The following is a 230,686-nucleotide window of genomic DNA, read 5'->3' as shown; positions in this document are numbered from 1 at the left end:
AGCGTAAAGGGCGCTGCGGACGCGTGTCGGAGGGTATCTGTATTCGGCTCTACTCTGAAGACGATTTTCTTAGCCGCCCGGCCTTTACCGATCCTGAGATCCTGCGTACCAATTTAGCCTCGGTTATTTTACAAATGACGGCGCTTGGATTAGGGGATATCGCCGCTTTCCCGTTTGTTGAGGCACCGGATAAGCGCAATATTCAGGATGGCGTGCGTCTGCTGGAAGAGCTGGGTGCATTGACGCTCAGTGACGAAGGGCACTACAAATTAACCGGTTCGGGCCGTCAGCTGGCGCAACTGCCCGTGGATCCGCGTCTGGCGCGCATGGTGCTTGAAGCACAGAAATATGGCTGTGTGCGCGAAGTGATGATTATCACCGCTGGCTTGTCAATTCAGGATCCGCGCGAACGTCCGGCAGAGAAGAAGCAGGCATCAGATGAGAAGCATCGCCGCTTTGCTGATAAAGAGTCAGATTTTCTCGCCTTCGTTAACCTGTGGAATTACCTTGGCGAACAGCAAAAAGCCTTATCCGGCAATATGTTCCGTCGCCAGTGTAAAAGTGATTTCCTGAACTATCTGCGCGTGCGCGAATGGCAGGATATTTACACTCAACTGCGTCAGGTGGTGCGTGAACTGGGGATCCCGGTTAACAGCGAGCCGGCAGCCTTCCGCGAAATTCACTGTGCGCTGTTAACCGGTTTGCTGTCGCACATCGGTCAGAAAGATGCCGAGAAGCAGGAATACACCGGCGCACGTAATGCCCGCTTTGCCATTTTCCCGGGCTCAGGGCTATTCAAAAAGCCGCCTAAGTGGACGATGGTGGCGGAGCTGGTAGAAACCAGTCGCCTGTGGGGCCGTATTGCGGCGCGTATCGATCCAGAGTGGATCGAACCTTTAGCGCAGCATCTGATCAAGCGTAGCTACAGCGAACCGCATTGGGAGAAGTCACAAGGCGCGGTCATGGCGACGGAAAAAGTGACGCTTTACGGTTTGCCGATTGTTACTGCGCGTAAGGTAAATTACGGACGTATCGATCCTGTGCTGAGCCGCGAGCTGTTTATTCGTCATGCGCTGGTTGAGGGTGACTGGCAAACGCGCCACGCCTTTTTCCGTAACAATCAGAAATTGCGAAGCGAAGTCGAAGATTTGGAACACAAATCGCGTCGTCGCGACATTCTGGTTGATGACGAAACCTTGTTTGCATTTTACGACCAGCGCATCGGTAAAGAGGTGGTTTCGGCGCGACACTTCGACAGTTGGTGGAAGAAAGCAAGCCGCGATAACGCTGAATTGCTCAACTTTGATAAGCAAATGCTGATCAAAGAGGGCGCGGATAAAGTCAGTCAGCTCGACTATCCCAACTTCTGGCATCAGGGCAACCTAAAGCTGAAATTGAGCTATCAGTTTGAGCCAGGTGCAGATGCCGATGGCGTGACGGTGCATATTCCGCTGCCGTTGCTCAATCAGGTCGAAGACGAAGGATTTGAGTGGCAGATTCCTGGCGTGCGGCGCGAATTAATTATCGCGTTAATCAAGTCATTGCCCAAGCCGCTGCGCCGCAATTTAGTGCCAGCGCCAAATTATGCCGAAGCCTTTTTGGGCCGCGTTAATGCCGGAGAAATGCCGCTTTTGGATGCGTTAGCGCGTGAGTTCCGGCGCATGACCGGGGTGACGTTAGAACGTGAAAACTGGCAGTGGGATCAGGTGCCCGATCATCTCAAAATGACGTTCCGCGTTGTTGACGAGCACAACCGCAAGTTACTGGAAGGCAAAGACTTAACCGCCCTGAAAGCACAGCTGAAAGACAAGGTGCAGGAAACCCTGTCGAAAGTGGCCGATGACGGACTTGAGCAGAGTAACTTACACATCTGGAGTTTTGGCGATTTGCCGCGCAGCTATGAGCAGAAGCGCGGCAGTTATCAGGTCAAAGCCTGGCCTGCGCTGGTAGATGAAAAAGAGAGTGTTGCCATTCGCCTGTTCGACAATGAGCAAGAGCAACAAAAATGATGTGGCGCGGTCAGCGGCGCTTGCTGCTGCTGAACATTCCGTCGCCGATAAAATATCTGCATGAAAAGCTGCCAAACAAAGCCAAGCTTGGTCTCTACTTCAACCCTTATGGAAAGGTGCTGGATCTGATTGATGACTGTATCGCCTGCGGCATCGATAAACTGATGGCAGAAGCGGGCGGCCCGGCATGGGAGCAGGAGCAGTTTGAACAGCTACGTGAAAAGGTGCGTGCTGAGCTGAATGAAACCGTGGTGACCATTGCGAAACAGGTTGAGCAGATTCTGACCTCGGTGTTTAACATCAATAAGCGACTGAAAGGGCGTGTGGATATGACGCTGGCCCTGGCGCTGTCCGATATTAAAGCGCAGATGAGCGGGCTGGTTTATCGCGGTTTTGTCACGGGCAACGGCTGGAAACGACTGGCTGATACGCTGCGTTATTTACAGGGAATTGAGCGCCGTCTGGAAAAACTGCCCGCCGATCCCCATAGCGATCGGGCGCGCATGTTGAAAGTGCAGGCGGTTGAGCAGGCATATCAAGCCTGGCGAAATAAGCTGCCGCCGCAGCGTCAGGATGATGAAGAGGTGCTGAATATTCGCTGGATGATTGAGGAGTTGCGCATCAGCTTCTTTGCCCAGCAGTTAGGTACGCCTTATCCCATTTCGGATAAGCGTATTTTGCAGACGATGGAACAAATAGCGGGTTAGGTCAGGGCGCTTTTCGCCTTGTGAAGATGCAAAGGCTGGCAAGGCCAGCCCGGAAAACGCTCACCTTTCTGTACCTCGGCCTCGCCATGCCAGGCCGCGTTGCTCTTTGGGCGGGTCTTATCTTTCCCGGGTTTGATTATTGCTGTGAAAACAACGCAATCGCTGGAGATCAGGGAGGATGTAACCTGCTGTGGCGTAAAGCGTTCGCGCTGTATTCCGTTACAGCGCGTCATGGCTGACTGAAACGCACCCGGCTCGCCTACTGCGCCAGTGCTTCCAGCGTGTCGCGAAACGATGTCACTGCAATCGCCCGGTTATCTGCCAGATAACGATCTTTCGCCGCGGGTGCAGAGCTTTGTACTGCAATCAACTGCCAGCCATTCTCACTATTGAGCAGCAGCGGTGAACCGCTGTCGCCCGGCAGCGTATCGCACTGATGCGATAATACGGCGCGCTGCGCCCAGCCGGTAATTAAACAGTCGCTGTGTGAATAGAGCGTATCCAGATGATCTTCAGGATAGCCAGCCTGCGTGACTTTGCGTCCGGCCTGTTTTAACGCGGCGGTTAAATCGCTGCGCGATCCTTCAAACAGGGGAATCGGTGTAATAGCAGAGGGCGGATTACGTAAAATGACTAACCCGTAATCGAGCGGCGCCGCATTATTCGGCACGATCCAACCTTCGCCATCGGCTTTAAGGCGAGTCGCGAGAGAAGGCTCAACGCGGGCATCAATATCGTGAATTTCATAGCGCCAGCCTGTATCACTGGCCATAAAACGCAGCGCCACAGGTTTGTCAAAATTGCCCGGCGGCGTCAGCAGACAGTGTCCGGCTGTTAACGCCAGATGCGGTGAAATTAGCGTCGCCGTGCACAGATTGCCGCTTTCGGTCTCCAGTTGACCAATAGCATCCCAGGGCGCAGCCGTAATATCGCTGATCGCCTTGCGGTGATCTTTACCAAAAAACAGCGTTTTGATCTCGTCAGGATTGGGCGCGTCAGCGTTATCATCAGCATGTACAACAGGGGTAAAACTGAATAATCCAACAAGAAACAAGATAGCCAGGCGCATAGTTCTCTCAATGGCGAGAATAAGTAATGGATAAGGTCATCACGCTTGAGCGATAACTATAGTCGGTGAGCAGTAAAAAAGGGAGTTTTATTGGGATTATCAGCACGCTACAGCGACTAAATAAAAAAGCAGGCTGCGACAATGCCGCACAGGATCATCACAATCAGAATAATTTCGAAGCGATAGCGACGCACCATTTCAGCCACTCCAGTAAAGAAACACCCGGCAGAACCGGGTGTTTTCATGCGTTAATGCTTTAGCGCCAGACCTTATTTTTTAGCAGCAGGCTTCACAACTTTCTTGTGATGCAGTTTTTTAGCTGCCTGCGCTTTTTGTGGAGCGGCTTTTTTTACCGCTTTCTTGTGGTGGACTTTTTTAGCCGCCTGGGCTTTCTGTGGTGCGTCTTTCTTCACGGCTTTTTTGTGGTGCACTTTCTTAGCCGCCTGGGCTTTTTGCGTTGTGACTTTTTTGTGTTTCTTGTGGGCTGTTTTATGAACAGTTTTAGCCGGTGCAGCGGTTGTGGTGGTGGCCGCAGCTGGCGCTGGCGTAGCGGTGGTTTCCGCAGCGAAAGCAACAGAAGAGAGACCCATAGCAGCGGCGATCACCAGCGCAAATAATTTTTTCATTGCAAATTCCTCGGACTTTTTTTCATGAGTAGCCCACTGCGGGGCCGGTGAAAAGACTATATGTAAAGCGAGGAAAGGTTTCCGTGGGTGTTTGGTATCGGCGTGTAACGGATTGTACAAAGCGGAGAAAAAGGGGCGGCCCATCGCCGCCCGTGGCTTAATTATGCAGGTAACGCTGTTCCAGGTGCTGGCGAAAATAGTGCGGATTAAGTGCTTCACCTGTGGCGTTCAGCATTAATCGCTCAGTTGAGAAGCGGCTGCCATGCTGCCAGATGTTCTGTTGTAACCAGTCAAACACCGGCTGCAATTCACCAGTCTGTATGATTTCGCTCAGCTGAGGAATGGCTTTTTAACCGCCTGGAACAGTTGCGCGGCATACATTGCACCGAGCGTATAAGTCGGGAAGTAGCCAAACGCGCCGTCAGTCCAGTGAATATCTTGCATGCAGCCGTCGCGATAGTTACCGCGCGTATCAATGCCGAGCGATTGCTGCATTTTTTCATCCCAAAGTGCCGGAATATCATCAACCTCTATTTCGCCTTCAATCAGCGCACGCTCGATTTCATAACGTAAGATGACATGGGCCGGATAGCTGAGTTCATCTGCATCGACGCGGATATAGCCTGGCTTAACCTGCTGTGTCAGGCGCACAAAGTTATCTGCCTGTAGCGCAGGCTGCTCGCCCATTTGAATGGTGATCTGAGGCAAAATGCGCTGTAAAAATTCGCGGCTGCGGCCCAGTTGCATCTCCATAAACAGACTTTGCGATTCATGAATTGCCGTGGAGCGGGCCAGTGCAACTGGCTGACCGCGCCACTGCTGTGGCAAATTTTGCTCATAACGCGCATGGCCGGTTTCATGGATCACGCCCATCATTGCGCTGAGAAATTCATTTTCATTGTAGCGTGTGGTAATACGCACATCTTCCGGCACGCCGCCACAGAAAGGATGCACGCTAACGTCAAGGCGACCATGATTAAAGTCGAAGCCCAGCGTTTTCATAATGTACAAACCGAGTTCGCGCTGCGCATTGACCGCAAAAGGGCCTTGCGGATGGATGACCGGGTGCTGTGCCTGTTTCTCCACTACTTTTTGCAGCAGGTCAGGTAACCAGGTTTTCAGATCGCCAAAGGTTTTGTCGAGTTTGGCGCTGGTCATGCCAGGCTCAAAAACATCAAGCAGTGCGTCATAGCGTGAGCTGCCACGCGCCTCTGCACGCAGTTGGGCCTCTTCGCGACTTAAACGCACAACTTCTTTTAAATTTACCGCAAAACCTTGCCAGTCATTGGCGGGGCGCTGTTCACGCCAGGCATGTTCACAGCGCGAACCTGCAATCGATTTGGCTTCGACTAAAGACGCCGGGAGCAACGTTGCCTGCTCATAAGCGCGGCGCATCTCCGCTAAGTTTGCCTGTTCGACATCGTTTAATGATTGCTGTTCAGCTTGCTGAAGTTGCTCGCCAACACGCGGGTCAGTCAGAATTTCATGTTGCAGTACGCTCATTTCTGCCAGGGCTTCACCCCGTGCACGACTGCCTCCCGGTGGCATCGTGGTTTGCATATCGCAACCCGCAATAGCAGCAAGATGACCAAAACGAGAGAGGCGCTGAAAAGTGGCGCTGAGTTGTTGATACGCTGATGTCACAGAGTGCTCCTTGTGAAAGTTTAACGCAGCGGGATTTCCCGCAAGGGTAGATCAACCGGCCAGCAAAAGCGAACACTGGCCCCGCCAAGCGGGCTGCTTTCAATTGAGACGCTGCCGCTCAGGGCCTGCGCAATGGAGTGCACAATCGCCAGGCCTAAGCCACAACCGCCTGTGGCCCGATCGCGGCTGGGATCGAGGCGCACGAAGGGTTCAAATACCCGTTGACGCTCCTGTGCAGGGATCCCAGGGCCATCATCTTCAACCTGTAAAAAACCCAGTGAGCCATCAAACCACAAGCTGATGCGCAGGCGTTGTCGGGCATAACGCAGCGCATTGTTGATTAAATTATCCAGCACCCGTTCCATTAATCGGGTATCGGAAACACCCTGATTCTGACGCTGCGGCAGATCCAAATCGATTTGCGTTTGCGGATTGATGGCGCGAAAATCATCCAGCCGCTCACGTAGCCAGCTTGCCAAATCGAGTGAAGTAAGATTGAGATCGACACGCGGGCGATCGAGTCGCGCATAAGTCAGCAGCTCTTCGATCAGGCTTTCGAGTTGACCAATATCGCGGTTTAGCGCGGCTGATTCCGCTTCGCTCAGGTTATCGCTCATCTCCAGGCGATAGCGCAGGCGCACCAGCGGCGTGCGCAGCTCATGGGCGATACCATCAATCAACTGTTTCTTGCTGGCGACCAGCGTATTGATATTGTCTGCCATCTGGTTAAAGGCAATGCCTAAACGAAACAGGCTGGACGTCGTGTCAAAATGGGTGCGCACATCCAGTTCGCCGCGCCCGAAACGCTGTGCTGCTTTTTCCAGCCGCTGCATCTCTTTCCAGTGCGGACGCATCCAGATAAACACCGGCAGCGCCAGCGACATGCCAATAAATACCAGTAGCGCAATATCCAGCAGGCGCATTTGATGAAGATAAAACAGATAAGGAATCGGTCCGACAGACAAGACGTAATGGCTGCGTGGAATATGCTGCAAAAAGGTGTATTGATCGTCAAGCGCCACGATTTCACCGGCGCGCAGGCGGCGCATCTCGCCGGTGTCCAGCTGATATTTACTTAACGGCTCAATATGCAGGTCAAACGATAAGCCAAGGTCGAGACTTTTGATCGTTTTATTCCAGTCCCGCGGCGGGATTTCACGCAGTTCACTGCGGATCAAATAGAGCGAACTGGCCATCAAATCATTCATGGACTGACGTCCGGCGCGTTCAGCCGTAAACTTGTAAACCAACCCGACTAACAGCGTCATTACTAAAAAGCAGACGAACAGCAGCAGATAAAACTGGATAAAAAGTTTTCTCATACTGAACGTGTATCCCAGGCTTGCGGCGCAAACAGATAACCTTTGTTACGGATAGTCTTTATCCGGAACGGCTCAATGGCGCTGTCATGAAGTTTTTTACGCAGGCGTGAAATCGCCACATCAATACTGCGATCCAGACCGTCATAACTCACGCCGCGCAGGGTTTTGAGCAGGGCATCACGATTCAGGATCTGTCCGGCATGGCTGGCCAGCACCCAGAGTAAATCGAAATCAGCCGTGGACAGGGCAATCTGCTCATCAAATAGCGTGACCTGACGATTGAGCGCGTCGATGGTCAGTGAGCCAAAGCGTAACATCTTATGGGAAACATTCACGGCGGGGGCGTCATCTGCTTGCCCTTGCTGCGACTGACGTAAATGAAGACGCAGTCGGGCAAGTAAAACCGCTGGCGGCGTCGTTTTTAAAATATAATCTTGCGCGCCCATTTCCAGCGCCAGGATATGATTCATATCGCTGTCGAGCGACGTGAGTAAGACAATCGGACCTTGCCAGTTGGCTCGCAGGTCGCGGCAAATCGTCATGCCATCTTTTCCTGGTAACATGATATCCAGCATCACCAGATCGGGTTGTTCCTGCGCGATGGTGGCTTCGGCACGATCGCCGCGCGCTTCAACAATGACGTCAATATCATGGCGTCCGAGATACGCAGCGATTAACGCGCCGACTTCGGGTTCATCTTCAACGTAAACGATTTTGTTCATAATTGATAAAGGCGTGTAAGTATAAGTTTGAAAATAACTTTTTCTGCTAATGAGCACTACGTTACCGCACAAAATATCCTTATCTCACTGGTATCCCACTGGCAAAATGTGCCATCATAACCCCGGCTTTTTTACGCCGGGGTTGACACCGTAATGATGACTATGAGGAGCAAGAGTGTGTCTGATAAAGAGCTGACTTCAGCCATATACAGTGACCGCATCTGCTTCAATTACAGTGATTTTCTTTCCGCTTCCTGCAAAAAACGCTGGAGCTTTGTTGATGCCATCTATGGCGTGTTGCCCATTTTTGGCATGGTGACACGCAAATCTGCGCACAGTTTACAGGCGACAGATGAGCACCTGAAAGAATTAGCATTACAAATCATTTCAACGCAGGTCAGCGACGAGATCAATATCGCGCGTCTTATCACCCTTGCTGAACAGCAGCATATCAGCCGCTTCGATATCCAGCTGCCTTATCCGCTCTCCGGCGAGCAACTGGATGCGATCCATCAGGAATACCGTAAACCGCTGGAACTCACACAACAGAATGACCTGCTGTGTGTGTCTATTCCGGGCCAGCCGCACTAAGCCATCAGCTGCCATACGGCAGGTAGCGTTGCGGCGATCACCAGACCCATAGCGATCCGCTCAAGCGAGGAGAGTGCAGTCTCACCCCGTCCGCCACGGCGTGCAAACAGAAACAGCAACATACCGGGTGCGTACAGCACCACTGACATCAGAAGATGTAGCGGGCCAGAAGCGTAAAGCAGCCAGATACCGTAAACGCTGGCCCCCACGCCAACGGCCAGCGCGAGAGGTTGCTGTTTTCCCCGTACAACTTTGATCAGATACAGACCCACCAGCAGATAAGGCACCAGAATCATTTCTGAAGCGATGGTTAACAGCGTGTTGTAATCAGCATGCGTCAGGGCGATCAAGATCAGGTAAACCTGGACACTGCCGTTTGTCAGCCAAAGTGAGGCAGAAGGCGCGTTACGGGCGTTTTGTCGTGCAATGCTGCGTGGAAATGCGCCTTGCTGCGCAGCGATAAACGGGACTTCAGCCGCCATAATCGTCCAGCTCAGATAGGCGCCACACACTGAAATAATCAGGCCGATGGCAATGACCGCGTCTCCCCAGTTTCCCAGCAAACGCGTCATCAGACCCGCCATTGACGGGTTGCGCATTTCAGCCAGCTCTGCACGCGGCACCACGCCCAGTGACAACAGTGTGACTAACAGATAAACCAGCAGCGCAGCCAAAACCGCTAACAGCGTGGCACGTCCCACATCTTTTTTATGACGTGCCCGGGCAGAAACCACCACCGCGCCTTCCACGCCAATAAAAACCCACAGGGTGATGAGCATCGTCTGCTTGATCTGTTCCCACAGCGGCTGGCCGAGCGTGACGCCTGAAAAGTCGAAGCGGAAGCGATCGTAATTAAACGCCATCACCGCCAGCACGACGAACAGCAAAAGCGGCACCAGCTTACCCAGTGTGGCGAGCATATTAATACTGGCTGCAGTTTGTACGCCGCGCAGCACCAGCCAGTGCACCAGCCACAGCAGAACGGAAGCACCGAACATCGCTTGCCAGGTGTTACCGTCGCCAAAAATTGTGCGATCGGGCGTATCAGTAAAAAAGCTCAGCGCAGAAAATACGATCACCAGGTACGAGACGTTAGCGATCACCGCGCAGAGCCAGTAACCCCAGGCGGAGCAAAAACCCATCAGCTCACCAAAACCGGCGCGCGCATAAGTGAAAATACCGCCATCTAACTCTGGCTTGATGCGCGTAAGCAGTAACATCGCCAGAGAAAGAAACAGAATGCCGACACCGGTGATTAACCAGCCGATGAGCAGGGCTGCCGGACCCGCTACTGCTGCCATGTTCTGCGGCAGGCTGAAAACACCTGCACCCAACATTGAGCTAAGCACCAGTGCTGTCAGGGCACTAAGACCTAATTTTTTCTCCAAAACATCCTTCCCGCTAGCATAAGTGGCTGGATAAATCGCAAAGCTTCGAATTTATATCGTAGCTCAGGCATTAAAAACGATGAAATACCCTGAAAATCAGGCGGCAGATTTTACGGAGTGCGGAAGGCGTTGGCAATGCGTGAATATGCAAAACTGGGCAGGAATTATGCAAACAGCAGGGCGGTGAGCACCGCCCTGCGCGAGGTTACTTAAACAGGTCCGCAGTAACGGTCAGGTTGCCGCCACTCTGGTTCTGCCACTGGCGGGTGACATGGTAATACTTGGCATCTTTATCCGCTGCACGTTTCGCCACTTCTTCAGAGACTTCAGTTGGTGAACCGAAATGCCCGGTAAAGGTGACGGTATCAAACGGCTGCATTTGTGCCGCAGTAATCGCATTGACTTCCTGCACCGATTTACCGTTTGGCAGGTTCACCGTATAGCGTTTACCGGTTGAGCTTTGTGTTTCAAAGAAGCGTCCCACGTCGCTGGACGGGGTTTCTGAAGACGCAACGCCAGGGATCTCTACTTGCTTCGCTGCTGCGCCACCGGCGGCCAGGGCGGCTTTACCTGCTTCGGAATCGGCCGGAATCAGGTTTGGACTTTGCACTTTGCGCTCTTTTGCGTCCGCTTTATAGACATAGGCGGTGATATATTGGTTGCCGCCGTTGTTGGCATCAACCTGACGTACAATAAAGAAAGAAGCCGCACCTTTGGCTTTTGCCGCTTTTGAAATGGCTTCGTTGACGTCAGGCTGGCTGGCAAAGAATCCAGACGCAGAAACGGTATCAAAGGGTTCTAAACGAAAGGCTTCGGCTTTGGGTAGTTCTTTTACGCCATTAAAACTACGGTATGTGGTCTCGTCGACGGCTTTCGGTGCATCGGCTTTGTACAAATCAGCCGTTACGCGCCAGTTGCCGCTATTGCCGTTGCTGTCATTAATACCTTGAATAAAATAAGAGGCGGCACCCATTTCATCTGCACGCTTAGACACCGCGTCGGCAGCATCGCCAATTGCGTTGAAGCGACCGGTGATATTAATACGTTCGAATGGCTTCAACGTGGCCGCTTTTTCTGGCGTTAACTCCTGGGCCGCAAAGGCATTTGCAGCTAACAGCGATAACAAGGCAGACGCCAGAATTGTGTTCTTCAGCTTCATAAAAATGATCCTTCGCCTTACGCAAAAATGAGTACGAAAACGTGCTGGACTCTTGATGTATAACAGATTAGCCGCTGATTATTACATGATATAAACACGCTGTCGCAGCCATTTTTTGCGACTTATCGCGTTAATTTAGCCAAAAGTTTTCATCTTAACGTCATGTAAAGCTGTTATGGCTGCTTTTTCATGCAGATAACCATTTATAGTGGTAAGTCTTAACGGCATAACAGTTAATATATTGTTAAATAACGGTTTTTATCAATGCTATATGCGCCATGACACGATTTTGCTCAGCAGATAATTTTATTTAGCACGGTATAAGCAGTGGTAAAAGGCGGGATTTATTCGCTGGCACTGAATAATTGTGTGAATGTCATAAGTATGGATTATCGCGGTAGATCGTCAGCCATATTTTCAGTAGGTTATAAAGACTTCGAAACAAGTGCATTTCATTCATAAGCGCCTGAAACAGTGTTTCAGGCGTTGTGCTGTTGTGCACATCACAGGCCATCATCCTTTAACCGATGAAAAGGGAACATTATGCTAATTGGAATTCCCAAAGAGCGGTTGCTAAACGAGTCGCGCGTGGCTGCCACGCCGAAAACGATCGAGCAACTGATTAAGCTGGGTTTTAGCGTGGCTATCGAGCATGACGCCGGTAAACGCGCCAGTTTTGATGACGAAAGCTATATCACGGCTGGTGCCACAGTGGCCGACAGCCAGCAGGTATGGCAATCCGACATCGTTTTAAAAGTCAATGCACCTGACGATGAGGAAATTACGCTAACGCGGGCTGGCAGCACGCTGGTGAGCTTTATCTGGCCGGCACAAAATCCTGAACTGCTGGAAAAACTGGCGGCACGCAATGTGACCGTTATGGCGATGGATTCAGTGCCGCGCATTTCCCGTGCGCAGTCACTGGATGCGTTGAGCTCGATGGCGAACATTGCCGGTTATCGCGCTATTGTTGAAGCGGCACACGAGTTTGGTCGCTTCTTTACCGGGCAAATTACCGCAGCGGGTAAAGTACCGCCTGCTAAAGTGATGGTGATTGGTGCCGGTGTGGCTGGCCTCGCGGCTATCGGCGCGGCGGGCAGTTTAGGCGCCATCGTGCGTGCCTTTGATACGCGTCCGGAAGTGAAAGAGCAGGTACAGAGCATGGGGGCCGAATTCCTTGAGCTCGACTTTGAAGAGGAGGCAGGCAGCGGCGATGGCTACGCTAAAGTGATGTCAGAAGCCTTCATCAAAGCAGAAATGGCGCTGTTTGCTGAGCAGGCGAAAGAAGTGGACATCATTGTGACCACCGCGCTTATTCCAGGCAAGCCCGCACCAAAACTGATTACCGAAGAGATGATTGCCAGCATGAAACCCGGCAGCGTCATCGTCGATCTGGCGGCCCAAACCGGCGGTAACTGTGCTTTAACCGTTGCCGATCAGGTCACCGTCACGCCTGGAGGGGTCAAAATCATCGGTTATACCGATCTGCCCAGCCGCCTGCCAACGCAATCTTCACAGTTATATGGCACTAACCTGGTTAATTTAATCAAGCTGCTGTGCAAAGAGAAAAACGGCGAGATCGTTGTGGATTTCGATGACGTTGTGGTACGTGGCGTCACGGTGGTTCGCGATGGCGAAGTCACCCGGCCCGCGCCGCCAATTCAGGTCTCTGCTGCGCCAAAAGCTGCCTCTGCCGCCGCGCAGCCAGTGAAAAAAGCAGAAGAGAAACCGGTATCATCCAGCCGCAAATATTTGCTGATGGCGCTGGCTATCGTGCTGTTTGCCTGTCTGGCTAACGTCGCGCCGAGCGAGTTCCTGTCGCACTTTACCGTTTTTGCGCTCTCCTGCGTGGTGGGTTACTACGTGGTATGGAATGTGAGCCATGCACTGCATACCCCGCTGATGTCGGTAACCAACGCTATCTCGGGCATTATCGTTATCGGTGCAGTGTTGCAAATGGGTCACGGTGGCTGGGTAACCTTCATCTCCTTTATTGCGGTGCTGATCGCCAGCATCAATATCTTTGGTGGCTTTACTGTCACCCAGCGCATGCTGAAAATGTTTCGTAAGGGGTAACACATGTCTGGCGGATTAGTGACTGCAGCATACATTGTTGCCGCAATTTTATTTATTTGTAGTCTTGCCGGCCTCTCGAAGCATGAGACGTCTAAGCGGGGCAATATTTTTGGTATCAGCGGGATGGCCATTGCGCTTGTTGCTACCATCTTCGGCCCGGATAGCGGCAACGTTGTCTGGATCTTGCTGGCGATGGTGATTGGCGGCGCGATTGGTATTCGTCTGGCGAAAAAAGTCGAAATGACTGAAATGCCAGAGCTGGTGGCTATTTTACACAGCTTTGTAGGCCTGGCTGCGGTGTTGGTTGGGCTGAACAGCTACATCGACCATGCGCCAGGCTTGCCGAACGTGATGGAAAATATTCACCTCAGCGAAGTGTTTATTGGCATCTTTATCGGGGCAGTAACCTTTACGGGCTCTCTGGTGGCGTTTGGTAAATTATGCGGCAAGATTTCCTCACGCCCTTTAATGCTGCCGCATCGTCACAAGTTAAACCTGCTGGCGCTGGTGGTCTCGTTTCTGCTGCTGTTGTGGTTCGTCAATAGTGACAGCACCGGTGCGCAGGTCTTCGCGCTGCTGCTGATGACGATTATTGCTCTGGCGTTCGGTTGGCATCTGGTGGCGTCAATTGGCGGCGCTGACATGCCTGTGGTGGTATCGATGCTGAACTCCTATTCAGGTTGGGCAGCGGCAGCGGCGGGCTTTATGCTCAGCAACGATTTACTGATCGTCACAGGGGCGTTAGTGGGCTCTTCCGGTGCCATTCTTTCTTATATTATGTGTAAGGCGATGAATCGTTCATTTATTAGCGTGATCGCCGGAGGCTTTGGTACCGACACGCATGTAGGTGGCGAGGGTGAAGAAGTCGGTGAATATCGCGAAATGAGTGCTGAAGATACGGCAGATTTACTGAAGGCGTCCTCTTCAGTGATCATCACGCCAGGCTACGGCATGGCGGTGGCGCAGGCACAGTATCCGGTTGCAGAAATCACTGAAAAGTTGCGCGCACGCGGTATCAAGGTGCGTTTCGGTATCCATCCGGTAGCGGGGCGTTTGCCTGGACACATGAACGTGTTGCTGGCTGAGGCGAAAGTGCCTTACGACGTGGTGCTGGAGATGGACGAAATCAATGAAGATTTCAGTGAAACCGACACCGTGTTGGTGATTGGCGCTAACGACACCGTTAACCCTGCAGCGCAGGAAGATCCGCGCAGTCCTATCGCGGGAATGCCAGTGCTGGAGGTGTGGAAAGCGCAGAACGTTATTGTGTTTAAGCGTTCGATGAATACCGGCTACGCTGGGGTGCAAAATCCGCTGTTTTTTAAAGAGAATACCCATATGTTATTCGGCGATGCGAAAGCCAGCGTTGAAGGCATACTGAAAGCGTTGTAATAAAAAGGGCGGCTTCATAGCCGCCCTTTTATCGAAGCTCATTATTCTTCATCTTCATCTTCTTCGTCATCATCATCCCGTTCAATCGGGGATCTGAAATCATCCGGCTTGATTGCCAGTAAATCGCAGCGCAGGTGATCAATCACCTGTTCGGCTGTATTGCCAAGGAAAGCCGCAGAGAGACCGGTGCGACCAATGGTTCCCAGAACCACGACGCCAGCGCCTAAATGACCCGCTAAATCAGGGATCACCTCTTCCGGCAGGCCCTTCGCGACATGGGTAAACTCTTCACGAATAGAGAATTTTTGACGCAGGGCCTTCATCGCGACCAGATGCTGCCCGCGAATAGCATCGTTATACACGCTTGGATCAAAATCTGGCAATTCTATTGCAATGTTGATGGGCGTGATGGGATAAGCGCCGACCAGATGAACTTCGGTATGGTTAACCATTTCAGCCAGTTTCACTGTTTCACGAATCAGCTTTTGATTTAGCCCGTCATGATGCGGTTCTTCGCTGGCCAGGTTGACGGCGACAACAGCTTTACCGCCTTGAGGCCGGGGCTGGTCTTTCACCATCCAGACCGGGCAGGGGCATTTACGCAGCAGATGCCAGTCTGTTGGTGTAAAAATAACCGCTTCGAGACGATCGTGTTGATGTGCCATTTTCAAGACTAAATCATGATTGTGGCTCAACACTTCCTGAATGATCGCCTCATAGGGGCGGTTATGCCAGATAACTTTGATTTCAATATCGATTCCGGCATCAAGGTAAGCATGCGCCTGTTCGCGAATCCATTCAGTGCGCTGGCTGATAACGCCCTGACGCATTGATGACCGCTCATCTGGAGAAAGCAGGGTAGTCATCTCATAGGAAAAATCATAGACAGGCAGGAAGGCTTTGATTTTGCCGCCGATGAGTTGGTTAAGATAAACCGCACGGCGAAGCGCCGGCTGATCGTCTTGCTGTGAGTCAATGGCGACCAGAATATTTTGGTACCGGGACATAAGGACATTCTCCATAAACCAAAGCGACTGGTTTAAAGATAGCCTATGTTCATGACGGGAAGAAGTGAAAAAGTTGCTGCCGGATCAATAAAATAACATTTATTTATCCGGCAAAACATTAAGCAACCTGATGGCTCTGACCCGCTAACTCAGTCAATAACGCATGGTTTTCAATGGTGATGTATTTGCCTTTTACTGCCAGCATACCGCTTTTTTGAAAGCGGCCCAGTAAGCGGCTAATGGTTTCAACGGTTAACCCTAAATAGTTGCCGATATCGCCACGTGTCATGGTGAGACGAAATTCGCGCTGAGAGAAACCACGCTGGCCGAAACGGCGTGAAAGATTCCAGATAAAAGCGGCCAGACGCTCTTCTGCATTTTTTTCGAAAGCAACAAAATCATATCCTGATCGCCTTTAATTTCGCCGCTCATCAACCGCATCATTTGCTGACGCAGGGCCGGCATTCTGCCGGACAGATCGTCGAGAGTTTCAAAGGGAATTTCACAGACCATTGCCGTTTCCAGCGCCTGCGCGAAACCGGGATGGTTACCGCTCATGATGGCATCAAAACCCACCAGATCGCCTGCCAGATGGAAGCCAGTGATCTGTTCGTCGCCTTGTTCAGTAATGGTATAGCTTTTCAGAGAGCCGGACCGAAGGGCATACAGCGATTTTAATTCATCGCCTGCTTTGAACAGCGTTTGACCTTTTTGGATAGGCTTTTTACGCTCAATAATGTTGTCGAGTTGATCTAACTCGTGTTCATTGAGTGTAAAGGGAATACACAACTGGCTGATACTGCAATCCTGGCAGTGAATAGCACAACCGCCTGCTTGAATACGACGAATGCTGCGTTTTTCAGGGACCATAATGTTTCGCTCAGTGATAATTGACTGCGGTCAACTTTAACAGTTTTTAAAATGAAAGGAACTTACCGGGATCTCAATAGACTTACAAAGTGTAAGGGCGGTGTAAAGTGCTGAAAATGCCTTCTGGTGCGGCTTGTCGGTTAACGGAATGGCGAGTGTCACGATAAGTTTCCATTTGCTTCATTCGCGCTGCGAAATTTCTTTTGTCTAAAAAAAGCCAAAAAGAGGTTTGGCGCACTGGATGCTAATTTTGCTACTCTTTCTGACGAGCTGATTTTGCGCTCTATTAATAAACAGGTGTTGAACCATGAATCTTAATGACGACGATCTTTTTCGAGACGCCATGGGTGATGTTACTCCCTTGAAAGATACGGCTAACACCCTATGGTTAAAATCCCCTTCAACCAAAGCTCCGCGCCAGACCGAAAGTGAGGCGGAGCAGGAAAATTTCCTGACGCGCGGTGATCTCGACATTGTGCCGTTGAATACCTTACTTGAATACAAAGCTGACGGTATTCAGCAGGGGGTATTAGATAAACTGCGTAAAGGCGAATATCCGCTAAATGCCAGCCTTAATCTTTTGCGACAACCGGTGGAAACCTGTCGTCAGGCCGTCTTCAGTTTTATCATGCAGGCGCGCAAAGAGGGGTTACGTAATTTACTGATTATTCATGGCAAAGGGCGCAATGATGACTCTCACGCCAACATTATACGCAGCTATGTTGCCCGATGGTTAAAACAGTTTGACGATGTACAAACTTACTGCGTCGCGCAATCTTACCATGGTGGTAGTGGCGCACTTTACGTCGGAATGCGTAAAACAGACAAAGCGCGCCTGGACAACCGTGAACGGCACGCTAAACGCAGCCGTTAATTGTGAAACTTTCGAATGGTCGACATCAGCACTTCAGTGCTTAAACTCAACGTATTGCCGGTGCGGGTAATGATTCCCACCGGCTCGCCAGGGCCGGAAGAGTTAACTGGCAGGGCGCATACCGCATTGTGGGCTAAATCTTCTTTTATCGCGCCGGAAGGCACAAACCAAATGTAGTCATAGCGTAATGCAAGCTGACGAGCCAGCGACGTTGACGAGGTTTCTACGCAGTTAGGCGGCAACACACAGCCTTGTTCATCCAGCATCTGCTGGGCGATGCGTCGGGGTGCGGTGCCTTCTGGCGAAATCACAACAGGCCATTGCATGGCGCGCGAAAGCGTGACGTTGTCACTCAGCAGGGGATGTTCAGGCCGGACCACCAACTTCAGCGATTCGAGAAAAAGCAGTTCGTAAGTCAGTCCGGTCATCATCTCGCTGTCGGCCATGCGACCGATGCCAATATCAAACTCTCCAGCCTTTAAGCCCGCTAACAAAACATTATTGTGCAAGGTGGCAACCTGGACGGTGGTATAGGGCTGCAACTGATGAAAACGATCCAGAATTTGTGGCAGCATGCCCATTGCCGCAGTCGTCAACGCCCCAAGACGCACGATCACCGGGCGATCGCTACTCTGCTCGCTAAAACTTTGTCCGGCGTGATTCAGCGCATCTAATACTTTTACTGCATGGGTCAAAAACTGTTCGCCCATAGTAGTAAGCTGTGCACCGAGACGGCCTCGTTCAAACAGCCGCACACCAGTCAACTCTTCAAGCTCATTAAGCGTCTTAGACAGCGCAGGCTGGCTCAGGCTAAGCGTTTCTGCCGCCCGGCCGAGTGTGCCTTGTTGCGCTACCGCAACAAAGGTATGTAAATGGCGCAAGCGAATGCGCTGACTGAAGAGAATATTTTTATCCATCAGATGAACTTAATGACTTTCTCAAAGTGCTGGCAACCTCAAAAACATGAATCTGTTAACTTTGTTGCAAATTTATCTTAACAAAAGGAGGAGTGGAGGCGAATGATGAAATAACTTACTGAAATACAACAAAAAACTTACACAGGCGGTTTTCGGGTGAGATTTTATAAATTGTGTGCAATCAGTCTGTTACTGCAAGAATATTGAATAATTCTCAATATCATATAAAAAACGGGCGTTTTATTATTAACGATCGGCTATCATTAGCGCCGTTTTTTTTACCAAAACTGATGTCTTATCCCGATCGCGAAGTGAGGAGTTTTCAGTGACCAGCATCGAGGCGGTGGATGTTCGCCAGTTAATCAACCAATGCGCGTTAAGCCGTTGGCAAAAACGGTTAATTGCGCTCTGTTTTATCGTAGTTGCCCTCGATGGCATGGACATCGCGATTATGGGATTTATTGCGCCCACGCTTAAAACCGCGTGGGGCGTTTCGAATCATCAACTGGGTGTGGTGATCAGTGCTGCGTTAATTGGGCTGGCTATTGGGGCGATGGTAGCGGGGCCGCTGGCCGATCGCTACGGTCGCCGGGTGATGATTATCCTGAGCGTATTCTTCTTTGGGCTCTGGACGCTTGCCACGGCATTTTCGCAAAACATCGAGCAGATGATGCTGTTTCGTTTTCTTACCGGGCTGGGGCTGGGCGCAGCAATGCCCAACGTCGGCACGTTAGTTGCCGAGTATGCACCCGAACGCCGTCGTGCCTTTATCATCACCGTGGTGTTTTGTGGCTTTACGTTTGGCGCTGCCAGCGGTGGATTTGCCGCGTCATGGTTACTGCCCCGTTACAACTGGCATTCCGTTTTACTGCTGGGTGGCATTTTGCCATTGCTGGTATTGCCTTTCCTGCTGCGCGGCTTGCCTGAGTCGGTGCGCTTTCTCATCAGCCGCCGGGCACCGGCTGTGCGCATTCACGCGATACTCGAACGCATGTTGCCCGGCACGACACGCCCGGATACCCACTTTCACGCCTTTGAAAGCGTGCCTCAACACAGCGGCGCGATCGGCACCGTGATCTCACCGCGTTACCTGTTCGGAAGTATCATGTTGTGGGGCGGTTATTTCATGGGGTTGTTCCTGGTCTACCTGATTGGTAGCTGGCTGCCCTCGCTGGTGAACACCTTAGGCATGTCCGTGACCGAAGCGGCAATTATCACGGCGATGTATCAGGCCGGCGGCACGATTGGTTCGCTGTTTGCGGGCTGGCTGATGGATCGCTTCAATGCCAACCTCGCGCTTGCGGCGATCTATTTTTGTGGTGGCATGGCGATTATCGCGCTGGGCTTCTCGCCTGCCCAGGTTGGCATCATGAGCGGCATCGCCTTTTGTAGCGGTTTCTGCTTTAACGGCGCCAATACCGGCATGAATGCGCTCTCTGCCAGTTACTATCCCACGCATGCTCGCGCCACCGGCTCCAGCTGGATGCATGGCGTTGGCCGGGTGGGCGCCATTCTCAGCGCCTTTGTTGGGGCAGAGATGCTGTCGCTCGGCTGGTCTTTCAGCGTTATTTTTTTACTGCTGGCCATTCCAGCGGCACTCACCACCCTGATGTTATTGCTAAAAAATCGTTACGGCTTTAAGCCGATCACAAATTCATGATTTTTTCCGCTGAGGCCAGCGCGTTGCATTACAGTAGCAGCAACGCTCACGGTGTTTGGTGGATAAGATGGATAACTTTCAAAGTGCGGATGCTATTCGTACACGCTTTTCCCAGGCAATGTCACGCATGTATCAGCAGGAGGTGCCCCAATACGGCACGTTGATGCAACTGGTTATGACGGTGAATGAACGCTGTTTAGAGGCGGATGTGGGGTTAAAGAACCGTCTGGCCGCCGCAGATGAACTGAGTCGGCTCAACGTAGAGCGACACGGTGCGATCCGTGTTGGCACCGCTGAAGAACTCGCGATGCTGCGTCAGATGTTTGCCGTGATGGGCATGTATCCTGTGGGTTACTACGACCTTTCTCAGGCTGGCGTGCCGGTGCATTCAACCGCCTTTCGGCCAGTCAGCGATACCGCGCTGCGCCGCAATCCTTTCCGTGTCTTTACCTCGCTGCTGCGGCTCGAATTAATCGAAGATGAGATGTTGCGTAAAAAAGCCACGGCTATTTTAGCGGCACGCGATATTTTCACGCCTCGCTGTCGTCAGTTAATTCTGCAACATCAACAGCGCGGCGGTTTACACGCAGAAGATGCGGCCACTTTTGTCGATGAGGCTCTGGAAACCTTTCGCTGGCACTCGCACAGCAGTGTTGACAGCGCCACTTACCAGGCGCTGAATCAGCAGCATCGATTAATTGCCGATGTCGTCTGTTTTCCCGGCTGTCATATTAATCATCTGACGCCGCGAACGCTCGACATTGATCGTGTTCAGGCGATGATGCCGTCACGCGGCATAGCGCCGAAAACCCTGATTGAAGGGCCTCCGCGCCGCCAGGTGCCGATTCTGTTGCGGCAAACCAGTTTCAAAGCCCTTGAAGAACCGATCAGATTTAAAGACGGGCATCAGGGTTCGCACACCGCGCGTTTTGGTGAAATTGAGCAACGCGGCATCGCGCTGACAGCGAAAGGAAGGGCGCTCTACGATCGCCTGCTGGCCGAGGCGGGCAGCGGGCAGGATAATCAGCAACATCAACACCATCTTGCCCGCGTTTTTCGGGATTTTCCTGACGATGAGGTCACACTGCGTCAACAACAACTGGCGTGGTTTCATTATCGTCTGAGCGAAAAAGGTCAGTCAGCGCCCCCACAAGCGGGAGAAGAGCTGGAAGCTTTGATTGCTGAAGGGCGCATAGTGGCCGATCCGGTCATTTACGAGGATTTTTTACCTGTCAGTGCCGCGGGAATTTTCCAGTCGAATCTGGGCGATCGGGCGCAAGCGCGCTCATCTGGCCATGCCAGTCGCGCCAGTTTTGAACAGGCGTTAGGCGTCAAAGTCCTGGATGAAATGCAATTGTACGCAGAGCGTCAACAGCTTTCGCTGCAGCGTTGCGGTGTAATGTAGCGGCGACGCAAAGAAAAGGGCGACATTGCTGTCGCCCTTTTCATTTTTTTATTATTTATTGCAGGTGTATGTCTCGTATCAGCGTCTGTCTTCCCGCGCCCATAAACACGATCACCAGCACTCACGTCGGGGTGATGCCAGACGGCACCGCTCTTCATGAGTAGCGTCGCCACCTCATTATCGCAATGATAAAAGCGGTAGGACGCATGAATAAACCCGTGATCATCCTGGCGGGCGCGAGTATTTCCCCGATATCAGCGCCGTAAGCAATGAAACCCGGCAGACCTTTTCCCTCAGCAGCAACCTGCCAGCTTCGGGATGATCGCTGCCACGCACACAGTCGGTGAATTCCACTGAACATGCGTCATGCTTCTTCTCCGGGTTCGCTCTCCAAATTAGAGAAAAAAACGCTGACTGCATATTCAATAGTTTTGATGTTGTTATTCAACCCTTTCCACTGATCTTCAGCTTATTCTGCAAATTCGCCTCAGACATAGACAATATCTTAAGCCCTGCAAATAATGGAAAGACGTTTGATCAGGGAATCGGTAATGAAAAACGAAACAGGTCTGAGGATTATGACTGCTGAAGGCGAGTTGCGAGGGAGCATGGATGATGATCTCTTTGTCTTCAAAGGTATACCTTATGCTGCCGCGCCGGAAGGTGCGCTTCGCTGGCGACCGCCGCAGCCCGTAAAACCCTGGCATGATGTGCGCGATGCCACACTTTTTGGCGCGGCCAGTTGGCAGAACCGTGAATATTGCCTGGCCGTGGGCGGTGGCGATCCTGGAAATTTTAGTGAGGATTGCCTCTATCTGAATGTCTGGACACCTGACATTGAACCCGTGAAACCGCTGCCTGTCATGGTGTGGTTGCACGGGGGTGGCTATACCATCGGCGCAGGTAATCTGGCTCCTTACAATGGAAAACCGCTGGCATCACGCGGGGCGGTAGTGGTGACGGTTAACTATCGGCTGGGGCATCTCGGCTTCTTTGCGCATCCCGCCTTAGACAAAGAGTATCCTGCCAGTAGCGTCGTCAATAACTTTGGCCTGCTCGATCAAATTGCCGCACTGCAGTGGGTGCAGCGCAATATTCCGGCTTTTGGTGGCGATCGTCGCAACGTGACGCTGTTTGGTGAATCGTCGGGCGCACGCAGCGTTTTATCGCTGTGTTGCTCTCCCTTAACGGAAGGGCTGTTTCATAAAGGCATCGTACAGAGCGCCTACAGTTTGCCCGACACGCCGCGAAAAAAAGCGTTGCAACAGGGCGTTGATGTCGCCCGGCATTTTGGCCTGCCAGAAAATGCCAGTGCCGAACAATTACGTGATCTCCCGGCCGATGCCTTTTGGGCGCTTGAGCGTCCGTTAAGCATCGGTCCTGTACCGATTGCCGGGGATGCCGTGTTGCCTAAACCGATGCTGGAAACCTTTTTTGCGGCGCGTCAGCACCGTTTGCCATTGATGGCGGGCAGCAACAGCGATGAGGCGAGCGTGCTGGAATTTTTTAGCGTTGACGCCACGGCAGTGCTGCATCAGTTACGGGATAAAAATCGCTTTAGCTACCGTTTACTTAAGTGGATGTATGACATTCACGACGATCGACAATTAGGACGAGCAGTGGCCCGCGATATGGCGTTTAGCGTGGTGCCGTGGTTAGTGATGCGTGCGCAGCATAACGTTGGCATGCCGGGCTGGCGTTACTGGTTTGACTATGTTTCAGAGAATGCGCGTGATCTTTACCCGCATGGAACCTGGCATGGCAACGAAGTGCCGTATGTTATGAACACCTTAACCCATATGCCTGAAGGCAACGACAACCGACCTTATACTGCGAAGGATCGCGCCTTTTCCGACCGGGTCAGCGATTACTGGTTTACGTTTGCCCGCGATGCCAGCGAGTTTACCCACACGCTAAAGGGAGAGCTGGCGTGGCCGGCATGGCGCGCAGGTGAGGATGTCACGCTGTCACTCGGCGATCAGCAGGAAGATCGTCTGGTACTCAGGCATAACTTTATGAAAGCACGTCTGCGGCTTTTTCGGCTGATGATGGCAAAAATGGTCAGGCTTTGATGCCGCAAATATGTCAGCCCGGCGGCAAATAAGGCACAGCTAACATCATGATTCGTCATTTGTTTCCCTGCGTGACAAAGATATATTGATTAACATGCCTAACAAATAAGTTACATCTTCACGCTTCCCTGCCGATAACCCCTGTATGCCCGCTTCAGGCGGGCCAACACCGGTTATCACCGTAAAGGATTTGGTATGGGAATTTTCAAAAACTTCACAATTCGCACCGTTATGCTTTCCGTTCTGGGGCTGTTTTGTTTGCTCTGGAGTGGCGTCGGCCTGTTTAGTATTCATTCGCTTGGCGCATTGAGCGAAGGCAATGAAGTCGATCGCCACCTGGTTGAACAAATGACGGTGCTGAGTCAGGGCAACGATCAATATTTTCGTGTTGTGACGCGCCTGTCGCGCGTGATGGAAGGCAAAGCTGCGGGCACCCTCCCTGCCGATAGCGCGTGGGAACCGGTGCAGAGTGCGCTTAATAACATGAGTCAAAAACTGGCACGTTTTAAGCAACTGGCGCCCGGCCCAATGGACGCCGAGGTGGTAGATCACGTTATCGACAGCTGGCAGCAGTTGCTGGATGAGGGCGTTTCGCCCCAGCTACAGCGTGCGCGCCAGGAGAATATTGAAGCTTACCGTCAGCAGGCAAACAACGTCACGCCAGCGTTGAGCCGGGCGTTTGGTGCCAGCGCCGAGAAGTTTAATCAGGCCGCAGCGGTGAAGCTGGGTGAGACCCGCATTGCTGTTGATCATCTGACCGCTGTCACTAAAGTGATTATTATAATTGCAGTGATTACAGGATTAATAATTTTACTGTTCACCGATCGTTACTTAGTGGCGATGCTGGTGAAACCTCTGGACCGATTACGTGCGCACTTTATCCTGATTGCGAAAGGGGACCTGAGCCAGCCGGTGCATGAGTTTGGTCGCAACTGTGTTGGCAAACTGGTGCCGTTGCTGAGCGCAATGCAGGATAGCCTGCGTGAAGCGGTGGCAGCCATTCGTGGCGGTACAGAGAATATTTCCCGCGGTGCAGCAGAAATTTCTGCCGGGAATAATGATTTATCGTCGCGCACAGAAGAGCAAGCTGCGGCGCTGGAGCAAACCGCTGCCAGCATGGAGCAACTGACCGCCACGGTAAAATTCAATGCTGATAACGCGCGCCAGGCCAGCACGCTGGCAGAAACAGCGTCAACTACGGCGCAGCAAGGCGGGAATTTAGTTAGTGAAGTGATCAATACCATGAACGGTATTTCAGGCAGCTCGAAGAAAATCGCTGAAATTACCAGCGTCATCAATGGCATTGCATTTCAGACCAATATTCTGGCGCTGAATGCGGCGGTTGAGGCGGCACGCGCGGGTGAGCAAGGGCGTGGTTTTGCCGTGGTTGCCAGTGAAGTACGCAATCTGGCCCAGCGCAGCGCCGGTGCAGCCAAAGAGATCGCCACGCTGATCGAAGACTCCGTACAGCGCGTTGAAAAGGGGCCGAGCTGGTAGGAACGACCGGCACGACCATGAATAACATTCTTAAATCGGTGCAGGATGTCGATGCGATCATGAAGCAGATCGCAGCCGCATCCGAAGAGCAGAGCAAAGGCATATCGCAGGTTGGCGTCGCAGTGACCGAAATGGACAGCGTGACCCAGCAGAACGCCTCGCTGGTAGAAGAAGTTTCAGCAGCAGCCAGTGCGCTGGCGCTTCAAACCGAAGCACTACAGGCTTCAGTGGCTAAGTTCCGCCTGTCAGACAACAGCCTGGCTGTTCGGCCAGCGGCCAAAGTCAGTCAGCCGTTAACATCACCCGCTTTGGTTACGGCTAAGGCTAAACCCGTTGCCGACAACGGTGACTGGGTGACCTTCTGAGACTGACACAGCCACGCCACCAGCTCCTGTAGAAAAGGGGCGCACCCTCCGCCGGTCGCTGCAACAGACTGTATGCAGCGCCGGTTTTCACCTCGCCAGCGAAGGGAGCAATCAGCCTGCCGCTGGCAATATCATTCTCCACCAGATTGCTGTCTGCCACTGTGACACCAAACCCCTGGATGGCCGCGCTGATAGCAAGATCCATGGTGGCAAAATGCTGATTACGCTTCATGGTCAATGTGAGGTTTTGCGCATCGAGCCACAGCTGCCAGTCACGCGTGTCGTTAGTGGGATGTAAAAACGTCATGACCGCTAAATCTGTGGGTAAAGCAGGCGGCGCTAAACTTGCTGCCATTACCGGGATAATCGCTTCGTCAAACAGGTGAAGCGCCCCCGGCGGCGGTTTGCCATAGACAATTGCGGCATCGTAATTGTCGAGTTGCGAGGCATGATCGAGCGTCGTGGTTAATGCAACGTGCAACTCTGGCTTCTGCTGCTCAAGCGCCACCAGGCGCGGCACCAGCCAGCGCATGGCACAGGTAGGCGCTTTAAGGCGAATGCTGGCATGTGTGCGGCTGGCCTTTTCAGTGGCGTTCAACAGCAGGTCAAATCCCTGACGCAGCTCCGGTAACAGCGCCGCGCCCTGTGGCGTCAGACGTAAGCCGCGCGCATGACGATCAAACAGGGGAAACCCAGCCAGTTCTCCAGCGCGGCAATTTTGCGGCTCACTGCGCCCTGCGTCAGACAAAGTTCACTGGCCGCATGGGTAAGATTTTCATGGCGCGCGGTCACCAGAAACGCATGAATGGCATTAAGTGGAAGCGATGAGCGTGACACATTGACCTCGAGCTATGCATTTTTATCATGGCTATTATGACAACAATTCGCTTGTTGTCTCAAGCAGCAATCCGTTGAATAGAAATCTACCTGATTTAAATGTTTATGCAGATAACCGGAGTCAACATGCCCCTGAAAACACCCGTAGAAATTGACTCAAAATTGCCGGATGTGGGGACGACTATTTTCAGCGTTATTGGTCAGCTTTCGGCTCAGCATAACGCCATTAATATGTCGCAAGGCGCCCCTAATTTTCCCTGTGATCCGGCGTTGGTTGAAGAGGTCAGTCGTGCAATGCGCGAAGGGCATAACCAGTACGCCCCCATGACCGGTTTACCGGCATTGCGAGAAGCTCTGGCGCATAAAGTGCTTACGCTCTACGGACAGCAGTACGATGCTGCCAGCGAAGTGCTGATTACCGGCAGCGCCAGTCAGGGCATTTATATGGCGATTACGGCACTGGTGCATCAGGGCGATGAGGTGATCTTTTTGAACCTGCCTTTGACAGCTATGCACCCGTGGTACGTTTGCAGGGCGGCAAACCCGTTGGCCTGAAACTTCAGGTGCCGGACTTTGCTATTGACTGGAATGCATTAGAGGCTGCGGTGACGCCACGCACCCGTATGATTATCATCAACACACCGCATAATCCGAGCGCGCAGGTGTTGTCACCGGAAGATCTCGACCGGCTGGCGGCTCTCATTCGTGATACCGATATTGTGGTGCTCTCTGATGAAGTGTATGAGCACATCCTGTTTGATGGACGTAAGCATTGCGGTATGGCAACCCATCCGGAATTAGCCGGGCGCAGCGTCATCGTTTCTTCTTTTGGCAAAACATTTCACGTCACAGGATGGCGGGTGGGATATTGCCTTGCGCCTGCTGAGTTGATGGCCGAGTTAGTCAAAGTTCATCAATTTATGATGTATGCCGCAGACACACCGATGCAGGTGGGTTTTGCCCACTACCTGCAACACCCGGAAAACTATCTTTCACTGTCAGCCTTCTATCAGCAGAAGCGCGATCGCCTGCTGACACTGATGAAAGATTCACCGTTCAGGTTGCTGCCGAGTGCGGGTTCATTTTTTATGTTAGCCAGCTACGGACATTTCAGTGACGAATCGGACAGTGAAATGGTAAAACGTCTCATCGTCGATCACGGGGTAGCCACTATTCCGCTGTCGGCGTTTTATATGGATGGCACAGACAATAAACTCATTCGTCTTTCGTTCGCCAAAGACGATGCCACTTTGCAAGCTGGCGCAGCGGCGCTGTGTAAAAGTACAAAAATAAGCAGGAGTCATAATGAAAAAATTAAATACGCTGTTTCTTGCGCTCGGTATGATGACATCACTACACGCGCTGGCTCAGGAAAACTTACGCTACGGTCTGGAATCACAGTATCCGCCCTTTGAAAGCCGCAACGCACAGGGCGAGCTGGAAGGGTTTGACATCGAACTGGGCAAAGCCATTTGTCAGGCCGGAAATTTCAACTGCAACTGGGTAGAAAGCAGCTTTGACGCCCTTATCCCGGCCCTACAGGCGAAGAAATTCGACGCGATTAACTCTGCGATGAACATTACCGAGGCACGCGCCAAAAGTATCGATTTCACTAACCCCATTTACCGTATTCCCACCATGCTGGTTGGCAAAGAAGGGCAGAAAATGGCGCCAACCGCAGAGGCGCTAAAAGGCAAAAACATTGGCGTTTTGCAGGGTTCGATTCAGGAAACGTATGCCAAAAAACACTGGGAGACCCAGGGCGTTACGGTGACCTCCTATCAGGATCAGAACCAGGTTTATAACGACATGATCGCGGGCCGTCTTGATGGCACGCTGGTAATGTCTGCCGCCGGGCAGTCTGGTTTCCTTGATAAGCCGCAGGGAAAAGGCTTTGCCTTTATCGGTAAGCCGGTTGAAGACGATGCGATTTTAGGATCGGGGATCGGTTTTGGCTTGCGTAAAGGTGATGCCAGACTCAAGCAGGAACTGGATGCTGCCATCGCCAAAGTACAGTCAGATGGCACGGTGAATAAACTGGCGGAAAAATTCTTCCCAGGCATTGATGTCAGCGTGAAGAAATAACCGGATGCTGTCGGGCGCATTACGCCCGACAGCTTTTCTCAGCGGGCCGCCAGATAACAGAGTTTTTCCGCAACCTGATACGACTTCACAAACGAGGTAATGGGCAAAAACTCAAAGCGCGAATGAAAATTATGTGCGCCAGTGAAAAAGTTAGGCGTAAGCAACCCTTTTGCCGATAACGCTGCGCCATCCGTGCCGCCGCGCATCGGTATCACCTTCGGCTCAATATCCAGCGCCGCCAGTGCCGTAAAAATCAAATCAATTGCCCGGCGGTCTTCGCCCAGAGCATTACTGATATTGCTGTAAATATCGCTTATGGCAATGTCGACGTGACCGGTTGGATAACGTGCGGCAATCTCCTGTGCTGCCTGCTGCAGCTTTTCTTTGCGCGCCTGAAAGCTGTGCAAATCGAAATCACGAATCGAGGCTTTCAGCGTTGCCAGGCTGGCATTAGCCTGAATGTCATTAAACCAGATATAGCCTTCGCGCCCTTCGGTATGCTCGGGGTTTCCTGACGATCAAACAGGCTGATAAAGTCATGTGCCATGAGTAAAGGATTCACCAGCACGCCTTTACCCGACATGGGATGCGCAGGGACGCCAGTGAATTTTATTTCTGCCAACGCGGCGTTGAAGTTTTCATACACCACTTCGCCGAGTTCGCAACAGTCGATAGTCCAGGCAAAGTCGACGTTAAAGCGCGTCTCCAAATCCAGGGCTTTTGCGCCTCGCAGGCCAATCTCTTCATCTGGCACAAACGCCACCACAATGTCACCGTGCTCGCCCTGAAGATTTTCCATTAGCGTCATGACCACCGTTACCGCCGCTTTGTTATCTGCGCCCAGTACGCTGGTACCATCGCTGAAGATAATCTCTTCTCCCAGATAGGGCGCAATTTCAGGATGTTGATCACGGCGCAGCCAAATATCCTGCTGTGCATTCAGACACAGATCTTCGCCTTGCCAGGTTAAAATCTGTGGATGAATATCAGGGGATAAGCCCACATCAACGGTATCAATGTGCGTAATAAAACCGATGCGCGGCGCGTCAGGACGATTACCGCGCTTGATAGCGGTCACGGTGGCGTGCTGATCGATCACGATCTCATCCAGCCCCAGCGTGTGCAGTTCATCAGCCAGCAGCTTCGCCATAGCATGCTGGCTCGGCGTACTCGGCAGCGTCGTGGACTTTGCATCACTTTGGCTGCTTACTGCCAGATACCGAAAAAAACGCTGGGCTAATTGCGTTTCGAGTTTCACAGTCATCACTATTCCTTATTGTTCTGGGGTTCGCCAGCAAGCCGAAACATGCTATCAATGAAGCATCTGAATGATTCATTTAGATATTCTGATCATCGGAAGTCAATAAAAAGCGAGGATGATAATGAAACTGAAGATAGCCCTGTTAACGCTGCTTGCCGCTGGAATAGGTGTGACTACGAGCGTCAACGCAAAAACGCTAGTGTACTGCTCGGAAGGTTCGCCAGAAAATTTCAATCCACAACTCTATACCTCTGGCACCAGCGTAGATGCCAGTGCGGTGCCGGTATTTAACCGTTTGGTCGATTTTAAAACCGGGACCACTGAACTGGTGCCGAGCCTGGCTGAACGCTGGGAGATCAGCCCGGATGGCACGGTCTACACCTTCTATCTGCGGCAAAACGTTAAGTTTCAGAGCAATAAATTTTTCAAACCGAGCCGCGATTTTAACGCGGATGACGTTATCTTCTCTTTTATGCGTCAGAAGGATCCCAGCAATCCCTATCATGCTGTCTCTGGTGGCACCTATTCCAATTTTGACAGTCTGGAACTGGCGACATTGATCAAAAGCATTGGGCGCGTTGATGATCATACCGTGCGCTTCACGCTTTCCCATGCGGAAGCGCCATTCCTCGCCGATTTAGCCTGGTATTTTGCTTCCATTCATTCCGCTGAATATGCCGACAAAATGCTGAAAGCGGGCACGCCGGAAAAAGTCGATATGAACCCCATTGGCACCGGCCCGTTCGAACTGGCGCAGTATCAAAAAGATTCACGCATTCTGTACAAAGCCTTCCCGGATTACTGGCAGGGCAAAGCCAAACTGGATCGGCTGATATTCAGCATCACGCCGGACGCGTCGGTGCGCTATGCCAAACTGGAGAAAAACGAATGTCAGGTAATGCCGTTTCCCAATCCAGCTGATTTAGAAAAAATGCGCGCTAACCCAGACATTACCATGGCGCAGAAAGCGGGACTTAACACCGGTTTTCTGGCCTTCAATACCACCAAAGCGCCGCTGGATAACGTGAAGGTGCGCCAGGCACTGACGATGGCAATCAACAAACCGGCCATCATTGACGCCATTTTTAAGGGCACGGGAACGGTAGCAAAAAACATTTTGCCACCCGGCGTCTGGAGTGCGGATCAGGCACTGAAAGATTACAACTACGATCCTGAGCAAGCCAAAGCACTGTTGCAGCAGGCAGGCATTACGCCCGGCACTGAAATTTCGCTCTGGGCAATGCCGGTGCAGCGCCCCTACAATCCAAACGCGCGTCGTATGGCGGAGATGATTCAGGCGGACTGGGCGAAAGTGGGTATTAAAGCCAGTATTGTCAGTTACGAATGGGGAGAGTATCTCAAGCGCGTGCGCAGCGGTGAACATCAGGCGGCACTCATGGGCTGGACGACCGCGACAGGTGACCCGGACAACTTCTTCGGCCCGCTTTACAGCTGTACCGCGGCGAAAGGCGGTTCTAACTCCTCTCAATGGTGCTATCAGCCATTTGAAAAGCTTATCATCAGAGCGCGAGCCGAGCCGGATCAGGGCAAACGCACCGCACTCTATTTACAGGCGCAGCAGATGATGCATGATCAAATGCCAGCCGTAATGATTGCGCATTCCACTATCTTTGAACCGGTACGTAAATCCGTCAGCGGTTATGAAGTTGATCCCTTTGGGAAACATATTTTTTATCAGGTGGATATTAAATAGTGTCTGCGGGCTGCGGCCCGCATTTTTATGCGCTCTGACGGAGTTTGCTGTCAATTTCGGTGAGTCGCTGCTGTAAAAATAACAGAAAAATATTCAACGCCGCGCTGCGCTGTCGCCCCGATACGGTTTGCAACTGTAGGGTGCGCTGGCTCAACTGATCGACACCCATCGAGCGCAATACCAGACCTTGTTTCTCGCTTTCAAACAGCAAGGTAAAGGCACTGCTGATCGTGACCGCTTGTGGCGTGTGCAGCAGAAAATGGTAAAGCGTGGAGAAGTAATCACAGGTTAACACGGGCTCAATAACGCTACCGTTCATCTGGCAGGAGAGATCGAACAACTGGCGAACCGTGGTGTTTTGGCCCGGCAGTGCCAGCGGATAGTAACTGAGATCAGCCAGGGTGACGGGGCGGGAAGCCAGAGGATGCGACTGGTGCATCGCCAGCAATACGGGGGCAGGCCAGGAGCCTGACACTTCAACACCGCGTTCAGGATGCAAACTGAACTGTAATGCCACATCACATTCGCCTGCGCGGATCGATTCCGCCACCCCTGAGTGTTGGTAACCTTCATGGTAAATAACACGCCGGGATTTGCGCACCGAAACTCAGCGAGTAAGCCAGGCAACAGGCTGAACGCCATGCCATCAGTGCAGGTTATGCGAATCTGTGTCCGTCGAACCGCCTTTAATCCTTTAATTTCCGCCAGCGCATACTCCATATCCAGCTGACTTTTTCGTACATGATGAGCGAAGATTTCACCCGCTTCATTTAACACCATGCCGCGCGCATGGCGCTCAAAAAGCGGCGCGCCCACCTGAGCTTCAAGCCGCTGTATCTGACGGCTAATCGCCGATACTGCAACAAACAACTGCTCGCTGGCGGCGCTAAGTGAGCCGCTATTCACCACGGCCAGAAAATAACGGATTTCACTGCTGAGCATTTGGCGCCTCGATCTTGTTTTGCCTCAAAAGGTGCATGCCACTTTATCGGGCATCCGACCTTTGCCTTGAAAGCAAATGTTACTCGATAAATTGATTATTGTGGCAAAGCATTTTTTCCAGCCAAGATAGCGCAACAGATAAAACAATGAAGACGCAAACATGACAGAACAACAGGCCGTACAACAGGCATTGGAATATTTTGATAGCGGGACGTTTCAACAGCTTCTGGCGCGGCGCATCGCCTGCATAACGGAAAGCCAGCGACAGGATCGCAATGCTGAACTGCACCACTATTTGCATGACGAAATTGCCCCGCAGCTGGCAGCGATGGGTTTTGAACTGCACTTTTTCGATAATCCCCAGGCCGCCAGCTGTCCTTTTCTGATCGCCACGCGGATCGAAGAGGCGGAATTGCCCACGCTGCTTTGCTATGGACACGGTGATGTGGTGTTTGGCGATGATGAAAACTGGCGTGAAGGACTCTCACCGTGGCAACTGGTTGAAGAGGGCGATCGCTGGTACGGGCGCGGCAGTGCAGATAATAAAGGTCAACACTGCGTTAATCTGGCGGCACTTGAACAGGTGTTTGCAGCGCGTGGTGGCAGGCTTGGGTTCAACTGCAAAATCCTGTTTGAAATGGGGGAAGAGATCAGTTCTCCTGGGCTGGCGGAAATCTGCCAACAGCATCAGGCGTTGCTGCGTGCCGATCTGTTTATCGCCTCTGATGGCCCGCGCCTCAATGCTGTTCGCCCGACGCTGTTTCTCGGATCGCGCGGTGCGGTAAACTTTCGCCTGACTATTGCAGCGCGTGACAATGCCTATCATTCTGGCAACTGGGGGGACTGCTAAGCAACCCCGGCACACAGCTCGCCAGTGCCATCGCCTGCCTGGTTAATGCTCAGGGCGTTTTGCAGGTTGACGCATTAAAGCCCGACTCACTGAGCGAGGCGGTGCGCACCATTTTAAGAGATATTGATGTGGGCGGCATGCCCGGAGATCCTGAACTGGCGGCAAACTGGGGCGAGCCAGGTCTGACAGCCAGTGAACGCCTGTATGGCTGGAATACGCTGGAAGTGCTGGCGTTTGAAACCGGGGACCCGGCACGCCCGATGAATGCCATTCCCGCCAGGGCAACCGCCGTTTGCCAGCTCCGTTTTGTTGTCGGCACTGACTGGCAAAATCTGACGCAGCACATCGAAGCGCACCTGCATCAACAGGGTCTTCATTATGTTCAGGTTGAGTTCCTGCGCGGCTCACCCGCTACCCGCCTCGACCCACTTAATCCGCTGGTAACATGGGCGCTGGAAAGCATTGCAGCCAGTAGCGGTAAGAAACCAGCACTGCTGCCTAATTTAGGAGGATCGCTGCCGAACGAAGTCTTTTCTGAGATCCTTGGTCTGCCGACGCTGTGGGTGCCGCACTCTTACCCGGCCTGTGGACAACACGGCGTGAATGAACACATGCTCAAGTCGGTTGCCCGTGAGGGTTTACAGATGATGACGCGCCTGTTCTGGCAACTGGGCGAAGAGGGTGAAACGCTGATCGCGCGCCATCGCGCTTATGAAGGCGGTGCAAAATGAGCAGCCTCGTCCACAATAGCGTTATCGCGAAACCCAGCCTGCACAAAACCCTGTTTGCCACCTGTATCGGCAACGCACTGGAGTGGTTTGACATTGCGGTTTACGGTTTTTTCGCCAGTTATATCGCCCACGCCTTTTTCCCCACCAGCGATGCGTCCGTCTCGCTGCTCCTGACGTTTGGCAGCTTCGGCATCTCGTTTCTGATCCGCCCGCTGGGGGCCGTTGTGCTGGGCAACTACGCCGATCGCCACGGTCGTAAAAAAGCCCTGTTACTCTCCATCAACTTAATGATGCTGGGCGGCGCGATGATCACTTTTATGCCGGGCTATGCGAGCATCGGCCTGGCGGCACCGTTACTGATTTTGCTGGCACGTTTGATTCAGGGCTTTTCTGCTGGCGGTGAATTTGGCAGTTCTACCGCCTTTCTGGTCGAACACTTTCCCGAGCGCAAAGCCTTTATCGCGAGTTGGCAATTTGCCACGCAGGGTGCAAGTACGCTGATGGCATCAGCGTTTGGATTAGGTTTGACCAATATACTGACTGAAGCGCAAATTCAGGATTGGGGATGGCGCATTCCCTTTGCTTTTGGTCTGCTGATTGGGCCGCTGGGCTGGTATATTCGTCGCCACATTCATGAACCGGCCAGCTTTGCCGGGCAGGAAAAGCATGCAGCCCCGCTGAAGGCGCTGTTTGGTCGGCAGAAATCCTTGATCCTGCTGGCGATTGGCCTGATGGTGATCTCAACAGCCGTTAACTATATGCTCAACTACATTCCGACCTACGCGACCAAAACGCTGCATTTACCCGGTTCGGTGGCATTTAGCGCAACGCTGGTGGCTGGGATCATTTTAACCGTAGTGACGCCGATCATGGGGTTATGGGCTGAACGTCTTGGCCGATTGCCGCTGATGTGGGGTTCGCTGCTGTTGCTGATCGTAACCATTTACCCGGCGTTTAAAGCGATGGTTAATCACACCACGCCAGCCACGCTGATTTTGCTGGTGGGATGGATGGCACTGCTGAAATCGATCTATTTCTCCACGGTGCCGTCTGTGATGGCGGATATTTTTCCCGTCACCACGCGCGCCAGCGGCATGGCGATCAGCTATAACGTCGCGGTGACCGTTTTTGGCGGATTTGCCCCGCTGATATGCAGCATGTTGATTAACACCACCGGCAGCAGCCTGGCACCCAGTTACTATTTGATGGCAGTGGCGTTGTTAAGTGGTTTGGCCTTGTTCCGCAGCGGTAAACGTGTGGCATAACGACCGGGCCGCTGTATAAGCGGCCCGACGTTAATTAGCTGAATTGCAGATAAGCGACGTGTGTTTGGAGATACTCTTCCAGGCCATGTTTCCCGTCAGCCCCGCCAACGCCAGATTTACGCCAGCCCGCATGAAAACCCTGCATCGCTTCGAAGTTCTCACGATTGACATAGGTCTCACCAAACTTCAGCTTACGCAGCGCATTCATCGTGGTATTGAGGTTTTGCGTATAAAGCGAAGAGGTCAGGCCATATTCGCAATCATTCGCTAATTCAATCGCCTCATCCAGCGTTTTGAAGCGCATGACCGGCAGCACCGGACCAAAGATCTCTTCCTGCATGATCGCCATATCCTGGCGTACTTCCGTGATGATCGTCGGCTCAAAGAAAAAGCCTTTTTCACCGGCACGTTTGCCGCCCAGCACCACCTTAGCGCCATCTGCCACGGCGTCCGCCACTTTTTGCTCCACACGTTGCAGCGCCGCGGCAGTAATCAACGGCCCCATATCAATATCGGTTTGCTGCGCCGGGTCGCCAAATTTTACCTCTTTAAACGCCGCCGTGAGGGCAGTGATAAAGCGATCGTAGATGCCCTCCTGCACATACACGCGCTCAGCACAGTTACACACTTGTCCGGTATTGATCATACGAGAACTGACAATCGCTTTAACGGCGATATCAAGATCCGCATCGTCCATGACAATTGCAGGCGCTTTGCCTCCCAGCTCCAGTGAAACTTTCGTCACATTTTTTGCTGCTGCCGCCATTGTTGCAACACCCGCGCCGACGCTGCCGGTCAGGCTGACTAATCCCACTTTTGCATTGGCTGCCAGTTCCTGACCAACCTCGGGGCCGTAGCCATAAACAAAGTTAATAACGCCTTTGGGTAAACCAGTTTTTTGCAGGATTTCAGCAAAAATGCCTGCGTTATTAGGCGTAAGTTCGCTCGGTTTGATCACAATGGTGTTGCCGGTAATCAGGGCAGGGGCGGCTTTACGGGCAATCAGAAAGAACGGAAAGTTCCACGGCAAAATACCCGTAGTCACGCCAATGGCTTTTTTAAACAGAAAAATGTTTTCGTTGGGGCGATCGCTGTTAATGATTTCACCTTCGTAACGGCGCGCCCATTCAGCCATGTATTCCAGGTAGTCAGCGGTGAACAACACTTCTGTTTTAGCCAGGCCCTGCGTTTTTCCGCCTTCAGCAACAATCGTCGCGGTGAGTTCAGGCTCACGTTCGCGAACCGCTGCGGCGATTTTCCGTAACCAGACGCCACGTTCGACGGCAGGTAACGCTTCCCAGTCGGGTTGTGCCGCTTCGGCGGCGGCAATCGCACGGCTGGCGTCTTCAGCACTGCCTTCAGGAATGCGCGACAGCAGCGCCTCGGTGGCGGGGTTGATTACCTCAATCCATTTATCACTCTGATGAGAGACAAATTCGCCATTAATGTAATGTTGAAGATGTGTAGTCATTCGCAGGGTTCTCCGCTATCGGTACGTTACAATTATGTAATCAATACAGCGTGAAACAGTTCCGGATGCAGCACCTTTCCCTGGTTGCCAGCGCCGTGCATTGCATGGCAACCAGTCGCAGGTTGGCATGATATTGACAGCAGATTTGTGAATTTGTTGTAAAATAACGAGTTAGTTCAGATAAATCGAGGGCGAAATCATGGCGAATGGTTGGGCGTCTGAAGGAGCAGTACAAGAGCAGATCGACAGTACAGTTAACGATGAGATAACGCGCGTGCGTCAGTCTCTGGGCCATGGCGAAAGCGCAGTGGAATGCGAAGCCTGTGGCGAACCCATTCCTGAAGCACGGCGGCGTGCGTTACAAGGCGTACGCTATTGTGTGGCCTGTCAGGAGAAGAGAGATAAGCAGCAAAAGGGGCGGGGCTGTTTAACCGTCGCGGCAGTAAAGACAGCCAGCTGCGTTAACAGGCGGTTCAGGAACCGGGCATGGCCAGGCCACTGCCGATAAACCAGGCTAAAAATCCCACGCCCGCGATAATAATGGCAATGGGGAACAGAATACCGATTCTCATTGTTTTCCTGCTAATGGCTGTTTTGCACGAAGTGCTGATGTTATCACGCTATTTGCAATACTGCGCGATGGGTTTTTAACATCGTGAATAGCTGAAATTGAGTCGCACCATCAACGTTACGAAGCACTTCACCTTTCCTGTAGGTCAGGTGGTGGATCTGTCCAAGCTGCCGCCAGACCACAATGGCTGAGGCAATCAGCGCGCAATCTTCTTCGTTTTGCACACATTCCACCGTAGCGTACTGCAACTCATCCAGCCCATTGATAAAAACGCTTACCGCGCCAACAGGTAAGATGGCCCGAAGATCATCCAGCATCACGCGGCTCACTGAACGCGAGAGAAACAGCGTTAACCACTTCGTTGTCATCCTAATCCCTGATATCGACGAAAAACTTGTTTATACGGCTTTGCCGGGCTGATGAAAAGGTGCTTTCTCTCTTTGCCAGAGAGTCTGGCAGGGCGGCAGTCAGCACGAAAATGTGCTGCGCCACACAGCAAAATAACAAAAAAAGCTGAATAATAAGCAACTTAACCGCTTAAGGGTTCGACTTTCTGACAAATGCGAATTTGTGATCTCTGACGGGATTAACGGGCAAATATTGCCATCAGGTTGCTATCTCCGGCAGCCATCTAAAGGCTGAAGAATTCCTGCAAACCGTAGACTGCCTGCTAAACGGGAACCGCTGGGTTTCCTGTCGGCCTCAACCTTACCAAGGAATAACAATGAACAGTGCCATTATTGCAGGTATCTTCTGGCATTTCGTCGGAGCTGCCAGTGCCGCGTGCTTCTACGCGCCTTTTAAGCAGGTGAAAAGATGGTCATGGGAAACCATGTGGTCAGTGGGCGGGTTGATGTCATGGCTGATCTTGCCATGGGCGGTCAGCGCCGTATTACTGCCAAATTTCTGGGCCTATTACAGCGGCTTTAGCCTCTCTCAGTTACTGCCGGTGTTTCTGTTTGGTGCTATGTGGGGCGTAGGAAACATTAACTATGGCCTCACTATGCGCTATCTCGGCATGTCGATGGGGATTGGTATCGCCATTGGCATCACGCTGGTGGTGGGCACACTGATGACGCCCCTTATTCAGGGACGCTTCGGCGAGCTGTTTGCCTCCACCGGTGGACGGCTGACGCTGCTGGGTGTTTTCGTCGCGCTGATCGGCGTGGCAATTGTGTCACGTGCTGGTCTGTTGAAAGAGCGTGCGCTGGGTATCAATGCCGAAGAGTTTAATTTGAAAAAAGGGTTAGTGCTGGCAGTGATGTGCGGCATTTTTTCGGCAGGAATGTCATTTGCTATGGATGCAGCAAAACCCATGCATGATGCCGCTGCGCAGGCTGGTATCGACCCGCTCTACGTTGCGTTGCCCAGCTATGTCGTCATTATGGGCGGTGGGGCGCTGGTGAATCTGGCGTTCTGTTTCTTCCGTCTGGCAACCAAACGCGAGCTGTCGGTGCGTAAGGATTTCTCACTGGCGAAGCCGCTGCTGCTCGCTAACATTGCGTTTGCCGTACTCGGCGGCACCATGTGGTATCTGCAATTCTTCTTTTACGCCTGGGGCCACGCCAACATCCCGCCGCAGTATGACTATATAAGCTGGATGCTGCACATGAGTTTGTATGTCCTGTGTGGCGGTTTGGTTGGGTTGTTGATGAAAGAATGGAAATCAGTCGGACGTCGTCCGGTTGGCGTCCTCTCTATTGGCTGCGTGGTGATCATCATCGCCGCTAACATTGTCGGCCTGGGTCTGGCGGCCTGATGGCAAAAGGGCGAGCCGGCAAGGCTGGCTCGCTTTACGGTTTTGCCATATCGGTGGTTTTACTGGTGAGGCGAGGGGCAAGGAAACGCTGACGCCAGGCGCTGGGTGTCAAACCTGTTTCCCGGGTAAACACCACGGAAAAATAGTTGCTGTCATCGAATCCGCAGCGGGCAGCAACTTCACCAATCAAACAATCCTGGGTGCGTAACAGATATTTTGCCTGACACAGTTGTAACTGACGCAGGTAATGACCCACGGTCATACCGGTTTGTTGGCGAAAAAGCTGCTTAAGCGCGCGTTCGTTGAGCTGATTTTGCTGACAAAACAGCGCCAGATCGAAGGGGCGGGCAATGGCACCTTGTAAGGCTGACATCAACAAGTCGAGCTGTTCTCCTTCAGGCAGTGCCCACGGGCGATCGGCTGCATAACCGTGACGGCGTAAAATCAACGCCAGTTGCAGGAATAAAGCTTCAGATAACTGAATCGACAGCGGATCGGTTTTGCGGCTTTCACGCTCAAGCTGGGTAATTACGCTGCGCGCTAACGCCATACCGCGCGTGGTTAAGCGCCAGCAGCCGGGCGCATCATCACCTTGCGGAGGCAGCAGTTGATGCCAGTCCAGTGCAAGTCCAAAGCGGTCTCGGCAGTAGAGGATATTATCCAGCACCAAATCGTTCACGCCATCGTAGCTGTGGCAGTCGTTGTCGCGGATATAAAAGACATCGCCGCAGGTGATGAGCCACGGGCGATCGTTGAGGATATGCAGACCATTACCGCGCCAGACAATAACTATCTCGCTGAACTCATGCCGGTGAGGCGGAAAAGAGGGTTGGGGCATACGCTCCGCCACCGCCACCGGCAAATTGGTGGCGGGAAAGTAATCTTCCCGACTGAGTATCAACGGCATGGCTGACTCCTTTACAACATCTGTTGGCGCTCCGCGCGTGGAGCGCAGCCAAATTCGCGCCTGAACAAGGTGGAAAAGTGATTGCTGTCACCAAAGCCACACTGAAAAGCGATATCGGTGATACGCATATCGCTGTGTCGCAGTAAATGACGCGCCTGCAACAGGCGTAACCGGTTGAGATAACGCTGCGGCGTGCTGCCGGTTTGCTGCTTCATCTGTCGATGTAGCGTGCGTAGCGACAGCGAAAATTGATCTGCCAGCGCCTCCCAGACAATCTCATCACTGTAATGCTCATTCAGCCAGTCAAGCAATCGGTGTAACCGCGCTTCCTGATCCTGAGCCTGCTCATTGCGACAGGTTTCACGTAACAAAACCAGTAATTGTAAAAACAGTTGTTCCTGACGCGCCTGTTTTTCCAGCGACCACGCATCATCGTGCCGCATCTGTCCTACCACATTCAGCGCCTGGGCCATCACTTTGTGATTGATGCGCCAGTGCGAGGCATGCTGTCCCTCATTATCCACAGGTAGCAGCGCCTGCAATCCTGACAGAAAGCGAAACGCATCAGGGCTGCGATAAAGCACATTGGTCAGGCAAAGATTTTCTGTTTGTTCATAGAGATGACGATCGTGATCGCGCACAAAACAGACGCAACCGGCACAGAGCGTTTGCGGCTGACCATTAAACACATGAATCCCTGAACCCTGTTCCACTAACACTATTTCATGAAAATCATGATGATGTTCAGGAAAGGCCTGCTGTGGTACGCGCGGCTCAATAGCAATCGCGTAATCGCCTTCCGGAAAAAAATCAGCACTGTGCAGAATGGTCATGATCGCCTCTTGTTACTGTTAACAAAACCGTAACCGAGTCTAAACAGGCCGCCCGAACCTTACCTTGAATTTTTACCTTAACTCAGCAGGAATCATGCTGTTTATTCAAGAAATTCCCAGCAGATAACAGAATTGCGGCGAAGGTCACATCCTGTTCTCTGCTGCCTCTGTGATCTCTCTCACGAACTTCTTTGTCAGTCTGCCAGCGCCAATGGCGCGCTGGCAGTACGGGGAAGGTGGCGAAACCGCAAGGTTTCTACTCTGTGATCGTCAAATCACAGGAATAACACGCCATGAGTAAGCGAAATATCGTTGCCGTAGATTTAGGCGCTTCCAGCGGACGGGTGATGCTCGCACACTGGGATGACGCAAGCCGCCATATCGGTGTGCGCGAAGTGCACCGCTTCGCTAATCAGCGTCAGCGCCGTAATGGCTACGACTGCTGGGATGTTGAGCAACTGGAGCGCGAAATCCGCACGGGTCTGGCCCAACTTGATGCTGAAAAAACGGTGGCAGACAGTATCGGCATTGATACCTGGGGCGTGGACATGGTGTTGCTGGATGCGCAGGGCGAGCGCGTTGGCGAAGCGGTGAGTTATCGTGATGCGCGCACCCACGGCGTAATGGAACAGGCGCTGCGTGAGCTGGGTAAAAACACGATTTATAGCCGCACCGGTATTCAGTTTCTTCCTTTCAATACGCTGTATCAAATGCGGGCGCTGCATCAAATGCAGCCCGACTGGCAGGCTCGTGTGGCACATGCCTTGATGATGCCGGATTACCTGCATTATCGCCTGACCGGCAACATGAACTGGGAGTACACCAACGCCACAACTACCCAGATGCTCAATATTGACAGCGGTGAGTGGGATGCTGATCTGCTGGCCTGGGCGGGTGTAGATGCAAAATGGTTTGGTAAGCCGCAAGCGCCAGGCAACACCATTGGTCACTGGCAAAGCGCCACTGGCGCAAAGGTTCCGGTGATTGCCGTCGCCACGCATGACACCGCCAGCGCGGTGTTAGCAACGCCGCTTACGCAGGATGACGCCGCCTATTTGAGTTCAGGCACCTGGTCGCTGATGGGATTCGAAAGTTTACAACCTTATGCCTCCGAAACCGCGCTGCGCGTCAATGTGACCAATGAGGGCGGCGCGGAGGGCTATCGTGTATTGAAAAACATTATGGGGCTGTGGCTGCTTCAACGCATTTGTAGCGAGCTGAATATCGACGATCTGTGTGCATTAATTGCTGATACAACGCATGAGCCCGCGTGCCGTTCGCTGATTAACCCCAACGATTCGCGGTTTATCAATCCTGACAGTATGGTCGGTGAGATCCAAAATGCCTGCGCTGAGCAGGGTATGCCGGTGCCGCAATCGGCGGCGGCCTTAGCGCGCTGCATTTTTGACAGCCTGGCACTGCTTTACCGTGAAGTGATGAGCGAACTGGCGGCACTGCGCGGCAAACCCTTCAGCCAGCTGCATGTGGTTGGCGGTGGCTGCCAAAATCGTTTCCTTAACCAGTTGTGTGCCGATGCCTGCCAGATTCCGCTGCTGGCTGGGCCGATAGAAGCCTCCACGCTAGGCAATATCGGTTGCCAGCTCATTGCGCTGGGTGAATTCACCGACGTGGCCGATTTCCGTCGCTGCGTGGCAGACAACTTCCCGTTAGAAAAATTTGAACCGCAAACAAACAGCGCCTTTGCTGCCTGTCAGGCACGCTTCACGGCGCTGAGTCAACCTGCTAAGGAACTTGCTTATGACTAAGCTGATTGAACAAGCCTTTGAACTGGCGAAACAACGTTACGCTGAAACAGGAGTGGATGTTGAACAAGCGATTCAGCGTCTGGATAGCGTACCTGTGTCTATGCACTGCTGGCAGGGTGATGATGTTCGTGGATTTGAGAACCCGCAAGGTACCTTGACTGGCGGGATCCAGGCGACCGGTAACTATCCAGGCCGCGCCCGTAATGCAGAGGAACTGCGCGCCGATCTTGATAAAGCGTTGTCATTAATCCCGGGTCCCAAGCGCCTCAATCTGCATGCCATTTATCTTGAAAGCGATCAACCTGTTGAGCGTGATGCGATTGAACCTAAGCACTTCGCTAACTGGGTCGAGTGGGCAAAGCAAAACAGTCTGGGACTCGATTTCAACCCAAGCTGCTTTTCGCACCCGCTCAGTGCCGATGGTTTTACGCTGTCGCATGCTGACCATAACATTCGCCAGTTCTGGATCGATCACTGTAAAGCCAGCCGTCGTGTCTCCGCATATTTTGGCGAACAGCTCGGCACGCCGTCGTTGATGAATATCTGGGTGCCGGATGGCATGAAAGATATCACGGTTGATCGTATGGCTCCGCGTCAGCGTCTGCTGAACGCACTGGATGAGATCATCGCCGAGAAGTTAAACCCTGCGCACCACATTGATGCGGTTGAAAGCAAGCTGTTTGGTATTGGCGCTGAAAGCTACACCGTGGGATCGAATGAATTTTTCCTCGGCTACGCCAGCAGTCGCCAGACTGCGCTGACGCTGGATGCCGGCCATTTCCATCCAACCGAAGTTATCTCTGACAAAATTTCCGCCGCCATGCTCTATGTGCCACGTCTGCTGCTGCACGTGAGCCGTCCAGTGCGTTGGGACAGCGACCATGTGGTGCTGCTTGATGATGAAACGCAGGCGATTGCCAGCGAAATCGTGCGGCATCAACTGTTCGATAAGGTTCACATTGGCCTCGATTTCTTCGATGCCTCTATCAACCGCATCGCAGCATGGGTGATTGGCACGCGCAACGCGAAAAAGGCTTTACTACGCGCCTTGCTGGAGCCAACAGAACGGCTGCGCAGGATCGAAGCGGAAGGCGATTACACCGCACGCCTGGCGCTGCTGGAAGAACAAAAATCTCTGCCGTGGCAGGCCGTCTGGGAAGCCTGGTGTCTGCGTCACGATGTTCCGGCAGATGCCAGCTGGCTAAGTGAAGTACGCCATTACGAACAACACATTCTGAGTCAACGTTAAGGATCCACTATGCAAAGCATTCTTTCTTCCTGGTTTGTTAAAGGAATGGTTAAAGCCACCAGTGATATGTGGTTAAAAGGCTGGGATGAGCGCAACGGTGGTAACGTCAGTTTGCGTTTGCTGGAAGAGGAGGTGACGCCTTTTGCCGCTGATTTCTGTGCCGAACCCCGCTGTATTGAACTGACGCAACCGGCTCCGGCTCTGGCTAACTGCTGGTTTTTAGTTACCGGTTCCGGCAAGTTCTTCCGTAATGTTCAGCTCGATCCGGCTGATTCACTGGTGCTTTTGCAGGTCGATGACAAAGGTCTGTCGTATAAAATTCACTGGGGCCTGGTCAATGGCGGGCTGCCGACGTCGGAACTGGCATCGCATTTTCAGTCGCACTGCGTACGCAAAGCGGTCAGTAACGGTGCGGATCGCGTCATCATGCACTGTCACGCCACCAATTTCATGGCGCTGAGCTATGTGGTTGAGCTGGATTCTGCACGCTTTACCCGTTTGTTATGGGAAGGCAGCACCGAATGCTTAGTAGTATTTCCGGATGGCGTCGGTATTTTGCCGTGGATGGTGCCCGGCACGGATGGCATCGGCGCTGCGACTGCAGAACAAATGGCCTCTCATACGCTGGTGATGTGGCCATTCCACGGCATCTTTGGCACCGGGCCGACGCTGGACGAAGCCTTTGGCCTGATCGACACCGCTGAAAAATCGTCAGAGGTGATTGTGAAGGTGTTGTCGATGGGGGCATACGTCAAAGTATTACCACTGAACAGTTGGTGGCGCTGGGTGAGCGTTTTGGCGTAACGCCATGGCAGGCGGCGTTAGACGTGGGGCCTGCTAATGCTGCGTAGAGCCTTTGTTATGCAGGTGCACGGGGATTGCCACGCAGAGTACGAGTGTCGGCATTCCCCAATCTGGCCTGAGCTGGAACAGACGCTGAAAGCACACGGCGCGCACAATTATGCTATCTGGCTGGATGCCGAACGCAATTTATTGTTTGCCAGTGTGGAAATCGAGTCGGAAGAACGCTGGAATGCGGTGGCGCAGACGGAAGTTTGTCAACGATGGTGGGCATCAATGAAAGATTTGATGCCGTCAAATCCCGACAACAGTCCGGTCAGTCAGGCGCTAAAACCGGTCTTTTTCCTTGAGTGATATTTTAAGTAAAAAGCAGGGCGGAATATCCGTAATGCCAGTCAGTTAAGCAACTGACTGGTATTTGCGAAAGCGTAAAACCTGTGACCGGGCAGAAACCTCTGACATGGATTTGTCCACTGAGTCACTATCTCCGGCTTACCGATTCCCTTATTACCAGCGTTCCGGACAAACTGTTACGACTCTCGTCATGCGGTAGATCCAGAATAATTTCTACCGCGCGTTTTACCATTTGGTCGAGCGGCGTATCGATGGTGGTCAGCGCAGGCGAAAAGTAATGACCAGTCGTTGCGTTATCAAAACCGGCCACTGAAATCGCTTCCGGAACCTCCAGGTTAAGATCTTTTAACGCCTTTATCGCCCCCAAGGCCATATCATCATTGCCAGCAAGAATAGCGGTAAAGGTTTCCTGTCGGCTGATAAGTTCCCGCGCCGCCTGATAACCGCTTTCCATACTCCAGTTTCCCTGCGCGACTAGCTTTTCATAATCCTTTTGCCCCTGGCTTATTAATTTATCCTGCCAGGCCTGCTGGCGAGCCGAGTTGCTGGGTGAGGGCATCTTGCCGCGAATATAAGCGATTCTTTTATGTCCCTGGCTGAACAGGTAATCCATCATGCTTTCAGCACCACGATAATGATCGATAAAGATGGCGCGATCGGCATGCCCCGTTAATTTATGATTTAGCACGATTACCGGAACCGGACTTTCAGCGACGATTTTTTCTAATTGCGCGCTGCTCATATGGCGCGGATAAACCATGACCCCGGCGCATTTCATCCGCACCAGAAAATCGATAGCGTTCATCTCTTCTTCTGCGGAATTTTGCCGTCGGCGAAAATTAAGCGGCGATCGTGCTCTTCACAAAACTTTGCTGCGTTATAAACCAGCGTCGAAAAAAAAGGCCCGTTATAAACATCGTTGGTTATCACCAGACCAATCATGTTGGTTTTTTGCGTGGCCAGCTGCTGCGCCAGCAGATTAGGTCGATAGCCGGTTTCTTCAATGGCTTTATACACCAGTGCTTTGATCTCCTCCCTGACGATATTTTTACCGTTTAATACACGAGACACCGTCGATTTGGACACGCCGGCGCTTCGTGCGACATCAAGCATTGTAACCATTACATCCTCGCTTTAAGGAACCCCGGCAACACGGCTAGCTTATCGACATTACCGGCGCGCCTGATGCCACCGACCCGCTATTAACGTGTCTGGTCATCTGATAATCCTCGCTGTTCATCACTAAAAATGGTGTTGTTAAATCATAACCAGATTCAACAATCGCCTGTCTGTGAAACTGAATTAGCGGCGTCCCGGCTGTGACTTTATCCCCAACCTTTACCAGGGTAGAAAAATATTGCCCGCCTAATTTTACCGTATCCAGACCCACATGAATGAGTAATTCCGCACCGTTGCCACAGAGCAAACCCACAGCATGATGGCTTTCTACCGTGGTAGCAACCTCTGCGTCACAGGGGGAAACAATGATGTCATCCTCAGGTAGAATAGCAATCCCGTCACCCAACAGACCGCCGGAAAAGCTTTCATCCTTAACCTCAGATAAAGGCAACACCTTGCCTGCGACCGGGCTGTTCAACATTAAAGCCAGGGCATATTTAGTTACCTGCGTCATCGCGGTCTGAGAAGGGGCGGTTACGTCATCCTTATCTGAGGGACGTGTCTCTTCCTGCTTCGTTAGCGGCTCTTTGAAGCCCACAAGGAAAACCAGAACAAGGGTGACCACAATGGTCGTCGCTACGCCTGTCAGTTCGCCGATGAAAGACATAGGATTTTCAGGGCTGATAGCATTCACAATCGTCAGCAGGCCCGGTAAACCGGCATAGGCATAATAATAACTGCCAAAAAGGCTGGTAACCACAGCGCCGATGGTGCCGCCGATACATCCGCAAATAAAAGGCTTTTTAAGCTTCAGCGTCACGCCATAGATCGCGGGCTCGGTGATGCCAAATACGCCGGTCAGCCCCGCCGAGTAAGCCACCGTTTTGAAACCGCGCTGCTTTGCTTTTAAGGCGCAGGCAAAGGCTGCGGCCATTTGTCCCACTACCGCCATGGTCTGGAAAGCCTGAAATGAATCACGGCCATGCATATCGAAGTTCGCCATAACCACTGGCGTAATTCCCCAGTGAACGCCGAAAATAACAATTACCTGCCAAAAGCCGCCAATTACCGCCGCCGCCAGCGCAGGTGCGGTCTCGAACAGCCAGTTGTAGCCCATGGCAATCGCGTTGGCGAGACCTGAAGTAACCGGACCGATAATTACCAGCGTCAGTGGCACCACGATCACGGCACAGATAAGCGGAGTAAAAAGCGGAGCCACAACCTGCGGCAATATCCTTTCCACAAAGCGTTCCAGATAAGAAAGGGCTAAAACCAAAAAAAGCGGCGGTAAAACCGAGGAGGTATATACCGTCTCGGACAAAGGAAGAGAGAAAAAGGTCACGGCCTTTCCCTGCGCTATTTGCATCGCGAGGGTTGCCCAGTCGGGATTTATCAGGGCGCAGCAGCAAAACAGGGCGATGAACGTATTACATTTGAAAAACTTAGCGGCAGTGATAGCGATAAAAACTGGCAGGAAGGCAAAAGGCGTCCAGGAAATAAAGTTCAGGATACTGAATGCCCCGGTCTGCTGAAACGCGGGGAGAAAATAGTTAACGGTAATCAATATCCCTTGCAGAATACCTGCCGCCGCAAGGACATAAATAATGGGAGCAAAGACAGCGGACATGGTAGCAATAACGGTATCGAGAATACGCTTCTTCTCACCGCTATGTTGGAGCTTATCGGGATCGACGATTGCGGCAAGCGCCTCATAAACATCCGCAACGTGGGTTCCGATAACCACTTGAAACTGACCGCCGCTGAGCACAACGGTAATAACGCCTGGCAGCTGTTTAATATTTTCGCTTGCATTTGCAGGTACTTCTTTAAGCACCAGGCGGAGCCGGGTTGCACAACGTGAGAAACTAATTAAGTTGGTTTCACCACCTGTTTCTCTAAGAATATCAGCTGCTAATCTGGAATAATCTCTTGTCTTGCCCATTCTCACTCCCTGCCGTCTGAATTAAGAAACCGGTTTCAGCCTAACAGCGCAAAGGAGGTCTGCAACCGGTTTCATAAAGAAGTGTGGCAGTTATCGCAATTTTCTTGCATGAACCAGAATGGGGGAAGACCAATATTCCGGCGCCGAACATGTTTAAAAATCATACAGAGTTATCTTTCGAACCAAACGCGAGCGGACAAAAAATGCCCGCGCATGATTGCCTGGGATTGTGTCGGGAAGTGCCTGGAATAATGAAAGAGATTCTGGCGATGGCGGGAAGCGTCGTGCCAATCGTAAGGCGGGACAAAGAATATCCACGAGCGGTAAAAAAAGCCGCAACGTTACCCGTTGCGGCGTACTTAAAAGGTCAACTTACAAACATTACGGAATATCCGCTCTGTTTCAGTCTTTCTGCTGACACAATCCAGTCAACGTTGGCCACATCGCCATGAGCGTATCGATAATGCTGTCCAGGTCTTCGCGCGCAGCACCTTCACGGGCGCGGACTGACATACCTTGCAGCATACAGGCGAGATAACATGCAAGTGCGTCGATATTTACCGCAGATGATAACTCGTGGCGCTGCATACGCGCGGTTAAAAAGGCTTTCAGCGTGATTTCCTGTGACTGATGTTGCTGTTGCAGCATCGTTGCGATCTCGCCTGACGAGGCAGCAAGTGCCGAAGAGGTGCAAATAAAAAAGCAGCCAGAGGGTGAATTGCGATCGGTAAAGCAGGCTGCCGTCGCACGAAAGTAGCCTTCCACGGCTTTATCAACTGATAGATCGTCGTTGTTCAGTGCCGCTTCACGATATGCACTGAATTTTTCGATGTATCGTTCCATGGCGGCACGAAACAAGCCTTCTTTATTCACAAACTCTGCATAGAGCGTGGGGGCCTTTGCGCCAGTAGCGGCGACTAAATCGGCCAGTGAAGTGCCTTCGTAACCATGCGTCCAAAAAAGGGTCAGGGCTTTATCAAGTGCGGCTTCCCGGTCAAAGACTTTTGGGCGTCCCCGGCATTTCTTCACATCACACACATTTTGCTGGCTCATAGACCCTCACTGACTGAAAAACATTCCATTAAATTACCGATCACTAATTAAATATGCAAGCAACGGCGTAAAGGCTTTGTCAATGCATTGCCATTTTGTGCGTTAGGGCAGCGTCATCGCCTCTATGGTTAAGAGCAAACAGGCGCTGAAGCCCATACTCACGCCACTTTGCGATTAAAATAATGCTCGTTAATTAAATATTGACTCCGAACGCGATCAGGTTCTATCATTTATTTAACGGTCGTTAATTAAATGGCGACAACCGCTTTCTAACCTAATTTACCCGTGAGAATTTTATGAAAAACATCAAACTTGCCATCGCCGCCGTTGCGCTTTCAGCGTTAACTTTTGGTTCTTATGCCGCTGAACAGGTTTCCAGCGATCCGCTGAACCAACAGCCTGTTGGCACCATCTCGGTTCAGGGCGGTAGCAACCTGGATTCTGTAGAAGCACAACTGAATGCTAAAGCTGACGCCGCCGGTGCTAAATCATTCCGTATTACTTCAACAACCGGTCAGAACAAATTGCACGGCACTGCTGTGATTTATCAATAATTGAGCGAGAAGGATTGAATGATGAAAAAGGTAAAAATGGTATTACTCGCTGCGCTACTCAGCAGCGTCTCATTGACATCGACGGCAGCAGAGTTGGTTGGCAGCGCGCCAGTGGATCAGCAAAAAGTGGGTGTGATTAGCGCAACCGGCAGCACCAGTCTGGCGTCGCTGGAGCAGCAACTGTCAGAAAAGGCCAGTGACCTGGGCGCAAAGTCTTTCCGCATCACTTCGACCTCTGGCAACAACAACCTGCATGGCACCGCAGTCATCTATAAATAAGATGTTAAACAGGCTTCAGATAAAGCCGCTTATCTGAAGCCTTTTGATTAACTGTTTGAACGCAGTTGCGGATAGCGACGGAATATATAGACGCACCACATCAGCGCCACCAGCCCAATCATGCCACCGACATTGCCAACATCGGCCATCTTCAGATGCAAACTGACCTGATTCCCCAACAGCGCACCTGCGCCAATGCCAATGTTATAGATACCTGACATCAATGACATCGCGACATCTGTCGCATCCGGTGCCAGCGACAACACCCGCACCTGCATAGCCAGGCCAATCATCATCATTGACATGCCCCAGATCACGCACAATGTCGAAATCGCAGCAGGGCGTACCGCAGCAAAAATCAGCAAACCCATGCAAAGTGTGATCAGGGCAATCGCGGAAATTAACAGCCCGGACGGGAATTTGTTGCCCAGCGAACTGAACAGAATACTGCCCAGAATACCCGCCGATCCGAACAACAGCAGCAGTAACGTCGTAAAGTTTTCACCTGAATCAGCGACAACCTGCATGAACGGTTCGATATAGCTGTAAGCGGTGTAATGCGCCGTCACGACAAGGGTGACCAGCAAATACATACTGACCAGCGCCGGTCGACGAAACAGCATGGGCACACTGCTGAGCGATCCGGTGTGCTCACTGGGCAAGCGCGGCAGAATGCGCGCCAGCATAATCATCAGCACCAGCGCAGACAGGCCAATCATGCCAAAGGTTGTGCGCCAGCCAAGATACTGACCAACGACGCGCCCGATTGGTACGCCTAACACCATCGCTAAGGCCGTGCCTGTCGCTAACATACTCAGGGCCTGCGTTTTCTTACCTGCAGGCGCAACGCGAATGGCCAGTGACGCGGTAATTGACCAGAACACAGCGTGCGCCAGCGCAATGCCAATACGCGACACGATCAGTGAAGTGAAATCCCACGCGAAGGAAGAAAGCACATGGCTGGCAACAAAAATGATAAACAGCACCGTCAGCAACAGGCGTCGTTCAATGTTTCGCGTCATCAGCATCAGCGGCAGGGAAAGCAGGGCAACCACCCATGCATAAATCGTTAGCATGATACCGACATCAGCCGTCTTCATTGAAAAATCAGCAGCAATGTCAGACAGCAGGCCCACGGGTACAAATTCAGTGGTGTTAAAAACAAACGCGGCAATAGCCAGCAGCACCACGCGCAGCCAGGCCGTTTTACGTGAAACAGTAGTTGATTGCATGAAAAGTCAGTTAGTCAGAACAGCGAAACAGAGGGTGTAAAGAGACCCAGCGAAAGTGACCTGCGTCACAAATTACTCACTATTGTGGATGAAGAATCGGGATTGGGAAACCTGTTAAGGCGAATTTATCATTGAATATTTTTTATCGCCCTCACAGCGGGCGATAGCCTGAGGTTATTGACCGCGCTGGCGACCAGGCATCATGCGTAACAGCGTATTGTCTTTTAAAAAATAGTGATGAAACAACGCAGCCACGGCGTGTAATCCAGTCAGCCAGTAACCCAGCGGTGCCAGGGTTTTATGCCACCCGGTAAAGGCTTTCGCCAGGTCAGCATCAGGCGTATTTGCTACTGGCATGGAAAAACCAAACAGCCACCAGTCCCGGCCCCATAGATAGCGTGAAGCGATCCCCATTAGCGGCAAAGAAATAAACAGGGCATAAATGAGCGTGTGGGTTAAATGCGCCAGACCTGTTTGCCAGCGCGGTGCAGCCGGTAAAATAGCCGGACTGCGATGGCGCGTGCGCAGTAACAACCGTGACAGCATTAAAACCAATACCATCGTCCCCGCAGTGAAATGCGTGACGATCAGCGTATAACCCTGCCACGAACCGCGCTGGGCAAAACCGCGCAGCTCAATGGCGGCGTACGCCAGAGCGACCAGAAAGAAAGTCAGCCAGTGTAGCTTAATCTGTGAAGCCGCAAATTTTTCCCGCACAGGCAATCCCTACAGTAAGAATCAGGATGGCTAACATAGCGGATTTTTTTCAAAAAGCTTAACGAATTGGCGCAACGCAATAAAGTTTAGCCCGTCGCAGCGGGCAGGTCATTATCAGAGCGTGGATGAGTCAGTCAGGTCCACACTATTCTGAGGGGTCAGGTTTTTTTTACCGTCACAGGACAACACCGGTCACATCCCAGGGCAGTGGAATAGTATTTTCGCGCTTGCTGAATGGCCGCCGTCGCAGTGTAGAAGCTGCCTAAAAACAGCCTGGTCTCTTGAGAAGGTAAATATTTGCAGCCAGCAGCGTGAACAACATGGTTATCGTTGTAACCTGAAATTTTATTGACGTAATAGTAGATCGCCATGGTTTATCCTCATTGCTGTGAAATCAAAAATTACATTTATCGTTGGAATGGAAACGATTATAGCGGGGAATGAGGGATTTTGTTTTGCATGGTACTGATAAAGCAACAGGTTACTGTCTCGCGCGCTAAAACGGGCGCCACGGCACCCGTAAAAAGGATTAAGCCGTGCTACAGTTTTCGCCGTTGTAAACGCCACGCCACGCCTAAGGCAAGCAGCAACAATGCGGCAATAAACAGCGTGATACCAGTCCAGCCATAGCGGTGCCAGAAGAGGCCGCCTGACGTACCGGCAACGCTTGACCCCAGATAATAGCTGAACAGGTAAAGTGAAGATGCCTGTCCTTTCGCACGCCGTGCCCGGGGCCAATCCAGCCGCTGGCGACGGAATGGGCCGCAAAGAAGCCTGCTGTGAAAAGCATCATGCCGGGCAAAATAAACCAAACTGAGTTCAACGCGGTGATCAGCAAGCCAGCCAACATAGTGGCGGTTGCGCCAACGATCACCGGGCCGCGACCTAATTTGCTGGTTAACGCGCCCGCTTTCGGTGAACTCCAGGAACCGGTCAGATAGACAACAGATAACAAGCCGACAATCGCCTGGCTGAGATGCCAGGGGCAGCCATCAGACGATAGCCGATGTAATTGAACAGCGTGACAAAAGCCCCCATCAGTAAAAAGCCTTCGGCAAACAGCAGCGGCAATCCCCGATCGCGCCAGTGAAGACGAAAGTTAATGATCAGGCTGCGTGGGCGCAGTGACGCCGGGCGAAAATGTTGCGAGGCAGGAAGAATTTTCCAGAACATCAAGGCCGAAGCCAGGGCAAAGCAGCCGATTGTTGCTATCGCAATACGCCAGGAGAAGAAATCAGTTAATACGCCGCTGAGGAGCCTTCCGCTCATGCCGCCAATGGAATTTCCACTGATGTATAGCCCCATTGAAAAGGCGATAACGCTGGGGTGAATCTCTTCGCTAAGGTAGGTCATTCCTACGGCAGCCACACCGCTTAACGACAGGCCCGTTAAGGCACGCATCAATAAAATGCCATTCCAGCTGGTCATTGCGGCTGAAAGCAAGGTGCAGATTGCGGCCAGCATTAACGCAGTGACCATCACCGATTTGCGACCAATAGCGTCTGAAAGCGGGCCAGTGACCAGCAGACCTAATGCCATCAGGCCAGTGGAAATCGAGAGAGAGATACTGCTCGCAGCTGGTGAAACGCCAAATTGCTGAGAAAGAACCGGCAAAATGGGCTGAACGCAGTAAAGCAGAGCGAAAGTTGCAAGGCCCGCAGAGAAAAGGGCCAGCGTGACGCGCATGAATTGCGGTGTACCCCGTTTAATCCAGTCTGAAGATGAAGCAGAAGCGGGCCCCTTTGACAGCGCGTCATCGTCGGGTATCACAGCCTGAGAAGAGCGGCTCACGAGGATTCCTTATTGAAGAGAAGAGATAACCACTCTAGAAAAAGGGAATTAGGTTGTCTAATATATTAATAATCTCAAATAAGACGTTTAAAGTATGAATGTAGAGCTGCGCCATTTGCGCTATTTCATTGCTGTCGCGGAAGAGCTGCATTTTGGTCGTGCGGCCCAGCGTCTGAACATTTCTCAGCCGCCTCTCAGCCAGCAGATTATGCAGCTGGAAGCTGAGACCGGCGCGCAGCTGTTTAACCGCACCAATCGTAGCGTCCAGTTGACTGCGGCCGGTCAGCAGTTGCTGCAAGATGCGCGTGGCATTCTGTTACAGGTAGAACAAGCGGCCGAGCGTGCAGCAAGGCTGCATCGGGGCGAAGAGGGAGAGCTGCGTATTGGATTTACCTCTTCTGCACCTTTTACCGGTGTGCTGTCGGGGGCGCTTTATCAGTTTCGCCAGCACTGGCCCAACGTGCACATTCACATGCAGGAGATCAACACGCGCCAGCAGCTGGCACCGCTGCATGATGGTCGACTCGATCTGGGCGTCATGAGGAATACCCCGTTGCCCGCCAATTTGCGTCATCAGCTGCTGCTCAGCGAACCTTTGTTCGCCGTGGTGCACTGGGCTCATCCCTGGCAGAGGCCGATAAAATTTCCGTGCGTGAGCTGGCAACGGAGCCGTTTGTCTTTTTCGATCCTCAGGGCGGGACGGCACTTTATAGTGAGATTTTAACCCTGCTGCATCGTTATCAAATTAAACCCTACATTACTCAGGAAGTCGGCGAGGCGATGACCATTTTGGGCCTGGTGGCGACCGGTCTTGGCGTATCGATTTTGCCTGCCTCTTTTCGCCGTGCGCGGCTGGCTGATGTGGTTTGGTTGCCGCTGGAGGAGCAGGATGCGTTATCGGAACTCTGGCTGGTCTGGTCAGGCGAGCGTGAAATAAATGCACAAATGGACCGAATGATGCAGTTGCTGCGGCGTGATTCAGGCGGTTAAAGCTGCAATCACAACACCTTTATGTGCGATAAATCACATTTCTTATCAAATATTTGACGCTACGAGCGAATCTGCCTCACCATATCTGCTGTTTATTTAGAAGCGCGAAAATAACCGGGAGCAGGGTGTGAATCTGGACAGTCAACCTGGCCATATTGACCAAATTAAGCAGACCAATGCTGGCGTCGTTTATCGATTGATAGATCTTTACGGTCCTGTTTCGCGTATTGAGCTTTCCAAACGGGCGCAACTTGCCCCCGCCAGCATCACAAAGATTGTGCGTGAAATGCTGGACGCGCATTTGGTGCAGGAGACAGAATTTCAGGAGCCTGGCGCGCGTGGCCGGCCAGCTATTGGCCTGATCCTTGATACGGATGCCTGGCACTATCTGGCTATCCGCCTGCATCGTGGTGACATGACGATGACTTTGCGCGATCTCAGCAGCAGAATAATTGTTGAAGATACCCAGCCGTTACCTGATGAAAGCATGCAGCCGCTGCTTACATCACTTGTTGAACAGGTCGATGCTTTTTTTATTCGCCACCAGCACCAACTGGAGCGCCTGACCGCGATAGCGATTACTTTACCTGGGCTGATTAATGCCGCTTCGGGCGTGGTGCATCGTTTGCCGGGTTATCGCGCCCAGGATATGCCGCTAGGTGAAACCTTAGCGGCGCGTACCGGGCTACCGGTATTTGTTCAGCATGATATATCCGCCTGGACCTTAGCTGAGTCGCTGTTTGGTGCATCACACGGGGCGCAGGATGTTATTCAGATCGTTATCGATGAAACTGTCGGCGCTGGCGTAATCAGCGGTGGGCAGCTTTTGCATAAAAGTGGACGCGCTCTGGTTGAGATCGGTCATACCCAAATCGATCCCTATGGCAAACAGTGCTACTGCGGCAATCATGGGTGCCTGGAAACGGTCGCAAGCACAGGCAGTTTATTAACACTTGCCGCACAGCGACTGACAACGCAACCAGACAGTCTGCTGCATCAACAGCCGCTGACGCTTGAATCACTCTGTGCCGCCGCACGGTCTGGTGATCGTCTGGCATGCGATACTATAGCCAGCGTGGGCCATCATGTTGGCCGCATGCTGGCTATGATGGTTAACATCTTCAATCCACAACATATTCTTATTGGTTCTCCGCTGAATCAGGCTGCGGATATTTTGTTTCCGGCCGTAAGCAGTACCATTTATCAGCAGGCGTTACCGGCGTACAGCGCCACTATTCAACTGGCACCGACTGCCTTTCATGAACCCGGCACGCTGGGCGCAGCTGCGTTAATAAAAGACGCACTCTACAACGGATTTCTCCTGGTTAAGTTGCTACAAGGTTAAGCCTGATTAAACCTTGCGCTAACGCAAATTGCTCAACGATTGCATTCCCTAGAATGCTCTTTCGCACTTAAAGTCCATTGTGATTCGAATATAAGTCAGGTCGAAGGAGTAGAGGGTGAAAACAATTTTTATCACCGGTACCGATACCGCTGTGGGAAAAACCATCGTATCGCGTGCTTTATTGCAGTGTTTTGTTCAGGCAAACGTGAGCGTAGTGGGATATAAACCGATTGCACGCTGCGCTATTCACACCGATTACGGACTACGAAGCAAAGATGGCTTGATATTACAGAACGCCTCTTCCTTCGCACTTCCTTATGAGGCGGTTAATCCGCTGCTATTCGAAGAAGAGGAGATAAGCACGGTCCCGGGTAAAGCTATCGATTATGCCAGTTTGAGCGCAGGGCTGGATAGCCTGCGTCAGCAAGCCGAGCGGGTTGTTGTTGAAGGCACCGGCGGCTGGCGTAGCGTGATGAATGACGGGCGTCCGCTGTCATCCTGGGTCGCAGAACATCAGTTGCCGGTTATTATGGTGGTAGGCATTCAGACAGGGTGCATCAGCCATGCGCTGTTAACCGCAGAGAGTATTGCCGCTGATGGCCTGACACTGGTGGGCTGGGTAGCTAACCGCATTAACCCCGGACTGGCTAACTACGCGAATATTATCGCCGTGCTGCGTGATAAAATCTCAGCGCCACTGGTCGGCGAACTTCCCTATTTGTCGCGTCCTGAACAGCGCGACCTGACGCGCTACCTTGATATCTCATCTTTACCTGACATTAATGTGCACACTGCGGGTGCATAGCGTGCCTGATGGTGAAACAAAACCCGTCAAAAACCCAGATGGTGAACCTAATGTTACAGGCCCATCATCTCTTTTTAATCATTAAAGGCGTTAAATAACAATCACCTGCTTTGCAATATCACTTTTTTACGTGTGTGGCGCAAAAAATGCATCATCCCGGCTGTTGAATAATTTGCCGGAGCACCACAATGTCGCACTCGCATGAAAAAGGTTTATTGTACGGGCTGGATGCCCGCATCGGTTTTGCACCTGCATTTTTAGCGGCGCTTCAACATGCACTTGCCAGCGTCGTCGGGATTATTACGCCGCCATTGATTATTGGCTCAGTGTTGGGGCTGCAGGCTTATATTCCCTATTTGATCAGCATGTCTTTACTGGTTTCAGGTTTAGGCACGTTTTTACAGGCACGCCGTTTCGCCGGCATTGGGGCAGGCATGATCTGCCTGCAGGGCACCAGCTTTGCCTTTCTTGGGGTAATTCTGTCCGGTGGCCTGATGGTAAAAGCCCGCGGTGGCTCGCCGGAGGAGATTCTGGCGATGCTGTTTGGCTGTAGTCTGGTCGCGGCGCTGATCCCTATCCTGATTAGCCGCTGCGTGGGCCAGCTCCGTAAAGTATTAACGCCTGTGGTTACCGGTACGGTGATTACCCTGATTGGTATCAGCCTGATCAAGGTCAGTATCACCGACTGGGCAGGTGGCCATAACGCTCAGGATTTTGGTGCGCCAGGTAATTTAGCGTTAGGAGGATTAACGTTGCTGGTGATTGTGGCGCTGAACCGGTCACGTAATCGCTGGGCGCGTTTGGTCGCGGTAGTGGCCGGCATCGCGGTTGGCTGCATTGCGGCGGCGCTTACCGGTCATTTAGCGTTTAAACCGCTCACGAATACGGCCTGGCTGGTTTTACCCTCACTGTTTAAATTTGGCTTTGATTTTGACTGGACCATCTTCGTGCCGATTGCGCTGGTTGCAGTGATTGCCGTGATCGAGGCGGTTGGCGATCTCACAGCAAACTGTCTGTTGTCGCAGCAACCCATTGTCGGGCCACAATTCCAGCAGCGTTTACAGGGCGGCATCATGGCCGATGGCGTAAGCTGTTTGCTGGCTGCCCTGTTTTCAGCTTTCCCAAATACCACGTTTGCACAGAATAATGGTGTGATTCAGATGACCGGCGTAGCCAGTCGCTATGTGGGTATGGTCCTGGGTATCATGCTGATATTGCTGGGTATTTTTCCCGGCATTGGCGCACTGTTACAGCAAATACCCCCGCCAGTACTGGGCGGTGCAACCATTGTCATGTTTGGCAGCGTGGTGGCTGCTGGTATCCGGGTGATGACGCAAACACCGCTTGGGCGTCGTGAGATGTTGATTGTGGCGATCGCGTTTGGTATCGGTTTAGGCGTTGAAGCCGTACCCGAGGTACTGAAACAGTTTCCGCCGTTAGTGAATAATCTGTTTGGACATGCAGTCACCACAGGCGGCATTCTGGCTATCATTCTCAACCTGGTGTTGCCGAATGAGCAGGGCGTACAGATCTCCCTACAAGAGGAAACGTTAAAGCAGTAAAAATTTTAAAAAATAAAAAGAATATTTTTTCAGGTTAAAATAAAGTTGTCAGGTGGTTAATATTAAATGTTTGCCCCTGACCCTTTGAAATTTAAGTCTGGTAGGGTTAGATAGTTTAGCCGTCTGGTTAATTCATTTCTCTGCTGCTGGGCTGAGTTATCGCTTCAGCTTTATAATGATTTTACACTTTAAAAGCCACTCCTTTAAATACCCTCTTCAGTTGTAATAGTTAACTCACAATTCATTTACTTTAGGTTTAAGGTGATCAACTAAATTTTAGTTATTTTTTGCCAGCTTTTAATGGAGAGGCTAATTTTTTATTTTAATGAAAATTTAATAGTGAAATTTAAAGCTTAAGCGTACGGTGTCAGTGCCATAAATACACACTGTGTGGCTTAACGTAGAGCAGGGCATGGCGGCTGTGGAAAAGTAAAATATTAAGTGAGCTTCTGAAAAAACAATGCCTAACATTTAAGGTTCTTAAATGAGCTATTTAAGATGATTAAACTTTTCTCATTGGCGTAGGGTGGCATATATTGTGCTGCGTTTAAGTTGGATTTTTAATTTTACATTAATGTGCTGGCATAAATAAGTTTGTTGAGATTTGTTTTCTAAGTTGTAGATAAACGTCATTCGAATGCACTTATTTTGCAAAGTTTTGATTAAATTATCCCCTGTGAGTTTTTATAGGGATTTGTCATGGAATAAAGTTATGAATGTTAACTACCGACTCTCGGTCCCGTTCCGTATAAAGTTATTTGCCTGGCTAAATTTAGGTATTCAGATAGCATTTCCTCTGGCGACTACTTTTACACCCGCTGTGGCGGTTACCTCTTCCAAAGATATTCGATTTCTGCAAAATTCAGCGGAAACCTCTCTGAAAACAGTGCCTTATGTACTGTCAGGTGATGAAACCACTGCATCGGTTGCACATAAATTTAATATGTCACCTGATGCCTTGCAAAAACTTAATCAGTTCCGCACTTTTGCTCACGGCTTCTACCATTTAAAGCCAGGTGACGAATTGGAGGTGCCACTAGCGCCACTACCTGAAGTCATATGGCAGGATGCTGCTGACAACGCAGTGAAATTAAATGCCAATAATGGACAGGAACAAAAGTTAGCAGAATGGGCTAATCAAGCTGGAACTATTTTGAGCAGTAACGAGAGTAGTGATGCTGCAACAGGTATGGCACGTGGAATGGTCACCGCTGAAGCCAGCAGCCAAATTCAGCAATGGCTAAGTCAATTTGGCACAGCTCGCGTACAGCTTGATGCTGATGAAAATTTCTCCTTGAAAAATTCACAGTTTGATCTGTTAGTCCCTTTATATGAGCATGCTGACAAGCTTCTTTTCACTCAAGGCAGCTTGCATCGTACTGATGATCGCACCCAGTCCAATTTAGGACTCGGTTACCGCTGGTTTTCTGACGGCTGGATGCTGGGAGCAAATAGTTTCCTGGATTATGATTTATCCCGTGATCATAGTCGTATCGGTCTGGGATTGGAGTATTGGCGCGACTTCCTGAAATTTGGCATTAACAGCTACTTGCGCCTGTCAAACTGGAAAAACTCGCCGAACGTGAAAGATTACGAAGAACGTCCGGCTAACGGCTGGGACATTCGTGCACAAGGCTGGCTGCCAGCTTTGCCACAACTCGGTGGCAAGCTATCTTTTGAGCAATATTATGGTAATGACGTAGCCTTATTCGGCAGGAATAGTCGTCAGCGTGATCCACACGCTATTAATGCTGAAGTCAATTATACTCCAGTTCCATTAATAACGTTTAGTGCAGGGCAGCGACAAGGTAAATCTTCCAAAATGATACTCGCCTTGGCGTGGAGTTGAATTATCGTCTGGGCATACCATGGCAGCATCAGGTTAACCCGCATGCAGTGACAGCAATGCGTAAGTTGGCGGGCAGTCGTTATGAGCTCGTTGATCGTAATAACAATATCGTTTTGGAGTATCGAAAGAAAGAAACGATTAATCTGTCTACCGCTGGCTTGGTGTCAGGTTTTCCTGGCGAGCAAAAATCATTAGAAGTAGTCGTAAGTAGCCAGTACGGACTGGAACGTATTGACTGGTCAGCACCGGAACTGGTCGCAGCCGGAGGCAGTATCGTTCAGGATAATGCTGCTGGTTATAGTGTCATTCTTCCGGACTGGAAAGTGGGTGCGCAGGATATAAACAGCTATACCATCAGTGGTGTAGCCATTGATAAAAAGGAAATCTTTCAACCCACGCTAATACACAGGTATTAGTACAAACTCCTGTCATTAATGAAACTCATAGTACATTTTTGCCGACTTTCAGCAACATGATGGTGGGTGAAATTAACAAAAGAAACGCTGACGCTAACGATAAAAGACGAACAAGGACGAATGGTTAATGTACCGGCTTCTGAAATTCAGATTGGCGTAGAGGGAGTAATAAGCGCCGAAGTTTCAGAAGTGGTCAGAAAAGATGTCGGGATTTATGAAATCACGATCACCGCAGGAATGGATGAAGAAAATATTATACTAACGCCAGTAGTCCGAGGGATAACATTACCTTCAGCTCAAGTTTATATCATTCATAGCAAACCTACGCAGTCCAACTCGTTTATCAGCGTTGATAATATGACTTACGAGGCTACTAACGATATCAGAGTAAATGTTTCCCTCGCAGATAAGCATGGGAACAAAATAAGCGGTGCTGTCTCAATGCTGACAGAGAGTGCGGTGACGGTAGAAAATGCTGTTGCGATTAACGAATGGACAGAATCAGGAAATGGTCGTTACACACGACTTTATACGGCAACCAGGGCAGGTACAAATTTAAAAGCGATGCTGAATTTCCCGAACGGTTCAGTGGAATCAGAGGCGTACGAAATCACGATCAAAGCGGGAGCTGTTAATGTCTATGGAGAGCAAGTTGCGGGAGGGTGGTATCCACGAACATTTACTATTACCTTTGAACCGGATGAGGGTTACATATTTGACCCCGCCTGCTTTACTGTTACAGGAATTGTTGGAGTTAAAGGATGGCAGGGTAATCCAGTGGCGGGGTGGGGAAACACAGCTTTAAATTATAATACAGCGGGAAGGTATGTGTGGTCACTCTCCGTTTCCAATCGTTGTGGTTATCCCGTTGCGGGTAAAGTGGTTACCCAGCTGTTCCGGACAGACGCTCAGAATGAAAAAGTCTATACCTCTGTATCGATTGATAGTGCAGGAGCGTAACTATTATTTTTATAAGGGCCAAAAGTTGGCCCTTTATTATTAATTGCTCAAACGGCGGCGCGTTCGGCCTGAACTCAGGTAATCCGCAATATAATCCTGCGAAATTTCTCCGCTGTAGCGACCCTCTTCGTCCACAATCGGCATCCATACGGTGTTGTGCTCATATAATTTTGACAGCACAACACGCAGGTTCTCTTCCGCTTTGCCGGTGACCACAAAGGTATGCAGCTTCTCCTCACAGTTCCCGCTCGCGTTGCGCGCTTCGCGACGCTTCACAAAACCCAGCGGTTTACCGTCGTTGTCCACCACGGTAATTGAGCGCATATCGTTGTCATCCATAGTGGCGAACGCTTCTGCCAGGGGCGTTGAGCGTTTCACCGTAATGGTCGGTTGCTGATCGGTAACATCGCCCGCCTGCACCAGCAACAGACGTTTAAGGGTGCGGTCCTGACCAACAAACGACCCGACAAACTCATTTGCCGGTGACGCTAACAACTCGTCCGGGCTGGCGCACTGAACGATGCGTCCCTGACCGAACACCGCAATTCGATCGCCCAGTTTTAATGCTTCATCAATGTCATGGCTCACCAGCATCACGGTTTTTTCAGCTGGCGCTGCATGTCGAGAAATTCGTTTTGGATCACTTCACGGTTGATAGGGTCAACGGCGCCGAAGGGCTCATCCATCAGCAACACCGGTGGATCGGCAGCCAGAGCGCGAATAACGCCGATGCGCTGCTGTTGCCCACCCGACATTTCTCGCGGATAGCGGTGTAAAAACTTCGTGGGATCGAGAGCGACCATGCTCATTAACTCTGTAGCACGTTCATGGCAGCGTTTTTTATCCCAGCCGAGCATGCGTGGCACCACGGTAATGTTCTCTTCAATCGTCATGTTCGGGAACAGGCCAATTTGCTGAATAACGTAACCAATGTTGCGGCGCAGCGTGGTGGTATCCTGCGTGCTGGTATCTTCGCCATTGATGTAGATTTTACCGCTGGTGGCAGGGATCAGGCGGTTAATCATTTTGAGAGTAGTGGTTTTGCCACAGCCCGACGGGCCAAGCAGCACACACATCTCACCAGCAGGGACTTCAAGGCTGACATTGTCGACGGCTTTTACTGTCGTGCCGTTATGGGCAAAGGTTTTCGTCAGGTTTTCCAGTTTTATCATTATCGAATCCCCTTAGGAGTCAGCGCCAGTTGCAGTCGATGCAGCAACCAGTCAAGAATAATAGCCAGCAGACAAATCATCAGCGCCCCGGCAATCAACATGCGAATATCACTGCCGCTGATCCCATCCAGCAACAGCAGACCCAGTCCGCCAGCACCAATCACGGCGGCAATAGCCATTACCCCGACGTTCATCACCACAGCGGTGCGGATGCCGCCAAAAATCACCGGCAGCGCCATGGGGATCTCCACCCAACGCAGACGTTGCCAGAAGGTCATGCCGATACCGCGTCCCGCTTCACGCAGGCCAGGCGGCAGATTTTCCAGCGCCGTATGGGTATTACGTACAATCGGCAGCAGTGAATAGAGAAACACCGCCGTAATCGCCGGAAACGCGCCGATGCCCTGACCAATCAGCGAAAACAGCGGGATCATCAGGCCAAACAGTGCAATGGTGGGAATGGTCAACACCACGGTAGCTACGCCCAGCACCGGTGCAGCGAGCCATTTGAAGCGCACAATCAAAATGCCAAGCGGCACGCCAATGAGAATGGCGCAGCCTACGGCCACCAGTACCAGCCAGGTGTGTTGCCAGGTCAAATTCAGCAGGCTCGGCCAGTTATTCATGATGTAGTGAAGGGTGTCCATATTGCCTCCTTACAGCATGTGTTTAGCGTTGAGAAAATCACGCGCCACCTGTTCAGGTGACTGATGATCGATATCGACGCGCTTGTTCATCTCGGTAATCGCGTCGTTGGTGAGCAGGGGGTAAGCTGATTCAACGCTTCTGCCAGGCCGGGATGACTTTCCAGCACATCTTTACGCACCACAGGCGTTACGTTGTAACTTGGAAAGAAATGTTTATCATCTTCCAGCACTTTTAAATCAAAGCCCTTAACGCGCCCGTCGGTGGTATAAATCAGTCCTGCATCAACGAAACCGTCACGCACGGCGTTATAAACCAGGCCCGGATCCATCTGGCGAATTTGCGGACGATCCAGCGGCATGTTGTAGGTTTTTTGCAACGGCTTCAGGCCATCCGAACGACCTGCAAACTCTAAATCCAGCCCTAAACGCCAGTTTTTATCAGGATCGGTTTTGCGTATCTGTTCCAGTTTTGCGACCAGCTGCGACAGGGTGGTGATGCCTTCCTTTTCGGCACGTGAACGCTGCATGGCAAAAGCGTAGGTATTGTTCATCGGCGCTGGATTCAGCCAAACCAAACCGAGTTTGGCATCCAGCTGCTTCACGGTGTCGTAGGCTTGTTCAGACGACAGGGGTTTATTGATATGGTTGAAGATAATCAGTGACGTACCGGTATATTCCCAGGTCATATCGATCTGTTTGTTGATCATGGCATTACGGCTGATCGTAGTCGCAATGTTACGCCTGGGTACGACCTGAAATCCTTTCTTATTAAGCCACAGTACCGTCATGGCAGAGAGAATGTGCTGCTCAGTAAAGCTTTTGGTTGCCAGCACCAGCGGCGGAGCGGCTTGCGCGGTCTGGCCCAGGGCCAGCATCGCCGTTAAGGCCAGAGCTGTGGTGGTTATCCATCGCTTTAGCATCATAAAGTTCCTTATTGTTATGCCGCTGCGTGCGGGCTGAGAAAACGTCCCAATGCTGCCAGTAGCATGTCCAAAATCAGGGCGATCAAGGCGGTTGCTACCGCGCCGAGGATCAAGGTAGGGAAATCGTTCAGGTAGATACCGGGAAAAATCAGTTCGCCATAGCTGCTGGCCCCAATCAAAAAGGCCAGCGGCGCGGTGCCGACATTGATCGCCGTCGCGATACGCACACCAGCCAGAATAACCGGCAACGCATTGGGCAATTCAACCTGATACAGACGTTGAGATTTAGTCATGCCGATGCCATTAGCCGCTTCAATCAATGAGGCGGGCACGGCGATCAAGCCGGAATAGGTATTACGCACAATCGGCAACAGGGATGCGAGGAACAAGGCAATCAGTGCCGGGCGATCGCCTATCCCGATCACGACCATCGCAAGCGCCAGTACTGCCAGCGGCGGCAATGTATTACCGACATTAAAAATCTGCATGACATACTCAGCCCAGCGCCGGGCGAAAGGGCGGCTTAAAATAATGCCGCTGGGAATGCCGACCAGCAGCGCAAATAACATCGACCAGAACACCAGAAACACGTGTTGTTGACCGAGATAAATTAAATCGACTTTACGCGCAACAAGCGTGTCCCAGCCGATACTCCCTATCAGGGCAGCCAGGACAAGGATCACAGCCAGCACGGCCAGACCGCTGCGTCTGACCAGCGTTGCATTTTGCATAAGGTGAATCTCCCTGTTGTCAAACAGTGTTATGCCCGCCTATCGCAGCACACACTGTTGCCGCTATCGTCTGTAACCCGGCGGGTTAAACGTAGATAAAATTTCAGTTATCTACTTATTTTTAGTGAATAGTAAAAAAGTTGCTTACTTGCTATAGCAGTGTAAAGCGAAGCGCGCTAGTTTTACGGTTAAAATCAGCGGGATAGAAAATAACCAAAGTTGGGGTAAATCCGCGTGGCTATTCAATTTATCTTCAATAAAAAATTTTCATCGACTTAAGGTGACACTGTCACCTAAGCGCCCCACAACAAAGACATCGCATAATGGATTTTTAGGCTAGCCTTGCAGCATAAAAAGGAAGAGATATGACTGAGAGTGCACAACTGCAAACGCAACGCCATTGGGTGTTGATCGCCTGCATGCTGGCCATGTTCATGGCCGCCATAGAAGTCACCATTGTGGCAACCGCTATGCCAACCATCATTGCTGAACTGGGCGGTTTTTCGCAGTTTGGTTGGGTTTTCTCCATTTATTTGCTGACACAGGCAGTAAGCGTGCCGCTGTATGGCCGGTTAGCTGATTTATGGGGACGTAAAAAATGCTGTTTATCGGCACTTCATTATTCCTGCTCGGCTCAGTGCTCTGTGGTTTTGCCCATAGCATGACGTGGCTGATTTTGTTTCGTGCTTTCCAGGGGCTGGGTGCCGGAGCAATCATGCCGCTGAGTTCCACTATCGTTGCGGATATCTATTCGCCACGCGAGCGTGCCGCTGTACAGGGCTGGCTCTCCAGCGTGTGGGGCGTGGCCGCCATAACCGGACCCTTAACCGGCGCATGGCTGGTGCAGCACTTTAGCTGGTCGGTTATTTTCTGGGTAAACCTGCCCATTGGCATCATCAGTATGCTGATGCTGGCCCGCTGGCTACCGGCTCATCAGCAGCAGGAGCAGGCACAGTCGCTTAATATTGCTGGTAGCACCTGGCTGATGATTTGCGTCAGTGCCTTACTTATTGCGCTGTTGCAGGCAGAAATGCTGGGCTACTGGCTCAGCGCATTTGTTGCACTGTCACTTTTCGCAGCCTGGCAGCTGATGCGCCATGAGCAGCGTGCCAAAGCGCCACTGTTTCCGCTGATTATCTGGCGCAGCCGGTTAATTATCGCGGGCAATGCGGGCAACGTTATTATCGGTGCCGCCATGATGGGTATCAGCGCCTTTTTGCCTACCTGGATCCAGGGCATCACGGGAGGGACGCCGTTACAGGCAGGAAGCGCACTGGCGATGATGTCAATTGGCTGGCCATTAGCCAGCACGCTCAGCGGCCGACTGATGCTGCACACATCGTATCGATTTACAGCGCAATCAGGCGCGTTGTTACTCATTACCGGCTGTGCACTGCTTCTGCTTCTGCATGCGGAAAGCTCTGTTTATCAGGCGGGTTTAACCGCCTTCGTGATAGGCACCGGCATGGGAATGACCAGCACCACGTTTCTGGTGTCGGTACAAAATCATGCACACTACGATATTCGCGGCATCTGCACGGCATCGATCATGTTCAGCCGGATGCTGGGCTCTGCGATTGGAACGGCGCTCATGGGGGCCGTACTTAATATTAACCTGGCGTGGCGTTTACCGCAGGCGCACGATCCGGTACAGCAGATCATGTCTGAAGAGACGCGCAAAGCCTTGCCAGAAACAACGCTGCAACAGATGGTGCATGGCATTGCCGATTCGCTGCACTGGGTATTTATCGTGGCGTTACTGATTGCTGTACTGTCGCTGTGGGTGGCATGGCTGATGCCGCGTCAACGGCCACAACATGAGGAATAAAAAGGGCGACAGCGTCGCCCAGAGGGTTATTGCGCAGGCGTGTCCTGTGAACTGCCTGCACTGTCCGGGACGCTCTCTTCCGTGTCCCGGCTTATTTTTTTATAAACGATTTTCTGTGTGTCGTTTTCACAATGTCCGACGACCTGACCGCCCGCCTGATCTACCTGATCGTTCGCGACAATATCCAGCGTAAAGCCAGATTCAGGAACGCCATTCTGAATAATCTTCTGACTAATATCTGCCTTAACCGATTCGCATGAAGCCTGTGCCAGTAGCGGCATGGCCAGTAACGTCGCAACCAACCATCCAGTCTGTTTCTTCATCACGTTTTCCTTATGTAACAGGTCCGCAATTACTATAGCAGCCATTTAAAATCAGGGCGTAATCGGACGGCCAGAGCGGCGATCGAGACAGCGTAAGGTGTTAGGTTCCCAGTACGCATTCAGATTCAGGCTTTGCTCACACTTATCACGGGTGTCAAACGCCTGATCGGTTTTGTCGAACTCTTTTTCCACCCGGCTGTTTACTTTGTTTCGCAGCGTACGGGTGTCGTTCCATTGCTCTTTGCTTTGACGCGCGGCTTCATTGCTGGCTGCGCTGCTGCCGTCTTCAATAATCAGACGATTGGTTGTGGCGCTGGCTGAGAACGCCGAAGCAGAAAGCAGAATCACCATCAGGGCTGGAATCAATTTTTTCATCATAATTTCCTTCAGTTAACGCGGCTTTAGCCCTCAGGAACGGCTGTTGCCACGGATTTGCATAGTATATCATCCTCTTTTCTGCGCTCACGCCTCATGCGCGATTCGTTTACCTTTTTGAGAGCTAAGAATGCTGGTTAAAACCGCGCTGCTGTTTTTCATTACTGCTCTGGCAGAAATCACGGGCTGTTTTCTACCCTGGCTATGGTTGAAAAAGGGGGGTCAGTTTGGTTGCTGCTGCCTGCGGCGGCGAGCCTGGTGCTGTTTGTCTGGCTCCTGACGTTACATCCCGCTGCGAGCGGACGTGTTTATGCAGCCTATGGCGGCGTATATGTGCTAACTGCGTTACTGTGGTTACGAATTGTTGACGGCGTGAAGTTAAGCCTGTGGGACTGGAGCGGCGCAATGATCGCCCTTACCGGCATGTTGATTATTGTGCTGGGGTGGGGACGCGCGTAAAACAGCCAGCCGCAAAGGCTGGCTGAAAAAGATCAAGGCTTATGTACTTTTAAGCCTGCCAGCGTCTGACTGACCGGCATCATTTCTAGGCTGTTGATATTTACATGTTTAGGCAGCGTCGCGACCCAGTAAACCGCTTCTGTCACATCTTCTGGAGTCAGGGCAGTCGCTCCTTCATACACCTGATCAGCTTTGTCATCGTCACCTTTAAAGCGCACGTTTGAAAACTCTGTGCCGCCCACTAAGCCTGGCTCAATATCTGTGACGCGCAGTGCCGTACCGTGCAAGTCAGTGCGCAGATTGAGGCTGAACTGGCGCACAAAGGCTTTGGTTGCGCCATAGACGTTGCCGCCAGCATAGGGCCAGCTTCCGGCGATTGAACCAATATTAATCACATGACCGCTGTTGCGTTCTACCATGTGTGGCAGAAGGGCGCGCGTCATATACACCAGCCCTTTGGTATTGGTGTCGATCATGTTTTCCCAGTCGTCCACATTCGCTTTATGCGCAGGTTCAATCCCCAGCGCCAGCCCGGCGTTATTCACTAACACATCGATATTGCGCCACTCGGCGGGCAGAGCAGCAATGGCATTTTCAATGGCTGCACGATTACGGACGTCTAATTGCACGGTATAGAGGTTATCACCCAGCTCATCTTTAAGCGCCTTTAAGCGTTCGGCGCGACGTCCGCTGGCAATAACCTTATGACCTGTTTCAATGAATCGGCGGGTGATACTTTGACCAAAACCGGCGGTCGCGCCGGTAACAAAAATAATCATCTCACTGTTCCTTATGCAATTTTAGGTTCAATCTGTTTCACCATATCACGTCGTTTTCGCTTCCGCCTGCTGAAATCTGCCCTTCACTGTAAAGGGATTTTTCAACGACAACTTTTGCGTCTTTTTGGGGCGCTGCGCACACAAAAAGTGCACTGATTCGAGCTGATCGCCCCCCATGAAGCGACCAATAAAGCCCCGTTTTGAAAAAAGTTTTAATGCAAACGTTTGCTGTTTTTAGCAACCGTTTGCGTTGCAAGCGACAGTTGATTTGTTGCGCAACAATGCGGAAATTTTATAACTAGTTGATTTTAATGATTAAATAAAATTTACGTAGTTGGCATAGCCCTTGCAATAAATCTTTAAGGCAATCATCTGCATTATTAATGAGAAAGCCTGACGCTTTTTCACAAGGACACTAGCATGCCTTCAACTCAAGACAGGGCGATCCGCGCCAGTTTTTTTGATTTTAAAGGGTTGGCCAGTCACCCCGACGCAATTCTTTCCCAGGCTCGCTATCTGGAAGATGGCGTTTTGCTGCTGCGAGACGGTCAGGTCGTTTCATTGCAGGCCTGGCAGGAAAACAGTGAGCAGCTTAATCAATACGAAATGATTGATATGCGCGGCAAATTAATTGTGCCGGGTTTTGTTGATAGCCATATTCATTATCCTCAGACTGAAATGATTGGCGCATTTGGCGAGCAGCTACTGGAGTGGTTGAATCACTATACTTTTCCCGTGGAGGCGCAGTATCACTGCCCGCAGCACGCGGCGCAGATGTCAGCGTTTTTTCTCCATCAACTGCTGGCGAACGGTACCACCAGCGCGTTAGTGTTTGGCACAGTGCATCCTCAATCGATAGATGCACTGTTTAGCGCGGCTGAGGCGCTCGACATGCGCATCATTGCGGGCAAAGTGATGATGGATCGCAACGCACCGGAGTATCTCACCGAAACGCCGGAAGAGAGCTACCAGCAAACCCGCGCGCTGATCGAACGCTGGCATCAGCGTGGTCGTCTGAGTTATGCCCTGACACCACGTTTTGCGCCAACCTCGTCACCTGAATTACTCAATAGAGTGTGTCAGCTGCGCCAGGAGTTTCCGGATACCTGGCTGCATACGCATCTGAGTGAAAATCCACAGGAGATCGCCTGGGTAAAAGAACTGTTTCCAGAACACGCCGGTTATCTGGATGTTTACCATCATTATCAGCTCACCGGGCGTCGTAGCGTTTTTGCCCACTGCATTCACCTGGATGATCAAGAATGGCAGTGCCTGCATGAGACCGATTCATCAATCGCATTCTGCCCGACCTCTAATCTTTTTCTCGGTAGCGGCCTGTTTAACATCAAACGTAGCTGGCAGCAGGGCGTCAGAGTGGGTATTGGCACCGATGTGGGTGCAGGAACAACCTTCAACATGCTGCAAACCCTGGGCGAAGCGTACAAAGTGGGACAGCTGCAACAGTATAAGCTGAGCGCCGCTGAAGCCTTTTATCACGCGACATTAGGCGGTGCACATGCACTGGATCTGGATCATGCCATTGGCAATTTTGCCACCGGTAAAGAGGCGGATTTCGTGGTGCTCGATCCTGCTGTTTCTCCGCTGCAAACCTTACGCATTGGTAACAGCAAAGACATCTGGGAAAAATTATTTGTGTTAATGACGCTGGGAGACGACCGCAACATCGCCCAAACCTGGTGTGCATGGACGCAGAGTCTGGCAGCGTGACGCCGGAGAGAAAGCCGCATGATCCAGTTTCTGCTTAATAATCAGCTTGTGACTGAAAAAGAACTTGATCCAAATCTCACCGTGCTCACCTATTTGCGCAGCCGCCTGCGCCGTAGCGGCACCAAAGAGGGATGCGCATCAGGCGACTGTGGCGCATGCAGCGTCACGCTGGGCAAGGCGGTGAAGGGCAAAATGCAGTATGAAACCGTTAACAGCTGCCTGACGCTGGTGAGCACGTTGCAGGGTAAGCAACTCATTACCGTGGAAGATCTCAAACAAGGCGATCGTCTGCATCCTGCGCAGCAGGCCATGGTTGATTGTCACGGCTCTCAGTGCGGCTTCTGCACCCCAGGCTTTGTTATGTCACTCTTCAGCCTGCAAAAAAACAGTGAAGGCTGGGATCGTCATCAGGCAGAAACGGCGCTGGCAGGCAACTTATGCCGCTGTACCGGTTACCGACCCATTATGGATGCTGCCGTACAACTCTGTTCGCAACCTTGTCGCGATCAGTTTATGCAGACGGAAGCCAATGTAGTGCAACGGCTCGAAGGGCTTAATACCCCTGAAATGCTGGAACTAAAGGGTGAAGGGCGGCGCTGTTTTCTGCCTAAAACGCCTGAACAGCTTGCTCAAATCTACCTTGAATATCCTGATGCAAGCCTGGTGGCAGGCGGCACCGATCTCAGCCTGCAAATTACGCAGCAGTATAAAAAATTACCGGTGCTGATTGCGCTTGAACAGGTTGAAGCACTCAAAGTGTGTAGGGAATCAGAAACCCATTATGAACTGGGCGCGGGCGCATCGCTTCATCATATTACTGACTTCCTGGCTGAACGCATTCCCGGCGTGAGCGAGATGCTACAACGTTTTGCCTCTTTGCAAATCCGTCTTCAGGGCACGCTTGGCGGTAATATCGCCAATGCTTCACCCATCGGCGATGCCTCACCCATGTTGCTGGCATTAAATGCTTCATTAATCCTGCAACAAGGCGAGAAAAAACGCAGCGTGGCCCTCGACACGTTTTTTACCGGTTATCGGCAAACGATCCTGCAGCAAGGGGAATTTATCCGCGCCATTACGCTGCCGAAAGTGACAGTGTCACCAAAATTTGTTGCCTGGAAAGTCTCTAAGCGACTCGATGATGATATTTCAGCGGTCTTTGGCGCGTTTAACCTTCACGTCAGCAAAGGAGTGATCGGGGACGTGCGCATCGCTTTTGGCGGCATGGCGGCAACGCCGAAGCGCGCGATGGCTTGCGAGCAGGCGTTAACAGGCCAGCCTTTCAATGCCGAAACGGTTGCCCGCGCATGCGCAGCTTTAGCGCAGGATTTTCAGCCCCTGAGCGATTTTCGCGCCAGCGCCGCCTACCGCTTGCAGGTCGCGCAAAATCTGCTGCGCCGTTATTACCACCATTGCAACGGCGAGTTAGCCATTACAGAGGTAAGCCGTTATGTCTAATAATCGTCCTGCGCTATCAGAAGCCGTTATCAAAGCACAGTTCGCAGCAGAGATTCACAGCGGCGTGGGCCGCAGTAACAAGCACGAAAGCGCAGAGAAACATGTTTCCGGTGAAGCCATTTATATTGATGACAAAGCTGAATTACCCGGCCTGTTACACCTTTGTCCGCGTCTGAGTGCACATGCTCATGCCCGCATTCTTCGCCTTGACGTGCAGCCTTGCTATGCCATTCCCGGTGTGGTCAGCGTAGTGACGTGGCAGGATGTGCCTGGCATTAATGATGTCGGGCCGCTGGAGCCAGGCGATCCGCTGTTAGCCCATGAAAAAGTTGAATACCTCGGACAGATCATTCTTGCCGTGGCCGCAGATTCCCCGGAAGCCGCTCGCATGGGGGCGGAAGCGGCGATCATTGAATATGAGGTGCTGGAGCCGCTCCTGGACGTTGAACAGGCGTTAGCGCAGGGCAGCTTTGTGCAGGAACCACATATTCATCAACGCGGTGATGCTGATGCAGCTTTAGCGCGAGCACCGCACCGCATCACAGGGCAGTTTCATATTGGTGGCCAGGAACATTTCTATCTGGAAACCCAGACGGCTTTGGTGATCCCTGGCGAAGACCGTTCGCTGCAGGTTTTTTCTTCTACGCAAAACCCCACTGAAGTGCAAAAACTGGTAGCTGAAGTCATGGGCATCACCATGAACAAAGTTACGATTGATATGCGGCGAATGGGGGAGGCTTTGGCGGTAAAGAGACGCAGGCGGCGGGCGTGGCCTGTTTGTGTGCTGTGGCTGCACGGCAAACCGGACGCGCTGTGAAAATGCGGCTGGCACGCCGGGACGACATGCGCATCACCGGAAAGCGCCATCCGTTTTTTGTGCGTTATGAGGTTGGTGTTGAGGATGACGGCCGTTTGTGTGGGGTTAAAATCGATCTTGCCGGAAACTGCGGTTACTCCCTTGATCTGAGCGGATCGATTGTCGATCGCGCTATGTTCCATGCGGATAACGCTTATTATCTTGGTGACGCCCTGATCACCGGTTATCGCTGTCGTACCAATACGGCGTCAAACACGGCTTATCGCGGCTTCGGCGGGCCACAAGGCATGGTGGCAATCGAGCAGATTATGGATCATATTGCCCGCGAGCGGGGCATCGATCCGCTCGTTTTACGTAAACGCAACTATTACGGCAAAACTGAACGCAATATCACGCACTACCACCAGCAGGTTGAGGATAATCTGTTGGAAGAGATCACCGCGCAGCTTGAGGAGAGCAGTGAGTACTATGCACGCCGCGCGGCGATCGCTGAATTTAATGCACAAAGCCCGTTTCTGAAGCGCGGCCTGGCGCTGACGCCAGTTAAGTTCGGGATCTCCTTTACCTCCAGCTTTCTGAATCAGGCTGGCGCTCTGATTTTGATTTATACCGACGGCACCGTGCAGCTTAATCATGGCGGCACTGAAATGGGCCAGGGCTGAATACCAAAGTGGCACAAATTGTTGCTGAGGTACTGCAAATCGAAGTGGATAAAATTCAAATTACGGCCACCGATACCGGCAAAGTGCCTAATACATCACCCACTGCTGCCTCAAGCGGTGCCGATCTCAACGGCAAAGCAGCGCAAAATGCTGCGGAAATCTTACGCGAACGCCTGACCACAATGCTTTGTACGCTGCATGCCTGTGCTGCCAGCGACGTGTGCTTTCGCAACGGTATCGTCCGGGCGGTTGATAAGCACTACACCTTTGCCGAAGTGGCACAGCTGGCATGGTTTAACCAGGTGCCGCTGTCAGCGAATGGCTATTATCGCGTACCGGGCATTCATTACGATCGCCTGGCCGGACGGGGTAAACCCTTTTATTACTTCGCTTACGGTGCTGCCTGTTGCGAAGTCGTAACAGATACCCTGACCGGTGAATATCGCCTGCTACGCGCAGACATTTTGCATGACGTTGGCGCATCGCTGAATCCCGCGATTGATACTGGTCAGGTCGAAGGCGGTTTCGTGCAGGGACTGGGCTGGCTGACCTGCGAAGAGCTGGTATGGAACAGCAAAGGTGCGTTACTGACCGACGGCCCGGCGAGCTATAAAATACCGGCGATAAGCGATGTGCCACCTGACATGCGCGTTACGCTGGTGGAAAATCGCAAAAACCCACAGGACACCGTGTTCCACTCAAAAGCTGTCGGCGAGCCGCCTTTTATGCTGGGTATCGCCGCCTGGTGTGCGTTACAGGATGCTGTTGCCAGCGTTGATAATTATCGGCAGCACCCGCTGCTCGATGCCCCCGCGACACCGGAGCGCGTCTTTGGGGGATGCAACGGCTGGCAGGAGAACATGATGATTTATCATGACTGGATCGCCGTATTGCATCAGCTGCGCGAAAAGCGTCAAAGCTGCGTCCTGATTACTGTTCTTAATGAGCGCGGCTCTGTGCCGCGCAATAGCGGCAGTAAGATGGTCGTCACGCCCGATGAAACCTTTCTGACCATTGGTGGCGGACACCTGGAATACCTTTGTACCGCCCAGGCGCGGGACATGTTGCAAAAGGGCAGCAGTCGCCACACAGTGAAGAATTTTCACTGGGTGCGCGTTTGGGCCAGTGCTGCGGTGGCATGACAACCATTCTGTTCGAGCCGCTATTACAGGCGCAGCCAATGGTGCAGGTTTATGGAGCCGGTCATGTTGGTCAGGCCGTGGTCAGTTTGCTGGCGACGTTACCCTGTCACATAAGCTGGATCGACAGCCGGCCTCATCAGTTCACAAACGTTCCGCCTGGCGTTAACGTCATGCAACCGGACGATCCGCTCGACTGTGTCGCGCTGGCCTCGCCTGACAGCTATTTTATTGTTATGACGCACCATCATCCGTTGGATTTAGCGTTGTGCGAAGCCATACTGAAACGTGGCGATTTTCGCTATGCTGGCGTTATCGGGTCGCAAACCAAAGCACAACGCTTTCGTTACCGACTTGAAGGCAAAAATATCGCAGATGACCAGCTGGCCCGGTTACGCTGCCCGATGGGCTTACCGGATGTAAAAGGCAAACTACCTGCTGAAATTGCCGTGGCCATTGCCGGTGAAATCATCAGCATTTATCAGCAACAACCCCCTGCTTAAGTTGCCCGCGCACGAGCAACTTGCCCATTATGCGTTGACCATCAGGAGCGACGATGAACGTCCGACAGAATCCTTTCTTCAGCGTCAGCAATTTACCCTATCAGACACCCCCTTTGATCAGATTCAGGAGGCGGATTTTCTTCCTGCTTTACAGGCAGGCATAGAAGAGAAGCGTCAGGAGGTGCTGGCGATTGCCACCAGTAAAGAGCCCGCGACGTTTATCAATACTTACGAAGCGTTAGAACGCTGCGGCCAGTTACTGAATCGCGTTAACTTAGTTTTCGGTGCCATGACCTCTGCCAACACCAGCGATTATTTGCAACAGGTTGAAGAGGAGATAACGCCGCAGCTTACCGCGCTGCATGACGAAATCATGCTGAACCGTCCGCTGTTCGCCCGGCTGGATGCGGTCTATCAGCAACGAACTAAACTCGATGCCGAATCGAAACGGCTGGTTGAAGTGATTTGGCAACGTTTTCAGCTGGCGGGCGCAAACCTGCCGGAAGCGCAGAAACAGACCCTCAAGGCGCTGAATCAGGAGGCGGCACGACTGAGCACCAAATTCACCAGTAAACTGCTGGCGGCCACCAAAGCGGGTGGATTGGTGGTGAATGATATTGCGCAGCTTGCCGGGTTAAGCGTCGCCGATCTTGCTGTTGCACAGGCGGCAGCCAGAGCGCGTGGTCTGGAGCAGGCCTGGCTGCTGGTGTTGCAAAACACCACCCAACAGCCTGCGTTGCAGAGTCTGGAAAACCGCAACACGCGACAAGCACTGTTTCACGCAGCGTGGACGCGCAGCGAAAAAGGCGATGATAACGACACGCGTGATTTAGTGCTGCGACTGGCGCAGGTGCGTGCCGGGCAGGCAAAACTCCTGGGGTTCACCAGTTTTGCCGCCTGGCAGTTGCAGGATCAAATGGCAAAAACACCCGAAGCGGCATTTGCTTTCATGCGAAATATTGTACCCGCCGCACGCGCACGCGCCGAGCGCGAAGCCGCAGCTATCCAGCAAACCATTGATGCGCAGCAGGGCGATTTTACCCTGACCGCGTGGGACTGGAATTTTTATGCCGAACAGGTTCGACGGGCGCAGTTTGATCTCGATGAGAATCAGGTAAAACCTTACTTTGAGTTAAACAACGTGCTGACAAAAGGGGTTTTTGGGCCGCAACTCAGCTTTATGGTCTTCAGTTCAGCCAGCGTCACGATCTGCCCGTTTACCATCCTGATGTGCAAGTGTTTGAGATTTTCGACGCGGATAACACGCCGCTGGGGCTGTTCTACCTTGATGCGTTTAAACGCGATAACAAAGGTGGCGGTGCGTGGATGAGCAATTTCGTCAATCAATCTACACTGCTCGACAGCAAGCCCGTAATTTACAACGTCTGCAACTACACCAAACCGCCAGCCGGTGAGCCGGCGTTAATCAGCTGGGATGATGTCATCACGCTGTTCCATGAATTTGGCCACACGCTGCACGGTTTGTTTGCCAGCCAACGCTATCCGAGCCTGTCGGGCACAGAAACGCCGCGTGATTTTGTTGAGTTTCCGTCGCAAATCAACGAGCACTGGGCCAGCGAACCGCAGGTTTTTCGCAACTTTGCGCGTCACTTTCAAACGGGCGAACCAATGCCCGCTGAGCTGCATGAAAAAATTATCCGCGCAGACAAATTTAATAAAGGCTACGACATGAGTGAGTTGCTGGCGGCTGCGTTGCTCGATCTGCACTGGCACAGTCTGCATGGCAACGATACACCACAATCTGTTGAAGGCTTTGAGCAGCAGGCGCTGCAGTCAGACAATCTGGCACTGGTCGCGGTGCCGCCACGTTATCGCTCCAGCTATTTCCAGCATATCTGGGGCGGGGGTATGCGGCGGGCTATTACGCCTATATCTGGACGCAAATGCTGGCGGACGATGGGTTTCAGTGGTTTGTTGAAAAGGGGGCCTGACGCGCAAAAACGGCGATATTTTCCGTCAAAAGATCCTGTCCCGTGGTAACAGTAGCGATTTGAAAAAGTTGTATGAAGACTGGCGCGGCGGAGAGCCACAGACAGAGCCGATGTTGAAAAATCGGGGGTTAGCGGATTAACCCGGCTGGCTGAAACAACCGGAACCGGGCATTTCAGCCGCGCATAACGGGCTTATCGTAAATCTGACGTGGTTTGGCTAAAAGCGGTGCGCACTTCAACCGGGATGAAGAGACCTGTTGTGCAGGCAAAGCGCCTGAGCGAAGGATAACACCAGACGCCTTTATCATTGGCTCGCCTGCGGGCGAGCCTCAGGGAGGCGGCGAGTCATCCGAGGCCGATCCACACGGCGGTGAGATTACTTTGCAATCGAATACTGCATTCCTCACCCCTTATTTTTAGCGCGGCATATTAACGCCTGCTATCAGCCGAACGGCCCGCCTTCGATCGTTTCGCACATGCCTGCCAGCACGCGCTCACCGGTTTCGGTTTTAAGAGAGTGATACCACGCAGCGGTAGCCGCCGGATCTTTACCGTGCGTAACATCGCAACGCCTGCGCGCTTTAAGAACCAAATCTTTCACACGTTCCACGCGGCGCGCCTGATAGCGCAACAGTGCATCTTCGATCCCTAAAGAGTGGGCCGCCAGCGTGGAGGCCAGCACCACGGCATCTTCCATCGCTGCACAACCGCCTTGTCCGATATCAGGCGTCGTGCTGTGTGCCGCATCGCCCAGTAAAGCCACACGACCTTTCACAAAGCGGCTGAACGGCTCGATATCATGGATCTCGACGCGGTTAGTGGTATCGGGATTGATCGCCGCAATGAGCTTCTGAACCGGCTCAGCCCAACCGCTGAAATAGCCTCGCAAATCCTCTTTTAACGTGAGGCGATCTTCAGCCAGTCCTTTGGGTAACGGCACATCAAAGAAGAAATAAAAGCGGTTGCCGCTGACAGGCATTAATGACACCCGCTTGCCTTCTCCCACAAACGTCGTCCATTGATTAGCCGGAGCGATATCTTCATCGACTTCCACTAATCCGTTCCAGTTAACGTAACCGGCATAGCGACGCGTCAGCTTTTCTTCCAGAACATAGTGACGAATCACGGAGTGGGTGCCGTCAGCGGCAATAAGGAAATCACCACAAGCCTGACTGTTATCTTCAAAAGTGGCTATCACGCCATGCTCGTTTTGTTCAACCTGAACCACGCGCTTGCCAAAGTGAATGCGCTCGCGACCATAGGTATCAATAAGCATGGCTTGCAGTTCTGCCCGTGCAACCGGGTAGGGAAATTCACCCACCTGTTGCACCAGAGGGGACAGGCTAAAGCGCGTTAGCGTCGCGCCCGTGGCGAAGTCGTTATACGCCATGTAAGCCATATTGCCGCCAAGTGTGCGAATCGCCTCTTTCATGCCGAGCGCATTCAGGCATTTAACGCCGTTTGGCCAGACAGAAATCGCTGCGCCCACCGGTTTGATCTCTTTTACTGCTTCATACACGGCGGTTTCGAAACCTGCTTTTTCCAGCGCAATCGCGGTGCTCATGCCGCCGATACCCCCGCCAATCACAATCGCTTTCATCTTCATCTCCTTTTCACTTAATGGTGAACCTGCAACTTTTGTACCAATTGCCGTAAGCGAAATGAAATGCAGGCGTTAACCCGTTAAGCCACTGTTTTTTTATGTTTTTTAAAAAATGTTTGCCGCAAATGATAACAAAGACTGCACACCGCGTGGGCAGTCAGATGAACCAAAACAGTGCATACTGGTGATCTCAACGAGGCTATTGCACCTTTTGTTTCATCAGGCGACCATGCGGCTTTACACATCAGATTGATTAACGGCAACACACTTTATTTGAATTTTTATTTAAGCCATCTTGATTAGTTTAAAAATAATCAACTAATTCACCGCCACCTGACTCCCTCACGCGCAGGAAGCACAGGCGTTGGCTGATATAATGAAACAGATAAGAATAATTTATAAATAAAAGATCAGCTAAAAATCAATGATTTAATTGAAAATTAAATAATAAACTGGACGCATTTTGTCAGTTAATTCTTATATGCGCATTGAACAGAAGATAACACTTCAATAATCTATTGATTAATATTAGCGGGTCATTTTCTCTCTTGAGGTAAATTAAGAAGTTCCGCAGGACTATGCATTTATATCTCGTGATATAGATCATGGCAGGGCATATCTTTACCGCGGAAGTAGATTATGAAAATCGGCATTACCAATAACCAATATCCGGAGCAGCGTAATATATTGGTTAATTCGAAAAACAGCTATATCAATCTCAAAAAGTGGAATGTGTATTATTTTCTTAATCCTGTTCGCTCACGATTACTTAAAAAAAATAAATCATTCATTTTTTTACCGTTTCCTTTTTCACTACGCAACAGTTCGATATTTTGCATTTGTTCAATGAAGTGGCGATGACGCGACACAAATGGCTGGCAACGTTTGAAACGGAACTGCCTCGCGTGTTGCCCGTGGCGGGCGTGGCCAAGCGGGACAATCCTGAACTGAACAGGCTGATCCCGGCCGTTTTGAAAGATAATTGCTTTGGCTTAATCGCTATCTCTGATGCCACATTAAATATTCAGATGAAGTTATTTGAACATACTCCTGATATTGCCAAACGTATGCGGGCCAAAACAGTGGTGTTACATCCACCGCAAACGCTCTATTGCCAGCAAAAAATGCCGCGTCAACCGGGCAAACTGCGCCTGGTATTTGCGGGGAATGAATTTTACCGTAAGGGCGGGGCCGAAGTTGTGCTGGCGATAACGGAGCTGCTGGATGAAAAAATAATTGATGAGTCTCAGATTGACGTGCATCTGATAGGCGATCTGGGTAAGCGCCACAATATTGCGCACCGGCAATATCAGGACAACGAAGATTTTTACCGCGGCATTGAAAATCGCATCGCACGGTATCGCTGTTTTAAACATAAAACGCGCATGGACAATGAAGCCTTAATGGCGCTGTTTCGCCAGAGCGATCTTGGCTTGCTGCCCACCTGGCAGGAAACCTACGGTTTTTCCGTGCTCGAAATGCAATCGAACGGTTGCCCGGTGATCACCAGTAACGTGCGCGCTTTGCCTGAAATCAATCCACTCAGTGCGGGCTGGTGTATCGGCGGGGCGTTAAATGGTGATCGTGAATACAGCGTAACCAGCGTGGGTGATAAGGATCGTTTACGCAGCATTACGATCGATTCATTGAAAAAGCTCTTAACGCAGATCGTTGACGATCCTGATCAGTTGCACAGTAAAAGCGAGGCAGCAATAGATCGCATCAGGCAACAGCACTGTCCTGAACGCTATATCAGCAAACTGAATGACATTTATCGCCGTGGTGTAACTGAATTCAGGTTACATCCGCCGATGATCTCAATTTGACAAGATTTCTCAGACGCAACGTGATGCATTGCCCATAATTAATGCACCGTACATCTGGAGATCGATTATGAAACTCATCCTCAGCCTGCTGCTGTCCACTGTTCTGGCCAGCAGCGCCTTCGCGCAAACCCGGGTTTATTTCCCGCTACGCACACCTGTCGTGCAGCTCACGCCTGTTGCCGCTAAATGCGACCTTGCCAGCTGTCAGGCAAACTGCTATGTCGAGCGTTCGCACTGCAATACACGTGATACCGGCGCATGCAGTTCACAAGCGCAGATATGCGTGCAATCATGTGCGTCTCAATGCAAATGATTTGATTCAGGGATGAAACGATTACTCGCTAATGAAAACGCTTGTCAGTTATGCCTTATTGTTCACGCTTTCTTCGGGTTGTGCTGCTGCTTCACAAAATCTGACCTCTCAGCAGGTGACCGCGCTGGTAAAACAAACCCTCGATCCTCTGCTTGAAGCGCAGGCAATCCCAGGGATGTCGGTCGCGGTGCTGTACAAAGGCCGAACCCAGTTCGTTAATTTTGGCGTTGCGGATGTTGAATCCCGTCGGGTCGTGACTGAAAACACGCTTTTTGAGTTAGGTTCTGTCAGCAAAACCTTTACCGGCGTACTGGCTGGCGTACTGATCCGTAACGCGGATATGCGTCTGAACGAGCCGGTAAATAAGTACTGGCCTGAACTGACCGGTGCGCAGTGGCAGAAAATTAAAATGCTGCATCTTGCAACCTATACCGCAGGCGGATTGCCGCTACAGTTGCCGGATACGGTGACCGATCAACCCTCGCTGCTCAGTTACTATCAGCAATGGCAACCACAAGCTGCGCCTGGCACGGTGCGGCAATACTCCAATGCCAGCATCGGCTTGTTTGGTCACTTAATGGTGAAGGGCAGTTTCGAAGACGCAATGAAAAAAATGTCTTTCAGCCGTTACGTTTAACCCGAACCTTTTTCACCGTACCAGAATCGATGATGTTCGATTACGCCTGGGGTTATAAAAATGATCGGCCGGTTCGGGTAACAGCCGGGATGCTGGATGCAGAAGCCTATGGCATAAAATCCACCGCACGTGACATGCTGACCTTTATGAAAGCTAACGCGAATCCTAATAGTTTATCTTCCGGCAATACCGTACTGAGAAATGCCATCATTACTGCGCAGTCGCGTTACTTTAGCGCGGGATCGCTGTATCAGGGATTAGGCTGGGAAATCTATAACTGGCCAGTTAAGGCGCAAACACTGATGGATGCCAGCGACAACCAGGTTGCGTTAAGTGCGCAAGCGGCGCAGGCGATCAATCCGGTTAGACCCAGCGATCGGGCGTCGTGGATCCATAAAACGGGCGCAACCAATGGCTTCGGGGCTTATATCGCATTCATTCCGGAGCGCAATACCGGCATTGTCATGCTGGCTAATAAAAATTATCCCAATGCTGAGCGCGTTAAAGCCGCGTATCAAATACTTGATGCCTTAAAGTAAAGGCGAAGCCCGCCGCGCACAGTTTCCCCGGCGGGCTTAAACAGCACAGGGAGTGATCAGCTCGCTTCCTGCCACATCTCGCTCATCACTCTCTCCAGTTTCTTGAATATTTTATAACGTGTGCTGTGAAACTGATGGCGATCCGGGCGCGGTAAAAACAGATCGGGAGTCAGTTGCACTGCCTGTTGCGCTGCTTCTGACAGATTTTTCCATACGCCAACCCCCACGCCAGCGCATAACGCTGCGCCGAGTGCGCCTGTCTCTTTACATTCGGAAACGCGGATGGGGATCCCAAGCACATCAGCAAACATTTGCGGCCAGATACAACTGCGCGCTGCGCCGCCAGAAAGGGTGGCCTGGGTAAAGGAATGCCTGCGGCGCGCAGGCGATCAATATGAGCGCGATGCGCAAAGGTTACGCCTTCAAACAAGGCAAACAGCATATCCGCCCGCGTATGCCAGCCGCCCAGGCCATAGAATCCCGCTTTTGCAGGTTCCGATTTTCGACCCGAATAAAGGTAGGGATGGTAAAGCGGCAATTGTGCATTCAGCGCCACATGCGCCACGCTGTCGCTGCTTCGTGCGGCACCTTCGCCAGCACGGCCATCATCAAATTCACGCAAAAACCAGTCAAGGTTTGCGGCGGAAGTGGCGCTGGCCTCGATCGCCATGTAGCGATCGCCTTCGATGATTGAATTCATAAACACTGGCCGCAAATAATCCGGCTTATCAACCACCACCTGATTAATGCTCCAGGTTCCCGCCACAATCGATGCGTCGCCACTGTTCACCACGCCAGAGCCTACAGCACTGGCAACCACATCAAAAATCCCGGCGACCACCGGAATTCCGACGGGCAAACCGGTGAGGCGCGCAGCTTCAGCAGTTACTGTTCCCACGATTTCGCAGGATTCATGCAACGCAGGGAGGCGGGAAAGGGCATCCTCAATGCGGTAAAGAGCCAGTAATTCGCGACTGTACTGACGCTGGCGGTAGTCGATTAAGCCAGCGCCGGCAGCATCTGAATAATCAGCACTGATACTGCCGCTAAGGAAATGGGCGATAACATCTTTGGCACAAAGCAGATGGGCTGTGCGATCCCACAGATCGGGCTGGTGCTGTTTGATCCATGCGATCAACACCGGGGTGGCCGCCGCCCAGGGTTTCTGAAGCGAAAGCTGATAGATCTGTTTGTCAACGCCGCTGGCTTCCAGTTGATGAACAATATCGAGGGCGCGATGATCAATAGACTGAATGCCAGTGAGAGGTTGCTGGTGTCGATCCAGGGCATACAAGCCATTGCCGTGGCCTGAGGCACCGACAGCGATCACCTCGCTTGCCCGATCCCCCGCCTGTTGCAGACAACGGCTCACTGCCTGGCTGACACCGTGCCAGATATCTTCAACGGGACGCTCTGCATAGCCTTCCTGCGGCTGGTGGGTTTCGCCCGCGCATTCAGCAACGGACAAAACACGCCCACTCAAATCAAACAGCACGGCTTTTATCATGGTATTACCGGCATCGATACCGAGGATCTTCATATCCGACTCCGTTATTCATTCAGAGACGGCGCACCGCTTAAGCGCCAGTAGACTTAACCTTGCTGACAGATGTCCAGTGCCTCCGCACCGCTTGCGCCGTTATGGATAATCGCCATCAAGGCTTTCACCACGCGCGCAGGGCTGTCGTGTTGATAAACGTTTCGGCCATAGACCATACCGGAAGCGCCTTGCGCCATCAGCGCCGCGCTTTTGTTCAGCACCGCACCTAATTCCCCTTTGCCGCCGCCGCGTACCAGCGTTGGACAGCGGGCCGCCTCTACCACGCGATGAAAATCGTCTACCCTGTCTGTAGGATCCGCTTTGATAATATCGGCACCCAATTCACGCGCCAGGCGTACCAGTGGCACAATTTTCTCTACGTCACCTGTCGAGCCGTAAGCAGCGCCCTGGCCTGCGGGTGCCATCACTAACGGCTCAATCATGAGCGGCATGGCATATTTGTCACACGCCTGACGCAGCCGGCCAATATTTTCCACGCACATTTTAAAAATGCCTGGCTCATCCGGGATCAGATAAAGATTAACCACCACGGCGGCAGCATCCATTTGCAGCGCAGCGAGGATCGGTTCGTCAGGATTATGCAAAACGGCCCACATTTCACGGTGTCGGGCGATGTTATAGGCGTTGCCAACATCGGTTCGCATGACCAGCGCCGGTTTTTGCCCCTCAACCCGCTGTAACAGATCGGCCTGGCCATAGTTCACCTGAATGGCATCGGGCTGAGCGAAAATCAGGTTCTTCATCACACTTTCAATATCCTGCAGCCCAACCAAAAAATCGGGCTCATTGGCAATGCCGTGATCGACAGCAACATCCAGACATTTGCCATGATTAAACAGGCGATTGATGCGCACTTTATGGGTTAACAGCATGTCGATTTTCCTCCTGAACAAGGGGGATTAAGTGAAGAGAGGCCATGAAAACGCGCCAGCCGGTCGCAGGTTTCGTCTGCCTGCTGCCGGGTGAACGCTTCGGACCAGTGCAGCGTCCCGGCAAACAGCTGTGCGATTTCGTTAATCAGAGAAAACGAAAGCTCGCCGCAGATCGCCATTGAGGTACGCCGAATCAGCAGATCGTCGAGTTGCTGCACCTGCTCATGTTGAATCAGATAGCGGATTTCATTCACGCTGTAGTCAGGATGATGGGTGAGTGCACGGTCATCCGTGGCGATCATGTCGGACAGCATCGGTTCGGCCCGTGTGCCATATCGCTGCACAAGCTGGCGAATGCGGGAAAGCGGCAGGCCGCTTGTGCTTGCCAGGCGTTCAAACCATGCCGCCCGATCCTGCGACAACGGTAATCCACGCCCACCGCCAATCGGCATCGCTGTGGTGGAAACCCTGCGCTTTTCACCCAGCAGGTGCAACACGCGATCGGCAGCTTCTTCGCCAAAGCGCCGAAAGGTGGTCCATTTTCCACCCACCAGGCATAGCGTAGGGAAATCGTGAGTCGCATCAGGCTGAAGCAGCACTAACGAGTGATTGCGTGAAATCTGTCCGTTAACTTTAGCCTCGCTGGCGGGCAGCGGGCGAACGCCACAGAAGGTATAAACGATCTGTTCATCACTGACGCTGACGTCCGGAAAGACAAAGGAGAGCGACTCCAGCATGTACGCTTTTTCTTCTTCCTCACACACCACCGTATCAGGATCGTCAACGCGAATATCAGTGGAGCCCAGCAGAACCTTGCCAAACCACGGGAACATAATGCAGACCCGTCCCTCCTGGTTCTCGAAGTAAACCATTTCCCCCGCCAACGCAGCGAACAGATCCGGATGATCGATAATCAAATGCGAACCTTTGGTGCCGCCAATCAGCCTTCGTCCGGCTTCGCCCGGCGCGAGGGTGTGATTCAGTTGGTCGATCCAGGCGCCGCTGGCATTCACCACTACGTGTGGTTGTAGCGTAAACCGCTCTTCGCTGAGCGTGTCTTGCAGCGTTACGCGATCGCCATCGGCGGCGATCACCCGGCAGTAATTCAGCGCCAGCGCGTCAGGGTTCGCCTGTTCTGCATCATCAACCAGTTCGAAACCTAACCGCTCTGGTGCAGCGATCCAGGCATCATAATAGGTGGCGCTGTATTTAACCCAGTCAGCAAATCCCGGCCAACGTTGACGGGTTGCGGCTTCACCACGCACTTCATGTCTGGGCATGGTGCCATTTTGTCGCGTATAAACATCGTAAAGGCTCAAGCCAGTCTTAATCAGCAGCGCGCCACGTCGGGTTGGCTTATCACTGAAACGGAAGAATCGTCGGGCGGCATTGACCATGCCGCCTCCCCAGTTATCAACCGGCACCGTGGTACGCAGAGGAAAAACGTAGTGCGGCGCATTTTTCAACAAGCGATCGCGTTCCGTCACCGACTCTTTTACTAAGCCGAACTCGCCCGTTTCCAGATAGCGTAAACCACCGTGGATCATGCGCGACAGCGCGCCGCTTGCCGCCTGACACCAGTCGCCTTTTTCCACCAGCACTGCTGCAATACCCTGAAGTGCCAGCTCACGAAAAGTACTGATGCCGTTGATGCCTCCGCCAATAATCAGCACCGGCACCTGACCGTGCTGACGCAAATAACTGAGCCGTTCTTCGCGGCTCCGTACCTTACGCTTTTCAGCCATAATGACCTCCCTCAGTTGCTGCCAGTTCCAGCACGCCCGCAGCGGTTGATTCCTCCGTTACCATCGCTTTAAGCCAGTGGCCCTGTAGCGCACAGTGAACAGGATCGATCTTGTTACGGCCTGCCACGACCGCCAGCGTAAAGGGAATACGCTGTAACTCAGGCAGCGTAAGGCCCACCAGTCGGCGGTTATCCTCAAAGGGGGCGGGCTGACCTGTAGCATCTAACAGCCACGCCAGCAGTTCACTGCGCGCACCGCTGGTTTCAATGCGGGCAGAAGCGTGACGGGCGCTCTGATTAAGATCGTAATAACTGGAACTGTTGCTGTGAATCGAGCCTAATCCCACCACGGCCAGCGTGGCGGTGCGCGCCTTTGCTAACACCTGATCGACGGCGCTGATGCTCATCAGCATGTCACGCTCCTCAGCGGAGTCGGTAAACAGCGGGGCGTGGATCTGCCAGGCATGACCGCCCAGGCGCGCCGCCATTTCAGACGCGACATGATTAACGTCAGTGTAGTGTTTCCCCTGAACGCAGCCCAGGGCAGGCACGACCTGAACGTTATATTTGCGGCCTGGCTGTAACGCCTCAACCAGCGCACTGACGCCTTTGCCACCGGTAATGGCAATCACATCACCATCTTTAAGACGTGACAGCAGAAACTCTGCGGCGGCAGCGCCGACCATCTGCAGGCTTTGCTCTTCGTTACCCGCAACGTTAGGCGCAACCACCACCTCTTGCAGGCCGCCCAGTTTAGCCAGATCGGCTTCAAGCTGGCGGGCTGAAAGCCAGGGCGATTTGATGGTGATTTCCACCATGCCGCTCTCTTTTCCCTGACGCAGCAAGCGGTTGATGGTCGCAACAGAGAGTCCTGTTTCCGCTGCAATGTCGGACTGCTTTTTTCCGTCAAGGTAATACATCACCAGAAGCTGGTAGATTTGACGTGTGTTCTGAAAGGCGTGATGTTCGCTGGTAAATTCCATCGGCTCTCCCTTTCTGTGGCGGGCTTAGCCAGCCCGGTATTTATTTAAAAGATGATCGATCGAAACCGCAGCCAGCAAAATTAATCCTTTGATCAGTTCCTGCCAGTAGACAGAGACATTGATCAGAATTAACGAGCTGGTCACGATAGAGAGCAGGGCAACACCGAGCACCGCGCCCAGTATAGATCCTGTGCCGCCTTTCAGACTGGCCCCGCCAATAACGGCGGCGGCGATAACATTCAGCTCCATACCGACGCCAAACGTTGGCGTCGCGGAACCCAGCCGCGCCATATAGATAATGCCTGCGACACCCGCCAGCGTAGACGTCAGCACGGTTACCCAAAGTTTGATGCGGTTGATATTGATACCGGAATAGGCGGCTGCCCGCTCATTGCTGCCGGTATAAAACACTTTGCGAAACAGCGTGGCTTTGCGCAGCAGAAAATCGAACAGCGCCACCAGTAAAAAGAACAGAATGATCACAAAGGGAATGCCATATACCGCGCCCTGACCGAGAAACTTAAAATTCACGGGCAGGGTAAACAGCGACAGCGGCGTACCCTGGTAATAATCATGCACAGGCCGCGCACAATCACCATCGCGGCAAGTGAGGCAATAAAGTGGCTCAGGCCGATTTTGGTTACTGTGAGGCCCATCAGCAAACCGATCAACGCCGCCGCCAGAATGCCCCCAGGCTCGCCAGCCAGGGATCGAGACCCTGTAAAAACAGCTGGCCGGCGACAACCATCGACAGACAAACTACGGCCCCCACGGAAAGATCGATGCCGCCTACGATCAGCAGGATCGTCATGCCCACCACGACGATCCCTCGATCGAGAAAGAGAGCAGCATCGCCTTCATGTTGGCCCAGGTGAGGAAATAGGGTGAATTAAAACTCATGACGATAAAGATCAGCGCGATGATGATAATCAACCCCGTCTCGCGCTGTTTGTGAATGCTGCCCAGCAGCGAAACGGGTGATTTACGTGCCAGGGGAAGAGGGGTATTCAGTGCCATACAGCCTCCGCTTCAGAAGGTATACCGGCGGCCAGTCGCATTAAATTTTCTTCCGTCATGGCGTCACCGGTTACTTCACCGCTGATGCGCCCTTCATGAATCACAATAATGCGATCGCACAGTCCGATCAGTTCAGGAAGTTCTGAGGAGATCACCACCAGGCCGACACCGCTGGCCGCCAGGCTGGCGAGAATGTGATAAATCTCCGCTTTGGCGCTGACATCAACGCCGCGCGTAGGCTCATCGAGAAAAACAATTTCAGGCTGAATTGACAACACTCGTGCTAAGGCGACTTTTTGCTGATTGCCTCCCGACAGTGACGACACCGGATCGCTCAGCTTGCCGCGCTTGAGTTTGACTTGCTGTGTCAGGGTTTCAGCCTGCTGTCGTTCACGGCGCGGGCTGAGTGTCAGACCATAATGGCTGATGGCCTTCACGTTTAACGCAGAGATATTCCATTCGATCGGCATATCCAAAAACAGTCCGGCGTCTTTGCGATCCTCTGAGAGGTAAACCATGCGCTGTGCAATGCTCTCGGCATAGTTTTTGAGGACAACCGGCTGGCCTTTCAGTGCGATTTCTCCCTGAGAAATTGCTGCCAGGCCGCAAATACCCTGGGCAATTTCACTGCGACCTGCGCCCATTAAGCCACCAATGCCGAGGATCTCACCGGGACGTAGCTGAAAGCTGATATCGTGAAAGCGTTTTCCGTCACCCAGCGCCCTGACCACCAGCAGGGGCAACTGCTGGCTGACCGGGCGCTTATCAGGATAGAGTTGCGACAGTTCACGGCCCACCAGCCGGGTGATGACTTCATCCTGCGTCATGCTACTCAGCGGTGCACTGTGTACGCTGCGGCCATCACGCATGATGGTGATATGCTGGCAAAGTGCAAAGATCTCAGCCATGCGGTGGCTGATATAGACCACGCAGATGCCCTGATCCTGTAACTGCCGCACAATCTTAAACAGCGTTTGCGCTTCCGGCTCCGTGAGTGCCGCCGTTGGTTCATCCAGAATCAACAGGCGACAATCCAGGGTTAAGGCTTTAGCGATTTCAACCAGCTGTTGCTGAGAAAGCGAAAGTTCGCGCACCTTTTGCGTCACCGGGATCGGGGCCAGCCGGTTCATAACCTGCTGCGCTTTTTCTTTCAACGCCTGATGCGGCAATAAAATGCCTGGATGGCTGGCGGCGTGTGCCATCCAGATATTTTCATACACGCTAATATCCGGGCACAGGGCGATCTCCTGGTGCACCAGGCCGATGCCCAGCTGTTGCGCTTCACGCGGTGAGCGAATCGAAACCACTTGCCCGTTTAGCACAATTTCGCCGCTATCGGGACGCAAAATACCATCGATGATATTCATCAGTGTCGATTTTCCCGCCCCGTTTTCACCCGCCAGCGCGTGGATTTCACCGGCTCGCAAGCACAGATCCACTTCCTGTAATGCTTTCACTGCGCCGAAGCGTTTACTGATGCCGCGTAATTCAAGTAATGGTGTCATGGCCAGCCCCTTACTCGTTAATGCCTTTAGTACCACGGCGTTTCAGATAGGCATCCCACCGAAAGTCATCAGCGTTATCTTTCGTGACCACAGCGTAACCGTTATCCAGAACCGGGAACGAGAAGGGATTAACACCGCTTTGCTTTGCATCATTCATCGGATCAATCAGCTCAGGGTGAGCAGCTAAAAACAGGGTAAGGAAGCCCATATAACCCTGAATGCCCTGATTAGGATTAATGGCACCAAAGACTTGCCCGCTCTTGATCATATCGAGCACTTTTGCGTTCACATCCACGGTCATTACTTTTACTTTGCCGCCGTTCTCAATTCCCGCCTGCGCAGCACCAATGGCTGAACTGGCTTCAGGCATAAATATGCCTTTTAAGTTAGGATTGGCCTGCAACATAGAAAGCACCGCGTTATAGGCTTTTGAGGGATCCTGATTGGTTGCTGCGCGCGCGACCAGCCTGCTGTCTGGAAAAGCGGTTTTCATCTCTGCGATAAAGGCACTGACGCGACGATCATGATTATCCTGTCCTGGGTTTTCCAGAACGGCAAACTCTGCGCCTTTGCCCATTGCTTTACCCAGCTCATCTGCTGCGGCTTTGCCTTCGCGATCATTATCCGAGGTAATATAGGCCACGCGCTTACTGTTGGGGGAGTCAGCGGCAAACGTTACTACCGGAATGCCCATCTCTGCGGCACGGTTAATCGGTTCAATAAAAGGATCGGGATTCATGGGATGCAGGAAAATGCCTGCGGGCTTTTGCGCTAATACCTGCTCAAAGCTGGCGAGTTGCTGGTTAACGTCATAAGCTGGCGTGCCACCATAAACGGTTTTACAGCCAAACTGATGTGCCGCCTGTTTAAACATTTCATAGACCGGAAACCAGTATTCCACGCCCGTAACCATCACGTTCATGTAGTAGGTTTCACCTGGCTTACAGCGAAACTGCGGCGTACTTTCGGCGGCCTGGAGAGAGGCACTCAGGCAGGCAGCAAACGCCAGCCCGGCCACAATACGTGTCAATTTTTTCATTTTTTTCCCCGTGAACGTTGAGTGTTGGCTCAGCCGTGACAGCAAAACAACGGAAAAACGAGCCGGGGTAACGCCTGAAAATTATTTCAGCAATGAGAAATAATTTTCACGAGGTATAAGAGAGGCGGGCATAAAGGTCAATTTGAGGTTAAAAAAATGTTTTATATATGTGACTACCTTCACTGAGAGGGGAAATAGATCTTTTTTTTCTGAGGCCAGCACGCCTTAAATTAACAAGGCGTACCGGAGGATCGTAAGGGCAGGTTCAGACGAAGAGTGAGAAGAGTCAGTTTTTATTCTGATGATCAGAGATGGCCTGCGCTGCGCAAATCATCGCTAAGTGGCTCAGCCCCTGAGGCATATTGCCACGCCAGCATCCGCTCTGAACATCAAACATTTCATTAAATATATCCACATTTCCATGCTGATCCAGGGTCGCCAGGATCTGCTCCATTATCGTTTTTGCCAGGTCGGTTTCACCCAGAGACGCCCAGGCTTCTGCCAGCCAGAAAGAGCAGGCGAGAAAGGGGCTTTCCTCTTTTTCAACACCGCTGTAGCGATAAAGCATGCAACCATTTTGTCCCAGCTCGCGTTTGAGGGCATGGTAAGTTGAACGCATCCGTTCCGGATTGACCTGGTTACCGTAGCGATGAACCAGCGCGAGTGAGGCATCCAGACGCTCTTCACTGCCAACATAAAACAGATAAGCCTGTTTCTGTTCTGACCAGCAATGGGTTTCAATCCAGTCACTGATACGGTCGCGCTCACGTTGCCAGCGTCCTACCCAGGTGGGTTCAATATGTTTATCTTTTGCCATCGCAACCGCGCGATCTAAGGCCAGCCAGCAGGCCATTTTTGAGTGCGTGTAGTGCTGCTCTTCTGGCAATTCCCAGATGCCTGAATCCCTCTGTCGCCAGTTGTCAGCACAGCAGTTAGCCAGTTCGCCCAGCATGCGCGATGTGGTGAGATCCAGTACGTGTCCGGCCTCTACGAACAGTTGCGCTGTCGCCAGCATGTCGCCATACATACTCAGCTGAACCTGATGGCGGGCGTTATTACCGATACGCACGGGTTTTGATGATCTGTAACCGGTTAATGCCGGATAGCGTTCTTCCGGGACTTCTTCGCCGTTAAGGGTGTAGCAGGCATGCAGCTTAACGCCGTGGCGAATAATGGTTTTTGACAACCAGGAAAATGCAGCTTTGGAATCTTCCAGCGCGCCCAGGAAAATGAATGCTTTGATAATCAAACAGGCATCCCGCACCCAGGCGTAGCGATAGTCATAATTTTTATCACCGCCCGTTCTTTCAGGCAGGGAGGTCGTGGCTGCTGCTGCCAGCGCACCGGTTGGTGAGTACCAGAGAAATTTAAGCGACAGCGCGGAACGTGTCACCAGGTCAGGATAACAGCCTTTATAGCGTAAACTCTCTGCCCAGTCGCGCCAGGCGGTATCACTGGTTTCGATACGGGCGTCAATGGCGGCAAGTTCCGGCACGGCCAGCGGCTCATTTTCACTGATTAATAACGCACACAGCGAACGGGAGCCGGGGATGTGCGTAATCTGCCTGTGATCTCTTCGTCGTCGAGATGAACAATATCAATATCTTTGCTGGTGTGGACCATCGCCATGACATTAGCGATATGAAACACTTTTCCCTGCTGGCTTTCTGCAATCCACGGCGAGCGGGTTTCAGCGGCGGTGCCAAAGCGAAGCCTGATCTCCAGTTCAACGTCGCCTTCAACACCTTCAATACGTCGTGCCAGTTCACTCCAGGGTAACCGACCCGCCAGTGTACTGTTGATCGACTCGGTCATCAGCACGCAACCGCTGTCAGTTTCGAAGCGCGTTTCCAGCACATTGCTGTTATCACGATACCGCCGTGAAACACGATAAGGGTCACGGGGAACAATTTGAAAATAGCCGCCAATATTGCAATCAAGCAGGCGATCAAACAGCGGTTTGGCATCAAGATTAGGCGCGCACCACCAGTCAATCGAACCATCGGGCGCAATCAATGCTACTGAACGGCCTTCACCAATTGCGGCGTAAGCCCCTAACTCAACAAAGCTCTCTTTTCTGATCGGCGAATGAAACGACTGATTTTCCATATTGATCATCCTTGTACAGAAAAAATGACACACTGAAACAATGCAGGGAGTGGCTGGCTGAACAGAACAGTGGCCGCGTAGAGCGGCCACATACCGGAAGAGATTAAAGCGTGCCGGTTCCTCCATCGGTGCACCAGACCTGACCAGAGGTGTAGCTGGTTTCGGTTGACGCCAGCGTCACATAGAGTGGGGCGATTTCAACCGGCTGACCGGGACGACCCAGCGGGGCAGATCCACCGAACTGTTTAACTTTTTCCTGTGGCTGACCCCCACTGGATTGCAACACTGTCCAGAACGGGCCAGGCGCTACCGCATTGACGCGGATGCCTTCTTCACCTAATTGTTGGGCGAGAGCTTTGGTAAACGCCACGATAGCCGCTTTAGTCTGAGCATAATCGAGCAGAATATCGCTTGGCTTAAAGGCCTGTACGGAAGAGGTGTTAATAATGCTGGCGCCACGCGGTAAATAATCGACTGCCGCTTTGGTGATCCAGAACATGGCATAAACATTTGTTTTAAAGGTGGCGTCGAAATCTTCTGTACTTAATGTCCGAATGGACTCATTAAATTGCTGGCGACCGGCGTTATTAACCAAAATATCCAGGCCACCTAATTGATCAACGGCGTCTTTAACTAATTGCTGGCAAAACGCTTCCGAACGAATATCGCCGGGCAAAGCAATCGCTTTACGTCCTTCCGCCTGAATCAGTTTAATTACTTCCGCTGCATCCGGCTCTTCTTCCGGCAGATAGTTAATCGCAACATCTGCGCCTTCGCGGGCATAAGCAATCGCAACGGCGCGACCGATACCTGAGTCGCCCCCTGTGATCAGCGCCTTACGGCCCGTCAGACGACCGGTTCCGCGGTAACTGGTTTCGCCGTGATCGGGAACCGGTATCATCTTACTGGCTAAACCTGGTGGGTTTTGCGGCTGTTCTTCAAAGGGTGGTTTCGGGAATTCATTCAGGTCGAGAGTCTTGTTCGTTGGCGTTGTCATATCGTGCTCCTTGAACATTGTTATCAGAGAATTTAAGCCTGGCACAAAGGTGATATTTGTCACATCTGACAGCTGACTAATTGAACAGCAGAGCGATATTTAAATATGGTCACTGGCAAGCGCAGCGTAAATAAACGCAGCGACATAACGCTGTTTGGCCATATTTCCGAAGCAAATTAGCCAGACAATTAATCGCGTTTCAGGCTCCGCACGCTAATAAAGAATTTATTCTTCATCATTTCTGTCTGCTTTTATCAACTCTCTCTGCTGACAATAAAATTGGGCGCTGGTTTTACACTTTCTTCCAATGTGAAATATTTAATAACAATTCATCCCAACGCAATTTGTGCTTCTCTGTAAACCCATTGTGTAAAAAAACCTTTCTTTCTGTCAGCAAAAGCTGGCGCAGCGGTAAAAAGTTAACCTTACGTGCGGCTTTTTCCGCTGTGGCTCATTTATTAGCGCAGCTAAATAGCCTGATTAACAGAGCGGCATAATCAACGTAAATATTTCTGTTAGGATTTTTAGAACCCACTGTAAAAAGTGTGGTTTTACCGTGTCAGCAAGATTGATGATTATCAAAGGTTTTCTGCCGGGCTTCATAACATAAACCAGGCTCGTGCTGCGTTAGCACCTTTGATCTTCAGTATCGAACCCTTTCCGCACCCTGCGGGTAGTGAGCAACCTGGTAATGCGATGCCACTGGGTTTGAATTTCCCTTCACTGGAACAGGTAAAAGCAATGTCTGAGAAAATCGCGATTCAATTGATCATCAACGATGAACCGCATCGGTTTGAGATCGATCCAAGAGTGACGCTGCTGGATGCGCTACGTGAGCATTTGCAGCTGACGGGTACGAAAAAGGGCTGCGATCAGGGGCAGTGCGGTGCCTGCACCGTACACCTGGATGGCAAGCGAGTGTTGAGCTGTCTGACATTAGCTGCACAGGCTGAAGGCGGACACGTCACCACCATTGAAGGACTGGCTGAAAAAGAGGGCACGCTGCATCCGGTGCAGGCCTGCTTTTTGGCTAACGATGCCTTCCAGTGTGGCTACTGCACACCGGGCCAGATTATGTCGGCGGTCTCCTGCATCAAAGAGGGCCATGCTGGCAGCGATGCGGAAATCCGCGAATACATGAGCGGCAACATTTGCCGTTGTGGTGCCTATCCTCACATTGTCGAAGCGGTTAAGCAGGCTGCGGCCCAGATGTCAGGAGAATCCACATGAATACGTTTATTTTCAAAACGCCGACGTCTGTCGATGACGCGATTAACCTGAACGCTTCTGGCCCGTCCCGGTTTTTAGCGGGAGGGACAACGATACTCGATTTAATGAAATGCAATGTAGAAGATCCACAGCAGCTGGTGGATATTTCTCGCCTGAAAGCATTGCGTGATATTACCTTCACACAGAACACCATGCGGATTGGCGCGCTGGTGCGCATGAGCGAACTGGCATCGCATGCTGAATGTCAGCGGCGGGCTCCTGCTATCTATGACAGTTTATGGCAGGCGGCGTCACCGCAACTGCGCAACATGGCCACCATTGGCGGCAATTTACGCCAGCGTACTCGCTGCGCCTACTTTCGCGATCCTGCTACCTTTCCAGCCTGTAATAAACGTCAGCCGGGTTCCGGTTGCTCTGCACTGGACGGGATTAACCGCGGGCATGCCATTTTAGGCGGCAGCGAAGCCTGTGTTGCCGTCTATCCGGGCGATTTAGCCGTCGCCTTAACCGCCTTTGACGCGCAGATTGTCTTACGCAATGCGCAACAGCAGGAGCGTCGCGTACCGGTAGAAATGTTTTTTCTGCTGCCGCAACACACGCCTCATCTGGAGCATGATATTGCCGCTGACGAAATGATTGTGGCAGTAGAAGTGCCTTTATCCTCCGCCCTGAAGCACTCTCACTATATGAAAGTGCGCGACCGCGCCTCTTATGAATTCGCGGCGGCCAGTGCGGCCGTGGGGCTTGAGATGCATGGCGATACCATTAGCGATATCCGTATTGCGCTGGGGGGCGTTGCGACTAAGCCCTGGCGTGCTGACGAGGTTGAAGAGGCGTTGCGCGGCAAACCCTTTAGCGAAACGCTGATCCGTCAGGCTGCCGAACGGGCGGTGCTGAATGCCAAAGCGTTAACGCATAACCATGCCAAAATCGTTCTTGTCCCTCGCGTTATCAGTCGGGCTTTGTTAATTGCTGCAGAAAAGGTGTCATGAAACATTTACCAGACAAAACGCGAAGAAATCTGCTTAAAGCGACTGCCGCGGTTTCGGTGGTCGCAGCCGGAGGTCTACCTGTGAAAAGTGTTCGCGCTGTACAGCAAAATCAACTACCACTGTCAGAGAAAGAGAGACCGCAACAGGGATTAGGTGCCGTGCCACAGCGCAAAGACGGTACGCTTAAAGTAACGGGCAAAGCCACCTATGCGGCTGAACATTCCCGCGAAAATTTACTTTATGGCGTGGTGGTGCAGTCAACCATTCCGAGTGGACGTATTACCGAAATGGATACCCGTGAGGCGCAAAATGCGCAGGGCGTCATTGCGATTTACTCCCATCTCAATAGCCTGAAAATCAACAAGCCCGATGCCATAGCCGATGGTGGTGCCGCTCAGACAACTTACACACCGATTCAACACGATCGCATTATTCATAACGGGCAAAACATTGCGCTGGTAGTAGCCGAAACGTTTGAGCAGGCAACCTATGCTGCATCGCTGGTTAAGGTTAAGTACGCGGAAACGCCTGCGCTGATCTTTCCTGAAGATAAAGGCGCTAAGCCACAGGATCAGGAATCACTGGCCATCAATATCGGTCATGCCAAAGAAGCGATGGAGAGGGCGGATGTCAGGATCCGCGCTGAATACGTTACACCACGTGAATATAACCAGCCGATGGAGCCGCACGGCTGTATTGCGCAATGGCAAGGCAGCAAATTAACGGTATGGGAGCCAAGCCAGTGGGTGGCCGGAGCGCGCGCTGAAATTGCCAACTGGATGGGAATCGACAGCCATGATATTGAGATTATCTCGCCCTACGTGGGCGGCGGATTTGGCTCAAAAGCCTCACCCGCCACCCACGTTGCGCTGGCCCTGCGCGGCTGCGCGTGCGTTAAAGCGCCCGGTCAAAGTTGTCCTGACACGTCCGCAAACCTTCACCGGCTTTGGCGGTCGCGCGTCAACCCACCAAACGCTGGAAATGGGGGCAACGCAAGAGGGCAAGATTTTGTCGATCATTCATCACGGCTACAACGAAACCTCTCTGGAAGATGTTTTCGCTGAGGGCACCAACCGCGTCACTGCGCGCATGTATGGGATCGAAAACGTCACCTCTCATCATAGCGTTGTGCCGATCAATACGGCGACGCCGGGCTGGATGCGGGCACCGGGCGAAAACCCCAGCGCATTTGGCATTGAAGTTGCCATGGATGAGATGGCCAGTGCGCTGAATATCGATCCGCTGGCGTTGCGTCTGATCAACTGGGCCGATCATGATTACGAACTTAACAAGCCCTGGAGTTCCCGCAGGCTAAAAGAGGCGTATCAAAAGGGGGCTGACGCTTTTGGCTGGAGCAAACGTCCCATGGCACCACGCTCAATGCGTGAAGGGCGCGAACTGATTGGCTGGGGAATGGCGTCCGGCACCTACCCGGTTAACCAGCAGCCCGCCGAAGCGATGTTAATTCTGCAACCCGATGGACAGCTGACGGTGAAAAGTTCTGGCGCGGATATTGGCACCGGCACCTATACCATTCTTGCCCAGACGGCAGCCGAGGTTTTAAACATTCCACAGGAGAGGATAAGCGTAGAGCTGGGAGATACCCGGCTGCCTTTAGCGGGTGTTGCGGGCGGTTCTCAGCTGGCGGGAAATCTCACGGCGGCGGTATTCAAAACCGCACTGGCGGTGCGCGAGCGGCTATTTACCCTGGCTGTTGATACGCCAGACTCGCCGCTGTACGGTACGCCGCGCGACAAACTGGTGATCATGGATAATGCGGTTGCCATGACCCTGCGGCCCAGTCGTCAGGTTACCTTTGCCGATCTGCTGCGCCTGTCGGGTATGCCTGCGCTGGAAATTTCTGCGAATACCTTTGACGAAGGGGCCACTCCTGCGGAGCGTGATAAATTAATGAGCAGCCTGAGCACCATCACCCGTCCGGAAGAGGTGTCAGCCCACAGCTGGAGTGCGCTGTATGTTGAAGTCGCCGTTGACGAAGATTTCGGCACGGTGCGCGTCCGGCGCATGGTCGGCGCTTTTGACAGTGGACGCCTCTATAACCCTGCGCTGGCGCGAAGCCAGTGGATTGGTGGAATGGTCATGGGGCTGGGCCAGGCTTTGCTGGAAGAAGGGATGATCGATCCGCGAAACGGCAGGGTAATCAATAATAATCTCGCCGATTATCTGGTTGCTGTGAATGCAGATGTGCCAGAAATCACGACGATTGATGTGGGTGAACCCGATTATAAAGCCACGACTTTGGGCGGTAAGGCGGCTGGGGAGCTTGGCATTGTTGGCGTCGCTGCTGCTATCAGTAATGCTGTGTTCCACGCCACGGGAAAACGTGTGCGCGATTTGCCGATCACGCTGGATAAACTGGTCTGATACCTGAATGCGCAGGGGATCGCCCTGCGCTTATTGAAGAGTGCGCTGCTCATGAACATTGCAATTTTGATTATGGCTGCCGGCCTGGGACGGCGTTTTCGCCAGCACGGCGGCGGAAACAAGTTGCTGGCTGAGATTGATGGCATCCCGCTTCTCAGCCATACGCTGCATCAGGCGCTGGAAACGGGTGAAGATGTGTATGTGGTTACGCGGCCTGAAGAGGCGAATATCCATTCTCTTTTGCAGGGCTGTCAGCGGATTGATTGTCAGAGCGATGGGCTGGGCGAATCCATCGCGGCTGGGGTAAGGGCAACGGCTGAATATCAGGGCTGGATTATTGCGTTAGGGGATATGCCCTGGCTTCAGACGTCGAGTTATCAGGCAGTGATAACTGCCCTGAAATCTTCACCGATTGTTCGTCCGGTTGTACATGGTCAGCCAGGCCACCCTGTGGGGTTCAGCCAGGCTTTTTTATGCGCAGCTGGTGGGGTTAAAAAATGATGAAGGTGCCCGCTCGCTTTTGCTTACCCATCCACCCCGGCTCCTTGCCCTGAACGATCCGGGCTGTCTCAGCGACGTCGATTATCCGGCTATGTTAACGGGAGAAAAACATGATCACGCTTGATCAACGTGTTATTGAGTGCGCGCTGGCGTGGCATCAGGCGCAGCAGTCTGTCTGGTTATGTACCGTTTTACATACCTATGGTTCCTCACCGCGTGCGCCTGGCACCATGATGGTGATTAATCATCTGGGAGAGCATTGCGGCTCGCTTTCCGGCGGCTGCATTGAAGAAGATTTTCTGCAACAACTCTCATCAGGCGCTTATCGCGAATGCAGTGAGATTGTGCGCTATGGAGAGGGAGGCTTGCGTCCCAGTGTCGTGTTGCCCTGCGGTGGCAGTGTAGACGTATTGATTGAAAACCTGCCTGCTGATGAAGAGAGTCTGAAACTGCTTGAGGCTATGCAGGCCGCGCTAACAGGTAAACAACACCTGGTTAAAAAGCTGTGTGTGGGGCAACGGGCGCAGTGGCACACTGTGCCGCCAGATCAAAGGCTGCCCGCCTTATCTCACGATCCGCAACAGGTCGTGATCCCGGTCGGAGCCGTACCCGTGCTGCTCATTGCGGGCTACTCGGTCGTGGCGTTTGAGTGTATCCGGCTGGCATTGATCCTCGGATTCAGGGTCACCGTTTGTGAATACCGGGCAGAGCAGCTTGCTGAAATTGAGCGTCATTTCGGCGCAGATTTTAATGTCAGCATTGTTCCGCAGCATCCTGCCAAATGGCTGGAAACCCATGAGATCAGCAGTAAAGTCGCTATTTTGTCACTGACACACGATCCGCGTATTGATGAGCTCACCATGATGGAGGCGGTAAATACACCCGCTTTTTATCTGGGGGTAATGGGATCAGCTAAAAACAGCGCAAAGCGCCGACAGCGCCTGGTCGAGTTCGGTGGGCTGAACAGTGATGAGCTTTCACGTATTCAGGCTCCGGTTGGCATGCGGATCGGCAGTAAAACGCCCGCAGAGATCGCCTTGTCAGTCATGGCTGACGTGGTGCGGGTGAAAAATAGCTAAGGGACTTTATTCCGGAACAGCGGCTTTATTGATGTGATCCCGGTTATTACTGTGCAGGTTAGTGTATTAACCTGCTTAATAACCACGTTTACAGGTCAACACCATGAAATCACATTGCCGCTACGTCTTAAAGAAGATCCCGCCACCGCATGTCTTTCGTCACGCTCGTCGCCATTTTCTTGCCAGTGAGACGATGAAGCAGCGACTTGCCGAAATCGTGCGGTTAATGAGGTTACAGGGACTCAACCACCTGGTTATTTACGCAGATAAAGAGCACGGTGGAAATTTTGAGTACCTGGCAGGGTTTATTCCGCGCTTCGAAGAGGCGTTGCTGGTGGTCAGTGAAAAAGGCGAGCTGACTTACATCATGGGCAATGAGAACCTCAAACTGGTTCCTTTTGCCCGTCTTTCAGGTGCCTGTCTGCATGCTCCGGTTTTTTCTCTGCCTAATCAACCCATGGAAAACGATCGGCCACTCTCCGCGTTACTGGCGCGCGCAGGGGTGATGCCGGGTAACAAAACAGGGGTAGTGGGCTGGAAGCTGTTTACCGGACAGCAGACGCCGCTGTTTGATGTACCAGCTTTTATCTTCGAGGCAATTAAACAGGCTGCTGGTGGGGCAGAGAAGGTCATCAACGCCACCGGAATTTTTATCTCGCCTGAATATGGTGCCCGGCGCCTGAATCGGGCAGATGAGCTCGCTTTTTATGAATATGGCGCCAGTCTCGCTTCTGGCGCTATGCTTTCTGCCCTGGACGCCGTGGCACCGGGCAAAACTGAAAAAGAAATTGGGCAATTGCTGATGGCAGATGGACAGCCGAACACTGTCATCACCATTGCGGCGACGGGCGATCGTTTCACCCACGCTAATCTTTATCCCTCAGACAAGCTTATTCAACGGGGGATAAGATGTCGCTTACCGTTGGTTATAAAGGGGGTTAACCAGCCGATCCGCTTATGTGGTTGCGGCGGCCAGCGATCTGCCTGAAAACGTTTCTGACTGGCTCACCCGGCTGGCTATCCCTTACTACCATGCCGTGGTGACATGGCTGGAAAGTTTGCGTATTGGCATCACCGGCGGAGAACTTTATGCTGCCATTGAGCATGTCTTACCGAAAGAGAAGTGGAACTGGCATTTGAATCCAGGACACCTGGTGGCGGATGAAGAGTGGCTCTGTTCGCCGATAGATAAACATTCAGCTATTGCGCTTGAGAGTGGCATGCTGTTGCAAATCGATATCATCCCGTCTTTACCCGGCTATGGCGGTTGCAGTATTGAAGATACGGTTGCGCTTGCCGATGGCGCATTGCAAAGCAGGTTAGCGACCGATTTTCCTGATGTCTGGGCCAGAATGCAAAGCCGGAAAACCTATCTAAGCGAAGTGCTTAATATAACGTTGTCTGAAGATGTCCTGTTGCTGTCGAACACGGTAGGGTATCTGCGTCCTTTTTTACTCGATAAAGCTTGTGCGCTTATCCGGCAGTAAAACGCGCCGGTTGTGTTCATAATGAGACAGTAACGCCTTTAGTTACAACACACATATTATTTCCTTAAAACAGGATGCATTAACATCAAAGCAGTAAAGGCTCAGCAAAAAACAGGGCAGCCGTGGCTGCCCCATAATGGGTTATTTGGTCACCGGTTTTACATCAGGCAGGGTATATTCGCCTTTCAATACTGAAGGGCCTGGCCGATAAACGCGCATCAGGAAATTCCATCCATCACTGATGTCCAGACGGTTATCCACCTCGCCGCATGCGTCGCGTGAACCAAAGTAGGTGGTAAAGCTGCCGTCAGAATTCAGCTTGACGTTATTTCCGTTCAGCACGGCATTGTCACTTTTCATATAGCCATCAGCTCCATAGACAGTGACTGACCAAAAGGCTTTATTTTCTGGCACCTGATACGTTGCTGTGTAACATTGATCTGCCGGAAGGTGGGCATTGTAGTTAATGTAGGTCGCATCTTTATTAGCAAACAGACCCCACGCGCCCGCAGCGGCCAGACGGCGACTTTCATCATTAACCTGACCGCGTGGCCCTTGCCATTCATCCGGGTAGCGTTCAAACGTTGAAAATTGCTTTTCATATTCTGCGCGTAATTTATCGAGTGAAGCAGGATCCCAGTCAGGCTTTGCAAAAGGCACGGCGCTGTTTGCGTGAAGAACAAAACCATCCTGTATCCGGTTAGCTTCTTTAACATCAGCTGGATTGCCGGAGTCGAGTAACTGAACCCGAATAGCCAGGAAAACATAATCGGTATTACGCGGCAGCGACCAGGTGCCGGGCTTATAAATAACGTCCTGCGCATAATGATCGTTATCTAACACCAGAACTGAAACATAGCGGTTCGCGGGGAAATCAGGCACGGTCAGGGTAGCGCCTTTACGTACATCAACAATGGCAGAGGAATACAGCGTGTCTTTATTCATTCTGACCACGCCCTGGCTGGCCAGTGCTGGCGGTTGGCGATAGTAAAAGAACTTATTCACGCCGCCAGCCTGTTGAGCAAAATTATAAAAATAGCGATCAGACTCCGCGCGAATAAATGTTTCTGGCGTGACTTCTTTGAGCTGTGGTGCCGCGACCAGCGTAGAGCAAAACGGCAGCGTACAGGCTAACAGTAATAATTGTTTTTTCATGGTTTCTCCGATCTAACAGCTTCTTGTAATGATGGTACTTTCCATTGCCCATTCAGCACGCTGGGTCCAGGCAAGTAGAGACGCATAACCACATAAATTGGCCCGTCTGGCGCGGGTAGCCAGTTCGATTCCAGGGATTTTCCAGGCGAATGGCTTTGGAGGTAGAGCGTAAACCCGCCATCGGTATTGCGTTTGAGATCGGTTAACATCGCTGAGTTAATCAAATAGCGATTGATGGGGTTGTCGACCAGGAATTTTGTTTTACCGTCATACATCGTAATCGACCAAAATGCGTTAACCGGCGGTAGCTGATCGCCTGCGAATGTTAACTGATAATTGGCTTTTGAAGCATCCAGCGGATGGCCCGCCTTGTCCAGTTGCCACGCCGGATAAATCGCTTCTTCTGCGGAATTGCCATACAGGCCAAGTTTCGCCCCCACAGCGCGTTCAAGATATTTTCCTTTCATCTCTTCTGGCGTACCAAAATAGCCAAGGGAGGAGGTGACCTTTAACGCCGTTGACACCAGCGTTTTTTCTGCATCTTTTTGACCCTGAGCAATCGCCGCTAAAATCTCGGGTGACAATGCCGGCGGCCAGGGTTTGCCCGCCCCAATGCCGATTTGGCTAAAACGCTGTAACAGGGCCGATTCGTAAGGTAGCGGCGGGCTAAACTGAAGCAGGAAATTTAAGGTTGAGAAGGTCTGATCGGGTATTTGGTCACGGCTGATAACTGGCCAGTTTACTGCGGGGAAGTTGTTGGAGCTTTTTGGCCTAAATAGCTGCTTAGCGGCTCGACGTTATACTGACGCTGAATCTGTTTTACGTTCTCAATATCTTCAGGGGATTTAAGTTGAGTACGGAACTGTGAAAACATCAGAGAGGTCGGGCTAACCACAATTCGTTTTATTCCTTTCGGTAATTCACCGTGCCAGCCCGGACCGGCAATTAAAAATTTGCCTCCTGCGTTACCGTCGCGTCGCGTCCCTAAATAGTCGACATTATGTGAATAGAGATCCACCAGTTGTAAGGAGTAATAGCGGTCTTGTTCAACCGGTGGAAGCGTGACCACTAAAGGTTCAGCGCGGAGATCCATAATCAGGTAAGAGTAGGGTGTATCAGAATTTGGCGTCACCACGCCAGTATCTTGCGGACCAAAAACCTTAGGAACATTGTTAATTTGATTAACAGGACCTTTATATTGCTCGCCATTTTTGTCCAGCGCCCAGGCGTAAATACTGTTGTAATTTTCTGTCATTGGGTAGCCATAAAGCCACGCTTCCTGGGCAATCTGACGCGCCTGTTGTGGCGAAACAGCACTGACATTGGCGAATAGCTGGCCGCTAAAACACGCGAGTAAAACAGCGGGCAAACAGTGTTTTTTGAGTTTATTTAACATAAAGAGTTTTCCTGTTAAGGCATAACGCTGAACCGATTAAAAGCAGTAAGCGCAATCAAGATTGCATTCTGAGCCTGAGGGTTTAAGGGCGACGTGAAATCGATAATGATCGCCATCTTTAAGCGCGGGGAGTTGTAAGGGAGGCGAGATTAAATCCGTCAGTGTTGTCTCGGGAATGGCTTGTGAAACCTTCACAACATATGCAACTTCAGTCTCTGTTTTCATGTTGACCTTAAGAGCATTTTAAACAAGCGGGTAAGGTTTAAGTCAGTCCATACGGTTCGTGATAATTTGTCTGGGTGAATATTGAGGCGGGTAATTATATCCAGCTTGTGCACCATTAAACTGGATTAAAATTCATGAAAAGTTGTCTTCCTTCAAAGAAAAGAGATCTGTTGTGTAAAGTTGAGACAGCCTGGTACTAAATCGAGATGCTCATCCGTTATGTGAGATGTGCGCATGTCAGCATGTCCGCAAAATTGAACCCACTTCAGTAATGCCACCCCATTGAGTTTGCGGATAAACTCCTGGATTACCCAGAAGTAGCCGCTGACCAGAGTTGCCACGTCAGTATCCACCCTGTTCCTGTGGACCATCCGGGAATACGTGGCCCAGAAAATTGTCACCGTGACGGGAGCGGACTTCAATATTAATCATTAAAGGGAAACTCTGGTTAAGTCTGATCCGATGTATGATGAGAATTTAACCCTGGTAAGCATAAGGAATTGCCTGTGAAAATCAGTTTTTTGGCGTGTAAATCATTGAATCATAACTCTTGGATTTTTTTGGTTATGTTTTGTGCTGTGTATGATGGGTAAATAAACATCATAAATTCAGGGAGAACAGGATGAAAATGGTACTGCCGATCAACGGCTACCGTTCGGCAACGGAATTCATGGCGGCCATGCAGGGGAGTGAGGGAGATACTCACTGGCTGATGAAGCAGGCAGAGCACTGGCACGGTGGTATTCATCTCTGCGACGGCTTTGCCGGCAATGCCGTCTTTAAACCGGACGGCCATGGCCTTAAATGCATGACCGATGGGCAGGTGGTGGCCTGGCGGCTGAATGACGATTATCAGACGGCGGCCTACGGAAAAAAGACGCTGAAATTCAGCTCCACCTTCGTCCTCATCAGGTCCACCTGTACCCCGGATAAAGACAAGCCCGATAACGCGCTGGTTTTTTACACGCTGTGGATGCAGATTGCCCCGCTGTCTGAGTATGGGGTCACGGACACGCCGACTGCGACAGTAACCGTCAGTACCCTGAAAATCAGGCGGGACAACCCGTCCCCCGGCTGGATACGCAGCGGACTGAGGGAGGGCTTCAACGTTCCCCGCGATGCGCTGCGCCACTATGAGGTGCCGCAGGATACGCAGACCACGCTGCCGCGCGGTGCCGTGGTGGAGATTAAACAGGAGGCTTCATTTCTGCTGAACGGCAGGCCGGCCCCGTTTTTCTTCGTGTCCGTGGTGTCGGTACCGGAAGGGACGAAAAGCGGATTATCCACCGGTGAATCTGGCTGGATCTCCGGGCTGGATAAGTTTGTGAAGCGGCAGGGTGATGCGCTGCCGGCGTGGATGCAGGCAGCCCGTCAGCACGGGGTGTTTAATCAGGTTGTGACGGTTTCCGGTGAGGATGCGCCGGCGGTGAAAGCCGGGGAGATTATCGGACACCTGAGCCTGAATGAGCGTTCGTCTGGCGGGTCACAGCACTTCTGCCATCTAGAGGTGTTCAGCCAGGATGTGCGGATGAAGGATTTTCTGGCGAACAAGGCCGGAGTGACGATCGGGTCGGCGGAGTTGCACACGCTGGCGGATAAAACCCGCTGGATGCACCGGGAGCAGGATAATACGTTTGTGGTGGCCGGTGTGGGTGGCGATCCGTCGCCCAGCACCGCAGAGCGTTACACCCCGGAAAGCGAGTGCCGGAAACTGGAGGCAGACGGGAAAACCTGGTATTACATACCCGGCGAGCTGGCATGGATGGCGGCGGCGGATGTGGAGAGAGCGAATCAGTTCGATCTCGAAAAGCGGGGATTTATGCCATTGGAGCAGGAGGAAGCGCCGCAAAGCATTTTCCAGACGCCGAAAGAGAGTTGGCTGCGGCAGGTGTTCGGAAAGCTGGAAGTGCTGGCCCGGGGTGAAACGCGGGATATGTATTCCTCGAGCTACACCGAGCAGTACCAGAAGTTGCTGAAGCAGATGGTTCTGAACCAGGATGGTGTGATTGATGCCGGCGAACTGTGGCGATTTCTGCATAACACGCAGCCGCATATCCAGCATCAGGTGCAGCGATTTGTGGTGAAACATCACAGCGAATGGCTGAAGGATGGCATGTCAGCTCTGTGGAAGGTCGCACTGGATGAACAGGCGAAGAAATACCCGGACATTGCGCTGTATAACCGTGATTTTATCAATAAACTGGTGTGGATGAAGGATGTGCCGGAGGTCCGCAGCAGCGAAGCGCTGTGGCATATGCATCCGATTGTGTTTCTTGATGCCGTAGCTGAAAGATCTAGTGATACGATCGATTTTGATACGAGCTTAGGTGTTTATAGAATATCTAAAAAATCAGCGGATTTAATTCTAAAAGCCGAAGGTTATCAAAAATCCCCTTATGTACCTAAAGGCAGTAGCGCGAGTGGGGTCACTATTGGGTATGGTTATGATTTAGGGCAACAAACTATATCTAAAATGAAATCCATGCTTTCTGATTATTTTACTTCCTCACAGTTAGTTAGGCTCGAAAAAGCTATTGGGCTAACAGGGGTGATGCGCTGGCTATTATTCCTTCGCTAAGCGATATCACCATTAGCAAAGAAGATGCTGTGCCTTTGGCTATGAAGATGAAGTCAAAATATGCACAGATAGTTGTGGATACATACCCTGAGGTTTTAACTACTCACCCTCACTGTCAAGGTGCAATGCTTTCGCTAGTAATTAACCGTGGAACATCTTTCAATAAACCAAACGTAGAATCACGTGTTGAAATGAAAAATATACATGATGATTTTGTGTCAGGGAACCTGAGTGATATTCCTAATCAGTTCCGTTCAATGAAAAGGCTGTGGGTTGGCAAGGGGCTTGATGGCTTGATTATTCGAAGAGAGGATGAGGCTAAACTATTTGAAGAAGGATTATCTGAATGAAGAAGTTAATACTATTGTTTTTATTTAGCTTTTCTACATATGCTTATGAAAATTGCACGAGTGAAAATACAGCGGAACTGGAAGGATGTTCCTATAATAATTACAAGCTAGAAGACGATGCTCTTAATTATTTATATAAAACTGTAATAAATTCGTTTCCTGAGATAAAGGTTGAAGTTAACCATTCACAAAAGCTGTGGCTTAAAGCCAGGGATGAGATTTGTGCATATACACCTGATGATGGTGCTGAGTATAAAATAAGTCAAAATGCTTGTATGTATCAGCAAACATACGAGAGAAATCGCGAGCTAAAAGCAATAATTATTAAAGAGGCTGGTAGAGGTGTGGACCAGCCAATGCCTAAGTCTAAATGGAATGATTACATAAAATATCATTGTGAATTCATGGGGAAGAAGCTTTCGGATACTGGATGTAAAGGTAGAAATCAGTTTCTCCATTCATCTCAGTAATGAAAGATTGCCAGGATGGAAAGGATCTTCTTGAGCTCCTTTCTTTCTGCGCGTAATCTCTTGCCCTGTAAACGAAAACACCGCCTTGCAGGGCGGTTTGATCGAAGGTTAAGTCAGCTTGCAGGCTGCTTAACCGGGTAACTGTCTTGTGCGATACGAGTCACCAAAACTGTTCTTTCAGAGCGGCCATGTCAGGTTAGCCTAAAGCAGACATTACTACTTTGCTACTACACATCAGGTGCGCATAATGTATATTATGTTAAATTGGAAATCTGGCTTCGTTCTTTCTTTCCACGCTTTGTGTTTACTTCTCTGCCCTTCACGCTGTTCCATACCGAATGACATTCACCAGGCATTACGCCTGCAATCAGAGTCGATTTTGTTGTAATGACGGCGTACTCTGTACCACACAAAATAAAAACCCAACGCATCGCACTTATATGATTGTTCGTCCATCTCAGCACTGGTTCCGTCGTTTATTTGACTGGCACGGTTCGGTGCTTTCAAAGATTCTGTTTCGCCTGTCGCTTAACCTGTTGATGTCGGTTATCGCTATTCTGAGTTACCAGTGGTACGAGTCGCTCGGCATTCATCTTACCACTGCACCTTTCAGCTTATTGGGCGTGGCTATCGCCATCTTCCTCGGTTTTCGTAATAACGCCAGTTATGCCCGTTTCACTGAAGCACGCGTTCTTTGGGGCTCGTTGCTCATTACTCAACGCTCCCTGTTACGTCAGATTAAAAGCAGTCTGTTGTCAGATGAAGCGGCAGCAAAAGAATTTGCGGCAATAATGACAGCCTTTAGCTGGAGCCTTAAACATCAGTTGCGTCAAACCGATGCGCGTGCTGATCTGCAGCGCCTGCTGCCAACGCACTGGCACGATCAGGTATTGGATAATCCGATGCCAGCCAGTCAATTGCTGTTGTGCATGGGAATTTGGTCCGGCGAACAACGCGAAAAAGGCGCAATTTCAGATATCGTCTGGCAAAGCATTGATAAAAATTTCAATCAGCTCTCTCATGTGCTTGGCGGCTGTGAGCGCATTGCGTCCACCCCTATTCCTTTTGCTTACAGTCTGATGTTGCATCGTACCGTCTATCTGTTTTGTACTCTGCTGCCGTTTGCGTTGGTAAAGGATTTACACTTTATGACGCCGCTGGTATCCGTATTTGTCTCCTACACCTTTTTGTCACTGGAATCACTGGCTGAAGAGCTGGAAGATCCCTTTGGCATGACGGCAAATGATTTGCCACTGGATGCTATTTGCGTAGCCATTGAGCGCAACCTGAAAGCGATGAACAGTGACTTTCCGCTCCCGCCTGCTTTGCAACCCGACAAGCATTTTAATTTAACATAATGCTTTGCCTGCAGAGGTTTTCATATTCTGCGGTTTTGCAGCAGGTGTTTTATTATGGCTTAATGAATGTTGTAACTTAATTGCGTAAGCACATATCTTAAAGAGCAAGCCCCCGTCCGGTTTTAGCCTCCTGCCTTGTAAATTCACGCCCCACAATCCGCTAATCTGCTTACCCTCTGCTAAAACTACACTCTGTTGAAGCAAAAATGTTTTTCTACAATGTTCCCCTGAATAAGGATGAAATAATGCCAAATCAGTCTCCCGTCAATCACGCATGGCTTCTGGCTTCACGCCCTAACGGCGAACCGACAAAAGATAATTTCCGCTTTATCGAACACGCAATACCGGAACTCAAACAGAATGAAGTGTTATTGCGGACCGTCTATTTGTCGCTGGATCCTTACATGCGTGGACGTATGGATGAGGGAAAATCTTATGCACCGCCCGCGGAGCTGGATAAGCCGATGGTTGGCGGAACAGTATGCCAGGTTGAAGCCTCTGAACACCCTGACTACCAGCAAGGTGACTGGGTCCTCGGGCAAAGCGGATGGCAGGAATATGCCGTATCGGATGGCAGCGATTTGACCAAACTGGGCACCGATCTGCCCCATCCTTCCTGGGCGTTGGGCATTCTGGGTATGCCCGGATTTACCGCGTACATGGGACTCATGAATATTGGTCAGCCTAAGGCGGGTGAAACCCTGGTTGTCGCCGCCGCTACGGGGCCGGTTGGCGCAACGGTAGGACAATTAGCCAAACTCAAAGGCTGCCGCGTGGTTGGCGTGGCTGGCGGTGAGGAAAAGTGTCGCTATGGCATTGAAACGCTGGGTTTTGACGCCTGCCTTGATCACCATCAGGAGGACTTCGCCGAACAGCTGAAAAATGCCTGTCCGGACGGTATTGATATCTATTTTGAGAATGTCGGTGGAAAAGTATTTGATGCCGTATTCCCGCTGCTCAACACTGCTGCGCGCGTGCCGGTATGTGGTTTGGTTTCAGGCTACAGCTCGAAAGACCTTCCCGAAGGCCCCGACCGCACACCATTAATCATGGCCGGTATCCTTAAGCGTCGTATTCATATGCAAGGCTTTATTATCTTTCAGGATTATGGCGACCGTTATCCTGAATTTTTATCCGCGATGTCGCCTCTGGTGGAAAACAAAAGATTCACTACCGTGAGCATGTTATTGAGGGATTAGACAATGCCCCGCAGGCTTTTATTGACATGTTAAGCGGTAAGAATTTTGGTAAGACGGTTGTGAAAGTCTCTTCGTAACACTTTTCCCGTGACAGCACCACACTATGCTCAGGTGCTGTCACGCCTTTACGGCATCCCTCGACATTTTGCATGCAACCCTTTGTAAATCTCAGTTTGCGCTCCCTGTATCCTGCCTGGCGGCCTATTATATCGACTCGCCAGACGGCTGGTGTAAACAGGGAAACAGGGAAACAGGATATGGTCGAAGGAATGATTTGGCTAACCGGCAGCGTGATTGCGTTATCTGTTGGCAGCTTTATTACCGTTATCGCTTACCGGTTGCCTCAGCGTATACTTGATCCGAACTCAACACTGTCTTTATCGTGGCCCCGCTCACATTGTCCAGGCTGTAAAACGCCATTGCGCCTGCGCGATAACATTCCGCTGCTGAGCTGGCTGTGGCTGCGGGGAAAATGCCATGCCTGTCAACGGCCCATCGGCTGGCGCTACCCGGCTATCGAAGCGAGTACCGCTGTTATTAGCCTGCTGCTGACCGCATTACTGCCTCATAATGTGATGCTGCTGTTCTCTCTGTTATTGATCTGGAGCTTGCTCGCGTTAAGCCTGACAGACGTTGAATATCAGTTATTACCGGATGCGTTAACGCTTCCCCTGCTTTGGCTGGGATTACTGCTACATGCTTTTGACCTGCTGGCAGGTAGCTTAGCCGATGCCGTATTCGGTGCTGCTTTGGGTTACGCGCTGTTATGGATATTCGCCAACGGCTACCGTTGCTTGCGTGGTACAGACGCTCTGGGAATGGGTGATGCCAAGCTGCTTGCAGCATTGGGTGCCTGGCTTGGCTGGCAGATGCTGCCATTGGTGTTGCTGATTTCAACAACCAGCGGTCTCTGTTATGCCCTAACGGCGAAGCTTATTTTCAACCGCTCGCTGGGCCGGGCTATTCCGTTAGGCCCGTGGCTCTCACTGGCAGGCGCGTGGTTATATCTCAGGGAATTACTTTAGCGTTGAAAAGGCCCTTTATGCTGTTCCAGGCCCTTCACGCTGCTTCAGGAAAAAACCGGTGACGCTGGGCCACCGGTTGAAAATAATCCCTGTAAGCGTTCAGTTTCTGCGCCGTTATTTAAGGCGGAACGCTACCACACTGTCACCCGCCTGAGTCCCGAGCGAACCGTGCCCACCGGCAGCAATTACCACATACTGTTTGCCATCTTTACCCATAAAAGTGGATGGCGTAGCCTGCGCGCCTGCGCTGAGCTCGGTTTGCCAGAGTAATGCGCCAGTGTTGCTGTCATATGCACGGAAGAAGTTATCTGCCGTTGCACCGTGGAACACAACATCGCCTGCGGTAACCAGCGGGCCACCATGCGCTACCATTCCCACAGGAAAACCGATCGGGAAGCGACCTGGAAGAAAACTGGTCAACAGATTTTTAGTGGTACCCACACGGCGAAGCCATTCAGTTTTACCTGTTTTGAGATCGACCCCAACCATGCGTCCCCACGGTGGTGCAATACAGGGAATGCCCAGATCAGAAGCTAACTGCTGAATGCGGATAGCATAATCACCATGGAAATTCTCATTCCAGTATGGCTGGCCATCTTTGGTAAACATACGTTGCGTTGCCGTTTGCGGCGTACGTTTGATCAGGGTGTATTTATAGGCCAGGCGTACTGGTGCGGCGATTAATATCTGACGCTGAGGATCTACTGCAACGGAACCCCAGTTGAAAACACCAATATTACCCGGGAAAATCAGTGAGCCTGTTTCAGTTGCAGGCGTCCACGGATTACCATCGTAGCGAAGCTGACGGAACGCTGCGCGACGAGTGTGATCTGATCAAACGGTGAAACACCCCACATTGATTTTTCAGTTAACGGCTGCGGAATAAAATTCAGGCTTGAAACCGGCTGCGTTGGGGCAAATTTTTCGCCCTGAACTCCGCCTTCAGTTGACACCTTAACCTGCTCAACGGGATAAACCGGTTTACCCGTAAGTCGGTTGAGTACAAACAGATTACCGGTTTTGGTAGGCAGAATAACCGCAGGTTCAGCATTGTTATGATAGTTGATATCCACCAGAGACGGCTGTGATGGATTATCGCGGTCCCATAAATCGTGATTTGAACTCTGATAGCGCCATTTGAAAGCACCGGTTTTTAAATCCAGAGCCACCAGCGCATCACGAAACTTCTCGGTGTTGCTGTTAGCATCACGTTCGATACCCAGCTCATCCGGCGAAGCATTGCCAAACGGCACGTACACTAAACCATTTTTCAGATCGGCGCTTAGTGTGCCCCACGCAACCGGCGTATCCTGAGACCAGGTGTCATTAGCCGCAATGGGCGCGGTGTTTTCAGGATGGGCCGGATCAAAGTTCCAGACCAGGCGTCCACTGATAACATCATAAGCGCGGATAACACCCGATGGATTACCGCTATTAAAGCCGTTATCCATTACCGAGCCGCCAACAATAACCAGATTTCCGGCAACCAACGGCGCAGCCGTTTGCATCAGAGCATGCGGACGCAGCTCTCCCATATTGGCATGTAAATCTACTTCACCGTTTTTACCAAAATCGGCACAGCGTTCACCTGTATCAGCATCCAGTGCAATCAGACGCGCATCTGTTGTCGCGTTAAAAATACGTTTGCGACAGAGTGCAGGCTGAGCGGCAGTGTTATCCGCGGTGACAGGCGTGCTTTCATAATAGCTAACGCCGCGACAGGTTTGATGCTGTTGCAAATAAGAGCGATTTTTGTCCGGGGCTGTTTTCCACTTCACAGCGCCGGTTTCTGGGTCCAGTGCGTGCACTTCATTATGCGGCGTACAGAAATACAGCATACCGTTGACCTTTAACGGCGTCGCTTCAAATGTATATTCAGTCGCATCATCAGACTGGCGAACATCACCGGTATGATAAGTCCAGGCAACTTCCAGATTTTTAGCGTTATCGTTGGTGATTTGATTAAGTGACGAGAAACGCAGGCCATTGCCGGAGCCGCCATAGGCACTCCAGTCATTACCGGCACCCTCTGAGGCTGAAGGCGTGCGCTCATTATTGATGGTGCCCTGCTGAACAAGTGGATCATAGAAACAAAGCCCGGCCACCAGCACAACCATAACGATAACTGTGCTTCCTAACAGCGGATGAAAGCGGCGTTGCCCTTGATATAACGGGCGCACCACCCAGGGTAAAGCCAGCCAGAGGCCAATCACCCCAAACACATCGCCGCGTGGGATCCATTGCCACTTATCAAAACCCACTTCCCAAATAATCCAGCACAGCGTTATCCACATCAGCAGCGCATACAGCGTCAGCGCACTGCGTTTGTTGAGAAACAACAAAATGGCCGTCATCAGTAAACCCACTGCCATTAGCGCATAAAACGCGCTTCCCCCGACGAGCAGGAGTGCTCCCCCATGTACAACAGCGCAATCGCCACGATCGCGATGACTATACTGGTAATTTTGTTAACCATGATCCTTCCTCAGGCCATCAAGAACTTCAAATTAAGACACATAAAATCAACGAGATTTTAACTAACGTAAGGGAATTGTAAAAACACGTCAGGAAGTAGTGATTAGATAAACTGATTAAATGCCGTGAGAGGTATAGCGTAACGGCGCGGGTCAGACAGTCTTTTCCTGTCGATTCGCATGAGATTTATCTCACGAAATTAATCATTGCTCTGAAAAGTCCGCACATTTTGTACAAAAAGAGGATTAATCAGGCAGCCGGTTTTTACCTTTTTTGACCTGATTACAGTTTCTGACTTAATACGCTACAACGCAGAATGTTCAGGCGTGCTCTTGGCGTGGCTCTCCCGGTTAGCCCTGATCTGCACTTTTAACGCCGACATTTGATTCATAAATCGCCACCTAATGACCAGGCCTGTAATGCCTTAATCATGAAGAGGCTGTGGAGGTATGGAACACGTTTTAATTTCTCATTTCGCGTGGATATTCATTATTTAAGAAAGTTAAATATCACTAATGCCAAAGCAATAAAATAATAAAAAATCATTCTCTTAATTAATGATTGCTGATTAATGCACAGGGCTTTTATTTTCCTGGCTGGCAATATGCACAGCTTCTTTATAAAACCCGTTAATTAAGCTGTTGATTTCGATTATTAATGTTTTTAATAAGCCTCTGTTTTTTCTTAAAATGAGTTTACGTTGCAGTATCAGGAAGGTGTTGAGGTTATATTTATCTGAATAATTTATTTCCCCGAAACCCCAGCGGGTTTCCCCTTGTCATTTTGTAGACAACACGACAGGTTATGTATGAATAAAAAACTGCATCAACAGGCGCGCAAAAACTGGCACAATGTTAAAAAAGTCAGCTTTACTTTAAAAATGCTAATTAATAAGCACGCCGTACAGGAAATTAGCGCGCCGGAATATGACGCATCACTGGAGCGTGATATTACAATAACATCAGAAAACAAAGCATTAGCAGCTATTCCAAAAGTGGTCTGGATGTACTGGCACGATACCCATCTTCCGGCGTCGATCACGCTGATGACAGAAAAAATCCGTCGGGATAATCCGGACCACGAAATTAACCTGTTAAACAAGGCCACCCTGAATCGCTATTTACCGGATCTGATTTTCAGTTCTTCTGACATTTCAGTTCCTCATCAAAGTGATGTTATTCGCCTGGAGTTGCTCTGTCGTTACGGTGGGATCTGGATGGATTGCAGTATGCTTCTGTTCGAAAACCTGTCCTGGGTTCATGAATGCCATGAGAAAAACAGCCGTGATCTTATCGGATATTATCGGGAAGTCTCAACCGTGAATCCGCAGTCGCCAATCATTGAAAGCTGGTTTTTTAGCTGCGCCGCAACACAATCCTTTTATTCAGGAATGGTTAAAACATCTTTCACCGATTAAAACTCTCGGTTCAAAGCAATACTTTGACAAAATGAGAAAGCGTGATGATTACGACAGTCTGGTCCAGAAGATTACTGATCCCCCTTACCTGCTTGTCTATCTTGCACAGCAGGCTGCCATGAAAGAATATAAACACTTTAATATTTTTGCCCGTAAGTGTGAGGCTAATGCGTTTTACTATCAGCGTTTACATGGCTGGAACAGTGCTAAATTTGCCTGCCTGATAATGTTCAATAAAAGGCCGACTACCCCGCCACCGATCATCAAGCTGACAGGCAACGAACGCTTACATATCGATTTCAACCTCAGGCTGGGTTTTTATAATCCACACAGTATTTTTGGCGAACTGACACACTTCAAACCCAGCGTCATTATCCCAACGCACTCCTCACCGGTTCCTTAACAAGGTTCCGTGACGGAGGCATGACGGAGGGATGTTTACAGGTTGCTGCCTCCGTCAGACCGGTCCTGATTATGCTCTGTCTTTCTTAGCCATTCCTGTAATTTATGCACTGATGTGGGTGCCTGATACACGAAACCTTTGCCCTCTTTGAGCGGACGAAGCAACCCTTGCTCCGTCAGGCTTTTCAGCCGGGTGCGTGCAGTATTATCAGAGATGCCCAGCCGCGTCTTTACGCTGGCTGCACTGAGCAGCGACCCTGGGGCATTCAGCGCAATAGCCATAATATCAAGTTCGCCTTTCCCCAGTATCAGGTGTTGTTCAACAAACGTTGCCAGCCGCTGACGTTCCTGATGCAGCGTCTCTATCTGTTCAGTAAAAGCATGAACGGCACGCACGACAGTATCGCACTGAAACTGCACGAAATAAGTCAGATCCATGTCATCCGTTTCGCTGTAGAGATAGGCCATGCCATATTTCACTGCCGCCACTTTTAGCAGCTTACTGATCGAAATATAACGAAACGCGCTGTAGCCCTTGCGTATGAGGTGATGATAAAACAGACCGCGAGCGGTACGTCCGTTGCCGTCATTAAACGGATGAATATAGCCTATGGCAAAGTGCAAAATGCAGGCCACTAACAGTGGATGAACCTGCTGCGCTTCGAGACGAGTGATCTCTTCACACAGGGCATCGAGCATCCCGGCCAGCCGTTGGAAATCGGGTGGGCGATGAACAATTTCGCCATCGCGGCCCGCAACAAAAACCTCATTGTTGTGGCGTAACTTACCGGGATGGTATTTGCTGTCATTGATGTCAGCGCAGGCAATGCGATGAATGGCGAGAATATCGTCACGGGTCAGCGGTGCATCTCCCATGGTGACAATATGCTGCATCAACCGCCAGTTGCCCATAATCATACTTTCGTCTTCATTACGCGGCGCACGCCCTACCGCCAGTAGCGCCATTGCCACACGTGAGGTTGTCGCTGCGCCTTCCAGCTGGCTGGATGAGATCGCCTCCTCCATGACTAACTGCGACATCAAATAGCTCGCGGCATCCTGTTCTGAAGGCTGGCCATTTTGCGCAAAAGTCAGCTTATCAATGACTGACAGCGCCTTGCTGATGCGCGGCGTCAGGTTAAGCATCACGGTTTGTTCTGCCAGCGCAAAAAATTGCGCGGTACTGCGCCGTTTGAGCTTGAGTGCCGTCCAGATATTGTCCCGCTGTGCTTCATCATTAAGCCGACGATAGATCTCATCGTAATGTAAATAGCGGGCATCCCAGTCAGAGTGTGTTTTCAGGAGCGCAATCATGTCGCTGGCCGGTAGCGTATCGTTCAGGTTTACAGGCGGACGGCGCAATTTCATCGCAAGCAATCTCAAAAAGGTGTTTTTTGAGTTTACGTGAGATTACCCAGCGGAGTAAATGACCTTCTGCCCACACTCTGACGCATTCGATGCACCGCTTTGATGCGCAGGCTAATAATTCAACAAAAAACTTATCAGCTTTTCTGCAGAATATAGCGCATTAAGGCTTTATTCTGCTGTGGTTACGCCCTGACAGCCTGAAAAAGCGAAAACGGCACTCTTTTTGCTTTATCCCTGAGTCTGTTTTCTTCAGGAGATATGAGATGAACCCGAGTCGCTATCGTTACACCATTTTTTCCATGCTGTTTCTCATCGCCCTGATTAATTACGTTGATCGCGGTGCGCTCTCTTTCGCCGCCAATGCCATCTCCGCTGAATACCACTTCTCTAAAGTTCAGCTAGGCGCGGTACTGGGCTACTTTGGCTTTGGCTACCTGTTTGGATCACTGTGTGGGGGCTTTCTTGCTGATCGTATTGGCACGAAAAAAGTCTGGATGATGGCAGGCATACTCTGGTCGTTGCTGGAAATCGCCACGGCGTGGGCCGGTGATTTAGGGCTGGCCCTGTTTGGCGGATCGGCCATTATGGGTTTTGCTGCGCTGCGTATCCTGTTTGGCTTTTCAGAAGGCCCTGCTTATGCCCTGATGAACAAAGCCATTGCCCACTGGGCGCCCGATAAAGAACGCGGTTTTGCTCTGAGTATCGGCCTGCTGTCAACGCAGGTGGGTTCGTTACTGACTGCACCTGTTGCGGTAGGCTTGCTGTTACTGACCAATGACTGGCGTATGATGTTCATCCTGCTGGGCGTCATGTCACTGCTGGCGATGCTGCTGTTTGCCCGCACCTTTAGCGATGGCCCGGAAAGCAGTGCAGCAACGAACGAAGCCGAACGCACATTGATAAGAAACGGCCAGAAGGCAGGAAAACATCATGATACGGCGCTGCCGTGGTGGCGGTTTTTTACCAGCCGCACCCTGGTGTGCAACGCGCTGGGCTATTTTTCTTTTCTCTACATTACCTTCACGTTGGTAACGTGGATGCCGAAGTATCTGCAGGATAATTTTCACTACGATCTGCATTCATTATGGTATGTCGCGATGATCCCGTGGAGTGGTGCCTGTATCACAGTGCTACTCGGTGGACGTATTGCCGATCGGCTTCTGGCACGGTTCGGTAATCTGCGCCTGGCGCGTAACGTTTTTGCTGCCGTAACGCTGTGCGGCACCGCATGCTGCTTTATGGCAATACCTTACATGCACTCTGCTGCGGGGATTATTGCGCTGATGACGCTGGGTAACGCCTTAAATGCGTTGGTCAATAATGTTTACTGGTCAGTTGTCATTGACGTTACACCTAAATCGTCGGTGGGTACCTACAGCGGCATGACGCTGGCGATAGCAAATCTGGCCTCGATTATTTCACCGATGCTGTGCGGCTGGCTGGCGGAATATTATGGTTACAACGCCATGTTTACCGTGACTGCCGTCATCGCTTTTGGCAGCATGCTGGCGATGACGCTGCTGCAACCGGAAAAACCACTGCAACCGCAAGCGAACGACAGGATCGCAGAGCAAGCGGCCTGATTAACTGACGCGCAACGATCATCACCCGTTGCGCGTTATCCCAGCCCGGCGAATCGTATAATGCACACATGCTGCGCGCCTTGTAAGGGTTATCAGCCATGTTTTTCGCAGAACTGTTCAATATCGCCTGACTGAAAATCAGCCAGATTCGCCATTAACTTCTCCAGCGGCCACTCCCACCAGGCAATGCGTTGTAAGGTTGCCGCAATCGCAGGCGTAAATCGCACCCGCAGCGATTTAGCCGGCACGCCACCCACGATGCTGTAAGGCGCAACGCTTTTAGTCACGACCGCCCCCGCAGCCAGCACGGCACCGTCACCAATCGTGACGCCGGGTAACACAATCACGCCATGACCTATCCAGACATCATTACCAATAATCACTTTCGCTTCGCGACGGGCAGCAAAAAATTTGCGATCGCGCTCTGCACTGGCGTCGTAATATTCCGGGCAGTAGGTAAAACGATGTTGTGAGGCGCGATCCATTGGGTGGTTAGGCGCACCGATACGCACCTGATTTGCAATCGCGGTGAAGCGCCCTATCTGCGCGTCGGCAATGCAACAGTGTTCACCCACGTAGGAGAAGTCGCCGAGCGTGCTGTATTCAAGATAGCTGTGCGCAAGGACTTCGCACTGTTGACCGATGTCGGTTTCGCGCATACGCACGCTGTGATCGATCACGGTGTGTTGGAGTTTGGCAGTAATTACGGCGGCAAGAGACATGGCAACTCCCGGGTCTGGTCAGAGGTCTGGATAAGTCACGTGCGCTGCACGGCTTAATTCAGCGACTACCTTAACCGGGAAAAATGACAAACAGATTTACGGTGAAAAAAGGCGGAGTGGTTAGCTCCGCCTTGTTTCGAGTTCCGGTTAATATACCTGACCGGTCAGTTGCATAAGGGCAACGATGATCTGCAAAATGATTCGAATGATATCCAGAATCAGCCTTGTCAGTTCCATCACTTTCCTTCTCCTGCTACAGGAGCGCGCTGTTCAGCTACCGAGGCTTTGACTCTACCCGCCGGGCGCCTAAGCACATCGTGTGGAGAGAGCTGAGCGGCACTCATGGTTAAAGCCACAGGCCAGCACCACCTGATGCCTGCCGGGATTTTAAAAACCGTGCCCCTGGGAGCGGCCAGTCAACAATGAGGCTGAGCTCACTTCTCAACACCTGTATAAACATACAGCATTTTGGCGAAACTTGAAATATTTCGCTGCACTATTTAGAATCGCAGTTGTGGAGAGTGCTGAGCACCTCGTTCGCCACCCGGTTACCAGCCAGATGACGAACAAAAAATAAAGGATTTGGCTTCATGCCAAATCCTTTTTATTGCCCCGGTTTAGGTGTTAGTTAGCGGCACTGACACGCCAGACGGTATTTCCTGCATCATCAGCAATCAATACACCGCCCTGCTTATCCGTCGCCAGTCCAACCGGCAAGCCGCGCACCTGTTTTTGATCATCCGTCAGAAACCCGGTTACTACCGGTTGTGGCAGGCCCACAGGCTTACCATTCTCAAATTTAACCCACACCACCTGATAGCCATTTAACGGCTTACGGTTCCAGCTACCGTGTTCGCTGATAAAAGCCCCACCGCGATACTGCGGCATATTGTCGCTGCTGTAAAATGTCAGGCCAAGCGGCGCAACGTGTGAGCTGAGCGCGTAATCAGGCTTGATCGCTTTCTCCACCAGATCGGGACGTTGCGGTTCTGCGCGCTTATCGACGTGCTGACCGAAATAACTGTATGGCCAGCCGTAAAAGCCTTTTTCCTGCACCGATGTGATGTAATCGGGCACCAAATCAGAGCCAATTTCGTCACGCTCATTAACAATGGCCCATAACCTGCCGCTTTCCGGTTCCCACTGCATACCCGTCGGGTTACGTAAGCCGCTCGCATAGATGCGGCTGGCTCCGCTGGCAGCATCTACTTCCAGTATGGCGGCACGGCGGTACTCCGCACCAATACCGTTTTCAGTGATATTACTGTTGGAGCCCACGCCAACATAGAGCTTAGTGCCGTCAGGGCTGGCGAGCAGCGATTTGGTCCAGTGATGGTTGATTGGCCCACCCGGCAGTTCCGTGACCTCTTCAGGCGGGGTGCGTATTTCTGTTTCGCCTTCGGTATAAGGAAATTTAACCAGGCTGTCGGCATTGGCCACGTACAGCGTATTGCCAACCAGCTGCATGCCGAAAGGCGAGAAAAGATTTTCGATAAAACGATGCTGTTCCCATTTACCGTTAACATTACGTAGCAGCGTAATACTGTTGCCACCCTCGCCAGCTTTACCTGACGCATTTTTCACAAAGCCGGTAATCAGCTCTTTGGGTTTCAGGGTGGGTTTTGGCGGCCCGTTCGATTCCGCCACCAGCACATCATTGTTAGGCAGAACATAGACCTGGCGCGGGTGTTTGAGATTCTCAGCGATTTTTTCAATCTTTAACCCTTCCGCCACTTTTGGCATTTCACCCGCTTTCCAGGGTACGCCTTCCGGCACCTGCATGGGCGGCACGATTGAATTATGTACTTCAGGTAATTCCGGGTTCGGGCCAACCTGTTTTTGCGGATCAATTAGCGCACCGTCATCACAGCCCGCCAGCAAAGCGACTAACGTCGCAGCAATGAATGTTTTTTGCCTGTTTTTCATTTTTGCTCCTCCTTAAGCTGTGCGTTGACGTAACGCGAGCTGAACATTGGCCAGCAGCAGCAACGCAACCACCAGCGTAGAGAGCGTTACCCCTAACGGCACCACCGCATAGGCATCTCGGCTGTGAATAAAGGCATTGAGAATAGCGGCGATGATGGCCACAAGCGACAGCCAGAAATGGGTTTTTTCTGCGCTATCACTGCCGCGAAACAGATAAACAAGGCTGAGAATACGCGGCAAAATGGCAATCACCAGACCGATGGCGATCAGCCAGCTGGCTGAATGTGTCCACATCAGGACATAACTTTTCATGTAGATGATATCAAACAGCCAGGCTGCAAGGAAAAAGCCAAGTGGCAGGGGTTCGAGCAGAGCGTACAGCGTGACGGCAAATGCTGATCTTCGCGAAGTATTGCGCATCTTCCTCTCCATTTTTGATCAATATGCCAGTTAAGGGCGGCGCTTCGCATCCCAGACAACCGCCCTCGCGCCTGTAAAAGATTAGTAAATATGAAAGAAAATGACGGGTTAATTCAGCAGGAAAGGAAAAACGAACAGCGTGTTCAGAGAAAAAGAAGAAAATAACCCACTCAGGAGGCCGTTGAATGATGGCGATGACGAATCACGGGCGAGTCGGCAAGTCTCTCCTGAGCCATATAGCGGCTACGTTTCAAATCGCGGATAAGCTCTTTTAAGCACTTTATCTTCGAGCCTGTCAGGCGGCATCTTTTGTGTTCATAGCCAGCCTGATTAACTGGCAGAAGTTGCTGGCCTGTTTGTTGCCCTTCGTTCAACAGCGCGCCGCGAAATATCAAGGCGGTATCCTCTGCCGGGCTGGCTATATCCGCCACTATTTTAGCTGAGCCGATAAGCGTGATGATCCCCACTGCCAGCATTCTTTTCTTCATCCCGGTAACTCGTCTGAGTGATAGTGCAAAGCATTAAAATTATGCTGTGGCACTATCACTTAAAAACAGCCGCAGGACAGTCAAAAGAATTAAACCTTTTGTGAACTATAGCTCAGCTGCGAGGGGCAAAAGCCTGTAATTCCCGGGCGTCATGGCTACAGAACATGGTTACGTCATGGCTGTGCTGCAGCGATAATTCGCGAAGCCGCTGTTGATTTGTGCGCCAGGCCTGAGTATCACTACGCATCATCCACTGATAAAACCGTAAACCTGGCGTGCAGTGGCGCGTTTCGTGATGCATTTCGCCACGATAAAACCATGCGTCACCGCCATGCAGCATCCATCCCTGACCATGACGTATTGCCACACCAGCGTGTCCGGGCGTATGTCCCGGCAAAGGCACCAGCAGAATGTCATCGCTTAAATCGTCGATAGCACGAACGGCATCAAAACCAAACCACCTCTCGCCGCCATCCGCATAGCCGCGCCAGCCATCACGGCTGCCCCACTGTTGAGGTCGGTAGCGTTGCCGGCGTAGCCAGCTCTGCGCGTTGGTTGCACTTTGTAATTCACGCTGCAGCAGATGAATACGCGCCTGCGGGAAATCGGTAATACCGCCCGCATGGTCAAAATCAAGATGCGTAAGAATGATGTGACGCACATCATCGGGTCTGAAACCTAAATCAACCACCTGTTGCCAGGCACTCAGTCGCTTGTCATAACGGATATTGTTCATTACGCGGAAAAAACCCGAAAGACGATCAGCTGGCCGCTGTATATCCTGTAAGCCCATGCCCGTGTCGACCAGAATTAAACCCTGCGCATCCGTCTCCAGTAACAGGCAATGGCAGACCAGATGAGCAAAGGGTGATGCGCTGAATCCGTCATACAGCGCGCCGCCTAGCGGACACATACAACCACAATTGAGATGGTGAATACGCACAGAGTCTCCTTATATTTAACCCGCCCGCACAATTTAGCTAAATCAAAATGGCTGGCAGGCTCCTCAAAGCTGGCTTGTTAATAATGTCATGATTAACTTATCCAGGATAATTTACAAACCCGCAAGGCGATCGCTGAAAATCACTCAACTCAAATAGCCTGAAATTAATAACGAGCTGATTTATATAGATAAAAAATAAACAGATTTTCCGGCATTTATTTAGCGAAGCCGCAGGTAGCCTATATAAAAACCGGAGCTAATCGTCGGGCAGATCCCGCTAATTAAAAAGCGTTGCGGAGGGTGGGAAATAATATTTTTCGCTTCACCTGTTATTTTTGTGGGCAGGTCACGTAGCGCGAAACGCCAGCACTTTTTCGTTACAGTGTCACTAAAAGCGCACGGATCACCGGGAAAACGCGCGGAGATAACACCGGCAAAGAAGGCATCGACGCTCAGATCAGGGTTTCCCCTGACCTGAGTTAAAAAGACGGTAAGCGTTACTGTGTCAGTTGACGGACGAAACGGATAATCTCCTGATTTTGCCCGTGCTCAAACAGACAGTGCTGAAAGCGTGGGCCACTGACGGCTGTACGTACCAGCTCTGGATCGATCGCGCGCAGCGTATCAAGATAATTCTCTTTGATCACGGCGGCTTTCACCTGATTCAGCAGGCCTGCGTTTCGCACCTGCGGCTCTTTGCGCTCGGGGGATAACCGTGGCCCTTTTCGCCGGTAAAGGCTTTTTCAAAAATAAAACGCAGATTCAGCTCTGCACCCCAGCCAAACCCTTTTGCGAAAGGCAGCGACAGCGCGTTACCGTTATTGATTTGCGCAAACAGGTAGGCATCAGCAGGATCGATGCAGTAACCGCACACCACGCCAGGATGGATATTAAGCGACATCAGCGCGCCCTGTCCGGTACCGCAACCGGCTACCACAAAATCTACCGCCTGGCTGTTGAGCAGTACGCTGGCCTGAATGCCCAGATGAATGTAGGTCAGAAGGTGATCCTGCTCGTCGCTCATGCCGACATTAAAAACCTGATGGCCCAACGGCTCTGCAACCCCTTCCAGTTCTTTTAAAACAATGGCGTTTTTCGCCGCCTGGCTGTTTTCCATCATTAGTGCGATTTTCATGATCTGCCCTTATCATTTAATTGAAACACCGTTTCATTTTAATGAAAAAGCGGTAAAGTGCATAAGCTAAATCACCCTGTCGCTGTGAGTCTCGTCACAAAATGACCACGGCGCAGCTAACCCGCATCAGGAGATCCTATGTTTATCTATCAACAAGACCGGCCACTTGAGGATTTAGGCAATGGTGTCACACGCCGTATTCTGGCCCACGGCGGTGGCATGATGGCGGTCGAAGTTAATTTTGAGCAAGGTGCGGTTGGCCCACTGCATCATCATCCGCATGAACAGTTAACCTATGTGTTAAGCGGGCGTTTTGCGTTTACTATTGCAGGCGTCACGCAGGAAGTGGGCGCTGGTGATACCTTGTATAAAGCGCCGGATGTGGTGCACGGTTGCGTCTGTCTGGAAGCGGGTACGTTGCTGGATACCTTTACGCCACAGCGCGAAGATTTCTTAGCGAAGAAATAAAAAATGCGCGGCCCCCGGTGCCGCGCAGTGATTCAGGTAGAGTGCTTTGCCCACCACAGCCGCAACGTTAATCCCCAACCGCTGGTCCAGCCGCTGGTGGTGCTCACCACCTTACCTTTGTACAGCACAATGAACGTTGGCGTGGCTGCAATGTCCCAACGTTGTGCCAGCTCGCCACGTTGATCATTGATGCCGGGTCCGTTCAGCGATTTTTTGCGCATCCAGGTTTCAACCTGAGCATCATCACCTGACCGAATCGCTACACTCAGTACCGGCTTGCCCTCAGCGATCAGGTTTGCCACGCTCCGCGTTGTCAGCTTACAGATATTGCACCAACTGGCCCAGACATACACTAACAGCGGCTGTGACTGGCTGAGCTCAGCCAGATTCAGGTTCGCATCATTCATACCGGTAACGGGGACCGCCGCCAAATCCTCGGGTAACGTCGGCGCACGCAAGCGATCCGCTCCCCAGATAAAGATCATGACGATGAGCAGTAAGCCACTCCCTTTACGCAACCCGCGTGTTAAACGTCTCATTCTGCATCCTTAATCGCTGCTTTAACCGCCATCTCGAGTTGTTCATAGGGTATCGCGCCGCTGATCATACGATCGCCTATCAGCGTTGCCGGGGTCCCCTGTACACCAAGCTGCTGCGCTAATGTCAGGTTAAGGTTGACCGTATCGAGGCTTTGCTGGCTGGGCTCTTTCAGCGTAATCCCGGTTTTTTCCAGTGCCGCTGCGATACTGGCACTATCGTGATAGCCTTTTTTCATCATCAGGCGCTTATGCAGTGCGACGAATTTTTTCGGCTGCTGCTCCCACACGGTCAGCGCCAGTCGCGCAGAACTGAGCGAGGTTTCGGAACGGTACGGCAGCGGCTTGAAGATGACGGCAACCTGAGGGTACTGCTTCATAATTTTCGTGATTTCAGCTTCGAACTTTTTACAAAACACACAGTTATAATCGGTAAACGTAACCAGCGTTAGCGTTGCGTTCTCAGGGCCAATGCGCGGCGAACCCGCATCGTTATAGAGCGCATCATGATTCTTAGTCACGATCTGCTTCACCACCTCCTGCTGTGTTTCGGCAGCCTGCTTCTCGTAAGCATCCGCCGCCTCCGCCAGAATTGACGGATTTTGTACCAGTGTTTCTTTGATCAGAACCTTAATGCGTGCTTCCTGTTCCGGGGTAAAGGGGCTGCCGCCAACGCTGGCGTGGTTAACAGCATCAAAATCAGTAACTGGGCGGTTTTCATTGTTTTTCCTTAGCGCGGGAGAGCGCCGATAGCACCGCGTCACGCGACAGCAGCGGCGATAAAATTTGACCCTGTGGCATAGCCGGGCCATAAATCTGATTGAACGGTACCGCGACACTGCCACGGCGTTGCAGGAACTGAGTGAGGATGGGATCGGCGTGGGTCCAGTCACCGCGCAGCAGAACCACATCCTCTGCCGCTAATGCGTTGCGCACGTCAGCACTGGCGAGCACGCGAGACTTGTTGATTTTACAGGTAATACACCAGTCGGCGGTCACATCGATAAAGATCCGTTTATGGCTGGCCTGAGCCACGCTTATCGCGTCCTCGCTGAGCGGTTGCCAGTTTAGCGCGTCAACACCGGAAGGAACGCGCGTGATCAGCAGCCAGGCCGCCGTGAGTGTTACCGTGAAAAAAACCGCCGTTGCCTGACGCCAGGCACCGTGCTTAATCAGCCAGCCAGACATCAGCACGACCATTGCGCCAGCTACCAGCATCACCACAGTGTGGCCCCAATGCGCGACCAGCAAACTAAGCAACCAGAAGCAGGCAACAAGCATCATCAACGCTAACAGGGTACGCAAATGCACCATCCAGCGTCCTGGACGCGGCAGACAGCGGGCAATGCCCGGCAATGCCGCAACCAACAGCCACGGCAAACTCATGCCGATACCGAGACAAAGAAACAGTAGCCAGAGTTGTGGCAGCGGTGCGGTGAGCGCATAGGCTAACGCGGTTCCAAGAAAGGGTGCACTGCACGGCGTTGCCAGCAGAGTAGCAAACGCTCCCTGAGTGAAGTGACCTGACAACCCCTTACTGCCCTGTGTTGCCAGGCGGGTATTAAAGGATGAGGGCAAACGGAAATGGAGCAGATCGAACAGGCTGGCACTAAACAAAAAGGTCACCAGCACCATTAACAGCAGAAAGACGGGGCTTTGAAACTGAATGCCCCAACCTAACGCCTGGCCGCTGAGCCGCAGCGCACTCATTAACAGGGCCAGAAACAGAAACGACGTGATGATGCCTGCGCCAGAAGCTAAAAATTGCTGGCGCGTCTGGCGTCGCGTCTGTGCCGGTTGTTGCACCAGTCCGCTCAGTTTGATGGCTAATACCGGCAATACACAGGGCATGAGATTGAGGATAAATCCACCCAGCAATGCCATTAGCGTTATAAACAGAAAGCTTTGCCCCTGAGAAGAGAACAGCGCCTGGCTGCCCAGCCTCGTTTCACTTTGTTGCGCCATGCCGCTGTCGGCCAACACCAGCGACAATGTTTCACCGGCCAGGGCCGGTGTGCTTTCTCCCCATTCATCCGTGACCGGCGCCCGCGCCTCCAGCAGATTACCGCTGATGTTTAGCGTGGGTTTGCCAATTATCGTCCCGGAAGGATGATCAAAAAACAGCTGAGGATGCTGCCATCCAGCCTGACGCTGTGCACGAATTTGCAGCTCGCCATTCACGTAACTGGCGCTAAGTGAATCCGTCAGGCCTGCGGCGACCGGCACCTGAGCCATGGCGCGTGAATAATCTGCCGCAAACTCTGCGTCGCCGGGCTGACTGAGATCCAGCGAAAAAGGATAGTCGGTAAGAATGCAGACATCAGAACAGGTTGAAAGCGTCAGCGTGCCAGCCAGGCGATCACCCTGCACGTTATGCAGCCTGAGCGGCAAAGCAACCCTGTCGTGATAACCCTGAGTCGTTATGCCTGACACGTTAAAACGCGCAGGCGTTGGCCAGTGCCATTCGCTTTGAATGCCAGACTGCTGCCAGTGAATTGTGGGTGCAACGCCCCCTTCGCCCGGCGTTCGCCAGTAGGTTTTCCAGCCAGATTCAAGGCGAATATCTAACAGCAACTGCGTAGTGCTGCCCTGAGGTGCACTACGCAGGCGAACGTCGGCATGGTTATTTTGCGCATCGCGCAGCCAGCCACTGTCTGCCGCCTGTACAGCAGGCAGGCAAGCGAGAGACAGGAGCAGCAGGCTCCTGATGAAAAAATTCATAATGTTCTCCGAAAAAGTGAATTAACGCGGGGTTAGCGCGGGTATCACAGTCGGAAAACGCAAAAGGTAAGATGCCGCCGTCGGGGTGGGGCCTGATGCAAACACGCCTGCGTAGTGTGCAGGCGTAGCGGCAGAGCACTGCGGACGAAAGTCAGCAGCAACAATAAAAAAGGAAATGGCAGATCAAAAAGCGGCGCATGACCCGGCAGAGATTTGGCGCTTAACGCACAACTGCTGTCGCCGGAAAAATGCTGATCAACGGGAGCGGTAACGATTTGCTGCGTCGCAACGGAAGAAGTCACAGCGCGCTGTAACACGCACAGCGTTAATACCAGACAAGCCAGTAGCAAAATGCATTTTGCACGCCGTTGCGTAATCGTCATGATATCGCCCGAAAGTAAGGTGCGCTTATAGTAAGCCTGTTCACCATAAGCACAACCCACTATCGTGTAAACTTTTGTTTATATTTTTCTGTGGTCCGGTTACACAATATCGTCAACGACACCGCCATCCACCCGCAAAGCCGCACCAGAGGTTGCCGAGGAGAGCGGTGAACAGATATAAACCACCATATTGGCGACCTCTTCAACTGTTGCGGCACGCTGAATAACAGAGCTGGGCCGCTGGCTCATCACAAACGCTTTCGCCAGGCTTTCGAGTGATTTACCGGTGCGCGCTATTTCCTCTGCCATCATGCTGGCGAAACCGTCGGATAAAGTCGGCCCGGGCAATATGCTGTTAACCGTGACGCCAGATCCCGCCGCCACTTTTGCCAGGCCTCGCGCCAGAGCAAGTTGTGCGGTTTTTGTGACGCCGTAGTGCACCATATCAGCCGGAATATTGCGCGCCGATTCAGAAGAGATAAACACCACACGGCCCCACTCTTTCTCCACCATTTTCGGCAGCAGCGCGCGTGACAGACGCACGCCCGACATGACATTGGTTTGCCAGTATTGCTCCCACGTGTCGTCGTCGGCGCTGTAAAAATCCTTTTGCCCATAGATGCCCGCGTTATTGACCAAAATATCGATGTGCGGCAGCCCTTTCAGTACAGCATCCACTCCCTGCGCGCTACCCAGATCGGCTATCGCACTGTGAATTTTTACGCCAGGCACCGCCGCATTCAGTTTTTGCTGCGCCCTGCTTATTGTGGCTTCGCTGCGCCCGTTAAGCACAATATCAGCACCGCACTCTGCTAATCCCTGGACAATAGCGAAACCGATACCGCCTGTTGATGCCGTCACCAGGGCCGTTTTCCCGCTGAGATCTATCTTCATGCTTTTCTCCTGTAGGTGGCGTTTAGCGTGATGTACGACAAAAAAGCCTGGTTGAAAACCCGGCTTTTTCATTGTCAGAACATGCTGCGATCGCGGCTATTCGGATTCAGTTTGATGCAAAAAGCGACCAGGATAGTCGGGCTTAATATGATGCTGGGCATCATAACGGCCAAACAGTTTATAGCGATTGAGCGCAATGCGATCGTAAGCAAAATTACTGAGGCGATCGGGTAAGTAGCGCAGTACACTGAGAAAGCGCCAGGGGCAGAGAGCTTGTGCATGACGCGGAACACGGCCTGCGCACGTAGCCAGTGTTGTTGATCGGCGATATAGACAATTGTACTGACATTCTCTTGCGGTAAACCTGCCCAGCGTAATAAGGCTTTTCCCTCTTCACTCTGTACCGAGGCAAAACGGACTTCGCGCGCCACATGATGACGCAGCATGAAATTGACCCAGCCATTGCACAATTTGCAAACGCCGTCATAAAGTACGGCGCTCTCACCGGGTTGCAGATAAGGCGGTTGCGACATGATCTTCCTCATTTACTGGCGTATCAGATTGAGTGTAGTCGTCAGCGCACAGCAAAAGCAGTACCGTTGCAAGATTGACGTAAAAAGGTAACAGGCGGAATGAGGAGCGGTAAAAGGCGGGGAGTAAGGCGTCAGGCCGCAGAAGAGTTAAACATCCCTCTGCTGCGGCCCGGCTTGGTTACTTAGCGTAAGCCTCAGTAGAAATCGTCAGCGTGACATCATCGCTCACGGCCGGTACATATTTGTCCAGCCTGAAGTCAGAACGCTTAATCGTACCGGTTGCATCAAAGCCGATCGCCTGTTTTTTTCACCATTGGATGCATGCCCTGCTGATTCAGCGTGGCGTGCAGCGTAACGGGCCTGGTAATGCCTTTCAGCGTCAGGTTGCCTTCAATATCAAATTTATTGTCCCCTTTCGCCATCACTTTGGTGCTGTGGAAGGTGGCGTTTGGATATTTAGCCACATCAAAATATTCCGCACCCTTAAACTCTTTGGTCAGCGCAGCAACATGGCTGTCAATCTGGGTGATCGGCAGCGTCACATCGACCCGTGACTGCTCTGGGTGATCCTTATCAAACACTAACGAGCCGCTGGTGTTTGCAATATCAGCAGTGGGATGGGAGAAACCAAAGTGCGTCCAGGTCACAATCACCGACGTATGCTCAGGGTTGAGCTGATAGCTCATCGCTTCTGCCTGGGAGAAAGGTGCATAAAGAGTCGCAAGGGCTAACAGCGGCAGCGCAACACGCTTGAGGTTTTTCACAGTAAATTCCTTATTAAACAGTTTCACTGTGAGTGTGGTTCAAGGCAGCGGGAATAAACAGTGAAGAGATTTGGTCAAAATTTTCAAAATTATTCAGCAATATCGTTACGTGACTATCACGCTGCGCGCCCGTCAGAGAAAAGTACCCGCCAGGCGCGGCGTTCACGAAGCAACTGCTGATGCAGTTGTTGCAGATCTTCCCACGTCAGCGCATCAATTGCTGCGGGTTCCGGTTCAGGCAGGCCATTTTCGCGACGCAGCAGCGCCAGAGCCGGATCGCTGTTAACGGTGCGTATATGCGATTTGAGCGAAGCCATATCCAGCGTCGGCATCGCTTCAGTCAGCGCGCGCAAAAACATTTTGCAATGACGCAGTAAGGCCGTCACGCTCAACGCGGGTGATTGCAGTGCAAACAGAACCCCATCGCGATCGGCGCAGCGGAGATAACGACTACTGACCACATAGCCAATTTGCTGCTCCACCCGCAGCCGCTGAAAAAGCGTGGCTCATAAACCAGCGCGAGTGCACGCAAGGCGGCAAGCTGCGGCGCATTTTTAAGGGGAATAAACAGCAGTAATGCCCTGTCGCGACTGGCGTGATCCACACGGGTTAAACCGCCGCGTGGCGCGGGAGGCGTAAAGCGTTGCGCAGGATTTACCGGCACGCTAAACAGCGAAAGATGACAGGCAACAAGCTGATGTTGTTTTTTACTGCCGCCACTCAACACGGCACGCCAGCATGCGGGCTGAAAAACGGCGGTTAACTGACGTGGCAGCACCCTGAGTAACTGGCGGATAGCAATGGTGTCTGGCGCTTCCTCTGCAACTGATTCTGCCTGCTGTGAAAAAACGCGCAGGATCTGTGCCAGCGCCCAGTCAGCCGCCAGCCAGTCGTCTGGCAAGCGCAGCGTCAACTGCCAGACGCCCTGCACTTCATGCCAGTCACCATGCCCGCCCAGATGGCGAACAGTCGCAAATAAGGGACGCAGCCGTTCGCCATAAGCCAGTGCAGTTTCAGCGCAAAGATTGGTGAAAAACTCAGGGCGCAGCGTCAGGGTGGCCACCGTATCATCCGGTTTCACCTGCGGTAAGGTTATTGCCTGATCGGGTAAAACTGAAGGCGCAAAGGGCCTGTTCCGGGGATAAAAATGTAAGGATGCCGGTTCCACTCTCATCTCAGACGAAGTGGGCCAGGTTGCCAGCGACAGCTCAAATCCCTGAGTAAGCACAGTTTCGCCCTGCACCTCAGGTGAGCAAAACAGTCTGGCAAGCGGCGCATTAAGCACAGCGGTAATCAGCCTGGCAAACCACACCGGCTCCGCAGGCGCAAAGCCCAGTACGCGCTGCTGTAACTGTGCCAGCGGCGACAGCGTGGCAAACTGCTGCTGCGCCAGTTGCAGATAGTGTTGCTGCTGTGCGGAGGTGGTAAGTAACAAAGCCTGCAACGTCTGGCGCACCAGTGCTGTTACCGCATCGGGAGCATCAGTGGTGAAAACGGCAGCCAGCAAACAGCTGTTATCCGCCTGATAAAGCCATTTCAGCGTCAGGTTGCTGGCTATGCCGCGCTGACGCAGCGTTGCCATCAGGCTACCCTCCGCTTCATCAAGCAAAAACTCACGCAATAAAGTGACGCTGTCACTTAGGTCAGCGGGCAGCAACCACGAAAGCCACAGCGTGCTGTCGCCCAGCGCGTGCATTTTCACCGCATGAGCGGCAGAGAAACGTAACGCTGGCGCGGATGAGTACATGTCGCCTTCAGGCAATGCACCTGCAAAATCACGGGCGATTTGCTCCAGCGCCTCCAGCGATTGCGGTCCCTGTAACCACAACTGCATATTCTTTGCGACAAAAAAGCGACGATGAAAATCCCGCAGTGCCGTTTGTAACGCGCCCGTGTTGTCACCGAATGCCGCTGCACTGCCAATGGTAAATCGTTGAAAAAAGCCGGGTTCAGCGATCAGGCTGCACAGTGCCGCCTCGGCTCGCGCCGGTGCGTGACAACGTAACATCTGATACTCAGCGTCAATGACCGCCACTTCCTGTTTTATCGCAGAAAGCGTCAGCAGCGGCGCGCACAGCATGTCCTGTAAACGCGCAACACCGTCTGACAGTTGATCGCTGGCGGTCTCGAAAAACCAGGCGCTGCGCCGCGCCAGCGTCGTGGCATTCACACGTCCGCCGCTGGCCTGGATCCAGCGCATCAGGCGCCCTTCATCGGGCCAGCGTTCGCTGCCGGTAAATAACAGATGCTCTAACAAATGTGCCAGGCCAGGCCAGCGTTCAGGCTCATCATGACTCCCCGCAGCGACCTGCACCAGTGCTGCCGCCTCGGTGGCTTCTGGCTGATGGATCAGCGTGACCTTCAGGCCATTTGGCAGCAGCAGCGGGCGGATCATCAGATATTGCCTGACTTGTAAATCAACTGAGAGTTACTGCGGTTGCGGAATTGCAGTTGACCAATTTTGATGTCGCTGCAATCTGCCTCACGGCGGGCTTCAAGAATTTTGCCGTGATGCGGTGACTTACTGCATACCGGATCAGCGTTATCTGCATCGCCTGTCAGCATGAAGGCCTGGCAGCGACAGCCGCCAAAATCTTTCTCTTTTTCGTCGCAAGAGCGGCACGGCTCCGGCATCCAGTCATAACCGCGATAGCGATTGAAACCAAACGAGTGATACCAGATATCCTCCAGACTCTGCTCCAGCACGGACGGAAACTGCACCGGTAACTGCCGCGCACTGTGGCAAGGCAGCGCCGTGCCTTCTGGCGTCACGCTGAGGAAGATCGCCCCCAACCGCCCATGCAGCCTTTCGGACGCTCTTCATAATAGTCGGGCGTAACAAACAGCAGATTGGTCAGGTTACCCGTGGCGCTCATGCGCTCACGATATTGCTGAACGATACCTTCTGCTCGGGCAATCTGCTCGCGGGTGGGCAACAGTCCCTGGCGATTCAGCTGCGCCCAGCCGTAAAACTGACAGGTTGCCAGCTCAACGTCATCCGCTTCCAGTTCAATACAGAGGTCGATGATTTTATCGATCTGATCGATGTTGTGGCGATGCAGCACAAAGTTAAGCACCATCGGATAACCATGCGCTTTTACCGCCTTTGCCATCTCCAGTTTTTGCTGAAACGCTTTTTTGGATCCCGCCAGGGCCGCATTCAGCGTTTCATCACTGGCCTGGAAACTGATCTGGATATGGTCAAGCCCGGCATCGGCAAAAGCATCAAGCTTGTTTTGCGTCAGACCAATGCCTGAGGTGATCAGGTTGGTGTAGAAACCCAGATCGCGCGCGGCACGGATCAGCTCCGGCAGGTCTTTGCGCGTCAGCGGTTCGCCACCGGAAAAGCCCAGCTGCACGCTGCCCATAGCGCGCGCCTGACGAAAGACTTCAATCCACTGTTCGGTGGACAGCTCTTTTTCCTGCTGGGCAAAATCGAGCGGATTCGAGCAGTAAGGGCACTGGAGCGGGCAGCGATAGGTCAGCTCCGCCAGCAGCCACAGCGGCGGATTAACGCCAGATTTATGCTGGGTCACGGAACTGTATCCACTTCTGTTCACAGGCTGATTGCAGAAACTCTTTGACATCTGCGCCCACGCCACCCGCTTCCGGGAAACGTTGATCAAGCGTAGCGATAATCGCGGCTGTGTCTTGTTTGCCGTCGACCAGTTCCAGAATGGCGGCCGCGGTTTCATTCAGCGTTGCCATGCCTTCCGGATACAGCACTACATGGCTCTCCTGCGCGGCTTCCCACTGCAGGCGATACCCGCGACGGAACGCGGGAATTGAGTTCTCATTCATGATTTATACCAGTCGGGTGGTGTGCCACGCCGCCTTGTCGGTGACGGTGTGATAAGGCGGACGCTTCAGTTCATAAGCCATAGTCATAGCGTCGAGCATTGTCCACAAAATATCCAGTTTGAATTGCAGGATCTCCAGCATCCGGTTCTGTTTTTCTGCGGTGGTGCAGAACGCCAGCGCCAGCGCCAGGCCATGTTCAACGTCGCGATTCGCCTGACTCAGGCGACTGCGGAAATAAAAATAGCCCTCTTCTTTGATCCACGGATAGTGCTGTGGCCAGCTGTCGAGACGAGACTGATGAATCTGGGGTGCAAACAGCTCGGTCAGCGAACTGCATGCTGCTTCCTGCCAGTTGGCGCGGCGGGCAAAATTGACATAAGCATCCACCGCAAAACGCACGCCAGGCAGCACATGTTTTTCGGATAATAAATCATCACGATTCAGACCTACAGCTTCGCCCAGACGGAGCCAGGCTTCGATACCGCCATCCTGCCCGTTGCTGCCGTCATGATCGAGAATGCGCTGTACCCATTTACGACGTGTTGCCGGGTCCGGGCAGTTCGCCATGATCGCGGCATCTTTCAGCGGAATACTGGTCTGATAGTAAAAACGATTCGCTACCCAGCCCTGAATCTGTTCAGGTGTTGCCTGCCCGTTATGCATCGCAATGTGATAAGGGTGATGAATGTGGTAGTAAGCGCCTTTGTCGCGTAACGCCTGTTCAAACGCCTGTGGCGACAGCGTTTCCGTTATCTGCATGATTTAGCCCTGAAGGTGGATCGCCATCCCATCCCAGCTCACCTCTATGCCTTGTTGCGTCAGAAACTGACGCTGCGGTGATTGCTCATTGAGGATCGGATTGGTGTTGTTAATGTGAATAAGAATTTTGCGCTTTGCCGGTAGTGACGCCAGCAGCGCCATTAAGCCCTGCTCTTCCGCCAGCGCCAGATGACCCATGGCTTTACCGGTATTTTTACCCACACCGGCAGTGAGTAATTCATCATCCTGCCAGACGGTGCCGTCAATCAGTAAGCAATCGGCCCGCTTCAGCCAGGGCAAAATAACGTCATCAGGCTCGCCCAGCCCCGGCGCATAAAGCAGGGTCTGGCCGTTGGCGCGGTTTTCAATGAACAGCGCCACATTATGGCCCGGCAGAGGACGGTCGCGGTAAGGCGAATATGGCGGTGCGTTACTCAGAATGGGGATCGCGGTGAACTGCAGATCAGAACAGACATCCACGTTAAACGGGGTCAACGGCGCGATGGGCCGGTGCTGTAATCCGCCGTTCCAGTGCTTTAGCATGGTGAAGACCGGAAAACCGCTGGTGAGATCGTCATGCACTTCCGGCGTACACCACACCTGATGCGGACATCCCTCACGCAGGCTGAGCAAGCCGGTGGTGTGATCGATCTGGCTGTCGGTAAGAATAATGCCGCCAATGCCGGTGCCGCGCAGCACACCTTTTTGGTTAATTCGGGGGTATGCAGGATCTGCTGGCTGATGTCCGGTGAGGCGTTACACAACACCCACTCTTCGCCATTGTCGCTGAGAATAATTGATGACTGGGTGCGTGGGCTGGCCTGGATAGTGCCGTTACGCACGCCATGGCAATTAGCACAGTTGCAGTTCCACTGAGGAAAACCCCCACCCGCAGCCGATCCGAGGACTTTAATAAACATGAAAGAAAACCAGATGTTGAAACAAAATGCCCGCACGAGCGGCGGGCAGAAAGATTAGCGGTTGGAGATGTACAGCGTCACTTCCAGACCTAAACGTAAATCAACAAAAGTTGGCTTTTTCCACATAATTTTCTTCCTCTTCAAATGGTTAAAACAAAATTGCTGTCAGAAACAATTATAACCGGATTTGAAACGCGATGCCGATCACAATTTTAGCCGACAGATGGTGCGCCAATGGCGCGGCGAGATCAACCCGCAAGACGTAAGGAAATTGTTATTGCTGCCAGGTCTGTTGTAAAACCCGCTGCCAGTTTCCCCACGCCAGTTTTTCTGACAATGCCTGATCATAGCCTGCATCGCGCAAAGCAGCGAATAACCGGGGTAATCCGCTGACATCGCCTAACGCATCGGGGGTTGAAATACCGTCAAAGTCAGAACCCAGCGCCACATGTTCAGGCCCCATTGTCCTGAGCAAATGATCACAATGCTTAACAATTTCTGCCAAAGGTGTATCGCTGTCGCGTTTTCCATCGGCGCGCAGGAAAGCATTGCCAAAATTAATGCCGACGACGCCACCGCTGGCACGTATTGCTTCCAGCTGTGCATCGGTGAGATTTCGCGGCTGAGCACAAAGCGCATGGGCGTTGGAATGCGTCGCCACCAGCGGTGCGCAGGAGAGTCGCGCTGTATCCCAAAACGCTTTCTCATTCATATGCGAGACGTCAATCATCATATGTAACGCGTTGGCCTGCTGAATAAACGCCTTACCTTCTGCAGTCAGCCCATCGCCGGTATCGGGTGAGGCGGGAAAGCGGCCATTCACGCCATAGCCAAAGCGGTTCGGCAAATTCCAGAATGGCCCGATGCTGCGTACCCCGGCCTGGTAAAACTCAGTGAGCAGTTCACCTTCGCCATCCAGCGCATCCGCGCCTTCAATGTGAGCCACCAGCGCCAGCACGCCGCTGGCGCGGCACTCCGCGATCTCTGCCGCGCTGCGGCAGAGTTTTGCCCGCCCGTGCGAACAAGCGGCAATCTGCTGCAAAATATCAAGCTGCTGCCACATAATTTCCAGCGGCTGATAAGGCTGTTCAGCATGGTGCGGTGCCATTTGCGTGATATAGGCCAGAGGCGGAACAAAGATAGCGAACAGGCCCCCGGCAAAACCACCCTGCTGCATACGCGGGAAATCCAGATGGCCGCGCTCGATGCCATTAAAAAACGCCGCCGCTGGGGCGTCGCGATGATGTAACCAAAGATTGAGCAACAGGTCATTATGACCGTCAAAAGTCAGCATAGCGGTGTGAGACATGATAAAACATCGCGCCATGCTACGCGGGCGCTGCCGTTTTGCCAAACCGCAGCGCACAAAGGGTTAGTTCTGCTGCGCAACGATCAGGCCATGATAAAAAGTCGGCTTTACCTCTAACGCTTTTTGGATCAATCCCACCTTGTGATAAAAATCGGCTGTCTGTTGCTGCTGCTGAACCGTGGCGTCATCTGTCGCCTGCCAGTGCGACTGACGCCGTGAAAAGGCTTTTCTGCCGCCGCTGCCGGGAAACCAATAATTTTTGCCAGCGTCTGTGAATAGGTCTTTACGTGATGATTTGCCCAGCGATCGGCCGCCGCGAGACGATTAACATAATCTTGTAATGCTGCGCGCTTTTCTTTATCGGCCAGTGCCGCATCGGTTGCCGCCAGAAAGCTGTTGCCGGTCACCAGTCCCGTGCCATTCACCAGAATGCGCCCGCTCTGAGTCACTTCTGCCAGCGCGGTGTAAGGGTCCCATGTCGCCCAGGCATCAACGGAATGGCTGTCGAGCGCAAGGCGCGCGTCAGAGGGCGTCAGAAAACGCCACTTCACCGCTTTATCGCTTACTCCCGCCTGCTCCAGCGCCCGGAGGGCGAGAAAATGGCCGATTGAACCACGCCCGGTGGCAATGCTTTTGCCCTTCAGCTCAGCGGCATTTTTAATGGGCGAATCGGGTCGCACCAGCAGCGCCGTTCCAAACGGCACAGATTTGCTGACGGCAACGGCTTTTACCTGGGATCCGGCTGCCAGCGAAAACAGCAGCGGCGCATCACCGATGATCCCGGCATCAACCGCCCCCGCATTTAACGCTTCAGCCAGCGGCGCGGCAGCCGGAAATTCGGCCCATTCGAGGGTATACCCGAGATTTTGTAACTGGTTCGCCGCTTCCATTTCGGCACGCATATTTCCTTTTTGATCGGCAATGCGCAGCGTAACAGCCTGGGCTGACGTCATTCCGGCCAGCAGTAAACTGACAGCAATCAACTGTTTTTTCATTTTTGGTTCCCTTCGCGCAAAAGAGCTTTAGCCTAAACCGCGGCGAAAAAATCAGCGATGCCGATTCCTCATGAAGTTTGCCGTTTCCGGTATAAGCCGTAGTCACTTTTGCGCGTCAGGTTGCCAGTTTTGCGGGCGGAGCCACTTTAGCGTTCAGGCCAGACCAGGGGCAGCTGAAAAGAAGAATCGGCTGTTTGACTCTTCCGCAGAAAAATACCGCTTCTCGCCCTGCCGGCCATCATTTATGCGTTGAGGTATTTATAAATAACCGCCAAATCCTGCTCGCCATACCCTTCGTCAACCGCCTGCTGCCAGACCTTCGCAATATTTTCCAGGGCAGGCAGTTTGTTGTCACCCGCAGCCTCCAGCGCCAGGCGTGCATCTTTTAAAGCCCAGACCAGATGCATCTGCGGGGTAAAATCATCACTGGCAATCATGCCCAGCTTCATTTTGGCATAGGGAGCCGCCAGCGGGCCGCCTTCCAGCACTTTCCACAGGTCATCCGTGGAAAAACCAAACTGCTCTGCAAGGCGGGTGCTCTCCGCCAGGCTCTGCATCAGGCCGATCAGCCAGCTGTTGATGACCAGTTTCATGCGTGAACCGGCACCCGCATCACCCAGCCATTGCGTGCCTTTACCGATGGCCGCAAAAACCGTTTCCGCAGCCTGCGCACGCGATTGATCACCACTTGCCATCACCAGAATCTGCGCATTTTCAGCGGGCGCTTTGGTGCCGGAAACCGGGGCATCAATGAAAATCACGTCGCGACGCGCCTCGGCAAAAAAGGCGATGAGCGCATCGGTTTTCTCTACGCCGATGGTGCCCATCTGACACACAATGGCGCCCTGCTTCAGCGAGGCCTGCGTCTTATGCAGCACCTGTTCAGTGGTCGGGCCATCAGAGAGCATCGCAATCACCACATCCGCCTGTTTCACCGCCTCTTCGGGGAATCCGTCAGGTGCAGACCCGCTTCAAGCAGATCGTCGCCGCGTGCGCGAGTACGGTTCCAGCCATGGACGGTAAAGCCTTTTTTCAGCAGGTTAGCAGCGAATGCGTGGCCCATCGCGCCCAATCCTAATACTGCAACTTCAGGTTTCTGACTCATGCTGGCTCCCTCTTAAGGTTAACGTTAAAGCATCCGCCCGATGCGGATGGTTAAAATCGAAACGGACAAATATCCCGCTTCTTTTTTGGCGCAGTGCCCGGAAAAGCAAAACAAACAGCCTGGCGACATTCATATAAAAAATCCAGCGTAAATACGTAACAATACTGGCGGGTTACTGTGTTTCCGCGCTGCATAAAAACAGCGTGTTTTTGAGGCGTTCAAACACCGCAGCAACGTTGCGCTACAATTTCTTTTAACACTCCCCGATTGAAAAGAGGAAAAAATGCGCATTCAGCATCTGCTGCTTTCAAGTGATGGTGAAAACCAAATTATCGAAACGGAAGCGATCGAAAGCGAACTGGTTATTCCCGCACCGTTATCAACGGCTACAGGCAGTGAGGCCGACAGCAGCGCGGGTCGGCGCGTTGCTGTGAAAAAGCATTATTGCAAAGGCCGGTATTATGCGGTGGCCCTTGAAAGACATGCCGCCAGCAATGAAATCGATGACATCATCGATTTTATGCAGCCGGCGCCGCTTGATGACCAGGCGTTAAAAAATCACTAACCTCGCCCCGGCGGGTTTTTTCGCCAGCATGAATAAACTGAAAAAGACGGCATAAAAACAACAAAACGCGTACGCTACGCGCACATTGTTCCGGTTGGTTCATTTCCTCTCTGATTCAGGCACTTAAGAATGAAAACAACGTTTTTGCGTCAGGCGCATTTTCCGCTGATGCTGCTGCCTGCGGTGTTGCCACTGCCGCTACTGGCTGCTGAAGATGGCAGCGATACCATGGTGGTCAGCGCGGCGCCGCGTTCCGGCCTGTCTGAACTGGATACGCCTGCGGCAGTCAGTGTGGTCACCGGCGATGACATGCGTCAGGCTGCCCCGCGCGTCAACCTGTCTGAAACGCTTGCCCGCGTGCCGGGACTTCAGATTCAAAACCGGCAAAATTATGCGCAGGATTTACAGCTGTCGGTGCGCGGCTTTGGCTCGCGCTCAACCTATGGCGTGCGCGGGCTGCGCATTTATGTTGATGGTATTCCAGCCACCATGCCCGATGGGCAGGGACAAACATCTAACATTGATATCGGTTCGATTGACCATGTGGAGGTGCTGCGCGGCCCCTTTTCGGCCCTTTACGGTAACGCCTCTGGTGGCGTGATCAACGTGGAGACGCAAACCGGGCAGCAGCCCACGACGGTTGAAGCAGCAAGCTGGTATGGCAGCTATGGCAGCTGGCGCAACAGTGTTAAAGCCAGTGGCGCAACCGGCGATGGTACGCAGGCAGGCGACGTCAGTTACACCGTTTCGGCTTCCCGCTTTACGACCCACGGCTATCGCGATCACAGCGCAGCGCAGAAAAACCTGGGAAATGCCAAACTCGGCGTGCAGCTGAATGATGTCAGTCGCTTAACGCTGCTGTTTAACAGTGTTCACATCGATGCGCAGGATCCGGGCGGCTTAACCCCTGAGCAGTGGCGCGATAACCCGCGTCAGGTGGTAAGCAACGTGTCGTTATATGACACACGGAAAACGGTCGATCAGACCCAGGGAGGCCTGCATTATCAGCGTGAGATGAGCGAGAACGATGACCTGAGCGTGATGGTGTATGCGGGCGTAAGGGAAACAACGCAGTTTCAGTCAATCCCGGCGAGCATACAGGCCACTCCCTCTCATCCGGGAGGCGTAATCTCACTGACGCGCCACTATCAGGGCATCGATACGCGCTGGACTCATCGCGACACGCTGTTTTCAATCCCACTGACACTGACGGGCGGCCTCGACTATGAAACCATGACCGAGCGCCGCAAAGGATATGAAAATTTCACCGTCACTAACGGGGTTTACGATTACGGCACGCAGGGCTCTCTCCGCCGTAATGAACGCAACCTGATGTGGAATCTGGATCCCTATTTGCAGACCGCATGGCAGTTGAGCAGTAAGCTTTCGCTGGAGGCCGGTGTGCGGTTTAGCACCGTTAATTTTGACTCTGACGACCATTACATTACAGCCAGCAACGGCGACGACAGCGGTGATGCGCGTTATCACAAATGGTTACCTGCCGCGTCGCTAAAGTATGCGTTCGATAGCAGCTGGAATGCGTATCTCTCTGCCGGCCGTGGCTTCGAGACGCCGACGATCAATGAGCTTTCTTACCGTTCAGGCGGCCTGTCAGGGCTGAATTTAGATCTGAAACCCGCCACCAGCGACACCCTGGAGCTAGGCAGTAAAAAACGCATCGGTAATGGCCTGATTAGTGCGGCTCTGTTTCAGACCGATACTCAGGATGAAATCGTCACGGATACCAGCAGCGGCGGCCGCACCACTTATAAAAACGCGGGCGAAACCCGCCGCCGTGGCCTGGAGCTTGGGCTGGATCAGCAATTCGCTTACGACTGGCGTCTGAAGATGGCCTACACGCTGCTGGATGCCCGTTATCGCACCAACGCCTGTGGCGATAACAGTTGTGACGGTAACCGGATACCGGGCATTGCGCGCAATATGGCCTATGCAGGGGTGGAATATGCGCCAGAACAGGGATGGTACGCCGGCGCGGAGCTGCGCTATATGAGTAATATTGCAGCCGACGATGAGAACGAGGTAAAAGCGCCGTCTTACACCGTGACTTCACTGAACAGCGGCTATAAATGGCTGGTGCAAAACTGGCGTGTGGATCTGTCTGGACGTGTCGATAACCTGTTTGACCGCAACTATGTCGGTTCAGTTATCGTTAATGAAAGTAATGGGCGCTATTTTGAGCCTGCACCAGGCCGTAATTACAGCGTCGGCCTGAATGTAAGCTACGCGTTTCAATAATTTTCTCTAAAACCTGCCTCGTCGTAAGAGATTATGCGAGGCATTTTTACTGCAGCTGGCGCTCTGCATCACCTTCTGCTCTGAGTGACGGGCGATCATTGGTTTCCAGGAAGTGGGCGTGATTCTGCTCACCCCTGGAGTGATGAATATCAGCTGTTACAGCGTGTTAATCAGGGCCAGGATCTCCTGCGTATTCCCGGTTTCTCCCAGGCGTGGGAAAATCAGCTTAACGCTGTTTTCATGCGTGTCTGCGTTTAAATCGGTCATTGCATCAACAGCAAGAGTGACGTTGTAACCTAATTCATAAGCCTGACGTGCAGTCGATTCCACACCAATGCTGGTTGCAATGCCGCAAATGACAACCTGCGTCACACCGCGCTTCTGCAACTCGTCGTGAAGTGCCGTATTGTGGAACGCGCCCCAGGTGTGTTTAGTGACTGTAATATCGTTATGCTGTGGCGTCATTTCAGGCACCAGCGTCGCCCAGTCTGCCGGAAATTCACCGCTGTGACGTGCCTGCTCGTTGCGGCCTGGCGCGCCGCCCGCCACATTCACCAGTACCACGGGTAAATCTTTCGCATGGAACGCGTCTTTAAGCTGTGCGCACAGATCGATAACCGGTTGTGGCTCATGGACTACCGGCAAAGCGACAATACCCTGTTGCAGGTCGATAACAATCAGCGCGGTTTTTGCGTCAAGTGTGGTTACAGCCATGTGAGTCCTCTCAGAATGTGTTGTGAGTGAGTTTTTGTCGTAAGAAGATGACGTTGTCAGGTGATTGCTGCTCTGCGCACGGTAGCGATTGCGGGCAAAAGCCCGTTGCAGCGCATCACAGGCCGCGATACGTCAGCTCTGGCGGAGAGCGGCAGTATACAAATGCAAAGACAAACTGGGTAGTTTGCCTTCGTATCATTTTGTAAGGTTATACGCGCGCCAGATAATGGATAAGGCTGTGAAAACGCAGCGTAATATTCAGCGGATTGCGATAGCTGTGTGCCACATCGGCGGCAAACTGAAACGCCTCACCCGCCTGCAAACGTCGCCAGATGCCATCAAAGCCAAGTAATAACTCACCTTCTGTCACCACCACCTGCTCCACCACGCCCTTTTCATGCGCTGATGAATCACTTTGCGCGCCAGCGGCTAACTCGACCGCAAGCAGATCAAAACGAAGGCTGGCATCATAGGGTAACAGCGGGCGCACAACCATTTGCGCATTTGGCTGGCTAAACGTCGCGGTTTCTCCCGGTTGCAGCGTGCTGTCATGAATGAAATAGGAAAACGGAACATTAAAGCCGGTCGCGATTTTCCACAGCGTCGCCACCGTCGGGCTTGATTCTCCCCGCTCAATTTGCCCAAGCATTGCCTTGCTGACGCCGGTTCGTTCCGCGGCCAGGGTCAGGCTCCAGCCATTGGCCTGCCTGAGTTGTTTCAGGGAATCGCTGAGATGGTGCTGCAAATTATCCATTGTGTCTCCTGCCTGCATAGCCGCAGTGTACCACTTGTGCGTTATAACGCATCATGCGAGGATGTGCGCTATAACGTACAACAGGAGTTCAGCGATGCTTAACGCGGCTTCCCGACCTTCATTTTCCTTGCCGATGCTTGTTTCTGGCTTTGTGGCCGTACTGGTGGGTTACAGCAGCACCGGCGCGATTATTTATCAGGTAGCACAAGCGGCAGGTGCCAGCCCAGCGCAAACCGGCGGCTGGCTTTCAGTGATCGGCATTGCTATGGGAATCGCCTCACTGGCACTGTCGTTACGTTATCGCATGCCGGTACTCGCGGCCTGGTCCACGCCGGGCGCAGCCTTGCTGGCGACCAGTTTTCATGGCATTTCGATTAACGAAGCCGTGGGTGTTTTTGTCTTCGCTAATCTGTTGATTGTGCTGAGCGGCATTACCGGTCTGTTTGCGCGCCTGATGAATTACATTCCGCAATCGCTGGCAGCAGCCATGCTGGCGGGCATTTTATTACGCTTCGGCTTACAGACTTTTGCCGATCTGCAAACCAATTTTGTGCTGTGTGGCAGCATGTGCTTCGCCTGGCTGATGGCGCGCCGTTGGCTGGCTCGTTACGCCATTCTGGTCACGCTGCTTGTGGGTATTGTGGTGGCGATGGGGCAAAACGCGATCCATTTCCCGGCTCATTCACCGGGTTTTAGCCTGCCGGAAGCTGTCATGCCGCACTTTACGCTTACCGCGCTTATCGGCATTGGGCTGCCCTATTTTCTGGTCACCATGGCTTCACAAAATGCCCCCGGCATTGCCACACTGCAGGCCCACGGCTATACGCCACCCGTCTCTGCTTTAATGAGCTGGACCGGTCTGATTGCCCTGCTGCTGTCACCCTTTGGTGGATTTTCAGTTTGTATCGCGGCAATTACTGCGGCGATTTGTATGGGCGACGAGGTTGATCCCGATCCGCGCCGCCGCTGGATGGCGTCCGCCCTGGCGGGCCTGTTTTATCTGCTGGCGGGTTTCTCCGGCGCGCTGATTGGCGTGCTGTTTAGCGCGTTGCCTGCGGTGTTGATTCAGGCGCTGGCTGGCCTGGCGTTACTGGCCACCCTCGGCGGGAGCCTGCAGCGCGCGCTGGAAAAACCCGCCGAACGCGACAGCGCACTGATAACTTTTCTTATTACCGCCTCAGGCGTCTCCCTGCTTGGCATCGGTTCAGCATTCTGGGGACTGGTGGGAGGGATTATCGCTCATCTCTTGCTCACAAAACGCACAGCTTAGCCTCCGGCGCGCGACTGATCCGCTCAGCAGCGCGCGAAAACCCACTTATTTAGCCCCTTTTTCTGCCGTTTGATTTGCGCTTGCCCCGCGTAAAATCACCTCAATCGCCGATAACTCACGATTTTCTGCCTCAGACAACGACCGATAAGGGCCCAAAAGGTGGCAAAAACATTTCTGCGCAGCGGCAATCTCGATGCGGTACTGGCCTTAGGTGAAAATGGTCAACCGGTCTACGCTTCTGCCCTGCAAATTCGCGAAACCCTGCGTCTGCGCCGTCAAAACGCGCTGGCTGACTGCCTTGCTATACCGCAGGCCAATGAGCGAGGCGATCGCCTTGACTGGTATGCGCCGTTTTCCGGCAAGGTTAAATCCTGGCTGGGTGCCAGCGATCATGAACGCCGTCAGGCGCCTGAGCAACTGACCGCCTGTCAACAGGATATGAATGCCCTTAGCGCACGCGCGTGCGAAGCGGATAATCCCGCGATGCGTTTTTTCGGTGCCTTGCTCAGCAAAAGCCTGCAATTTCCCGATCAGCAGTATGTTTACCTGGTTGACGGTAAACCGGTCATTACCTTTTGGGGTTTTGTCGATGCCCAGGCGCGCAGCCGCGATGATGCTCTTTCCTGTCTGCGTGACAGCATTGAAGAGTCGCTGCCAAAAGTGCTGGTTGATACCGCCCCGCCAGTCGCACCTGTGGTTAAAACAGAATCAGAACCTGAGCCCGAACCTGTTGCGGCAATTAGAGCGGCTGATCCGGTGATCGCTGAACCGGTCGTTGCAGAGCAACCGGCTGAAAAACGCCGTTCCGGCTTCCGCGTCTGGTATCTGTTACCGCCAGTGGCAATTGCTGCTGCCGTGACTGTGGCGGTTGTTTTACATACCTCTAAACCTGAAGCCCTGCCGGTTAAACCTGTTACTGCAGCGCCGGTTAAAACGCCTGCTATCGTGCTGTCGAGTCAAAAACTGGCCGAGACACTGCCGCAAAAACCAGCCACCGTGGTTGAAGCTGCAGTGCCGCCTGTTACTGCACCTTCAGCTACGCTTGAAAGCGTCGTTGTACCGGCTATGCCAACAGAGCCGCAAGAACTGGTGATTGCGACTCATTCGGTACGTAATGGTACGGTAAACATGCTGGATGGTCGCTGGCGCGTGACATTGCAAACCCGGCTACCAACCGGCAAGCCGCCAAGCCTGCTTTTTGAATTCAAAGCGGGTAAAGGCAGCGCGCAAATTTCCCAGGGTGATAACATTCGCTGTACTGCCGATGTCACGGCGGCAATGACCGCAGCGGGCAATCTGGTGATGCGCAGCCGCTATACGGCGAAATGCAGCGACGGCTCACGCTATCGCATGCCGTTGCTGGTGTGTAAAGCCAGCGATGGCCCTGCTGTTTGCGAAGCCAGATATGGCAAAGATCAAGTGTTCCCGATGACGATTAAGCGTGAGAGTAAATAAACATGCTGGCTCCCCTGATCGATGACAAACAAAAAATCACGCTGATTGAAGACAGCGGCGTGCAGTTTCTCGACTTTGGCCTGCAATTATCGGCCACCCAGGCGCGCCGCCAGTTTGTGCGCCAGACCGCTAACGGCCCGTTGCTGCGACTGAATGTTGATGGCAACAGCGGCAAGTTCCTGCTCTATCCCGAAGATGGCGGCGCGCCTGAAGTGGTGCGTCCCGAATCTGATATTGCCCTGGCCGATTCGCTGGCACTGCTTTCAGCCTGCTGGCTGCCGCTGCCCATGCTGCGCTGCGCCAGCGGACGTCGCTTCATTGGTGGCCCGGAAAACTGGGCGCGTATGCGCCTGGTGGCACTGGATAAACCTGACGCGGCAGGCAATACCCATCGCGTGAGCCTGGCTTTTGACACCCGCTGCGTTGCCGACGCGGAAGGCGGAGAGCAACTCGGTTTATCACCCGCTGATGCACAAAATGGCGTGACGTTCTCCCTGGCATGGCATAACTACGAGCTGGGCGAGTTCCTCGATCACACCTGGGTCGATGGCTGGCTGCGTGAAGCCTTTACCGATCGGGTTTCCGATCGCCGCGAGCAGGCAATCAATCAGGCCCTGCGTGAGTTTGAGTATCAGGCACACTATCTCAACCTGCTGGAGTTGCTGGGTGAGCAGCTCAGTCTCAATGAAATTCATATTCAGGCTGCCACGCTGCAAACCCCGGCGGTGAACGTTGACATCATCCTGGATGTCGGTAACTCGCATACCTGCGGCATTCTGGTGGAAGATCACCCGGAAGAAAGCAATGGCCTGAAGCAGACCTATGAATTGCAGTTGCGCGATCTGTCGCAGCCGCATCAGGTTTATAACGAGCTGTTTGACAGTCGTCTGGAATTTGCTGAAGCGCGCTTTGGTAAAGCCAGTTTTTCGCTGGAGAGCGGTCGTGAACAGGCCTTTATGTGGCCCTCCCTGACGCGCGTGGGACGCGAAGCCAGTCGCCTGGCCCTGCAACGGGCCGGGCTGGAGGGCAGTACCGGTTTGTCCAGCCCACGCCGCTATCTGTGGGATGAAGCCCGCTATCAGCCAGGCTGGCGTTTTAATCAGCAGAGCGCCCAGGGCGAGCCGCTGGCCTGCGCCGCGCCTTTTACTACGCTGTTAAATGACGAAGGCCAGCCGCTGCATGCGCTGCCGCTGGACGATCGTCTGCCTGTTTTTTCCGCGCACTACAGCCGCAGTTCGCTGATGACATTTATGTTATGTGAACTACTGGCACAGGCGATGATGCAAATGAACAGCGCCGCACAGCGTCAGCGTATGCCGCAGAGCCATGCACCGCGTCAGTTGCGTCATGTCATCCTTACCCTGCCGTCGGCGATGCCAAAGCCTGAGCGTGAAATTTTCCGTCGCCGCATGCAGGAAGCGATTGCGCTGGTATGGAAAGCGGAAGGCTGGCATCCGGCGGATGAAGCCTTTACGCCGCAAAGCCAGGCGCAGTGCCGTAAACCGGTGCCGGATGTGCAAATGGAATGGGATGAAGCAACCTGCGGACAAATGGTCTGGTTGTTCAATGAAACGCAGGTCAATTTTGCGGGTCGCGCAGAAGATTTCTTTAGCAGCATGGCGCGCCCCGACCGCCCGCGTGAAACGGACGAGTTGCCGGGTAAAAGCCTGCGTATCGCCTCTGTCGACATTGGCGGTGGCACCACCGACTTAGCGATTACGCAATACCGCCTCGATGACGGCCAGGGCAACAATGTCAAAATCACCCCGCGCCTGCTGTTCCGTGAAGGCTTCAAAGTCGCAGGTGATGATATTTTGCTGGATGTGATTCAGCTGTGGATCCTGCCGGCCCTGCAAAACAGCCTGCAAAAAGCGGGACTGGCTCTGGCAGAACCGTTAATGAATAAGCTGTTTGGCCACGACAGCCGCATGGATGGTCAGGCCACGCTGCGTCAGCAGGTTACGCTACAGTTGTTTATTCCCCTGGCTCAGGCGGTGCTGGAGCGTTATGAAAACTGGGATCCGCTGGAGAGCCATGCCGAGATCAACGCGCTGTTTGGCGAGCTGGTTGAACAGCGTCCCAGCGATGCCGTACTGGCCTTTGTTAACGGTGAAATCCAGCGCGAGCTTGGCGTCGGCAGCCGTTTCGATCTGCTTGACGTGCCGCTTGTGGTCAGCCTGACGCAGCTGCACGGAGAATTTCTGCAGCATCGCATGGCGATCATTCCCGCGTTGCGTTCAATGTGTGAAGTGGTGTCACTTTATCAGTGCGATGTGCTGCTGCTCACGGGTCGCCCGTCGCGTTTCCCTGGCATTCAGGCGCTGGTACGCCACCTGCAACCTTTGCCGGGCAGCCGTATTCTGTCGCTTGAGGGGTATCACACCAGTGACTGGTATCCGTTTAACAAACATGGCCGCATCGATAACCCGAAATCCACTGCAGCCGTGGGCGCGATGCTCTGCCTGTTGGCGCTCGATTTGCGTCTCAGCAGTTTCTGGTTCCGGGCGGGCGATTTCGAACCCTACTCAACCATTCGCTATTTGGGCATGCTTGATGAAAACCAGGCGCTGACCGATGAGAACCTTTGCTACAGCGAGATCGATCTTGATGATGCTGCTTTCGCTTTAGATCGGAAAAGCAGTTTCCGCATACGTGGTAACGTCTGCCTCGGCTTTCGCCAGCTGGATAACGATCGCTGGCCTGCGTCACCGCTCTATAGTCTGACCCTGAACGACGCGGCGCTGGCCCGTAAAGTCGCCGGTGAAAGCGTATTGCGCGTAAAATTAGCGGTAAAACCCGGCCCGGAGGCGCAAGGCCCGGAGAACCTGGTGCTGAGCGATGCCCGCCTTGATGACGGTACGCGCGTACCGCTAGCGCATTTAAGCCTGAAACTGAATACGCTCTCGGCAACCGGCAACGCGAATGCGCAATACTGGATCGACAGCGGGAGCGTCTGTAAACGATGAAATCTGTAAAAACCCGCCAGCCGCAGACGCTGGCAAAGCGCCTGAATCTGTTACAAGAGGCACTGAACGCCAGCTTTGCATGGATTGAGACCACGCGCACCCAGTCACCGCGTCTGGCATTAGAAGCGGAAACCCTGAAACTGCAGTTGCGTCAGTCGCGCGTACAAACGCAGGCGCTGGCGCAGCAAGTGGCGCGCCCGGTTACGCTCGCGCTGTTTGGGCAATCTCAGGCAGGCAAAGCCTGGCTGTTAAAAGAGATGGTTGCTGATGCACAGGGAGAGATGATCACACGTCTGAGTGATAAATCGCTGAGCTATTTTCAGCACATTAATCCCGGTAATCTTGATTATGCCACCGCCACCCGTTTCAGCCATCAGCGCGAACCGCTCTCGGCAGAATGGCCCGTGGAGTTAACGCTGCTGAGTGAAGCGGACATTTTGCGTCTGGCAATTGCCTGTGGCAACGGCGTTACCCAGGCGAATACCGCCCAGATTGACAGCGTTTTGCACCGCTTACAGCGCCATCGCCTGACGACGCCACTGCCCGGACTGGAAGGCGATGGGCTGGTGACGTTATGGGCCTGGTGCCGTCAGCACCGGTTACACGATGCGCTGTTCGATCGTCATTTTTGGCCTCAGGCGGTAGAACTCGCCCCTGGCTGAGCGTGGACGATCGGGTTCAACTCTTTTCCCTGCTGTGGCCTGCTGAGCCGGAATTAAATGAAACCGTGCGGGGTTTGCTGCATCTGCGTCATCAACTGCGTAACAGCAGCCGCATTTTAGCCCCGCTGAGTCTGCTTACCACGCGCACATCGCTGCCCGCAGAACAGTTAATCGTTCCCGCCAGTGAGCAGGATCTGCCATTGCCGGTCGAGGTCTGCCCGCTTAACGGTAACCGTATCGGCAAACCGCAAAGCGTGGTGCTGGGAGAACTGGCGCTACTGACACTGGAAGTCACTATTCCGCTGAGTTCTACCCCGCGCACGGCACTGTATGATGATGCGGATATGCTGGAACTTCCTGCGCCGGGCCTGCCTGCTGACGAGGCGGCACGTGAAGAACGTCAACGTTTTGCGCAGCAAAACCCTTTGCGTGCGCGTTTGCTGGAACAAAAACGCGCCTTACTCTGTGGATTTTATGCTGCACGTCAGGGCATTGATCTGTTACTGATCTGTACCGCCGCCAGCCAGCGTCAGGATGTTGATAGCGCCAGCCAGGCACTACGGGAATGGCAACGTCATCAGCCCCTCACTGAAGGCGCTGAAAAACCGCGCCTTATCTGGGCGATTACGCCGTTCGATGCGCGTCATCAGCAGATTAACGTTGATGAGGCAGTGCAGCGTCAGATTGGTCAGCCGGGACAACACTGGGGCTCGATGCTGGCGCTGGATCGTGCCGGTGTTGATCGAATGGCCGCCTGGCTGCAGGACGAAATGCAGCCCGATGCACGCCGCGAGTTACTGGTGGCGCAACTGGCTCAGATTCAGCATACCGTTGTCGAGCGGCGTTTACTGCCGTGGACCGAGGCTGAAGCCAGCCCCGAACAGGCGGCGCGCAAGCAGAATATTGCCGATACGCTGCTGAAATGTTTGCAGCATCGCACCGGTCTGCATGGGGAACTGCTGGAACGTCTGCAGCCACCGCGTGAGGCGCTACGTCAGCTGTGGCTTAATCACGCCGTCGCGGTGAGTACGCCCGATAAAAAAGCAGCTGAGAATCAGTTTGGTATTGGTTTCGAGTTTGATCTGTTCAGTAACGATGAGGTTGAACAGATCCCAGTGCAGCAGAGTAAAGCCAGCCAGAATACCCAGCAATTCCCTCATCAGGTATTCAGCTTATGGCTCGATCATTTACGTCAGCTGCCAGAGAACCGCAGCCTGCTGGCGTTACTGAACGTGGATAAGGCGACGATGGAATGGCTGGTAGAAGAGTTAATTACCGCCAGTTTTCGCGCCGACATCCCACAAAAATTGCAGCAAGCCCTGCATGAGCCTGATGCACACACGGTAACCCATGAATCGCGCGCCGATCGTCAGGTGACGCGGGCCATGACTGTGCTGGGCGATTTTGTTGCCTGGCTGGGCTTTTTACAGCGCCCGGAGTCGGAGCGTCCGGCGAGCCGCGTGAATCGTGGGCAACCGATTTTTTCTCGCCCACCGGCACCCAGCGTTAACTTCAGTGCCGGACAACGTTTAACGCGGCTCTCCACCGCGCCAGCCCATCATACCGCTTACTACATTTATGACTGGCTGGTTGGGCTGAACTCAGTGATTATTGAGAATAACGGCTATACCGGGGGCGGGGATTTACCGGTGGCAGCACGTGATGCGCTGATCGCCCTGCTGAAGCCGCTGCGTACTTAACAGGTTATCAGGCGCAGCTCGCCATCCAGCGACTGCGCCGCTTCTTCCAGTAACGCCAGCACCGGTGCAAAGGTATCGTCACGGGTATCTCGCGCAACGTGACGCAGATAGATCTCTGCGGGCAGTTCCATTCCCCCGGTCAGCCAGTCCCACAGCGCATCCAGATTATTACCGAACAGATACGGGCAATGACTTTGCTGTGCCAGTTGCTGATAGAACGCATCGCGATTGGCCAACTGTTGAAAATCAAAGCTCAGAATCAGCATGATCAGGGCACCTGTTTGAAGCTGCGGTAGTGATCGGTAGAGAGATAAACCAGCCCATCAGACGAATAGACCAGACGATCGGCATCGCGATGGCCGCAGCGATAGTTGACATCCGCTTCATACCACTGACGCCCGGCGCGTTGCGGCAGTCGCTTTTCTCGGTTCGCGAACCGATCGCCACCAATCGCTTTGCCTGGCAACACATCGCATAAATTCCCCTTACCGGGATTCCAGCCGCGGCGACGCGCTTCGTTTTTGGTCAGATAGTAGTCAGGCAACTGCTGATTTTGCAGGATCCAGCGAGCCACCGTATGGGCATTGGTCAGTGCCGTGATATCGCTGGCAGCGGGCGCTGTCGGCGCGTTCAGATAAGGTTTGAGGCCAACCCAGCAGGCGGCAAGGACAAAAAAAAGTCCGATCCAGAGTTTCTTTGACATGATGGCATCCGTAACGACAGGATGCAGATGATAGCAGTTTTACCCAGTGGAAACAGCGCGGGCCAGACAGGCTGGCCCCAGCGGTGTTACTGCATCGCAGCGTGCGGATGCGCACTGTGGCGACGCCATGCGCCCGGTGCAACACCGTATTGACGCTTAAAGCTGCGGTTAAACGACTGTTGTGAATCAAATCCTAATGAAATCGCCACGTTGAGGATGGGCTCATCGGTACTGGTCAGGCGATCTGCTGATTTTTTCAGCTTTTTCACACGAATGTATTCACCCAGCGGATAACCGGTGTGCTCTTTAAACATGCGCTGTAGGTGCCACTTCGAATAACCTGCGCGCTCAGAGACCGTGTCCAGATCAAGACGTGCTTCAATGTTGTTATCAATCCAGTCGATTAGATCATGAATAAAGGCGTCGCTCATCATTCTTCTTCTCCCGTCGCGTTGACGAACAGTATTAGTATCAGTTGCAGTTACACTTAAAGGGTGACTGACTATGCCATTTAATGCAAGTTTTATTAGTACATTAAATGCCGCACTGCCAGTAGGGTTTATCACGGCAATGTGATGCGATATTCCGCCCCGCCTAAACCGCACATAAAGTGTATCAGATATTCTTGCAGTTGCACGATGCACAAGCCTACACTCCTCGCGATTAATTGCAATCTTTAAAGTTGCAAATATTGGCCTGCAGGCCATTTTCTCTTATCAGCGGAATAACAATAATGAACAGACAAACGACGTGGGTTCGTCAGGGGTTAACCCTTCTGGGAATGCTGCTGCTTATCAGTCAGTTAAGCGGCTGCGATGAGGGTGTGGCGCAAAACGCCCCGCCACCACCGCCGCAAGTCAGTGCAGCACAGGTGCTGGTGAAACCGGTCAGCCAATGGGACAGTTTTAACGGGCGGGTTGAGGCCGTACAAAGTGTGCAACTGCGTCCGCGCGTGTCGGGCTACATCGACGCAGTGAATTATCGCGAAGGCGATGAAGTGAAAAAAGGCCAGGTGCTTTTTACCATTGACGATCGCAGCTATCGCGCCGCGCTTGAGCAGGCGAAAGCAGAACTGGCTCGGGCGCGCAGTCAGGCCAGCCTGGCTCGCAGCGAATCAGCGCGCACCGAAAAGCTGATTGGATCGCAGGCGATATCGCGGGAAGCATGGGAACAGCGACGCTCTGCCGCCAGCCAGGCGCAGGCTGATGTGCTAGCCGCTGTTGCGGCGGTGGATATGGCGCAACTGAATCTGGATTTTACCCGCGTGACCGCGCCGATTGATGGCCGCGCCAGCCGGGCGATGATCACCTCGGGTAACCTGGTGACCGCCGGTGACAGCGCCAGCGTTCTCACCACGCTGGTATCGCAGGACAGCATGTATGTCTACTTCGACGTCGATGAGAGTACCTTCCTGCACTATCAGGCGATGGCGCGTCAGGGCCAGCAGCGCCACGCCTTGCCAGTTGAAATTGGCCTGGTCGGTGAACAAGGGTATCCCCATCAGGGCAAAGTCGATTTTCTTGATAATCAACTCACCGCCAGCACCGGCACTATTCGCATGCGCGCCCTGCTCGATAATCATCAACGTCAGTTAACGCCAGGCCTGTTTGCCCGGGTGCGTTTGCCGGGTAGCGCGCAGTTTGATGCCTTGTTAATCGACGATAAAGCGGTGCTGACCGATCAGGATCGCAAATACGTTTACGTGGTGGACAGCCAGGGCAAAGCGCAGCGTCGTGATATCCAGCCGGGGGCGATGGCTGAGGGCCTGCGCATTATCAAATCTGGTCTGCAATCGGGCGATCGGGTGATCGTCGATGGCCTGCAGAAAGTGTTTATGCCGGGCATGGCGGTGAATGCTCAGCAGGTTGCTATGCGTGCGGCAGTTGCTCACTAATTCGAGGCCATTATGGATTTTTCGCGCTTTTTTATCGACCGGCCTATCTTTGCCGCCGTACTGTCGATTTTGATTTTTGTGACCGGCCTGATAGCTATTCCGCTGCTGCCGATCAGTGAGTATCCCGATGTCGTACCGCCCAGCGTGCAGGTTCGCGCTGAATATCCCGGCGCTAACCCGAAAGTGATTGCCGATTCGGTGGCGACACCGCTGGAAGAAGCGATTAACGGCGTCGAAAACATGATGTACATGAAATCGGTTGCGGGTTCTGATGGCGTGCTGGTCACCACCGTGACTTTCCGCCCAGGCACCGATCCCGATCAGGCGCAGGTTCAGGTGCAAAACCGTGTGGCACAGGCTGAAGCGCGCTTACCTGAAGATGTGCGTCGTCTTGGTATCACCACGCAAAAGCAGTCGCCAACCTTAACCCTGGTGGTGCATCTGTTCTCGCCTGAGAACAGTTACGATTCGCTTTATCTGCGCAACTACGCGACGTTAAAAGTAAAAGATGAGCTGGCTCGCCTGCCTGGCGTCGGTCAGATCCAGATATTTGGTGCAGGCGAATATGCGATGCGCGTCTGGCTCGATCCCAATAAAGTTGCAGCGCGCGGCTTGACGGCAGCTGATGTTATCACCGCCATGCAGGAGCAGAACGTACAGGTTTCCGCCGGACAACTGGGCGCTGAACCGCTGAAAAAGCAGAGCGATTTTCTGTTATCCATTAATACGCAAGGTCGACTGGAAACGGAACAGCAGTTTGGCGACATCATCCTGAAAACCTCAGAAGATGGCTCGCTGGTACGCTTGCGTGATGTCGCACGCATTGAAATGGGTTCCGGTAGCTACGCGCTACGTTCGCAGCTGAATAATAAAGATGCCGTCGGTATCGGTATTTTTCAGGCACCTGGCGCCAACGCCATCGATCTCTCGAATGCAGTACGTGCCAAAATGGACGAGCTGGCGACCCGCTTTCCGAATGATGTGAAATGGGCTGCACCTTACGATCCCACTGTGTTTGTGCGGGATTCGATTAAGGCGGTAGTGCAAACCCTGCTGGAAGCGGTAATCCTGGTGGTTTTAGTGGTGATTCTGTTTCTGCAAACCTGGCGCGCCTCAATTATTCCGCTGTTGGCCGTACCGGTTTCGGTGGTCGGCACCTTTAGTGTGCTCTATCTGCTGGGCTTTTCGCTGAACACCCTGAGTCTGTTTGGACTGGTACTGGCGATTGGTATCGTGGTGGACGACGCTATTGTGGTAGTGGAAAACGTCGAGCGTAATATCGAAATGGGCCTTACGCCAAAAGCGGCGGCGCATCAGGCCATGCGCGAAGTCTCCGGGCCGATTATTGCGATTGCGTTAGTGCTCTGTGCGGTGTTTGTTCCAATGGCGTTTTTATCTGGCGTAACCGGACAATTCTACAAGCAGTTTGCCGTGACCATCGCGATTTCAACGGTGATCTCTGCCATTAACTCCCTGACGCTCTCACCCGCTCTGGCTGCGATGCTGTTAAAGGATCATCATGCTGCAAAAGATTTGCCGACACGCCTGATCGATCGCCTTTTCGGCTGGCTGTTCCGCCCTTTTAACCGCTTTTTCCAGCGCAGTGCGCACGGTTATGAGTCGATGGTCAGCAAAACCCTGCGTCGTCGCGGTGCGGTATTCGGCGTTTATGTGCTACTGCTGGCAGGTGCAGGCTGGATGTTCCACAGCGTGCCGGGTGGGTTTATTCCAACGCAGGACAAGCTCTATCTGATTGGCGGCGTGAAAATGCCCGAAGGCTCATCTCTGGCGCGCACCGATGAAGTGATCCGCAAAATGAGCGAAATTGGCCTGCAAACCGATGGCGTGGCCTATGCTGTGGCTTTCCCCGGACTTAATGCACTGCAGTTTACCAATACGCCTAATACCGGCACGGTATTTTTTGGCCTGAAACCGTTCGATCAACGTAAGCACAGCGCGGCGGAGATCAATGCGGAAATCAACGCCAAAATCGCGCAAATCCAGCAGGGCTTTGGCTTTTCTATCATGCCGCCCCCTATTTTGGGTCTGGGCCAGGGTTCGGGATATTCATTGTATGTGCAGGACCGCGCAGGATTAGGTTACGGTGCCCTGCAAACGGCCATTAATACCCTTTCCGGTGCGGTGATGCAGACGCCAGGCATGCAATTCCCGATCTCTTCTTATCAGGCGAATGTGCCGCAACTGGATGTACAGGTCGATCGCGATAAAGCCAAAGCACAGGGCGTATCGTTAACCGATCTGTTTAGTACGCTGCAAACCTATCTCGGCTCTTCTTACGTGAATGACTTTAATCGCTTTGGTCGCACCTGGCGCGTAATGGCGCAGGCTGACGGCGATTTTCGTGACAGCGTTGAGGATATTGCGAACCTGCGTACCCGTAACGATCGTGGCGAGATGGTGCCCATTGGCAGCATGGTGCATATCACAACGACTTACGGCCCCGATCCGGTGATTCGCTACAACGGTTACCCGGCAGCCGATTTAATTGGCGATGCCGATTCGCGTGTACTCTCTTCAGCACAGGCGATGACGGCGCTGGAAGCGATGTCCGGTCAACTTTTACCTAACGGCATGAATATCGAATGGACCGATCTCAGCTACCAGCAATCCACGCAGGGCAATACGGCGCTGATTGTTTTCCCGGTGGCGGTGTTACTCGCATTTCTGGTGCTGGCGGCGCTTTATGAGAGCTGGACCTTGCCGCTGGCGGTGATTTTGATTGTGCCAGTAACGATGCTGTCGGCGCTGGTTGGCGTCTGGCTCACCGGCGGTGATAACAATGTGTTTGTGCAGGTCGGACTGGTGGTGTTGATGGGACTGGCATGTAAGAACGCAATTCTGATTGTTGAATTTGCCCGCGAGCTGGAAATTCAGGGCAAAGGCATTGTGGAATCTGCGCTGGAAGCGTGTCGTTTACGTCTGCGTCCCATCGTGATGACCTCGATTGCCTTTATCGCGGGTACTATTCCGTTGATTCTGGGCGAAGGTGCGGGTGCCGAAGTGCGCGGCGTAACCGGCATCACAGTGTTTGCTGGCATGCTCGGCGTAACGCTGTTTGGCCTGTTCCTGACACCGGTGTTTTACGTGACGCTGCGTAAATGGGTGACCCGCCATGCAGAAAAAGAGACGCTGCAAACGGCGTAGTTGAAGCTGGCGAGCACGCTGCCTTGCGTGCTCGTTATAATCAGGACATAAAAAAGCCGCATCAGCGGCTTTTTTTACAGAAGTCTTCTGTCTCTTCGGGATCGGGAACCGCAGTGCAGTTACTGGTATCGCGCGTTTTTAACTCATTCAGGGCATCCGCAACGGTACGTTTCGCTAACACATCCAACGAGGCCTGCTCTGCTTCATCGGCTATGGCTTTAAAATACCAGCAGAGATTGGCGCTGACTAAACAGCGTGGCGCAACATCGGGACGTGAAGCCCAGATTTTTTTGTCTTCAATCACCGATATGTAGATGTCACGAAGCGTAATATCTGCAGCGGGACGGCCCAGATGAATCGAACCGGTTCGGCCTAATGTCGAGACGATAATACCGTCGCGGGTTAAGGGAACCATCAGTTTTCGAATAAAGCTGGGATTCGCTTCAAGGCCATAAGCCAGAATTGCGCTGGTTGAGCGTTTACCCATTTGCTCCGCCATCGCTACGCTCAAAACCATTTGCAAAGCTGTCGGGAAGCGGTAATCAAGCATTTCTGTATCCTGAGTTGCGGTGCATCTTGTTGTTTTATTGCCGCCTGAGTGAACAATCAATGAGCAATAAATATAACAAACACTGTTGCTTTTTAGAAGCAAGGCGTCTGTGACAAGGCACGTATTCACCAAAGCCTGCGGCACGATAGCACAAGGTGCTTAGCCTGCTAACTGCCAATTTCTTTTACCGTTAATCAAACGCTGCCGCTGGCACGGGAAGGCGTTGTTTTAACACCATCACCAGTACCACGTTAATGATTGCTAAAAAGCAAAGCAACCCTAACGTGGTGGATGCGCCCATTGTTTCAAACACATAGCCACCAATCAATGGGGTTAACGCCTGACCAATCAGTGCCGGTCGCGCCATCCGTCCAACGACAATCGCATACGCCTCCGGTTTGACCATTACCAGCGGTAAAGTTCCCCGAACAATGGCACGCAGGCCGTTTCCGGCACCGTAAAGCACCATACTCAGCAGAGCCATTTGTGGATAACACGCGAGTAACAGCAGACCTGCCGCTACCAGTCCCACCGAGAAAAAGGTGGTCCAGACAGGATGACCACGTTTAAACAGGATATCGACGATGCGCGATCCGACCTGGCACGGCCCTAAAATGGCACTGATCGCCAATGCTGAAGCCAGGCTATGGCCGCTGGCCTGAAGTAAGCTAATGAGCTGTACAGAAATAGCCGTCATGATGACCGACGCCAGGGTAAAAATGGCGCACAACAGCCAAAACAGAGTGGGGGCAATATCAGCATTGCCCTGTGAAAGTGATTTTCGCGTCGTGGTTTTCTGGGTTTTTACCGGCGGTAATGCGAAGAAATAAGCGGGTAAAACGCACACCAGTAGCATTGCCGCAATGGCAAAACAGGCTCCGCGCCAGTCGAGCCAGTGAATGAGCAAAGCGGTCCCGGGCCAGACCAGTGTGGTACAAAATCCTGAGATCAGAGTGATGCCGGTGATAGCCGCACGCGCCTGGCTACCATAACAGGTGCCAAGCGAAGCAAAAAGCGCATCGTACAGCCCCATTGCCATGCCAGTGCCGATGATGACCCACGCGAACAGAAACAGCAGCAACGAATGACTAAGCCCCATTATTACCAGGCCCAGCGCCATTACCGCCCCGCTCAGCGCCAGTAATGTCCGTCCGCCGGTTTTGGCAATGATGCGACCACTCAATGGAGCCAGCAACCCTGAAACAAAAATGCCGGTTGATAAAGCACCATAAACCCACTGCTGCGACCAGCCAGTTTCAGCAACTATGGGATTGGCCATCACTGCCATTAAATAGAAGGAGCCACCCCATGAAAGGATTTGTACCAGACCCAACGTAATAATTGCGGCTGTACCGGGCTTTCTTGTCTGTTCCACATCTGAAATCCGTTAGCTAACAAACTATTTTTATAACATGTTCTGCTATAAGGAAAAATGCTCCTTTGCTGTGAGCCGATTTTTCCGCAGTTCAGCCGATGTTGCGCTAAGCGTTACCAGCTGCCGTAGGGGTAAGTTTTTCCCTTGATAAAGTCCGGCGTGTCTCCGTAATACACATAGCCATTGGGATGCTGGTTTATTTCCTTGCAGGCCTTCAGCTTATCGCCGGACAGCGTGGTGATTTTTTGTGGTGTCAGCTGAACATTCTCCCCGCCGGCGCTGTTTTTCAGCCATATCCTGACCCTGCCTTCAGGGGCCAGGCCAAACATCAGCGTTTTATACCAGGCAGTGTTCCCTCTCCGGTCCTTCCCGGTTGGCGTCAGCATGGTTTCGCGCAGCGACGGCGGAAAGATAATCCGCGTCTCGTAGGTCTTTTTGTCAATGATGGAATCCCAGCAGAACAGCATCAGCGCAGGCGGGTGCCGCGCTTTGTTGAAATGTGGGAATAGTGACAGTCTTGAATACCATGTGCCTACCGAGTTGGGATCTGCTGGCGTACTGTCCAGGGTGCGGAATGTGGACACCACTTTGCCGGTGTCAATAATCATGGCGCGGGTGACCACTGCGGGTAAGGCGTGAGGGGTAAAAAAGCAAAGCCCCACTTGCCGTAGGGCATCTGGCCGGTCTCTTCCGGCGTCTGAGGTTCACCGGCCTGGCAGCCGCTCAGCGCGGCCAGCAGTATCAGAGGCAACAGCGTTTTCAGCGTCATATTTTCTCATCCGTGTCACGGAGCGTGCGTTGCCCGCTCCTGTTAAATCCCTGACAGATACGCTGCCTTCACGTGCTACCAGCTGCCGTAGGGGTAAGTTTTTCCTTTAATAAAATCCTGCGTGGTTTTGGTATAACCATATCCCTGTGAATGTCTTGTTATTCCCTTGCAGGCCTTCAGCTTATCGCCGGACAGCGTGGTAATTTTTTGTGGTGTCAGCGGAACATTCTCCCCCGCCGGCGCTGTTTTTCAGCCATATCCTGACCCTGCCTTCAGGGGCCAGGCCAAACAGCAGCGTTTTATACCAGGCAGTGTTCCCTCTCCGGTCCTTTCCGGTTGGCGTCAGCATGGTTTCGCGCAGCGACGGCGGAAAGATAATCCGCGTCTCGTAGGTCTTTTTGTCAATGATGGAGTCCCAGCAGAACAGCATCAGCGCGGGCGGGTGCCGCGCTTTGTTGAACTGAATTTGCATTCTGACCCCATTATTCCAGGTCAGAAGGGTATCCGGATCGCCTGGCGTACTGTCCAGGGTGCGGAATGTGGACACCACTTTGCCGGTGTCAATAATCATGGCGCGGGTGACCACTGCGGGTAAGGCGTGAGGGGTAAAAAAGCAAAGCCCCACTTGCCGTAGGGCATCTGGCCGGTCTCTTCCGGCGTCTGTGGTTCACCGGCCTGGCAGCCGCTCAGCGCGGCCAGCAGTATCAGAGGCAACAGCCTTTTCAGCGTCATATTTTCTTTTCATCCATGTTGTAGATCGTGCGTTGCCAGTTCTCATCCGGGCGGTTGACGAACCCGATAATCTCAGCGGGGATGCCCCCCGGATGCTACCGTTGCTGTCGGTGACAATGGCATTCCAGTTGGCCGAGCAGTGGATATATTTACCCGCAATCACATCCAGTTCTCGCTGACTGAAAGCTTCAGGAGTCTGACCTGAGCGAACGGCCTTTCCCATTACGAGCGATTTTTCACACAGAGAAACCAGCTCATCAGGAAGGTGTAATTCTTTATCTTTACTGCTAACTGGTTCAAACAACACCCCCGCCTCCTGTGCCGCATCGAGCATCACCCGCAGCGCCACCTTCGACCAGTCATTCTTTACTGCCCGGTCGCGTAGTGTCATTGCCGCATAGCTACGCTTCTGCGGTGTGCCATAGCGGTCAGATGGCACTCTGTCGTCATACCAGGTTTCCGCTGAAGTCTCGCTGGTTCGCAGGACGGGCGCAATGCCGGGGTATTTATCCAGCGTAGCCAGCTGTTTTAACGTTTGATAATAGCCGCGGGTCTGCCTGCCGGGATAGTTGCGCGGCACGGTGTCGATCTCCGGTCGCGTCAGGAACAGGTTCTCCTTCACCACCGGCAGATAGCCGCCGCCGATGTCGGAATGCGCCCCCGGTAGCGCCAGTTCAGGCCAGGCGGGTTTGACGCTGTTCAGGGCAAAGTTGAACCGGCATTCATGGGCAGCGGTGATATGAAAGACCTTATCCGCCACGCCAGGCCGAAGCAGCAGATTGACATTACCGGTGTTTGCACTGTGCGGGTTCAGGCCATTTGCCGGGGTGCCGATTGCCGCCACGGTATCAAAGATACCGATAAAGCAGATTTTACCGGCAGGTGCTCCTTTAAACTCTACACTTCCCAACCCTTCCCCAATGGCAGCGATAATGGCGGGATCTTCTGACTGAATGCGGTTGGCAAAATGCCTAGATGCAGCTGCACCCCGGCTGAAGCCAAAGATATCAAACTGGAGGGCTTTGATAACAATCTCATAACCCGGTGACTTTTCGATCATTTTATCAATACTCTCAGCGATAACCTGGGCCAGCTGAGTAGCAGCTTTATTCGTTTTGGCGATCACTCCCGTGTCGGAGATGCCCAGCGCCTGCCCGGCCATGCTGTCGGGTTTACCAGCTTCTGTACCAATACCGTCAATATAAATAGCTTGCTGGATCTCAGGGTTGTCTCCAGAAATAGTCTTTTTATACAGCATATCCAGCCAGTGAATGTTGGTGTAATACCCGATATAGCTGTTCGCCCCGAGTCCCGACACGCCAAAATTTTCCTGCGCACATTTTTCCAGAATGCCCTCAGCCTCGGCGCTGGCAAGCCTGAAGTGGCTGGCCGTGCAGGCTTTCAGCATGTTATCGATATTCACCGCGTTATTACCGGTGCCGTCAAAAAAGACGCCAAGCGTCAGCGTGACCTCCCGCCGTTTTTGCGCAGGAGGGCTGTCAGGGCGTGGCCCAGGGGCAGATTTTTTTCGCGTCGCCTGCGCCTGCTGTTCCGGCACGGTGCTTTTTCTGCTGTGCCGCACTGTCGGCCTGGGTTTTCCGTCTGTCTGCCGGTAGTCCCTGCGGCTCACTGAACGGTTATATTCACCGATGATCTTCTCTGCGCCCTTTAAGGAGAAGGCGTAGGGGCTGTTGCACATCAGCGCGCCCTGCTCATTGACGTAAAAAAGCGTGGCCGGCCCGGACATTTCACTGAGCATTATCACATCGCCGGCAAACACCATTTCTTTCAGCCGGGCTTTTTCGCCCGGCCCGTGCGGCCGCGGCTCATGCGGGTTTCGGTAAGACGGAGCCTCATACATGCTGATAATGTGGAAACCAGCATGCCGACTGTCGTCAAAGTCATACTGTTCACAGATGCGCGGCCAGGCAAAGTCGGGGTAAATAATACGTTCGTATTCTTCAGGATCGAGATTGTCTTCCGCTAAATAAAAAAGATGCATTCCTGGCAGGCTGAACCCCATATCCCTTTCCCTTTGGATAAAAAACAGTGCACAGAATTTACCGCAGACAAAAACAGCCGGGATTTGATTTAAATCAGCTATTTTTTGTTTATTTTTATCTGGCATCACTTTCCAGAAAAATGTGTGTAAAACCTCCTATTCAGCGTCTCTTCATGAAGTTACCGTGAATTGCATAAAAATTTTCTGGTAGTACTCTTCCCGCATCCCCCTGCCAGACCGGTTATTCTGCCGTTGCTAAACGGTTGCAGCGGGGCGAAGTTTTTGTCATATTAAGTATGTTGTAACTACGGGGAGGTTTTATGGCTCGTTACGATTTAGTGGCAGATTTACACCAGTGCGTGAATGAGTTAGAACGCGAACTCACTACGTTAAGAGAGATGATTGAGGCGCAGCCGCTGCTCATCGCCCGCGTTTTCAGCTTGCCGCCCATTGAAAAAGGCCGCGAGCATGAAGCCATCACAGAAATTGCCGTTGAGCAGCACCTTGGCGAGTCCGCGCTTAACATGGCACTTAATCATTACTGCCGACTGTTTATGCAGCATCAGTCAGAAAAACTCAGCACTAAAGCCGCGGTACGCCTGCCCGGTGCTATCTGTATTGAGTGCGATGAAGCAAGCGAAAACAATTTGATTGCACAAGTTGATCAGGTTAATCAGCTGAAAGCGCGGCTGGAGCAACTGATTACGGTTGATTCTGGTTTACCCAGTGAAGCGCGTTTCGAATTTGTGCATCAGCATTTGCGCGGCCTTATCACCCTGAATGCTTATCGCTCTATCACGTTGTTACGCGCGCCGGACAGTCTGCGTTTCGGCTGGGCCAATAAGCACATCATTAAAAACGTTAAGCGCGAAGAGATTATTGAAAAGCTCGATAAAAGCCTGAAAGCGGGACGTTCGCAGGCGCCCTGGTCACGAGAACAGTGGGCGCAGAAAGTGCAGGAAGAGATGGAAAGCGTGCGCGCCCTGCCCGCCTCTGTACGCCTGAAAATTAAACGCCCGGTTAAAGTCCAGCCGATTGCCCGCGTCTGGCGTGCCGACGAGAAAAAACAAACTCAGCTTGCCTGCCCTTCTCCTGTTCTGGTGTTGTGCCGCGATCGCAGCCAGGTGCCAGTGTTAGGCGAACTGCTTAACTACGACGCGAATAATATTACCCATCGCCACAAACCCGCCGCTGAACAGCTCTATTTGCTGATCCCGCGTCTGCATCTTTGGGCCGATACACCGGTATAAGCGATAAAAAGGCCAGCGCAGGCTGGCCCTGTTAAAGCTTAACTTACTGCTTCATGCTGCCGACCATCTCTTCGGGACGAACCCATTCATCAAACTGCTCTTCGGTAAGATATCCCAGCTTGAGGGCCGAACCTTTCAGCGTTAGCCCTTCTTTATGCGCTTTCTTGGCGATTTCTGCCGCTTTGTCGTAGCCGATGTGAGTATTCAGAGCAGTCACTAACATCAGCGACTCGTTGAGCAGTTGCTCAATACGCTCACGTACTGGCTCAATTCCAATCGCACAATGATGATTGAAGCTGTCCATACCGTCCGCCAGTAAGCGAATAGATTGCAGGAAGTTATGGATCACCATTGGACGGAATACGTTCAGTTCAAAGTTACCTGATGCACCGCCCATGTTAATCGCCACATCGTTACCCATGACCTGGCAGCACAGCATGGTCATGGCTTCACATTGCGTCGGGTTCACTTTGCCCGGCATGATCGAGCTGCCTGGCTCGTTTTCCGGAATGGAAATTTCACCAATGCCACAGCGTGGACCTGACGATAACCAGCGCACGTCGTTAGCGATTTTCATCAGCGATGCTGCTAATCCTTTCAACGCGCCGTGGGCGTGAACCAGGGCATCGCAGGTTGCCAGAGCTTCAAACTTATTCGGCGCAGTGACAAAGGGTTGTCTGGTTAATTCAGCCAGGGCTTTCGCCACGCGAACGGCATATTCAGGATGGGTATTCAGGCCGGTGCCTACCGCCGTGCCGCCCAGCGCCAGTTCAGCAACGTGCGGGATGCTCTGCTCGATGTGTTTAAGATTGTGCTCCAGCATCGCTACCCAGCCAGAGATCTCCTGGCCCAGCGTCAGTGGCGTTGCGTCTTGCAGGTGGGTACGGCCAATTTTCACGATATCTTTGAACGCCTCAGATTTCTCACTGAGGGTTTTCTTCAGAACGTGAATTTGCGGAATTAACTGCTCGCGGATCGCGATCACTGCCGCAACGTGCATCGCTGTTGGGAAGACATCATTTGAACTTTGGCTTTTGTTGACGTCATCGTTCGGATGCACCAAACGCGACATGCCACGTTCCCCTCCCAGAAGCTCACTGGCCCGGTTTGCCAGTACTTCATTCATATTCATATTGGTCTGGGTGCCGGAACCGGTTTGCCAGATCGCTAACGGAAATTCATCGCTGTGTTTATCTGCCAATACTTCATCTGCTGCTTTAACAATCGCGTCAGCCCGTTCAGCCGGCAGCAGGCCGAGATCGCGGTTAACGGTCGCGGCGGCGCGTTTGGTCAGTGCCAGCGCATGCACCAGCGCGGTCGGCATTTTTTCTGTAGAGATGCGAAAGTGTTCCAGCGAACGCTGCGTCTGCGCGCCCCATAACTTATCTGCCGGTACATCGATGGGCCCCATTGAATCTTTTTCAATGCGATTGGCTGCCATGACTACGTCTCCTTTAGCACAGTTTTTGGATTTAAATGCTCAGGAGAATCCCCTGAGCGGGCAAGATTCTTACATACAATAATTTAACATTATGCGAGTCTGCCATCCTTATTGCACTTGATATGTATTTTCATCCACGCTTTCTGCTTTAATAAGCACAATAACTTCCCGTCATTAAGGGTGAATAATGCAAAAATTGACCAACTCGCTGCAAAATTATGCGTGGGGCAGCAAAACTGCGTTAACGGAGATGTACGGTATCGCAAACCCGAAAGGCCTGCCGATGGCTGAGATGTGGATGGGTGCCCACCCTAAAAGCCCTTCAATGGTTAACGTTCAGGGCAAACCACGATCGCTGCGCGATGTTATTGACGCAAATCCTGAGGAGATTTTAGGGGTTGCCGTTGCCCGACGGTTTGGCGAGCTGCCTTTTTGTTTAAAGTTTTATGTGCCGATCATCCCTTATCGATTCAGGTTCACCCCAGCAAAAGCGCGGCTGAAGAGGGTTTTGCCCGTGAAAATGCCGCATCAATCCCCTTGAATGCCGCCGAACGCAACTATAAAGATGCCAATCACAAACCCGAACTGGTCTATGCGTTAACGCCTTTTCAGGCAATGAACGGGTTTCGTTCATTCTCAGAAATAGTGTCGCTGCTGGAGCCTGTCGCAGGGGCACATCCGCACATCGCCCATTTTTTACAACATCCCGATCAGGCCAGCCTGGCGGAGCTTTTTACTGCCCTTCTGTCGCTAGCTGGTGAGGCTAAATCGCTGGCGCTTGGCATACTGAAGGCGGCATTACATTCTCGAGAAGGCGAACCCTGGCAGACAATCAAGACCCTGGCAGCAGACTATCCCGATGACAGCGGCCTTTTTTCTCCGCTGTTGCTCAATGTGATCACCCTGCAGCCTGGTGAAGCGATGTTTCTGTTTGCTGAAACACCCCATGCGTACCTGAAAGGCGTGGCGCTTGAAGTAATGGCGAACTCTGATAACGTGCTGCGCGCCGGGTTGACGCCAAAATATATTGATATCCCTGAATTGATGGCAAACGTGCAGTTCAGGGAAAAGCCAGCAGATACGCTGCTTGCAGAGCCTGAGCGACTGGAACATGAACAACGTTTTCCGATCCCGGTCGACGATTTTGCCTTCGCCATCCATACCCTGAATGCCGAACCGCAATCTGTTACTCAGGAGAGCGCGGCCCTGCTGTTTTGCATTGAAGGCCAGGCGATCGTCACTAAAGGCGACCAGCAGCTGGTTTTACAGCCGGGCGAATCCTGTTTCGTTGCCGCCAGCGAAGCCCCCGTCAACGTTGCCGGAACCGGACGACTGGCCCGCGTTTTTAATGACTTACCGTGAAGCGGCTGACGTTTTGGCGCTGAACTGCTATTATTTCAACCTATTAGCTAAAGACGCCTGCGGGCGTTTTTTCTTCACTCGCCGGACATGGCTCGCGGCGTAAGCGGATTCAAGAATAAGGACAATTCAGCAATGAAAAAGACCAACGTTGCCGTGGGTGTGATTGTAGCCCTGGGTGTAATCTGGACCGGCGCAGCATGGTTCACCGGTAAACAACTGGAAAGCCATATGGATCAGCTGGTGCAAAACGCCAATACCCAGTTGAATGCTTACGCGCCTGACAGCCGCCTGAAAATCAGCTATCAGGATTACCAGCGCGGTGTGTTCAGCAGCAAAACAAATCTGGTAATTCAGGCGACTTCACAAACTGAAGACAATTCGCTGCTTAAACCTGGTCAGAGCATCGTGCTTAACGAAACCATTGACCACGGCCCTTTCCCGTTTGCTCAGTTAAAGCATGTCAATCTTATTCCCAGCATGGCATCGGTTCATACCGAGCTCGCTAACACCGATGCGGTTAAGAAGCTGTTTCAACTCACCAATAATCAATCGCTGATCCAGGCGGACACGCGCATTGGTTACAGCGGTGCCACGGATACCGCGCTGAAAATTTTGCCGATCGATTATCAAAATGTCCAAACCGGTGAGCGAGTGGCAACCAATGGCGGCACGCTGAATGTGAGTGCCGACAACAAAGGCGACAAAGTTTCACTGGATAGCGATATTGGCAGCATTGCCCTGACCAGCAAAAATGAGATGGGTCAACCGGTGCTGTTTACGCTAAATGGCCTGAAGCTGAGCGGCAATACGCATCTTAGCCCGGAAGGGGTGCGCATTGGCGATCAGTCGATCGACGTTGAAAAGGTTAATGCCAGCATTAATGGCGCGGATGCGTTGACGCTGCTGAAAATGAAAGGCACCTCTTCGTTTGATAATCAGGCCGGAAAAATTGCTGGCAACATCGATTATCACGTCGACGGGATTCAATTGCAGAAGCAAAATTTTGGTGAAGCAACGCTGAAGATGAAGCTGTCTCAGTTTGATGCGCAGGCGGTCAAAACGTTCTCAGATAACTACAATGCACAAATGCAGGATCTGCTTAATCAGCAAGGCATGGCTGACGATCCGATTCGCTATCAGGCGGGTGTGCACACCATTTTGATGAATAATCTGCCTACGCTGCTGAAAGGCGCGCCGTCACTCAGCATTGCACCGTTAAGCTGGAAGAATGACAAAGGCGAAAGCACCTTTAATCTGACTGCTAACTTCAACGATCCGGCGACCGTCACCGGTGAACCGCAAAGCCTGAGCGCCATGGTTGATCGCGTATTGAAATCGCTTGATGGCAAACTCACAGTCAACATGCCAATGGCTACTGAAACTATGCGTCTTGTGGGTCTGACTGAGGGTTATCAGGCTGATGATGCTCAGAAACTGGCCGATCAGCAGGTGAAGGGGCTGGCGGCGATGGGCCAGATGTTCCGTCTGACGCAGCAGCAAGATGACAACATTGTCACCAGCCTGCAATACGCAAATGGTCAGGTTGGGATGAATGGCGACAAAATGACGCTGGAACAGTTTATGTCGCGTTACATGCTGGGCATGCCAACCAGTGAAGGTATGCCGCAATAACAGCTGATTAAAAAATTACGCCGACTACACAACGTAGTCGGCCTTAACCCCGCGCGACAAAAAACCGCCCTTCACTCTCCTGAGTAATTAACGTCTTCTGTTTCAAGCGCATCCTGAATCGCATCGGCAAGATTGGCGATCTCATTGGCAACGGCTTGTAAATCCCAGGCCGCTTTAGAACCATTCGCAGACGTTGATGCACTGACAGACTCTTTTGCTACCGCTAAGGCAGCGGCAACCGCCACGGTACGTTTATGTTGCTCCCTGGTCACACCAACAGGCGGTATGCCGAAGTAGTCGTTAACCATGATCTTTTCCCTTTAATCGATTGGAATCGACACCTTAACGTTTTCGCGACCAGGCGTGAAGCTAAATATCGTGCACTTTATTGCGCCAGTCGAGCGTATTTATTTCCCTGTATATCCTGCAAAAACAAACGCCAGCCAGGGTGATTGAGACGCTACAGCCATAACGCGTTTTCTCTTTCAGATTACCGCTACGCTTCACGTTTACACATTTTCTGTACCAGGCTTTAGAAAACTACTAAACAGAGAAGTGGAGCAATATGAAAGAGCAAAATCGTACTATTGGCATCGCACCCTATGGTGGTTCTGCCGGAGGATGGGGAGCGTTGAAAGCGGTGGCTGACGCCATTCGGGGTCAAATGTCAGTGAAGCAGGACGTTATCGCTCTGTTCAAAGTCAATCAGCCGCAGGGTTTTGACTGTCCGGGCTGCGCCTGGCCCGATCCACAACACGCCTCCTCCTTTGAGTTTTGTGAAAATGGTGCGAAAGCAGTTTCATGGGAAGCCACCGGCAAACGCACCACGCCAGAATTTTTTGCGGCGCATACCGTAAGCGAACTGTGGCAGCGAAACGCATTTGAGCTGGAGGGCGAAGGCCGGCTGACCCACCCAATGAAATACGATGCCGCAACTGACACCTATCAGCCCATTGAATGGGACACGGCACTGAATGAAATTGGCGCGCTGCTGCGCAGCTATGACGATCCCGACAGCGTGGAGTTTTACACTTCAGGCCGTGCCTCTAACGAGGCTGCCTTTTTATGGCAGTTGTTTGCCCGCGAGTATGGCACTAACAATTTTCCTGACTGCTCCAACATGTGCCACGAGCCCACCAGCGTTGGCTTACCGGAATCCATTGGCGTGGGGAAAGGAACGGTTGAGCTGGAAGATTTTGATCATTGCGATTTAGTGCTTTGCATCGGCCATAACCCCGGCACTAATCATCCCCGCATGCTGGGAACGCTGCGTGAAGTGTCAAAACGCGGTGCCACCATTGTAGCGATCAATCCGTTACGCGAGCGCGGACTGGAACGCTTTACCTCGCCGCAAAGTCCCATCGAAATGCTGTCGCTCAGCTCAACGGAGCTGGCGTCAACCTACTACAAAGTGCGGGTCGGCGGCGATGCAGCAATGCTAAAAGGCGTCATGAAAATTCTCCTGGCGATGCATGAAGAAGCGATCGCAAAAGGCGACGCCGGGGTGCTTGACGACGCTTTTATCCGCGAGCATACCGAGGGATTTGCCGGGCTAAAAGCCGATCTCGATGCCACAGAATGGGATCACATCCTGAAAGTGTCCGGCATGGATCGTAAAGAGATTCAGCATATTGCCCGCCTCTATGCCGGGGCGGAGCGCACGATAATTTGCTACGGCATGGGCATCACCCAGCACCAGTACGGTACGCAAAATGTGCAGCAAATCGCTAACCTGCTGCTGCTGCGTGGCAATATCGGTAAAAAAGGCGCAGGCATCTGCCCGTTGCGCGGCCACTCCAACGTGCAGGGTGACCGTACCGTAGGGATCACGGAAATCCCTCGCAAACGCTGCTCGACAGCATTGAAAAGGTTTTTGGCTTTACCCCTCCTCAGAAGCATGGACATGGTGCCGTGGCCGCCATTCAGGCAATGCGCGACGGTCACACCAAAGCATTACTCTGTCTTGGCGGCAATCTGGCTGAAGCGATTTCCGATCCGCAGGTGACCTTCCCGGCCATGCGCAAGCTGGATTTAGTGGTGCATATGGCGACCAAACTCAACCGTTCACATCTGCTGTTGGGTAAACATAACTATCTGCTGCCGGTGCTGGGCCGTACAGAAACTGATATTCAGGCCTCAGGCGCGCAAAGCGTAACGGTGGAAGATTCGATGTCGATGGTGCACGCTTCGCGTGGCTCGCTCACCCCCGCCTCGCCGCACTTAAAATCGGAACCGGCACTCGTCGCCGGGCTGGCAAAGGCAACGCTGCCTGACAGTGTCGTCGACTGGGATAAAATGATCGGTGATTACAGTTTTATTCGTGACGCCATCGAAGCGGTTTTCCCCGCTTTCGAAAATTATAATCAGCGAGTGAAAAAACCGGGCGGATTTCGCCTGCGTAACGCCGCGTCAGAACGTATCTGGGATACACCTTCAGGCCGTGCGCAATTCAAAGTGATGCAGGGCATCAATGAAGATCCGCGCTCGCTGAAGTGCCACGATTTAGTGTTAACAACGCTGCGCAGTCACGATCAGTACAACACGACGCTGTATGGGCTAAACGATCGCTATCGTGGCGTAACCGGCAGACGCGACGTGCTGTTCATCAGTGCCGATGAGGCTGAAAAACGCCAGCTGCGCGTCGGCGATCAGGTTAATCTTGTTGCCCTCGATCCTGAAGGTAAGCCCACGTCGAGGCGCATGAAAAATCTGACCATTGTGGTAATTGACATGGCGCCAGGATCGGTGGGGGCTTACTACCCGGAAGCCAATGTCATGGTGCCACTCGACAGCCATGATACAAAAAGCGGTATTCCGGCCTATAAAAGCATTCCGATCGCGCTGGAGCGTGTCGCGGTTCCGGTTGAAACCGCCGGCGCCCGACGCTGACAACAAAGGCTCCGGTGGGGGCCTTTTATTCCCTTATGCTGATACTGGGCTTCTTTTATGCAAAACCCTGACCCGCAAATGCTGCTGTTACTCTATTTTGTCTTACCGGTCTGGCTGATTGCCGGTTTCGCTGACTATCTTTGTCACCGGGCAACCGACATTGAAACCACCACCGGCCTGAAAGAGACTTACATTCATATTCTGATGTTTCTGCAAATGGGGCTGCCTTTGCTGTCGGCACTTTTTCTGGAGGTCAATGCACTGGTGATCGGCTTTATGATTGTGCTTTTCTTCTGCCATGAAGCCACAGCGTTGTGGGACGTCAGCTACGCCGTTACTGCCAGGGAAGTCAGGCCGGTGGAGCAACATATTCACAGCTTTCTTGAAATGGTGCCGCTGATGGCGCTTTTGCTGGTGATTTCTCGTCACTGGCCTCAGTTTCTGGCGCTGTTTGGACTGGGTGATGAGCCGCCTCGGTTCGATTTACACCCGCGCGCCGATCCCTTACCCACCAGCTATATCGTCGCGGTGCTGCTGGGCATTTTTCTTTTAGAAATGATGCCCTATTTTGAGGAGTATCTGCGCGCTAAAAGGGCCCGAAAAAAGCCTGGGCGAAGCGGATAATAAATATTCGCCTTTTTTCAGGCTCGCCAGAAAACGCGAGAAAAGAGGATCAGGATCGGATAGATTTCCAAACGTCCCATAATCATGGCGGCGCACATTAAATATTTTGCTGGCTCTTTAAGGGTGCCAAAGGTTGAGGCGGTTTCACCGAATCCCAGTCCCATATTATTGATACAGGCGGCGACAGTGGCATAGGAGGTCAGGAGATCATAGCCCAGCAAATTAAGCAGCCAGATAAAAAACACCGTGAAGATCATATACAGAAAAAGAAGCTCCACACCGAGCGCAGAACCCGATCGGTGACCACGCTTTCGCCAATGCGGATGCTGAGTAAAGCACGAGGATGCGCCAGTTGGTGCAGTTCTTGCCGACTCTGTTTATACAACACCAGATAGCGTAATGCCTTAATACCGCCGCAGGTAGAGCCGACACAACCGCCAAAAAAGCTGGCCGTTAACAGCAGTACAATGGTGTGATGAGGCCAACTGGCATAGTCGCCGGTCGCCAGCCCGTTATCAGTAATCATTGAGCTTGCCAGGAAAAAAGCATGGACCAGGCTGTCGGTTACGTTATACATCCCGACATGCCAGACCTGCCAGCCAGTAATTAACACCACGACCAGCGTGACCAGCAGAAAGAAGCGCAACTCGGCATTCTGGCGAAACGGCTGTAATGTGCGCTTTGACAGCACGATATACCAGGCGGTGAAGTTGAGTGCTGAGAGCAGCGAAAACAAACCAGCCACCAGCTCAATCGCATGACTGTGATAATAACCGATACTTTCACTTCGCGTGGAAAATCCTCCGAGCGAAACGGTTGAAAGCCCGTGACACAGTGCATCAAACGCGGGCATACCCGCCAGCATATAAGCGGCCGAGCAGACCAGCCCCAGGGACAGATAAGTCAACCAAAGGCTACGCGAGGTATCCGCCAGACGCGGCGTAAGCCGCTCCTCTTTAAACGGCCCAGGCATTTCAGACTGATAAAGTTTCGCGCCACCAATGCCCAGTAACGGCAGAACAGCAACAGCCAACACGATTACGCCCAGGCCGCCGATGAAATTAAGTTGTGCGCGATAGTAGAGATAAGCCGTTGGTAATGCACTGACATCACCGATAACGGTGGCCCCGGTTGTGGTAATGCCCGATACGCCTTCAAACAGCGCATCTGCAAAGCTGAGACCGACAGAATTATCTAACCACAACGGCATGGCGCTGATAACGGAGAACAGCAGCCAGAACAGAACAATAATCAGGAAACCGTCGCGGGTTTTGAGCTGTATTCCTGTACGTTTTGTGGCAAGCCATGCGGCTCCGCCGAGTGTGGCAAAGGTGAGAAAAGTGATCAAAAAGGCAAAATAGCTGCGCTCTTTGCTGAATAAAGCGACAAACATCGGTATCAGCATTGAGAAGCTGTAGAGAAACACCAGAAAACCGCACAGGTGAGTCACCACTCTGAGCCGTGTAAAGTCAAAATCGCGAAAAGACTGCAAGGGGCTCTCCGGTTAAACGTGTATGAATTTGCGCAATCATTAAATAGCAAATAAATAAAATTTGGAAAATAACATTTTTACATGATGTTAATGGTGCTTGCTGTTCTCTCTTTTTGGCGGCTGGCCAACATCAAACCAGACGATGATAGCAACTTTTTAAAAGCCGCGACGCCTCATCATTCACCCCGGCCTGACTTTCAAACAGTCCAAAATGGTTTGAGACCATATTATTATAAATAATATAATTTGCTCATACTTTACTGTGAACATTAATGACTGGCGCGATTTCTGCTAACGCAAATCACATTTTTGTAACGTGCCACTGTAATGTTTATTGATCCACTTTATATTTAAATAAACCCGATCAGGCATAATACCCTCTTTCTTTCAACATAAACCACAGAAGTTGTAGTTGACATTATCTCTTTTCGACTAAAAACCTCTGTTAACAGGGAAGAATTATGAATCATCAAACGGTAATGTCCTGTTGTGCGTCCTGTGCATTATTAATGCTTCCAGCCATGGGTCTGGCCGACGATGCCAACCTCGCTAAAAAACTGAGCAATCCGGTTTCTGATTTAATCAGTGTTCCTTTTCAATATAACTATGATGAAAATGTTGGCGCGGGAAAAGGCTCGCGCAACCTGCTCAATATTCAACCCGTCATTCCTTTTAGTATTAGTGAAGACGCCAATATCGTAAGCCGTACAATATTACCCGTCATCTCTCAGCACGACGTGACACAATCTGGCTCTTCGCAAAACGGCATTGGGGATGTGACCCAAAGTTTCTTTTACTCTCCCAAAAAACCCACCGATAGCGGTCTCATTTGGGGTGTAGGCACGGTATTGCTGCTTCCCACTGGCAGTGACAGCCTTCTGTCTGGTCGAAAATGGGGCGCAGGCCCTACGGCGGTTGGCCTGAAACAGAGCGGCCCCTGGACTTATGGCATGCTGGCTAACCATATTTGGGATTACGCTGGCGATAAAAATCGACCGTCAGTTAACGTGACCTATTTACAGCCCTTCCTGACTTATACTACGGCGTCTGCAACCACTGTTGCCCTGAATCTGGAATCTACTTACGACTGGCGTGAGGATCAGTGGAGTGTTCCTGCTAATTTAATGGTCAATCAAATTATGAAGATTGGCGAGCAAACGGTTCAGGTCGGCGGTGGCGTTCGCTACTGGCTGGAACATGATGATGATCGAGGCCCGCACGGATGGGGATTACGCCTTAATTTTACGCTTTTGCTGCCTCGATAAGATTATTTTCGCTTTTACCGGTTAATAACCTGGCTCATTCATGGAGCCAGGTTAAGAACAGTATCCCACCGTAGTAATGTTTTTTTAAATCAACTTAATTACCGCGATAGGTTGAATAACCGTATGGGCTTAAAAGCAAAGGAATATGATAATGTTCGCCGTTGTTCTCTAATTTAAATTCCACCGGAATTTCCGGGAAGAAGGTTTCTTGCTTAGTTTTTTCATAATAATCGCCCGTTTTAAATACCACCCGATAATTACCGCTGGTCAGTTTTTTGTCAGCAGGATAAAGCGCGGTGATGCGACCATTTTTGTCTGTCACGCCTGTGGCGAGCTTCACCCACGACGCATTAATTTGCTGATCAAGCTCAACTTCAACCCCCGCCGTTGGAATGCCGGTTTGGAGATTGAGAACATGAACGCTGAGCGGGTTTTTCATGGCAGGCATTTCTGCTGAGATTGCACTCACCAAAGGTGACATAACCAATACCGCGGTGAACAGCCCTTTTTTCATACTCATCTTCGCTTCCTTTTATAATGAATTAACGCTCAGGAAGCCTACAGAGAGGTAAAAAGAACCGGTATTTTTCTCGTCGAAATCTGAAATTTCCTGGTAAACCCACCCGTGTCACCGCTATTGCCCACTGCGGCATTAACAGATGAACAATTTTAACCCTACTGTAACCGAGCCAGGGCAGACTTTTCAGCTATGATTATTAGCGATGTCAGGCAGTCAGATATTCAGTGTTTATCAACCATGAAACCGTGCGCCTCTGGCGTCGCATTTCGGTAAAGCATTTGAGGAACTGAATGAAGCAAATCATCCGTGGTGATAAAGAACCCGCTCATATTCTTGCAGCAACCCGGGCACTTGAGGCTCATATCTCCCGCTACGGCGAGGGAAACAAATATCATCCTGTTATCTATTCCATTGCTTATCGCAGCCGATTTTATCAAATCGAAGTCATTACCCGACGAGAAACCATGGTGGCCACCGTTATTACCGGTGTCAGAACGCTGACGCACCTCACTGGCGCAGCCTGAAGCGGCCTGTTTCCATTGAAAATCGCTGCAAGGACGCAGCGCAATGCGCCGCTCGCTTCACCGTCAGCCGATCACATCCTGCGTAAATGGCCAGCGGGCCGTTAATCGGGCGTGATTTCGTTAATCAGGTTCGCATCCTGATTTTTAATGCTGCCAACCGCTTTATCAACCGGATGCCAGGTGAACGCTTTTTCTGGCAGCGCGGCATCATGTGCAATTTCCTCAGCGCGCCTGGCGGATGTATTGCTGTCAAGCCACTCGCTGATAACGTCGGCGGTCAGTACCAGCGGGCGGCGGTCATGGATATCAACCATGCCTTTTTGACTGGCTGCGGTGACAATCACAAAACCTTCATGACCATGCTCTTTGTTATAAGGCGCTTTACCGATAGCGGCAAAAAACAGCGGCAGATGCTGCTTATGGTAAATAAAGTAAGGCTGTTTTTTATCGCCCTCTTTTTTCCATTCAAACCAGCCATCCGCCGGAACAATAGCCCGCCCGTGAACCCACAAGGGTTTAAACATGCGCCCCGTCGCCGCCGTTTCTCCGCGAGCGTTAATCAGCGGCTGTTTATTCCACCATTCAGGGCCGTAGCCCCAGTAAACCGGATCGAGATGTAAATGTTCGTTGCGCTGATTGAGCAGCAATACTTTAGTACCGGGCGCAACGTTATAACGCCCTATGGGCTGCGGATCATAAATCAGTTCATCATCTTCGATTTTCAGCGCGTCGAAATAGTCGTCCCGACTGCTGTACTGCGCGAATCTTCCACACATATTTCACCTCTGTGATAAGGGTAGCAAAAGTTATTCAAGAGAAGGTGATGTCTGGCGTACTGATTATAATTACTTAAGTCAGACAGTAATAAAAAAACGGGTCCTGAACAGTGCCTTGCCGCGCTGTTTCAGCATGAGGGCTAGCGGTCGCCCTCAATGTAACGAGGTTTTATTCATCGCCGATCAGGACGTAGATATGATTTATTTACGGTTCTTCTCTTTACTGTTCGTCATGTTAACCGCGGCTTGTCAGGTCACCACCGAACAAGCAAGAAATAAGGGCAGTCGTTTAGAGGGCCAGAGTAATAAGTCTGCTCAGCAGTTGAGTGAATGTATTTATAACCGATGGTCAACCACAACCGTTATTGCCAGGGATGACACGTCACACATTGAGAAATCTGATGTCAGAACCACGGTTTTTACCTGGGAAGACTCAATGTTTGTCGATATCACGCCACAGGGTAAAGGGACGGATTATAAGTTTTATACCACTTTTGATATGGGCCCAACGGTCCTGGCCGATCGTAAAGCGATCGTGAGCCAGTGCAGTTAATGTTGCACCTCCTGAAGAGGGTGTTTCATCGCCTGCCATGCTGGGGGCACTGCGCGTCTCGCCTTTCCGCAACGGAACAGGCCACTCAGGCATGGAATGAGTGTAATCCGCTCGCTATTGATGAGGCAGTATTGCAACCTGCACTGATTCATCAGCACAACGTCGCTACTACGCCAGGATCGACTCAGGGAGCCGCCTGGCTTATTCGTACAATTTACCCGCATCCAGCCAGGTTGTTGCGCAAATCGCTGGCGCAGTTGCGCAAGATATTTTTATAATGCTCTGCACTCCCTGCTATCCAACCCAGACAACTGAGCGAGTGCACTATGATCGATCCCAGACTTCCCCTTACCGATATCCATCGTCATCTTGACGGCAATATTCGTGCACAAACCATTCTCGATTTAGGCCGCCAGTTTAATCTTGCCCTGCCTGCGAATTCGCTGGATGCCCTGCGTCCCCATGTTCAGGTCACGCAAAATGAACCCGATCTGGTGAGTTTCCTGCAAAAACTCGACTGGGGCGTAAAAGTATTGGGCGATTTAGAGGCCTGCCGCCGCGTAGCCAAAGAGAACGTAGAGGATGCTGCACGCGCCGGGATCCATTACACCGAGCTCCGTTTTTCACCAGGCTACATGGCGATGAACCATAACCTGCCGATAGCTGGCGTGGTTGAAGCTGTTATTGATGGCATCAGGGCGGGCTGTCAGCAGCATCAAATTGAGGTGCGGCTGATTGGTATCATGAGTCGTACCTTTGGCGAAGAGGCCTGCCTGAGCGAATTAGAAGGCTTACTGGCGCATCGTGATCATATCACCGCCGTGGATTTAGCCGGCGATGAGCTGGGCTTCCCCGGCAGTGAATTTCTCAGCCACTTTACCCGCGCGCGTGACGCCGGTTTTCGCGTCACTGTCCATGCTGGCGAAGCCGCAGGCCCGGAAAGTATCTGGCAAGCGATTCGTGAACTGGGCGCAGAGCGCATCGGTCACGGTGTGAAAGCGATTGAAGATCGGGGGCTGATGGACTTTTTGGCCGAGCACCGTATCGGTATTGAATCCTGTCTGACCTCAAATATTCAAACCAGTACCGTCTCTTCTCTGGCGCACCATCCGCTGAAAGCTTTCCTCGATCACGGCATTCTGGCGACCATTAATACGGACGATCCGGCGGTTCAGGGCGTTGAAATTGGTCATGAGTATGAACAGGCTGCTCCGGCTGCGGGTTTGAGCCAGGCGCATATGCGTCAGGCGCAGGAAAATGGTTTAGCCATCGCCTTTTTGAGCGAGACGGAAAAAGCGGCGATTCGGGCTAAGCTGCAGTGATTCAGGCATAAACCTGCCTGAATGACATGCCAAAAATGAATAACTTATCTCAGGAGATGCGCCGTTCTTTTTTACCCGCTTGCTTTAACGTTCATAAAAAACGGGCCGAGGTGGCCCGTTATAATTGAACGCTTTCGTCCTTATTTTAGCGAGAGCGTTTGACGTTTCTCGGCAGATTGCAGCCCCAGCTCAATCAGTTCCATGACCTGAATCGCCTCTTCTGCCGTGACCGGATTACTGCCACGTCCGGCGATAGCATCGCGCACCGCAGCGTAATAAGCGGGGTAGTTGCCAGGCTGGGTCATCAGCGTTTTTTCCGTCATGCTGTCACCTTCAACCAGCGTTAACGCGCCATCACGCATATCGTAGCCCCACTCCTCTTTCGGCGGAAAATCGCCTGACTTCAGACGATCTTCCTGCGGATCGAGGCCATATTTGATATAACTGCCGCGCGTGCCGTGTACCTGATAGCGTGGCGACTCCGCGGCCACCAGCATGCTGGCATGCAGAACCACCCGACGCTGTGGATAGGTCAGCGTAGCGTGGAAATAGTCGGTGGTTTGCGCGCCAGGACGCATCTCAGCCAAATCGACATTGATAGCGACCGGTGGGCCAAACAGTTGCAGCGCCTGATCGAGCAAATGCGGTCCCAAATCGTACCAGATCCCACTGCCAGCGCCTTTCATTTCACGCCAACGCTGCCGCACTTCCAGGCGGAAACGATCAAAATGGGATTCCAGATAGCGCACCTCGCCGAGCGTGCCCTCCGCCAGCAGCTGCTTCAGCGTCAGGAAATCACTGTCCCAGCGGCGATTGTGAAACACGGAAAGCAGCAGCCCTTTGGCTTTAGCCAGCGCATCCAGCTCACGCGCTTGTGACAACGTCACGGTGAACGGTTTATCTACCACGACGTGCTTGCCTGCATTTAAGGCGGCTTTAGCCAGGGGAAATGGGTATCGTTCGGGGTGGGGATAACAATTAATTGCAGCGTTGGATCGTCTAGCAGCGCCTGAGGATCAGCCACCACCTGAACGGATGGCCAGTCGGCGTGGACTTTGCTGGCATCGCTGCTGGAAATAGCTGCCAGCTCAACGTCAGGAGTGCCCGCTATTAACGGCGCATGGAACGTTTTGCTGGCAAAACCATATCCCATCAGACCAACACGAAGTTTATCGCTCATTCTCATTCCTCTTGTTCGCTAATCTGTCTGATTTAAGACCATTAACCAGGCCAGAACAAGGTGGAATTCCCCTAAATATCAGGAGATAGCACTTCGTGCCATCGGCCAGGCCGTTTGTGCCGCCAGGCTATCGTGTGCATCAAGGTTACGACGGCGAAAGTCACTTGGGCTGACACCCACCCGTTTGCGAAACACGCGAGAGAAGTAAAGCTGATCGTCATAACCCACTTCACGCCCAATGGTGGCAATCGGTTCCTGCGTGGTTTGCAGCAACAGCTTGGCGCGGATAACGCGCTGATCTTCGCGCCAGCGCAGCAAATTGACGCCCATTTGCTCGCGAAACAGATGGGCCAGCCGCGAGGGCGACAGGCAGACATGGCGGGCCACGTCTTCAATTTTAACCTCACTCGCCAGATGATTAGTCACATACTGGCAGGCTTCAACAACACGCGGATCGCGCACCTGCTGATGGCTGCGCGGATCCTCTTCTACGGCCCGCAGCAGCAGCCGTTCCAGCAGGTTCATCGCCAGCTCTTCGGCGAAGCGGCGTCCCGAATTGTGTGTTTGTTCAATGCTGGCGAACAGGCGATCAAATTCACCGCGCAGCGATTCGGGCAGATGCAGACGGCCTACCCCTCTTTTTCATCCTGCCATTGCAGCCAGTCATTCCAGTACGCACGTGGGCGGAAATAGACCCAGCGATGAAACCACTGCGGGCTGTCGGGTGCGCGGCCATAATAGTGGGCGGTTTTAGGCTGAAACAGCAGCATCTCGCCTGGCTCGCAGTCAAAGGCTTTTTCACCATCGAACACCCTGCCTTTACCTTTGATGGTCAGATTGAGGATATAGCCTTTCATGCCATGCGGACGATCTATAAAGAAATCCAGCGGACCGTCAGCGGTAATCGGCGTCAGACCCGCCACTAACCAGGCGTTAAATGCGTAACCCGGCAATAAGGGATTTTGCTGTTCCGTTGGCTGTTCACGGTGATACATAGTGCCCTCACATTGTCGTTGTTTAATCAAAGGCGGGCAGCACTGTCCGCCTGGTTACTGCACGTCATGCTTTATGTTTTTGTTTATAGCGGTCAAAAATAACCGCCGCTAACAGTATCAAACCGCGTACCACATACTGTGAGAATGGCGAGATATTCAATAAATTCATCGCATTCTCAACGGTTCCCAGGATCAGCACGCCCGCAACCACATAAGAAATCTTGCCGATGCCACCTTTCAGCGAGACGCCGCCTAATACGCACGCGGAGATAACCACCAGCTCATAGCCCAGGGACGTCATTGGCTGACCGCTGGTCATGCGGGAAGCGAGAATAATGCCTGCCGCTGCCGAAACCAGCCCGGAAAGGATAAAGATGATGATACGGGTACGTACCACGGGAACGCCCGCTAATCGCGCAGCTTCTTCGTTGCCGCCAATTGCCAGCGTATTGCGGCCAAAGGTGGTTTTGTTTAGCAGGAAACCAAAGATCAGCATCGTGGCGATGGTGAGCCAGATCGGCGCGGGTATGCCCAGCCAGTTGGCAAATCCCAGGGTAAAGAAGCGTTCATCTTCAATACCCACCGCTTTACCATCAGAGAAAATATAGGCCAGCCCCGGACAATCTGCATTGTCGCCAGGGTCGTAATCAGCGCGTTGATCTTTAAACGGGCAATGACAAAACCGTTGATAAACCCCGTCAGCACACCGAGCAGCAAACCCGCCGCCACGCCGATCCATAAACTTTCCGTAAGGTTAATCACTACCGCCGTGACCACGCCAGCACAGGCGATTACCGACGCCACTGATAAATCAAAATCCCCTGATGCCAGGCAGAACAGCATACCGCAGGCGACCATGCCGGACATCGACATCGCCAGCCCGAGGCCTTTCATGTTAATAAACGAGCCAAAGTTTGGCACAAACACCGCGCAGGCGATAAACAGCAGCGCGAACACCACCAGCATGCCGAAGTTGTCCCAGATACGGCCAAATTGCAGGCCACCGCGTGAGGCTGGCGGCGGTGTATTCGAAGTCGTGGATGAAGCCATGTTGATCTCCTGTCAGGCCACGGCGGCCGCTTGGGTAGTTTTGGGCATCGCCAGGCTCAGCGTTTGCTGCTCCGTGGCTTCGTCGTGCAGCAACTCACCGGCAATCGCCCCTTCGCGCATCACAACGATGCGATCGGCCAGGCCCATGACTTCCGGCAGGTCACTGGAGGCAAACAGCACGGCAATGCCCCGATTTGCCAACTGATAGATCAGGTTATAGATTTCATGCTTAGCGCCGACGTCAATGCCGCGCGTCGGTTCATCAAGCAGGATCACTTTCATCTCTTCAGATAACCAGCGGCCCAGAATCGCCTTTTGCTGGTTGCCGCCAGAAAGGTTCATGATCAGCTGGTCGGCGCTGGGGGTTTTAATGTTGAGCGAGCGAATATGGCTCTCGGCATTTTTTGCTTCCCAGCCATTTTTGATCAGGCAGCCCGCCGCCAGGTTATGGCGGCGCGCACTGATATTGATGTTATCGCGTACCGAGTGAACCGGAATGATGCCTTCGGCTTTTCGATCTTCCGGGCACAACATCACACCGGCACGAATAGCATCAATCGGCTCGCGTAATCTGAGCGGCTCGCCATCCAGCAAGACCTGACCGCCGCGCAGTCTGGTGGCGCCAAACAGGCCTTTCAGCAGTTCGCTGCGGCCTGCGCCAACCAGACCAAACAAGCCGACGATTTCACCAGCATGCACATTTAATGAAACCGGCATGCGTACGCCTTTGGCCTCTACCTTATCCAGCGTCAGCCGGACGGCGCCTTTTGGACGAGGCGCATAGCCGTAAATATCCCCAGATTGCGCCCAACCATCGCCTGCACCAGATCGTCATGGCGGGTAGTTGCCATGTCGGTGAAGGTACGCACATAACGACCATCTTTGAACACGGTGATGGCATCGCTGAGGGCAAAAATCTCTTCCATGCGATGTGACACATAGAGCACGACTCGCCCTTGCGCCCGCAGTTGGCGGATCACACGAAATAAGTTTTCAATTTCTCGTGCAGAGAGTGAGCTGGTTGGCTCATCAAAGGCGATAATGTGGGCATTTCGCGCCAGGGCTTTGGCAATCTCAACCATTTGCCACTGACCAAGCGACAGGTATTTCAGTGGCATATCAGGATCGATATCCATACCGAGATTTTTTAACTGCAAGCCCGCTTCGTCACGCAGCACTTTACGATTTACCAGGCCATGTTTATGCGGGATCTGACCAAGATAGATATTTTCTGCCACGCTCATTTCAGGGATCAGATGCAGTTCCTGATAAATAATCGCCACGCCAGCATCGAGCGCATCCGTGGTGTGCTGGAAGTTTACCGGCTGACCTTTAATCCGTATCTCACCGCCGCTTGGCTGATAGCTGCCACTGAGAATTTTTAACAGCGTGGACTTCCCCGCACCGTTCTCCCCCATTAAGGCATGCACCTGACCGCCGTAACAGTCAAACGAGATATCCTGTAACGCTTTCACGCCAGGAAAGGTTTTACTGATGCCATGAAACGACAGAAAGGCTGAATCAGTGTTCATGGTTTCTCCTGTCAATAGCCTTCATATTACGCGCCGCAGCGGCGGGCTGTGGGCGATCTCCCCCGCCACCTGTTGTTGTAAGTGACTGAAGGGTGCCGCTTTTCCGCCCTGCTGCAACCCAAAGGATGGGGATTAAATGAAACGGGAATGCCGCCGATCTGTCGACGGCAAACAGGCTTACATCAACCCTTTCTTCGCCAGTTCAGTTTTGAAGTTGTCGCGGGTGATCAGGACGACATCGGTCACTTCAGTGAAGTTGGGTGGCGCTTCGCCTTTGCTCACCCAGTTGTAGAGCATCTGGCTGCTCTTATAGCCGTGTACATCCGGGCTTGGCAGGAGCGAACCATAGAAACCGGTCGCCTTGTCTTTTGACAATTCACTTACCGCATCAACACCGTTGATGCCAATGCCAATCACATCAGCAGATTTAAAGCCCTGACCTTCTGTGGCCCGCACGCCGCCCAACACGGTGTTGTCATTCATGCCAACGATCAGCCAGTGTTTAACTTCGGGATGTTGCACCAGCAGCGAATTTCCGGCGTCAAAAGCGCCGGGAATATCGTTAGATTTGGTCGGAACCTGATAGATTTGATTCGCCGGGAAACCGGCGGCTTTCAGGGCATCCATCGAGCCGCCAGTACGACGGCGCGCCGTGTCCAGCTCATTCGCGGTAATGGCCATGACACCCGTAGTTTTCGCATCCCAGCCGCGCTTCTGCATCTCTTTGAACAGCTCCTGGCCCTGACGCTCGCCAATTTTAGTCGCGGCCATCATCACCAGCGGCACGGTTTCCATCGGTTTGCCTTTGGCTGTGACAAACTGGTCATCCACTGCGATGACTTTTAAATCATAGCCACGCGCTTTGGCCACAATGGCGGAGCCAAGTTTGGGATCGGGGGTGCAAATGACGAAACCTTTCGCGCCGCTGGCGGCCAGGCTGTCGATGGCGTTCAGGGTTTTCTCACCATCAGGAACGGCAATTTTGATCACTTCGAAGCCTAAATCCTTGCCAGCTTTATCGGCGAACTTCCACTCGGTTTGAAACCAGGGTTCCTCAGGCTGCTTGACTAAAAAACCGAGCTTCATGGTCTCGGCGATAGCGGAATGTGACATAACCGCTGCCAGCCCGATGGCCGCGAACGCTTTAGTGAATTTATGCATGATGCTCTCCGGCGCGAGTTGTTTTATCGCTGCTATTAACGAATTAATGTAAGCGTTACCAGTTAAAATTCATTTTGGGGTACAGCTGTAAATCAGTGCGTTAGAACTGACCATGGTTAAAGCCTGCCCAAACGCTGGGCTAGTTTTAGCGGGAATGAAGAAGAAAAATGTAGAGCGGTATCACATCTTAAAATCACGGCAAAATGGTCCATATATTTAGCAAATTTAACCGGAACTTAACTTTTGCAATTGATCACAAAATCACTGCGCATGACAGGAAAGTGCATATTCTCAGCCAGCGATGACTAACTCTCGCCGCGCATCAATTCCACGATAGAGGGGTTAACTCACTACAGGAGATTTTCGATGCGTGCCATCACCCTCGGGCTGGATTTTGGCAGTGATTCGGTACGTGCGCTGGCGGTGGATTGTCAGAGCGGTAAAGAGTTGCACAGTGCGGTGGTCAGTTACCCGCGCTGGCAGCAGGGCCTTTACAGCGATCCTCACGCTAACCGCTTTCGTCACCATCCGCAGGATTATATCGATGCGATGGAGCAGGCCATGCTTGGCGTACTGGATACGCTGAGTGCGGAACAGCGTGCTGCCGTGGTGGGCATTGGCGTGGATACCACAGGTTCGACGCCAGCACCTGTCGATCGTGAAGGTAATGTGCTGGCGCTGCGCCCTGAATTTGCCGACAACCCCAACGCGATGTTTGTGCTGTGGAAAGATCACACCGCAATAGAAGAAGCAGAAGCGATAAATCAACTGTGTCACAGCGGGCGCTTTCCTGATTACAGCCGCTATATTGGCGGGATTTACTCTTCAGAGTGGTTCTGGGCCAAGATTTTGCACGTCTCGCGTGAAGATGCCAGGGTACGTGAAGCTGCTGTTTCCTGGGTAGAACTGTGTGACTGGATACCTGCGTTGCTGAGTGGCACCACCGCGCCCGCTGAGCTGCGCCGCAGTCGCTGTGCGGCCGGCCATAAAGCGTTGTGGCACAGCGACTGGCAGGGATTACCCGGCGCTGACTTCCTTAATGCGCTTGATCCGCTGCTGACTGAGCAGCTCGACTCCCCGCTGTTTCATGACACCTGGACCGCAGATATTCCGGTTGGCACGCTGAGTGACGAGTGGATGCAGCGTTTAGGCCTGACGCAAAAGGTCACGATCAGTGGTGGCGCGTTTGATTGCCATATGGGCGCAGTTGGCGGCGGCGCGCGCCCCTACACGCTGGTGAAGGTCATCGGTACGTCAACCTGCGACATTCTGATCGCCGACGCTGAACAGGTAGGTGACCGCGCAATTAAAGGCATTTGCGGCCAGGTGGATGGCAGCGTGATGCCGGGTGCGATTGGCTGCGAAGCGGGGCAATCTGCATTTGGTGACATCTACGCCTGGTTTAGCCGCCTGCTTGGCTGGCCATTACAGCTGGCAGCGGCTCAGCATCCTGAACTCAAACCGCAGCTGGCGACGCTGCAAAAAGAGCTGATTAATAACCTGACCCGTGCCTGGGCCGCCGATCCGCAACTTGATCACTTGCCGGTGGTGCTGGACTGGTTTAACGGTCGCCGCACGCCTAATGCCAATCAGCGGCTGAAAGGTGTGATCACCGATCTGAATCTGGGCACTGATGCCCCGGCTCTGTTTGGTGGGCTGATCGCGGCGACCGCCTTTGGCGCTCGCGCCATTATGGAGTGCTTTGAGCAGCAGCAAATTCCGGTAGAAAACATCCTGACGCTGGGCGGCATTGCGCGTAAATCCCCGCCATTATGCAAGCGTGTTGCGATGTGATGAATCGTCCCCTGGATATTGTCGCCTCCGATGAGTGCTGTGCGCTCGGTGCTGCCATTTTTGCTGCTGTCGCCGCTGGCGTTTACCGCAGCGTACCTGATGCGCAGCGTGTCATGGCCAGCTCAATTGCCGTCACGCTGCACCCCGATCCGGCGCGTGTGGCGCGCTACCAACAGCTTTATCAACGCTATCAACAATGGTGCGTGACGGCAGAACCTCACTATGCCGCACGTCCGGCTTCCGCTAAGTAAAGGAGTGTTTTATGGAACAGTACAGCACGCAGAGCGTGTGGTTTGTGATTGGTACTCAGCATCTCTACGGGGCGGAAACCTTACGCCAGGTGGAACAGCATGCCCGGCAGGTAGTCGATGGACTGAATCAGGCTGCGGGCTTGCCGCTGCGGCTGGAACTTAAGCCGTTGGTCAAGTCACCGGACGAGGCGCTGGCGCTATGCCGTGAGGCGAACCATGATCAACACTGTGTGGGCATCATCACCTGGCTTCACACTTTTTCTCCCGCCAAAATGTGGATTGGCGGCCTGAGCGTGCTGCACAAACCGCTGCTGCAATTCCATACGCAATTCAATGCAGAGATCCCTGGGACAGCATGGACATGGATTTCATGAACCTGAACCAGACCGCGCACGGCGGCCGCGAATTTGGCTTTATTGGTGCCCGCATGGGATTGCAACACAGCGTGGTCACCGGTCACTGGCAGGATGCGCAGAGCCAGCAGCGCATTGGCAACTGGATGCGTGCAGCGGTAGCTAAGCAGGCGAGTCATCAGCTCAGGGTGGCGCGCTTTGGCGATAACATGCGAGAAGTCGCTGTAACCGAAGGCGATAAAGTAGCGGCACAAATACAGTTTGGCTACGCCGTTAACGGCTGGGGCGTGGGTGATTTGGTTGAAGTCATCAACAGCGTCAGCGATGGCGACGTTAATGCACTGATTGATGAGTATGAAAGCCTCTACCGTTTTACGGACGTTGCAGCTGTCGGTGGCGAGAAACGGCAAAACGTGCTGGACGCAGCGCGAATTGAGCTGGGGCTAAAACGTTTTCTTGATGGCGAAGGGTGCAAAGCCTTTACCACTAATTTCCAGACGCTACACGGCATGACGCAGTTGCCAGGTCTGGCGGTACAGCGTTTGATGGGCCAGGGTACGGTTTTGCCGGTGAAGGTGACTGGAAAACGGCTGCGCTGCTGCATATTTTCAAAGTGCTGGCAGGCGATCGTCCCGGCGGCACCTCGTTTATGGAGGATTACACCTATCATTTCTCCCCGGCAACGATTTAGTGCTCGGGTCGCATATGCTGGAAGTCTGCCCTTCAATTGCTGTCGAAGAGAAGCCGCTGATCGATGTGCAGTTCCTGGGCATTGGTGATAAAGCCGATCCGGCGCGCATGATCTTCTCCACTCCGGCAGGCCGCGCTATCAACGCCAGCGTGATCGATATGGGCGATCGTTTCCGTCTGTTGGTTAACGTTGTAGATGCGATTGAACAGCCAAAACCGCTGCCGAAATTACCGGTCGCACGGGCGCTGTGGCGTGCGCAGCCTTCGCTTGCAACGGCGTCAGAAGCCTGGATACTGGCTGGCGGCGCGCACCATACCGTATTCAGTCAGGCGTTGAGCCTGGAGGATATGTATCTGTACGGCGAGATGAACGATATTGAAGTGCTGGTGATTGACGAGCATACACAGTTACCGGCATTCAAAGATGCGCTGCGCTGGAATGAAGCCTATTACCGGATGAAGCGTTAACCTGCTCAGGCTCGCCCCGCGTTGCTGGCGAGCCTGTTAATGTTTGCCTCTGGCGAACCATTACTGGATGCTCGCGCCACCATTGATCTTAAATACGATGTTCATTGTCAGGTTCTGTCCGGGGCGCCCGCTCTGATAACGCCACTTTTTCATCGCCTGCTTCACTTCCCGCTCGAACATATTTCGCGGCTCCGCTGAGAGAACGCGGATATTATCAACGCGTCCATCACTGTCAACGTCAAACTGAACCCGCACCCGTCCTTCAACCCGCAAGGCAAAAGCACGAGCCGGATAGGCAGGTTTGCTGACATTAAGGGCTTTAGGACCGTTCGAAACTGACTGAGTCTGAGCGGGTGAGGTTTTCGGTGCGCTGGTCGGTTTGGTTTGCGTCGTCGGCACGTCCTGGCGGAATGGATTGGCCTGCGGTTTGCTCTCCTGACGCGGCTTAACCTCACGTTTAGGCTGTTCACGCTTGTGCTCAGGCCTGGGTTTTGGCTTCGGCTTTGGCTTCGGTTCGGGTTTTGGAATCGGCACCGGCTCGGCTTTAGGCGGCTCAGGTGCAGGTTGCGGCTCAGGCACAGGCTCGGGTTCTGGCTGGGGCTCAGGTTGTGGCGCAGGAGGTTGTACCACGGCCGGGGCCGGTTCTGGCTGCACTTCTGGCGCAACCATAGTCACACTGATCGGCTGCGATGCTTTGGGCACTTCAATAACCTGATGGTATGAGGCGTACAGAATTCCAGCAATGACCGCACCATGTAAAGCAACAGAGAGCAACATGGAAATCGGCGTGCGTTTGGGTAATGGCATAGTCAGCGTGGTCATAACAGTCGCAGTCATTGAGTGAAGCAGCGATTTTAAATGCAAATAGCAATCAGTTTCAATAACTGCGGTGATTAGGCTGAAAGAAAAGCGTTTTTTAGCCCTTTATGCTCACTGTTATGTTGGCTCTATCTTTCGTTTGCACTCTGATCAGCAATAACTTAACGTGTTGCAAAATTCAGAAGGATTAATGGGAGTTCCCAAGTGCTTTACGTCATTTATGCAGAAGATAACGCCGATTCACTGGAAAAACGCAACGCGGTACGCCCTGCTCATCTGGCGCGACTGAAGCTGCTGCATGAAGAAGGCCGCCTGATTGTTGCCGGGCCGATGCCCGCAGTGGACAGTAACGATCCCGGTGTGGCCGGTTTTACCGGATCAACTGTCATTGCCGAATTCCCGTCTTTAGAAGAGGCGCAATCCTGGGCTGAAGATGACCCTTATATTGCTGCAGGCGTGTATAAAAACGTGTCGGTGAAACCGTTTAAACGCGTATTTTAAGGCAGTCACAGAGAGAAATGGCTTCTTTGCTGCGGTAAAGAAGCCATTTTTTTGAGTTGGGCGTGATGATATGCAAATCGTAATTGTAGGGCTGTTGTTACTTATTGCCGTACTGATAGGCTCCGCACTGTTTATCTGGCGTAAATATGGCTGGAAAAACAAAAAACACCTTATTGTGATGCTGATCGTTTTGGCTGCGGCGGTGCAGTTGATCAATCTGAAATTAGTGATGACCGGGCATTAAAATTTTTCTTTTTCTTGCTGGCACCTGTCAACAAGCGCATGCCACTGCATGCGCCTGTTGAGAAAAAATTTTACTCCCGCTCTTCAAAAAGGGACGTCAGAAAACTACGCTGCTGAGAATTCATCAGCCATCCCTCAAAACACTTATTTTTTTCGTCCTGCTTTTTAACGTCCCGGTCTCTTTTTTCCTTTTCTTTATAGAAAGTTACATCCGTTACTGACAACATATTCACCTGGCCAATAAAGACAAAATAATTAATAACAAAACTTTGATCCTTTTGCGTGATTAAGTCCCACGCAATGTTGTATTGGTTATACACCTTTAGGTCAGGGAATTCCCAGAAAGATCTGATTAAAAATTGTTAACTAAGTCGAGGTACAGGCGAATAACTTTGGCACCCTTAAGTGAAAAATCCCCGCTGACTGCCCTGGCGACTGAATAAAAGCCGGACGACAACTGGTTTTGAACACTTTCAGCGCAGGTTAACGATGTGGCAGAAATTGCTGTGCAGCGGAGCACGATCGGGAAGTTAATCCGGACCGCTTAAGATCGGTTATAAAGGAATGAATGGAACGGGCAGCAGGACTTGAACCTGCATCATCAACCTGGTGGCTGCAGTAATACCGTTATACCACGCCCGTACAAAAGCTGTTGCGCACCTTAAGGTCACTCGGTTGTACATTTTTTGTAGCTGTCAGGCACGACTTTAACGGGCGCGTGATTGAAACAAGATTCAAGCGTGACCGCTTTGCCGCATTTTGCACAGGCTGCGCCATGGCGTGTTTGTTTAATACTGCATTGATGCGTAAAAACAAATCTCTGGAAACCACAAACCTGACAGCGGAATCTTAAACAGCACATAACGCCTCCTATGTGCCTGAAACACTCTTATAAGTTGAATAAGTTAACTTAAGCTATTAAAGCTACATTTTCGCGTTTTGAGCGCACATTAGCAGAATTTCAGTGGGCGAATCGTTTCGATCTATTTTTACTTATAAAGCTTTCGTTATCCGTGGCCGGGTTTTATGGCGGGGGTAAAACTAAGCGGCGGTATACACAACGTAAAAAGGCCGCCAGGATGCGACCTTTATAGAGAAATGTGCCCCACCCGGCGCTTATCTCCGGCACTCGTTATGGCTTAGCTCTTGAAGGGGCATAAGAATTGTCTTATAAAAAGCCGTAACGCTTTTAACATTTACTGCTGTAGTTATTATTAGCCAGCTACTTAACTGCACGCGGTATTCTTCAGGTAAAAAGCCAGACATCAGCCCTTTTCAATAAAAATTACATATTTTGCGTGATAAACAAGATAGAGCGACGCTGCTGCTGCGCCAGCTGATGACGAATGCCGTGGATGCGTTTATAGCGTCGTGATTGCCCTTCCAGCCAACGTGAGCGACGGCGTTGAACCTGTCGTAACATTCTCCAGCGAGCCACTTCATTTCTGCTTCGTCTCATTGCTTCCTCTCTGACATCGTTATCACGCGGACGCATTATAGAGATCTTCATACGAATGCCAAATCGGATCTCTTATCGATAAGCAACAACGATTAAGGGTTTCGTTAGCTTTCATCTGCACGTAAACTTCCCAGACCAAAGCGCGAACCGGATGTCCACTTAATGACCACTTTTTACACGCTTATCAGTTGGTTGTTGCTGTTTGGCTACTGGCTACTTATTGCTGGTGTCACGCTGCGAATACTGATGAAGCGTCGTGCTGTTACCTCCGCAATGGCATGGCTGTTGATTATTTATATTCTGCCGCTGGTTGGCATTATCGCGTATCTCTCGTTTGGTGAACTGCACCTGGGCAAACGCCGTGCTGAACGGGCGCGCACCATGTGGCCTTCTACTGCCCGCTGGCTCAATGATTTAAAGCAGTGCCGTGAAATATTCGCCACTGAACACAGCGATGTTGCACGCTCCCTTTTTCAGCTATGCCACAACCGTCAAGGCATCGCTGGCGTGAAAGGGAATCAGCTACAGCTGTTAACCAGTTCTGACGACGTGATGCAGGCCCTTATTCGCGATATACAGCTTGCGCGACACAATATCGAGATGGTGTTTTATATCTGGCATCCCGGCGGCTTAGCGGATGAAGTGGCTGAGTCGTTAATGGCTGCGTCGCGCCGTGGCGTGCATTGCCGCCTGATGCTGGATTCAGCAGGCAGCGTCACCTTCTTCCGTAGCCCGTGGGCCAGCATGATGCGCAATGCTGGCATAGACGTGGTTGAAGCCTTGCAGGTCAGCCTGCTACGTGTATTTTTGCGCCGTATGGATTTACGTCAGCACCGTAAAGTGGTGCTGATTGATAACTACATTGCCTATACGGGCAGCATGAATTTAGTCGATCCGCGCTTCTTCAAACAAAACGCTGGCGTCGGTCAGTGGATCGATTTGATGGCGCGTATGGAAGGTCCGGTTGCGACCGCGATGGGCATTGTCTTCAGCTGTGACTGGGAAATCGAAACCGGCAAGCGCATCCTGCCTCCGCCGCCCGATCGCAATATTATGCCGTTTGAACAGGAAAGCGGCCACACCGTGCAGGTCATCGCCTCTGGCCCCGGCTTTCCCGAAGATATGATCCATCAGGCGCTGCTTACTGCGGTCTATTCCGCGCGTGAACAGTTAATTATGACCACACCCTACTTCGTGCCGAGCGACGATTTGCTCCATGCGATCTGTACCGCAGCTTTACGCGGCGTAAATGTTAGCATTATCGTACCGCGCCACAACGATTCGCTGCTGGTTGGCTGGGCGAGTCGTGCGTTTTTCAGTGAGCTGCTGGATGCCGGGGTTAAAATTTATCAGTTCGAAGATGGCCTGCTTCATACCAAAAGTGTGCTGGTAGATGGTCAACTCAGCCTGGTTGGCACGGTGAATCTGGATATGCGCAGCTTATGGCTTAACTTCGAAATCACGCTAGTGGTCGATGACGCAGGTTTTGGCAGCGATCTTGCCTGTGTGCAGGATGATTATATTGCCCGTTCCCGCCTGCTGGACGGCAAACGGTGGGCCAAACGTGCCTGGTGGCAACGTATCGTTGAACGACTGTTTTACTTCTTTAGCCCTTTACTGTAAAACGAGCGAAATTGCGTAACAGCCCTTGGGCAAACAGGACAGATCATGGATTTAAATAATCGCCTTACCGAAGACGAAACGCTGGAACAGGCTTACGATATTTTTCTTGAGCTCGCTGGCGATAACCTCGATCCGGCGGATATCATTCTTTTCAATTTGCAGTTCGAAGAGCGTGGTGGCGCGGAGTTGTTCGATCCTTCTGAAGACTGGCAGGAGCATGTGGATTTCGATCTTAATCCTGACTTTTTCTCCGAAGTGGTGATTGGTTTAGGTGAAGCAGACGGCGAACCGATTACTGACGTATTTGCGCGCGTGCTGTTGTGTCGTGAAAAAGATCACAAGCTGTGTCATATCTTGTGGCGTGAGTAAGCGTCAGGTATCAATAAACGCCGGGCTGATGCCCGGCGTTTTGTTTTAGAGCGGATCGACTTTTAAGCAGGAAACCGCATGGCGGAAACTGCCTTCCAGCAGCGGGCGGGTTTTCGCACACTCCGGCCCGGCAATGGGGCAACGGGTACGGAAAACACAGCCTGAAGGTGGATTAATTGGCGACGGCAATTCCCCTTCCAACAGCTGGATCTGTTTGTTCTTTTCCAGGTCCGGATCGGGAACAGGCACAGCCGACATTAACGCTTTGGTATAGGGATGTTGCGGGTTGCTGTAAACCTCATCGTAAGTGCCCAACTCAACCGCATGACCGAGATACATCACCAGCACGCGATCGGAAATGTGTTTTACCACGGCTAAATCATGCGCGATAAAGATCAGTGATAATCCCATCTCGCGTTGCAGTTGTTGCAGCAGATTCACCACCTGCGCCTGAATTGACACATCCAGCGCCGAGACCGGTTCATCACAAATGATCAGTTTAGGTTCAAGGATTAACGCCCTGGCAATCCCGATACGCTGGCACTGACCGCCTGAAAACTCGTGGGGATAGCGGTTAATCAGATTCGGCAGCAGGCCCACCTTCATCATCATATTTTTAACGCGCTCTTTTACCTCCTGACGCGCCATTTTTGGATGATAGGTGCGTAGCGGTTCCGCAATGATATCGCCGATGGTCATACGGGGATTCAACGACGCCAGCGGATCCTGAAAAATCATCTGAATATCGCTGCGCGCCTTACGCCATTCTTCTTCGCTTTGCCCCAGCAAATCACGACCTAACCAGGCGACACGGCCATCGGTGGCTTTAACAAGACCGATAATCGCGCGTGCCAGCGTTGATTTACCACAGCCTGATTCGCCTACAACACCCAGCGTTTCACCTTCGTACAGCCGTAAGCTGACACCATCCACCGCTTTGAGTGATTTTGGCGGTTGCCAGAACCACTGCTTGCCATCTTTAATCGCGAAATGCACTTTCAGGTCGGCGATTTCCAGTAATACTTTTTTTTCAGCTACGGCGTTCATACTAATTCCTCCACCGGCTTAAAGCAGGCACGCAACCGGCCTTCCGCAAAAGGCAACAGCGGCGGCGATTTGGCGCAGATATCCATGGCATGCGGACAACGCGGCTGGAACGGACAGCCTTGCGGCAGACGCAGCAGATTTGGCGGATTGCCCGGAATTGTCGTCAGGCTTTCCCCTTCTGCGTCCAGGCGAGGCACGGCATTCAGCAGGCCAATCGAATAGGGATGCGCTGGCTGATAAAAAACATCGCGCGCGCGGCCATACTCCATGGTGCGGCCAGCATACATCACCAGCACTTTGTCGCAGATGCCCGCCACAACGCCGAGGTCGTGCGTAATCATGATAATCGCAGTATTAAATTCACGCTTCAGATCGTTAAGCAGCGTCATGATCTGCGCCTGTACGGTGACATCCAGCGCCGTGGTCGGCTCATCGGCGATCAGTAACTTTGGCCGACACAGCAGAGCCATCGCAATCATGACGCGCTGACGCATCCCGCCAGAAAACTCATGCGGATACATCTTCATGCGCTTGCGCGCTTCAGGCATTTTTACCGCATCCAGCATACGTACCGACTCTTCAAATGCCTGCGCTTTGCTCATGCCTTTATGCAGCTTGAGCACTTCCATAAGCTGTTCGCCGACGCGCATATAAGGGTTAAGCGACGTCATTGGGTCCTGAAAGATCATGGCAACCTGCTCGGCACGCAGCTTATTTAACTGCTTTTCAGGCAAATTAAGGATCTCTTTGCCGTTGAATAAGGCTGATCCACCAATGCGGCCATTTTTTGCCAGCAATCCCATCAGAGCAAAGGCCGTTTGAGATTTACCCGAACCCGATTCGCCAACAATTCCTAACGTTTCGCCTGCACGCAGTGAAAAGTTAAGGTCGTTAACAGCCGTTACGTCGCCATCATGCGTGCCGAAAGTCACACGCAAATCTTTTACCTCTAACAGCAGTTCGTTTCCCGCACGGGCAGCCATTGCTGGCTGGAATTCATGAATAGTCATCGGGAAACTCCTTAACGATCTTTCGGGTCGAGGGCATCACGCAAGCCATCGCCGATAAAGTTAAAACAAAACAGCGTGACGACCAGGAATCCCGCCGGGAACAGCAGCAGCCAGGGCGAGACTTCCATTGAGTTGGCACCATCACTGAGTAACGCGCCCCAACTGCTTAACGGCTCCTGGGTTCCCAGCCCTAAAAAGCTCAGGAACGATTCAAACAGGATCATACTGGGCACCAGCAGCGAGGCATAAACCACCACCACGCCGAGCACATTGGGCACGATGTGGCGTAATACAATCTTAAAGGTTGAGACACCGCCAACGTGCGCAGCTTCAATGAACTCTTTACGTTTTAGCCCAAGCGTCTGCCCGCGCACGATACGTGCCATATCCAGCCACGACACCATACCAATAGCAGCAAAAATCAACAGAATATTACGGCCAAAAAAGGTCACCAGCAGGATAACGAAGAACATAAACGGAAAAGAGTTAAGAATTTCCAGGATACGCATCATCACCGAGTCTGTTTTTCCCCCATATAGCCAGCAACGGATCCGTACAGCGTGCCAACCAGCACGGCGATGAGCGCCGAAGCGATGCCCACCATCAGGGAAATGCGCCCGCCAATGGCAACACGCACCAGCAAATCGCGTCCCGATGAATCAGTGCCAAACCAGTGACCGGAAGTGGTGTCTGGCGCGGCCGACATCATCGCCCAGTCAGTATCATCGTAGGTAAATTGCGACAGCATAGGGGCTATAATCACAAAGGCGGTAATGACCAGCAGGATCATCAGGCTGATCAGTGCTGCGCGGTTATGAATAAAACGGCGACGCGCATCCTGCCACAGGCTGCGCCCTTCTACCTCCAGCTTTTCGCTGAATGCATCAAGAGCTTCGCTATTTTTCTTACTCAATATCATGGCGAACTCCCGAATCAGTAGCGAATTTTCGGATCGATGACGGCGTACAGCACATCAACTATCGCATTGAAAATAATGGTTAACACGCCGACCAGAATCGTCAGGCTCATTACCAGCGAATAATCGCGGTTTAAGGCACCATTAACGAAAAGCTGACCGATGCCCGGCAAACCGTAAATCGACTCGATGACCATTGAACCGGTGATAATGCCGACAAACGCCGGTCCCATATAGGAGATCACGGGCAGCAGCGCAGGTTTCAGCGCATGACGCAGCACGATGCGGCGCAGCGGTAATCCTTTGGCGCGCGCAGTACGGATGAAGTTGGAATGCATCACTTCAATCATTGAGCCGCGCATGATACGGGCGATGCTGGCAATATAAGCCAGCGACAGCGCCACCATTGGCAGCAGCATATAGTTCCATTGACCGTTGTTCCAGCCGCCGCCCGGCAACCATTTCAGGCTAATGGCAAAGATCAACACCAGCAGCGGCGCGACCACAAAACTGGGTATGACGACGCCGGTCATTGCCACCCCCATCACGGCGTAATCCCATAAGCTATTCTGCTTCAGTGCGGCGATAACACCCGCCGTCACACCCAGCACCACAGCCAGAAAAAATGCCGCTAATCCGAGTTTGGCTGATACCGGAAAGGCATGCCCCACCAGATAATTCACCGAGTAATCTTTGTATTTAAACGACGGACCAAAATCGCCATGTCCCAGCTGCACCAAATAATCAAGGTACTGCTTGCCGATCGGGTCATTGAGATGATACTTCGCCTCAATATTGGCCATGACTTCCGGTGATAAGGTGCGTTCGCCGCTAAACGGACTGCCGGGTGCCAGACGCATCATGAAAAAGGAGATGGTGATCAGGACGAATAGCGTCGGGATCGATTCCAACAATCGACGCAGAATGAATTTTAACATTGCCGTACCTATCAGGCTGTTGCTCACAACAAGAAGAAAAACGAAAAGGCGGCGCGATACACGCCGCCGCTGTCGATAGCCTGTGTGCTATTAGTGCTTAATAATGTAGAAGTTTTTATCCAGGGTCTTATCCAGCGGATCTTTACCGGTATAACCACCAACGTAAGGTTTCACCAGACGGGCATTCACGTAGTAATAAACCGGCACGATGGCGCTGTCTTTATCCAGAATCTGCTCGGCTTTCTGGTAATCCACGGCACGGTCTTTCGCGTCTGCTGCTTTAATCGCGTCGTGGATCACTTTGTCGAATTCTGCACTCTTATAGTGTGTGGTGTTACTGCTGCTGTCCGAGAGCATAATGTTCAGGAAAGAGGTTGGCTCATTGTAATCAGCACACCAGGCTGCACGCGAAACATCATAGTTGCCCTGATGGCGCGTATCCAAAAAGGTTTTCCACTCCTGATTTTCTAACTTGATGTTCACACCAATATTTTTCTTCCAGATAGAAGAAGCCGCGATCGCCAGTTTTTTATGCAGATCGGAGGTGTTATACAGCAGATTAAACGTTAGCGGCTTCTCTGCGGTATAACCCGCTTCAGCCAACAGTTTTTTCGCTTCTGCATTACGTTTTTCCTGCGACCACTTGAACCAGTCTGGTGGCAGAATATCCATACCATCCGTTGAAGGCGGCGTGAAGCTATAGGCTGGCATCTGACCCTGCGCCAGCACTTTATTCACCATGATATCGCGGTCAAGGCCCAGCTTCAGTGCGGCACGAACGCGGGGATCGGTAAACGGCGCTTTTGGTTATTAATTTCGTAGTAGTAAGTGCACAGGTACGGATCAACATGCAGCTCTTTGCCGTTATCGCGCTGCAGCTTTTTGAACAGCTCAATGGGCATGTTGTTGTAAGTCATATCACTGCCGTGTTCTGAGAAGTAGCGGTTTACGTCACTGACTTCTGAATTGATTGGCAGGAAGGTCACTTTATTTAAGATCGTGTGAGCGTTATCCCAGTATTGTGGGTTCCGCACCAGCGTAATGCGCTCGTTAATGACGTGCGCTTCCAGTTTAAAAGCACCGTTACCCACCCAGTTTTGGGGCTGAGTCCACTGATCACCAAATTTTTCAATGGCTGGCTTATAAACCGGTGACATAACAGAGTTGATGAGAAGCTTATCGAAATAAGGAACTGGCTCGCTGAGGGTCACTTCTAATGTATGATCGTCAATGGCTTTTACGCCCAGTTCAGCGGTTTTTTCTTACCGGCAATGATGTCATCAACATTCATAATGTGACCATATTGCGGATAGCTGGCGTAAGGGGAAGCCGTTTTTGGATCAACCAGACGCTGCCAGCTATAGACAAAATCCTGTGCCGTTACAGGTTCGCCGTTTGACCATTTCGCGTTTTGACGTAAGTGGAACGTCCAGACTTTGAAATCTTTATTTTCCCAACGCTCGGCGACGCCAGGCACAGGATGTCCATCGCTGTCGCTCACCAGCAGGCCTTCGTAAAGATCGCGGGCCACGTTATCTTCCGGTACGCCTTCGATTTTGTGCGGATCCAGCGACTGGACTTCATCGCCGTTGCCTCTAATCAGTTCTTGCTTAGCCGCCAGTTCAACCCCTGCTGGCACTGTAGCGGCCAGAACGGCGTTCCCTGCCAGTGCACTCATCGCTGCAAATACGCCAGCAGCGATCAGGCTTTTTTCGTGATGTTGTTCATTGTTACACTCCAGTTTTTTTATTGTCACCGGAACATTGCCGTTCCGGCGTCCCCCGTTTCCGGGATCCCCGGCGTGAGCACCTGAGGATTTAATCGACCCCGAATGATGGTCTGCACAGTCGCCAGCTTCCCGGCTGTCTCGTCGGGTAAGCTCACAACTTAATGTTTTTTAATGTAATAATATTTCAGGTCTGTCATGTCTTGCGGATCGTGCCCGGTAAAACCGCCCACCCAGGGCTTCACCAGCCGCACACTGACGCGGTAGTAAACTGGCACAATGGCAGCGTCTATGTCGAGCTGTGTTTCAGCGTGCTGGTACAGCTCAGCGCGTGCGCTGGCACTCCCGGCACTGAGTGTTTGAGTCATCAGACGATCAAACGCGCCACTGCTGTAAAAAAGCAGTATTCATGGAGGCATGGCTGAGCAACATATTCAGGAAGGAAGAGGGATCGTTATAGTCAGCGCACCAGGTTGCACGAACCACGTCATAGTGCGCCTGATGGCGCGTTTCCAGCAGCGTTTTCCACTCCTGATTTTGTAGGCTTACCTGTGCGCCAAGATTTTTTTGCCACATTGAAGCTGCGGCAATGGCCTGTTTTTTATTTTGATCGGACGTGTTGTACAGCAACGTAAAGCGCAGCGGATTTTTCTCGTTATAGCCAGCTTGCGCCAGCAATTTTTTGGCCTCTTCATTACGCTGCTGTTGCGTCCAGCTGAACCAGGCCGGCGGCGTTAATTTCACATTTGCGGTGAACGGCGGCGTTAAGCTATACGCCGGAATTTGGCCTTGCCCCATAACCTTGTTGGCAATAATGTCACGATCCAGGGTCAGCTTAATCGCGCTACGCACTCGTACGTCGTTGAATGGCGTTTTTTATTGTTTATTTCGTAATAGAAGGTGCAAAGCAGCGGATTGACTTTAACCTGCTCGCCTAATTCCGAACGCAGCCGGTTAAACATTTCTGGCGGCACAGCACTGTTGGTCATATCAAGACCGCCGCTGCGGTAGCGATTGATATCACTGTTTTCTGACGCTATCGGTAAGAAGGTGCCCTGTTCAATTACCGTGTGGGCATTATCCCAGTAGTGCGGGTTACGCTGCAGCACGATTTTCTCATTAACTGTCCAGTCGCTTAACTGATAAGCGCCATTGCCTACGTAATGGCCAGGCCGGGTCCAGGCGTCGCCCCATTTTTCAATGACCGGTGCATAAACCGGTTTAAGCGCGCTGTTTGTCAACATCGAAACCAAATAGGGTACAGGCTCACTGAGCGTGACTTGCAGGTGGCGGTCATCAAGTGCTTTGATGCCAAGTTGATCCGCAGGCAGCGTGCCGTCAAGAATCGCATCGATATTTGCTATATGCGTGGCCTGCAGATAGCTGGCATAAGGCGAAGCCGTTTTAGGATCCGCCAGACGACGCCAGCTATAAACAAAATCTTGCGCCGTCACCGGCTGGCCATTGCTCCATTTCGCGTTATCGCGCAGCGTAAATAACCATATTTTTCCCTGTCGGTCTTGCCATGCTTGCGCCACGCCGGGCACAACGTTACCGCGGTTATCGGTATTCACCAACCCATCCAGCAGATTGAGAATTATATTTGATTCAGGAACGCCTTCGATTTTATGCGGATCAAGTGACGCGACTTCACTGCCGTTGTTAATCACTATCTGCTGATTAGCGGCTAATACCGTTCCGTCTGGAATTGTTGCTGCGTAAGTCGGGGAAACTGCCACCATCATACTGAATGCACACAGTGACACATTTTTTTGCGTATTCATTATCCACATCATTCGAAAGCGCCAACCTTAATTCAGCATCCCGATAGTGCTATAAGCAAAAATCGTTCTCATTTTTTGCAAACGGGCATTTTTTTCGACTGCGCCGAAATTAGCAGAAGCAATCAGCAAGCGCCAAAGCAAAATAACAAAAATGTTAGCTATTTCTCTTTTATCACGAGATTTAGCCTGGAGGAAGTGTTAATTTTTATACTAAAAATTAGCTAACGCGTTGTAATTTAATATATTTAACTATTAACACCCTGTTAATTACCACAAAATTACTCTGACGCACATGTTTACGTCGATATCACGCTATTTAACAAAATCGCGACATGAAACAGGAGTTTAATGCTGCTTTCTGATGTTAAGCAATGCCATCAAAGCATTTTGCAGAAGATTATCATGTGATAATTATCACACCAATAAGTGAAATAAGATTTAGAAAGTAATAATTGTGATAATTAAGGAGAGATAGTAAGAGGAATGAATAATTGCATCTTAATGGTGCAACAAAGGCCAGAAATGCACCATTAAGACGCGGTTTTTTATTTCAGGAAGAAAAATAAGTGAATCAATTATGTGACTAACCCTGGAAAAAGAGCTTTCATACCCGTGACCACAAATTCAATCCCTAAAGCCATCAACAACAATCCCATGATGCGGGTAATAACATTGATTCCGGTTTGTCCTAACACGCGCACCATCAGCGGAGCGGCACGAAACAGTAACCAACAGCAAAACGCGAAGATAGCCACCGCAAGACTGAAGCAGAATAAGTTAACCCAACTGTGATAACGCGTACTCCAGACAATCGTTGAGCTGATTGCGCCCGGCCCCGCCATAAGGGGTAACGCCAGTGGCACAACGCCAATACTTTCACGGATGGCTGTTTCACTCTTTTCTTGTTTGTTTTGCTTATCTTCACCGAGCTTGCCGCTGATCATCGACATCGCGATTGTCACGACCAAAATGCCACCCGCAATGCGGAAGGAGTCAATGGAGATGCCGAAGAGATGCAAGATAGCGTCGCCAAGAAACAGCGATGTCCACAATATAATGGCCACGGCCAGGTTAGCTGTAAGGTTCGTTTTATTACGTTCAGCCACTGCCTGATAACGGGTCATACTGATAAATACGGGAATAATGCCCACCGGATTAACCAGCGCAAACAGACCCACGAAAAATTTTATATAGCCTGATAAATCTAAAAGCGCAGGATTCACGTCGAACTCCATCCCAGGGTGAAAAATCGCGCTTAATGTAAGACAAAACGCCCCACCGCGCCAGCATACAAATCAGGTATTTATGCTACTTTTTTGCCTAATCGTCAGATGCTTTGTCCAGACATCAAAAATGAGCTGGTTTTTATCGCTAAATTTGCAAAGTGTTTCTTTAGCGCACCATGACGTTGTGCAATAAAAGCGAAAACCGAAGCTGAAAGGTGTCAGCTTGGGTATAAATTGATCTTGATCATTATTTGACTACCTCATTCCGGTATTCTTTGCCCATCGAAAGTATTAAGAACGCGCAATCTTAATACGGCGAAACTTTTTTATTAAGCATTTGATATCCTGCACAACTTTTCACACAAATATTTATTACCGCAGCGTGACTATAATCAGTAATCAGGCTTGTTTACTAAAAAAGTTTAACTTCCTTTAGGAGAACATCATGGCCGTTACCAATGTCGCTGAACTTAATACACTGGTCGAACGTGTTAAAAAAGCCCAGCGTGAATACGCCAACTTTTCCCAACAACAGGTTGACGCCATCTTCCGCGCAGCCGCTCTCGCCGCTGCTGACGCCCGTATTCCACTGGCAAAAATGGCCGTCGCTGAATCAGGTATGGGGATTGTTGAAGACAAGGTCATTAAAAACCACTTCGCCTCCGAGTATATTTACAACGCCTATAAAGATGAAAAGACCTGCGGTGTGCTTGATACTGATGACACTTTCGGCACCATCACTATAGCAGAGCCGATTGGGTTGATATGCGGCATCGTTCCTACAACAAACCCGACCTCAACCGCCATTTTTAAAGCACTTATTAGTCTTAAAACCCGCAACGGTATTATCTTCTCCCCTCACCCACGCGCTAAAGATGCTACCAACAAAGCGGCAGATATTGTGCTGCAGGCAGCCATCGCGGCGGGTGCACCAAAAGATATTATCGGCTGGATTGACGCGCCGTCAGTTGAGCTTTCTAATCAGTTAATGCATCACGCTGATATCAACCTGATCCTTGCGACAGGCGGGCCAGGCATGGTTAAGGCAGCCTATAGCTCCGGTAAACCCGCGATTGGTGTGGGTGCAGGTAATACACCCGTAGTGGTTGATGAGACAGCTGACATCAAACGTGCTGTTGCCTCCATTTTGATGTCTAAGACGTTTGATAACGGCGTAATTTGTGCGTCTGAACAATCCGTAATCGTGGTTGACAGCGTTTATGATGCCGTTCGCGAGCGTTTTGCCAGCCATGGCGGTTATATGTTACAGGGTGATGAACTGCGTGCCGTGCAGGATATTATCCTGAAAAATGGCGGTCTGAATGCGGCAATTGTGGGCCAGCCTGCGGTTAAGATTGCTGAAATGGCGGGCATTAGCGTGCCAGCCAATACCAAAATTCTCGTCGGTGAAGTCAAACTGGTTGATGAATCTGAGCCGTTTGCTCATGAAAAACTGTCGCCAACCTTAGCCATGTATCGGGCTAAAGATTTTGCAGATGCCGTTGATAAAGCTGAAAAGCTGGTTGCGATGGGCGGTATCGGCCATACCTCATGTTTGTATACCGATCAGGATAATCAGACAGAGCGCGTTCACTATTTCGGCGACAAAATGAAAACCGCGCGTATTTTAATTAACACGCCTGCCTCACAGGGTGGCATTGGCGATTTGTATAACTTCAAGCTTGCCCCCTCTTTAACCCTCGGTTGTGGCTCGTGGGGCGGTAACTCCATTTCTGAAAACGTGGGACCTAAACATCTCATCAACAAGAAAACCGTGGCCAAGCGAGCTGAAAATATGTTGTGGCATAAACTTCCGAAGTCTATTTACTTCCGCCGTGGCTCACTTCCTGTCGCGCTGGAAGAAGTGGCCACTGATGGCGCAAAACGTGCCTTCATCGTGACTGACCGTTTCCTGTTTAACAATGGCTATGCCGATCAGGTCACGCGCGTACTGAAAACGCATGGTATCGAAACGGAAGTCTTCTTTGAAGTTGAAGCCGACCCAACCCTGAGCATTGTGCGGAAGGGGGCGGAGCAGATGAACAGCTTTAAACCTGATGTGATTATCGCATTGGGTGGCGGTTCGCCAATGGATGCCGCCAAAATTATGTGGGTGATGTATGAGCATCCTGAAACCCATTTCGAAGAGCTGGCGCTGCGCTTTATGGATATCCGCAAACGTATCTATAAATTCCCGAAAATGGGTGTAAAAGCGCGTATGGTCGCGATCACCACTACCTCGGGAACCGGTTCTGAAGTAACGCCATTTGCAGTAGTAACAGACGATGCGACGGGTCAAAAATATCCTTTAGCAGACTATGCACTGACACCGGATATGGCGATTGTGGATGCTAATCTGGTTATGGATATGCCGCGGTCGCTGTGTGCTTTTGGTGGCCTTGATGCGGTTACCCATTCACTCGAAGCTTATGTTTCAGTATTGGCGAACGAATATTCAGATGGGCAGGCTCTGCAGGCGCTGAAACTACTGAAAGAAAATTTACCCACCAGCTATGCTGAAGGGGCGAAGAATCCGGTAGCACGTGAGCGTGTGCACAATGCCGCGACAATTGCGGGTATCGCTTTTGCTAACGCCTTCCTTGGCGTATGTCACTCAATGGCGCATAAGCTGGGGTCAGAGTTCCATATTCCTCACGGGTTAGCGAACTCACTGCTGATTGCGAACGTTATCCGCTATAACGCGAATGACAATCCTACCAAGCAGACCGCTTTTAGTCAGTATGACCGCCCACAAGCGCGCCGCCGTTACGCTGAGATCGCCGACCATCTGGGATTAAGTGCTGTGGGTGACCGCACGGCACAAAAAAATCGAGAAGCTGCTGGCCTGGCTGGATGAGATGAAAACGCAGTTAGGGATCCCAACCTCAATTCGTGAAGCGGGTGTTCAGGAAGCAGATTTCCTCGCCAAAGTTGACAAGCTGGCCGACGATGCATTCGATGATCAATGTACCGGTGCTAACCCACGCTATCCGCTGATTGCAGAACTGAAGCAAATTATGCTGGACAGTTACTATGGCCGTGACTACGTTGAGCCTTTCTCAAGCGTGGCCGAAGCCGTCACAGCACAACCGATCACAGGCGCTAAAGTGGAGAAAAAAACCCAAAAAGCCTGACAGGAAATAAATAAAAAAACCCGCTAAGGCGGGTTTTTTTATGCCTGATGAGAGCTTAATGATGGGGTGTTTGCGTACCGTGAATAGCGTGCAGGGAGCCTTGCTCAATGGCTTGTTTATAATGTTTACGACAGACAGAAATATAGCGTTCATTACCACCAATCACCACCTGTTCACCTTCACTAAACGGCGTTCCGTTACTGTCTAACCTTAACACCATGCTGGCTTTACGGCCGCAATGGCAAACGGTTTTCAATTCCACCAGCTTATCGGCCCAGGCTAACAAATATTCGCTGCCCGTAAACAGCTCGCCGCGAAAGTCGGTTCTTAATCCATAGCACAACACCGGAATATCGAGGCAGTCAACGACATCTGACAGAGCCTTAACCTGCTCTCGCGTTAAAAACTGGCTTTCATCAACCAGGACGCAGTGCACAGGCTGACGAGCATGCTCTGCCGCAATGTCCGCATAGAGCTGGGTTGAAGCGTTATAAAGTGAGGCTGGTGAAGAGAGACCAATGCGCGAACTGACTTTGCCAGCACCAAACCGATCGTCAATTTCTGCGGTATAAACCAGTGTACGCATACCACGTTCGTGATAGTTGTAAGATGACTGCAACAGTGCAGTTGATTTCCCGGCATTCATCGCAGAATAATAAAAATATAGTTGAGCCATACGGGCTGTATCTCAGATTAGACGAAACAGAATGTCGGACATTTTAGCACAGATGAAATTCACCGCCGTGTAAATTTGGCCGCTTGCGCTGCGTAAAAAAACATCGAATGTCGGATGATAAGCCAGCCGATAAGCGGGTAAACCTGACTGATGCTTTAATAAGCGTTTAGACAGCGCCCGTTCAGACTGTTTCTGAACAAGCGTTGTTAGTGTAACCTAAGCCAAATTACTTTTATTATCATATGTTCTGTAATGCTATCGGCCCTCAGTAAATTTTAACGAATAGTCTTACAATAAATGCGCTAATCCTGATTTATTAATCTTCATTCCACGTACAACTTCATTAGCTGTTGAAGTTATTTTTTGCCAACACTATTATTAGCGAGCAGAACAAATCTTTTTTAATAATTCAGAGATCAGGACAATGAGCGAAGCACTTAAAATTCTTAATAATATACGTACATTGCGTGCGCAAGCCCGAGAATTTTCAGTAGAAACACTGGAAGAAATGCTGGAAAAACTTGAAGTTGTGGTTAATGAACGCCGCGAAGAAGAGTCTCAGGCTGAAGCTGAAAATGCAGAACGTACGCGCAAACTTGAACAATACCGTGAAATGTTGCTGGCCGATGGTATTGATCCAAATGAACTGTTAAGCGCACTGGCTGAATCTAAAACTCAGGTCAAAGCTAAACGTGCAGCACGCCCCGCTAAATATCAATATGTTGACGAGAATGGCGAAACTAAAACCTGGACAGGTCAGGGACGCACGCCTGCAGTAATCAAAAAAGCCATTGAAGAACAAGGTAAAAAACTGGAAGACTTTTTACTGTAATTGCAGCAGTGCTTAAGCTTTTGAAGATCAATCCTCAACTATTGTTTCTTTTTAAAGACCAGGAAAAGGAAGCCGGAGCTTCCTTTTTACTTTTACACTTTGTAAAATTCCCGATACCAGTCAACAAACCGCTGCACGCCCTCTTCCACACTGGTTTGCGGCTTAAAGCCAATCGCTTTGAATAGCGCCTCGGTATCAGCACTGGTTTCTAATACATCTCCAGGCTGCATGGGCAGTAAATTTTTATTGGCTGTAATACCCAGAGCTTTTTCGATTGCTTCAATGTAATTCATTAACGTTACTGGCTGACTATTACCGATATTGTATACCCGATAAGGCGCAGAACTGGTGGCAGGTGAACCGGTTTCAACCGTCCAGTTTTCCTCTTTCTGCGGAATAACATCCTGCAAGCGCACAATGGCTTCAGCAATATCATCAATATAGGTAAAGTCGCGTTTCATTTGCCCCCGATTATAAACATCAATCGCTTCGCCTGCGATCATGGCGCGGGTGAATTTAAACAGAGCCATATCAGGGCGGCCCCAGGGACCATATACAGTAAAGAAACGTAACCCTGTGGTGGGTAATTGGTACAGATGCGAATAAGTGTGTGACATCAACTCGTTTGCTTTCTTAGTTGCAGCGTAAAGCGAAACAGGATGGTCAACAGTGTCATCTGTAGAAAAAGGCATTTTACGGTTCAGGCCATAAACTGAGCTGGAAGAGGCATAAAGTAAATGCTCTATTTTATGGTGGCGGCACCCTTCCAGAATATTTAAATGACCAATAAGATTCGCATCAGCGTAGGCATGAGGATTTTCAATGGAATATCGTACGCCAGCCTGGGCACCTAAATGAATTACGCGCTGAAAGGAATATTGTTGGAAAAGAGATGCGATAGCTTCACGATCGGCTAAATCCATCTCAAGAAAGGTAAAACCAGGATAGTGATTGATCAGTGCAAGACGAGATTGTTTAAGATTAACATCGTAGTAATCATTCAGGTTGTCGATTCCGACAACCTGGTGACCGGCGTCCAACAAGCGTTGGCTAACATGAAAACCAATAAAACCTGCGGCGCCGGTTACCAGAAAGTTCATAAATCCCTCGTCAATTACGCAATTTTAATAGACGCTCCGCGGCCGATTGCATAATAAACGAAACCGCGTTTGCTTGTACGCTCTGGATCATACAGGTTACGACCATCAAAAATCACGGGTTCTTTTAGTGCATTTTTGATGACGTCAAAGTCAGGTGCCCGGAAATTTTGCCATTCCGTACAAATCACTAACCCATCGGCGCCTTGCAGTGCAGCTTCTTTGGTGCCCATCAGCTTGAGATCGCTGCGGTGTCCATAGATACGTTGCGCTTCATCCATTGCTTCGGGGTCAAATGCCTGAACCGACGCGCCCGCTTCCCATAGTGATTCCATCAGCACACGGCTGGAGGCTTCACGCATATCATCGGTGTTAGGCTTAAACGACAAACCCCATAGCGCAAAGGTTTTACCGCTCAGATCTTCACCAAAATGACGTTTGATAAACGTAGGCAGCTTGGTTTTTTGACTGTCATTAACATCTTCAACCGCTTGCAACAAACGCGGCTTATAACCAATGGATTCTGCAGTACGAATCAGTGCCTGTACATCTTTCGGGAAACAAGAACCGCCGTAACCACAGCCAGGATAGATAAAGTGATAGCCGATACGAGAATCGGAACCGATACCCTGACGTACTTTCTCAATATCTGCGCCTAAACGTTCAGCGAGGTTAGAGATTTCATTCATGAAACTGATTTTCGTTGCCAGCATACAGTTTGCTGCATACTTGGTCAGTTCTGCGCTTCGAATATCCATCAGGATCATACGATCGTGATTACGGTTAAACGGCTCGTAAAGTTCACGCAGCAGCTCAACCACGTCATCGTTATCTGTACCAACAACGATGCGTTCTGGACGCATGCAGTCGTTAACCGCTGCACCTTCTTTAAGGAATTCAGGGTTTGAAACCACATCAAAACTGATGTTGGCATCACGCGCCTGCAGCGTTTCTGTCATCACTGCACGCACTTTATCTGCTGTACCAACCGGAACAGTCGATTTATCGATCACCACTTTGTGGTCATTCATGTGCTGTGCAATAGTACGCGCCACAGCCGTAACGTATTTCAGATCGGCTGAGCCATCTTCATCGGGCGGCGTACCCACGGCGATAAACTGCATTACACCGTGATTGACGCCCTGCTCGGCGTCAGTACTGAACTTAAGGCGGCCCGCTTCGTAATTTGACATTACCAGCGGCGTCAGACCCGGTTCAAAAATGGGGATGATGCCCTTTTTCAGATTTTCGACTTTCTTATCGTCGACATCAATACAGAGAACGTCATGTCCGACTTCGGCCAACACCGCAGCCTGAACCAGACCGACATAGCCGATACCAAATACAGTGACTTTCATTGAGCTATCCTGTGGTTATGAATTACTTTTTGTTGCCAACCGCTTTATCGAGCCATTCAGAGAAATCTTTGCCCAATACCGGGTGACGAACACCATACTCAACGAAAGCTTGCATATAGCCCAGTTTGTTACCGCAGTCATGACTTACCCCTTTGAGGTGATAAGCTTCAACGGTTTCTTTTTCCATCAGCATTGCAATGGAATCGGTCAGCTGAACTTCACCGCCTGCACCTGGGGGCGTTTTCGCCAGCAGTGGCCAAATGTCAGCAGAAAGTACGTAACGTCCTACCACAGCCAGGTTTGACGGTGCTTCAGCTGCTTTAGGTTTTTCAACCACACCCACCATTGGTGCGCTTTCACCGGGGTTCAACTCTGCACCCTGACAATCCACGACACCGTAAGCGGTGACATCCGCAACCGGCTCAACCATGATTTGGCTGCGACCCGATTCTTCATAACGGCTCAGCATTTCTGCCAGATTGTCTTTGGTCGGGTTAGACTCATACTCGTCAATGATCACGTCTGGCAGAATAACCGCAACCGGCTCATCGCCGACCAGAGGATGCGCGCACATAACGGCGTGGCCCAGGCCTTTGGCGATACCCTGACGCACCTGCATGATAGTGACGTGTGGAGGACAGATAGACTGGATTTCATCCAGCAGCTGACGCTTAACGCGTTTTTCCAGCATTGATTCCAGTTCAAAACTGGTATCAAAGTGGTTTTCAATGGCGTTTTTAGAAGAGTGCGTTACCAGCACAATTTCGTTAATTCCAGCTGCAATGCACTCGTTAACGACATACTGGATTAACGGCTTATCAACCAGCGGTAACATCTCTTTCGGAATCGCTTTAGTGGCAGGGAGCATACGTGTTCCCAAACCAGCTACCGGGATTACCGCTTTTTTACTTTGGACTTATAGGCAGACATCAAGATACCTCTCTTATAGGCCGTTCAAGTTAATACTTGATATGTCGGTTTAAATTCGGAAATGAGTATATCAGTTACCATCGAACGGATTTATCCTGGATGGAGTGAATCCGTAGAATTTAAGACTATTACCCAAGTGTAAAGCTAACTCCTGGTCCTGTCTCCAGCACCAGGATAATTTAAAATTATCTGCTTATTCTTCAGTCGATAACATGAGGCGAATGCGGCCGCCAACGCCCCAGACGTGGCATTGCCAGTTGTCCGCACGCTGACTTATTTGATTGAGATGAGTACTTCCCATAGTGCCAAGCGGGACACCATTACTGAGTTGAATTTGATGGGTGTGAATGTGCAGTGTTGCATTTAATCCCGCTGACACCAGAATTAAATTTTTCAAACCGCGATGATAATAGCCGACTAACAAGGGGAACTGGCCACTCAGGTTAGCCTGGCGCAACAATAAATTGACCTGGCGAAGTAAACCATTTAGCTCAGGTAAACGCTGTTTTTGCCCCGACAACTGCTCTTGCAGCAGACCGTTAAACAATGCACGTAACAGCAGCGCAGCCAGTACGCCATTATCACCTGCACGCGTGACATCAAGGCAATAAAAAGCCAGATCTTTATCTGACAGCGCCGCAATATCCAGTACCAGGCCAGGCTGCTCTGCCATAGTAAGCTGCCGGTAATTGACGCGACAGCTCGCTATGCTCTGTTGAACAGGAGGCTGGAGTTGTTTTAGCAACTTGGCCGCGGCTTTTGGATCGCGCACCAGCGCATCCCAGTCCTGAAAAAGCTGCTCATCCTCTTCGACCTTAGAGGTAAACATTGACGGATAGAGACATTCATAAACAGCCTCACGGAAACGCTCAAAATTTTTAAGCGGCTTCAGTAAGACATCCTGTACCCCCAATCGCAGCACGTGAGCGATATCCGCCATATTTTCGGTTGCTGAGATCACAAGTATCGGCACGCTGTTGCCTCGCGTGCGGATATGTTCAACAAACTTAATGCCGTTCATACGCGGCATCTCAAGATCACAAATTATTAGATCAACTATATGCTGTTGTAGCTGTGCAATTGCGTCAATACCATCTTCCGCTTGTAACGTTACAGCACCCATCGATAACAGAAATTGGTCCAGCAACGAACGGAAAACGGCCTCATCTTCGACAATGAGTATCTTTTTGCCGATTAGTGGTTTTTCCATTCTCTCCCCCTGCGTACCAGATATTTCAATAGTGGTTCATAAAACGCACTTGCGCCTTTCAGAATTGACCGAAGTGACATCTGTGAATGAACAACTTGATTATCTACTACGGACCAGCGGTAAAAGTTCATCCATTTTTTTCTCAACGGCGGCCTTGCCTGCCTCAATAGCCTCATCGGCTCGATGAAAGTCCAGCGTCGAAATTTGCGGACAAAACGGCTGAATAAGAACATCGGGCGGATCGCCTGCCATGCGATTTCGCTTTAGGCGATTTTCCAGAACCTGGATTGATGTTGACATAATTTCCATCGCACCGGGCGTTTGTGAAGCCCGGCGCTGGGTAAAATTTACCAGACGCTGACGCAATTTTCCTCCCCACGTCAACGCAGCAGCAGCGGCTTCTTCTTCACTATTTTGTGGCGTTACCGATAGCATATCTTGTTGCATCAAATGCGCATCATGTTGAAGATCAACTGCAATGACAATGTCAGCGCCAAGTGCGCGAGTGAGTGAAATCGGTACGGGATTAACCACTGCACCATCCACCAGCCAATAACCATTGTAGCCGACCGGCGGCAATAAGCCTGGCATACTACAAGAGGCTCGCACCGCCTGATGTAAATCACCTTCGGTGAGCCATAGCTCACGGCCAGTACTCAAATTTGTTGCAACTACACCGAATCGTTTATCGCCCCCTTCGATTGTATCGTGAGGAATAAGCTGACGGACATGATTAAACACCCGCTCTCCTCTCAGGAGACCACCACGTTGCCAGGAAACATCCATCAACCGGATAACATCCCAATAGCGAAACGCACTGACCCACTTTTCCATCAATGGCAACCGGTTATTAACGTAAGCCGAGCCGACCAATGCACCGACTGAGCATCCTGCTACGACATCAATTTCAATACCAGCACGTTCAAGTGCTTTGATGACTCCAATGTGTGCCCATCCTTTAGCGGCCCCGGAACCCAAGGCCAAGCCAATCTTTACATTTCTCATCTAATCTCTGGTCCTGCGTCAATACATAGCTTCGCAGCGTGGGGTCGGCTACCATAGCGTTTGTTATTATTGATTCTTATCACTCTCAGGAGTTTTCGTGTCTGAAAAGTGCCCCTGCTGCAGCGGGAAGCAGTATAGCTTATGTTGCGAACCCTTTCTTAAGGGTAACCAAATCCCGGCTTCCGCTGAACAATTAATGCGTTCACGTTATAGCGCCTATGTGATGCAAGACGCTGATTATCTTATTGCCACCTGGCATCCTGCCAGGCGTGAGCCGAAACTGGCAGGGCTTTTGTCTGAAAGTTTTCAGGACACCGAATGGCTAAGCCTGAATGTAACTCGTTGTAATCATGGATGCCATGATAATGAAGCATTCGTTACCTTTTTTGCGCGATACCGCGAAAAAACGGACATTCATGCTATCTATGAGTGTTCGCGCTTTCTTCGCGAGGATCAACGCTGGTACTATGTTGATGGAACAGCGCCGCCAGTGGGGCGCAACGATCGTTGCCCCTGTGGCTCCGAGAAAAAATACAAGAAATGTTGCGGCTGAGCGCATTGCCAGCACAACGGTTTTACCCTTAATGCTTTGACAGGACTCTGATAGAGATGCAAGCGCAAACCATGCAAAGAAAAGTTTTACGTACCATTTGTCCAGATGCAAAAGGTCTGATCGCCAAAATCACCAATATTTGTTACAAGCACGAACTCAATATCGTGCAAAACAATGAGTTTGTTGATCATCGCACTGGGCGTTTCTTTATGCGCACAGAGTTGGAAGGGATTTTTAACGACAACACACTGCTGGCCGATCTTGACAGCGCCCTGCCCCAGGGATCAGTACGTGAGCTGCACAGCGCAGGTCGTCGCCGCGTAGTCATTCTGGTGACTAAAGAAGCGCATTGTCTCGGCGATTTGCTAATGAAAAGTGCTTTTGGCGGTCTGGATATGGAAATTGCTGCCGTTATTGGCAACCACGAAACGTTACGCTCTCTGGTTGAGCGTTTCGACATTCCTTTTGCCCTGGTAAGCCATGAAGGCTTAACGCGCGAAGAACATGATAATCGCATGGCCGATGAAATTGACCGTTATCAACCAGATTACGTTGTGTTAGCGAAATATATGCGTGTATTAACGCCAGCGTTCGTTCAGCGTTATCCTAACCAGATCATCAACATTCACCATTCGTTCCTGCCAGCCTTTATCGGTGCGCGTCCTTATCATCAGGCTTACGAACGTGGCGTGAAGATTATTGGCGCAACGGCGCACTACGTTAATGACAATCTGGATGAAGGCCCTATCATCATGCAGGATGTGATTAATGTGGATCACAGCTATACCGCTGATGAAATGATGCGCGCCGGTCGTGACGTAGAAAAAAACGTGTTAAGCCGTGCATTATATAAAGTTCTCGGCCAGCGCGTGTTCGTTTACGGCAATCGCACGATTATACTTTAAGCGCCGAGGGTGCTGAATTGCTTAGTAATTCAGCGCCGCGCGCAAAAAGTGGGCAAACGAATCATCATTTCTGTCTGGGCGCTTTACACCTTTAACGCATTTGGTATGATGCGCCCCGCTTTCAGGCATAATGATTCAGGCCATGGTGGGATTCCCGAGCGGCCAAAGGGAGCAGACTGTAAATCTGCCGTCACAGACTTCGAAGGTTCGAATCCTTCTCCCACCACCATCTGAATCGCCGCATTGCCTGAATCAATACGAAATATCCCCGGTGGGATTCCCGAGCGGCCAAAGGGAGCAGACTGTAAATCTGCCGTCACAGACTTCGAAGGTTCGAATCCTTCTCCCACCACCATTAAATATTCTGTTTACCTCCCCCAGACTGCCTAACTTACCCGACTCTGCGAGAGAAGGATGAGAAGCTTCGACCCGAAGGTTCGAGCCGAGCGCAGCGAGACAACGCGCTTCAGCGCGGCCCGCAGGGTGAGGCGCAGCGCGCCGAATTATCCTTCTCCCACCACCATTAAATATTCTGTTCACCTCACCCAGGCTGCCTAACTTACCCGACTCTGCGAGAGAAGGATGAGAAGCTTCGACCCGAAGGTTCGAGCCGAGCGCAGCGAGACAACGCGCTTCAGCGCGGCCCGCAGGGTGAGGGAGGCGCAGCGCGCCGAATTATCCTTCTCCCATCACCATTAAATAATCTGTTCACCTCCCCAGGCTGCCTAACTTACCCGACTCTGCGAGAGAAGGATGAGAAGCTTCGATCTTAAATAACGCTAATCGCCATTATCGGTACAAACACTCAGCGTCTGCCATGACTTTTCCCTGAAAAATCGCTACTATCCCGCGCATCTTTTATGAGAACAATGGTCAACACCATGAAATTTGTTTCATTCAACATCAATGGATTGCGTGCGCGCCCACATCAGTTAGCCGCAATAGTCGAACAGCATCAGCCTGACGTTATTGGCCTGCAAGAAACGAAAGTTCACGATGAAATGTTTCCTCTCGAAGAGGTTGCGAAGCTGGGCTACAACGTGTTCTACCACGGTCAGAAAGGACATTACGGCGTTGCGCTGTTAACCAAAGTTCAGCCTGTTTCAGTGCGCCGTGGTTTTCCAGGCGATGATGATGAGGCACAGCGTCGCTTGATTATGGCGGAAATCCCCAGCCCAGTCGGCGATATCACTGTCATCAATGGTTATTTCCCGCAAGGTGAAAGCCGCGATCATCCGACAAAATTTCCAGCCAAAGAAAAATTTTACCGCGATCTGCAAAGTTATCTCACAGAATCCCTGAAGGCCGACAAACCGGTCTTGATCATGGGCGACATGAATATCAGCAGCACCGATCTGGATATTGGTATTGGTGAAGAGAGCCGCAAACGCTGGTTACGCACCGGCAAATGCTCATTCCTGCCAGAAGAACGCGAGTGGATGGATCGTTTGTTAAGCTGGGGGCTGGTGGATACGTGGCGCGATAAAAATCCAGAGAGCGCCGATCGCTTTTCATGGTTTGATTACCGCTCCAAAGGCTTTGATGACAACCGTGGCTTACGCATCGATTTAATACTGGCGAGTCAGCCGCTGGCGTCACGTTGCAGTGAAACAGGTATTGATTACGACATCCGCAGCATGGAAAAACCGTCAGACCATGCTCCAGTTTGGTCGACCTTCCGGTTCTAAAAAACAGCGTGGCTTGATGCCACGCTGTTTTACTTAACTATCTTCCAGATCAGATTATTCGTTCCGAGCGACTGTTCATCCCGGGCACACTGCAACAATACCCCCTCTGATTTAACCACCGCCCCTTCGCTATAGTTACGGTTATTGAAAATACAGCATCTGATGCAGTCCGGTTGACGATTCTGCCCTTGCGCCCAGACTTCTGGTGGCATGTCTACCACCACATCCGGACTGCTGCTTTGCTCATTCTGGTGATACCGGCTATTAGCCTGCACGGCTCCACTGGAAAGCGCCAGAATCAACCAGGCTAGCGCGGAGTAACGCCTCATTCAGTCTCCTTGATTTTACGTTTAGTTTTACGTACAGGCCGCTTTTTGCTGGTAGCGGGCAAACCACGCAAAGCCTGTACTGCCGGCTGTTGTCGTGCCTGCTGGATTATGCCAGTTAATGTCTGCACCAGCGGCTGCATAAAATCTTCATAGCGACAGGATTTCTCACTAATGCGTGTCAGCGTCGATTCCCATTGCGCTGTCATATCCGGTCGCGCGGCCAAATCGGGCAGTGAATGAATCAAAGCACGCCCGGCTTCAGTAGAATGGATATAGCGTCCCTTTTTCACTAAAAACGTTCGACGGAACAACAGTTCGATAATGCCTGCTCGCGTGGCCTCTGTACCTAAACCATCGGTTGCCCGCAGCACTTTCTTTAATTCTTTATCCTGCACAAAACGCGCAATGCCGGTCATGGCTGACAGTAAAGTCGCATCAGTAAAGGGTCTTGGCGGCTGAGTCTGCTTTGCCAGCACCTCGCCGCGCTCACACAGCAGCTCATCATCTTTCGCGACAACAGGTAACGGCATTCCGTCATTTTCTTCGTCGCGTTCTTTGCTGCCTAACAGTGCGCGCCAACCCGCTTCAGCCAGGAAGCGGGCTTTGGCGACAAATTTGCCTTTCTCGATCTCTAAATCAATCACACATTTGCGAAATACGGCATCAGGGCAAAACTGCATCAGATACTGTCGTGCAATTAAGCCATAAACATTTTGTTCATTTTCTGTGAGCTTCACTGCGCTGGAGCGCGCCGTAGGAATAATCGCATGGTGCGCATCGACCTTCTTATCATCCCAACAGCGGTTCCTACGATCTGCGCTAAAGTCGCCTGGCGGCGTAAGGTTCGGCTGATGAGCCTGGATTGCATTCAGTACCGCATTTCGCCCGGCAAAATGCTCTTCTGGCAGATAGCGACAGTCTGAACGTGGATAGGTAATCAGCTTATGCGTTTCATACAATCGTTGACAGGTATCCAGCACCGTTTGTGCGCTTAAACCGAAACGTTTTGCCGCTTCAATTTGCAGGCTGGAAAGCGAAAATGGCAGCGGCGCGCCCTCACTCTCGCGTTTATCACTGTAAGCCGTAACGATAGCGGGTTTGCCGCTAATGCGCGCGACCACATGCTCCGCCAGCGTACGGTTGAGTAATCGTCCCTCCTCATCCTGCCAGGGTTCACAGGCATCGCTGGGTACCCAATTCGCCACAAAACGCACATTATCCGGCGTGACAATATGTGCTTTTACTTCGAAATAATCTTTGGGTAGGAAGTTCTCTATCTCTTCATCACGCCGCACCACCAGACCCAGCACTGGCGTCTGTACACGTCCGACTGACAGCACGCCGTCATAGCCTGCGTTACGTCCTAACAGTGTCCAGGCGCGCGTCATATTGATGCCATAAAGCCAGTCGGCACGCGCTCTTGCTAACGCAGAAACGCATAAAGGAATAAATTCCCGGTTTTGACGCAGTCGGTTAACCGCACGATCGACCGCCTGCGGATTAAGGTCATTGATAAGGCAACGCTGGACTTTGCTGCGCTTATCGGCGGGTAGCTGAAGATAATCAAGCACTTCATCGACCAGTAACTGCCCTTCACGATCGGGATCGCCTGCATGCACAATTTCACTGGCCTGGGCTAAGAGCTTTTCAACTACCTTCAGTTGTTTAGCCACGGAAGGACGCGGTTGCAGACGCCACTTTTCGGGAATAATCGGTAAATCAGCCAGCGACCAGCGTGCGTAGCGGCTGTCATAATGATCGGGCTGAGCCTGTTCTAATAAGTGTCCGACACACCATGTCACAATCTGATCGTTACCACAGGCAATAAAGCCCTCACCGCGTCGATGTGGCTTTGGAAGAACATCGGCAATGGCGCGGCCAAGACTCGGTTTTTCCGCTATAAACAAACGCATCTAAATACTCAACCTCAAGGAACAACGCTAATAACGGGCAACTGACTATCAGCAGGCAAAAGATGACCTATCGCACTGACGCTAATGTTATGCGCGCGCGCAGCTCAGAAACGCGTCTAAAGTACCGGGTTGCACCGCCACGAGCAATCCACCGGACGTTTGCGGATCGCAGAGTAGCTGCCGCATTGTGTCATCCATCGGCGAGATAAGATGACCGTATCCGGCAAAATTGCGGGCAGTCCCGCCAGGCACGGCGCCTGCTGCAATATAGTCTTCCACACCTGCGAGCCGGGGAACCTGACTGTATGTAATTTCAGCGCGTAAAGACGATCCCTCACATATTTCGCTCAGATGCCCTAGCAAACCGAAACCGGTGACATCGGTCATGGCTTCAACGCCATCCAGTTCTGCAAAAGCCGCACCGATGGCATTGAGCTGGCACATTGTTTCTGCTGCCAGCTGCTTATGCTCTGGGCGAAGCAAGCCTTTTTCTCTGCGGTGGTCAGGATGCCAATACCAAGCGGTTTCGTCAGTAACAATACACAGCCTGCCTGCGCGCTGCTGTTTTTCTTCACCCGAGCGGTGGCAACCATGCCCGTAACAGCAAGACCAAAAATTGGTTCGGGTGTATCAATAGAATGACCGCCCGCTAGCGCGATCCCGGCATCACGGCATGCAGCCCGACCGCCTTCAATGACCTGTTGAGCGATTGACGCGCTAAGCACTTCAACCGGCCAGCCTAAGATGGCAACCGCCATAATCGGCTTGCCGCCCATCGCATAAATATCACTGATAGCATTCGTCGCAGCAATGCGACCAAAAGTATAAGGATCATCAACAACTGGCATAAAAAAATCAGTGGTACTTACCACTGCGGTGCCATTGCCTAAATCGTAAACGGCAGCATCATCCCGGGTTTCATTACCCACTAACAGGCGAGGATCGTGAAAAGGTGTTAATTCACTTTTCAGCATGGTTGCAAGAATCTGGGGTGAGATTTTGCAGCCACAGCCTGCTCCGTGGCTGTATTGCGTAAGGCGAATTGTTTCTGACATCTGACGAGCCTTTTGCTGCGAATGGTGGCGCTATGTTAGCCTGGAGCTGCGCTGAGAGTAAGCGCAGCTCGACGCGTTCTGGATCATTCGCACAGGATCCGCTCAAAATACAGATTAACGCCTGACACCTTGATTTATATCAGAAATAGCTGACGAAGGGAGCGGTATCGGGATGTATTACCGTTGTGCTGGATTTCAGTTGCGGCGTGCCCAGGTAAAGAAAACCGACAATTGCATCTTGTTCACGGCAGCCAAATGCCTGACGAACACTCTCGTTATCGGTCCAGGGACCGCTTCGCCAGATGCCGTTAAAGCCTTGCGCAACAGCCGCCATTTGCATCGCCATTACCGCACAGCTGGCCGAGGCAACCTGCTCCCACTGGGGAACTTTAGGGTGATCCTGACAGTGCGCAATGACGGTAATGATCATTGGTGCACGAAACGGCGACTGAGTGGCTTTATCAATCGCTTTTTCATCCAGTTGGCTATCGCGAGCTGCATTTTCCAGCAGCTTACTTAAACGCTCCCGCCCTTCTTTTTCAACAATAATGAAACGCCAGGGTTGCAACGTTCCGTGATCGGGCACACGCATGCCGGCACGAATGATGTTTTCCAGTGCTTCACCAGTGGGAGCTGGCTCTGATAAACGTGAAGCCGAACGACGATTTACTAATAATTCAAGTGCATCCATGTTTTCCTCCTGTTATGCGATTCGCTGGTCTAATCCTGGCACAGGCAGATTTTTTGTAACAGTCCAGGGTGATTTCCTGCTGACTTTTAGCACGCCGCTCTTTAGGATGAGGTCGTCAAAGGAGGCCTGGTCCGCGCGGTGACCACTTCCGGCTATATGAATATGGAGAGTCTGATGCGCACATTGTGGCGAATAATTGCTGGTCTGTTTCGCTGGACCTGGCGAGTGTTGAACTTCATCAGGGAGTTCGTTTTAAATCTTTTCCTGATTTTCTTGATTGTAGTAGGCGTAGGCATCTGGTTGCAGCTAAGCGGTTCTGGCAGCAACAGCTCGGCACCTTTACAGCAAGGCGCGCTGAAAGTCGATCTCAGCGGCGTGCTGGTAGATAAGCCTTCCGTAAGCAATCGCTTGAGTAAAATTGGCCGCGAATTACTCGGTGCCAGCAGCGAACGTTTGCAGGAAAACTCTTTGTTTGATGTGGTTGATGCCATTCGTCAGGCAAAAAACGACAATAATATTAAAGGCATGGTATTAGATTTACGCGACTTTGCTGGTGGCGATCAGCCTTCTCTTAACTATGTGGGTAAGGCGTTACGCGAATTTCGCGACAGCGGTAAACCAATTTATGCCTTAGGAGACAGCTACAGCCAGGCACAATATTATCTTGCCAGCTATGCCAACAAGATTTATCTGTCGCCTCAGGGCACGGTTGATCTGCATGGGTTCGCCACTAACGGTTTGTATTACAAAACCCTGTTGGAAAAACTGAAAGTGACTTCCCATGTGTTCCGTGTAGGGACGTATAAATCAGCCGTTGAGCCGTTCCTGCGCGATGATATGTCGCCTGCGGCTCGCGATGCTGACAGTCGCTGGGTGGGCCAACTTTGGCAAAACTATCTCAACACCGTTTCCGCTAATCGCCAAATTACGCCAGAGCAACTCTTTCCCGGCGCGGCTGCGATTATTGCGGGTTTGCAGGCTGTTAACGGTGATACAGCTGAATATGCGCTGAATAATAAACTGGTGGATGTGCTGGGTTCGCGTGCGGCTGCTGACAGTGAGTTAGTTAAAACGTTTGGTCTGGATAAGCAAAATAATGACTATCGCAATGTCAGTATTTATGACTATACCGTGACTCAGCCGTCTCACCAGCAAAACGGCAATATCGCGGTGATTATGGCCAGCGGCGCTATCATGGACGGAGAAGAAACTCCGGGTAACGTAGGCGGTGATACAACGGCGGAGCAGATCCGTGATGCCCGGCTTGATGCAAAAATTAAAGCCATCATCCTGCGAGTCAACAGTCCCGGCGGCAGCGTAACGGCATCTGAAGCCATTCGTGAAGAGCTGGCCGCCGCACGAGCAGCAGGCAAACCGATTGTAGTATCAATGGGTGGAATGGCCGCTTCAGGGGGTTACTGGATCTCTACTCCGGCAGATTATATCGTGGCGAACCCCAGCACACTTACCGGCTCGATCGGTATTTTTGGTGTCATTAATACACTGGAAAAAAGCCTCGATACTATCGGCGTGCATACCGATGGCGTAGCAACCTCGCCGTTAGCCGATGTGACGAGCACTAAAGCACTGCCGACAGAAGTGCAACAGCTTATGCAGTTAACTATCGAAAATGGTTACCATAATTTTGTCGGTTTGGTAGCGGCTTCGCGCCACAAAACAGCAGAACAGGTTGATGCCATTGCACAAGGCCACGTCTGGACCGGTAGCGATGCAAAAGCAAATGGTCTGGTGGATGCGCTGGGTGATTTCGATGATGCCGTGAAAAAAGCGGGTGAACTGGCTAAGGTCGCTAAACCGCAGCTTAGCTGGTATCAGGATGAGCCAACCTTTTTTGACATGATGCTGAACCAGGTTAATGCTTCTGCGCGTGCGGTATTGCCCGATGCGTTAAAAGTCTGGCTACCGGCCCCGATGCTTGATGTGATGAATGCCATGAAAAACCAGCCGGGATTATTTGATCATCTTAATGATCCGCAAAATCGTTACGCCTTCTGCCTCAACTGCGGCGAAGTGCGATAAACCTCGCAGCCCGATCTGGTCGGGCTGCTTTTCCTCGCTATACCCCTTATACTGCGCGTTTTACGGCAAGTCTGGGTTCAATAATGCAAAAGAAAAATATTTATGTAGCTTACACAGGCGGCACCATTGGTATGCAGCGTTCCGCACAAGGCTATATTCCGGTTTCTGGCCATCTGCAACAGCAGCTCGCTAACATGCCTGAATTCCATCGCCCTGAGATGCCAGATTTCACCATTCATGAATATCAACCGCTCATCGACTCTTCGGATATGACACCAGAAGACTGGCAAGCTATCGCGGAAGATATTCGTCAAAACTACCATCAGTACGACGGTTTTGTGATTTTGCATGGAACCGATACCATGGCTTTCACTGCCTCGGCGCTCTCTTTTATGCTGGAGAATCTGGCAAAACCGGTCATTGTAACGGGTTCGCAAATTCCTTTAGCTGAGCTGCGCTCTGATGGTCAGCAAAATTTACTGAATTCACTTTATGTGGCGGCGAATTATCCCATTAATGAAGTCGCATTGTTTTTTAACAATACGCTTTATCGTGGCAACCGCACCACCAAAGCGCACGCGGATGGCTTCAATGCCTTTGCTTCGCCTAATCTTTCAGCCCTGCTGGAAGCTGGTATCCATATTCGCCGTCTGAATACTCCTCCTGCCCCACAAGGCACGGGTGAATTGATTGTGCATACCATTACGCCACAGCCTATTGGCGTCGTTACCATTTATCCGGGTATTTCGGCCGATGTGGTGAGAAACTTTCTGCGCCAGCCCGTGAAGGCCCTGATTTTACGCTCCTATGGCGTAGGCAATGCGCCACAAAACGCAGAGTTTTTAGCTGAGCTACAGCAAGCCAGTGAACGTGGCATTGTGGTCGTTAATTTAACGCAGTGCATTTCTGGCAAAGTAAACATGGGCGGTTATGCAACCGGTAATGCGCTTGAACATGCTGGCGTCATCAGCGGTTTCGATCTCACAGTAGAAGCCGCACTAACTAAACTGCATTTTTTACTTAGCCAAAATCTGTCAAGCGAGCAAATACGTGCAAAAATGCAACAAAACTTACGCGGCGAATTGACAGAAGAGTGACAGGAGCGACGTGGAATGAAGCGGGCACTGATTATTATTGATATTCAAAACGACTTCTGCCCCGGTGGTCCGATGGCGATTCAGGAAGGCGATCTTACTGTTGATGTCGCAAACCGTTATGCTCGCGCTTTTCGTGAGAACGGTGAGTATGTTCTGGCCTTACAGGACTGGCATCCCTCCGATCACGGCAGTTTTGCCTCGGTGTCTGGTGAACCGGTGTATACCCTGGGTGAACTCAACGGTCTGGCGCAAATCTGGTGGCCAGACCACGGGATTCAGGGCTCACAGGGGGCGGACTTCCATCCCGGCCTGGATCGTAGCCTGTTTGATGCCACCTTCCATAAAGGTCAGGATGTGGATGTTGACAGCTACAGCGCCTTTTTGACAACGGTCATCGCCGCAAAACAGAACTTGATAGCTGGCTGCGCGTCCGCGACATTACGCATTTGGTAATGCTGGGCCTGGCCACCGATTATTGCGTGAAGTACAGCGTGCTGGATGCGCTGGAGTTGGGCTATCAGGTTGAAGTGATAAAAGAAGGTTGTCGCGGCGTTAATCTTAACCCCGATGACAGTAACATTGCGTTTGCACAAATGGCTGCACAAGGCGCGGTACTTGTTTGATAAAAAATGGCTGGCCTTCGTGGCCAGCCATTTTTAATGCAAATTAATGCGTGTAACGTCAGGCTCAATGCCCCACTCTTCTTTGAGCTCTTTTTTAGACTTCATAACCATTTCGCCGTTTTTACCGATGGTCATGTGCTGTGGGCGATCATTGTGACGCGCCTGCCACAACATCACTAACTGCAAACAGTTATCGCGTTGTGCCTGTGTCAGCGCGACGCCATCTGGCCATTTACCGGTTTCAACGGCTGTCGCCAGTCGCTCATAAACGTCAGGCGTCATTGCATCAAGCATCGCTTCCAGTTCTTGCTTCATGGCACTTATCCTTGCGTTTTGTCGCCCTGCTCATCTGTAAAACTGAGCGAGGCTGAATTCACACAATAACGCTCACCCGTGGGTTGCGGACCGTCAGGGAAAACGTGCCCCAGATGAGACTCACACTTGCCACAACATATCTCAATACGCTGCATACCGTGAGAGTTGTCTTCAATGTAATGAATCGCTTCCTCGCTTACTGGCTGATAGAAGCTCGGCCAGCCACAACCTGAATCATATTTGGTTTCAGAGAGGAACAACGGAGCATTACAAACCAGGCAGTGATAAATACCTTCCTGCTTGTTGTGCAAAAGTGCGCCGCTGAAAGGCGGCTCCGTTCCGCGATGCTGAGTCACATAACGCTGCATTTCAGACAACTGCGCAATTTTTGCTTCGGGTGCGGTTTCTTTGGCCATTTAAGAGATTCCGGAGGGTGTCATTCTGAAAAAAATCAGCTAGTATTCTAACAAATGAACAACATTAATCGGGTCTTTTTTGTGCTCATCCCGTCGTCGAGCTCCTCACAACCTGAAATTGTGACTCCGATCACCTTTTATCTGGAGTATCCCTTTATAGTCGGCGATTGAGTTAACGAAGCGCGACAGCAGACTCGTTGCGTAATCGGTTGCGCAACAAATAATTCCTGTTTAGCGGCTTGACCTGTCGCAACAATTGACACGATTCCGCTTGACGCCTGGTAAGGTTTTTGTAATTTTACAGCCAACCTTTTATTCACTAACAACTAGCTGGTGGAATATATGACTATCAAAGTAGGTATTAACGGTTTTGGCCGTATCGGTCGCATCGTTTTTCGTGCTGCTCAACAGCGTTCAGACATCGAAATCGTTGCTATCAACGACCTGCTCGACGCTGACTACATGGCGTACATGCTGAAATATGACTCAACTCACGGTCGTTTCGACGGCACCGTTGAAGTTCAGGACGGCGCACTGGTTGTTAACGGTAAGAAAATCCGTGTTACCGCTGAGAAAGATCCGGCTAACCTGAAGTGGGACGAAGTAGGCGTTGACGTCGTTGCTGAAGCAACCGGTATCTTCCTGACCGACGAAACCGCACGTAAACATATCACTGCTGGCGCGAAAAAAGTCGTTCTGACTGGCCCATCTAAAGATGACACCCCAATGTTTGTTCGTGGTGCTAACTTCGACAAATATGAAGGTCAGGATATCGTTTCTAACGCATCATGCACCACTAACTGCCTGGCTCCGCTGGCAAAAGTTATCAACGATCAGTTCGGCATCGTTGAAGGCCTGATGACCACTGTTCACGCGACAACCGCTACCCAGAAAACCGTTGATGGCCCGTCTCATAAAGACTGGCGCGGCGGCCGTGGCGCGTCTCAGAACATCATCCCATCTTCAACCGGTGCAGCGAAAGCTGTAGGTAAAGTGCTGCCAGAACTGAATGGCAAACTGACCGGTATGGCGTTCCGCGTGCCTACGCCTAACGTCTCTGTTGTTGACCTGACTGTGCGTCTGGCTAAGCCTGCTTCTTACAAAGAAATCTGTGCTGCTATCAAAGCCGCCTCAGAAGGTGAGATGAAAGACGTGCTGGGCTATGTTGAAGACGACGTTGTTTCAACTGACTTCAACGGCGAAGTGCTGACTTCAGTATTTGACGCCAAAGCGGGCATCGCTCTGAACGACAACTTTGTGAAACTGGTTTCCTGGTATGACAACGAAACTGGCTACTCAAACAAAGTTCTCGACCTGATTGCACTGGTTTCTGCTAAATAAGGCAGCCAGTTATCGTTGAGAATAAGGGCGACTTCGGTCGCCCTTTTTTATGGTCCGCACAGGAAGGATTCGATCATGCAAGACAAATTATATACTTTGCCCGTTGCTGAACAAATTTCGCCCTATTTATCTCAACGTCAGATCGGCGATTTGCCCGCCATTATCATCAGCCATCCCAAAGTTCGCGGGGCTATCACTCTGCAAGGCGCGCACTTGCTTGCCTGGCAACCCAGCGGTGAAAAACCAGTTATCTGGCTGAGCGATAAGACCCCGTTTTCACCTGGGAAAGCGATTCGCGGTGGCGTGCCAATTTGCTGGCCATGGTTTGGGCCTGCCGGTGAGCCTGCTCATGGCTTTGCCCGTACCCAGCCCTGGACCCTTTCTGCGCATGATGAAAACGACGATGGGGTAATGTTAACCTTTGTGCTGGAAAGCAATGCGCAAACGAAAAGCTCTGGCCGCACGACTTTACCCTCTTCGCCCGTTTTCGCCTGGGACAGCACTGTGAGATTGAACTGGAAGCCCACGGTGATTATGAAGCCACTGCGGCGCTGCACAGCTATTTTGCCATCGCTGATATTGCTGACGTTGAAGTCAGTGGACTTGGCACCCGTTATATCGATAAGGTAGAAAACAATCAGGTCGGCCAAAGCGATGGCAGGCAACGCTATCCTGGGCGAGTTGATCGTATCTTTACCCAGGCCGAAGATTGTTGCGTCATTCACGATAACGCAGGTCAGCGACAGATCGAAGTTTATCACCATCATCAAAGTGACGTTGTCACATGGAATCCTGGCGTAGAACTTTCCTGCAGCATGGGTGATATGGCGAACGAGGGTTATAAAACAATGGTGTGCGTCGAAACAGCGCGTATCAATAAGCCAATGCGTAGCGCAGGCGAAAAACCCGCGCGACTGGCAACAACCTTCCGCTTACGTAAAAAAGCCTAATCGCAGGCGGATTACCGTTACGATTTACACAACGTCCAGCGGCACTTTATGCTGCGGTGGTGGAAAAGCCTGATTGATAAGAAACAGCTCATTCTCGCTAAGCTGTACATCCAGCGCCGCAGCATTTTCCTGAACGTGAGCCACTGAGCTGGCTTTAGGAATGGCTATTACCCCTTCTTTACGAATTACCCAGGCGAGTAATAACTGCGCCACGCTGATGCTCTTTTGCTGTGCAATCTGCAGCAGCACCGGCTCAGAGAATAAAGTGTTGCGTAAACGGCCAGCCTGCGCCAAAGGACAATAGGCCATGATGGGCAGCTGACGTTGCTGGCACTCTGGCAGCAGCTCATATTCAATTCCACGCGACGCTAAATGATACAGCACCTGGTTTGTTGCACAGTGCTGCCCGCCAGGCTCGCTCCACAGTTCCAGCATATCTTCAGTATCGAAATTCGATACGCCCCAGTGGCGGATTTTCCCCTGTTGTTGCAGGGATCCCATGGCCCGAATGGTTTCTTCAAGGGGAATATTGCCACGCCAGTGCAGCAGATAGAGATCGAGGTAATCAGTTTTCAGTCGGCTCAGGCTGCGCTCACACGCTTCAATTGCGTCAACGTCTCCTGCATTCCAGGGATAAACTTTCGAAACCAGGAATGCGCTGTGGCGTCGGCCCTTTAACGCTTCGCCGACAACTTTTTCAGCGCCTCCTTCTGCATACATCTCAGCGGTATCAATGAGGGAGAGTCCGCAATCCAGTCCAGCCTGTAACGCAACGACCTCCTGCTGTCGGTTGGCGGCTTTCTCCCCCATGTACCAGGTGCCCTGCCCAATCAACGGCAGGTTTTTTTCTCCAGCAAATTCGATGGTTTTACGCATTCTGCTCTCCTGCATCATTTTAAGGCACCAAAAGAGCAGAGGGCGATAAACGCCCTCACTTGGTGCACTATCAGAAGGTGTAGCTGATACCCGTCCAGAGCGTTGCCTGGCCGGATTTATCGACCATGGGACTCTCTTTGATTTCGCTGTCGAAACGTGTGTAGCGGCCCACAACGATTGCATTCCACTGTGGTGAAATTTGATAACTGGCGCTCATCTCAACATACGGTGACCAGCTGTCATCTGGGTTATAGCGATCAATGCCGGTGCGCGCGCTTTCATGGCCCGAAACGCCATAGTAGTACCGGTTTTGATTGGCGCTGTTCCATATTGCGCCAATGCCTGGCGTCAGGGTGAAATCGCCCATATTGAAACGGTAAAGGTAGGTCAGATCCCAGATAATGCCGTTGCTGTTATTCAGTATATCGCCTAACAGCGCCGTGCGTACGATGCCCCAGTCAGCCACGTGACGATACGTTCCGCCCGCCATTAACGTCATACGCCGTTTATCCAGGCCTTTCATATCACCTAAATCGTTGTCACCCGGATCGTACTGTTGCGGCGATCCCAACAGCGTTAATGACAGTTGGTTTTGCGGATCCTTCCATAAGTAGTAACCCCCTTGCAGGCTGCGAAACCAGAAATTCTCACCCTCGTAATTGATGACAGGCACAGGAATATAGCGATCCTGTCCGCCACGGTAAGGTGATTCAGCATAAATCACTGACGCGCCGAGCGATAATGGTGCAGCCTGTGCCGTATTGGCGATCAAATACAGAGGTAAAAGTGCAGCAAGGGCGTTAAGTTTGAATTGGTTCACAATTAAATCATTCCATTAATATAACAATCACACATGGAGTCTAACGATTTTTACTCACTGGTTTAACCTTTATCTGACGTGAAGCCAGTGATGAAGCAGGGAGGCGCATTAATAGTTAATAGCCGCGCCCGTAACGGGACGGCACATAACTGACCTGCATTGCAATCAAATGACTTTGTTATTGATATTTCGCTACATAGCCCAAACCCGTGGAGGAAATTTCTTAAATGCCTTCTACAGTTAGAAGTAAGACAAGACTTTTTGTACGAGCAGAGTAACCATAAGATTTGTGTACCCGATAAAAAGACGTCAGGTTGGCATAAGGGTTGCTGTACTCACCAGAGAATATCTTCCGGGAGCTGCATGAGCATCTAATTACGCTCCTTTACCTGTGCTAAAAACGAAAGGACGGGCATCGCTATGAATATATTCGATCACTATCGTCAGCGTTATGAAGCTGCCAAGGACGAAGAGTTCACACTGCAGGAATTTCTTGCAATCTGTAAACAAGATCGCAGTGCATACGCCAACGCAGCAGAGAGACTATTAATGGCTATCGGTGAGCCAGTAATGGTCGACACTGCTCAGGAGCCACGCCTTTCCAGAATATTCTCCAACCGTGTGATGGGACGCTATCCTGCGTTCGAAGAGTTTTACGGCATGGAAGAAGCGATTGAACAGATCGTTTCTTATCTGAAACACGCTGCGCAAGGCCTTGAGGAGAAGAAACAGATCCTCTATTTATTAGGTCCGGTTGGTGGGGGTAAATCTTCACTGGCTGAACGGTTAAAATCGTTAATGCAGCGAGTGCCCATTTATGTGCTCAGTGCTGATGGCGAACGCAGTCCGGTCAATGACCATCCGCTCTGTCTGTTTAACCCGCAGGAAGATGCCAATATTCTCGAGAAAGAGTATGGTGTTCCGCGCCGTTATCTTGGCACCATCATGTCGCCCTGGGCGGCTAAACGTCTGCATGAATTTGGTGGTGATATCACCCGCTTCAAAGTGGTGAAAGTCTGGCCATCCATTCTGGAACAACTCGCTATCGCTAAAACTGAACCCGGCGATGAAAACAACCAGGATATCTCCGCACTGGTAGGTAAAGTCGATATCCGTAAGCTGGAGAATCACGCGCAGAACGATCCTGATGCGTACGGCTATTCAGGCGCACTTTGCCGCGCGAACCAGGGCATTATGGAATTTGTGGAGATGTTTAAAGCGCCAATTAAGGTGCTGCATCCTCTCTTAACCGCAACGCAGGAAGGGAACTACAACGGTACTGAAGGTATCTCCGCCCTGCCGTTTAACGGCATTATTCTGGCGCACTCAAACGAATCTGAATGGGTGACGTTCCGTAACAACAAAAACAATGAGGCATTTCTTGACCGTGTTTACATCGTCAAGGTCCCTTACTGCTTACGGGTCTCCGAAGAGATCAAAATCTATGAGAAGCTGCTGAATCACAGTGAACTGGCGACATCTCCCTGCGCGCCCGGTACGCTGGAAACGCTGGCACGATTCTCGATCCTTTCACGTCTGAAAGATCCTGAAAACTCCAGTATTTACTCAAAAATGCGCGTCTATGATGGTGAAAGCCTGAAAGATACCGATCCAAAAGCGAAATCCTGGCAGGAGTATCATGATTACGCCGGCGTGGATGAAGGCATGAACGGCCTTTCAACACGTTTCGCCTTTAAAATCTTATCGCGCGTGTTTAACTTCGACCACGCTGAAGTGGCAGCAAACCCTGTGCATCTGTTCTATGTATTAGAGCAGCAAATCGAGCGCGAGCAGTTTCCGCAAGATCAGGCTGAAAAATATCTGGAGCATTTAAAAGGTTATCTGATCCCGAAATATGCTGAATTTATCGGCAAGGAGATCCAGACAGCCTATCTGGAATCTTACTCTGAATATGGCCAAAACATTTTTGACCGTTATGTCACTTACGCCGATTTCTGGATTCAGGATCAGGAATATCGCGATCCCGATACCGGGCAGCTGTTTGACCGTGAATCTCTTAATGCTGAACTGGAAAAAATCGAGAAACCCGCCGGGATCAGTAATCCGAAAGATTTCCGAAATGAGATTGTGAACTTTGTATTACGTGCACGCGCACACAACAACGGCCGCAATCCTAACTGGACCAGCTATGAGAAACTTCGCACTGTGATTGAGAAGAAAATGTTCTCCAACACAGAAGAGTTGTTGCCCGTGATTTCGTTTAATACCAAAACCTCAACGGATGAACAGAAAAAACATGATGATTTTGTCGATCGCATGATGGAAAAAGGCTATACCCGCAAACAGGTTCGCCTGCTGTGCGAATGGTATCTGCGTGTGCGCAAATCGTCCTAATCAAAGCCTGTAAGCTGGCTGGTGCACGGGCACCGGTTTTAACAAGGTCGGGCGTGCCCGACCTGCTTACACTGTAGTTTGGGGGAACATTATGGCCTATTTCATCGATCGCCGACTAAACGGTAAGAACAAGAGCGCGGTCAACCGACAGCGTTTCTTGCGCCGCTATAAGTCACAAATCAAGCAGTCGATCTCCGAGGCCATTAATAAGCGTTCGGTTACCGACGTTGAAAGTGGCGAATCCGTTTCTATTCCCATTGATGATATCAATGAGCCGATTTTCCATCAGGGACGTGGTGGGCATCGTCATCGTGTTCATCCTGGCAATGACCACTTTGTACAAAATGACCGTATTGAACGCCCGCAAGGCGGTGGCGGCGGTGGTGGCAGTGGTCAGGGTAATGCAAGTCAGGATGGCGAAGGCCAGGATGAATTCGTCTTTCAAATATCCAAAGATGAATATCTTGATCTGCTGTTTGAAGATTTAGCGTTACCCAATCTGCGCAAAAATCAGCATCGTCAGTTAAACGAGTACAAAACGCATCGTGCAGGTTTCACCTCTAATGGTGTACCGGCGAATATCAGCGTGGTGCGTTCACTGCAAAATTCTCTGGCCCGTCGAACCGCCATGACAGCGGGTAAACGTCGCATGCTGCATGAGCTGGAAGATGCGTTAACCACCGTTGAAAAAGCGGAGCCGGCACAGCTGCTGGAAGAGGAACGGCTGCGCAAAGAGATTGCAGAGCTGCGCGCCCGTATTGAACGTGTGCCCTTTATCGATACTTTTGATCTTCGGTATAAAAACTTTGAAAAGCGACCTGAACCTTCCAGTCAGGCCGTGATGTTTTGCCTGATGGACGTTTCCGGTTCGATGGATCAGGCGACCAAAGATATGGCGAAACGCTTTTATATTCTTCTCTATCTGTTTCTGAGTCGAACCTATAAAAACGTGGAAGTGGTCTATATCCGTCATCACACGCAGGCTAAAGAGGTTGATGAACAAGAATTCTTTTATTCTCAGGAAACGGGCGGCACGATTG

General features: G+C 51.8%; 152 protein-coding genes, 2 tRNA genes, 2 other RNA genes and 60 pseudogenes (2 of these 216 cut by a window edge). 95 read left to right on the top strand and 121 right to left on the bottom strand.

Annotated elements, in window-relative coordinates:
- Positions 1–2,716, top strand: a pseudogene (gene hrpA / locus O3W44_RS04215) (ATP-dependent RNA helicase HrpA); it begins 1,183 nt to the left of the window's first position.
- A 259-nt stretch (positions 2,717–2,975) separates the two neighbouring features.
- On the opposite strand, the gene O3W44_RS04210 reads toward hrpA, so the two are convergent.
- The 6 genes and pseudogenes from O3W44_RS04210 to rstA form a co-directional block, all read right to left on the bottom strand.
- Positions 2,976–3,785 carry a trypsin-like serine peptidase gene (locus tag O3W44_RS04210; protein WP_269292104.1) on the bottom strand — a complete coding sequence of 270 codons (810 nt, stop codon included), beginning with the start codon at positions 3,783–3,785 and terminating at the stop codon, positions 2,976–2,978.
- A 116-nt stretch (positions 3,786–3,901) separates the two neighbouring features.
- On the bottom strand, positions 3,902–4,030 hold the full coding sequence (locus O3W44_RS04205) for a hypothetical protein (RefSeq protein ID WP_269292103.1): 129 nt from the start codon (positions 4,028–4,030) through the stop codon (positions 3,902–3,904).
- A gap of 27 nt (positions 4,031–4,057) precedes the next feature.
- A pseudogene (asr, locus tag O3W44_RS04200) lies at positions 4,058–4,411 on the bottom strand (acid resistance repetitive basic protein Asr); the annotation flags it as partial.
- A 157-nt stretch (positions 4,412–4,568) separates the two neighbouring features.
- Positions 4,569–6,055: pseudogene (locus O3W44_RS04195) on the bottom strand (carboxypeptidase M32).
- A gap of 20 nt (positions 6,056–6,075) precedes the next feature.
- Positions 6,076–7,377 (bottom strand): two-component system sensor histidine kinase RstB, encoded by a 1,302-nt coding sequence (gene rstB / locus O3W44_RS04190; RefSeq protein WP_269292102.1) that lies wholly within the window; start codon positions 7,375–7,377, stop codon positions 6,076–6,078.
- On the bottom strand, positions 7,374–8,099 hold the full coding sequence (rstA, locus tag O3W44_RS04185) for a two-component system response regulator RstA (RefSeq protein WP_269292101.1): 726 nt from the start codon (positions 8,097–8,099) through the stop codon (positions 7,374–7,376). The genes rstB and rstA overlap by 4 nt, the downstream gene beginning before the upstream one ends.
- Before the next feature lie 177 nt (positions 8,100–8,276).
- Here rstA and O3W44_RS04180 point away from each other — a divergent pair, with 177 nt between their 5' ends.
- Positions 8,277–8,690: a hypothetical protein gene (locus O3W44_RS04180; protein WP_269292100.1), complete on the top strand. Its 414-nt coding sequence runs from the start codon at positions 8,277–8,279 to the stop codon at positions 8,688–8,690.
- Here O3W44_RS04180 and O3W44_RS04175 read toward each other — a convergent pair.
- Both O3W44_RS04175 and ydgH read right to left on the bottom strand, forming a co-directional pair.
- On the bottom strand, positions 8,687–10,078 hold the full coding sequence (locus O3W44_RS04175; protein WP_269292099.1) for a basic amino acid/polyamine antiporter: 1,392 nt from the start codon (positions 10,076–10,078) through the stop codon (positions 8,687–8,689). The genes O3W44_RS04180 and O3W44_RS04175 overlap by 4 nt on opposite strands.
- A 205-nt stretch (positions 10,079–10,283) precedes the next feature.
- A complete protein-coding gene (gene ydgH / locus O3W44_RS04170; protein ID WP_269292098.1) occupies positions 10,284–11,237 on the bottom strand; it encodes a DUF1471 family protein YdgH in 954 nt (317 codons plus the stop codon).
- Between the two features lie 543 nt (positions 11,238–11,780).
- Between ydgH and pntA the strand changes: the two genes are divergently transcribed.
- Positions 11,781–13,313, top strand: a complete 1,533-nt coding sequence (gene pntA, locus O3W44_RS04165; RefSeq protein WP_269292097.1) for a Re/Si-specific NAD(P)(+) transhydrogenase subunit alpha — start codon at positions 11,781–11,783, stop codon at positions 13,311–13,313.
- A gap of 3 nt (positions 13,314–13,316) precedes the next feature.
- On the top strand, positions 13,317–14,705 hold the full coding sequence (gene pntB / locus O3W44_RS04160) for a Re/Si-specific NAD(P)(+) transhydrogenase subunit beta (protein ID WP_269292096.1): 1,389 nt from the start codon (positions 13,317–13,319) through the stop codon (positions 14,703–14,705).
- Positions 14,706–14,746: 41 nt separating this feature from the next.
- Here pntB and uspE read toward each other — a convergent pair whose 3' ends face one another.
- Positions 14,747–15,712 carry a universal stress protein UspE gene (gene uspE, locus O3W44_RS04155; RefSeq protein ID WP_269292095.1) on the bottom strand — a complete coding sequence of 322 codons (966 nt, stop codon included), beginning with the start codon at positions 15,710–15,712 and terminating at the stop codon, positions 14,747–14,749.
- A gap of 118 nt (positions 15,713–15,830) precedes the next feature.
- A pseudogene (locus O3W44_RS04150) lies at positions 15,831–16,582 on the bottom strand (FNR family transcription factor).
- A gap of 307 nt (positions 16,583–16,889) precedes the next feature.
- Between O3W44_RS04150 and smrA the strand changes: the two are divergent.
- Positions 16,890–17,456, top strand: coding sequence for a DNA endonuclease SmrA (gene smrA / locus O3W44_RS04145; RefSeq protein WP_269292094.1), 567 nt, complete (start codon positions 16,890–16,892; stop codon positions 17,454–17,456).
- Here the strand turns inward: smrA and O3W44_RS04140 are convergent.
- On the bottom strand, positions 17,453–18,373 hold the full coding sequence (locus O3W44_RS04140) for a LysR substrate-binding domain-containing protein (RefSeq protein ID WP_269292093.1): 921 nt from the start codon (positions 18,371–18,373) through the stop codon (positions 17,453–17,455). The genes smrA and O3W44_RS04140 overlap by 4 nt on opposite strands.
- Before the next feature lie 325 nt (positions 18,374–18,698).
- Here O3W44_RS04140 and O3W44_RS04135 point away from each other — a divergent pair, with 325 nt between their 5' ends.
- Together O3W44_RS04135 and hglS are read left to right on the top strand one after the other, a co-directional pair.
- Complete coding sequence (locus O3W44_RS04135) at positions 18,699–20,033, top strand: MFS transporter (RefSeq protein ID WP_269292092.1); 1,335 nt, start codon at positions 18,699–18,701, stop codon at positions 20,031–20,033.
- Positions 20,034–20,100: 67 nt separating this feature from the next.
- Positions 20,101–21,438, top strand: a complete 1,338-nt coding sequence (hglS, locus tag O3W44_RS04130; protein ID WP_269292091.1) for a 2-oxoadipate dioxygenase/decarboxylase HglS — start codon at positions 20,101–20,103, stop codon at positions 21,436–21,438.
- 154 nt (positions 21,439–21,592) lie between these two features.
- Here hglS and O3W44_RS24650 read toward each other — a convergent pair whose 3' ends face one another.
- Positions 21,593–21,799 (bottom strand): DoxX family membrane protein, encoded by a 207-nt coding sequence (locus O3W44_RS24650; RefSeq protein ID WP_331283432.1) that lies wholly within the window; start codon positions 21,797–21,799, stop codon positions 21,593–21,595.
- 190 nt (positions 21,800–21,989) lie between these two features.
- On the opposite strand from O3W44_RS24650, the gene O3W44_RS04125 reads away from it, so the two are divergent.
- Positions 21,990–23,510, top strand: coding sequence for a carboxylesterase/lipase family protein (locus tag O3W44_RS04125; protein WP_269292090.1), 1,521 nt, complete (start codon positions 21,990–21,992; stop codon positions 23,508–23,510).
- A gap of 195 nt (positions 23,511–23,705) precedes the next feature.
- Positions 23,706–25,372 (top strand): annotated as a pseudogene (locus O3W44_RS04120) (methyl-accepting chemotaxis protein).
- Here O3W44_RS04120 and O3W44_RS04115 read toward each other — a convergent pair.
- Positions 25,294–26,209, bottom strand: a pseudogene (locus O3W44_RS04115) (LysR family transcriptional regulator). The pseudogenes O3W44_RS04120 and O3W44_RS04115 overlap by 79 nt on opposite strands.
- Positions 26,210–26,335: 126 nt before the next feature.
- Between O3W44_RS04115 and O3W44_RS04110 the strand changes: the two are divergent.
- Together O3W44_RS04110 and O3W44_RS04105 are read left to right on the top strand one after the other, a co-directional pair.
- Positions 26,336–27,489 (top strand): annotated as a pseudogene (locus O3W44_RS04110) (methionine aminotransferase); the annotation flags it as partial.
- Positions 27,490–27,514: 25 nt separating this feature from the next.
- Complete coding sequence (locus O3W44_RS04105; protein WP_269292089.1) at positions 27,515–28,294, top strand: transporter substrate-binding domain-containing protein; 780 nt, start codon at positions 27,515–27,517, stop codon at positions 28,292–28,294.
- A 38-nt stretch (positions 28,295–28,332) separates the two neighbouring features.
- Here O3W44_RS04105 and pepT read toward each other — a convergent pair.
- Positions 28,333–29,558 (bottom strand): annotated as a pseudogene (gene pepT / locus O3W44_RS04100) (peptidase T).
- A gap of 118 nt (positions 29,559–29,676) precedes the next feature.
- Between pepT and O3W44_RS04095 the strand changes: the two are divergent.
- Positions 29,677–31,269, top strand: coding sequence for an ABC transporter substrate-binding protein (locus O3W44_RS04095; RefSeq protein WP_269292088.1), 1,593 nt, complete (start codon positions 29,677–29,679; stop codon positions 31,267–31,269).
- 25 nt (positions 31,270–31,294) lie between these two features.
- Here O3W44_RS04095 and O3W44_RS04090 read toward each other — a convergent pair.
- Positions 31,295–32,211, bottom strand: a pseudogene (locus O3W44_RS04090) (LysR family transcriptional regulator).
- 160 nt (positions 32,212–32,371) lie between these two features.
- On the opposite strand from O3W44_RS04090, the pseudogene O3W44_RS04085 reads away from it, so the two are divergent.
- Both O3W44_RS04085 and O3W44_RS04080 read left to right on the top strand, forming a co-directional pair.
- A pseudogene (locus O3W44_RS04085) lies at positions 32,372–33,792 on the top strand (M20 family metallopeptidase).
- Entirely contained in the window at positions 33,789–35,057 is a 1,269-nt protein-coding gene (locus tag O3W44_RS04080) for an MFS transporter (protein WP_269292087.1), read from the top strand. Before O3W44_RS04085 ends, O3W44_RS04080 begins: the two are co-directional and overlap by 4 nt.
- A gap of 34 nt (positions 35,058–35,091) precedes the next feature.
- Here O3W44_RS04080 and aldA read toward each other — a convergent pair whose 3' ends face one another.
- Positions 35,092–36,528 carry an aldehyde dehydrogenase gene (gene aldA / locus O3W44_RS04075; RefSeq protein WP_269292086.1) on the bottom strand — a complete coding sequence of 479 codons (1,437 nt, stop codon included), beginning with the start codon at positions 36,526–36,528 and terminating at the stop codon, positions 35,092–35,094.
- A gap of 199 nt (positions 36,529–36,727) precedes the next feature.
- Here aldA and O3W44_RS04070 point away from each other — a divergent pair.
- Positions 36,728–36,993: pseudogene (locus O3W44_RS04070) on the top strand (DksA/TraR family C4-type zinc finger protein).
- Positions 36,994–37,001: 8 nt separating this feature from the next.
- Here O3W44_RS04070 and O3W44_RS04065 read toward each other — a convergent pair.
- Entirely contained in the window at positions 37,002–37,100 is a 99-nt protein-coding gene (locus O3W44_RS04065; protein WP_193404189.1) for a YoaK family small membrane protein, read from the bottom strand.
- Positions 37,101–37,143: 43 nt separating this feature from the next.
- Positions 37,144–37,467, bottom strand: coding sequence for a hypothetical protein (locus O3W44_RS04060; RefSeq protein ID WP_269292085.1), 324 nt, complete (start codon positions 37,465–37,467; stop codon positions 37,144–37,146).
- Between the two features lie 356 nt (positions 37,468–37,823).
- On the opposite strand from O3W44_RS04060, the gene rhaT reads away from it, so the two are divergent.
- On the top strand, positions 37,824–38,858 hold the full coding sequence (rhaT, locus tag O3W44_RS04055; protein ID WP_269292084.1) for an L-rhamnose/proton symporter RhaT: 1,035 nt from the start codon (positions 37,824–37,826) through the stop codon (positions 38,856–38,858).
- 34 nt (positions 38,859–38,892) lie between these two features.
- Here the strand turns inward: rhaT and rhaR are convergent, their stop codons facing one another.
- Both rhaR and rhaS read right to left on the bottom strand, forming a co-directional pair.
- Positions 38,893–39,765 (bottom strand): HTH-type transcriptional activator RhaR, encoded by an 873-nt coding sequence (rhaR, locus tag O3W44_RS04050; protein ID WP_269292083.1) that lies wholly within the window; start codon positions 39,763–39,765, stop codon positions 38,893–38,895.
- Between the two features lie 11 nt (positions 39,766–39,776).
- Positions 39,777–40,598, bottom strand: coding sequence for an HTH-type transcriptional activator RhaS (rhaS, locus tag O3W44_RS04045; RefSeq protein ID WP_269292082.1), 822 nt, complete (start codon positions 40,596–40,598; stop codon positions 39,777–39,779).
- Positions 40,599–40,891: 293 nt separating this feature from the next.
- On the opposite strand from rhaS, the gene rhaB reads away from it, so the two are divergent.
- From rhaB to rhaM, 4 genes and pseudogenes are all read left to right on the top strand, one after another.
- Positions 40,892–42,364 carry a rhamnulokinase gene (rhaB, locus tag O3W44_RS04040; protein WP_269292081.1) on the top strand — a complete coding sequence of 491 codons (1,473 nt, stop codon included), beginning with the start codon at positions 40,892–40,894 and terminating at the stop codon, positions 42,362–42,364.
- Positions 42,357–43,613, top strand: coding sequence for an L-rhamnose isomerase (locus O3W44_RS04035; RefSeq protein WP_269292080.1), 1,257 nt, complete (start codon positions 42,357–42,359; stop codon positions 43,611–43,613). The genes rhaB and O3W44_RS04035 overlap by 8 nt, the downstream gene beginning before the upstream one ends.
- Before the next feature lie 9 nt (positions 43,614–43,622).
- Positions 43,623–44,464: pseudogene (rhaD, locus tag O3W44_RS04030) on the top strand (rhamnulose-1-phosphate aldolase).
- Complete coding sequence (rhaM, locus tag O3W44_RS04025) at positions 44,454–44,768, top strand: L-rhamnose mutarotase (protein ID WP_269292079.1); 315 nt, start codon at positions 44,454–44,456, stop codon at positions 44,766–44,768. The pseudogene rhaD and the gene rhaM overlap by 11 nt, the downstream one beginning before the upstream one ends.
- Positions 44,769–44,895: 127 nt before the next feature.
- Here the strand turns inward: rhaM and O3W44_RS04020 are convergent, their stop codons facing one another.
- The 4 genes from O3W44_RS04020 to O3W44_RS04005 form a co-directional block, all read right to left on the bottom strand.
- A complete protein-coding gene (locus tag O3W44_RS04020) occupies positions 44,896–45,573 on the bottom strand; it encodes a substrate-binding domain-containing protein (RefSeq protein ID WP_269292078.1) in 678 nt (225 codons plus the stop codon).
- Positions 45,570–45,890, bottom strand: a complete 321-nt coding sequence (locus tag O3W44_RS04015) for a LacI family DNA-binding transcriptional regulator (RefSeq protein WP_269292077.1) — start codon at positions 45,888–45,890, stop codon at positions 45,570–45,572. The genes O3W44_RS04020 and O3W44_RS04015 overlap by 4 nt, the downstream gene beginning before the upstream one ends.
- 34 nt (positions 45,891–45,924) lie before the next feature.
- Positions 45,925–47,829, bottom strand: coding sequence for a glucose PTS transporter subunit IIA (locus O3W44_RS04010; RefSeq protein ID WP_269292076.1), 1,905 nt, complete (start codon positions 47,827–47,829; stop codon positions 45,925–45,927).
- A gap of 402 nt (positions 47,830–48,231) precedes the next feature.
- Positions 48,232–48,882 (bottom strand): TetR/AcrR family transcriptional regulator, encoded by a 651-nt coding sequence (locus O3W44_RS04005; protein WP_269292075.1) that lies wholly within the window; start codon positions 48,880–48,882, stop codon positions 48,232–48,234.
- A gap of 296 nt (positions 48,883–49,178) precedes the next feature.
- Between O3W44_RS04005 and bhsA (O3W44_RS04000) the strand changes: the two genes are divergently transcribed.
- Positions 49,179–49,436, top strand: coding sequence for a multiple stress resistance protein BhsA (bhsA, locus tag O3W44_RS04000; protein WP_269292074.1), 258 nt, complete (start codon positions 49,179–49,181; stop codon positions 49,434–49,436).
- Between the two features lie 21 nt (positions 49,437–49,457).
- Positions 49,458–49,715, top strand: a complete 258-nt coding sequence (gene bhsA / locus O3W44_RS03995) for a multiple stress resistance protein BhsA (protein WP_269294357.1) — start codon at positions 49,458–49,460, stop codon at positions 49,713–49,715.
- Positions 49,716–49,762: 47 nt separating this feature from the next.
- On the opposite strand, the gene O3W44_RS03990 is transcribed toward bhsA (O3W44_RS03995), so the two are convergent.
- The 4 genes and pseudogenes from O3W44_RS03990 to O3W44_RS03975 form a co-directional block, all read right to left on the bottom strand.
- Entirely contained in the window at positions 49,763–50,947 is a 1,185-nt protein-coding gene (locus tag O3W44_RS03990; protein ID WP_269292073.1) for a sugar transporter, read from the bottom strand.
- A gap of 174 nt (positions 50,948–51,121) precedes the next feature.
- On the bottom strand, positions 51,122–51,664 hold the full coding sequence (cybB, locus tag O3W44_RS03985) for a cytochrome b561 (RefSeq protein WP_269292072.1): 543 nt from the start codon (positions 51,662–51,664) through the stop codon (positions 51,122–51,124).
- 158 nt (positions 51,665–51,822) lie between these two features.
- A complete protein-coding gene (locus tag O3W44_RS03980; protein WP_442954600.1) occupies positions 51,823–52,035 on the bottom strand; it encodes a hypothetical protein in 213 nt (70 codons plus the stop codon).
- Positions 52,036–52,203: 168 nt separating this feature from the next.
- Positions 52,204–53,455 (bottom strand): annotated as a pseudogene (locus O3W44_RS03975) (MFS transporter).
- A 94-nt stretch (positions 53,456–53,549) separates the two neighbouring features.
- Here O3W44_RS03975 and O3W44_RS03970 point away from each other — a divergent pair.
- The 6 genes and pseudogenes from O3W44_RS03970 (at position 53,550) to O3W44_RS03940 (ending at position 61,382) form a co-directional block, all read left to right on the top strand.
- Positions 53,550–54,445, top strand: a pseudogene (locus O3W44_RS03970) (LysR family transcriptional regulator).
- A 127-nt stretch (positions 54,446–54,572) separates the two neighbouring features.
- Positions 54,573–55,790 carry a sugar metabolism global transcriptional regulator Mlc gene (gene mlc / locus O3W44_RS03965; RefSeq protein ID WP_269292071.1) on the top strand — a complete coding sequence of 406 codons (1,218 nt, stop codon included), beginning with the start codon at positions 54,573–54,575 and terminating at the stop codon, positions 55,788–55,790.
- A gap of 115 nt (positions 55,791–55,905) precedes the next feature.
- The gene (gene bioD / locus O3W44_RS03960) at positions 55,906–56,595 is read left to right on the top strand and encodes a dethiobiotin synthase (RefSeq protein WP_269292070.1); all 690 of its coding nucleotides are present in this window, start codon (positions 55,906–55,908) and stop codon (positions 56,593–56,595) included.
- A gap of 188 nt (positions 56,596–56,783) precedes the next feature.
- Positions 56,784–58,157 (top strand): uracil-xanthine permease family protein, encoded by a 1,374-nt coding sequence (locus O3W44_RS03955; protein ID WP_269292069.1) that lies wholly within the window; start codon positions 56,784–56,786, stop codon positions 58,155–58,157.
- Positions 58,158–58,794: 637 nt separating this feature from the next.
- Positions 58,795–60,422 (top strand): annotated as a pseudogene (locus O3W44_RS03950) (inverse autotransporter beta domain-containing protein).
- Between the two features lie 66 nt (positions 60,423–60,488).
- The gene (locus tag O3W44_RS03940; RefSeq protein WP_269292066.1) at positions 60,489–61,382 is read left to right on the top strand and encodes an invasin domain 3-containing protein; all 894 of its coding nucleotides are present in this window, start codon (positions 60,489–60,491) and stop codon (positions 61,380–61,382) included.
- A 39-nt stretch (positions 61,383–61,421) separates the two neighbouring features.
- Here the strand turns inward: O3W44_RS03940 and osmV are convergent.
- From osmV to O3W44_RS03920, 4 genes and pseudogenes are all read right to left on the bottom strand, one after another.
- Positions 61,422–62,554 (bottom strand): annotated as a pseudogene (osmV, locus tag O3W44_RS03935) (osmoprotectant ABC transporter ATP-binding protein OsmV).
- The gene (gene osmW / locus O3W44_RS03930) at positions 62,554–63,201 is read right to left on the bottom strand and encodes an osmoprotectant ABC transporter permease OsmW (protein WP_269292065.1); all 648 of its coding nucleotides are present in this window, start codon (positions 63,199–63,201) and stop codon (positions 62,554–62,556) included. Before osmW ends, osmV begins: the two are co-directional and overlap by 1 nt.
- Before the next feature lie 9 nt (positions 63,202–63,210).
- Positions 63,211–64,076, bottom strand: a pseudogene (locus O3W44_RS03925) (glycine betaine ABC transporter substrate-binding protein).
- Positions 64,077–64,138: 62 nt separating this feature from the next.
- On the bottom strand, positions 64,139–64,855 hold the full coding sequence (locus O3W44_RS03920) for an ABC transporter permease (protein WP_269292064.1): 717 nt from the start codon (positions 64,853–64,855) through the stop codon (positions 64,139–64,141).
- Positions 64,856–65,220: 365 nt separating this feature from the next.
- Between O3W44_RS03920 and O3W44_RS03915 the strand changes: the two are divergent.
- Positions 65,221–66,683 (top strand): annotated as a pseudogene (locus O3W44_RS03915) (MDR family MFS transporter).
- A gap of 26 nt (positions 66,684–66,709) precedes the next feature.
- On the opposite strand, the gene O3W44_RS03910 reads toward O3W44_RS03915, so the two are convergent.
- Together O3W44_RS03910 and O3W44_RS03905 are read right to left on the bottom strand one after the other, a co-directional pair.
- Positions 66,710–67,006, bottom strand: coding sequence for a DUF1161 domain-containing protein (locus tag O3W44_RS03910; protein WP_269292063.1), 297 nt, complete (start codon positions 67,004–67,006; stop codon positions 66,710–66,712).
- A gap of 51 nt (positions 67,007–67,057) precedes the next feature.
- Entirely contained in the window at positions 67,058–67,381 is a 324-nt protein-coding gene (locus O3W44_RS03905) for a DUF1283 family protein (protein ID WP_269294356.1), read from the bottom strand.
- 133 nt (positions 67,382–67,514) lie between these two features.
- Here O3W44_RS03905 and O3W44_RS03900 point away from each other — a divergent pair.
- A pseudogene (locus O3W44_RS03900) lies at positions 67,515–67,840 on the top strand (YnfA family protein).
- 32 nt (positions 67,841–67,872) lie between these two features.
- Here O3W44_RS03900 and ydfG read toward each other — a convergent pair.
- Positions 67,873–68,619: a bifunctional NADP-dependent 3-hydroxy acid dehydrogenase/3-hydroxypropionate dehydrogenase YdfG gene (gene ydfG / locus O3W44_RS03895; RefSeq protein ID WP_269292062.1), complete on the bottom strand. Its 747-nt coding sequence runs from the start codon at positions 68,617–68,619 to the stop codon at positions 67,873–67,875.
- A gap of 420 nt (positions 68,620–69,039) precedes the next feature.
- On the opposite strand from ydfG, the pseudogene guaD reads away from it, so the two are divergent.
- From guaD to dcp, 5 genes and pseudogenes are all read left to right on the top strand, one after another.
- Positions 69,040–70,369, top strand: a pseudogene (guaD, locus tag O3W44_RS03890) (guanine deaminase).
- Positions 70,366–71,805, top strand: coding sequence for a xanthine dehydrogenase small subunit (gene xdhA / locus O3W44_RS03885; protein ID WP_269292061.1), 1,440 nt, complete (start codon positions 70,366–70,368; stop codon positions 71,803–71,805). Before guaD ends, xdhA begins: the two are co-directional and overlap by 4 nt.
- A pseudogene (gene xdhB / locus O3W44_RS03880) lies at positions 71,798–74,161 on the top strand (xanthine dehydrogenase molybdopterin binding subunit). The gene xdhA and the pseudogene xdhB overlap by 8 nt, the downstream one beginning before the upstream one ends.
- Positions 74,148–74,926, top strand: a pseudogene (gene xdhC / locus O3W44_RS03875) (xanthine dehydrogenase accessory protein XdhC). The pseudogenes xdhB and xdhC overlap by 14 nt, the downstream one beginning before the upstream one ends.
- Positions 74,927–74,979: 53 nt before the next feature.
- Positions 74,980–77,018, top strand: a pseudogene (dcp, locus tag O3W44_RS03870) (peptidyl-dipeptidase Dcp).
- A gap of 302 nt (positions 77,019–77,320) precedes the next feature.
- Here the strand turns inward: dcp and hpxO are convergent.
- Positions 77,321–78,478 carry an FAD-dependent urate hydroxylase HpxO gene (gene hpxO, locus O3W44_RS03865; protein WP_269292060.1) on the bottom strand — a complete coding sequence of 386 codons (1,158 nt, stop codon included), beginning with the start codon at positions 78,476–78,478 and terminating at the stop codon, positions 77,321–77,323.
- Positions 78,479–79,338: 860 nt separating this feature from the next.
- Here hpxO and O3W44_RS03860 point away from each other — a divergent pair.
- The 3 genes and pseudogenes from O3W44_RS03860 to ampC all read left to right on the top strand — a co-directional run bounded on the left by O3W44_RS03860 (position 79,339) and on the right by ampC (position 81,796).
- A complete protein-coding gene (locus O3W44_RS03860) occupies positions 79,339–80,307 on the top strand; it encodes a glycosyltransferase (protein WP_269292059.1) in 969 nt (322 codons plus the stop codon).
- Positions 80,308–80,374: 67 nt separating this feature from the next.
- A complete protein-coding gene (locus O3W44_RS03855; RefSeq protein WP_269292058.1) occupies positions 80,375–80,620 on the top strand; it encodes a hypothetical protein in 246 nt (81 codons plus the stop codon).
- Positions 80,621–80,651: 31 nt separating this feature from the next.
- Positions 80,652–81,796 (top strand): annotated as a pseudogene (ampC, locus tag O3W44_RS03850) (class C beta-lactamase).
- 56 nt (positions 81,797–81,852) lie between these two features.
- Here the strand turns inward: ampC and O3W44_RS03840 are convergent.
- From O3W44_RS03840 to O3W44_RS03790, 11 genes and pseudogenes are all read right to left on the bottom strand, one after another.
- Positions 81,853–83,303 (bottom strand): annotated as a pseudogene (locus O3W44_RS03840) (FGGY-family carbohydrate kinase).
- Between the two features lie 86 nt (positions 83,304–83,389).
- The gene (locus O3W44_RS03835; protein ID WP_269292056.1) at positions 83,390–84,229 is read right to left on the bottom strand and encodes a class I fructose-bisphosphate aldolase; all 840 of its coding nucleotides are present in this window, start codon (positions 84,227–84,229) and stop codon (positions 83,390–83,392) included.
- The gene (locus O3W44_RS03830) at positions 84,220–85,974 is read right to left on the bottom strand and encodes a glycerol-3-phosphate dehydrogenase/oxidase (RefSeq protein ID WP_269292055.1); all 1,755 of its coding nucleotides are present in this window, start codon (positions 85,972–85,974) and stop codon (positions 84,220–84,222) included. Before O3W44_RS03830 ends, O3W44_RS03835 begins: the two co-directional genes overlap by 10 nt.
- A complete protein-coding gene (locus tag O3W44_RS03825; RefSeq protein WP_269292054.1) occupies positions 85,967–86,956 on the bottom strand; it encodes a sugar-binding transcriptional regulator in 990 nt (329 codons plus the stop codon). The genes O3W44_RS03830 and O3W44_RS03825 overlap by 8 nt, the downstream gene beginning before the upstream one ends.
- 24 nt (positions 86,957–86,980) lie before the next feature.
- A complete protein-coding gene (locus O3W44_RS03820) occupies positions 86,981–87,535 on the bottom strand; it encodes an ABC transporter permease (RefSeq protein ID WP_269292053.1) in 555 nt (184 codons plus the stop codon).
- Positions 87,536–87,623: 88 nt separating this feature from the next.
- Entirely contained in the window at positions 87,624–87,767 is a 144-nt protein-coding gene (locus tag O3W44_RS03815) for a hypothetical protein (protein WP_269292052.1), read from the bottom strand.
- A complete protein-coding gene (locus tag O3W44_RS03810) occupies positions 87,764–87,973 on the bottom strand; it encodes a hypothetical protein (protein WP_269292051.1) in 210 nt (69 codons plus the stop codon). Before O3W44_RS03810 ends, O3W44_RS03815 begins: the two co-directional genes overlap by 4 nt.
- Positions 87,964–89,478: a sugar ABC transporter ATP-binding protein gene (locus O3W44_RS03805; RefSeq protein WP_269292050.1), complete on the bottom strand. Its 1,515-nt coding sequence runs from the start codon at positions 89,476–89,478 to the stop codon at positions 87,964–87,966. The genes O3W44_RS03810 and O3W44_RS03805 overlap by 10 nt, the downstream gene beginning before the upstream one ends.
- A gap of 10 nt (positions 89,479–89,488) precedes the next feature.
- The gene (locus tag O3W44_RS03800; protein WP_269292049.1) at positions 89,489–90,517 is read right to left on the bottom strand and encodes a substrate-binding domain-containing protein; all 1,029 of its coding nucleotides are present in this window, start codon (positions 90,515–90,517) and stop codon (positions 89,489–89,491) included.
- A 286-nt stretch (positions 90,518–90,803) separates the two neighbouring features.
- Positions 90,804–92,626, bottom strand: a pseudogene (locus O3W44_RS03795) (glycoside hydrolase family 15 protein).
- Between the two features lie 103 nt (positions 92,627–92,729).
- Positions 92,730–93,623 carry an SDR family oxidoreductase gene (locus O3W44_RS03790; RefSeq protein ID WP_269292047.1) on the bottom strand — a complete coding sequence of 298 codons (894 nt, stop codon included), beginning with the start codon at positions 93,621–93,623 and terminating at the stop codon, positions 92,730–92,732.
- Positions 93,624–94,364: 741 nt separating this feature from the next.
- Here O3W44_RS03790 and O3W44_RS03785 point away from each other — a divergent pair.
- The 7 genes and pseudogenes from O3W44_RS03785 to O3W44_RS03755 all read left to right on the top strand — a co-directional run bounded on the left by O3W44_RS03785 (position 94,365) and on the right by O3W44_RS03755 (position 101,297).
- On the top strand, positions 94,365–94,853 hold the full coding sequence (locus O3W44_RS03785; RefSeq protein WP_269292046.1) for a (2Fe-2S)-binding protein: 489 nt from the start codon (positions 94,365–94,367) through the stop codon (positions 94,851–94,853).
- The gene (locus tag O3W44_RS03780; RefSeq protein ID WP_269292045.1) at positions 94,850–95,845 is read left to right on the top strand and encodes an FAD binding domain-containing protein; all 996 of its coding nucleotides are present in this window, start codon (positions 94,850–94,852) and stop codon (positions 95,843–95,845) included. The genes O3W44_RS03785 and O3W44_RS03780 overlap by 4 nt, the downstream gene beginning before the upstream one ends.
- Positions 95,842–96,663 (top strand): annotated as a pseudogene (locus O3W44_RS03775) (xanthine dehydrogenase family protein molybdopterin-binding subunit); the annotation flags it as partial. The gene O3W44_RS03780 and the pseudogene O3W44_RS03775, both read left to right, overlap by 4 nt.
- Positions 96,641–98,230 (top strand): xanthine dehydrogenase family protein molybdopterin-binding subunit, encoded by a 1,590-nt coding sequence (locus O3W44_RS03770; protein WP_269292044.1) that lies wholly within the window; start codon positions 96,641–96,643, stop codon positions 98,228–98,230. The pseudogene O3W44_RS03775 and the gene O3W44_RS03770, both read left to right, overlap by 23 nt.
- Before the next feature lie 51 nt (positions 98,231–98,281).
- Positions 98,282–98,731 carry a nucleotidyltransferase family protein gene (locus O3W44_RS03765; protein ID WP_269292043.1) on the top strand — a complete coding sequence of 150 codons (450 nt, stop codon included), beginning with the start codon at positions 98,282–98,284 and terminating at the stop codon, positions 98,729–98,731.
- 110 nt (positions 98,732–98,841) lie between these two features.
- Positions 98,842–99,810: an XdhC family protein gene (locus tag O3W44_RS03760; protein WP_269292042.1), complete on the top strand. Its 969-nt coding sequence runs from the start codon at positions 98,842–98,844 to the stop codon at positions 99,808–99,810.
- A gap of 103 nt (positions 99,811–99,913) precedes the next feature.
- Positions 99,914–101,297 (top strand): annotated as a pseudogene (locus O3W44_RS03755) (M24 family metallopeptidase).
- 141 nt (positions 101,298–101,438) lie between these two features.
- Here O3W44_RS03755 and O3W44_RS03750 read toward each other — a convergent pair.
- The 4 genes from O3W44_RS03750 to O3W44_RS03735 all read right to left on the bottom strand — a co-directional run bounded on the left by O3W44_RS03750 (position 101,439) and on the right by O3W44_RS03735 (position 104,505).
- The gene (locus O3W44_RS03750) at positions 101,439–102,452 is read right to left on the bottom strand and encodes a DUF1254 domain-containing protein (RefSeq protein WP_269292041.1); all 1,014 of its coding nucleotides are present in this window, start codon (positions 102,450–102,452) and stop codon (positions 101,439–101,441) included.
- Positions 102,449–103,036: a DUF1214 domain-containing protein gene (locus O3W44_RS03745; protein ID WP_269292040.1), complete on the bottom strand. Its 588-nt coding sequence runs from the start codon at positions 103,034–103,036 to the stop codon at positions 102,449–102,451. Before O3W44_RS03745 ends, O3W44_RS03750 begins: the two co-directional genes overlap by 4 nt.
- 155 nt (positions 103,037–103,191) lie before the next feature.
- On the bottom strand, positions 103,192–103,848 hold the full coding sequence (locus tag O3W44_RS03740; RefSeq protein WP_269292039.1) for a DUF1254 domain-containing protein: 657 nt from the start codon (positions 103,846–103,848) through the stop codon (positions 103,192–103,194).
- Positions 103,849–104,415: 567 nt separating this feature from the next.
- The gene (locus O3W44_RS03735; protein WP_269292038.1) at positions 104,416–104,505 is read right to left on the bottom strand and encodes a peptide-methionine (R)-S-oxide reductase; all 90 of its coding nucleotides are present in this window, start codon (positions 104,503–104,505) and stop codon (positions 104,416–104,418) included.
- Positions 104,506–104,695: 190 nt separating this feature from the next.
- Between O3W44_RS03735 and O3W44_RS03730 the strand changes: the two genes are divergently transcribed.
- The 4 genes from O3W44_RS03730 (at position 104,696) to O3W44_RS03715 (ending at position 108,829) form a co-directional block, all read left to right on the top strand.
- Positions 104,696–106,651: a pesticin C-terminus-like muramidase gene (locus O3W44_RS03730; RefSeq protein ID WP_269292037.1), complete on the top strand. Its 1,956-nt coding sequence runs from the start codon at positions 104,696–104,698 to the stop codon at positions 106,649–106,651.
- A 29-nt stretch (positions 106,652–106,680) separates the two neighbouring features.
- Positions 106,681–107,001 carry a hypothetical protein gene (locus O3W44_RS03725; protein ID WP_269292036.1) on the top strand — a complete coding sequence of 107 codons (321 nt, stop codon included), beginning with the start codon at positions 106,681–106,683 and terminating at the stop codon, positions 106,999–107,001.
- Positions 106,998–107,471 carry a lysozyme inhibitor LprI family protein gene (locus O3W44_RS03720; RefSeq protein WP_269292035.1) on the top strand — a complete coding sequence of 158 codons (474 nt, stop codon included), beginning with the start codon at positions 106,998–107,000 and terminating at the stop codon, positions 107,469–107,471. Before O3W44_RS03725 ends, O3W44_RS03720 begins: the two co-directional genes overlap by 4 nt.
- Positions 107,472–107,911: 440 nt before the next feature.
- Positions 107,912–108,829, top strand: coding sequence for a bestrophin family protein (locus O3W44_RS03715; RefSeq protein ID WP_269292034.1), 918 nt, complete (start codon positions 107,912–107,914; stop codon positions 108,827–108,829).
- Here the strand turns inward: O3W44_RS03715 and O3W44_RS03710 are convergent.
- On the bottom strand, positions 108,821–109,081 hold the full coding sequence (locus O3W44_RS03710) for a hypothetical protein (protein ID WP_269292033.1): 261 nt from the start codon (positions 109,079–109,081) through the stop codon (positions 108,821–108,823). The genes O3W44_RS03715 and O3W44_RS03710 overlap by 9 nt on opposite strands.
- Between O3W44_RS03710 and O3W44_RS03705 the strand changes: the two are divergent.
- Positions 109,075–110,105 (top strand): annotated as a pseudogene (locus tag O3W44_RS03705) (NADP-dependent oxidoreductase). The gene O3W44_RS03710 and the pseudogene O3W44_RS03705 overlap by 7 nt on opposite strands.
- Before the next feature lie 180 nt (positions 110,106–110,285).
- On the top strand, positions 110,286–111,053 hold the full coding sequence (locus O3W44_RS03700; RefSeq protein WP_269292032.1) for a prepilin peptidase: 768 nt from the start codon (positions 110,286–110,288) through the stop codon (positions 111,051–111,053).
- Between the two features lie 114 nt (positions 111,054–111,167).
- On the opposite strand, the pseudogene O3W44_RS03690 reads toward O3W44_RS03700, so the two are convergent.
- Positions 111,168–113,529, bottom strand: a pseudogene (locus O3W44_RS03690) (membrane-bound PQQ-dependent dehydrogenase, glucose/quinate/shikimate family).
- Between the two features lie 807 nt (positions 113,530–114,336).
- On the opposite strand from O3W44_RS03690, the gene O3W44_RS03685 reads away from it, so the two are divergent.
- Positions 114,337–114,945, top strand: a complete 609-nt coding sequence (locus O3W44_RS03685) for a capsular polysaccharide synthesis protein (RefSeq protein WP_269292029.1) — start codon at positions 114,337–114,339, stop codon at positions 114,943–114,945.
- Between the two features lie 31 nt (positions 114,946–114,976).
- Positions 114,977–115,348 carry a hypothetical protein gene (locus tag O3W44_RS03680; protein ID WP_269292028.1) on the top strand — a complete coding sequence of 124 codons (372 nt, stop codon included), beginning with the start codon at positions 114,977–114,979 and terminating at the stop codon, positions 115,346–115,348.
- A 35-nt stretch (positions 115,349–115,383) separates the two neighbouring features.
- Here the strand turns inward: O3W44_RS03680 and O3W44_RS03675 are convergent, their stop codons facing one another.
- A complete protein-coding gene (locus O3W44_RS03675) occupies positions 115,384–116,715 on the bottom strand; it encodes a Fic family protein (RefSeq protein WP_269292027.1) in 1,332 nt (443 codons plus the stop codon).
- 263 nt (positions 116,716–116,978) lie between these two features.
- Between O3W44_RS03675 and O3W44_RS03670 the strand changes: the two genes are divergently transcribed.
- Positions 116,979–118,298 (top strand): MFS transporter, encoded by a 1,320-nt coding sequence (locus tag O3W44_RS03670; RefSeq protein WP_269292026.1) that lies wholly within the window; start codon positions 116,979–116,981, stop codon positions 118,296–118,298.
- A 92-nt stretch (positions 118,299–118,390) separates the two neighbouring features.
- Here the strand turns inward: O3W44_RS03670 and O3W44_RS03665 are convergent, their stop codons facing one another.
- The 6 genes and pseudogenes from O3W44_RS03665 to O3W44_RS03640 all read right to left on the bottom strand — a co-directional run bounded on the left by O3W44_RS03665 (position 118,391) and on the right by O3W44_RS03640 (position 123,932).
- Positions 118,391–119,020, bottom strand: a complete 630-nt coding sequence (locus O3W44_RS03665; RefSeq protein WP_269292025.1) for a DapH/DapD/GlmU-related protein — start codon at positions 119,018–119,020, stop codon at positions 118,391–118,393.
- A 624-nt stretch (positions 119,021–119,644) separates the two neighbouring features.
- Entirely contained in the window at positions 119,645–120,946 is a 1,302-nt protein-coding gene (locus O3W44_RS03660) for a PQQ-dependent sugar dehydrogenase (RefSeq protein ID WP_269292024.1), read from the bottom strand.
- 12 nt (positions 120,947–120,958) lie between these two features.
- On the bottom strand, positions 120,959–121,366 hold the full coding sequence (locus tag O3W44_RS03655; RefSeq protein ID WP_269292023.1) for a DUF2231 domain-containing protein: 408 nt from the start codon (positions 121,364–121,366) through the stop codon (positions 120,959–120,961).
- A gap of 170 nt (positions 121,367–121,536) precedes the next feature.
- Positions 121,537–121,854: a hypothetical protein gene (locus O3W44_RS03650; protein WP_269292022.1), complete on the bottom strand. Its 318-nt coding sequence runs from the start codon at positions 121,852–121,854 to the stop codon at positions 121,537–121,539.
- 112 nt (positions 121,855–121,966) lie between these two features.
- Complete coding sequence (locus O3W44_RS03645; protein ID WP_269292021.1) at positions 121,967–122,797, bottom strand: MBL fold metallo-hydrolase; 831 nt, start codon at positions 122,795–122,797, stop codon at positions 121,967–121,969.
- A gap of 497 nt (positions 122,798–123,294) precedes the next feature.
- Positions 123,295–123,932 (bottom strand): annotated as a pseudogene (locus O3W44_RS03640) (RpiB/LacA/LacB family sugar-phosphate isomerase).
- Positions 123,933–124,070: 138 nt separating this feature from the next.
- On the opposite strand from O3W44_RS03640, the gene O3W44_RS03635 reads away from it, so the two are divergent.
- On the top strand, positions 124,071–124,400 hold the full coding sequence (locus tag O3W44_RS03635) for a cupin domain-containing protein (protein ID WP_269292020.1): 330 nt from the start codon (positions 124,071–124,073) through the stop codon (positions 124,398–124,400).
- A 32-nt stretch (positions 124,401–124,432) separates the two neighbouring features.
- Here O3W44_RS03635 and O3W44_RS03630 read toward each other — a convergent pair whose 3' ends face one another.
- From O3W44_RS03630 to O3W44_RS03555, 17 genes and pseudogenes are all read right to left on the bottom strand, one after another.
- Entirely contained in the window at positions 124,433–124,939 is a 507-nt protein-coding gene (locus O3W44_RS03630; protein WP_269292019.1) for a protein disulfide oxidoreductase, read from the bottom strand.
- A pseudogene (locus O3W44_RS03625) lies at positions 124,936–125,657 on the bottom strand (DsbA family protein). Before O3W44_RS03625 ends, O3W44_RS03630 begins: the two are co-directional and overlap by 4 nt.
- The gene (locus tag O3W44_RS03620; protein ID WP_269292018.1) at positions 125,654–127,657 is read right to left on the bottom strand and encodes a protein-disulfide reductase DsbD family protein; all 2,004 of its coding nucleotides are present in this window, start codon (positions 127,655–127,657) and stop codon (positions 125,654–125,656) included. The pseudogene O3W44_RS03625 and the gene O3W44_RS03620 overlap by 4 nt, the downstream one beginning before the upstream one ends.
- 44 nt (positions 127,658–127,701) lie before the next feature.
- Positions 127,702–128,040: a hypothetical protein gene (locus tag O3W44_RS03615; RefSeq protein WP_269292017.1), complete on the bottom strand. Its 339-nt coding sequence runs from the start codon at positions 128,038–128,040 to the stop codon at positions 127,702–127,704.
- Between the two features lie 99 nt (positions 128,041–128,139).
- Positions 128,140–128,934 (bottom strand): SDR family NAD(P)-dependent oxidoreductase, encoded by a 795-nt coding sequence (locus O3W44_RS03610; RefSeq protein WP_269292016.1) that lies wholly within the window; start codon positions 128,932–128,934, stop codon positions 128,140–128,142.
- Positions 128,935–129,030: 96 nt separating this feature from the next.
- Positions 129,031–129,467, bottom strand: a pseudogene (locus tag O3W44_RS03605) (thiol-disulfide oxidoreductase DCC family protein).
- A 178-nt stretch (positions 129,468–129,645) separates the two neighbouring features.
- Positions 129,646–130,231 (bottom strand): annotated as a pseudogene (locus O3W44_RS03600) (YceI family protein).
- A 116-nt stretch (positions 130,232–130,347) separates the two neighbouring features.
- Complete coding sequence (locus tag O3W44_RS24910; RefSeq protein WP_442954598.1) at positions 130,348–130,692, bottom strand: hypothetical protein; 345 nt, start codon at positions 130,690–130,692, stop codon at positions 130,348–130,350.
- Entirely contained in the window at positions 130,620–132,626 is a 2,007-nt protein-coding gene (gene pqqF, locus O3W44_RS03595) for a pyrroloquinoline quinone biosynthesis protein PqqF (RefSeq protein WP_442954597.1), read from the bottom strand. The genes O3W44_RS24910 and pqqF overlap by 73 nt, the downstream gene beginning before the upstream one ends.
- A pseudogene (gene pqqE / locus O3W44_RS03590) lies at positions 132,626–133,767 on the bottom strand (pyrroloquinoline quinone biosynthesis protein PqqE). The gene pqqF and the pseudogene pqqE overlap by 1 nt, the downstream one beginning before the upstream one ends.
- On the bottom strand, positions 133,754–134,032 hold the full coding sequence (gene pqqD, locus O3W44_RS03585) for a pyrroloquinoline quinone biosynthesis peptide chaperone PqqD (protein ID WP_269292015.1): 279 nt from the start codon (positions 134,030–134,032) through the stop codon (positions 133,754–133,756). The pseudogene pqqE and the gene pqqD overlap by 14 nt, the downstream one beginning before the upstream one ends.
- A 3-nt stretch (positions 134,033–134,035) precedes the next feature.
- Positions 134,036–134,791 (bottom strand): pyrroloquinoline-quinone synthase PqqC, encoded by a 756-nt coding sequence (gene pqqC, locus O3W44_RS03580; protein WP_269292014.1) that lies wholly within the window; start codon positions 134,789–134,791, stop codon positions 134,036–134,038.
- A gap of 3 nt (positions 134,792–134,794) precedes the next feature.
- Positions 134,795–135,711: pseudogene (pqqB, locus tag O3W44_RS03575) on the bottom strand (pyrroloquinoline quinone biosynthesis protein PqqB).
- A 54-nt stretch (positions 135,712–135,765) separates the two neighbouring features.
- The gene (gene pqqA, locus O3W44_RS03570) at positions 135,766–135,837 is read right to left on the bottom strand and encodes a pyrroloquinoline quinone precursor peptide PqqA (protein ID WP_009090272.1); all 72 of its coding nucleotides are present in this window, start codon (positions 135,835–135,837) and stop codon (positions 135,766–135,768) included.
- 148 nt (positions 135,838–135,985) lie between these two features.
- Complete coding sequence (locus O3W44_RS03565) at positions 135,986–137,020, bottom strand: dipeptidase (protein WP_331283431.1); 1,035 nt, start codon at positions 137,018–137,020, stop codon at positions 135,986–135,988.
- A 63-nt stretch (positions 137,021–137,083) separates the two neighbouring features.
- Positions 137,084–138,015, bottom strand: a pseudogene (locus O3W44_RS03560) (ABC transporter substrate-binding protein).
- A 242-nt stretch (positions 138,016–138,257) separates the two neighbouring features.
- Positions 138,258–139,120 (bottom strand): annotated as a pseudogene (locus tag O3W44_RS03555) (NAD(P)-dependent oxidoreductase).
- A gap of 283 nt (positions 139,121–139,403) precedes the next feature.
- Here O3W44_RS03555 and O3W44_RS03550 point away from each other — a divergent pair.
- Positions 139,404–139,685 (top strand): hypothetical protein, encoded by a 282-nt coding sequence (locus O3W44_RS03550; protein ID WP_269292013.1) that lies wholly within the window; start codon positions 139,404–139,406, stop codon positions 139,683–139,685.
- Positions 139,686–139,814: 129 nt separating this feature from the next.
- The gene (gene pqqU, locus O3W44_RS03545; RefSeq protein ID WP_269292012.1) at positions 139,815–141,941 is read left to right on the top strand and encodes a TonB-dependent receptor PqqU; all 2,127 of its coding nucleotides are present in this window, start codon (positions 139,815–139,817) and stop codon (positions 141,939–141,941) included.
- A gap of 156 nt (positions 141,942–142,097) precedes the next feature.
- Here the strand turns inward: pqqU and O3W44_RS03540 are convergent, their stop codons facing one another.
- Entirely contained in the window at positions 142,098–142,655 is a 558-nt protein-coding gene (locus O3W44_RS03540; protein ID WP_269292011.1) for an isochorismatase family protein, read from the bottom strand.
- 208 nt (positions 142,656–142,863) lie between these two features.
- Entirely contained in the window at positions 142,864–143,409 is a 546-nt protein-coding gene (locus O3W44_RS03535; protein WP_269292010.1) for a helix-turn-helix domain-containing protein, read from the bottom strand.
- A 94-nt stretch (positions 143,410–143,503) separates the two neighbouring features.
- Between O3W44_RS03535 and O3W44_RS03530 the strand changes: the two genes are divergently transcribed.
- The 4 genes and pseudogenes from O3W44_RS03530 (at position 143,504) to O3W44_RS03515 (ending at position 151,462) form a co-directional block, all read left to right on the top strand.
- Positions 143,504–144,679: a benzoate/H(+) symporter BenE family transporter gene (locus O3W44_RS03530; protein ID WP_269292009.1), complete on the top strand. Its 1,176-nt coding sequence runs from the start codon at positions 143,504–143,506 to the stop codon at positions 144,677–144,679.
- Between the two features lie 159 nt (positions 144,680–144,838).
- Positions 144,839–146,134, top strand: a complete 1,296-nt coding sequence (locus tag O3W44_RS03525) for an SrfA family protein (RefSeq protein ID WP_269292008.1) — start codon at positions 144,839–144,841, stop codon at positions 146,132–146,134.
- 2 nt (positions 146,135–146,136) lie between these two features.
- Positions 146,137–149,100: a virulence factor SrfB gene (locus O3W44_RS03520; RefSeq protein ID WP_269292007.1), complete on the top strand. Its 2,964-nt coding sequence runs from the start codon at positions 146,137–146,139 to the stop codon at positions 149,098–149,100.
- A pseudogene (locus O3W44_RS03515) lies at positions 149,097–151,462 on the top strand (virulence factor SrfC family protein). Before O3W44_RS03520 ends, O3W44_RS03515 begins: the two are co-directional and overlap by 4 nt.
- Here the strand turns inward: O3W44_RS03515 and O3W44_RS03510 are convergent.
- From O3W44_RS03510 to O3W44_RS03500, 3 genes are all read right to left on the bottom strand, one after another.
- The gene (locus O3W44_RS03510; RefSeq protein WP_269292006.1) at positions 151,459–151,728 is read right to left on the bottom strand and encodes a barstar family protein; all 270 of its coding nucleotides are present in this window, start codon (positions 151,726–151,728) and stop codon (positions 151,459–151,461) included. The pseudogene O3W44_RS03515 and the gene O3W44_RS03510 overlap by 4 nt on opposite strands.
- A gap of 2 nt (positions 151,729–151,730) precedes the next feature.
- Complete coding sequence (locus O3W44_RS03505) at positions 151,731–152,165, bottom strand: ribonuclease domain-containing protein (protein ID WP_269292005.1); 435 nt, start codon at positions 152,163–152,165, stop codon at positions 151,731–151,733.
- A gap of 86 nt (positions 152,166–152,251) precedes the next feature.
- Complete coding sequence (locus O3W44_RS03500; RefSeq protein ID WP_269292004.1) at positions 152,252–152,599, bottom strand: helix-turn-helix domain-containing protein; 348 nt, start codon at positions 152,597–152,599, stop codon at positions 152,252–152,254.
- A gap of 299 nt (positions 152,600–152,898) precedes the next feature.
- On the opposite strand from O3W44_RS03500, the gene O3W44_RS03495 reads away from it, so the two are divergent.
- Positions 152,899–154,059 (top strand): efflux RND transporter periplasmic adaptor subunit, encoded by a 1,161-nt coding sequence (locus O3W44_RS03495; RefSeq protein ID WP_269292003.1) that lies wholly within the window; start codon positions 152,899–152,901, stop codon positions 154,057–154,059.
- A gap of 12 nt (positions 154,060–154,071) precedes the next feature.
- Complete coding sequence (gene oqxB, locus O3W44_RS03490) at positions 154,072–157,224, top strand: multidrug efflux RND transporter permease subunit OqxB (RefSeq protein WP_269292002.1); 3,153 nt, start codon at positions 154,072–154,074, stop codon at positions 157,222–157,224.
- 61 nt (positions 157,225–157,285) lie between these two features.
- Here the strand turns inward: oqxB and O3W44_RS03485 are convergent, their stop codons facing one another.
- The 5 genes and pseudogenes from O3W44_RS03485 to O3W44_RS24905 all read right to left on the bottom strand — a co-directional run.
- Complete coding sequence (locus O3W44_RS03485) at positions 157,286–157,774, bottom strand: RrF2 family transcriptional regulator (RefSeq protein ID WP_269292001.1); 489 nt, start codon at positions 157,772–157,774, stop codon at positions 157,286–157,288.
- Between the two features lie 190 nt (positions 157,775–157,964).
- Positions 157,965–159,149, bottom strand: coding sequence for an MFS transporter (locus tag O3W44_RS03480; RefSeq protein WP_269292000.1), 1,185 nt, complete (start codon positions 159,147–159,149; stop codon positions 157,965–157,967).
- 113 nt (positions 159,150–159,262) lie between these two features.
- A pseudogene (locus tag O3W44_RS03475) lies at positions 159,263–159,918 on the bottom strand (DUF2931 family protein).
- A gap of 75 nt (positions 159,919–159,993) precedes the next feature.
- A pseudogene (locus O3W44_RS24645) lies at positions 159,994–160,650 on the bottom strand (DUF2931 family protein).
- A 688-nt stretch (positions 160,651–161,338) separates the two neighbouring features.
- Positions 161,339–161,710: pseudogene (locus tag O3W44_RS24905) on the bottom strand (type VI secretion protein); the annotation flags it as partial.
- A gap of 1,262 nt (positions 161,711–162,972) precedes the next feature.
- Here O3W44_RS24905 and tus point away from each other — a divergent pair.
- A complete protein-coding gene (gene tus, locus O3W44_RS03450; protein WP_269291995.1) occupies positions 162,973–163,902 on the top strand; it encodes a DNA replication terminus site-binding protein in 930 nt (309 codons plus the stop codon).
- Positions 163,903–163,945: 43 nt separating this feature from the next.
- Here tus and fumC read toward each other — a convergent pair whose 3' ends face one another.
- Entirely contained in the window at positions 163,946–165,343 is a 1,398-nt protein-coding gene (gene fumC / locus O3W44_RS03445) for a class II fumarate hydratase (RefSeq protein WP_269291994.1), read from the bottom strand.
- 187 nt (positions 165,344–165,530) lie between these two features.
- On the opposite strand from fumC, the pseudogene manA reads away from it, so the two are divergent.
- Both manA and O3W44_RS03435 read left to right on the top strand, forming a co-directional pair.
- Positions 165,531–166,705: pseudogene (gene manA, locus O3W44_RS03440) on the top strand (mannose-6-phosphate isomerase).
- 132 nt (positions 166,706–166,837) lie between these two features.
- On the top strand, positions 166,838–168,337 hold the full coding sequence (locus O3W44_RS03435; RefSeq protein WP_269291993.1) for a YdgA family protein: 1,500 nt from the start codon (positions 166,838–166,840) through the stop codon (positions 168,335–168,337).
- A 71-nt stretch (positions 168,338–168,408) separates the two neighbouring features.
- On the opposite strand, the gene O3W44_RS03430 is transcribed toward O3W44_RS03435, so the two are convergent.
- Positions 168,409–168,645: a hypothetical protein gene (locus O3W44_RS03430; protein WP_269291992.1), complete on the bottom strand. Its 237-nt coding sequence runs from the start codon at positions 168,643–168,645 to the stop codon at positions 168,409–168,411.
- Between the two features lie 257 nt (positions 168,646–168,902).
- Here O3W44_RS03430 and O3W44_RS03425 point away from each other — a divergent pair.
- Positions 168,903–171,226: pseudogene (locus O3W44_RS03425) on the top strand (FdhF/YdeP family oxidoreductase).
- Positions 171,227–171,283: 57 nt separating this feature from the next.
- Positions 171,284–171,850: a diguanylate cyclase gene (locus O3W44_RS03420; protein ID WP_269291991.1), complete on the top strand. Its 567-nt coding sequence runs from the start codon at positions 171,284–171,286 to the stop codon at positions 171,848–171,850.
- Positions 171,851–171,867: 17 nt separating this feature from the next.
- Here the strand turns inward: O3W44_RS03420 and O3W44_RS03415 are convergent.
- Positions 171,868–173,255: pseudogene (locus O3W44_RS03415) on the bottom strand (TrkH family potassium uptake protein).
- A gap of 548 nt (positions 173,256–173,803) precedes the next feature.
- On the opposite strand from O3W44_RS03415, the gene O3W44_RS03410 reads away from it, so the two are divergent.
- On the top strand, positions 173,804–174,607 hold the full coding sequence (locus O3W44_RS03410) for a hypothetical protein (protein WP_269291990.1): 804 nt from the start codon (positions 173,804–173,806) through the stop codon (positions 174,605–174,607).
- A 94-nt stretch (positions 174,608–174,701) separates the two neighbouring features.
- Here the strand turns inward: O3W44_RS03410 and uraH are convergent, their stop codons facing one another.
- The gene (gene uraH / locus O3W44_RS03405; RefSeq protein ID WP_269291989.1) at positions 174,702–175,121 is read right to left on the bottom strand and encodes a hydroxyisourate hydrolase; all 420 of its coding nucleotides are present in this window, start codon (positions 175,119–175,121) and stop codon (positions 174,702–174,704) included.
- Positions 175,122–175,417: 296 nt separating this feature from the next.
- Between uraH and O3W44_RS03400 the strand changes: the two genes are divergently transcribed.
- The gene (locus O3W44_RS03400; protein ID WP_269291988.1) at positions 175,418–175,651 is read left to right on the top strand and encodes a DUF4060 family protein; all 234 of its coding nucleotides are present in this window, start codon (positions 175,418–175,420) and stop codon (positions 175,649–175,651) included.
- Between the two features lie 101 nt (positions 175,652–175,752).
- On the opposite strand, the gene O3W44_RS03395 is transcribed toward O3W44_RS03400, so the two are convergent.
- The gene (locus tag O3W44_RS03395) at positions 175,753–176,427 is read right to left on the bottom strand and encodes an SOS response-associated peptidase family protein (RefSeq protein ID WP_269291987.1); all 675 of its coding nucleotides are present in this window, start codon (positions 176,425–176,427) and stop codon (positions 175,753–175,755) included.
- A gap of 196 nt (positions 176,428–176,623) precedes the next feature.
- Here O3W44_RS03395 and O3W44_RS03390 point away from each other — a divergent pair, with 196 nt between their 5' ends.
- The 3 genes from O3W44_RS03390 to add are packed head-to-tail and all read left to right on the top strand — an operon-like array spanning position 176,624 to position 178,302.
- The gene (locus O3W44_RS03390; protein ID WP_269291986.1) at positions 176,624–176,980 is read left to right on the top strand and encodes a hypothetical protein; all 357 of its coding nucleotides are present in this window, start codon (positions 176,624–176,626) and stop codon (positions 176,978–176,980) included.
- A complete protein-coding gene (locus tag O3W44_RS03385) occupies positions 176,980–177,258 on the top strand; it encodes a hypothetical protein (protein WP_269291985.1) in 279 nt (92 codons plus the stop codon). Before O3W44_RS03390 ends, O3W44_RS03385 begins: the two co-directional genes overlap by 1 nt.
- Positions 177,259–177,306: 48 nt before the next feature.
- A complete protein-coding gene (gene add / locus O3W44_RS03380; protein WP_269291984.1) occupies positions 177,307–178,302 on the top strand; it encodes an adenosine deaminase in 996 nt (331 codons plus the stop codon).
- Positions 178,303–178,442: 140 nt separating this feature from the next.
- Here add and O3W44_RS03375 read toward each other — a convergent pair.
- The 5 genes and pseudogenes from O3W44_RS03375 to O3W44_RS03355 all read right to left on the bottom strand — a co-directional run bounded on the left by O3W44_RS03375 (position 178,443) and on the right by O3W44_RS03355 (position 184,220).
- A pseudogene (locus O3W44_RS03375) lies at positions 178,443–179,455 on the bottom strand (oxidoreductase).
- A gap of 105 nt (positions 179,456–179,560) precedes the next feature.
- Positions 179,561–180,477 (bottom strand): annotated as a pseudogene (araC, locus tag O3W44_RS03370) (arabinose operon transcriptional regulator AraC).
- A gap of 64 nt (positions 180,478–180,541) precedes the next feature.
- Positions 180,542–181,527 (bottom strand): annotated as a pseudogene (gene araH / locus O3W44_RS03365) (L-arabinose ABC transporter permease AraH).
- A 12-nt stretch (positions 181,528–181,539) separates the two neighbouring features.
- Positions 181,540–183,059 (bottom strand): annotated as a pseudogene (gene araG, locus O3W44_RS03360) (L-arabinose ABC transporter ATP-binding protein AraG).
- A gap of 177 nt (positions 183,060–183,236) precedes the next feature.
- Positions 183,237–184,220 carry an arabinose ABC transporter substrate-binding protein gene (locus O3W44_RS03355; RefSeq protein ID WP_269291983.1) on the bottom strand — a complete coding sequence of 328 codons (984 nt, stop codon included), beginning with the start codon at positions 184,218–184,220 and terminating at the stop codon, positions 183,237–183,239.
- 366 nt (positions 184,221–184,586) lie between these two features.
- Between O3W44_RS03355 and O3W44_RS03350 the strand changes: the two are divergent.
- Together O3W44_RS03350 and araA are read left to right on the top strand one after the other, a co-directional pair.
- A pseudogene (locus O3W44_RS03350) lies at positions 184,587–186,265 on the top strand (ribulokinase).
- 11 nt (positions 186,266–186,276) lie between these two features.
- Positions 186,277–187,776: pseudogene (gene araA / locus O3W44_RS03345) on the top strand (L-arabinose isomerase).
- A 60-nt stretch (positions 187,777–187,836) separates the two neighbouring features.
- On the opposite strand, the gene tonB reads toward araA, so the two are convergent.
- Positions 187,837–188,598, bottom strand: coding sequence for a TonB system transport protein TonB (gene tonB, locus O3W44_RS03340; RefSeq protein WP_269291982.1), 762 nt, complete (start codon positions 188,596–188,598; stop codon positions 187,837–187,839).
- Positions 188,599–188,799: 201 nt separating this feature from the next.
- Here tonB and O3W44_RS03335 point away from each other — a divergent pair, with 201 nt between their 5' ends.
- Together O3W44_RS03335 and O3W44_RS03330 are read left to right on the top strand one after the other, a co-directional pair.
- The gene (locus O3W44_RS03335; protein ID WP_269291981.1) at positions 188,800–189,096 is read left to right on the top strand and encodes a YciI family protein; all 297 of its coding nucleotides are present in this window, start codon (positions 188,800–188,802) and stop codon (positions 189,094–189,096) included.
- A 70-nt stretch (positions 189,097–189,166) separates the two neighbouring features.
- On the top strand, positions 189,167–189,340 hold the full coding sequence (locus O3W44_RS03330; protein WP_269291980.1) for a hypothetical protein: 174 nt from the start codon (positions 189,167–189,169) through the stop codon (positions 189,338–189,340).
- 568 nt (positions 189,341–189,908) lie between these two features.
- On the opposite strand, the pseudogene O3W44_RS03325 reads toward O3W44_RS03330, so the two are convergent.
- Positions 189,909–189,981: pseudogene (locus O3W44_RS03325) on the bottom strand.
- 643 nt (positions 189,982–190,624) lie between these two features.
- Entirely contained in the window at positions 190,625–190,798 is a 174-nt protein-coding gene (locus tag O3W44_RS03320; RefSeq protein WP_269291979.1) for a YciY family protein, read from the bottom strand.
- A gap of 162 nt (positions 190,799–190,960) precedes the next feature.
- Here O3W44_RS03320 and cls point away from each other — a divergent pair, with 162 nt between their 5' ends.
- Entirely contained in the window at positions 190,961–192,421 is a 1,461-nt protein-coding gene (gene cls / locus O3W44_RS03315; RefSeq protein ID WP_269291978.1) for a cardiolipin synthase, read from the top strand.
- Between the two features lie 45 nt (positions 192,422–192,466).
- Positions 192,467–192,790, top strand: a complete 324-nt coding sequence (locus O3W44_RS03310; protein ID WP_084878476.1) for an HI1450 family dsDNA-mimic protein — start codon at positions 192,467–192,469, stop codon at positions 192,788–192,790.
- Positions 192,791–192,835: 45 nt separating this feature from the next.
- On the opposite strand, the gene oppF is transcribed toward O3W44_RS03310, so the two are convergent.
- From oppF to O3W44_RS03275, 7 genes and pseudogenes are all read right to left on the bottom strand, one after another.
- Positions 192,836–193,837 (bottom strand): murein tripeptide/oligopeptide ABC transporter ATP binding protein OppF, encoded by a 1,002-nt coding sequence (gene oppF / locus O3W44_RS03305; RefSeq protein WP_269291977.1) that lies wholly within the window; start codon positions 193,835–193,837, stop codon positions 192,836–192,838.
- Entirely contained in the window at positions 193,834–194,847 is a 1,014-nt protein-coding gene (locus O3W44_RS03300; RefSeq protein ID WP_269291976.1) for an ABC transporter ATP-binding protein, read from the bottom strand. The genes oppF and O3W44_RS03300 overlap by 4 nt, the downstream gene beginning before the upstream one ends.
- 11 nt (positions 194,848–194,858) lie before the next feature.
- Positions 194,859–195,766: pseudogene (oppC, locus tag O3W44_RS03295) on the bottom strand (oligopeptide ABC transporter permease OppC).
- 14 nt (positions 195,767–195,780) lie between these two features.
- The gene (gene oppB, locus O3W44_RS03290) at positions 195,781–196,701 is read right to left on the bottom strand and encodes an oligopeptide ABC transporter permease OppB (protein WP_269291975.1); all 921 of its coding nucleotides are present in this window, start codon (positions 196,699–196,701) and stop codon (positions 195,781–195,783) included.
- A gap of 90 nt (positions 196,702–196,791) precedes the next feature.
- Positions 196,792–198,429 (bottom strand): annotated as a pseudogene (oppA, locus tag O3W44_RS03285) (oligopeptide ABC transporter substrate-binding protein OppA).
- 159 nt (positions 198,430–198,588) lie between these two features.
- Positions 198,589–200,211, bottom strand: a pseudogene (locus tag O3W44_RS03280) (ABC transporter substrate-binding protein).
- A 575-nt stretch (positions 200,212–200,786) separates the two neighbouring features.
- Positions 200,787–201,434: a YchE family NAAT transporter gene (locus O3W44_RS03275; protein WP_269291974.1), complete on the bottom strand. Its 648-nt coding sequence runs from the start codon at positions 201,432–201,434 to the stop codon at positions 200,787–200,789.
- 448 nt (positions 201,435–201,882) lie between these two features.
- Between O3W44_RS03275 and adhE the strand changes: the two are divergent.
- A pseudogene (adhE, locus tag O3W44_RS03270) lies at positions 201,883–204,571 on the top strand (bifunctional acetaldehyde-CoA/alcohol dehydrogenase).
- Positions 204,572–204,626: 55 nt separating this feature from the next.
- Here adhE and tdk read toward each other — a convergent pair.
- Positions 204,627–205,247, bottom strand: a complete 621-nt coding sequence (gene tdk / locus O3W44_RS03265; RefSeq protein ID WP_269291973.1) for a thymidine kinase — start codon at positions 205,245–205,247, stop codon at positions 204,627–204,629.
- Between the two features lie 424 nt (positions 205,248–205,671).
- Between tdk and hns the strand changes: the two genes are divergently transcribed.
- Positions 205,672–206,079: a histone-like nucleoid-structuring protein H-NS gene (hns, locus tag O3W44_RS03260; RefSeq protein ID WP_269291972.1), complete on the top strand. Its 408-nt coding sequence runs from the start codon at positions 205,672–205,674 to the stop codon at positions 206,077–206,079.
- A 92-nt stretch (positions 206,080–206,171) separates the two neighbouring features.
- Here the strand turns inward: hns and O3W44_RS03255 are convergent, their stop codons facing one another.
- The 5 genes and pseudogenes from O3W44_RS03255 to rssA form a co-directional block, all read right to left on the bottom strand.
- A complete protein-coding gene (locus O3W44_RS03255) occupies positions 206,172–207,179 on the bottom strand; it encodes an NAD-dependent epimerase (protein WP_269291971.1) in 1,008 nt (335 codons plus the stop codon).
- A 14-nt stretch (positions 207,180–207,193) separates the two neighbouring features.
- On the bottom strand, positions 207,194–208,534 hold the full coding sequence (locus O3W44_RS03250; RefSeq protein WP_269291970.1) for a UDP-glucose dehydrogenase family protein: 1,341 nt from the start codon (positions 208,532–208,534) through the stop codon (positions 207,194–207,196).
- A 22-nt stretch (positions 208,535–208,556) separates the two neighbouring features.
- A pseudogene (gene galU, locus O3W44_RS03245) lies at positions 208,557–209,464 on the bottom strand (UTP--glucose-1-phosphate uridylyltransferase GalU).
- A 193-nt stretch (positions 209,465–209,657) separates the two neighbouring features.
- Positions 209,658–210,674, bottom strand: a complete 1,017-nt coding sequence (gene rssB / locus O3W44_RS03240) for a two-component system response regulator RssB (protein ID WP_269291969.1) — start codon at positions 210,672–210,674, stop codon at positions 209,658–209,660.
- Between the two features lie 99 nt (positions 210,675–210,773).
- On the bottom strand, positions 210,774–211,679 hold the full coding sequence (rssA, locus tag O3W44_RS03235; protein ID WP_269291968.1) for a patatin-like phospholipase RssA: 906 nt from the start codon (positions 211,677–211,679) through the stop codon (positions 210,774–210,776).
- Between the two features lie 97 nt (positions 211,680–211,776).
- Here rssA and O3W44_RS03230 point away from each other — a divergent pair, with 97 nt between their 5' ends.
- The 7 genes from O3W44_RS03230 to xthA all read left to right on the top strand — a co-directional run bounded on the left by O3W44_RS03230 (position 211,777) and on the right by xthA (position 214,825).
- Entirely contained in the window at positions 211,777–212,232 is a 456-nt protein-coding gene (locus tag O3W44_RS03230; protein WP_269291967.1) for a YchJ family protein, read from the top strand.
- 56 nt (positions 212,233–212,288) lie between these two features.
- Entirely contained in the window at positions 212,289–213,137 is an 849-nt protein-coding gene (gene purU, locus O3W44_RS03225; RefSeq protein WP_269291966.1) for a formyltetrahydrofolate deformylase, read from the top strand.
- A gap of 144 nt (positions 213,138–213,281) precedes the next feature.
- Positions 213,282–213,366: transfer RNA gene (locus O3W44_RS03220), tRNA-Tyr, on the top strand.
- A gap of 41 nt (positions 213,367–213,407) precedes the next feature.
- Positions 213,408–213,492, top strand: a tRNA-Tyr gene (locus O3W44_RS03215).
- A 38-nt stretch (positions 213,493–213,530) separates the two neighbouring features.
- Positions 213,531–213,660, top strand: a non-coding RNA gene (locus O3W44_RS03210) — RtT sRNA.
- Positions 213,661–213,698: 38 nt separating this feature from the next.
- A non-coding RNA gene (locus tag O3W44_RS03205) (RtT sRNA) lies at positions 213,699–213,832 on the top strand.
- 186 nt (positions 213,833–214,018) lie between these two features.
- On the top strand, positions 214,019–214,825 hold the full coding sequence (xthA, locus tag O3W44_RS03200; protein ID WP_269291965.1) for an exodeoxyribonuclease III: 807 nt from the start codon (positions 214,019–214,021) through the stop codon (positions 214,823–214,825).
- 29 nt (positions 214,826–214,854) lie between these two features.
- Here xthA and O3W44_RS03195 read toward each other — a convergent pair whose 3' ends face one another.
- The 4 genes and pseudogenes from O3W44_RS03195 to O3W44_RS03180 all read right to left on the bottom strand — a co-directional run bounded on the left by O3W44_RS03195 (position 214,855) and on the right by O3W44_RS03180 (position 218,813).
- Entirely contained in the window at positions 214,855–215,154 is a 300-nt protein-coding gene (locus O3W44_RS03195) for a DUF1496 domain-containing protein (protein WP_269291964.1), read from the bottom strand.
- Entirely contained in the window at positions 215,151–217,067 is a 1,917-nt protein-coding gene (locus tag O3W44_RS03190) for a DNA topoisomerase III (protein WP_269291963.1), read from the bottom strand. The genes O3W44_RS03195 and O3W44_RS03190 overlap by 4 nt, the downstream gene beginning before the upstream one ends.
- Positions 217,068–217,081: 14 nt before the next feature.
- Positions 217,082–218,122 (bottom strand): annotated as a pseudogene (gene selD, locus O3W44_RS03185) (selenide, water dikinase SelD).
- Positions 218,123–218,261: 139 nt separating this feature from the next.
- Positions 218,262–218,813 carry an NAD(P)H nitroreductase gene (locus O3W44_RS03180; protein WP_269291962.1) on the bottom strand — a complete coding sequence of 184 codons (552 nt, stop codon included), beginning with the start codon at positions 218,811–218,813 and terminating at the stop codon, positions 218,262–218,264.
- Between the two features lie 174 nt (positions 218,814–218,987).
- On the opposite strand from O3W44_RS03180, the gene sppA reads away from it, so the two are divergent.
- The 3 genes and pseudogenes from sppA (at position 218,988) to pncA (ending at position 222,573) form a co-directional block, all read left to right on the top strand.
- The gene (gene sppA / locus O3W44_RS03175) at positions 218,988–220,853 is read left to right on the top strand and encodes a signal peptide peptidase SppA (protein WP_269291961.1); all 1,866 of its coding nucleotides are present in this window, start codon (positions 218,988–218,990) and stop codon (positions 220,851–220,853) included.
- A gap of 83 nt (positions 220,854–220,936) precedes the next feature.
- Entirely contained in the window at positions 220,937–221,950 is a 1,014-nt protein-coding gene (ansA, locus tag O3W44_RS03170; RefSeq protein ID WP_269291960.1) for an asparaginase, read from the top strand.
- 15 nt (positions 221,951–221,965) lie between these two features.
- Positions 221,966–222,573, top strand: a pseudogene (pncA, locus tag O3W44_RS03165) (bifunctional nicotinamidase/pyrazinamidase).
- Positions 222,574–222,606: 33 nt separating this feature from the next.
- Here the strand turns inward: pncA and O3W44_RS03160 are convergent.
- The gene (locus O3W44_RS03160; RefSeq protein WP_269291959.1) at positions 222,607–222,888 is read right to left on the bottom strand and encodes a YeaC family protein; all 282 of its coding nucleotides are present in this window, start codon (positions 222,886–222,888) and stop codon (positions 222,607–222,609) included.
- A 5-nt stretch (positions 222,889–222,893) separates the two neighbouring features.
- Entirely contained in the window at positions 222,894–223,304 is a 411-nt protein-coding gene (gene msrB, locus O3W44_RS03155) for a peptide-methionine (R)-S-oxide reductase MsrB (protein WP_269291958.1), read from the bottom strand.
- Positions 223,305–223,646: 342 nt separating this feature from the next.
- Between msrB and gapA the strand changes: the two genes are divergently transcribed.
- A complete protein-coding gene (gene gapA / locus O3W44_RS03150) occupies positions 223,647–224,645 on the top strand; it encodes a glyceraldehyde-3-phosphate dehydrogenase (RefSeq protein ID WP_269291957.1) in 999 nt (332 codons plus the stop codon).
- 75 nt (positions 224,646–224,720) lie between these two features.
- A pseudogene (locus O3W44_RS03145) lies at positions 224,721–225,595 on the top strand (D-hexose-6-phosphate mutarotase).
- Positions 225,596–225,619: 24 nt separating this feature from the next.
- Here the strand turns inward: O3W44_RS03145 and O3W44_RS03140 are convergent.
- Both O3W44_RS03140 and O3W44_RS03135 read right to left on the bottom strand, forming a co-directional pair.
- Positions 225,620–226,471 carry an aldo/keto reductase gene (locus tag O3W44_RS03140; protein ID WP_269291956.1) on the bottom strand — a complete coding sequence of 284 codons (852 nt, stop codon included), beginning with the start codon at positions 226,469–226,471 and terminating at the stop codon, positions 225,620–225,622.
- Positions 226,472–226,541: 70 nt separating this feature from the next.
- On the bottom strand, positions 226,542–227,291 hold the full coding sequence (locus tag O3W44_RS03135) for a MipA/OmpV family protein (protein WP_269291955.1): 750 nt from the start codon (positions 227,289–227,291) through the stop codon (positions 226,542–226,544).
- Between the two features lie 420 nt (positions 227,292–227,711).
- Here O3W44_RS03135 and yeaG point away from each other — a divergent pair, with 420 nt between their 5' ends.
- Together yeaG and O3W44_RS03125 are read left to right on the top strand one after the other, a co-directional pair.
- Positions 227,712–229,646, top strand: a complete 1,935-nt coding sequence (gene yeaG / locus O3W44_RS03130) for a protein kinase YeaG (RefSeq protein WP_269291954.1) — start codon at positions 227,712–227,714, stop codon at positions 229,644–229,646.
- Positions 229,647–229,737: 91 nt separating this feature from the next.
- Positions 229,738–230,686: the 5' portion of a YeaH/YhbH family protein gene (locus O3W44_RS03125; RefSeq protein ID WP_269291953.1), read on the top strand. Its footprint extends 329 nt past the window's final position; the window shows 949 of its 1,278 coding nt (coding positions 1–949); its start codon is at positions 229,738–229,740; the stop codon falls past the right edge of the window.

The organism is Pantoea sp. LMR881, assembly GCF_027157825.1.
Taxonomy (GTDB): Bacteria; Pseudomonadota; Gammaproteobacteria; order Enterobacterales; family Enterobacteriaceae; genus Pantoea; species Pantoea haifensis.
This window is presented reverse-complemented; position numbering and strand designations above follow the sequence as displayed.

Coding starts and splice junctions, on each gene's coding strand:
- O3W44_RS04210 (WP_269292104.1), bottom strand. CDS start 3,785: ATGCGCCTGGCTATCTTGTTTCTTGTTGGATTATTCAGTTTTACCCCT.
- O3W44_RS04205 (WP_269292103.1), bottom strand. CDS start 4,030: ATGAAAACACCCGGTTCTGCCGGGTGTTTCTTTACTGGAGTGGCTGAA.
- rstB (WP_269292102.1), bottom strand. CDS start 7,377: ATGAGAAAACTTTTTATCCAGTTTTATCTGCTGCTGTTCGTCTGCTTT.
- rstA (WP_269292101.1), bottom strand. CDS start 8,099: ATGAACAAAATCGTTTACGTTGAAGATGAACCCGAAGTCGGCGCGTTA.
- ydgH (WP_269292098.1), bottom strand. CDS start 11,237: ATGAAGCTGAAGAACACAATTCTGGCGTCTGCCTTGTTATCGCTGTTA.
- pntA (WP_269292097.1), top strand. CDS start 11,781: ATGCTAATTGGAATTCCCAAAGAGCGGTTGCTAAACGAGTCGCGCGTG.
- pntB (WP_269292096.1), top strand. CDS start 13,317: ATGTCTGGCGGATTAGTGACTGCAGCATACATTGTTGCCGCAATTTTA.
- uspE (WP_269292095.1), bottom strand. CDS start 15,712: ATGTCCCGGTACCAAAATATTCTGGTCGCCATTGACTCACAGCAAGAC.
- smrA (WP_269292094.1), top strand. CDS start 16,890: ATGAATCTTAATGACGACGATCTTTTTCGAGACGCCATGGGTGATGTT.
- O3W44_RS04140 (WP_269292093.1), bottom strand. CDS start 18,373: ATGGATAAAAATATTCTCTTCAGTCAGCGCATTCGCTTGCGCCATTTA.
- hglS (WP_269292091.1), top strand. CDS start 20,101: ATGGATAACTTTCAAAGTGCGGATGCTATTCGTACACGCTTTTCCCAG.
- O3W44_RS24650 (WP_331283432.1), bottom strand. CDS start 21,799: ATGTTCAGTGGAATTCACCGACTGTGTGCGTGGCAGCGATCATCCCGA.
- O3W44_RS04125 (WP_269292090.1), top strand. CDS start 21,990: ATGAAAAACGAAACAGGTCTGAGGATTATGACTGCTGAAGGCGAGTTG.
- O3W44_RS04105 (WP_269292089.1), top strand. CDS start 27,515: ATGAAAAAATTAAATACGCTGTTTCTTGCGCTCGGTATGATGACATCA.
- O3W44_RS04095 (WP_269292088.1), top strand. CDS start 29,677: ATGAAACTGAAGATAGCCCTGTTAACGCTGCTTGCCGCTGGAATAGGT.
- O3W44_RS04080 (WP_269292087.1), top strand. CDS start 33,789: ATGAGCAGCCTCGTCCACAATAGCGTTATCGCGAAACCCAGCCTGCAC.
- aldA (WP_269292086.1), bottom strand. CDS start 36,528: ATGACTACACATCTTCAACATTACATTAATGGCGAATTTGTCTCTCAT.
- O3W44_RS04065 (WP_193404189.1), bottom strand. CDS start 37,100: ATGAGAATCGGTATTCTGTTCCCCATTGCCATTATTATCGCGGGCGTG.
- O3W44_RS04060 (WP_269292085.1), bottom strand. CDS start 37,467: ATGACAACGAAGTGGTTAACGCTGTTTCTCTCGCGTTCAGTGAGCCGC.
- rhaT (WP_269292084.1), top strand. CDS start 37,824: ATGAACAGTGCCATTATTGCAGGTATCTTCTGGCATTTCGTCGGAGCT.
- rhaR (WP_269292083.1), bottom strand. CDS start 39,765: ATGCCGTTGATACTCAGTCGGGAAGATTACTTTCCCGCCACCAATTTG.
- rhaS (WP_269292082.1), bottom strand. CDS start 40,598: ATGACCATTCTGCACAGTGCTGATTTTTTTCCGGAAGGCGATTACGCG.
- rhaB (WP_269292081.1), top strand. CDS start 40,892: ATGAGTAAGCGAAATATCGTTGCCGTAGATTTAGGCGCTTCCAGCGGA.
- O3W44_RS04035 (WP_269292080.1), top strand. CDS start 42,357: ATGACTAAGCTGATTGAACAAGCCTTTGAACTGGCGAAACAACGTTAC.
- rhaM (WP_269292079.1), top strand. CDS start 44,454: ATGCTGCGTAGAGCCTTTGTTATGCAGGTGCACGGGGATTGCCACGCA.
- O3W44_RS04020 (WP_269292078.1), bottom strand. CDS start 45,573: ATGAACGCTATCGATTTTCTGGTGCGGATGAAATGCGCCGGGGTCATG.
- O3W44_RS04015 (WP_269292077.1), bottom strand. CDS start 45,890: ATGGTTACAATGCTTGATGTCGCACGAAGCGCCGGCGTGTCCAAATCG.
- O3W44_RS04010 (WP_269292076.1), bottom strand. CDS start 47,829: ATGGGCAAGACAAGAGATTATTCCAGATTAGCAGCTGATATTCTTAGA.
- O3W44_RS04005 (WP_269292075.1), bottom strand. CDS start 48,882: ATGAGCCAGCAAAATGTGTGTGATGTGAAGAAATGCCGGGGACGCCCA.
- bhsA (WP_269292074.1), top strand. CDS start 49,179: ATGAAAAACATCAAACTTGCCATCGCCGCCGTTGCGCTTTCAGCGTTA.
- bhsA (WP_269294357.1), top strand. CDS start 49,458: ATGAAAAAGGTAAAAATGGTATTACTCGCTGCGCTACTCAGCAGCGTC.
- O3W44_RS03990 (WP_269292073.1), bottom strand. CDS start 50,947: ATGCAATCAACTACTGTTTCACGTAAAACGGCCTGGCTGCGCGTGGTG.
- O3W44_RS03980 (WP_442954600.1), bottom strand. CDS start 52,035: ATGGCGATCTACTATTACGTCAATAAAATTTCAGGTTACAACGATAAC.
- O3W44_RS03955 (WP_269292069.1), top strand. CDS start 56,784: ATGTCGCACTCGCATGAAAAAGGTTTATTGTACGGGCTGGATGCCCGC.
- osmW (WP_269292065.1), bottom strand. CDS start 63,201: ATGGACACCCTTCACTACATCATGAATAACTGGCCGAGCCTGCTGAAT.
- O3W44_RS03920 (WP_269292064.1), bottom strand. CDS start 64,855: ATGCAAAATGCAACGCTGGTCAGACGCAGCGGTCTGGCCGTGCTGGCT.
- O3W44_RS03910 (WP_269292063.1), bottom strand. CDS start 67,006: ATGAAGAAACAGACTGGATGGTTGGTTGCGACGTTACTGGCCATGCCG.
- O3W44_RS03905 (WP_269294356.1), bottom strand. CDS start 67,381: ATGAAAAAATTGATTCCAGCCCTGATGGTGATTCTGCTTTCTGCTTCG.
- ydfG (WP_269292062.1), bottom strand. CDS start 68,619: ATGATTATTTTTGTTACCGGCGCGACCGCCGGTTTTGGTCAAAGTATC.
- xdhA (WP_269292061.1), top strand. CDS start 70,366: ATGATCCAGTTTCTGCTTAATAATCAGCTTGTGACTGAAAAAGAACTT.
- hpxO (WP_269292060.1), bottom strand. CDS start 78,478: ATGAAAGCGATTGTGATTGGCGGGGGTATCGGCGGCATGAGCACCGCG.
- O3W44_RS03860 (WP_269292059.1), top strand. CDS start 79,339: ATGACGCGACACAAATGGCTGGCAACGTTTGAAACGGAACTGCCTCGC.
- O3W44_RS03855 (WP_269292058.1), top strand. CDS start 80,375: ATGAAACTCATCCTCAGCCTGCTGCTGTCCACTGTTCTGGCCAGCAGC.
- O3W44_RS03835 (WP_269292056.1), bottom strand. CDS start 84,229: ATGCTGTTAACCCATAAAGTGCGCATCAATCGCCTGTTTAATCATGGC.
- O3W44_RS03830 (WP_269292055.1), bottom strand. CDS start 85,974: ATGGCTGAAAAGCGTAAGGTACGGAGCCGCGAAGAACGGCTCAGTTAT.
- O3W44_RS03825 (WP_269292054.1), bottom strand. CDS start 86,956: ATGGAATTTACCAGCGAACATCACGCCTTTCAGAACACACGTCAAATC.
- O3W44_RS03815 (WP_269292052.1), bottom strand. CDS start 87,767: ATGACGATCCTGCTGATCGTAGGCGGCATCGATCTTTCCGTGGGGGCC.
- O3W44_RS03810 (WP_269292051.1), bottom strand. CDS start 87,973: ATGGCACTGAATACCCCTCTTCCCCTGGCACGTAAATCACCCGTTTCG.
- O3W44_RS03805 (WP_269292050.1), bottom strand. CDS start 89,478: ATGACACCATTACTTGAATTACGCGGCATCAGTAAACGCTTCGGCGCA.
- O3W44_RS03800 (WP_269292049.1), bottom strand. CDS start 90,517: ATGAAAAAATTGACACGTATTGTGGCCGGGCTGGCGTTTGCTGCCTGC.
- O3W44_RS03790 (WP_269292047.1), bottom strand. CDS start 93,623: ATGACAACGCCAACGAACAAGACTCTCGACCTGAATGAATTCCCGAAA.
- O3W44_RS03785 (WP_269292046.1), top strand. CDS start 94,365: ATGTCTGAGAAAATCGCGATTCAATTGATCATCAACGATGAACCGCAT.
- O3W44_RS03780 (WP_269292045.1), top strand. CDS start 94,850: ATGAATACGTTTATTTTCAAAACGCCGACGTCTGTCGATGACGCGATT.
- O3W44_RS03770 (WP_269292044.1), top strand. CDS start 96,641: ATGATATTGAGATTATCTCGCCCTACGTGGGCGGCGGATTTGGCTCAA.
- O3W44_RS03765 (WP_269292043.1), top strand. CDS start 98,282: ATGAACATTGCAATTTTGATTATGGCTGCCGGCCTGGGACGGCGTTTT.
- O3W44_RS03760 (WP_269292042.1), top strand. CDS start 98,842: ATGATCACGCTTGATCAACGTGTTATTGAGTGCGCGCTGGCGTGGCAT.
- O3W44_RS03750 (WP_269292041.1), bottom strand. CDS start 102,452: ATGAAAAAACAATTATTACTGTTAGCCTGTACGCTGCCGTTTTGCTCT.
- O3W44_RS03740 (WP_269292039.1), bottom strand. CDS start 103,848: ATGTTAAATAAACTCAAAAAACACTGTTTGCCCGCTGTTTTACTCGCG.
- O3W44_RS03735 (WP_269292038.1), bottom strand. CDS start 104,505: ATGATTAATATTGAAGTCCGCTCCCGTCACGGTGACAATTTTCTGGGC.
- O3W44_RS03730 (WP_269292037.1), top strand. CDS start 104,696: ATGAAAATGGTACTGCCGATCAACGGCTACCGTTCGGCAACGGAATTC.
- O3W44_RS03720 (WP_269292035.1), top strand. CDS start 106,998: ATGAAGAAGTTAATACTATTGTTTTTATTTAGCTTTTCTACATATGCT.
- O3W44_RS03715 (WP_269292034.1), top strand. CDS start 107,912: ATGATTGTTCGTCCATCTCAGCACTGGTTCCGTCGTTTATTTGACTGG.
- O3W44_RS03700 (WP_269292032.1), top strand. CDS start 110,286: ATGGTCGAAGGAATGATTTGGCTAACCGGCAGCGTGATTGCGTTATCT.
- O3W44_RS03685 (WP_269292029.1), top strand. CDS start 114,337: ATGAATAAAAAACTGCATCAACAGGCGCGCAAAAACTGGCACAATGTT.
- O3W44_RS03680 (WP_269292028.1), top strand. CDS start 114,977: ATGAGAAAGCGTGATGATTACGACAGTCTGGTCCAGAAGATTACTGAT.
- O3W44_RS03675 (WP_269292027.1), bottom strand. CDS start 116,715: ATGAAATTGCGCCGTCCGCCTGTAAACCTGAACGATACGCTACCGGCC.
- O3W44_RS03670 (WP_269292026.1), top strand. CDS start 116,979: ATGAACCCGAGTCGCTATCGTTACACCATTTTTTCCATGCTGTTTCTC.
- O3W44_RS03665 (WP_269292025.1), bottom strand. CDS start 119,020: ATGTCTCTTGCCGCCGTAATTACTGCCAAACTCCAACACACCGTGATC.
- O3W44_RS03660 (WP_269292024.1), bottom strand. CDS start 120,946: ATGAAAAACAGGCAAAAAACATTCATTGCTGCGACGTTAGTCGCTTTG.
- O3W44_RS03655 (WP_269292023.1), bottom strand. CDS start 121,366: ATGCGCAATACTTCGCGAAGATCAGCATTTGCCGTCACGCTGTACGCT.
- O3W44_RS03650 (WP_269292022.1), bottom strand. CDS start 121,854: ATGAAGAAAAGAATGCTGGCAGTGGGGATCATCACGCTTATCGGCTCA.
- O3W44_RS03635 (WP_269292020.1), top strand. CDS start 124,071: ATGTTTATCTATCAACAAGACCGGCCACTTGAGGATTTAGGCAATGGT.
- O3W44_RS03630 (WP_269292019.1), bottom strand. CDS start 124,939: ATGAGACGTTTAACACGCGGGTTGCGTAAAGGGAGTGGCTTACTGCTC.
- O3W44_RS03620 (WP_269292018.1), bottom strand. CDS start 127,657: ATGAATTTTTTCATCAGGAGCCTGCTGCTCCTGTCTCTCGCTTGCCTG.
- O3W44_RS03615 (WP_269292017.1), bottom strand. CDS start 128,040: ATGACGATTACGCAACGGCGTGCAAAATGCATTTTGCTACTGGCTTGT.
- O3W44_RS03610 (WP_269292016.1), bottom strand. CDS start 128,934: ATGAAGATAGATCTCAGCGGGAAAACGGCCCTGGTGACGGCATCAACA.
- pqqF (WP_442954597.1), bottom strand. CDS start 132,626: ATGATCCGCCCGCTGCTGCTGCCAAATGGCCTGAAGGTCACGCTGATC.
- pqqD (WP_269292015.1), bottom strand. CDS start 134,032: ATGAATGAGAACTCAATTCCCGCGTTCCGTCGCGGGTATCGCCTGCAG.
- pqqC (WP_269292014.1), bottom strand. CDS start 134,791: ATGCAGATAACGGAAACGCTGTCGCCACAGGCGTTTGAACAGGCGTTA.
- O3W44_RS03565 (WP_331283431.1), bottom strand. CDS start 137,020: ATGTCTCACACCGCTATGCTGACTTTTGACGGTCATAATGACCTGTTG.
- O3W44_RS03550 (WP_269292013.1), top strand. CDS start 139,404: ATGCGCATTCAGCATCTGCTGCTTTCAAGTGATGGTGAAAACCAAATT.
- pqqU (WP_269292012.1), top strand. CDS start 139,815: ATGAAAACAACGTTTTTGCGTCAGGCGCATTTTCCGCTGATGCTGCTG.
- O3W44_RS03540 (WP_269292011.1), bottom strand. CDS start 142,655: ATGGCTGTAACCACACTTGACGCAAAAACCGCGCTGATTGTTATCGAC.
- O3W44_RS03535 (WP_269292010.1), bottom strand. CDS start 143,409: ATGGATAATTTGCAGCACCATCTCAGCGATTCCCTGAAACAACTCAGG.
- O3W44_RS03530 (WP_269292009.1), top strand. CDS start 143,504: ATGCTTAACGCGGCTTCCCGACCTTCATTTTCCTTGCCGATGCTTGTT.
- O3W44_RS03520 (WP_269292007.1), top strand. CDS start 146,137: ATGCTGGCTCCCCTGATCGATGACAAACAAAAAATCACGCTGATTGAA.
- O3W44_RS03510 (WP_269292006.1), bottom strand. CDS start 151,728: ATGCTGATTCTGAGCTTTGATTTTCAACAGTTGGCCAATCGCGATGCG.
- O3W44_RS03505 (WP_269292005.1), bottom strand. CDS start 152,165: ATGTCAAAGAAACTCTGGATCGGACTTTTTTTTGTCCTTGCCGCCTGC.
- O3W44_RS03500 (WP_269292004.1), bottom strand. CDS start 152,599: ATGATGAGCGACGCCTTTATTCATGATCTAATCGACTGGATTGATAAC.
- O3W44_RS03495 (WP_269292003.1), top strand. CDS start 152,899: ATGAACAGACAAACGACGTGGGTTCGTCAGGGGTTAACCCTTCTGGGA.
- oqxB (WP_269292002.1), top strand. CDS start 154,072: ATGGATTTTTCGCGCTTTTTTATCGACCGGCCTATCTTTGCCGCCGTA.
- O3W44_RS03485 (WP_269292001.1), bottom strand. CDS start 157,774: ATGCTTGATTACCGCTTCCCGACAGCTTTGCAAATGGTTTTGAGCGTA.
- tus (WP_269291995.1), top strand. CDS start 162,973: ATGGCTCGTTACGATTTAGTGGCAGATTTACACCAGTGCGTGAATGAG.
- fumC (WP_269291994.1), bottom strand. CDS start 165,343: ATGGCAGCCAATCGCATTGAAAAAGATTCAATGGGGCCCATCGATGTA.
- O3W44_RS03435 (WP_269291993.1), top strand. CDS start 166,838: ATGAAAAAGACCAACGTTGCCGTGGGTGTGATTGTAGCCCTGGGTGTA.
- O3W44_RS03430 (WP_269291992.1), bottom strand. CDS start 168,645: ATGGTTAACGACTACTTCGGCATACCGCCTGTTGGTGTGACCAGGGAG.
- O3W44_RS03420 (WP_269291991.1), top strand. CDS start 171,284: ATGCAAAACCCTGACCCGCAAATGCTGCTGTTACTCTATTTTGTCTTA.
- O3W44_RS03410 (WP_269291990.1), top strand. CDS start 173,804: ATGAATCATCAAACGGTAATGTCCTGTTGTGCGTCCTGTGCATTATTA.
- uraH (WP_269291989.1), bottom strand. CDS start 175,121: ATGAAAAAAGGGCTGTTCACCGCGGTATTGGTTATGTCACCTTTGGTG.
- O3W44_RS03400 (WP_269291988.1), top strand. CDS start 175,418: ATGAAGCAAATCATCCGTGGTGATAAAGAACCCGCTCATATTCTTGCA.
- O3W44_RS03395 (WP_269291987.1), bottom strand. CDS start 176,427: ATGTGTGGAAGATTCGCGCAGTACAGCAGTCGGGACGACTATTTCGAC.
- O3W44_RS03390 (WP_269291986.1), top strand. CDS start 176,624: ATGATTTATTTACGGTTCTTCTCTTTACTGTTCGTCATGTTAACCGCG.
- O3W44_RS03385 (WP_269291985.1), top strand. CDS start 176,980: ATGTTGCACCTCCTGAAGAGGGTGTTTCATCGCCTGCCATGCTGGGGG.
- add (WP_269291984.1), top strand. CDS start 177,307: ATGATCGATCCCAGACTTCCCCTTACCGATATCCATCGTCATCTTGAC.
- O3W44_RS03355 (WP_269291983.1), bottom strand. CDS start 184,220: ATGCATAAATTCACTAAAGCGTTCGCGGCCATCGGGCTGGCAGCGGTT.
- tonB (WP_269291982.1), bottom strand. CDS start 188,598: ATGACCACGCTGACTATGCCATTACCCAAACGCACGCCGATTTCCATG.
- O3W44_RS03330 (WP_269291980.1), top strand. CDS start 189,167: ATGCAAATCGTAATTGTAGGGCTGTTGTTACTTATTGCCGTACTGATA.
- O3W44_RS03320 (WP_269291979.1), bottom strand. CDS start 190,798: ATGAGACGAAGCAGAAATGAAGTGGCTCGCTGGAGAATGTTACGACAG.
- cls (WP_269291978.1), top strand. CDS start 190,961: ATGACCACTTTTTACACGCTTATCAGTTGGTTGTTGCTGTTTGGCTAC.
- O3W44_RS03310 (WP_084878476.1), top strand. CDS start 192,467: ATGGATTTAAATAATCGCCTTACCGAAGACGAAACGCTGGAACAGGCT.
- oppF (WP_269291977.1), bottom strand. CDS start 193,837: ATGAACGCCGTAGCTGAAAAAAAAGTATTACTGGAAATCGCCGACCTG.
- O3W44_RS03300 (WP_269291976.1), bottom strand. CDS start 194,847: ATGACTATTCATGAATTCCAGCCAGCAATGGCTGCCCGTGCGGGAAAC.
- oppB (WP_269291975.1), bottom strand. CDS start 196,701: ATGTTAAAATTCATTCTGCGTCGATTGTTGGAATCGATCCCGACGCTA.
- tdk (WP_269291973.1), bottom strand. CDS start 205,247: ATGGCTCAACTATATTTTTATTATTCTGCGATGAATGCCGGGAAATCA.
- hns (WP_269291972.1), top strand. CDS start 205,672: ATGAGCGAAGCACTTAAAATTCTTAATAATATACGTACATTGCGTGCG.
- O3W44_RS03255 (WP_269291971.1), bottom strand. CDS start 207,179: ATGAACTTTCTGGTAACCGGCGCCGCAGGTTTTATTGGTTTTCATGTT.
- O3W44_RS03250 (WP_269291970.1), bottom strand. CDS start 208,534: ATGAAAGTCACTGTATTTGGTATCGGCTATGTCGGTCTGGTTCAGGCT.
- rssB (WP_269291969.1), bottom strand. CDS start 210,674: ATGGAAAAACCACTAATCGGCAAAAAGATACTCATTGTCGAAGATGAG.
- rssA (WP_269291968.1), bottom strand. CDS start 211,679: ATGAGAAATGTAAAGATTGGCTTGGCCTTGGGTTCCGGGGCCGCTAAA.
- purU (WP_269291966.1), top strand. CDS start 212,289: ATGCAAGCGCAAACCATGCAAAGAAAAGTTTTACGTACCATTTGTCCA.
- xthA (WP_269291965.1), top strand. CDS start 214,019: ATGAAATTTGTTTCATTCAACATCAATGGATTGCGTGCGCGCCCACAT.
- O3W44_RS03195 (WP_269291964.1), bottom strand. CDS start 215,154: ATGAGGCGTTACTCCGCGCTAGCCTGGTTGATTCTGGCGCTTTCCAGT.
- O3W44_RS03190 (WP_269291963.1), bottom strand. CDS start 217,067: ATGCGTTTGTTTATAGCGGAAAAACCGAGTCTTGGCCGCGCCATTGCC.
- O3W44_RS03180 (WP_269291962.1), bottom strand. CDS start 218,813: ATGGATGCACTTGAATTATTAGTAAATCGTCGTTCGGCTTCACGTTTA.
- sppA (WP_269291961.1), top strand. CDS start 218,988: ATGCGCACATTGTGGCGAATAATTGCTGGTCTGTTTCGCTGGACCTGG.
- ansA (WP_269291960.1), top strand. CDS start 220,937: ATGCAAAAGAAAAATATTTATGTAGCTTACACAGGCGGCACCATTGGT.
- O3W44_RS03160 (WP_269291959.1), bottom strand. CDS start 222,888: ATGAAGCAAGAACTGGAAGCGATGCTTGATGCAATGACGCCTGACGTT.
- msrB (WP_269291958.1), bottom strand. CDS start 223,304: ATGGCCAAAGAAACCGCACCCGAAGCAAAAATTGCGCAGTTGTCTGAA.
- gapA (WP_269291957.1), top strand. CDS start 223,647: ATGACTATCAAAGTAGGTATTAACGGTTTTGGCCGTATCGGTCGCATC.
- O3W44_RS03140 (WP_269291956.1), bottom strand. CDS start 226,471: ATGCGTAAAACCATCGAATTTGCTGGAGAAAAAAACCTGCCGTTGATT.
- yeaG (WP_269291954.1), top strand. CDS start 227,712: ATGAATATATTCGATCACTATCGTCAGCGTTATGAAGCTGCCAAGGAC.